The organism is Streptomyces sp. GQFP, from assembly GCF_021545335.1.
Classification (GTDB): domain Bacteria; phylum Actinomycetota; class Actinomycetes; order Streptomycetales; family Streptomycetaceae; genus Streptomyces.
Genome location: NZ_CP089312.1, coordinates 2239258 through 2469943, shown reverse-complemented (window position 1 = coordinate 2469943; position 230686 = coordinate 2239258). Strand labels below are relative to the sequence as shown.

Below are 230686 nucleotides of genomic sequence, written 5' to 3'. Positions count from 1 at the left end.
TCGGGGGGTGGGGTTGGGGGCGGGGAGGGGGTGCGGGTCGGTGGGGGTGAGGTCGTCGGGTTCCTGGGCCGGGGATTCAGGGGTGCCCGGGGTGGGGGCTGGGGGGTTGGTCGCGCTGCCCGGCGCTTGCGGGGTGCCGCCTCTCGGTGGGACGGGCGCCGCCCCAGCGGCACTGCTGCCCGCAGCTTGTGCGCGTGCCGCCGCTTGTGTGCGTGCGCCCGCGGCTTGGGCGCCTGTGCGGCGGCGTGTGTCCCGTGGGCGCAATGTCAGCGCGACCGAGATCGATGCCGCCGCCGGTACCAGGGTCAGCAGGGTCAGGGCTGCTGGGAGGGGGAGGGGGTGGTCGGCGGCCAGGAAGTCCGATGCGTCGCCGTCGAAGGGCATGCCCGTCAGGTCGCCTCGGAGGTGGAGGAAGAACAGGAGGGCCAGCATCGAACCCAGGGTGCAGGACAGGGCCGTTGTCGCGGCCGAGACGGCCATCAGGCGGGCCGGGCCCAGGCCGATCGCCGACAGGCCCGGGCGCGGTCTCGTGCCGGGGTCCGTGCGGGCCACCGTCACCGCGAAGTGGACCGTGGCCGCGATGGGGGCCACGCACCAGGCCAGCCGCAGGGCCGAGCCGCCGGCCGAGTCCTGGTGGGCGAGGGCGTGGCCCAGGGTGCCGAGGAGGAGGAAACCCGTGGCCGCCGACGCCGTCGCCACCAGCAGACGGCGGAGCTGGACGGCCGACTGGGAGCCGCGGGCTAGACGGAGAGCGAGCACGCCGCCCGGCCTTCCGTATCGGTCCCGGCCCCGGCACCGGTCTCGTTGCCGGTTCCATTCCCGGCTCCGGCTCCGGCCCTGGCCCCGGTCTCGCCCCCGGACTCAGTCCCGTTCCCGTTCCCGTTCTCGTTGCCGTCGATCGGGGGCAAGTGGACGGTGTTCACGCGCCGTCCGTCGAGCAGCGAGACCGTGCGGTCCGCCAGTGCCGCCGTGTTCGCGTCGTGGGTCGCCAGGATCACCGTGATGCCGTGCGAGCGGGCCGCTGTCGTCAGCGTGCGAAGAACCTGGGCGCGGTCCGCCTGGTACAGAGGGGCCGTCGGTTCGTCCGCGAAGAGGACCGTGGGGGCCGGGGCCAGTGCCCGGGCGATCGAGACGCGCTGGCGTTCGGACTGGCGCAGCTCGTGCGGGCGTTTGCGGGCCCGATCGCCGATGTCCAGGCGCTCCAGCCACTCCAGGGCCGCCGTCTTGGCGCGTTGGCGGCTGGTGCCGCGCAGCATGAGGGGCAGGGCCGCGTTCTCCCAGACGTTCAGTTCCGGTACGAGGACGGGGGCCGGGTCGATCCAGCCGAAACGGTCGCGGCGCAGCCGCTCGCGGGCGAAGGGGCCCATCGTGTGCACGGGCACGCTGTTGAACCAGACCTCGCCCCGCTGCGGCCGTACCAGGCCCGACAGGCAGCGCAGCAGGGTCGTCTTGCCGCTGCCGCGCGGGCCGCTGACGGCGAGGATCTCGCCCTCCCGGACGCCGAGCGAGACACCGCTCAGCGCCGGCGAGCCGTCGTTGTGCTGGAAGTGCAGGGCGCGTGCCCAGAGCACGTCGTTGTCCGGCGGGGCCACCATCGCGTACACCTCGGTTCAGATCAGAAATGCCGTGCGGATCGCGGGCGGAATCCGCGAAATCCCCCGTGCGGGGGAACGAAGGCAGGGCCGATCGGTTACAGGCACGCTAGGTTTTCGGCGGCGCGAGGCCGGACAGCACACGGCCCGGGTACGCCCGTTCTCACTCGTACGGGTGTACTCGGGCCGTATGAACAGCTGAATCGTCGGAGTCGGCGGTCGGACCGCCGGGAGCTACAGCTTCGTCCATGCCTCCGTCAGCGTCGCGCGCAGGATCTGTTCGATCTCGTCGAACGTCTCCTGGTTGGAGATCAGCGGCGGGGCGAGCTGGACCACCGGGTCGCCGCGGTCGTCGGCACGGCAGTACAGGCCGTTCTCGAAGAGGGCCTTGGAGAGGAAGCCGTAGAGGATACGTTCCGTCTCCTCCGCGTCGAAGGACTCCTTGGTCGCCTTGTCCTTGACCAGTTCGATTCCGTAGAAGAAGCCGTTGCCGCGGACGTCGCCGACGATCGGCAGGTCGTACAGCTTCTCCAGGGTCGAGCGGAACGCGCCCTCGTTGTCCAGGACGTGCTGGTTGAGGCCCTCGCGCTCGAACAGGTCGAGGTTGGCGAGGCCCACCGCCGCCGACACCGGGTGGCCGCCGAAGGTGTAGCCGTGCAGGAAGGTGTTGTCGCCCTTGTAGAACGGCTCCGCGAGGCGGTCGCTGATGATGCACGCGCCGATCGGGGAGTAGCCCGAGGTCATGCCCTTGGCGCAGGTGATCATGTCCGGTACGTAGTCGAACTTGTCGCACGCGAACATCGTGCCGAGGCGGCCGAAGGCGCAGATGACCTCGTCCGAGACGAGCAGGACGTCGTGGCGGTCGCAGATCTCGCGGACCCGCTGGAAGTAGCCCGGCGGGGGCGGGAAGCAGCCGCCCGCGTTCTGGACCGGCTCCAGGAAGACCGCGGCCACCGTGTCCGCGCCCTCGAAGAGGATCTCCTGTTCGATCTGGTCGGCGGCCCAGCGGCCGTACGCCTCCGGGTCGTCGCCGAAGAGCGGGGCGCGGTAGATGTTGGTGTTCGGGACCTTGTGGGCGCCGGGGACCAGCGGCTCGAAGGGGGCCTTCAGGCCCGGGAGGCCGGTGATGGACAGGGCGCCCTGGGGGGTGCCGTGGTAGGCGACGGCACGCGAGATGACCTTGTACTTGGTGGGCTTGCCGACCAGCTTGAAGTACTGCTTGGCGAGCTTCCAGGCGGTCTCGACGGCCTCGCCGCCGCCCGTGGTGAAGAAGACCTTGTTGAGGTCGCCCGGCGCGTAGTTGGCCAAACGTTCCGCCAGCTCCACCGCCTTCGGGTGGGCGTACGACCACACCGGGAAGAAGGCCAGCTCCTGGGCCTGCTTGAAGGCGGTCTCCGCGAGTTCCGTGCGGCCGTGACCGGCCTGGACCACGAACAGCCCCGCCAGACCGTCGAGGTAGCGCCGGCCCTTGTCGTCGTAGATGTACGTGCCCTCGCCCCGGACGATCGTCGGGACGGGCGCGTTCTCGTACGACGACATGCGGGTGAAGTGCATCCACAGGTGGTCGTACGCGGTGCGGCTGAGGTCCTTGGGGTGGTGGCTGTCGGTGGTCGTCACGGTTATCGGGTTCCCCACATGTAGGTCTGCTTCTTGAGCTTGAGGTAGACGAAGCTTTCGGTGGAGCGCACGCCGGGCAGGGCCCGTATGCGTTTGTTGATGACGTCCAGCAGATGGTCGTCGTCCTCGCAGACGATCTCGGCGAGGATGTCGAAGGAGCCCGCGGTCATGACCACGTACTCGACTTCCGGCATGGCGCTCAGCGCGTCGGCCACCGGGTCCAGGTCGCCGTCGACGTTGACGCCGACCATCGCCTGCCTGCGGAAACCCACGGTGAGCGGGTCCGTGACGGCGACGATCTGCATCACGCCCTGGTCGAGCAGCTTCTGGACGCGCTGGCGTACGGCCGCCTCCGAGAGGCCCACCGCCTTGCCGATCGCCGCGTACGGCCGGCGGCCGTCCTCCTGGAGCTGTTCGATGATGCCGAGGGAGACGGCGTCCAGCTGGGGCGTGCCGTTCCTGGGCTCGCGGGCGTCCCTGTGCTCTGCGCTTCGACTGGCCACGCGCTCACTGTGCACGAGGGGTCGACGGTTTCGCAAGGCTCGATCGATGAAATTCGTTGTCGATGGGTGTCTGTTTTGCGGATTTCGCAGCCCATAGGGGATCGGGGGTGTTGAAAACGTCGGACTGCGGAATAGGGTGGGTGTCTCAGTCAATGGACACCCGAGAGTCATTGGACACCTGAACTGGAGGGCCGGCAGTGAGCACCGAGCTGCGTCGTCTGCGCAACTACATCGATGGTGAGTTCCGGGACGCCGCCGACGGGCGGACCACCGAGGTGGTCAACCCCGTGACGGGCGAGGCGTACGCGACCGCGCCGCTGTCCGGGCAGCCGGACGTCGACGCCGCCATGGCGGCCGCCGCCGCCGCTTTCCCCGCCTGGCGCGACCAGACTCCGGCCGAGCGGCAGAAGGCCCTCCTGAAGATCGCGGACGCGTTCGAGGAGCGTGCCGAGGATTTGATCGCGGCCGAGGTGGAGAACACCGGCAAGCCGATCGGGCTCACCCGGTCCGAGGAGATCCCGCCGATGGTGGACCAGATCCGCTTCTTCGCGGGTGCGGCCCGGATGCTGGAGGGGCGCAGCGCCGGCGAGTACATGGACGGGATGACGTCGATCGTCCGCCGGGAGCCGGTCGGGGTCTGCGCGCAGGTCGCGCCCTGGAACTACCCGATGATGATGGCCGTATGGAAGTTCGCCCCGGCGATCGCGGCCGGCAACACGGTGGTGCTGAAGCCCTCGGACACGACGCCCGCGTCCACGGTCCTCATCGCCGAGATCATCGGTTCGGTCCTGCCCAAGGGTGTCTTCAACGTCATCACCGGTGACCGTGAGACCGGGCGGCTGATGGTCGAACACAAGACGCCCGCGATGGCGTCGATCACCGGTTCGGTGCGGGCCGGTATGCAGGTCGCCGAGTCCGCGTCGAAGGACCTCAAGCGCGTCCACCTGGAGCTGGGCGGCAAGGCGCCGGTCGTCGTCTTCGAGGACACCGACATCGCCAAGGCCGTCGAGGACATCTCGGTCGCGGGTTACTTCAACGCGGGCCAGGACTGTACGGCGGCCACGCGCGTCCTCGTACAGGAGTCCATCCACGACGAGTTCGTCGCCGCGCTCGCGAAGGCCGCCGCCGAGACCAAGACCGGCCAGCCGGACGACGAGGACGTGCTGTACGGGCCGCTCAACAACCCGAACCAGCTCAAGCAGGTCACCGGGTTCATCGAGCGGCTGCCCGCCCACGCGAAGGTCGAGGCGGGCGGTCACCGGGTCGGTGAGAAGGGCTACTTCTACGCCGCGACCGTGGTGTCCGGCCTGAAGCAGGACGACGAGATCATCCAGAACGAGGTCTTCGGGCCGGTCATCACCGTCCAGTCCTTCACGGACGAGACGCAGGCCGTGGAGTGGGCCAACGGCGTGGACTACGCCCTCGCCTCGTCCGTGTGGACGAAGGACCACTCGCGGGCGATGCGGATGTCGAAGGTCCTGGACTTCGGCTGTGTGTGGATCAACGCCCACATCCCGCTGGTCGCGGAGATGCCCCACGGCGGCTTCAAGAAGTCCGGCTACGGCAAGGACCTCTCGGGGTACGGGTTCGACGACTACACGCGGATCAAGCATGTGATGACGTCGCTCGACGGCTGACGGCTGACGGCTGACGGTCGGTCTTGGGTCGTTCAGGTGTGTGTGCGGCCCCGGGCGGGAGTTCTCCGTCCGGGGCCGCACTGTTTCAGGATGCCTGCGTCTCTGCGCGGTCCGTGCGGGTGATCACTCCGCAGTCCGGCGGGCCCGGCAGCTCGTGGTCGGGGGAGCCGGGGAACTCGTCCTCGTCGGGGAAGGTGATGCCCGTCTTCTCCATGATGGGCGCGCACTCTTTCAGTGCCTTGCGGAAGTCGCTGAAGTCGGTGCGGTTCCGGTCGCCGCGCTCGCCTCCCAGCTTCGTCTGCAGGCGGATCTCTCCGTCGTCGTCCTTGACGGCGTGGAAGCTCGGGAAGCGGGTCTGGCCCTCGTCGCGCATGCACGCGGCGAAGTCGTCGTTCGCCTCGTTGACGTCGTCGGGGGCGTTGTCGGTCGGCTCGTACTTCAGGCCGAACGCCTCGCCGCCGCGCGGCGGTTCGGGGGCTGTCGGGCCCGGCGTGCCGGTGGATCCGGATCCGGTCGCAGTGGTTCCGGTGGTTCCGGTCGCCGTGGCCGCCGTCGCGCTGACCGTGCCCAGCGCGACGACCGAGATCATGGCGCAGGCCAGGGCGAGACGCCGGGGGCGGGCCGCGAGTACGGGCATGGGTGCCTCCAAGTGGGGTCGTGGGTGGTGGTGATGTCATGGGTGGTGCGGGATCCACGGAAGCGTGTCGCCGGTTACAGCAGCGGAACGGGCGGACTTATCGCCGTGTAACCGGCCGCGCGCCACACTGACCGGCATGCGTGTGCTGGTGGTCGAGGACCACGAAGAACTCGCCGAGACCGTCGCCGCGGGCCTGCGCCGGGAGGGGATGGCGGTCGACCTCGCCTTCGACGGCCCGACCGCGCTGGAGCGCGCCGCGGTCAACGGCTACGACGTCGTCGTGCTCGACCGCGATCTGCCCGGCGTCCACGGCGACCAGGTGTGCCGGACGCTCGCCGGGGACGGCAGCAGGGCGCGGGTGCTGATGCTGACGGCGTCCGGGACGGTGGCCGACCGGGTCGCGGGGCTCGGACTCGGCGCCGACGACTATCTGCCGAAGCCGTTCGCCTTCATGGAACTCGTCGCGCGGATACGGGCGTTGGCGCGCCGTGCGCAGCCCGCGTTGCCGCCGGTCCTGGTGAGCGGTGAACTGCGGCTCGACCCGGCGCGGCGGGTCGCCACTCGGGCCGGGTGCCAACTACCGCTCAGCCCCAAGGAGTTCGCCGTACTGGAGTTGCTGATGGGGGCGCGCGGGAGTGTGGTGTCCGCCGAGGAACTGCTCGAACGGGCCTGGGACGAGGCCGCCGACCCCTTCAGCCAGACCGTGAAGGTGACGGTGAGCCGGCTGCGGCGGAAGCTGGGGGAGCCGCCGCTGATCGAGACCGTCGAGCGGGCGGGGTACCGGCTGTGAGGTCCGTCGTGAGGGTGGCGCTGCGTGGGCCGCGCAGTATCCGGTGGCGGCTGACCCTGCTCTACAGCGCGTTGTTCGCGGTCGCGGGGGCGGTGCTGCTGAGCTTCACGTATGTGCTGGTGGCGAACTCCGAGCCCGGGGTGAGGGTGGGGAGTCCCGAGCGCCGGGACACGTTCTCCCAAGGCATCCCCAAAGGCCCTGACGCGCCGCTCGTCGCCCAGTACGTGCAGCAGCGGCTGTCGGTGCAACGGGACGAGCAGTTGCAGCAGTTGCTGATCGAGTCGGGGATCGCGCTGGCCGTGATGATCGTGGTGTCGGTGGCCCTGGGCTGGCTGATGGCCGGGCGGGTGCTGGATCCGCTGCGGACGATGACGGCCGCGGCTCGTCGTATCTCCGCCGACAACCTCCACGAGCGGCTCGCGGTACCCGGTCCCGATGACGAGCTGAAGGCGATGGCCGACACCTTCGACGCCGTACTCGCCAGGCTGGAGGGGGCGTTCGAGGCGCAGAAGCAGTTCGTCGCCAACGCCTCGCACGAGTTGCGCACTCCGCTCACTCTGCAGCAGGCCCTTGTCGACGTGGCGCTCGCCGACCCCGACGCGTCCGCCGGGACCCTCCGGGCCACCTGCGTACGGGTGCGTGCGGCGGGCCGGGAGCAGGAACGGCTCATCGACGCGCTGCTCACGCTGGCGCGCAGCCAACAGGGGCTGGAGCGGCGGGAGTTCGTGGATCTGGCGGAGGTTGTGCGGGGGCGGTTGCCAGAGGGGGGTGGTGGACGTCCGTGTGTGGAGGCGGAGTTGGGGCCGGCGCCGCTGCTGGGGGATCCGCAGCTGATCGAACGGCTGGTGGTCAACCTCGCCGACAACGCTGTTCGGCACAACTTGCCCGAGGGGGAGGGGAGTTGGGTGCGGGTGTGGACGGGGGTCGATGGGGGGTGGCCGGTTCTGCGGATCGAGAACAGTGGGGCGGTGATCGGGGCGGATGAGGTGCGGGGGTTGTTTCAGCCGTTCCGGCGGTTGGGTGGGGCGCGGGTGCGGGTTCGGGGGGCCGGGGTGACGGGGCTCGGCCTGGGGCTGTCGATCGTGGCTGCTGTTGCTGCCGCGCATGGGGGTGGGGTGGTGGCTTGGGCCCGGGAGGGGGGTGGGTTGGGGGTGGAGGTGAGGTTGCCTGCGGCGGCTCGGTTGACGCAGGGCTCCTGAGGGGGAGGGGTGCGGGGTTGTGGGGAGGGCGCGGGCCTGCTGTGGCTTGTCGCGCAGTTCCCCGCGCCCCTATGGGGCGCTTGTGCGTGCGGAGGTGCATGCTGCCTGGGCGCCAGTGCCCTGTCTGTCCGTGCCCCTCGCCGGGCGTGGCGTGCCCGCTGCTTACGTGGCCCTAGGTGAGCGGGCCGGAGTCGATCTGTCTCGACACGGACGACGAGGACACCACACGGCGGCCCACGTTGGAGGGGTTCGAGAAGCGCACGGGGATCACCGCGGAGTTGGCCCAGGTGGTCTTCGAGCTGTTCCGGTCCGAGGGGTTCGGCAAGGTCACCGTCAATGACCTGGCTGCTGCCGCCGGCGTGTCCCGCTCCACCTTCCTGCGCTACGACTGGACGGCGCTGCGGCACGCGCTCGGCGTCATCGTGGAGCCCCATCGCCAGGATCCGGCCGGCGCTCTGGTGATGTCCCGTCTGATCATGGATACGCCCTCGCTGTGCGCCCGCAGCCAGGAGAAGCAGGCCGGCTGGCGGCCCGCCATCGCCGCGGCTCTCGCCGAGCGTGCCGGCTCGTCCGGGCCCACGGCACTGGGCCCGCTTGGTGCGGGCCGCCGCCGCGGTGGACGCCCTGAACATCGCCGTCAGCCACTGGACCTCCTCCGACGGCGCCCCCGACCTCGACGCCCTCCTCGACGAGGCCTTCGCGGCGCTCACGCCGCCGTCGGCGTGATCTGGACGGCAGCCCCTGGGTGGCGTCGTGCGCCGGTGCGGGAGGGCCGGGTCAAGGTCAAGCGGCGCCCACTCGCACGGCGGCAGCTCTTTTGAACGTGTTCAACTCAAGCGTATGCTGCCTCCATGAGCGACAGAGCCGCCCTTCTCAAGGGCATCCGCGTCTGGTTGGTCCTCTTCGTCGTCTGTCTGGTGCTCAGCGGCGCCACCGCCTTCCCCCTCGTGCACGAACTGCGCTGGACCGAGAGCCTGTTGCGGGCCCTGTCCGTCCCCGAGCGGCTGCCGGGGCTGATGGACTGGGTCGCGCGCGTCCGTGACGGTCTCGACGCCACCGATGAGCGCTACCCGTTCGTCCTCTACGGCACGGACTGGCTCGCCTTCGCCCACCTCGTCATCGCGGTCGCCTTCTACGGGCCCTACCGCGACCCCGTACGCAACATCTGGGTCGTCGAGTTCGGGATGATCGCCTGCGCCGGGATCGTTCCGCTCGCGCTGATCTGCGGGCCGATCCGGGGAATTCCCTTCTGGTGGACGGTCATCGACATCTCGTTCGGGGTGTTCGGAGTGATCCCGCTGTACGCCGTACGGAAGCGAATCAAGCGGCTGGAGGCGCTCAGTCCCGCGCATCCAGCCGCCGCGGCCGTCACCGTCTGAACGTCGCCTCGATGATGCGTGCGGCGACCGGATTCATGGCGTAGCCCTTGGCGTCGGTCGAGTTGACCGAGTAGACGAGGGTGCGGGACAGATCGCGGGTGCCGATGACTATCGTGTTGTAGCCCCAGCGGCCGCCCGACTTGCCCCACAACTCCGTGCCGTCGTCGGTGACGTGCCGTTGGAGGCCCGCGCTCATGGTGGCCCCGGGGACATCGGCGGGCACGGTGAACATCTCCGTCAGCTGAGGCTCGGGTACGACCTGGCCGCGGAACAGGGCGGTCAGCAGCCGCTCCAGATCCGCCGTCGTGGAGATCATGGCCCCCGCCGCTCCGGTGTCCGTGGTACCCCACACCGTGACGTCGCGCAGCTTCGTCGTCCCGTCCGCGCGCGGCACGGCCTGGTAGCCGTGGTTGTGCGGACCTCTGATCTCCGGGTCGGTGCCCGGGAGGTACGTGTCCCGCATCCCCAGCGGGCCGAAGATGCGGCGGGCCGCCTCCCGCTCGTACGAGTGCCCGGTGACCCGCTCTATCAGCACCTCAAGGACGGTATAGCCGATGTTCAGGTAGTGCTGCCCGGTGCCCGGCGCGAACTCGGGCTCCTTCGCGGTGGCAGAGGCGACCATCTCGCGAGCCGTATGGATGTCAAAGCGGTGCGCGTACACCTCCTCGAAGGTGTCGCCGGGGAGGTCGGGGACCGGAATTCCGCTGGTGTGGTTGAGCAGTTGGCGCACGGTCACGTCCTTGTACGTGGCCGGGATCAGCTCCGGCAGATAGTGCCGGGCCGGCCGGCCGAGGTCCACATCACCCTCCGCCGCGAGCTGCAGCACGACCGCCGCCGTGACCACCTTGGTCGTCGAACCGGCCCGGAAACGCCCGTCGGGGTCCGCCGGGCGCCCGCTCGCGAGGTCGTGCACCCCCGCGCTGCCGTGCCAGTCCGGGCCCTTGCCGCCTACCCGTACGAGCGCGGCGGTCGCGTCCGCGTTCGGCAGTCCGGCGATCGCGGCCTGCAGAGCCTTGGCGTCGGGGCCCGCGACCTGCGCGGTCGCGGTCGCCGGGGCGGAGTCGGCGAGCGCGGGTGCGGCCAGCGGGCCGGCCGCCAGGGCGAGGGTGAGGGCGGTGGCGAGAGCCGTGGTGCGTAAGGCGGTGCGTGTGCGTGTGCGTGTGCGAGTGCGGGTGCGGGTGGTCATCGGCTGCTCCTGGAGGCGGCTGGTGTCGATGTTCACATCCTTGATCCATGCGGGGTGGCGCGGATCGTCACCGAGGATGACGTCGACCCTGGTGTCGGCCCGAGGCCAACTGGGTTACCGCGGATGAGAGTTGTCAGGGATCGCACCTAGGGGTCGTGTCCTGGCAGGCATGCGGGGGAGGAAAAACTGTTATCGGGGGTGCCCCCGATCCGTCTCCAAGGGCGACCCGGTGTGTGACTGGGGCGGGGGCCGGTGTGCAACAGGGCGACGTAAGGTGCACAGACGTACGAGAAAGGGCTTTCGTGGACGGGCGCCAGTGGAGTTCCACCATTGCTGCGGCGCAGGCCGGTGACCGGCGGGCGCTGGACGAGCTGGTCGCGGGCTGGCTGCCGCTGGTCTACAACATCGTCGGCCGGGCCTTGAACGGTCACGCGGACGTCGACGACGTCGTGCAGGAGACCATGCTCCGGGCCGTCGACAACCTGGGCTCACTGCGCGACCCGGACAGCTTCCGGTCATGGCTCGTCGCCATCGCGATGCGCCAGATCCGGGACCGCGCCCGCCGCCGTACGACCGACACCCTGCGCGACGAGACCGCCGGCGGAGCCGCCGACTTCGCCGAACTCACCGTGCTCCGGCTCCAGTTGGAGGGGCAGCGGCGCGAGGTCGCGGAGGCGGTGCGCTGGCTCGACGACGAGGACCGGCAGCTGCTGTCGCTGTGGTGGCTGGAGGTCGCGGGCGAACTCACCCGGCGGGAGCTGGCGGCGGCCGTCGGCATCAGCCGGCAGCACGCCGCCGTCCGCGTCCAGCGGATGAAGGAGCGCCTGGAGGCCTCGCGCGGAATCGTACGGGCGCTCGACGGCGCCTGCCCCGACCTGCGCGAACTGACCGCCCGCTGGGACGGCGACCCGGACTCCGTCTGGCGCAAGCGGCTGGCCCGGCACCTCAGGGGGTGCGCGTACTGCGCGAGCCCCGGCGAGGCGGTCGTCGTACCGGCGGAACGGCTCCTGGTCGGCATCGCGCTCGTCCCGCTGCCCGTCGGCTTCACCCTGTCGCTGGCCTTCGGCGGCAAGACGGCCGCGGCGGCCACCGCCGCCGCTTCCGTCGGCTGGTCGGGCAAGGTGCTCGGCGCCCTGGCCAAGCCGGCCGTCGCCCTGAGCGCCGGGGCGACGATCGTCGCGGGCGGCGCGTACGTCGTGACGCAGGCCCCGGAGGACCCGCCGCCGGCCATCGCGGCCCCCACGGCTCGCGCCCAGTCGCCCGACGCCCCCACCACCTTCCCGCCCCGGTCCCCGTCGGCATCCCCCTCTCCTTCCCCGTCCCCGTCGGCGACCCGGCCGAAGACCGACGTGTACGGCACGGTCGTGGATGCCGTCGACACGGCCCCCGACCCGAACGCCCGCCCCGCCGCCCTCCCGCACCGGACCGAGACCGGGATCAACAGCACCGGCGGCGCGCACGCCACCATGAACCACCGCGGGGACAGCGTGACGCTCACCGGCAAGGGCTACGTCCTCGTCCGCTGGCAGATCACGCCGCAGACCCGGTCAGGCAGCCTCGCCATGCCGGCCTGGACCGCCCTGAAGGGCAAGCTCTTCCACGTCGCCTCGGGCGGCGGGCGCCGCATGGACGACAGCGTCAGCACCACCGACACCACCGCGACCGGCATGGGCAACGCGACCACCGGCTACACCGTCCTGCCCGCCGGCACCCAGCAGATGTGGCAGAACGAGTACTTCTACGTCGACGGCAGTGTCACCCTCACCGTCAACGAACGCGGCGCCGACTACGGCCTCAACGTCTTCCCCACGACCTGGGACAAGGTGGAGGAGGACGTGACCAGCGGACCCCCCGAGGGCGTCACCCGCTACGGCCTCGTCCGCGACACCGGCAAGGACGACACCCCTGTTCCGCAGTACGTCACCCGCGCCACCCCGGCCGATCCGGCGACCGTCGCTCAGGCGTCCCGCGTGTAGTTCTCCTGCGCCTCCATGACCTCGTCACCGTGCTCGAAGGCCCACACGCCGAAGGCCTCGACCGGGGCGAGCAACGACCGCCCCAGATCGGTGAGTTCGTACTCCACGCGCGGTGGCGAGCCGCCGTACGCCCGCCGTCGGACGAGCCCGTTGAACTCCAGTCGCCGCAGCGTCTCGGTCAGCACCTTCTGGCTGATGCCGCCGATCCGGTCCTTCAACTCCCCGTGGCGCACGGGCCCTTGGCGCAGCGCCCACACCACCACCGCGTTCCAGGTGTTGCCGAGCAGATCGAAGGCGAGTCGCGCGCGGCAGTCGGCGAGGAAGGGGAAGGGCGGTTCGGTGTCCGTGGTCACGTACCGAATGGTGCCCCAACGGCCTTCTACCGTCAGCGACATGAGAACGAGAAGGCGAGTGGGAATCCTCGGTACGGGGGGAATGGCGGACGCCCTGGGCGCCCAGTGGGCGCGGGCCGGTCACGAGGTCTTCGTCGGCGGCCGGAACGCCGGACGCGCGGCGGACCTGGCGCACCGCATCGGGGCCGTCGGCAGCGGTGGCCTGCGGGAAGCGGCGGAACACGACACCGACGCCGTACTCCTCGCGCTGCCCTACCCGGTGGCGGCGGAGACGGTCGCCGCGCTCGAAGTCCCGCTGCGCGGACGGGTGGTGATCGACTGCACCAACCCAGTGGGGCCGGGCTTCGCCCTGCTGACGGCCGGCGGCCCCTCAGCAGCCCGGCGCGTGGCGTCGGCCGCCCCCGCCGCCCATGTGGTCAAGGCCTTCAACCTCTGCCACGAGGACGTCTGGCGCCTGACCCCGCCGGCCTTCGACGGCCGCCCGCTCGCCGTCCCCCTGTGCGGCGACGACGAACACGCGCTGTCCGTCGTACGACAACTCGTCCGCGACCTGGGCTGCGAGCCGCTGAACGCCGGAAGCCTGGACCGGGCGGCCCTGTTGGAGGCGACGGCGGCGCTGCTGATCGGGCTGTGGGTGGGGGAGGGGGCCGACGCTCAGGCGATCGCGCCGCCACGGGAGTTCGCGGGTCGGCGCACCTGACCCGTCGGAGGCTCCATCACCCCTTGCGCAGCGCGCACAACGCGGCGATGCGGTTCGTGGTGATCGAGTCGACGCCCACGTCGAGCAGTCGCCGCATGGAACGGCGGGTGTCCGGGGTCCACACCGACAGCAGATAGCCGTCCCGGTGCACCCGTGCCGTGAGGCTCCGGTCGACGAGGGCGAAGCGGTAGTTGAGCCAGCGCGGGCGCACCGCGGCCAGCAGGGCCGGGCGCGGCGGTGCGAGGGTCTTCCAGGTCAGGGCGATCTCGGCGGACGGGTCGGCCGCGCGGACGGCGAGCATCGCCGGGGCGTCCGCGCAGTAGTACGCGCGGTCCTCCGCCGCGCACTCCCGGACCACGTCCACCACCCGCCGTACCGCCCGCACATCGGGCGACCCGGGCAGATCGATCATCACCCGGCTGCCCTCGGTCACGGCCAGCGCCTCCGCGAGCGTCGGCACCCCGCCCTCCGTCAGCCCGTGCACCTCGGCCGCCGACAGCGCGGTCAGCGGCCGGTCCTGCTCCCACAGCCGCTTCAGCGTCGCGTCGTGCAGCAGCACGGGTACGCCGTCACGGGTCAGCCGTACGTCGAACTCGACCGCGTCCGCGCCCTGGTCGAGCGCGGAACGCAGCGAGTCGATGGTGTTCTCACGGAAGCGGTAGGGGTCGCCGCGATGGGCCACGGCGGTCACGTTCTGCATGGGTCCATTGTGCTGGGACGGGGCCCGTGATGGTCCCCGGTGTTCCTCAGCGGGCGAGCCACGCCGAGGTGTACGTGTCGATCTCGGCGGCCAGCGCGGCCTTGCCCGCCGGGTCGAGGAAGGAGGCCTCGACGGCGTTCTTGGCGAGGTCCGCGAGACCCCATTCGTCGAGGTCGAGCAGCCGCCCGGCGACCGCGTACTCGTTGTTGAGGTCGGTGCCGAACATCGGCGGGTCGTCGGAGTTGATCGTCACGAGGACCCCGGCCCGCACGAACTCCTTGATCGGGTGCTCGTCGAGCGTACGGACCGCGCGCGTGGCGATGTTGGAGGTCGGGCAGACCTCCAGGGCGATGCGCTGCTCGGCGAGGTGCGCGAGCAGTTCGGCGTCCTGAGCGGAACTCGTACCGTGCCCGATTCGTTCTGCGCGCAGATGGTTCAGCGCGTCCCAGACGGTCTCCGGCCCGGTGGTCTCGCCCGCGTGCGGAACCGAGCGCAGTCCGGCGGCGATCGCCCGGTCGAAGTACGGCTTGAACTGCGGCCTCGGTACGCCGATCTCGGGCCCGCCGAGCCCGAACGAGACCAGCCCCTCCGGGCGCAGCCGGTCGTCGGTGGCGAGCCGTACGGTCTCCTCGGCCGCGTCGAGCCCGGCCTCGCCCGGGATGTCGAAGCACCAGCGCAGTACGGTCCCGAACTCGGCCTCGGCCGACTTCCGGGCGTCCTCGATCGCGTCCATGAAGGCGCGCTCGTCGATACCGCGGCGGGTCGAGGAGAACGGGGTGATGGTCAGCTCGGCGTACCGGACCTGCTGGCGGGCCAGGTCGCGGGCCACCTCGTAGGTCAGCAGCCGCACGTCCTCCGGGGTCCGGATGAGGTCCACGACGGACAGGTACACCTGGATGAAGTGGGCGAAGTCCGTGAACGTGAAGTAGTCGGCCAGGGCTTCGAGGTCGGTGGGGACCTTGGAGTCGGGATGGCGCGCGGCCAGCTCCGACACGATCCTCGGGGAGGCGGAGCCGACGTGATGGACGTGCAGTTCGGCCTTGGGCAGCCCGGCGATGAAGGCGTGCGGGTCCTGGACGTCCGCCGCGGCACGCTGGTGGTTGTCGGTCAAGGGTTCCTCCCCGGGAACGGCGCCCCGGACATGCGACGGTCGGCGGGGCGCGGGTGATCGGCTGATCGATGACTCGGGGATCATCGTAGGCCGGGTCCGTGGGGAGAGGCCCACGGGATTTCGTCCAGGGGCGGGAGCGGGAGCGGGCGCGGCGACTGGCGGGCAGGGGAGTGGCGGGAGGGGATGCCGAGGTCCCCCGTCGCCCTGTGATCCCGGGCCGTAGCATGACGGGAACGCACGAACGAGGGGACCCCACGCATGTCCGACGCCGCGCAGCCGCCGCATCCACCGGAGAACGTCCCTTCGGAGGGGGCGAGTTCCGAGGGCGCGGCGACCGGTGAGACCGCAAGCGAGAGTCCCGCTGGCGGTACGCCTGCCAGGGTCCCGCTGGACAAGCCTCCCGCCGGGTCGGCCTCCGGCGGCACCGCGGACTCCGGGCCCGAGTTCGATCCCTGGGCACCGCCGGCCGAGGATGCCTCGGGCTCCGGGGCCACGTTGTTCTGGGACGACGGGGGTACGACCCCGCCGCCTCCCTCTGCCCAGGGACACCCGACGGTCCCTGCGGCGCCGGCGTCCGCCTCGCCTCCGCCCGCGCCTCAGCCCTCCCAGCCCTGGGCCAACCCCTTCGCCCCGCCCGGCGGTCACGTGGCGGGCACCCCGCAGGACAATCCCTTCGCGCCCCCTGCCCCACACGGCTCCTACGCGCAGCCCGCCGCGCCTGTGCCCCCGCCGCCCATAGCCCCCGACGGGCCCGGACAGGCCCCGCACTCCTATCCGGCCGGGCCGGTGTACGGCTACCCGCAGCAGCCCGGGTACGGCGGTGGCGGTCCCGTGTATGCCCCGCCCCCTCCGGCCTACGGCGGTGGCCCCGGCTATGGCTGGGCTCCCATGGCGCCTCAGCCGAGCAATGGCATGGGTACGGCCGCGCTTGTGGTCGGGATCGTCTCGGCCGTCATCTTCTGTCTGTGGCCGCTGGCGATCATCCTGGGCATCCTTGCGGTGATCTTCGGTGTGGTCGGGCGTGGGAAGGTTCGGCGGGGTGAGGCGACCAATGGGGGGCAGGCGTTGGCCGGGATCATCTGTGGGGCGGTTGGGATCGTCATCGCTGCGGCGTTCGGCGTCGTCGTCATCGCCTTCGGCGACGACAGTGACGCGAGTACGTTTGATGACGGGTACTCGACGGTGCTGTCGCAGCAGGTGTAGCGGGCGATCAGGGCTGCGTCTGCGTGGCTTGGGGTTGTGGCTGTCTGCGGCGCCGTCGTGGCTGGTCGCGCAGTTCCCCGCGCCCCTATGGGGCGCGTTGACGAACCCGGCGTGGATTTGCTGACCCCACTCAGCCCCGCAACCTCTCCCGCGCCGCCATCAGCGCGAACCCCAGCAGATTCGGCCCCTGCCACCGCTCCGGATCCTGTGCCGCCTCGTCGTCCCCCGCAAGCCCGATGCCCCACACGCGGTCCACGGGGCTTGCCTCCACCAGGACGCGGTTGCCCGTGGCCAGGAGGAACTCCCGTAGTTCGGGATGTGCGGCGAACTTGTGGACGCTGCCCTCGACCACGATTCCGAAGCGTTCGCGCTGCCACACGGCCTCGTCGAAGCCGCGTACGAGACGGCCGGCCTTCTTCGCCAGTGCCGGGTTCGGTGATGTGATCGCCCGGTGTTCCGCCTCCGGGTCCTCGAACAGGCGGGCCTTGGCGGCCATCATCCAGTGCTCCGCCGTCGCGTACTCCACTCCGTCCACCGAGAACGTGGCCGGCCACCACTGGCTGAGACAGTTCGCTCCCACGCGGCCGTCCTGGCGTGGCCGGTGCCCCCAGAAGTGCAGATACTTGATGCGTTCCCCCGACCGGACCGCGCTGATCAGCGTGTCCCGAGAATCGATCTTCCCCATGCACGCGAGTCTGGCAGCCACCACTGACAACGCGTCCTGCCTTTTCCCGTTCGGCTCGACACCTGGTCGACAGATTCCGTCGCGTAACCAAATGGCAACAACGGAATCCCTTGTTGGAGTCCACTTACTCTGTCAGGATCGGCACTCAAATCGACCTGGAGCTACGTTGACCCCCGCAAATCGGGGCGGGCGACGGAGGAGAGCGACATGCACAATCCGGGCCATCGCTTCCCGGCGCAGGAGCGGCTCGCGGCCGGCGCGCAGTACATCGCGGGCCGGCTGACCCACGGCACCTCCGGCCGTACGTTCGCGGTCGTCGACCCCGCCACCGGCGACGAGGTCTACACGTACGAGCTGGCCGGTCCTGACGACGTGGACGCGGCCGTCGCAGCGGCGCGTGCCGCCTTTCCGGGCTGGGCCGGGGCCACCCCGGGCGAGCGTTCCGACGCGCTGCACCGCTTCGCCGCCGTCCTCGCCGACCGCGCCGAGGAGTTCGCCCGCGCCGAGTCCCTCCAGTGCGGCAAGCCGCTCAAGCTGACCCGCGAGTTCGACGTGCCGGGGACGATCGACAACACCGCGTTCTTCGCCGGCGCCGCCCGGCACCTCCAGGGGCAGTCGGCCGGGGAGTACTCCGGTGACCACACCTCGTACGTCCGCCGGGAACCCATCGGTGTCGTCGGCTCCATCGCGCCCTGGAACTATCCCCTTCAGATGGCCGCCTGGAAGATCCTCCCGGCGGTCGCCGCCGGCAACACGATCGTCCTGAAGCCCGCCGAGCTGACCCCGCTGACCTCGCTCCTCTTCGCCGAGGCGGCCACCGCGGCCGGGATTCCGGACGGGGTGATCAATGTCGTCACCGGGACCGGCAAGGAGGCCGGTGAGCATCTCGTCGGGCATCCCGATGTCGCCATGACGTCCTTCACCGGGTCCACCGCCGTCGGCAAGCGCGTCGCCGAGGTCGCCACCGCCACCGTCAAGCGGCTCCACCTTGAGCTGGGCGGCAAGGCACCCTTCGTCGTCTTCGACGACGCCGATCTCGACGCGGCCGTCAACGGCGCCGTCGCGGGCTCCCTCATCAACACCGGGCAGGACTGCACGGCCGCCACGCGCGCGTACGTGCAACGGCCGCTGTACGAGGAGTTCGTCGCGAAAACGGCCGCCCTTATGGAGACCGTCCGGCTCGGTGATCCGTTCGCCTCCGGTACCGACCTCGGGCCGCTTATTTCCCACGCGCAGCGCGACCGGGTCGCCGGTTTCGTCGAGCGGGCGCGTGCCTACGCGCGCGTGGTGACCGGCGGCGAGGCTCCCCAGGGGGAGCTGAAGAACGGCGCCTACTACCGGCCCACCCTGGTCGCCGACGCCGCCCAGGACAGCGAGATCGTCCAGTCCGAGATCTTCGGGCCCGTTCTCGTCGTACTCCCCTTCGACAGCGACGACGAAGGCATCCGGCTCGCCAACGACACGCCCTATGGTCTCGCCGCCTCCGCCTGGAGCCGGGACGTCTACCGGGCGAACCGCGCCACCCGCGAGATCAAGGCGGGCTGTGTGTGGGTCAACGACCACATTCCGATCATCAGCGAGATGCCCCACGGCGGGTACAAGGCGTCCGGCTACGGCAAGGACATGTCTACGTACTCGTTCGAGGAGTACACGCAGACCAAGCACGTCATGTTCGACAACACCGCGGTTGCCCGTAAGGACTGGCACCGCACGATCTTCGGGGACCGCTGACCGGACACAGGCCGACCGACCAGCGGCCGCACACCCTCCCGAAAGGGCACCAGCGCATGGAGCAGTACGAGCCCGACCGCCTTTCCCCGGCCCAGGTGGCCGCCATGCGGCGCAGCTTCAGGAACGGCAGGGCCGCCCTGACCCGCCGGTCCCTGCTGCGCGCCTCCGCGGGCGGCGCCCTCGTGGCCGGCGGCCTCGGCGCGCTGACCGGCTGCGGCATTCCCGCGGCCGGCAAGACCGCCGGAGGCGTCTCCGCGGACGACCACTCGGCCAAGGAGAAGACCGTCAACTTCTCCAACTGGACCGAGTACATGGACGTCGACGAGAGCGAGAAGCACCACCCCACGCTCGACGCGTTCACCAAGAGGACCGGCATCAAGGTCAAGTACACCGAGGACATCAACGACAACGTCGAGTTCTTCGGCAAGATCAAGCCGCAGCTCGCGGCGGGCCAGGACACCGGCCGGGACATCATCGTCCTCACCGACTGGCTCGCCGGCCGGCTGATCCGCCTCGGCTGGGTCCAGAAGCTGGACGCGTCGAACCTCCCGCACGCGTTCGCGAACCTGGCGGAGCAGTTCCGCAGCCCCGACTGGGACCCGGGCCGCGCCTACTCGTACCCCTGGCAGGGCATCTCGACCGTCATCGCCTACAACAAGAAGGCGCTCGACGGTGTCGAGGTGAAGTCGGTCTCCGACATGCTCGACAACCCCAAGCTGAAGGGGCGCGTCGGGTTCCTCTCCGAGATGCGCGACAGCATCGGCATGACCCTGCTCGACATGGGCAAGGACCCGGCGAAGTTCACCGACGACGACTACGACGCGGCGATCGCCCGTCTCCAGAAGGCCGTCGACCAGGGCCAGATCCGCCGCTTCTCCGGCAACGACTACACGGCCGACCTGACCTCGGGCGACTTCGCGGCCTGTATCGCCTGGGCCGGGGACGTCGTCCAGCTCAAGGCGGACAGCCCGGACATCGACTTCATCATCCCGGACAGCGGCTACATCACGTCCAGCGACAACATGCTGATCCCCAACAAGGCGCGCCACAAGACGAACGCCGAGCGGCTCATGGACTACTACTACGAGCCCGAACCCGCCGCCGAACTGGCCGCCTACATCAACTACGTGTGTCCCGTCGACGGAGTGAGGCCCTACCTCGCGAAGATCGACGAGTCGGCGGCGGACAACCCGCTGATCATCCCCGACGCGGCGATGGCCGCGAAGTCCCACGCGTTCAGGTCCTTGAGCCAGAAAGAAGAGACGGCGTACGAGGAGAAGTTCGCGAAGTTGACAGGGGCGTAGCCACGCCTGCCCCAGCGGTGCGACACCTCTCCGACTCCCCAAGGACCACACCATGACCAGCACAGAACACGGCGGCGACGTCCGTCTCTCCGGGATCAGCAAGAACTACGGCTCCTTCACCGCCGTACACCCCCTCGACCTCACCGTCCCGCAAGGCTCCTTCTTCGCCTTGCTCGGCGCTTCCGGCTGCGGCAAGACGACCACCCTGCGGATGATCGCCGGGCTGGAGGAACCTTCCTCCGGGACCGTCTACCTCGGCGAGCAGGAGGTCACCAACCTGCCGCCGTACAAGCGGCCCGTGAACACCGTCTTCCAGTCGTACGCCCTCTTCCCGCACCTCGACATCTTCGAGAACGTCGCCTTCGGCCTGCGCCGGCGCGGCATCAAGTCCGTGAAGAAGCAGGTCGAGGACATGCTGGAACTCGTCCAGCTGGGCGAGCAGGCGCGCAAGAAGCCGCACCAGCTCTCCGGTGGCCAGCAGCAGCGCGTCGCCGTGGCCCGTGCGCTGATCAACACCCCCAAGGTGCTGCTCCTCGACGAGCCGCTCGGCGCCCTCGACCTCAAGCTGCGCCGCCAGATGCAGCTGGAGCTGAAGCGCATCCAGACCGAGGTCGGCATCACGTTCGTCCATGTCACGCACGACCAGGAGGAGGCCATGACGATGGCCGACACGGTCGCCGTGATGAACGCGGGGCGCGTGGAACAGCTCGGGTCGCCCGCCGACCTCTACGAGAACCCGCAGACGACGTTCGTCGCGAACTTCCTCGGCACCTCCAACCTCATCGAGGCCGAGGTGGACGCCAAGAGCGGCGACGAGATCGTCCTCAAGGCGGGCGGCGGCAAGCTCCTGCTCCCCGAGGCCCGCTGTTCCGCGCCGACCAGGACCGGCGGCAAGGTGCTCGTCGGGGTCCGCCCCGAGAAGATCTCCCTCACGCACGCGGACGACGCCGGCGACATCCCGGCCGGCCGCAACCGCATCACCGGCAAGATCGCCGACACGAGTTTCATCGGCGTCTCCACGCAGTACGTCATCGACAGCCCCGTCTGTCCCGAGTTCGAGGTGTACGTCCAGAACATCGACCGCGACGCCAGGCTCGCCCCCGGCGCGGACGTCGTCCTGCACTGGAACCCGGCCCACACCTTCGGGCTCGACGCCGACCAGGACATCGACGCGGGCGTCGGCACGGTCGACGAGGAGGCGGCCGCCTGATGGCCACCGCGACCCCCGAAGCGCCGCCCCTGGCGCCCGCACCGGTCAAGAAGCCCTCGCGTAAAAGGGGCCGCTGGACGCCGTATTGGCTGCTCCTGCCCGGTCTGCTCTGGCTGTTCGTGTTCTTCGCCCTGCCGATGGTTTACCAGGCCTCCACGTCCGTGCAGACGGGCTCCCTGGAGGAGGGCTACAAGGTCACCTGGCACTTCGCGACCTACTGGGACGCCGTGGCCGACTACTGGCCGCAGTTCCTGCGCTCGGTGCTGTACGCGGGCGCCGCGACGATCCTGTGTCTGGTGCTGGGCTATCCGCTCGCGTATCTGATCGCGTTCCGCGCGGGACGCTGGCGCAACCTGATCATGATCCTGGTCATCGCGCCGTTCTTCACCAGCTTCCTGATCCGTACGCTCGCCTGGAAGACGATCCTCGCGGACGGCGGCCCGGTCGTCGGCGCCCTCAACTCGCTGCATGTCCTGGACGTCACCAGCTGGCTCGGCATCACGGCCGGGGACCGGGTGCTGGCCACGCCGCTCGCGGTGGTCTGCGGTCTGACGTACAACTTCCTGCCGTTCATGATCCTGCCGCTCTACACCTCGCTCGAACGCATCGACGGACGGCTGCACGAGGCGGCCGGCGACCTGTACGCCAGGCCGTTCACGACCTTCCGCAAGGTCACCTTCCCGCTGTCGATGCCCGGGGTCGTCTCCGGCACGCTGCTCACCTTCATCCCGGCGAGCGGCGACTACGTCAACGCCGACCTCCTCGGCTCGACGGACACGCGCATGATCGGAAACGTCATCCAGACGCAGTTCCTGCGCATCCTCGACTATCCGACGGCCGCCGCGCTCTCCTTCATCCTCATGGCGGCGATCCTCATCATGGTCACCCTCTACATCCGCAAGTCCGGGACGGAGGACCTGGTTTAAATGGCCTTCGTGCATTCCATCGGGCGCTGGCTCAAGAGCCATTTCGTCGTCATCGCGGGACTCATCACACTCGGCTATCTCCTGCTGCCGAACGTGGTCGTCACGGTCTTCTCCTTCAACAAGCCGAAGGGCCGCTTCAATTACGAGTGGCAGCAGTTCTCGACCGACGCCTGGCGCGATCCCTGCGGGGTCGCCGACCTCTGCGGCTCGCTCTCGCTGAGCCTCAGGATCGCCTTCTGGGCGACCGTCGGGGCGACCGTCCTCGGCACGATGATCGCCTTCGCGCTGGTGCGGTACCGCTTCCGCGCGCGGGGCGCCGTCAACTCCCTGATCTTCCTCCCCATGGCGATGCCCGAGGTCGTCATGGCGGCCTCGCTGCTCACCCTGTTCCTCAACCTGGGCGCGCAGCTGGGCTTCTGGACGATCCTGATCGCCCACATCATGTTCTGCCTCAGCTTCGTCGTCGTCGCCGTGAAGGCGCGCGTGATGTCGATGGACCCGCGCCTTGAGGAGGCCGCCCGGGACCTCTACGCGGGCCCGGTGCAGACCTTCGTACGCGTGACCCTGCCCATCGCGGCCCCCGGAATCGCCGCGGGCGCGCTGCTCGCCTTCGCTCTCTCCTTCGACGATTTCATCATCACCAATTTCAACGCGGGCTCGACCGTCACCTTCCCCATGTTCGTCTGGGGCTCGGCGCAGCGCGGAACTCCCGTGCAGATCAATGTCATCGGCACGGCCATGTTCCTGGTCGCCGTCCTGTTCGTACTGGCTGGAATGGTCATCGGCAACCGCAGAAACAGGCAGAAGACCTCATAGTTCTCGTGATTCTCGTAGGGAGTTGGAATCATGGCCCCAAGCGCCATGACCCATGGAAACGTAAATCGCTGGACGAAATCCCTTTCCGACGCCCAGCCGGTCGCCTACTGGTTGGACGACCCCGGCAAGCCGCACCCCGAACCCGCCCTCACCGGCGGCGAGACCTGCGATCTGCTCGTCGTGGGCGGCGGCTACAGCGGGCTGTGGACCGCGCTGATCGCCAAGGAGCGCGACCCGCAACGGGATGTCGTGCTCGTCGAGGGCCGCGAGGTGGGCTGGGCCGCCTCCGGCCGCAACGGTGGCTTCTGCGCCGCGTCCCTCACCCATGGCCTGGCCAACGGCCTCGCCCGCTGGCCGGACGAGATCCACCGCCTCCAGGAACTGGGCGCGCGGAACCTCGACGAGATCGAGAAGGCGGTCGCCCGCCACGCTCTGGACTGCGACTTCGAGCGCACCGGCGAGATCGACGTGGCCACCGAACCCCACCAGGCGGCCGGACTCCGCGCCTGGCACGAGGAGTTGACGGCCAAGGGCCTGGCGACCGGCACCGAGTTCCTGGACGCGGAGGCGGTACGGGACCAGGTCGCGTCCCCCACCTTCCTGGCCGGCCTGCACGACCGCACCGGCGTCGCGCTGCTCAACCCGGCGAAACTGGCCTGGGGGCTCAAGCGGGCCTGTCTGCGCCTGGGCGTGCGCGTGTACGAGCACACACCGGCGCTCACGCTGCGGCCGTACGGCGCGGGCATGGCCGTACGCACCCCTTACGGGTCGGTCCGCGCCCGTCGGATCGCGCTCGGGACGAACATCTTCCCGAGCCTGGTGAAGCGGGTCCGGGCGTACACCGTCCCCGTCTACGACTACGCGCTGATGACCGAACCCCTGAGCGAGGAGCATCTCGCGTCGGTCGGCTGGCGGGGGCGGCAGGGCCTCGGGGACAGCGCCAACCAGTTCCACTACTTCCGGCTGAGCGCCGACAACCGTGTCCTGTGGGGCGGTTACGACGCGATCTATCCGTACGGCGGCCGGGTGCGCGCCGAGTACGACGACCGCCCCGAGACCTACGCCAAGCTGGCCGACCACTTCTTCACCTGCTTCCCGCAGCTGGAGGGCGTCCGCTTCACCCACGCGTGGGGCGGCGCGATCGACACCTGCTCGCGCTTCTCGGCGTTCTTCGGCACCGCGCACGGGGGGCGCGTGGCGTATGCGGCGGGATTCACCGGCCTCGGCGTCGGCGCGACGCGCTTCGGGGCGGACGTGATGCTGGATCTGCTGGCGGGGGAGCGGACGTCGTTGACGATGGTGCGTAGGAAGCCGTTGCCGTTTCCGCCGGAGCCGTTTGCGTGGACGGGGATTGCCTTGACCAAGTGGTCGTTGGCGCGGGCGGATTCGCGTGGGGGGCGGCGGAATCTGTGGCTTCGGGCGATGGATCGGTTCGGGCTGGGATTCGACAGCTAGTGGGTTGTTCGTCGGCTGCGGGGCGGTGGGGGCTTGTCGCGCAGTTCCCCGCGCCCCTTAGGGGGCGCTTGCGCCCAGCTCAGTGGCTATGAGCCGGTTCACTCCCGAAACCTTGCGGAACCCGCGTAATGCTTGCGGGAAACCTCTCTCTTCCACGTGACGCGACCAGCGTTCACAGAGAAAGGGAGGACCCCTCATGACAGGGGCGAAAACGGCGGTCGAGTGGCTGGCGTCCGTGGCTCCGGATCCCGAGGCCTGTCGGTGGGAGTGGGAGCGCAATCCCCTGGGGATCGCGCTGCTGCCCGCCGGCAAGGCCTGGGACGTACTGATCCTGCCGGGCGAACTCGGTTACCCCACCCTCGACGTCCTCACCCGCGTCATCGACCAACTCGGCCCGGTGCTCGTCGACTTCGGCGACTCCCGGATGGGGTTCTTCGTGCCGCCGGGCACTGCGGCCCGCTGGCTGGGCACGGGGGTGCGTACGGCGGGAAACGGCACGTGGATCGTCGTGCCGTACCCCAACCGCGCGACCGGAGGCGTCCGTTGGCTGGTCCCGCCGGACGGCTCGGGCACCCTCACCGACCCGGCACTCCTCGAACTGGCCATGCACGAGGCGGCGGCGGGTCTGGCGACGGACGAGGACAGGTGAGGCTCGCGCGGTTCTCGTAGTCACCGCATGACCACGCTCTCGTCGGCCGTCCGTGCGGTCGACGCGAACCGTGGCCATGTGGCCCACAGGTGTGTGTTGTTGGGGGGAGAGAGGGCGTGACCGCCGACGGGATCAGGGGGAGTCTGGAGGATCAGGCCGAGGGTGAGGGCGGCCTGCGGACGACGAAGAGCCGCAGCAGGATCAGCAGCGCCGAGCACAGGCACCAGCTCGCCACCACGTCCAGCGGCCAGTGGAAACCCCGGACGACCAGCCCGACGGCGACGGCCGCGTTGAGGACGAGGCAGCTGATCAGGACGAGCCGACGGGCGTACGTACGGCGCAGCCACGGCAGCAGGAGCAGCGTGGCGGAGCCGTAGGCGACGACGGCCGTCGCGGTGTGACCGGAGGGGTAGAAGCCGGTGCCGGGACCCATGACCGGCGGCCCGGACCGGGCTACCAGTTCCTTCAGCGGTACGACGATCGCCGGTACGGCCGCCATCAGCACGCCCGCGCCGACCGGTTCCCGCCACCAGCGTTCCGTACCCGCCCGACGCGCGCGCAGTCCGACGTACACCAGGACGACGAGAAGGACCGGAACGGCGACCGCGATGCCGCCGAGATCGGCGAGGAGCGCCCAGCCGCGAGTGGGGTGGACCAGTGAGTCGCTGAGGCGTTCGTCCGCGCGGGCGAGGGGGCCGTGGACGGCGACCTGCCAGGTGATCAGCGCGAAGAGGAGGACCGCGAGGGTCAGAAGGGTGAGGAGAAAACGAGAGTTCGACCGGCCCGGAACAGGGGGGAGAGTACCGGGCCGGTCGATCAGATCGGATCGTCGCACGCCCCGGGGGGTTTGGGGCGGGCGACTGTCCGATCGGTGAGGAGACCCGGAGCCGGAAGCTCCGGTTGTGTGCGCGAGGGCACGACCGGATCGAAGCTGGGGAGGCCCCGACCAGGTGCCACCCACAGTTTCCTGCGGGCGGGGTGTATCTCTCATCTGGATAGAACCTACGGCAGGGGAGGCGGCTGAAACAGGCGGATCGGCGACCCGCCATCCACCCCGCACACCTTCTTCACACGCTCTGACGGCGTCCGCGCCGGCTCCGCACGGGCCCGGAAACAAGCGGAATCCGGGCCGTTGGACTGATGCGAACGGGTGGTGCGGAGGGGCGGCGGGAACCAGGAACGGGTCAGACGCTGGTGAAGGCCTGCTCGATGATGTCGAGGCCCTCGTTGAGGAGGTCCTCACCGATCACCAGCGGGGGCAGGAAGCGGAGGACGTTGCCGTAGGTACCACAGGTAAGGACCACCAAACCCTCTTGGTGACAGGCCTTGGCGAGCGCGGCGGTCGCCTCCGGGTGGGGCTCCTTGGTGGTGCGGTCCTTGACCAGCTCGATGGCGATCATGGCGCCGCGCCCACGGATGTCCCCGATGACCTCGTACTTCTCGGCCATGGCGGACAGCCGGGCCTTCATGACGGACTCGATGTGCTTGGCCCGGGCGTTGAGATCGAGTTCCTTCATGGTCTCGATCGAGCCGAGCGCACCCGCACAGGCGACCGGGTTCCCGCCGTACGTTCCACCGAGGCCGCCCGCGTGCGCGGCGTCCATGATCTCGGCGCGCCCGGTGACGGCGGCGAGCGGCAGCCCGCCCGCGATGCCCTTCGCGGTGGTGATCAGGTCGGGCACGATGCCCTCGTCCTCGCACGCGAACCACTGTCCCGTACGGCAGAACCCGGACTGGATCTCATCGGCGACGAAGACGATGCCGTTGTCGGCGGCGAACTGCCGGACGGCCGGCAGGAACCCCTTCGCGGGCTCGATGAACCCGCCCTCGCCGAGCACCGGCTCGATGATGATCGCGGCGACGTTCTCGGCCCCGACCTGCTTGCTGATCTGGTCGATGGCCTGAGCGGCGGCCTCGGGCCCGGCGTTGTCCGCCCCGGTCGGCCACCGATACCCATAGGCGACCGGGACGCGGTACACCTCGGGCGCGAACGGCCCGAAGCCGTGCTTGTACGGCATGTTCTTGGCGGTGAGGGCCATCGTGAGGTTCGTACGCCCGTGGTACCCGTGGTCGAACACGACCACGGCCTGCTGCTTGGTGTACGCCCGCGCGATCTTCACGGCGTTCTCGACGGCCTCGGCGCCGCTGTTGAAGAGGGCGCTCTTCTTGGCGTGATCGCCCGGCGTCAGCTCGGCGAGCGCCTCGGCGACCTCGACGTACCCCTCGTACGGCGTGACCATGAAACAGGTGTGCGTGAAGGCGGCGAGCTGGGCGGAGGCCCGCCGCACGACGGCCTCGGCGCTCGCGCCGACGGAGGTGACGGCGATACCGGACCCGAAGTCGATCAGCCGGTTCCCGTCGACGTCCTCGATGATCCCGCCACCCGCACGCGCGGTGAAGACGGGCAGCACGGACCCGACCCCACCCGCGACGGCGGCCAGCCGCCGGGCCTGGAGCTCCTGGGACTTGGGGCCGGGGATGGGGGTGAGTAGGCGGCGCTCCTGGGGGAGGGGGGGAAGGGCGGTCATGAGGGCTCCCTGGTGATCTTGCGAACCGGAGTTTCCTGGCTGGGCTTCCGGGTGGGGTTCGCGGGCGGAGAATTTCGGACGCTTCGTTTCTTTCTCCGCAGGCTAGGGGTGAGAGAGGGGGGTGGGCATGCTCCATGTGGGCGTTGTCAGGGGATTCGGTTGTCCGTGGTGGACATAGCGTCGGCGCGGAGCGGGCGGGCGCCGCCGGGCTCGGAGACCAGGCAGCGCCGGTCCGGGTGGCCGGCCATCCACAGCTGGGTGGCCCGCGGGTCGAGGTGGACTCGCGGGGCCATCGCCAGGGTGAGGCCGCCGACGGTGATCCGCTGATTCGTGCCATGGCGGCGGATCTCGCAGTCGACCAGGCGCCACGAGTGCTCGGTGAGCGTCGCCGCCATGCGGCGGACGGCCACGATCAGGCCGATGTGCAAGGGGAGGAGCGTCACTTCGAGGACCAGGGGAAAGGCGAACAGGCCGATCCTGTCGTGGCCCTCGTCCGCCACCACCTCCGCGATCTGGAGACACATCAGGGTCGGCCAGATGAGGAAGAGCGCCACGAGGAGGCCGCGCATCCGGCGGCGTATCGCGCGGTGGGTGGGACAGCGCGCTCACTCCGGGCGTGGGGACGGCGGCATCCGGCCGGGGCGCGCCCTCCGCCGGGACCAGGAGGTTGCGCTGGTACTGCTCGCGCATGTGGCGCGGGGCCTTCTCCGTGCGGCGGGAGGCCGCGATGACGAGTCGCTCGCCCGGGACGCCGCACCACCACAGGACGGCGATCTGTTCCCGACGCTCCACCGGAGCATCCGCACGCATGCGCCGCCTCCACCAGCTCGGCGTGCTGGAGAGCACCAACGGCAGCCGCTGCTCCGGCGCGGCGGGGTCGGGTACCTCGAACCATGCGTTGCGCACGTCCTGGGCCTTCGGATGGTCCGAGACGCCGTGCGGTGGATTCACGGTGGTGTGCCAGGGATGGGCGCGCAGGACGCGGCGGACCTGCCAGGCGTTCGGGAGTTCGGCGAGCAGTTCCAGGGGGACGCGTATCGCCGTGAACAGGAAGAAGGCCACGGTCACCCAGACCAGTCGCCCCAGCACCGCGTCCGTGGCGTTGGCGAACAGGGTCCAGTACCCGGCGCAGACGGCGACGATCAGCAGACTGCGTCCCGTCTGGCGTCGCCACGCACGCCGGGTCGCGGGGTCGTCCCACGCCACAGCCCCCTCGCCGTACGCCGAGTCGTTCTGGTCGGTCACTTGAGAAGCCCCCGTTGTGTCTTTCGCAGCCTGCGAGAAGGGACGACGATATCCGGAACACGCAGGTCCGCTCCGCGAAGTCGGCCCTGTGAGCGGTGAACTCCCCTTGTCGGGGCGTTAGATTGACGCCTGATGGCTGATGATGGACGGAACGGCTGGTCAGGGGGCAAGGCGATGGACAGCGACGGGACGCAGGACGCGCGGGGTACGCATGCGAGTCCTGTGCCGCGTCCGGCGGGGCCGCCGGGCGGGCCCTCCGTGCCGCCTCGGCCGGTGCGGGCGCCGGGGGTGGCTGCTCGTGCGTCCGTCGCCGAGTGGCTCAATGAGCCTCGGCCCGCGGCCAAGCCGGGGATCTGGCGGTACGGGTACCGGCTGCCCAAGGGGGCGCAGGCGGCGGAACGTCTCTCCCCGGTCACCGTCGTCGGGATACTCGTTCCGCTCGTGGTCGGGTTGTTCCTGTGGTCGGTCTGGCGGCGGGGTGCGATGCCCTACCAGTCGGTGCTGCTGAAGCTCTTCACGCCTGAGGACTGGTGGTGGGGTGGCACCGTCTCGCCCAAGGGGTGGGAGGGCAGCGCTGCCGTCCTCGTCTACAACGGTGTTTTCTTTCTGGTGCTGCTCTACGCCATGGGGCGACTGGGCAGTTGGCCCGACATCGCCCGGCATTTCGTCGCGCGCCGCCCGCAGCCCGCGCGGGCGCTGTTCGCGCTGCTCGGCGCTCTTGTCACGCTCGGGTTCGTGTTTCCCGACGCCTTTCCGGGCGTCGGCTGGGACGCCCTGCCGATCGTCGACGCCGTCTTCGCCCTCGTCGCCCTGATCGCCGGTGGGTTCGATGTGTTCGGGTCGACCGCGTTCAAGGCCGGGCTGTACGCCGTCATCACTCTGCTTGTCGTCTGGCCGTTCGCGCGGATCGGGGGCTGGTGGGGGTACGTCAAGGAGCGGCTCGCCGCTCGTAAGGCCGCTGCCGGGCCCACCGGGCCCCTGCCCGCCGACCGGCCCCGTGAACAGTGGCCCGACCTGCGCGAGGCCGGGCAGTACGAGGCCGCCGAGCTGCTCACCGCCGAGGTGGCCGGCGGTCGTATGAACGACGTCGACTGTGCGCGGGTCGAGCACGCGTGGGCGGCTGCCAGGCGTGACGGGGCGCTCGCGGGCTTCCGGGACGCCGTGTTGCGGCAGGGGGCCGGCGCCTGGAGTCATCCCTCCGGAGCGCGGGACCTCGCCCGGCGTACCGCGCAGCACGATCTGTCCGTGGGGCAGGTGCGTATCGGGCGGTGGGTGGCGGCCGAGCGGGCGCCGCTCGTCTACCACGGCGCCGGTGCCGCGCTCGGGCCCGAGGTGCTCGGCACGTCGTTGCTCGCCGTTGGGCCGTCGGGGGCGGGCAAGACACGGCAGCTCATCGAACCGGTGACCGAGGCGCTGGCCCTGCGGGCGCTCACCGGGCAGTGCGCCTTTGTCGCCGTCTCCGCGCCGGGGACGCCCCTTGCCGCCGACTCCGCGTTCGATGTCGTCGTACGGATAGGGGATCGTGACTCCGTCCACGACCTCGATCCGTACGCCGACTCCGACGACCCCGACGAGGCCGCCGCCTTCCTCGCCGAGGCGCTGGTCGGCGACCTCGACACCGTCGGCACCGAGAGTGCGGCCACCGCGCTCGCTCAGGTGCTCGGGCCGTACAGGGCGGCGCACGGCCGTTTCCCCGCCCTGCCGGTGCTGCGGGAGCTGCTGGAGAGCGACCCCGCCGCGCTGACCGCCCTGCGGGACGCCCTCGCGGGGGACGAGTTCACCGTCATGCGGCGCGAACTCGACGTACGCATCCGGCAGTCGGCGAGCCCGGCGGACGTCGGCCGGATCGTCGCGGACCGGCTCTCGCTGCTCAACCGGCCCGTCTTCGACGGGTTCTTCGGTGGGGGCGGTGCCGCTCGGGCCTTCTCCCTGCGCTCCCTCACCCAGCATCCGCTGCGCGTCCGCGTCGATCTGCCGGAGCACGGTCACGAGGAGGCCGCGCGGCTGATCACGCGGCTCGTCCTCGCGCAGTTCAGTGCCGTCGTACGGGACGGACGGCGCCCGCACTTCGCCTGTCTGGTCCTCGACGACGCGACCGGGACGGTCACCGCCGGTTCGGTACGGCGTATCCAGCGGATGCGCTCCCAGAACGCGGGCGTCGTACTCGCCCTGCGGACCATCGGCGACGTCCCGGAGGCGCTGCACGGGCCGCTGTACGGCGCTGTCGGCTGCCGGATGGCGTTCTCCGGCGTGACGACCTGGGACGGCGGCCGGTTCGCGCAGGCCTGGGGCACGGCATGGGTGGAGACGCGGGACGTGGCCAAGCACACGGTCTTCGCGGACCAGCCGATGACCCGCGCCATCCACGCTCTGCGCAAGCTCGTCACCGGCAAGGCCGTCACGACCGACGCCGTGACCGTACGTACGGTCGAACGGGAGCGCTGGTCGGCGTCCGAACTGGCGCACGAGGTGCCGCCGGGGCACGCGGTGCTGTCACTGACGACCGTCGAGGGCGAGCACGCGCCGCCGCTGCTGGTGGATCTGCGGGGCTGAGTCATATGTATGGGGTCGTCACGGAGTCGTCATGGAGTCGCCCGTATGTGGCACGCGGTACGTACGGTAAGGCAGAATCGGCACAGGCCGTTCATACGTGGCGGCCAAAAGTTCACGGAGTCCACACAGATCTGAAGGCCCCATGCCCCCGACGCTCGCCTCGCTCCTCCATCACTCCGCGCTCAGGCTGACCGTGCGGGCGGGCGGGGACCGCCTGGACGTACCCGTCCGCTGGGTGCACGCCAGCGAACTGGCCGACCCCGTCCCCTACATGGAGGGCGGGGAGCTGCTCCTGATCACCGCGCTCAAGCTGGACGCCGAGGACCCCGAGGCCATGCGGCGCTATGTGAAGCGGCTGGCCGGGGCGGGCGTCGTCGGACTCGGCTTCGCCGTCGGTGTCCACTACGGGGAGATCCCGAAGGCGCTGGTGGAAGCGGCGGAGCACGAGGGGCTGCCGCTCCTCGAAGTTCCGCGCCGCACGCCCTTCCTCGCCATCAGCAAGGCGGTCTCGGCCGCTATCGCCGCCGACCAGTATCGGGCCGTGACGGCTGGTTTCGCGGCGCAGCGGGAACTGACCCGGCAGGCGCTGAGCGACGGCCCGGAGGGTCTGCTCGCCGCGCTCGCCTCCCAGGTCGACGGCTGGGCCGCGCTGTACGACGCCTCGGGCGCCGTAGTCGCCACCGCGCCCGAGTGGGCCGGGCGGCGGGCGGCCCGGCTCACGGCGGATGTGGAGCGGCTGCGGGAGCGGCCGGCGCCGGCCAGTGCGGTGGTCGGCGTGGGGGAGAGCAGCGGGGGTGAGGATCGGGACCGGGTCGAGCTGCACTCCCTCGGTACCGGGCGGCGTCCGCGTGCCGCGCTGGCGGTGGGGACCGCTGCGGCGCTGGGTACGGCGGAGCGGTACGCCCTGCACTCGGCCATCGCGCTGCTGACGCTGACGACCGAGAGGTCCCGGTCCCTCCAGGCCGCCGAGCAGCGCATCGGGGCGGCTGTGCTGCGGATGCTGCTGGCCGGCGAACCCGATCACGCGCGTGCCGTCGCCGGGGGGCTGTACGGCGAGTTGCTCGACGCGCCGTTCCGGATCGTCGTCGCGGAGTCGGCTTCTCCGCCGGTGGGGCAGGGGGTGCCGGTGGGGGCGGCGAGCAGGCCTACGGCCGGTGCCCTTGTCGCCGCCGACACGAACGGGGATCCGCTGGGCGGGCTCGCCGAGTGCCTGGAGTCCGCTGCCGCGCGGGCGGGGGAGGCGGTGCTGGTGGTGCCTGAGGGGGAGCGGTTGGTCGTGCTCGCGGTGGACGGGGGTGCGGCGGAGGCGGCCTGTGGGGAGTTCGCCGCGGCGGTGGAGGGGGCTCGGGTGGAGGTTCGGGAGAGGGATCGGGGGCGGGGGGGTGCGTCGGGCTCTGGCTCTGGTCCTTCTGGTCCTTCTGGTTCCTCCGGTTCCTCCGGGGACGAGGACGAGCTTGTGGTGGGGATGTCGGGGCCTGCGGGGCCCATCGCCGCTGCTGCCGCGTACAAGCAGGCCGAGCAGGCCTTGTCGGTGGCCCGGAGGCGGGGGCGGGTACTGGTCGGGCATGAGCAGTTGGCCGCCGGGTCCGTGGTGCCTTTGCTCGCGGACGATGCGGTGCGGGCGTTCGCTGACGGGTTGTTGCGTCCGCTGTACGAGCATGACGCGACGGGTCGGGGGGATCTGGTGGCGTCGTTGCGGGCGTGGCTGTCGCGGCACGGGCAGTGGGATGCGGCTGCGGCGGATCTTGGGGTGCATCGGCATACGTTGCGGTACCGGATGCGGCGGGTGGAGGAGATTCTGGGGCGGTCGCTGGATGATCCGGATGTGCGGATGGAGTTGTGGCTGGCGCTGAAGACGACGGCGGCGGTGGGGGAGTAGGGGGTTTGTTTTCGCCCCCGCCGCCCCTACCCGTCCCATCCCGTTCCTGGGGGCTGCGCCCCCAGACCCCCCTTTGTCGCGCTGAACGCGCTCGTCCTCAAACGCCGGACGGGCTGAAAGACCAGGAGCGGGGGTTCGGGGGCGCAGCCCCCGAGGATGGGAACGGGTAAGGGCGGCGGGGGCGAAGAAACACCCCGCCGAACCGTCGCACAACCCGCCCCCACCACTCCACCCCGGACAAACAACACCTCGCCATCCCCGCCCTACGGTGTACCCATGACTGCCACCCACGCCTTCTGGCTCGCCGGCCGTCAGGCCACCGGCGAGACCACCTTCGACGTCACCTCCCCCTGGGACGGACGCCTCGTCGGCAAGGTCGGCGTGCCGACCGAGGCCCAGGTCGAGGAAGCCGTCGCCGCCGCCCACGCCGTCCGCGACGAGTTCGCCGCCACCCCGGCCCACGTCCGCGCCACCGCCCTCGACCACGTCAGCCGCCGCCTCGTAGAGCGCACGGAAGACATCGCCCAGCTCATCTCCGCCGAGAACGGCAAGCCGATCAAGTGGGCCCGCGGCGAGGTCGGCCGAGCCGTCTCCGTGTTCCGGTTCGCCGCCGAGGAGGCCCGGCGCTTCAACGGCGGCGAGGCGCAGCGCCTAGACACCGACCTCGGCGGACAGGGCCGCCTCGCCCTCACGCGCCGCTTCCCCAAGGGCGTCGTCCTCGGCATCGCCCCCTTCAACTTTCCCCTCAACCTCTGCGCCCACAAGATCGCCCCGGCGATCGCCGCAGGCGCCCCCATCATCCTCAAGCCGGCCCCCGCCACCCCCCTCTCCGGCCTCCTCATCGGCGAACTCCTCGCCGAGACCGACCTGCCCGCCGGCGCGTGGAGCATCCTCCCGGTCGCCAACGACCGCATGCCCGCCCTCGTACAGGACCCGCGGCTGCCCGTGATCTCCTTCACCGGCTCCGAGAAGGTCGGCTACGCGATCATGGACTCGGTCCCGCGTAAGCACTGCACCCTCGAACTCGGCGGCAACGGCGCGGCGGTCGTCCTCGCCGACTACGCCTCCGACGCCGACCTCGACTGGGCGGCGACCCGTATCGCCACGTTCTCCAACTACCAGGGCGGCCAGTCCTGCATCTCCGTGCAGCGGGTCATCGCGGACGCCTCCGTGTACGACCGGCTGCTGCCCCGTATCGTCGCCGCCGTCGAGGCCCAGGTGACCGGCGACCCGGCCGACGGCGCCACCGACGTCGGACCGCTGGTCAGCGAGGACGCCGCCAAGCGGGTCGAGGCGTGGGTCGATGAGGCTGTGCGAGCCGGTGCGAACCTTCTCGCCGGTGGCAAGCGCGACGGTGCCTCCTACGCGCCCACCGTCCTCACCGACGTACCCGCCGATGTCACCATCTCCTGCGAGGAGGTCTTCGGGCCGGTCCTCACCGTGCAGAAGGTGGACGGCGAGGCTGCCGCCTTCGCCGCCGCCAACGACTCCAAGTACGGCCTCCAGGCAGGCGTGTTCACCCACGACCTCCAGGCCGCCTTCCGCGCCCACCGCGCCCTGGAGGTCGGCGGTGTCGTCATCGGCGACGTGCCCTCCTACCGCGCCGACCAGATGCCGTACGGCGGCGCCAAGCAGTCCGGTGTCGGCCGCGAGGGCGTCAGGTTCGCGATGGACGACTACACGTACGAGCGCGTTCTGGTGCTCACCGGTATCGCTCTCTGACCTGCCACGCACAGGCAGAAACGAACGGTCGTAGCCTACTTTGCGGGGGCTAGGGCCGTTCCTGTTTGCGGGGCGTTGGCCTCCGGCCGATCTTCGCGACCTTACCCGGCGGACGCTCTCCGTCATGGTGAGCCGACCCCATGGGGAGACGCACGCTTTCATCGATGTCAGTGGGTCTGTCTAGGCTCTGCACGGCAGTCCATTTATCGAGTGGAGGCAGCGTGGCGGAATCTGCGCGGTGGCCTGTGGTCATCGATGGGAAGATCGGCTCGCTCCCTTTCCATGACATGTCCTCCTGGGGCGAATTCGAGAAGCTGGTGTGGGAACTCGTCCAGGCCGTGGAGCATCTGTCGCCGTGTTACCGCTATGGAACGCCGGGACAGGCACAGGGTGGCGTCGACATCGTCGGGCGCGCATCGGACGGCAGTTGGTCCGCCTTCCAAGTCAAGCAGGTGGCCGAGTTCACCGCTGCCAACGCGAAGAAGGCTTTGGACCTGTTCGTCCGCGCGCCTCGTCCTCACGATGCCGCGCGCCTGGTCATTGTCACCTCGTGCAAGGGAACACGGACGCAGGTACGTGAGGTGGCTCACGGTTACCAGGATCGGTACCCAAGCCTGATCCTGGGCGAGGTGTGGGACGCCGAGCACCTGGGGCAGCTACTGCGGGATCAACCACGCATCGTTGCCCGCTACTTCGGAGACGAGGTGGCTCGGCGGTTCTGTGACAACGACGCCCTGGCAGCGTTCCTCTCCACAGCAGGCACCGCTGAGTTAGGCATCCCTATTGCTGCTGCGGACCCGTTTGGACTGGAGATCCACGAGGCGATCGCTGCCGGCGACGACACACAGGGCAGCCCGCTTCCCAGGTACTTCCGCCGACCGTTTGACGACGCAATTGAGGTCGCCGTAGACCAGGCACGCACTGGGCAAAGTGTGATCAAGATCCTCCTGGGCGACTCCTCCACGGGAAAGTCCCGCGCGGCGTACGAGGCGATCCAACGCTTGCCAGAGGAGTGGCGGCTGTGGCATCCAGTCGGTCAGGACGACCTGCTCGGTTCGCTCGATTCCGTAGCGCCCCGCACAGTTCTGTGGCTCAACGAGATCAACCGATACCTCCTCTCTGGCAACACCGTTCGTGATGAGCAGGTCGCCGGTCGACTTGCCGAGTTGCTTCGCAACGTTGACCGAGCACCCGTACTCGTTCTCGGCACGGCCTGGTACGAACACGTGTCCACGATGACCAGGGCGCCGCAGAACGAAAGCACGCAAAGGAAAACCCTGTTGGCCGGAGCGTGGATCCGAGTACCAGAGACGTTCAGCGAAAACGAACTCTCTGCCCTCACGGAGGAGTCAGGGCAGACAGACGACAGGGTGCTGCTGGCCGCACGCCTCGCTGAGAGCGGGCATGTCATCCAGTATTTGGCTGGCGGTCCTGCCCAACTCGAGTGCTACGAGATGGGCTCTCCGACAGCCCGTGCAGTGCTGGAGGTTGCCATGGACGCCCGGAGACTCGGGCACGGGCTCGACTTGTCTGCTGCCTTTCTCAAGTCCGTAGCGCAGGCGTACCTTACACCGTTGCAGTGTGATCTGGCCCCTCCCCAATGGTTCAAGCAGGCGGTGGAGTACTTGTCGACCCCGTGCCGTGGCGTTCGTGGTCCACTGGCGCCTGTGCGGGGCTTTGCCATGACGGATGGGCAGGAGCCGAGCCACTTCCGGCTGTCGGACTTCATCGAACTCCATGGGCGGCGACACCGGGGGACCGTGTGCCCGACCGCGGACTTCTGGTCTGCGGCCGTACGGTGTTCGGTCGACGCGAAGGACAAGGCAGCCTTCTCTCGCGCAGCGCTGGCCCGCGGCCGGATGACAGACGCCGAGTCCTTGGCCATGGCAGCGGCAGCTGAAGGAGAGGGCGGCGCCCTCTTCGGGTTCGCCGAGTGGATCACAAAACACGGTAAGCGCGAGGATGCCATGCTCTACTACGAGCTGGCCGCCGAAGTCGGTGATGCCCAGGCTCAAGTTGTCGTTGCCTGGCATCACGAGCGTGCGGGGCGACTCGACGACGCGGAAGCGTGGTATCGCCAGGCCATGGAGTCCAGCGGCAGGTTCGACGCCGCCGTGGGGCTTGCCTCCGTCTTGACCTGGCGCGGACACTCCAAGGCAGCGGCCAGACTCTACGAGAGGGTTCTGGAATCCGGTTTCTTCGGTGCCCGGGCTGTCGAGTACCAGGCCCGTTGGCTCGCCAAAGAAGGCCGGCACGAACTCGCTCTGCTCCTCACTACGTGGTCGTTCGAAGCCGGTGAGGGGCCCCGAAGTTTCCGGACAGGCACCCAATAGGGTTGTCCTGAACGAGGAAACGAGGAAGAAGTGGCGCCACCCAGTAAGTACTCGCCGGAGTTCCGCGAGGAAGCCGTCCAGATCGCGTTGAGGTCAAGCAAGACGATCTCCGAAGTCGCCCGGGAGCTCGAGTTGAACTCGGAGACTCTACGCGCCTGGGTGAAGAAGTACCAGAAGCAGCAGGAACCGGCCCCTGATGCGGAACTGACGGTTAACGAGCGGGCGCGCCTGAGGGAACTCGAACGACGTAACCGTGAGCTGGAGATGGAAAATTCTTTCCTGAAAAAAGCCGCAGCGTACTTCGCGAAGGATCCCCGGTAGCAAGCAAGTACGAGTTCATCGATGAGATGCGGCTCGACACCGAGGAGTACGCATACAGCGTCGAGTTCATGTGCGGTCGGCTCGGTGTATCCCGATCCGGCTACTACGACTGGCGCTCCCGCCCGGAATCCGCGACAGCCCAGCGGCGCGAAGAACTGCAATTGCTCATCGAGAAGGTCTTCGACATGTCCGACAGCACCTACGGGCACCGGCGCATCCAGGCCCAGCTGGACCGCTGGGGCGTTGCCGCAGGCGTGGAGCTGGTCCGCCGCATCATGCGTGAACTGGGCCTGGTGCCCTGCCAGCCACGCCCGAAGAGGTTCAGCCTCACGCAGGCTGCGGCCGGCCGGGGGTCAGACCTCGTCGGCCGCGACTTCACCGCGGATGCGCCCGGTGAAAAGCTCGTCGGCGACATTACTTACATCGCGACCGGAGAAGGCTGGCTGTACCTCGCGACGGTCATCGACTGTTGCACGAAAGAAGTGATCGGCTACGCGATGGACGACCACTACCAGACTCCGTTGATATCCAGGGCGATCCGCAACGCGGCACGGAACAGGAACCTCTCGGCCGGCGCGATATTTCACTCCGACCGCGGAAGTAACTACATGTCAGCCGAGTTCGGGAAGACGCTCGACCGGTTCGGGCTCCGCAGATCTTCCGGTCGCACCGGGATCTGTTTCGACAACGCCATGGCCGAATCATTCTTCGGCACCCTGAAGAACGAGCGCGTATCAAGGGTGACTTACCTGACCCGCGAGGCCGCCCGGCAGGACATCACTCGCTACATCGAATTCTGGTACAATCGCAAACGCCTCCACTCGGCGGTGGGCTACCGCCCTCCGTGCGAAGTCCACGCTGAGTACGAGAAGTTGCGAATCGCCGCGTGAAATAGACGGTCAGAAGCCTGTCCGGAAACCGCGAGGCCCCTCACGGCAACCCCGAGGCTTTCACCGGGCTTGCCTGGGCCTATAGGTATGAGGACACTCAGCGGGCGATCAACGTGCTCCTGTATGCGGCGGAAGCAGGTGACGCGAATGCGCCGCGGGAACTGGCCTGGATCTACGAGGAGGAGGGCGACTCCGCTCAAGCTGATCATTTCTGTGAGGTCGCCGTCTCTCTGGGGGAGACGAATGCACTGCGGGGGCTGGGAATGATTCGCCGCAGCAAGGGCGACCACTGCTCGGCCGCTGCCTTGTTCTGGAGGGCTTACAACCTCGGTCTCGGCTACGTGTTGTTCGAGTTGGCGGCTCTGAGAGAGACGGAAGGCAAGCTCAAGCTGGCAGAACGACTTTATCGGCGTGCTCTCCGCGAAGGGCATCAGTATGCGGTGAATCATCTGGTACGGATCCTGGAGACCAGCGGGCGGGCACGAGAAGCTGAGGAACTGGCCGGCGATTCCACGGATCTCCTCCGAGAGCTCGCGCGAGCGCGTGCTGACCGGGGCGAACTGGACGCGGCGGAAGACCTGTTGACCGCAGCGATCTTTCGCGGAGAGGCCAATGTGCTGTTGACCTTGGCAGAGTTCCGTCAGCGACGTGGGGACCTTGCCGGAGCAGAGCGTGCACTTCGGCAGGCTCGGGACGCCGGGGCGGCCTCGGCCGCCGAGCGACTGGCGAAGCTGCTGGAGGGCAAGTCGAGCTGACCGTTGATAAGCAAGCGCGGAGTACGCGACTCGCGTCCCACGTCCGTCTGACGTCCCAGGCGGCCTCTCGCTCTCGTGCCCAATGGAGTGTCACGGTCTCGCCTCCCGGTTGCTCGACTTGAAGGCCGTACGCATCCTGTCGAGCCGCGCTCTGTTGGTCCGTGCTTCTCGGACACCCCTAGCTAACCCTAGCTAATGGGAACCGTTTTCACATACACTCGTCGCGAAGGAGTCCGGCACCGATGCCTTCCGGTGCCGGACCCCTTTCATGCACCGACCGCTCCGGACCCGAGGGCCTGTCCGGCGGATCCTGTCGGAGACGCGAGGTGGCGGTGACATCAGCCGCCCCCCCCGGGACAGGCCCTACCCAGGGAAGCCGACATGCGCGAGCCGCAGCGGGCCACGCAGCCTGATACGTACGTCGTGCACACCGCCGAGTGCGAGTGCGAGTGAGGCCCGTCCCGTCGTGTAGTCGTACGGGCCCCCGGTCGGCGTCGGTGTCAGTACGGCCGTCACCGCGCGGTCGTCCAGTACGACCTCCACCTCCACTGATCCCTCGCCCGCCGTCGTCACCGCGACCTCCGTGACCCCCGCCCCGAAGTCGCAGTCCCGGTAGAGCAGTTCGGCTTCTCCGTCGCCCCCCGGCGTCACCGCGTCCCCCGACACCTTCGTACGGTCGACGATCTCGATGCCCCTCTGCTCGTCGAAGTCGGCCGCCGACAGGCCGAGTTGGCGCACCGGGCGCGGTACCGACGGTGTGCCGGTCACCTGGACCGTCGTACGAGCGCGGATGTCCTCGCTCGACGCGCCCGCCAGGAGTTCGTACGAACCCGGGGCGAGGCGCCAGCCGTTGCTCCCCACGTCCCAGAACTCCAGGCAACTCAGCGGGAGTTCGAAGGACATGGTCGCCGATTGCCCCGGGGGCAAGGTGATTCGGCGGTGGGCCACCAGTTCCCGGCGTGGGCGGGTGACCGGTGACTCCGGCGCCCTCGTGTACAGCTGCGCCACCTCGTCCGCCGTGACGTACCCGGTGTTGGCGACCGTGAACGACACCCGCAGCGTCTCCTCGTCCGTCACCTCCGCCGTCAGGTCGCCGTACGCGAACGTCGCGTACGACAGGCCGTGGCCGAAGGGGAACAGGGGGGTGCCCTCGAAGTAGAGGTACGTCTGCCGGGAGCCGATCACGTCGTAGTCCAGCAGGTCGGGGAGGTCGGCGTCGGCCGCGTACCAGGTCTGCGGGAGGCGGCCCGCCGGTGAGACGTCGCCCGCCAGGACGCGGGCCAGCGCCGTGCCCGCCGCCTGGCCGCCGTGCGCCGTCCACAGGGCCGCCGGGAGGTCCGTGACGTCCACCGCGTACGGGTATGCCGAGGTCAGCGTCAGGATCGTTCGGGGGTTCGCCGCGCGGGCCGCTCGCAGCAATCGCTCCTGGTGGGCGGGGAGGTGGAGCGTCGTGCGGTCCTCCGTCTCGCGGCCGTTGATGTGCGGGTCGTTGCCCGCGACCACCACGACCACGTCCGCCCGCGCGGCCACTCTTTTCACCGACTCCTCACCGCGTTCGGTGACGATCAGCTCGAAGATCTCCGGAGGCGTCTCCTTCTCGTCGGCAACCTTCACGCCGTCGGCGGCGACAGAGACGTGGCGACCAGTACCGACGTGCCGGAGGAGGTGGTGGCGGTTTTCAGCAGAATTGGTCGAATCGGGGGAGTTCTGCGGCTCCAGGCGGAACGTCTCCTGGACCACCCAGCCGCCGGGCTGGTCCGCCGACGCCCGTACGTAGCCGTCCTCCGCGACCGAGAGGTAGCGGCCGTCGGGGGCCCGCAGCGTCAGGATGCCCTCGCCCCAGTCGGTCAGCGCGAACTCGGTGCCCTCGGCCTCGGTGGTGAGCGGGGGCAGGTCCGTGCGGCCCGCGAGGAGGGCCGGGTCCAGTGCGCCCTCGGCGCCCCGGGCGACGTCCGGCGCGTCCTCGGCGGGCAGGACGTGCAGGAACGTACCCGCCGACGTGCGCAGCCGTACGCGGTCCACGCCCTCGGCGAACTCGACGCGCTCGGCGCCGAAGCGGTCGTACAGGGCCTCCAGCGGGGTCGAGCGGTGGATGAGGGTGCCGCTGTACCAGTCGGCCTTGCACTCGTCGGCGAGGAGACCCACGACCGCCACTCGGGTGTCGGCGGGCAGGGGGAGCATGGCGTCGTCGTTCTTGAGCAGGACGATCGCCTGCTCCGCCGCCTCCTGCGCGAGGGCGCGGTGGGCCGGCGTGTCGAAGTCCTTGGTGTCGGCGTACGGGTCGTACTGCGGGTCGAACTCGCCCAGGCGGAAGCGGACCGAGAGCTGACGGCGGACCGCCCTGTCGATGTCCGCCTCCGTCAACAGACCCTGGGACAGGGCTCCTTGGACGCGGGCGACGATCTTCGAACTGTCCGTGCCGTGGTCGGTGAAGCTGTCCACGCCGGCGATCAGCGCGGCGGCCGTCGCCTCCTCGTGGGTGTCGAAGTAGTGCTCCGAGTCGACCAGGTTGGAGGGGGCCGCCGCGTCCGAGCAGACCAGCAGGTCCTCGTCCGTCCAGGTGCGCAGGTGGTCGCCGAGCAGCGGCGAGACGTGGTTGGGGCGGCCGTTGACCAGGTTGTACGCGGGCATCACCCCGGCCACCGCACCCGCCTCGACCGTCTCGCGGAAGGCGCGCAGGTCGTACTCGTGCAGGACGCGCGGGCGGACCGAGGAGGAGGAAGTGTCGCGGTTCGTCTCGTTGTTGTGGGCCAGCCAGTGCTTGAGGACCGGGGCCGTACGCCAGTACGCGGGATGGTCGCCGCGCAGGCCGCGCGTGTACGCCGTGGCGATCGCCGAGGTCAGCTTCGGGTCTTCCGAGTAGCCCTCCTCGTTGCGGCCCCACAAGGGGTTGCGCAGCAGATTGACCGTCGGCGCCCAGACGTTGAGGCCGACGCGGTCGTCGCGGGCGCGCATCGCCCGGACCTCCTTGGACACCGCCTCGCCGACGCGTTGCACGAGTTCCTCGTTCCAGGTCGCGCCGAGACCGACCGCCTGCGGGAACACCGTCGCCGGGCCCATCCAGGCCACCCCGTGCAGCGCCTCCTGGCCGGTGCGGAAGGCGGCGATGCCGAGGCGCTCCACTGCGGGCGCGAACTGGTGCAGAAAAGCCACCCGTTCGTCGAGGGTCAGGCGCGACAGCAGATCGTCGATGCGCTTCGCGGTCGGCAGCTGCGGATCGCGGAATGGTGGCGAAGACGGCGTTTGTGCGGTCACGTGGGGTTCCCTTTGCGATCTGGCGGCGAGGCACATTCGAAGCGCTTCGATGCTCATTCGACGTGGGGGTGGGTGTCAAGAGACCCAGGTGCAACAAATCCGTTTCCCGCCCGTGATGTCACCCACGATGTCAAGCGGCATACGGGGGCGGTTCGGGCCGCCTGGCAGGGCGTCACACCTCGGAGGAATCTTGGAGCCGACCCTTGTGCACCCTCAGGTGTTCACTTAACCTCGCAGCAACATCGAAGCGCTTCGACTAACTGGGAGCCACCGGGAGCACCTCCTGGAACGCCACCCGGGAAGAGCGGTCCTCCGCAGTCATCCGAGGACTCCCTCGCCCCGACCAGTCACGAGAGTCACGCCAGTAACACACAAGACACCGCAGCCGACGGCTCCACCGCCGGGTGTCCTGGTGCGCCATGAAGGGTTGACGCAATGACGCCGAATGCCTCCTCCGCCTCCTCCGCACCGAGCCGGAGAAGCTTCCTCGCCTCCACGGCGGTCGCCGCCGCCGCGGTGGCGGGCGGGATGCCGCTGCTCGCCGCCTGCGGTGGCTCGCAGGAGAGGAACAAGGAGGGCACGACCTCCGGGAAGGCCGCCGAGAAGATCCTCCCCGCGTTCGTGGCGTCGAGCGTCGTCGTGCCGGACCTTCCCTCGAAGAACGGCTCATCGGCCGGTTTCACCAAGGCGATCGACCTGAACGCCCTGAAGACCGCGGTGCCGAAGAAGCTCGGCAGCGGCGGCTCGCTGAAGATCATGGCGCCGATGTGGGGCAGCCCGCCGTCCAACGACAACCCGTACTACACGGCCATGAACGACGCCATCGGTGTCAAGGTCACCTGGCAGAACCAGGACGGCAACACCTACGACGAGAAGCTGGGGGCCGTCCTCGCCTCCAGCGAGATTCCCGACGTGGTGGTTGTCCCGGGCTGGAACCTGAACGGCAAGATACCGAGCGCCATCAACGCCAAGTTCGCAGACCTCGGCCCCTACTTGTCCGGCGACAAGGTCAAGGCGTACCCGAACCTCGCGGCCGTACCGACGGATGCCTGGCAACGCTCCATCTTCGGCGGCCAGTTGCGCGCCATCCCGATGCCGGCCTCCTACGTCACGAACATCGTGCCCTTCTACCGCAAGGACATCTTCGCGGCGAAGGGCTACGAACTCCCCAAGACGCCCGACGAGTTCCTCGCCTGGGCGAAGGAGGCCACCGACGCCAAGGGCAAGGTGTGGGCCTGCGACGACCTCAAGTGGACCGCCTTCAACATCTACGGCGTCCTCAACGGCAGCGACAAGGCGCTGTGGTGGGACCTCAGGGACGGCAAGCTCGTCAACCGGATCGAGACCGACGAGTACCTCGAAGCCCTGGAATGGATGCGCAAGCTCTACGAGGCCGACGTGGTCCACCCTGACGCCAAGGCCGTCAAGGGCGATGCGTCCAACCGTTTCACCGCCGGCCAGTCTCTGGTCTTCAACGGTGACATCTCCTACTGGTACGCCTCGACGGCCGAACAGAAGATCCAGAAGACCGGCTTCGAGATGGGCGCGTTCGACATCTTCGGCCCCGACGGCGGCGACCCCACGCTGTGGGCGACGCAGCCCGCGGGCATCTTCACCTTCGTCAGCAAGAAGGCGTCGAAGCAGCAGATCAAGGACTTCCTGGCACTCGCCGACTACTGCGCCTCGCCGTACGGCACCAAGGAGTACATGCTCACCGTCTACGGCGTCGAGGGCACCGACTACACGCTGAAGGACGGTATGCCCGTCAAGACCACCAAGGGCAACAACGAGGTCTTCGGCGCATACGACTACACCGGCGACCCGGCCTCCTACCTCGCCCATCCCGACCTTCCCGAGATCGCCAAGCTCCAGGTCGAGTGGCAGCAGCGCATGGGCGCCTTCACCAAGAAGTCCTCCTTCTACGGTCTGACCATCACCGAGCCCAACCGCTACACCAACCTCGCCAACGACTTCGAGCAGTTGGAGGACGACGTCGTCCGCGGCCGCAAGAAGATCAGCGACGTACAGCAGGCAGTGTCCGACTGGAAGTCCAAGGGCGGCGACGGGCTGCGCGACTGGTACAAGAAGCTGCTCGACGACAACGGCTCCGCGGCCAACTGACCCAGGGGCGAGGCAAGGAGAACGCCGTGTCCCACAGCACGGTGCCTCGGAGCAGGGCCGAGGCGAAGAAGACCGACGAGAAGGCCGACGCGCATGCTCCGGTGTCCGACGGCGCCGTCGGACACCGGAGCATGCGGCGCCAGGGAAAGCTGAGTCTCCGGCTCAGATTCAGACGCGACCGCACACTGATCCTGATGACCCTGCCGGCGATCCTGCTGCTCCTGGTCTTCAACTACGTACCGATCTTCGGCAATGTGGTCGCGTTCCAGGACTACGACCCATATCTCAGCGACAACGGTTTCGTCGCGATGTTCGAGAGCCCTTGGGTCGGTTTCGAGCAGTTCGAGCGAATATTCCAGGACTCCGGCTTCTGGCACGCGCTGCAGAACACCTTCGTGCTGTTCTCCCTCCAACTCGTGCTGTTCTTCCCCATCCCGATCCTGCTCGCGCTGGTCATCAACAGTGTGATCAGGCCCCGGGTGCGGGCGGTCGCCCAGGCGATCATGTACCTGCCCCACTTCTTCTCGTGGGTGCTGGTCGTCACCGTCTTCCAGCAGATCTTCGGCGGTGCCGGCATCATCGCCCAGACCCTGCGCCAGCACGGGTACGAGGGCTTCGACCTCATGACCGACCCGGGAATCTTCAAATTCCTGGTGACCGCCGAGGGTGTCTGGAAGGACGCGGGCTGGGGGATCATCGTTTTCCTCGCCGCGCTCTCCGCCGTCTCCAACGACCTGTACGAGGCCGCCGCGATGGACGGTGCGGGACGCTGGCGCCGCATGTGGCACATCACGCTTCCTGCGCTGCGTCCGGTGATCGCCCTGCTGCTGGTGCTCCGTGTCGGCGACGCGCTGACGGTCGGCTTCGAGCAACTGCTGCTCCAACGCGACTCGGTGGGGCCAGGCGCCTCCGAGGTTCTCGACACCTACGTGTGGTGGAACGGCATCCGAAACCAGGACTTCAGCTACGCAGCGGCTGCCGGCCTGATCAAGGGTGTGGTGGGTCTGGCCCTCGTGCTGACCGCGAACAAGGTCGCCCATCTCATGGGCGAGCAGGGGGTGTACAAGAAGTGAGCACCTTCACCGAACAGAGCTACAAGCCCGACAAGTCCGCGGTGCCCGACCGGGCCGCGTCCAGGCCGAGTCCGTGGGCGGCCCCGACGCGGCCGGCCTGGGAGGAGGAACCCTCCAAGGCGGGCCTCGCGGGCAAGGGGATCGTCCTCACCCTGGCGTGCTTCGCGATCCTCTTCCCGCTGTGGATCGTCATCGTCACCAGCCTCTCGTCGAAGAAGACGATCGACGCGACCGGCGGCCTGGTGGTGATCCCCAAGGACATCACCTTCATCGCCTACCAGGAACTTCTCAGTGGCGGCCAGGTCCAGCGCGCCGCCCTGGTCAGCGTGGGCGTGACCCTGATCGGCACGCTGTTCAGCATGACGGTGTCCGTCCTGTCCGCGTACGGCCTCTCGCGCACCGGGTCCCTCGGGCACCGTTGGTTCCTGATGCTGTTGCTCGCCACCATGTTCTTCGGTGCCGGTCTCATCCCGACGTATCTGCTGGTGCAGGGCCTCGGGCTGACCGACAGCTACCTCGCGCTGATTCTGCCGAGTGCGGTGAGCGTCTTCAACATCCTGGTCCTGCGCGCGTTCTTCATGGGCATCTCGCCGGAACTCATCGACAGCGCCCGCATCGACGGGGCCGGGGACTGGCGGATCCTCTGGAAGATCGTGATGCCCTTGTCGCGGGCGGTCCTCGCGGTGATCGCGCTCTTCTACGCGGTCGGATACTGGAGCGCCTGGTTCAACGCGTCGATCTATCTGTCCGACCAGGACATGATGCCGTTGCAGAACGTCATGATCCAGCTGGTCCAGAAGCAGGAACGGCCAGTCGGTCTGGCCACCCAGATCAACACGGGGCAGCTGTCGCCGCTGGCCGTTCAGATGGCCGTGATGGTGCTGGCACTGGTGCCGGTGGCGATTCTCTCGCCCTTCGTTCAGCGGCACTTCAAGAAGGGCATGTTGACCGGCGCGGTCAAGGGGTGACGGTCGGTTTCTCTTTTTCACGGCTTGGGGTGCCTCTTGCGGTCCTGTGGTGGCTGCGGGTGCGTTGTGGCTTGTCGCGCAGTTCCCCGCGCCCCTATCGGGCGCGTTTTCCTCCCCCTCTCTTTTCAGATCGAGGTAAGTCATGTCTTCGTCGTCTCGTCCGAGTAGACGTGTTGTTCTTGCCGGGGCCGCTGCCGTTGGTGCGCTCTCCGCTGTGCCGCTGTCCGGTACGGGGGCCCACGCAGCGACAGCCGCCCCCGCCTACCGGTGGCGTACCGCCGTCATCGGGGGTACCGGATTTGTCACCGGGGTGCTCTTCCACCCCTCCGTCCGCGGTCTCGCCTACGCCCGTACCGACATCGGCGGGGCCTATCGGTGGGACGAGCGGGCCGCCCGTTGGACCCCGCTCACCGATCACCTCGGGTGGGACGACTGGAATCTGCTCGGGGTGGAGGCCATCGCCGTCGATCCGGCGCACCCCGACCGGGTGTACCTCTCCCTCGGTGCCTATGCCCAGTCCTGGGCCGGGAACGGGGCTGTTCTGCGGTCCGAGGACCGGGGAGCGACCTGGGCGCGTACCGATCTGGGTGTGAAGCTCGGGGCCAATGAGGACGGGCGGGGGGCCGGTGAGCGGCTGCTCGTCGATCCGCGGGACAGCGACACATTGTGGCTGGGCACCCGGCACGACGGGCTGCTCAAGTCGACGGATCGGGGCGCTACTTGGGCAGCCGACAGTGCCTTCCCGGCCGCTCCGAGCGCCGGCGGCCAGGGCGTCACCTTCCTGGTCGCCGTCGGTCGTGCCGTCTACGCCGGGTGGGGCGACGGCGACGGCAACGGGACCGCCGGTACGGCCAACCTGTACCGCACCACCGACGGCACGACCTGGGAAGCCGTGCCCGGCCAGCCCGTCGGCGCCACCTCCGCCAAGGTGCCGATCCGCGCCGCCTACGACCGGCACACCCGCGACCTGTACGTGACGTACGGCAACGCGCCCGGGCCCAACGGCCAGTCCGACGGCAGCGTGCACAAGCTGCGCACCACGACCGGCGGCTGGACGGACGTGACCCCGGTCAAGCCGGGCGGGACCACCGCCGACGGCTCCGCCGACACCTTCGCCTATGGCGGAGTCGCCGTCGACGCCTGCCGGGCCGGCACCGTCGTCGTCTCCACCAACAACCGCTGGGCCGACATCGACACCCTGTTCCGTTCCACGGACGGCGGCCGTAACTGGACGTCCCTCAAGGACGCTGCTGTGTTCGACGTGTCCGAGACTCCTTTCCTCAAGTGGGGCGGCACTGCCCCCAAGTTCGGCTGGTGGATCCAGGCTCTTGCCCTCGATCCGTACGACTCGCGGCACCTCGTGTACGGGACCGGCGCGACCCTCTACGGCACCCGTGACCTCAAGCACTGGGCCCCGCAGATCCGTGGCCTGGAGGAGACGGCCGTGCGCCAGCTGATCTCGCCCCCGGTCGGGGAGGCGCACCTGCTCAGCGGACTCGGGGACATCGGCGTGATGTACCACGAGCGGCTCACGGCGTCTCCGTCGCGCGGCATGGCGTCGAACCCCGTGTTCGGGTCGGCGACGGGACTCGCCCAGGCCGCGGCCAAGCCGTCGTACGTCGTCCGGGCAGGGTGGGGCGACAACGGCAACGGTGCCTTCTCGAACGACGGCGGGCGGAGCTGGGCGCCCTTCGCTGCCCAGCCCGACATCGCCAAGAACGCACCGGGGCCGATCGCCACCAACGCCGACGGCAGCGTGCTGCTGTGGACCTTCGTGCACTGGGACGGCACGAAGTACCCAGCCCACCGCTCCACGGACAACGGCACGACCTGGTCCGAGATCTCCTCCATTCCGAAGGGCGCCACGCCGGTCGCCGACCCGGCCGACCCGACGCTCTTCTACGCGTACGACACCGACACAGGAACGCTATACGCCAGCACTGACAGTGGCCTCTCGTTCACTGCCCGTGCGGGCGGGCTGCCCTCGGGCGACAGCCAGTTCGAGCTGGTCGCGGCGCCGGGCAGCTCCGGTGACCTGTGGCTGAGCGTCAAGTGGAACGGGCTCCACCGGTCCACCGACGGCGGCGTCACCTTCACCAAGGTCGCCAGCTGCTGGGCCTCGTACACCCTCGGGTTCGGGCGGGCCGCCGAGGGCGCCGCCTACCCGGCGATCTACATGGTCGGCTCCACCGAGGCCATCACCGCCGTCTACCGCTCCGACGACGAGGCGAAGACCTGGACGCGGATCAACGACGACGCCCATCAGTGGGGCTGGACCGGCGAGGTGATCACCGGCGACCCGCGCGTCTACGGCCGCGTCTACCTCGCCACCAACGGGCGGGGCATCCAGTACGGGGAGCCCGTCTGATGCCCGGCCTCAGCGACGCCACCCGGGGGCGGATCCTCTTCGGTGGCGACTACAACCCCGAGCAGTGGCCCGAGGACACCTGGCCCGAGGACGTCCGGCTGATGAAGGACGCCGGCGTCAACTCCGTCACCCTCGGCGTCTTCTCCTGGGCGAAGCTCGAACCGAGGCCCGGGGCACGGGAGTTCGGCTGGCTGGACCGGCTGATGGACCTGATGCACGCGGGCGGCATCGGCGTCGTCCTCGCCACGCCCACCTCCTCGCCGCCGCCCTGGATGGGCCGGCTGCACCCCGAGACCCTGCCCGTCGCCGAGGACGGCCGGATCGAATGGTGGGGCGGGCGCCAGCACTTCGCGCACTCCAGCGCCGTCTACCGCCGCTACGCCGCCGCCATCACCGAGGACCTCGCCGCCCGCTACGGCGGCCACCCCGCCCTCACCATGTGGCACATCAACAACGAGTACTGCACCTACGACTGGGGCGACGAGTCGGCCGCAGCCTTCCGCCACTGGCTCCAGGACAAGTACGGGACCCTGGACGCCCTCAACACGGCCTGGGGTACGGCCTTCTGGAGCCAGGGGTACGGCGACTGGGACGAGATCCTGCCGCCGCGCCTCCCGCACTACATGCGGAACCCCACCCAGGTACTGGACTTCAAACGCTTCACGTCCGACGCCCTCCTGGAGTGCTACCTCGCGGAACGCGACATCGTCCGCCGCCACACCCCGCACCTCCCGGTCACCACCAACTTCATGCCGATGTGGGCGGGCCAGGACGCCTGGCGCTGGGTCCAGGAGGAGGACCTCGTCTCCGTCGACCTCTACCCCGACCCGCGCGACCCGCTCGGCGCCCAAGAGGCCGCGCTCGTCCAGGACATGACGCGTTCGCAGGCACGCGGCCCATGGATGCTGATGGAACAGGCGGCCGGTCCGGTCAACTGGCGGGGTGTGAACCACCCCAAGCCGCGCGGCCTCAACCGCCTCTGGTCGCTCCAGGCCGTGGCACGCGGCGCCGACGCCGTCTGCTACTTCCAGTGGCGCCAATCCAGGCAGGGCGCAGAGAAGTTCCACTCCGGCATGGTCAGCCACGCGGGCGAACACGGCCGCACCTTCCAAGAGGTCAAGCAGCTCGGCGCCGAACTCGCCGCCATCGGTGGTGAGGTGACGGACAGTCATACCGCCAACGACATCGCCGTACTCCACGACTGGCACGCCTGGTGGGGCGGCGCCCAGGACGGGCGGCTCTCCTCCGAGGTGGACTACCCGCAGGTCGTACGGGCCTGGCACCGGGCCCTGTGGGAAGCACACCTCGCCACCGACTTCGCCCACCCCGAGCACGACCTCGCGGCCTACCGGCTCGTCGTCGTACCGCAGTTGTACCTGCTCACGGATGCCGCGATCGACAACCTCGTCGCGTACGTACGCGACGGCGGCACCCTCGTCTGCGGCTTCCTGACCGGAGTCGCAGACGAGGACGACCGGGTGCGCCCCGGGGCCATGGACGAGCGGCTGCGCGAGCTGTTCGGGCTGCGCACCCTGCACGAGTGGTGGCCGCTGGACGCGGGAGAGAGCATCGAAGTCGACGGATTCCGGGGCCAGTTGTGGTCCGAGGAGCTGGAGGCCGACGACGCCGACGAGGTCACCCCGTACAAGGGCGGCGAACTCGACGGGCTGCCTGCGGTGCTGCGCAAGGGGCGTGCCTGGTACGTCTCCACGCTCCCCGAGCCCGAAGCGCTCCGGGATCTCCTCGCCCGGATCGGCGCAGGCGCGGGCGTCCGGCCGGTGCTGGACGCCCTGCCCGACGGGGTCGAGGCGGTCCGGCGCGGCGAACTGCTCTTCCTCCTCAACCACGGCACCGACCCGGTGACGGTCCAAGTGCCCGGTGCCCACCGTGACTTGCTGACCGGGGACACCGTCACGGACGCGGTCCAGCTCGGCCGGTACGGAGTGGCGGTGCTGAAGCCATGAGCGCCGGCGGACCCGTTCACGGAACCTGGGAACCGCTCCCCGCCGTCCGCTGGGAGGACGGCTACCTGAGCGGCAACGGCCGCCATGGCGCCCTGGTGTTCGGAGACGCGGACAACGACCGGGTCATCGTCACGCACCACACCCTCGTCCGCCCGAACGGCAGCGAGCACGCACGGCCACCACGGCTCGCGGACCAACTGGCCGCCCTCCAGGACCGGTTGCTGGCCGGCGACACCACAGCCGCCGAGAGCTTCACCGACGGGCGGGAGCTGCAATGGGTGCAGCCCTTCCATCCGGCGTTCCAGGTGCGGCTGCGCGGAGGAGGCCCGGCGGGGGACCGACGGGACTACCGCCGGTCCGTCGACTTCACCACCGGGGTCGTCGAAGCCGGGTGCGAGGGCTGGCGCAGCCGGGTCTTCGTGTCCCGAGCGGACGACGTCATCGTCCAGTACGTCAGCGGAGGATCCGGCGACCCCGGCGGTCCGGGTCTCACCCTCGACATCGATCTCGACCACCGACTCCCGGGCGCCCCGGCCGAGTTGGGCGTCGGCCACAGCGTGGTGCGCACCCCCGAGGGCGCCCTGCTCACCCTCCGCGCCCGCTACCCCGACAGCGACCGCGCGTACACCGGCGTGACCCTCGTCGTCCGCACCGGCGGCGCTACGGCCCTCACCCCGCCCGGCGTCCGGGTCGAGGGCGCGGAGTCCGTCCTGCTGCTGACGCGAGTCGTCCGGCATGTCGGCGAACTGGACACGGCGGACGTCGACCGGGCCCTGCGCGAACTGCTCCTCGGTGAGCTGTTGTCGGGCGGGCAGGTGTACGACCGTCTCCTCGCCCGCCACACCCCCCTCCACCGCACCGCCTACGACCGCGTCACCCTCGACCTCGCCGCCGACGAAGCCGAACGTGCCCTGCCCGGCGCCGAGTTGCTCACCCGCACCAAGAGCCCGGCCCTCCTGGAACGCCTCTTCGCCGCCGGCCGCTACCACCTGCTCTCCGCCAGCGGGATGTTCCCGCCCCGCCTGGTCGGCCTGTGGACCGGAGACTGGGACACGGCGTGGGCGGGAGCGTTCACCAACGACGCCAACGTCAACCTCCAGACCGCGTCGGCCGCGCCCGGCGCCCTCCCCGAAGTCACGGAAGCCCTCGCCTCCCTGATCCACGGTCAGCTCGACGACTGGCGCGACAACGCCCGCACTGTCTTCGGCGCGCGGGGTGTCATGGCGCCCGCGCACACCGACGGCGAGTCCGGGCTGACGTACCACTTCAGCCGCGAATATCCGCTGCACCTCTGGACGGCCGGTGCCGACTGGCTGCTCAAGCCGCTCGTCGACCACGACGAGACCCGTGGCGAGCAGGACGCGCGCACGGCACAGGCCCTCGCCGAAGTCGCCCTGTTCTACGAGGACTTCCTCACGCGGACCGACTCCGACGGCCACCTCGTCGTCGTCCCCTCGTACTCGCCCGAGAACCGTCCGGCGAACGCGAGCTGGGGCACGGTCAACGCGGCGATGGACCTCTCGGCCGCCCGGCACGCCCTGCTCACCGCAGCCAAGTACCACCCGGAACGGGCGGATCACTGGCGGGCGTTGGCCGACCGGCTCCCGCCCCACCGGATCAACGCCGACGGTGCCCTCGCCGAATGGGCCTGGCCCGGCCTGGACGACACCTACGACCACCGTCACCTCAGCCATCTCTACGGTGTCTGGCCCCTCGACGAGATCAACCCGTACGACACTCCCGACCTCGCCGCAGCCGCGTACCGCGCCCTCCAACTCCGGGGCGCCGAGAACGACTCGGCCCACGGCCACCTCCACCACGCCCTGATCGCGGCCCGCCTCCGCGACGGCGAACGGGTCACCCAGGCCCTCGGCCAGGTGCTCGACGGCGACTTCTTCCACGCCTCCCTGATGAGCGCGCACTACCCGGAACGGGACGTCTACAACGCGGACGCCGCGCACACCCTGCCCGCCGTGCTGATCGAGGCCCTCATCCAGTCGACCCCCGACCGGCTGGTCCTCCTGCCCGCGCTCCCGGCGGCCTGCCCCACCGGTCAACTTCGGGGCGTACGCACGCGGTTCGGCGCGGAGGTGGACCTCGACTGGGGACCGGGGCGGGGCCGGGCCGTCGTACGCCCCACCCGGACCCACCGCATCGACCTCAGGACTTCCTCCGGCGCACGCACGCTCGACCTCGTCGCCGGAGAAGACCGCGTCCTCGATCTGGGACCGCGGTAAGCGCACCGAGGAACAGCGCAGCCGACAACAGCACACAACCCCCCCACCACCCGCATCTCCCCCCACCCATGGAAGGAACGGAACCCCATGGCAACACGCACCCGCACCCGTACTCGCACCCTGAGCCGCCGGATCACCAAGGCTCTGCTGGCCCCCGCTCTCGCACTCGGCGCCACCATCGGTCTCGCCTCCGCCCCCGCCTCGGCCGCCGTCTGGAACTCCTGCGACCAGTGGGGCAACACCTCGCTGAACGGCTACACCCTCTACAACAACATCTGGGGCTCCGGCGCCGGCAGCCAGTGCATCTGGGCCAACTCCGGTACCAACTGGGGTGTCTGGGCCAACCACCCGAACACCGGCGGCATCAAGTCGTACCCCAACTCCAAGAAGGTGATCAACAAGACGATCACCTCGCTCGGCTCGCTCTCCAGCAGCTACAACGTCACCGTCCCGTCGTCCGGCGCGTACAACACGTCGTACGACATCTGGGACACCGACTACGACTACGAGATCATGCTCTGGGTCAACTACAACGGCGCCGTAGGCCCGTTGGGCACCTCGCAGGGCAACGTCACTCTGGGCGGCCACACTTGGACCGTCTACAAGGGCAACAACGGCGCCAACGAGGTCTTCTCGTTCCTGCGCACCTCGGACTCCACCTCCGGCACCGTCGACGTCCTGCCGATCCTCAAGTGGATCAAGGACACCAAGGGCTGGTTCGGCAACGAGACCATCGGTGACGTGCAGTTCGGGTTCGAGATCACCTCTTCCTCCGGCGGTCTGGACTTCGCCACCAACAACCTGACCGTCAGCAGCAGCTGACGGTCCGACAGGGGCGGCGGGCGGCCGTGCCGTTCAGGCGCGGTCGACCTCGGCCCGCAGTGCGTTGTAGTCGGTGAAGGCCGCTTCGACGTCGGCCTTGGTCAGGCCGTAGCGGGCCAGGTCGTAGCGGTGGGGGCGGCTGCCCCTGAGGTGCGTGGCGACCGTGGGGAGCCGGGCCGCGTCCGCGTCGGTCCACTGGGCGCCGACGGCCCCGTACAGCTTCGGGGCGCCGGCGGCCGGGTCGGTGCCGAGCCAGGAGTACGGCACGTCCACCACCGCCTCGCGCGGAAACTCGGCACGGGCCGCGAGTCCGCGCCGCACGGAGCGGCTCAGCAGGTCGAGCCACGTGGCGCCGAGGGTGTGCAGGTCGACCCTGCGCCGGGAGATGGCCATCCCGCACTCGACCAGACTGCAGAACGAGGCGACGGCGGTCGCCGGGTCGCGGTGCGTCCACACAAGCGTGGCGTCGGGGAACACACGGAGCAGGGCGTCCAGATTCCCGGTGTGCATGGGCGACTTGAGGATCCAGCGGCGCCGAGGGCGACCGTACTGGAGCACCTGGAAGCACTCCTTGAGATGGTGGTAGTCGGGGACGAAGTCCCGCTCGAACTGCCGGGCGTGGTACTCGGGCAGCCGGGCCTGGGACAGCGGCACCAGAGCGTGCGGCAGGAGGAAGGTGTCCTCCTCGGGGCCCTCGGCGGTCATGGGATGGATCTCGCGGAACCGCGGGGAGAGCAGATACGTCCCGTCGAGCGTCCGCCGCGCGGCCGTGACCGCCTTCTTCCGCTCACGGGCCGACGGTTCGAGCCCGGGGGCGAGCAACTCCCACAGCCGGGGGCACCGATGCTCGTCGGAGAGGGACAGCACGCCGTGGGTGAGCGTGGTGGCGGTACGCGGGAGCCCCACCACGAACACCGGCTTCTCGACGGTCTCTTGGGCGATCGCGGGGTTCGCGGCGATCAACCGCCGGATCCGGGCCCGGTTGGTGAGATGTCTGCGCACATGGGCCTGCGCGGACTGCCAGCCGACCGGCGACAACTCCTCATCACCCGCCCACTCCCGCAGCAACGGCCGAAACCCGTCCACGAACCACTCGTCCCCGTCCGCCCACCCCGCCTTGTCGACGATCCGCTCGAAGACCCGGTCAGGATCCCGCCGAGAACCGAACGCAGGCCGCAGCAGCAGATTGGCCACCGTGAGGGGGAGATTGGTGGAAGACACGGGACGGGGTTCCTTTCCGCCGGGGACAGGGAAACACACCGAACTAGTGTGCGCCCCATAGGGCGCGGGGAACTGCGCGACAAGCCACGACGCACCCGCACCCGCCCCCAAACCGCTCCCCACCCCCCAATAGGCGCCAGCCACTACTCAACGATCGGCAACCGCGCCCCACCCCGCAAAAACACCGGAATACGATCCAGCGGCGCATCCACAGTCACAGCCGCCCCGCCCTCATACGTCTCACCAGTCCACGCATCCGTCCAGACAACTCCCGCCGGAAGATACGCAGTACGGGCCGTCGCCCCCGCGGTAAGCACAGGCGCGACCAACACATCAGGCCCGAAGAGATACGAGTCGTCGACCGACCACGCCGCCTGGTCCTCCGGGAACTCCAGGAACAGCGGCCGCATCACCGGCAACCCCTCCTCGTGCGCCTCACGCATGACCCGCAGCACATACGGCTTCAACCGCTCACGCAACCGCACGTACCGCTCCAGAATCGCGCCCGCCTCCTCCCCGTACGACCACACCTCGTTGGGCCCACCGGTCATGTCGGGCCCCAACGGCATACCCGGCTCACGGAACCCATGCAGCCGCATCAGCGGCGAGAACGCGCCGAACTGGAACCAGCGGACCATGACTTCGCGGTACGCGGGATCGTCCGGGTCGCCGCCGTGGAAGCCGCCGATGTCGGTGTTCCACCAGGGGATGCCGGACAGGGCGGTGTTGAGACCGGCCGCGATCTGGCGGCGCAGGGTCGGGAAGTCGACGCCGATGTCACCGGACCATAGGGCGGCGCCGTACCGTTGACTGCCCGCCCACGCCGAGCGGTTGAGGCTGATCACCTCGTCCTCGCCGGACGCGATCAGGCCCTCGTAGAAGGTGCGGGCGTTCTCGACCGGGTACAGGTTGCCGACCTCAAGGCCGGGGCCCGCCCAGTACCGCAGGTTCTCCGGGAAACCCGGCTTCAGCTCCGGCTCGCAGGCGTCCAGCCAGAAGGCCGTGATGCCGTACGGGGCAAGGTAGTTGTCGCGGATCCTCGACCAGAGGAAGTCCCGGGCCTCGGGGTTCGTGGCGTCGTAGAACGCGACCTGGACAGTCGACGCGACACCCTTGTCGGGCCAGTCCGCGTGCGCCATTGGGCCGTACTGCGTACCGATGAAGTAGCCGCGCTGCTCCATGAGTTGATGGTTCTCGGAGAGCGGTGACACCGAAGGCCACACGGAGACGACGAGTTTGACGCCCATCTCCGCCAACTCCGCGACCATGGCGGCCGGGTCGGGCCACTCGGCCGGGTCGAACTTCCAGTCGCCCAGATGCGTCCAGTGGAAGAAGTCGCACACGATGGCCCGCAGCGGCAGCCCGCGCCGCTTGTACTCCCGTGCCACGCCCAGGAGTTCGTCCTGCGTGCGGTAACGCAGCTTGCACTGCCAGAAGCCCGCCGCCCACTCGGGCAGCATCGGCGTACGGCCCGTCACCGCGCTGTAGCGGCGCTGGGCGTCGGCCGGCTGTCCGGCGGTGATCCAGTAGTCGATCTGCCGGGCCGAATCCGCCACCCAGCGCGTTCCGTTGCCCGCCAGCTCCACCCGCCCGATCGCCGGGCTGTTCCACAGCAGCGTGTAGCCACGGCTGGAGGTGAGCACCGGCACGGACACCTCGGCGTTGCGCTGCACCAGGTCCAGCACGACACCCTTCTGGTCGAACAGACCGTGCTGGTGCTGGCCGAGGCCGTACAGCTTCTCGTCCTCGTAGGCGGCGAACCGCTGCTCCAGCCGGTGGTAGCCGTTGCCGACGGCCGTGTAGAGACGCGAGCCCGGCCACCAGAAGTGCGCCCGCTCCTCGGCGAGCAGCTCGGCCGAGTCGTCGGTCCGCAGGAACCGGATCAGACCCTCCGCGCTCACCTCGACGGTCAGCGTCCCGACGGTCAACTGCCCCTGCCCGCCCTCGATCTTGACGGTGTACGCCGTCGACGGAGGCTCGTCGAGCAGGGCACCCGGCAGCCCCTCCAGGACCGGCCCGCCGAGCCGTGTCCTGACCCGGACCGCGTCCGGACCCCAGGGCTCGATCCGTACGGTCTCCTGACGGCCGCTCCACTCCAGCGCACCGTCCCGTTCACGGAACGTGCCGACGGTGGGGGAGGACTGTGCGAGGCTGACCGCGCCTGACGGGGGCGGGGTTTCGGCGGGCTGGTTCACGTGGCGGCTCCTGAAGGAAGGAGTGGGGGAGTGGTTGTGGGGGACCCCCGGCGCGGCTCTCGCGGGCCGGACCGGGACAGGCAGGGGTCTCCAACGCCCGTCGGACATCCGGGCGTTGGAGCGTGTTGGTCGGTTGTGGTGGGCGGGCCGGGGGTTCAGGAAGTAGCTGGGGCCGGCGCCGGCCCCGTACTGGCCCGCACCGTCAACTCGGGTGCGATCAGCGCGACTTCGTCGCCCCCGCTTCCTTCGAGCTTCGCGATCAGCAGTTCCACCGCGCGCCGCCCCATCTCCTGCGCGGGAATGGCGACGGACGTCAGTCGCACCGAGGCCTGGGTGGCGACCTGGTCCGGGCAGACGGCGATGACCGACACGTCCTCGGGCACCGCCCGCCCCTGCTGGCGCAGCAGCGCGAGGAGCGGCTCGACCGCCGACTCGTTCTGCACGACGAACCCCGTGGTGCCCGGCCGTTCGTCGAAGATCCGGGCCAGGGTCACGGTCATCGCGTCGTACCCGCCCTCGCACGGCCGGTGCAGCACCCGCACCCCCAACTCCCGTGACCGGGACCGGAGTCCGTCGAGTGTGCGCTCGGCGAAACCGGTGTGCCGTTCGTAGACCGCCGGCGCCTCGCCGATGACAGCGATGTCACGGTGACCGAGCTTCGCCAGGTGCTCGGCGCACAGCGCTCCCGTGGCCCCGAAGTCGAGGTCGACGCAGGTCAGACCCTCGGTGGCGGCCGGCAGGCCGATCAGTACGGACGGCTGGTCCGTGCCGCGCAGCAACGGCAGCCGCTCGTCGTCGAGTTCGACGTCCATCAGGATCATCGCGTCGGCGAGCCCGCTGCCGGTGACCCGGCGCACGGCGTCGGGGCCCTCCTCGCCGGTGAGCAGCAGGACGTCGTACCCATGCGTGCGGGCGTTGGTGGCGACCGCTATGGCGATCTCCATCATCACCGGCACGTACATGTCCGTACGCAACGGGACCATCAGGGCGATGATGTTGGAACGGCTGCTCGCCAGCGCCCGGGCGCCCGCGTTCGGGTGGTAGCCGAGCTGTTGGATGCTCTGCTCGACCCGCTGCCGGGTGCCCGCGGAGATGGACCGCTTGCCGCTGAGGACATAGCTCACCGTGCTCGCCGAGACTCCGGCGTGCTGGGCGACCTCGGCGAGGGTGACCATCCAGCTCTCCAAGCATTGTGTGAAGCGCTTCGACAGTGCGCGTAACGGATAACGGTGACGGATAACGGCGAGTGAGGGTGGAACGACAGTAACCCCAGCAGGGGTGAGTGTCCATATGTTGTCGAAGCGCTTCGACAACGTTTTTCGGGGCTTTCTCGCATCTGTCTCGGCCAGCATGGCAACTTTCCCACCCGGCGGCGGCCACTGAGGAGTGCTCCGCGAATCGTCGCCCGGAAGGACCCCCATGCAACACCGCAGACCGCGCCTCTCGAAGAAGGCGAAAACCTTCGCCTCCGCCCTGGTCGCCCTCGCGGCCGCCGTCGGCGTCACCGTCGCGCAGGCGGGCGAGTCGAGCAAGAAGTGCGCGGCCTTCGACACCGTCACGCTCGACAAGTACTACGTCAACAACAACCTCTGGAACCAGGAGAAGGCCGTCGGCTCCCAGTGCGTCTGGGACAACTCCCGGTCCGGCTCCACCATCTCCTGGGGCACGAACTACAGCTGGGCCAACAGTGCCACCGGCAAGGACTACGACGTCAAGACGTACGCCAGTTCGGTCCTCGGCTGGCACTGGGGCTGGAAGACCGACAAGGCCGCCACCCAACTGCCGATCCGCGTCGGCGACCGCAAGCCGGTGCGGACCACCTGGGACTTCACGGTCAGCTCGAACCCGGGCGTCATGAACGTGGCCTACGACCTGTGGCTGCACAGCAAGAACACCGCGGACTGGCAGGACCAGCCCACCGACGAGATCATGATCTGGCTCAACCGCCAGGGCGGCGCGGGCCCCCTCGGCACCAAGACCGCGAGCGTCAGCCTCGGCGGCGCGATGTGGGACATCTACGAGGGCGACATCGGCTGGAAGGTCCACTCCTTCGTCCGCCGCGCCAACACCACCAAGGCCACCCTCGACCTCGACGACTTCACCCAGGCCCTGGTCCGCCGCAAGCTGCTCAGCAACGACAAGTACGTCTCCGGCATCGAGGCGGGCACCGAGGTCTTCAAGGGCACGGGCCAGCTGGACACCAAGGCCTACTCGGTCGACATCGGCTGACAGGCGGCTGAAGGGCTGGTGTGAAAGCGCCGGACGGCCGCGCGAGGACTGGTGAGGTCGCCCGTAATCGGGTACCAACGATCGAGTAGCACCGATCAGTAACGTACGGTCCTCAAGATCCCGATTCGCGGCGAGGTGTGCCTCATGTCCGCAAGCCCAGTCAAGCCCTCAGCCCAGCCCTCAGCCCAGCCCTCGGCCAAACCCACCGTCACCGAGCGGGAAGCCCGCCAGGTGGCGGAGGCCGCCCGGGAACAGGGCTGGCGAAAGCCCAGCTTCGCCAAGGAACTGTTCCTCGGCCGCTTCCGGCTCGACCTCATCCACCCGCACCCGCTCCCGCCCACCGAGGACGCGCAGCGCGGCGAGGAGTTCCTCGCCAAGCTGCGCGACTTCTGCGAGACGAAGATCGACGCGGCCCGCATCGAACGCGAGGCGCGGATCCCCGACGAGGTCGTGAACGGGCTCAAGGAGCTGGGCGCCCTCGGGATGAAGATCGACACCAAGTACGGCGGCCTCGGCCTCACCCAGGTGTACTACAACAAGGCCCTCGCCCTGGTCGGCTCCGCGAACCCGGCGCTCGGCGCGCTGCTCTCCGCCCATCAGTCGATCGGCGTACCGCAGCCGCTGAAATTGTTCGGCACCCAGGAACAGAAGGACGAGTTCCTGCCGCGCTGCGCCCGCACCGACATCTCCGCCTTCCTCCTCACCGAGCCGGACGTCGGCTCGGACCCGGCGCGGCTCGCCACCAGCGCGGTACCGGACGGCGACGACTACGTCCTGGACGGCGTCAAGCTCTGGACGACCAACGGGGTCGTCGCCGACCTCCTCGTCGTCATGGCCCGCGTCCCGAAGTCCGAGGGCCACAAGGGCGGCATCACCGCGTTCGTCGTCGAGACCGCCTCCGAGGGCGTCACCGTCGAACACCGCAACGCCTTCATGGGCCTGCGCGGCCTGGAGAACGGCGTCACCCGCTTCCATCAGGTGCGCGTCCCGGCCGCCAACCGGATCGGCCCCGAGGGTTCCGGCCTCAAGATCGCCCTGACGACCCTGAACACGGGCCGGCTGTCGCTGCCCGCGATGTGCGTGGGCGCCGGGAAGTGGTGCCTGAAGATCGCCCGGGAGTGGTCGGCCGTACGGGAGCAGTGGGGCAAGCCGGTCGCGCTGCACGAGGCGGTCGGCGCGAAGATCAGTTTCATCGCGGCCACCACCTTCGCCCTCGAAGCCGTCCTGGACCTCTCCTCCCAGATGGCCGACGAGAACCGCAACGACATCCGCATCGAGGCCGCCCTCGCCAAGCTGTACGGCTCCGAGATGGCCTGGCTGATGGCCGACGAACTCGTCCAGATCCGCGGCGGACGCGGCTTCGAGACCGCCGAGTCGCTCGCCGCCCGCGGGGAACGGGCGGTCCCCGCCGAACAGGTGCTGCGCGACCTCCGGATCAACCGCATCTTCGAGGGCTCGACGGAGATCATGCATCTGCTGATCGCGCGTGAGGCGGTCGACGCCCATCTGACGGTCGCGGGCGACCTCATCGACCCGGACAAGTCCCTCTCGGACAAGGCGAAGGCGGGCGCGAACGCCGGTGTCTTCTACGCCAAGTGGCTGCCGAAGCTCGTCACGGGCGCGGGCCAACTGCCGCGCTCGTACGCCGAGTTCAAGCACGAGGTCGACCTCTCGCCGCATCTGCGGTACGTCGAACGCAGTGCCCGCAAGCTGGCCCGCTCCACCTTCTACGCCATGTCCCGCTGGCAGGGCCGGATGGAGACCAAGCAGGGCTTCCTCGGCCGGATCGTCGACATCGGCGCCGAACTGTTCGCGATGAGCGCGGCCTGCGTACGGGCCGAACTCCTGCGCGCCCAGGGCGAGAACGGCCGCGAGGCCTACCAACTCGCCGACGCCTTCTGCCGGCAGGCCCGCGTCCGCGTCGAGGAACTCTTCGGCCGGCTGTGGACCAACACCGACGACGTCGACCGCGCGGTGGTCAAGGGTGTCCTCGCCGGCACTTACACCTGGCTGGAGGAGGGCGTCGTCGACCTCTCGGGGGAGGGCCCCTGGATCGCGGACGCCACACCGGGCCCGGCGAAACAGGAGAACGTCCACCGTCCCATCCGCTGATATTTTCCCGGGAATTCACTGTCGTCCCCGGCGTCATTCTGTTGCTTGCCCCACCGAAGAGGCACGTCAACAATGAAAAGAATGGCGAACGGGGACGGCAACATATGCGCCAAGGTGCGGGAATAAGGGTCGGTGAGGAATTCGTTGGGTGCTGCCCCTCGCGGAGAAGCCGCGCGCGACCCAGCCGGACACCCTCGACGTGCACCGGGACGAGCTGGCGGTCCTCCTGCAACTCTTCCGCAGCGCGACGGAGTACGTGAAGGACCCCGTACTGCGCGAAGTGATCAGAGCGAATCAGCAGGGCGTCCATATTCTCCAGCGGGCCAACCACTGGATCAGCATGCTGACGGACGCCGTTCAGCAGGGTAAAGCTCGTTGTAGTGGGGGTAATTCTCGTGCCGGCTCTCGGACTCGACAACATCACCGGCCGCATCATGCGGGCCGGCGAGGGGCGGGTGCTGCGCAGGCTGCAGGGCACCGCCGAACAGGTGGCATCCCTCGAAGAGGACTTCGAGTCCATGACCGACGAGGAACTGGCGGCCGTGACCCCGGAGTTGAAGGAGCGCCACGCCGCCGGCGTGAGCCTCGACGAGCTGCTCCCCGAGGCCTTCGCCGCCATGCGCGAGGCCGCCCGGCGCACCCTCGGCATGCGTCACTTCGACGTCCAGGTGATGGGCGGAGCCGCCCTGCACGAGGGCAACATCGCCGAGATGCACACCGGCGAGGGCAAGACCCTGGTCGCGACCCTCCCCGCCTACCTGAACGCCTTGTCGGGCAAGGGAGTTCACCTGGTCACAGTCAACGACTACCTGGCCCGGCGCGACGCCGAGTGGATGGGCGGGGCGTACGCGTTCATGGGCCTGACGGTCGGTGTGGTCCGCTCGGAGTCGACCCCGGCCGAGCGGCGGGCGGCGTACGCCTGCGACATCACGTACGGCACCAACACCGAGTTCGGCTTCGACTATCTGCGCGACAACATGGCCTGGTCGAAGGACGAACTCGTGCAACGCGGCCACCACTTCGCGATCGTCGACGAGGCCGACTCCATCCTCATCGACGAGGCCCGCACCCCGCTGATCATCTCCGGCCCCGCCGACCAGGCCACCCACTGGTACGAGGCGTTCGCCCGGATCGTGAAGAGCATGCGGGGCACGGCCATTCAGGAGGAGCAGTTCATCAGGCTGGAGGACAAGGAACGCCTGAAGGAGCTGCGGGCCGCGTACGACTACGAGTTCGACCCCAAGAAACGCACGGTCGCGATCCTCGACCGGGGCGTGGAACACGTACAGGACCAGCTCGGCATCGACAGCCTCTACGAAGCCGACCACACCCCCCTCATCGGCCACCTCAACAACGCCCTGAAAGCGAAGGAGTTGTTCCGCAGGGACCAGGAGTACGTGGTCGTCGACGGCGACGTCATGATCGTCGACGAGCACACGGGCCGGATGCTCGCCGGCCGCCGCTACAACGAGGGGCTGCACCAGGCGATCGAGGCCAAGGAGGGCGTCCGGGTCAAGGAGGAGAACCAGACCCTGGCGACCGTCACACTCCAGAACTTCTTCCGCCTGTACGACAAGCTCTCCGGCATGACCGGTACGGCCATGACCGAGGCCGCCGAGTTCCACCAGATCTACGAACTCGGCGTCGTCCCCATCCCCACCAACCGCCCGATGGTCCGCACCGACCGCTCCGACCTGATCTACCGCACCGAGGTCGCGAAGTTCGAGGCGGTCGTCGACGACATCGCCGAGAAGCACGAGAAGGGCCAGCCGATCCTGGTCGGCACGACCTCGGTGGAGAAGTCCGAGTACCTCTCGCGCCGGCTCGCCAAGCGGGGCATCCGGCACGCGGTCCTCAACGCCAAGCAGCACGACCGCGAGGCCACCATCGTCGCCCAGGCGGGCCGCAGGGGCGCGGTCACGGTCGCCACCAACATGGCCGGACGCGGTACGGACATCATGCTCGGCGGCAACCCGGAGGCGCTGGCGGCGGCCGAGCTGCCCGAGGACGCGAGCCCCGAGGACCGCCAAGCGGTACTCGACCGGGTCGCCGCCGAACGCCAGGAGGTCACCGACCTCGGCGGCCTCTACGTCCTCGGCACCGAACGCCACGACTCCCGCCGCATCGACAACCAGCTCCGCGGCCGCTCCGGCCGCCAGGGCGACCCCGGCGAGTCCCGCTTCTACCTCTCCCTCCAGGACGACCTGATGCGCCTGTTCCAGGCCCAGCTGGTCGACCGGGTGATGTCGGCGGCCAACCTTCCCGAGGACGTCCCCATCGAGAACAAGGTCGTCACGCGTGCGGTCGCCTCGGCCCAGGCCCAGATCGAACGACAGCACTTCGAGTCCCGCAAGGACGTACTGAAGTTCGACGAGGTCCTCAACCGCCAGCGCACGCTCATCTACGCCGAACGCCGCCGCGTCCTGGAGGGCGGTGACCTGCGCGAACAGCTCCAGCACTTCATGGACGACACCGTCCGGGCGTACGTCCGCCAGGAGACGAGCGAGGGCTTCCCGGAGGAATGGGACCTGGACAGGCTGTGGGGCGCGCTACGCCAGCTCTACCCGGCGAAACTGACGGTAGAGGACCTGGAGGACGAGCTGGACGGCCTGGCCAACCTCACCGCAGACCACCTGGCCGACGCGATAGTGGCGGACATCCACGCCCGCTACGACGACCGCGAGCGGGAACTGGGCGCCGACACGACCCGCGAGCTGGAACGCCGAGTGATGCTGTCCGTCCTGGACCGCAAATGGCGCGAGCACCTGTACGAGATGGACTACCTCCGCGACGGCATCGGCCTGCGCTGGACCCTCGGCCGCGAACCGATCGTCGAGTACGAGCGCGAGGGCTACGACATGTTCGGCGCGATGACCGACGCCATCAAGGAGGAGTCGGTCGGCTTCGTCTTCAACCTGCAGATCGAAACGACCCCGACCGACCTACAACCGGACCCCCGCCGCACGGAGTCCCTCCACTTCACCGCCCCGACGATGGACACAGCGGAGGGAGTATTGGAACGGGATGCGCGCAAGCGCCCCTAAAGGGGCGCGGGGAACTGCGCGACAAGCCCCCACGCCCCCGCAGCCAAAGAACTACCTACCCAGCGGAGCGCTCAGCACTTCTTGTCACTGGGATCACTGGTCGTCCACTTGCAATCGTCGACCTTCGACCCGTTCGCTCTGGTCAGAATCGCCGTGTCACTCGTGTTGTTCCACACGTACCAGCTCCGCTTCTGGAACTTGGTAGCAGCCGTGTCCGTCCCCTTCCCGGTACGGATCTTCATCGTCTTGCCGGCACCGATCTTCAGGTTGCCGAACGTGTACTTGTGATTGGCGACGTCCTTCAGGATCCAGCCCTTGAGCGAGATGGACGCCGAGCTGGTGTTCTTGATCTCCACCCACTCCCCGTTCAGGGACGCGTTGGAGCCGTTGTCCGAGCCCGGACTGTCGAACCACACGTGCCGGATGACCACACCCCCGGCCGCCTCGGCCGGAGTGCTGAGAACCGCGCCGGTCAGGGCGACCGCGCCCGCGAGCGCGGGCAGGGCAGTACGTCGGATGCGCATCGAGATCCCCCCAGGATTTCGTCCACGACTGACCGGTCGTCCACCGGTCAGGGCAGAAGTGATATCACATGATCTGTATGTCAGTTTCACTTATGGACGCTCACCCGAGGGACGCACTGTCCTCACTGTCGGTGGTTGCGGCCACAATGGAGAGATGACCGACAGCCCAGCCCCCCTCGCAGACCCGCACCTCGTCTTCGACCCCGTCGCCGGAGACGGCCCCCGGGATGTGGTGATCCTCGGTTCCACCGGGTCGATCGGCACCCAGGCCATCGATCTCGTGCTGCGCAACCCGGACCGCTTCCGGGTCACCGGGCTCTCCGCCGCGGGCGGCCGGGTCGCGCTCCTCGCCGAACAGGCGCACCAGCTGCGCGTACGCACGGTCGCGGTCGCCCGCGAGGACGCCGTACCGGCCCTGCGCGAGGCGCTGAGCGAGCGGTACGGCGCAGGGGAGCCGCTCCCCGAGATACTCGCCGGACCGGACGCGGCCACCCACCTCGCCACCGCCGACTGCCACACCGTGCTGAACGGCATCACCGGCTCCATCGGCCTCGCCCCGACCCTCGCCGCCCTGGAGGCGGGCCGCACCCTCGCGCTCGCCAACAAGGAGTCGCTCATCGTCGGCGGCCCGCTGGTCAAGGCGCTGGCCAAGCCGGGCCAGATCATCCCGGTCGACTCCGAGCACGCGGCCCTGTTCCAGGCCCTGGCGGCCGGCACCCGGTCCGACGTCCGCAAGCTCGTCGTCACGGCGTCCGGCGGCCCCTTCCGCGGCCGTACGAAGGCACAGCTGGCCGACGTGACGGTCGAGGACGCGCTCGCGCACCCCACCTGGGCGATGGGCCCGGTGATCACGATCAACTCCGCGACCCTCGTCAACAAGGGCCTGGAGGTGATCGAGGCACACCTCCTCTACGACATTCCCTTCGAACGTATTGAGGTGGTCGTGCACCCGCAGTCGTATGTCCACTCGATGGTTGAGTTCACGGACGGATCGACACTGGCGCAGGCCACGCCCCCCGACATGCGCGGCCCCATCGCGATCGGCCTCGGCTGGCCGGAGCGCGTACCGGACGCCGCACCCGCGTTCGACTGGAGCAAGGCGTCGACGTGGGAGTTCTTCCCGCTCGACACCGAGGCGTTCCCGTCGGTCGGCCTCGCCCGGCACGTCGGGCAGCTCGCGGGCACGGCCCCCGCGGTGTTCAATGCGGCGAACGAGGAGTGTGTGGAAGCATTCCGGAGCGGCTCACTGCCGTTCAACGGGATCATGGAGACCGTGACCCGGGTGGTCGAGGAGCACGGCACCCCTCGTACGGGAACTTCCCTGACCGTCGCGGACGTCCTTGAGGCGGAGTCGTGGGCGCGGGCGAGGGCCCGTGAACTGACACGCCAGACAACGGCACAGCAGCAGTCGAAGACACAGCAGACGAAGGCAGAGCAAGCCATGGCGACCGCGGAGGCCCGTGCATGACGACACTGATGATGATTCTCGGCATAGTCGTCTTCGTGATCGGCCTGTTGGTGTCGATCGCCTGGCACGAGCTGGGACATCTCTCCACGGCGAAGCTTTTCGGCATCCGCGTACCGCAGTACATGGTCGGCTTCGGCCCGACGATCTGGTCGCGCAAGAAGGGTGAGACCGAGTACGGCATCAAGGCGATCCCGTTCGGCGGCTACATCCGCATGATCGGGATGTTCCCGCCCGGCCCGGACGGCCGCATCGAGGCCCGCTCGACCTCCCCCTGGCGCGTGATGATCGAGGACGCGCGCGCCCAGTCCTTCGAGGAACTGCTCCCGGGCGACGAGAAGCGCCTGTTCTACACACGCAAGCCGTGGAAACGCGTCATCGTGATGTTCGCGGGCCCGTTCATGAACCTCATCCTCGCGGTGGCCCTGTTCCTGACCGTCCTGATGGGCTTCGGCGTCTCCCAGCAGACCACCAGCGTCAGCTCGGTCTCCAAGTGCGTCATCGCCCAGAGCGAGGGGCGCGACGACTGCCGCAAGACCGACGCGGCCTCCCCGGCCGCCGCGGCCGGCCTCCAGGCGGGCGACAAGATCCTCTCCTTCGGCGGGGTCCAGGTCGACAGCTGGAACAAGCTCTCGGACGAGATCCGCGCCAACCCCGGCAAGGACGTCGCGATCGTCGTCGAACGCAAGGGCGAGCAGCTCACCCTGAACGCGAAGATCGCCACCAACCAGGTCGCGAAGAAGGACTCCAGCGGCCAGATCGTCGAGGGCCAGTACGTCACGGCCGGCTTCCTCGGCTTCAGCGCGGCCACCGGCATCGTCCGCCAGGACTTCGGCGACTCGGTGACCTGGATGGGCGACCGCATGGGCGAGGCCGTCGACTCCATCGCGAGTCTGCCCGGCAAGATCCCCGCCCTGTGGAACGCGGCCTTCGACGGCGGCGAACGCGAGGCGGACTCCCCGATGGGCGTGGTCGGCGCGGCACGCGTGGGCGGCGAGATCTTCACCCTGGACATCCCGCCGACCCAACAACTCGCGATGGCGTTGATGCTGGTGGCGGGCTTCAACCTGTCCCTGTTCCTCTTCAACATGCTCCCGCTGCTGCCGCTCGACGGCGGCCATGTCGCGGGCGCCCTGTGGGAGGCGCTGCGCCGGAACACGGCGAAGGTGCTGAAGCGGCCGGACCCGGGCCCGTTCGACGTGGCGAAGCTGATGCCGGTGGCCTATGTGGTGGCGGGCATCTTCATCTGCTTCACGCTGCTGGTGCTGGTGGCGGACGTGGTTAACCCAGTGCGCATCTCGTAGCCACCCGGGGTTTCCCGGCGGGTTCGCGGCGGCCGGGCACAGTGGGAGAACCCCACGGTGCCCGGCCGTTCCCCAATGTGTGGGTTTACGTGCGGGATGTGCTCGGGCCTGGGCGGGTGCCGTAATCTCGAAGCCTGGAGCCCGCTGTTCACGGGACCGGACCTTGAACCACAACTTGGGGTTGCACAGCAGATGACTGCGATTTCTCTCGGCATGCCGTCCGTTCCGACCAAGCTCGCCGAACGCCGGAAGAGCCGGCAGATCCAGGTCGGTTCGGTGGCCGTGGGCGGAGACGCGCCGGTGTCGGTGCAGTCGATGACGACGACGCGTACGTCGGACATCGGCGCCACGCTTCAGCAGATCGCCGAGCTGACGGCGTCCGGCTGCCAGATCGTGCGGGTGGCGTGCCCGACGCAGGACGACGCGGACGCGCTGGCGACCATCGCGCGCAAGTCGCAGATCCCGGTGATCGCGGACATCCACTTCCAGCCGAAGTACGTGTTCGCCGCGATCGAGGCGGGCTGCGCCGCTGTCCGCGTCAACCCCGGCAACATCAAGCAGTTCGACGACCAGGTCAAGGAGATCGCGCGCGCCGCGAAGGACCACGGCACGCCGATCCGTATCGGCGTCAACGCCGGTTCGCTGGACCGCAGGCTGCTCCAGAAGTACGGCAAGGCGACGCCGGAGGCGCTCGTCGAGTCGGCCCTCTGGGAGGCGTCGCTCTTCGAGGAGCACGACTTCCGGGACATCAAGATCTCGGTGAAGCACAACGACCCGGTGGTCATGGTCAACGCCTACCGGCAGCTCGCGGCGGCCTGCGACTACCCCCTCCACCTGGGCGTGACGGAAGCAGGCCCCGCCTTCCAGGGCACGATCAAGTCGGCGGTCGCCTTCGGCGCCCTCCTGAGCGAGGGCATCGGCGACACGATCCGCGTCTCCCTCTCGGCGCCGCCGGTCGAGGAGATCAAGGTCGGCAACCAGATCCTGGAGTCGCTGAACCTCCGCCAGCGTGGCCTGGAGATCGTGTCGTGTCCGTCGTGCGGGCGGGCCCAGGTCGACGTCTACAAGCTGGCCGAGGAGGTCACGGCGGGCCTGGAGGGTATGGAGGTTCCGCTGCGGGTCGCGGTCATGGGGTGTGTGGTGAACGGCCCCGGCGAGGCGCGTGAGGCCGACCTGGGAGTCGCCTCCGGCAACGGCAAGGGGCAGATCTTCGTGAAGGGCGAGGTCATCAAGACGGTGCCCGAGTCGAAGATCGTGGAGACCCTGATCGAGGAGGCGATGAAGATCGCCGAGCAGATGGAGGCGGACGGAATCGCTTCGGGCGAGCCGTCGGTGTCCGTGGCGGGTTGATTTCGCCCCCGCCGCCCCTACCCGTTCCCGTCCCCTGGGGGCTGCGCCCCCAGACCCCCCTTTCGGCCTGCACGGCCTCGTCCTCAAGCGGCGGACGGGCTGGGTGGGGCGCGGCGGGTGGGTGGGAAAGAAATTCGCGCTGCACGGCCTCGTCCTCAAGCGGCGGACGGGCTGGGTGGGGGTGCGGCGGGTGGGTGGGAAAGAAATTCGCGCTGAACGCGCTCGTCCTAAAACGCCGGACAGGCTGGGTGGGGGTGCCGGGTGGGCTGAGATGCCCCGGCCTGGGCTGGATGAGAAGCGGTAAACGGGTGGGTGGGTGGGAAACCCGGCCTGGGGTGGACCGGCAGTGCCTCTCGGACACCGGACAGGGTGAGCCACCCAGCCCGTCCGGCGTTTGAGGACAAGGCCCGTTCAGGGCCGGAGCGGGGGGCTGGGGGCGGCAGCCCCCAGGGACGGTCACCAGAGCCGACGGTTCCGACAAGGCAACGGCACCAAACACAGGGCGGCGCCGCTCAGCTTCCGCAGGTACAGTGCGGAGATCAGCAGACCGCATGGTGAGGCCCGCACGTGTTGACGCAGACCACCTCCCGGGTGCTCGAACCGGGCGACCTGGACGCCGCACTCGCTGTCCTCGGCCGCGAGCCGGTCGCGAACGCCTTCGTGACCTCCCGTGTCCAGATCGCGGGCCTCGACCCCTGGCGCCTCGGCGGCGAGATGTGGGGCTGGTACGAGGACGGCATGCTCACCAGCCTCTGCTACGCCGGCGCCAACCTCGTCCCGATCTGCGCCACCCCCCGCGCCGTACGCGCCTTCGCAGACCGGGCCAGGCGAGCGGGCCGCCGCTGCTCCTCCATCGTCGGCCCCGCCGAGGCCACCACCCAGCTGTGGCGGCTGCTCGAACCGAGCTGGGGCCCCGCCCGTGAGGTCCGCCGCCACCAGCCCCTCATGGTCACCGACCGCCTGCCCGACCCCTCCCTCATCGCCCCGGACCCGTACGTCCGCCGCATCCGCAAGGACGAGATGGAGACGATCATGCCGGCGTGCGTGGCGATGTTCACCGAGGAGGTCGGAATCTCACCACTCGCCGGTGACGGCGGCCTCCTCTACCAGGCCAGGGTCGCCGAACTGGTCGGCTCCGGCCGCTCCTTCGCCCGCCTCGACGAGCACGGCAGGGTCGCCTTCAAGGCCGAGATCGGCGCCGCGACCTCACAGGCCTGCCAGATCCAGGGCGTCTGGGTGGCCCCCAAATACCGGGGCCAGGGCCTCGCCGCCCCCGGCATGGCCGCCGTACTGCGCTACGCCCTCGCGGACGTGGCCCCGGTGGTCAGTCTGTACGTGAACGACTTCAACACCCCTGCCCGCAGGACGTACTTGCGGGTGGGATTCCAGGAAGTCGGAGCGTTCATGAGCGTCCTGTTCTGAACCGGTCGCACGGGCCCCGGCCACCCGGTCACATCCGGCCCGCACCAGCAAATGGCACTCCACACCCCCTGTAGTCTCCGGACATGCCGCGCTTCCCCGGTCATGGCCGCCATCACTCCCGCCCCCACGACGTGGTCGTCGGCCCCCTCGACCTCGCCGCCCGGGTCGACGAGGCGCTCGCCGTCCAGGCCGTGGCGTTCGGACTCGGCGCCGACGAGGTCGCCGTACGCAGGCAGATCGTGTTGCGGCACCTGACCTATCCCGGGGCCCGCGCACTGGGCGCGACCACCCCCGACGGACGGCTCGCGGGGTTCGTCTACGGCATGCCGAACGACCGTACGCACTGGTGGTCCACCGTCGTCGAGCCGTATCTGCGCAGACAGGGCCACGACGGCTGGCTCGACGACTCCTTCGTGATCACCGAACTGCACGTCCACCCGAGCTTCCAGAACGCCGGCGTCGGCCGGGCCCTCATCACCGCCATCACCGACACCGCCGCAGAACCCCGCTCGATCCTCTCCGCGATCGACACCGACAGCCCGGCCCGCGGCCTCTACCACTCCCTCGGCTACGAGGACCTGGCCCGCCAGGTCCTCTTCCCCAGTGCCCCGAAGCCGTACGCGGTGATGGGCGCCCCCCTTCCCCTGCGCAGACGCTAGGGCGCGTACGGCCGATTTCCACCGCCCCGCACCCCCCGGCTAACCTCCTGCCATCACCCTTACGCAGCAGGAGTCGAGAATCATGGCCCAGGCCCAGGTCCAGCGCATGTCCCGTTTGATGGTCAAGACACTGCGTGACGACCCCGCCGACGCCGAGGTGCTCAGCCACAAGCTGCTGGTCAGGGCCGGTTATGTACGCCGTACCGCCGCCGGACTCTGGTCCTGGCTGCCGCTCGGCAAGAAGGTCCTGGCCAATGTGGAGCGGGTCGTCCGCGAGGAGATGGACGCCATCGGCGCCCAGGAGGTCACGCTCCCCGCCCTGCTGCCGAAGGAGCCCTACGAGGCGACCGGCCGCTGGGACGAGTACGGCCCCGAGCTGTTCCGGCTCAACGACCGCAAGGGCGGCGACTACCTCCTCGGCCCGACCCACGAGGAGATCTTCACCCTCCTGGTCAAGGACCAGTGCACGTCCTACAAGGACCTGCCCGTGATCCTCTACCAGATCCAGAACAAGTACCGCGACGAGGCCCGCCCGCGCGCCGGCATCCTGCGCGGCCGCGAGTTCCTGATGAAGGACTCGTACTCCTTCGACACGGAGGACGAGGGCCTGGCCAAGTCGTACGCCCTGCACCGCGAGGCGTACCAGAAGATCTTCGCGCGTCTAGGCCTCGACTACCGCATCTGCGCCGCCACCGCGGGCGCCATGGGCGGCTCCAAGTCCGAGGAGTTCCTCGCCCCGGCCGCCGCAGGCGAGGACACCTTCGCCGACTGCCCCAACTGCGACTACGCCGCCAACACCGAGGCGATCACGTACGCGCTCCAGCCGGTCGACGGCTCGGCCGTCCCCGCCCTGGAGGAGATCCCGACCCCCGAGACCCCGACCATCGAGACGCTCGCCGCGTATCTGGAGGTCCCTGCCTCCGCCACCCTCAAGAACCTCCTCATCAAGGTGGACGGCGAGATCGTCGCGATCGGCGTCCCCGGTGACCGTGAGGTCGACCTGGGCAAGGTCGAGGCGCACTTCGCGCCCGCCGCCGTCGAACTCGTCACCGCCGAGGACTTCACGGGCCGCGACGACCTCGTACGCGGCTACGTCGGCCCGCAGGGCCTGGAGAAGGTCCGCTACTTCGCCGACCCGCGCATCGCCCCCGGCACCGCCTGGATCACCGGCGCCAACAAGGACGGCCTGCACGCCAAGAACGTCGTCGCCGGGCGCGACTTCGAGGTCGACGAGTACGTCGACTCCGTGGTCGTCCAGGAAGGCGACCCCTGCCCGGCCTGCGGCACCGGCCTCAAGCTGGACCGCGCCATCGAGATCGGCCACATCTTCCAGCTCGGCCGCAAGTACGCCGACGCCCTCAGCCTCGACGTCCTCGGCCAGCAGGGCAAGCCGGTCCGCGTGACCATGGGCTCCTACGGCATCGGCGTCTCCCGCGCGGTCGCCGCCCTCGCCGAGCAGCACGCCGACGAGCAGGGCCTGTGCTGGCCCAAGGAGATCGCCCCGGCCGACGTCCACGTCGTCGCCGCGGGCAAGGCCCTCCAGACCGAACTGGCCCTCGACGTCTCCGACAAGCTGGCCGCGGCCGGCGCCCGCGTCCTGGTCGACGACCGCGCCGGCGTCTCCCCGGGCGTCAAGTTCACGGACGCCGAGCTGATCGGCGTACCCAAGATCCTGGTGGCGGGCCGCCGTTCGGCCGAGGGCGTCCTGGAGCTCAAGGACCGCCGGACGGGCGAGCGCGAGGAACTGACGGTCGACGAGGCGATCGCCCGCCTGACCGCCTGATGCCCGCCGCACTTTAAAGCCACCTCTCAGAAAGTTCTCGGGAGGCGTATGGACGCCTCACAGACTTCTCTCAGGCCGGTCCCCGAACGTAGGGCGTGACACAGAGTCACGTCCTACGGGAGGGGAACGACCATGACGGGCAGGGAGCGGGAGCGGAGAGCCGCCGCGGCGGTACGCAGAGGGGTACGGCGTACGGCGGCCGTGGCGGCGGCGGTCTCACTGGCCGCGGCGGCCGGGGTGTTCGCCCTCGTCGGCACGATGGAGTCGGACGCGACGACGGCCGCGAGCAGCACCTCGGACTCGACATCCAGTTCGTCCAGTTCAACCAGCTCATCCAGTACGTCGTCGAGTTCGAGCAGCAGCACGGACACCAGTACCAGTACCAGTACCAGTACCGACAGCAGTACGGACACGTCGTCCTCGTCGACGGACTCGTCCGCGTCGGACAGCTCCTCTTCGGATTCCTCGGACTCCTCGTCGTCCAGCGACCTCCAGTCCTCCTCCGACGACGTCACCTCCTCCGACTCCAGCGGCTCCGCCGACTCCACCTCGGGGGCGTCGTGATGACCACCGCCGTCCGCCCCACGGCCGCCGCCGACTGGCGTGCCCTCGGTACCAGCGTCCGGCTCGTCACCACCGACCCGGCCCTGCTGGACTCCTGCAACCTGCTCCTGGCCCGCCAGCTGGCCGAGGTCGACGCCACCTGCAGCCGCTTCCGCGCCGACTCCGAACTCTCCGCCCTCGACGACACCGCCGGCCGCCCGACCCGGGTCAGCCCGCTGCTGGCCGAGGCCCTGGCGGTGGCCCTGCGCGCGGCCGAGGCGACCGACGGAGCCGTCGACCCGACGATCGGCTCGGCGCTGGAAGCCCTCGGCTACGACCGCGACTTCACCCTCGTCCAGGAGGACGACCGCCCGGTACGGCTCACCGTGCGGCGCGTTCCCGGCTGGCGCCGGATCCACCTGGACCGGGCGACCGGCACGGTCACCGTCCCGTCCGGCATCCGCCTCGACCTGGGCGCCACCGCGAAGGCATGGGCCGCCGACCGGGCCGCACGAACGCTGGCAGAGGCCGCCGGCTGCGGAGTCCTGGTGAGCCTCGGCGGCGACACGGCGGTCGCCGGTGAGCCCCCGACCGGCGGCTGGCGTATCCGCGTCCAGGACATCACCGGCCCGGTGGACGAAGCGCCCGCCCAGGGCCCGTACGCCACGATCGGCCTCCACAGCGGCGGCCTCGCCACCTCCGGCACGGCCGCACGCCACTGGCGCCGGGGCGAGCACACCCTCCACCACATCATCAACCCGGACACGGGCCTCCCCGTCCACACCCCCTGGCGCACGGTCTCCGTCGCGGCGGCGAACTGCGCCGACGCCAACGCGGCGAGCACGGCGGCCCTGGTGAAGGGGAGGGGCGCGGAACGCTGGCTGACGGGGCTGGGCCTCCCGGCGAGGCTGGTGACGACGGACGGAACGGTCGTGACGACGCCGGGCTGGCCCGTCTCATCCACCACCCGCACCACCACACCCCCGGAGGCAACGCCATGACCTCCGAAACCCTCTGGTACGCCAACCGCGCCACAGGCGCCGTGTGCCTGGTCCTCTTCACGGTCGTCGTCCTGCTCGGCATCGCGGTTCGCCTGCGAGGCAGAATCCCCGGCCTGCCCAGATTCGGCACGGTCTCCCTCCACCGCACCCTCTCCCTCTCCGCCACCGCCTTCCTCGCGCTCCACATAGCCGCAGCCGTGATCGACGGCTACGTCGACATCACGCTCCTCGACGCCGTCGTCCCCTTCGTCTCCGACTACCAGCCCCTCTGGCTGGGTCTGGGCACGGTCGCCCTCGACCTGATGCTCGCGGTGCTGGTAACCAGCCTGCTGCGCGCCCGCCTGGGCCACCGCACCTGGCGTGCCGTGCACTGGCTCGCGTACGCCTCCTGGCCGATCGCCCTCGTCCACGGAATCGGCATCGGCACGGACACCGGCGCCGACTGGATGACCTGGCTGACCGTGTCCTGCGTGGCCGCCGTACTCGCCGCCTTCGGCATCCGCACGGCCCACGCGGTACGCGCAGCCCGCCGCACCCCAACTGCCCTGCTCCACACACCGGAACGCACGCTCGAAGGGGTCCGCTGATGACCGCCACCTACACGGACATCTTCATGCCGCCCCGCCTATTGGCCCCCGGCGGCGCCCCGGCTGACTTCGGCACGCACGAGCAGCGGTACGGGCCCGTCTCGTACGGCAACCCGGCCCAACTCCTGGAAACTGTCGGCCAGTCGGGCCTCACCGGCCGCGGCGGAGCCGCCTTCGCCACGTACCGCAAACTCGTCTCCGTGGCCGACGCGGGCCGCCGCACAGGCCGTGCCCCGGTGATCGTGGCCAACGGCGCCGAGGGCGAGCCCGCGAGCCACAAGGACAAGACACTCCTCCAGCTTTCGCCCCATCTCGTCCTGGACGGACTCCAGTTGGCGGCCCAGGCGATCGGCGCCGGAGAGGCGTACCTCGCGGTGGAGGCGGGCGGCAGCTACCTGGAGGCGGCCCTGGCCGAGCGCCGCCGCGACCCCCTGTCCGTCAAGGTGGTCCGCGTCCCCAAACGGTTCCTGTCGGGCCAGTCCTCCGCCCTCACCTCGTACGTCTCCGGCGGCGCCGCCCTTCCGCAGCACCAGCGCCCGCCGGTGCGGGAGCGCGGAGTGAACCGGGCCCCGACCCTCGTCCAGAACGTCGAGACCCTGGCCCACCTCGCACTGATCGCCCGCTACGGCGCCGACTGGTTCCGGGCCGCGGGCACCCCCTCGGAACCCGGCAGCGCGCTGTGCACGGTGCATGTGCCCGGCCGTGAAGTACGGGTCGTGGAAGCCCCGTTCGGGATGCAGATAGGCAGACTACTGCCTCTGGGCCCCACCGGAGCGGTCCTGATCGGCGGCTACCACGGCACCTGGATCCCAGCCGCCGAGGCCGCCCAACTCCCCCTGACCACCACCTACTTGGGTGCGGGCGTACTCGCCATGCTCCCCGCCGACCACTGCGGCCTGGCCGAAACTGCCCGCGTCCTGCGGTACTTGGCCCTGGAGTCGGCCGGCCAGTGCGGCCCCTGCCTCAACGGCCTGCCCCGAATCGCCGCCGCCTTCCAGACCCTGGCCGCCCCCGGCCCCCAGGGCACGACGCGCACGGACGTCGCCCGCTGGTCCGGCCTGGTCGAGGGCCGCGGCGCCTGCCACCACCCCGACGGCACGGTCCGCCTGGTCCGCTCGGCCCTGACGACCTTCGCCCCCGAACTGGACGCCCACGCAAGGGGCTTCTGCACGGCAACGACCCAAATCCCCCTTCTGCCAGTCCCCAACGACCGGACCTGACATGACCCAAGAGACATCGATAGACATCGACTGGACGTCCTGCCAGGCCCACGGCCTGTGCGCCGAACTCCTCCCGGAACACATCACCTTGGACGAGTGGGGCTACCCACTCGTAGACGGCGCCCCAATCCCCACCCGCACAACGAAACGAGCCCGCAGAGCAGCAGCAGACTGCCCCGTCCTAGCTCTCAAACTGAGGGCCGGCTGACCCACCTAGGGGCGCGGGGAACTGCGCGACCAGCCCCCACCGGCCCGCAGCAAACCCTCAACCCTCAAAGCCACCCCGCAAACTCCAGCAACAACTCAGCATCCTTAGGACGCCCCACGCGCAGTGCCCGCACACCCGACTCCACCGCCCGAAACAACGTCCACCCCCGCAACCGCTCCTGATCCACATCCAAGGACTCAGCAAGCCGCTTCACCCGCCGCCGAGTAATCGCCGCCCCCGAAGACGAAGCGATCAGATCCTCCACCCGATCCCGAACCAACCGAGCCAGATCGAACGCACACTCCCCGACCACCGGATCCGGCCCCACCGCCAACCACGGCATCCGCTCACCGGCCAACACCTTGCTCTGCCGAAACGTCCCATGCAGCAACCGAACCTCGGGCGGCGCGACCACCAACTCCTCCCGAGCGGCAAGCGCCGCCGCCACCAGCGGCGCCACCTCCGCACCGGCGCTCGCCGCCATCGCCTCCGCCTGCCGCCCGGTCCGCGAGGCCACCGTCTCGAAGACGACGTCGGACCCGACAGGCGGCTCGACCCACAGCCGCCGCAACGTCCCCGCGGCCTCCAGCAGCGCCTTCGCCTCGGGCAGCGACCGCACCGACACATCAGGATGCAGCCGCTCCAGCAACAGCACACCCTCCTCGGCGGAGTCGCCGGAGCCGCCGGAGTCGGTGACCGGCTCCAGCAGCTGCACCGCCCCCACCCCACCCCAGTGCGCCAGCGCGGCCCGCTCACTCTCCGGCCGGGCCCGGCGCGGCGCGAGCTTCAGGACGGCGGGCGTACCGTCGGCCCGCCGCACCAGCACCACCAGACTGCTCCGACCGCCCGGTACCTGTACCCGCTCCACGGTCAACACGCGTAGATCCACGGCCTGTTGAGCCGCCGCAGGCACCCGCGCCAGCCAGTCGTCACCGTCCGGTGCCGTCTCGCCGAGCGCCCTCACCAGACGGGGCGGCGGTGCGAATGCCATGCGCGAGTCGTTTCCTTCCGGTACTCGGGACGCGGTGTGTGCGATACGGCCTACGCCGTGGGTGTCGCCGACGCCGACACGGTGCTCGCCCGCTCGGCGAGCCCAGGGAAGGGTACGCTCCCGCCCCGCCACCGCACCGCCCGCACCGCGGCCTCCCGCAGCCCCTCGGCACCCGTCCGGCGCCGCTCGCCCTCGGCTGCCCGGACCAGGTCGGAGTACACCCCGGCGACCCGCTCCTCCAGCTCGGCCGCGAGCCGGACGGCGGCGTCCGAGTCGGTCACCGGGAACGGCAGCGCGTACCCGGCTGCCGCCGCCACCGGTGTGCCCCCGAGGGCTCGCACCGCGCGCGCCAGCTCGTCGCGCCGGGCCCGATGGGCGTCGTACGCCGCCCGCGCCTCGCTCCGGCGGGCCTCGCCGATCAGCCCGCCGACGACCCCGTACCCGTACACCGCCGCGTGTTCGGCGCCCAGGGCGGCCTGGAGCGCGGTCAGCTCACCGGTGTCCTTCTCAGCCTTCCCCGACTTGCTCACTTCGCGCCCTCCGTCAGCAGATACACATGCGCGGCCCCGGCCGCCGCCACCGAGGCCAGCAGCCGCGCCAGCTCGCCCGGCACTTCGAGGAGCGCCTTCGTACGCCGGTCCACGAGGGTCCGCTCGGCGGCGGCGAGCCCGGCGAGGGCGTCCTGCTCTGTCGGCGGCGCCGCAGAGGCCGAAGCCGAAGGCGAAGGCGAGGCGGAGGTCGGTGTCGGCTCAACGCCCCCGAAGGCCTCCGCGTGCCGTACGGCCTCCGCGCGCAGCTCCGACAGGTGCTCCGCCAGTACCGGGAACGCGGCGATCGCCGCGTCGTACTGCCGTACGAGCCCGGTGCTGTCGCTCGCCGCACGCGCGCGCGTGCGCTCGGCGACCGACGGGCTGCCGGAACTCGTGGCCGTCGAGTCGGACTCGGAAGTGCAGCCCACGAGGAGGGCGGCGCCCGCGGCCGAGGCGAGCAGGGTCCTTCTGCGCGGACCCGCGGGGACTCCCAGCGGGGTGCGCGAGGGCGGGGGGAACGGCACGGCAGACGTCCTCGGAGGGCTCGTACGAACGGGAGACCACGGAAAACAACGGGAAGGGCAGCACGCCCGTGATCACCGTACCCGCGCCCCGGCCCGGCACCCGCCACCGGCGCAGCCGGGCCACCGGCGGCGTTCCGGTGGACGGCAACACCCCCCGGGACCGGATACCCTTTGACCTGACACGCGACCTACCCACAACAGCACACGCGGCCGAGGAGTCACCCGGATGAGCACCACCCAGAGCGAGAGGCTTCGAGAGCTCCTGGAGCCGCTCGTCAGCTCGCAGGGTCTCGATCTCGAAGAGATCGCAGTGGAGTCCGTCGGGCGCAAGAGAGTGCTGCGGGTCGTCGTCGATTCCGACGACGGGGCCGATCTGGACGCGATCGCCGATGTGAGCCGCGCGCTCTCGGCGAAGCTCGACGAGACGGACGCGATGGGCGCGGGGGAGTACACCCTGGAGGTCGGCACCCCCGGCGCCGAACGCGAACTCACCGAGCACCGGCACTACGTACGCGCCGTCGACCGGCTGGTCAGGTTCCAGCTCACCGAGGGCGCCGGCGAAGTCGTCGGCCGAATCCTGACCGTGGACGACGCGGGCATGGACCTCGAGGTGCCGGGCGTGAAGGGCCGCAAGGCCACCGCCCGCCGGCTCGCCTTCGGCGACTTCGACAAGGCCCGCGTCCAGGTCGAGTTCAACCGGAAAGACAGCAAGGACAAGCAGGACGAGCAGGACATGACGGAAGAAGAGGAGGCGTAGCCGTGGACATCGACATGAGTGCCCTGCGGGGCTTGGTGCGGGAGAAGGAGATCTCCTTCGACCTGCTGGTCGAGGCGATCGAGTCGGCCCTCCTCATCGCCTACCACCGCACCGAGGGAAGCCGCCGCCACGCGCGCGTGAAGCTCGACCGGGACACCGGTCATGTGACCGTGTGGGCGAAGGAGGACCCCCAGGAGCTGGAGGAGGGGCAGGAGGCACGCGAGTTCGACGACACCCCGTCGGACTTCGGCCGGATCGCCGCCACCACCGCCAAGCAGGTCATCCTGCAGCGCCTGCGCGACGCCGAGGACGACGCGACGCTCGGCGAGTACGCGGGCCGCGAGGGCGACATCGTCACCGGTGTCGTCCAGCAGGGCCGCGACCCGAAGAACGTGCTCGTCGACATCGGCAAGCTGGAGGCCATCCTGCCGGTGCAGGAGCAGGTCCCCGGTGAGACCTACACACACGGGCTGCGGCTGCGGTCGTACGTCGTACGAGTGGCGAAGGGTGTGCGCGGTCCGTCCGTCACCCTCTCGCGCACGCACCCCAACCTGGTGAAGAAGCTCTTCGCGCTGGAGGTGCCCGAGATCGCCGACGGTTCGGTGGAGATCTCGGCCATCGCGCGCGAGGCCGGGCACCGCACGAAGATCGCCGTCCGGTCGACGCGCAGCGGTCTGAACGCCAAGGGCGCCTGCATCGGCCCCATGGGCGGCCGGGTGCGCAATGTCATGGCCGAGCTGAACGGCGAGAAGATCGACATCGTCGACTGGTCGGACGACCCGGCCGACATGGTGGCGAACGCGCTGTCCCCGGCCCGGGTCACCAAGGTCGAGGTCGTCGACCTCGCGGCCCGCTCCGCGCGCGTGACGGTCCCCGACTACCAGCTGTCGCTGGCGATCGGCAAGGAGGGCCAGAACGCCCGCCTCGCCGCCCGGCTGACCGGCTGGCGCATCGACATCCGCCCGGACACCGAGCAGCCGTCCGAGCGGCCCGCCGACCAGCCCCGGGGCCAGTAGGGAATAGATCCAAGCCGCAGGTGGCTGAGATCACGACAACAACCGTTCGATCCTTATCTCGAATGAGTGAGGTCCGTACGGGGAGGTAGACTTAGGAGTGTCTGGCCGGACGCGAGCCCGCGTATGCCCTGAACGCACCTGTGTGGGGTGTCGGGAGCGAGCGGCCAAGAAGGATCTGCTGCGCATCGTGGCGATCGAGGGTGAATGCGCCCCCGATCATCGCGGTACGCTGCCCGGCCGGGGTGCGTATGTGCACCCCGCCCTGGTCTGTCTCGACCTGGCGGTTCGCCGCCGGGCGTTCCCACGGGCACTGCGTGCCCCGGGAGCGCTCGACACGGCGGCGTTGCGCCGGTACGTCGAGCAGGCAACACCGTAAGACGCGTCGCACGGAACCCCCGTGCGGCTCTGGTACCCCCCGCGAGTTGGAAGTAGGTCGAGATTGCGATGAGCACTCGATGAGCACGCGATGAGTACGCCCATGAAGTAGCGACGGTCCGGCCGCAACCCGGACCTAAAAGGAGCGAAGTGGCTAAGGTCCGGGTATACGAACTCGCCAAGGAGTTCGGGGTTGAGAGCAAGGCCGTCATGGCCAAGCTCCAGGAACTCGGTGAATTCGTCCGATCGGCATCCTCGACGATCGAGGCGCCCGTAGTACGCAAGTTGACAGACGCCTTCCAGGGCGGGAGCAGCGCCAAGCCCGGCGCCCCCCGCAAGGCGGCTCCCAAGCCCGGCGCGCCCTCCCCGGCGCAGTCGGCCCGTCCGGCTGCCCCGCGGCCGCCGGCTCCCAAGCCCGCCGTGGCCGAGCGCCCCGCGGCGCCCGCCGCGCCGAGTGCGCCGGTCACCCCGGTGACCCCGGCCCCGCAGGGTTCACGTCCGACGCCGGGCCCCAAGCCCGCGCCGAAGCCGGCCCCCGCGGCGCCCACCACGCCGGAGTTCACCGCTCCGCCGTCGGCACCGGTCACCCCGGCCGCCGCTCAGGCCCCGCGTCCCAGCACCGGTGCCCGTCCCGGCGCCCCGCGTCCCAGCGGTGCCCGTCCCTCGGGTCCCGGTCAGGACCGGGGTCAGGGTCAGGACCGTAGTCAGGATCGCGGCCAGGGCCGTGGCGAGCGTCCGGGCGCCCCGCGTCCGGGTGGCCAGGGCGCTCCGCGTCCCGGCGGTGCCCGTCCGTCCGGTCCGCGTCCGGGCAACAACCCCTTCACGTCCGGTGGTTCCACCGGCATGGCGCGTCCCCAGTCGCCCCGTCCGCAGGGCGCTCCGCGTCCCGGCGGCCAGGGTGGCCCCGGTGGCGCTCCCGGTGCCGGTGGTCCGCGTCCGCAGGGTGCGGGCGGCGGCCAGGGTGCTCCCCGTCCGCAGGGTGCGGGTGGCGGGCGTCCGAGTCCGGGCGGCATGCCTCGTCCGCAGGGTGGTCCCGGTGGCGCTCCGCGTCCCGGCGGCGGCCCCGGCGGCAACCGTCCCAACCCCGGCATGATGCCGCAGCGTCCCGCTGCGGGTAGCCCGCGTCCCGGCGGTGGCCCTGGTGGCCGCGGTCCCGGTGGCGGCGGCGGTCGTCCCGGTGGTCCCGGTGGCGGTGGCGGCGGTCGTCCCGGTGGCGGCGGCGGTTTCGCCGGTCGTCCGGCCGGTCCCGGTGGCGGTGGCGGCGGTTTCGCTGGTCGTCCCGGTGGTCCGGGTGGCGGTGGCGGCGGTTTCGCTGGTCGTCCCGGTGGTCCCGGCGGTGGCGGCGGCGGTCGTCCCGGTTTCGGTGGTCGTCCCGGTGGTCCGGGTGGCCGTGGTGGCACGCAGGGCGCCTTCGGTCGTCCCGGTGGTCCCGCGCGTCGTGGTCGCAAGTCGAAGCGGCAGAGGCGCCAGGAGTACGAGGCCATGCAGGCCCCGTCGGTCGGCGGCGTGATGCTGCCGCGCGGCAACGGACAGTCCGTCCGCCTGTCGCGTGGTGCGTCCCTCACCGACTTCGCCGAGAAGATCGGCGCCAACCCGGCGTCGCTCGTCGGCGTGATGATGAACCTCGGCGAGATGGTCACTGCCACGCAGTCCGTCTCCGACGAGACGCTGAAGCTCCTCGCGGACGAGATGAACTTCGTCCTCGAGATCGTCAGCCCCGAGGAGGAGGACCGCGAGCTGCTCGAGTCCTTCGACATCGAGTTCGGTGAGGACGAGGGTGGCGAGGAGTTCCTCGTCGCGCGTCCGCCGGTCGTGACCGTCATGGGTCACGTCGACCACGGTAAGACCCGCCTCCTCGACACCATCCGCAAGACGAACGTCGTCGCGGGTGAGGCCGGCGGTATCACGCAGCACATCGGTGCGTACCAGGTCACGACTCAGGTCAACGACGAAGAGCGCAAGATCACCTTCATCGACACCCCGGGTCACGAGGCGTTCACCGCCATGCGTGCCCGTGGTGCCAAGTCGACCGACATCGCGATCCTCGTGGTGGCGGCCAACGACGGTGTGATGCCCCAGACGATCGAGGCGCTGAACCACGCCAAGGCGGCCGACGTGCCGATCGTGGTCGCGGTCAACAAGATCGACGTCGAGGGCGCGGACCCGACCAAGGTCCGTGGTCAGCTGACCGAGTTCGGTCTGGTGGCCGAGGAGTACGGCGGCGACACGATGTTCGTCGACATCTCCGCCAAGCAGGGCCTCAACATCGAGGCTCTCCTGGAGGCCGTGGTCCTCACCGCGGACGCCTCGCTCGACCTGCGGGCCAACCCGGAGCAGGACGCGCAGGGCATCGCGATCGAGTCCCACCTCGACCGTGGCCGCGGTGCCGTCTCGACGGTCCTGGTCCAGCGCGGCACGCTGCGCATCGGCGACACGATGGTGGTCGGCGACGCGTACGGCCGGGTCCGGGCGATGCTCGACGACAACGGCAACAACGTCGAGGAAGCGACTCCGTCGACTCCCGTCCTGGTCCTGGGTCTCACCAACGTCCCGGGCGCCGGCGACAACTTCCTGGTTGTCGACGAGGACCGTACGGCGCGTCAGATCGCCGAGAAGCGGGCGGCGCGCGAGCGCAACGCCAACTTCGCCCGGCGTGGAGTCCGGTTCTCCCTGGAGAACCTGGACGAGGCGCTCAAGGCCGGTCTGGTGCAGGAACTCAACCTCATCATCAAGGGCGACGCGTCCGGTTCGGTGGAGGCTCTCGAGTCCTCGCTGCTCCAGCTCGACGTCGGCGAAGAGGTCGACATCCGCGTCCTGCACCGCGGCGTGGGTGCGGTCACCGAGTCGGACATCGACCTGGCGACCGGCTCCGACGCGATCGTCATCGGCTTCAACGTCCGCGCTGCGGGCCGCGCGGCGCAGATGGCGGAGCGCGAGGGCGTCGACGTCCGCTACTACTCGGTGATCTACCAGGCCATCGAGGAGATCGAGGCAGCCCTCAAGGGCATGCTCAAGCCGGAGTACGAAGAGGTCGAGCTGGGTACGGCGGAGATCCGCGAGGTCTTCCGCTCGTCCAAGCTGGGCAACATCGCCGGTGTGCTGGTCCGCTCCGGCGAGGTCAAGCGCAACACCAAGGCGCGGTTGCTGCGCGATGGCAAGGTCATCGCGGAGAGCCTCACCATCTCCGGTCTGCGTCGCTTCAAGGACGACGTCACCGAGATCCGCGAAGGGTTCGAGGGCGGTATCAACCTCGGCAACTTCAACGACATCAAGGTCGACGACGTCATCGCGACGTACGAGATGCGGGAGAAGCCGCGCGGCTAAGCGGTGGGTAGTACGTGCAGTCCAGCTGGCCGGCAGGGAAAAGTCCCCGCCGGCCAGCTGGCCGTCTGCCCGCTACGGCCCTGAACGGGCCTTGTCCTCAAACGCCGGACGGGCTGAATACCCAAGCGCCGGCCGGCACCACCCAGCCCGTCCGGCGTTTGAGGACGAGCGCGTTCAGCGCGACAAGGGGGGTCTGGGGGCGCAGCCCCCAGGGATGGGACGGGTAGGGGCGGCGGGGGCGAGAACAATCCCGTCGAGCCACCGCCCCGTACGCTGTACCGTTCTTGATGTCCCCGCCCATACAGCCGGCGGGGCCATCGATCCCGCACCGGCGGGTCATCCGGATACACACATGTACGTGGGGACTCTGTCCTTCGACCTCCTGCTCGGCGACGTACGCTCGCTGAAGGAGAAGCGCTCCGTCGTCCGCCCGATCGTCGCCGAACTCCAGCGCAGGTACGCGGTGAGCGTGGCCGAGGTCGAACACCTCGACCTGCACCGCAGAGCAGGCATCGGCCTCGCGGTGGTGGCAGGCGACACGGCACACATCACCGATGTGCTGGACCAGTGCGAGCGACTGGTCGCCGGCCGCCCCGAGGTGGAACTGCTGTCCGTACGACGACGGCTCCACGGCGACGACGACTAGAGCCCAACAAATGAACGACCTGCAAGAACGCAGAACGCGGAACGCGGAACAGAAAAGAACGGGAGACGGACCAGTGGCCGACAACGCGCGGGCGAAGAGGTTGGCTGACCTCATCCGAGAGGTGGTGGCCCAGAAGCTCCAGCGCGGGATCAAGGACCCGCGCCTCGGCACCCACGTCACCATCACGGACACCCGGGTCACCGGGGACCTCCGGGAGGCGACCGTCTTCTACACGGTCTACGGGGACGACGAGGAGCGGGCGGCCGCTGCCGCCGGCCTGGAGAGCGCCAAGGGCGTCCTGCGCTCCGCCGTCGGCCAGGCCGCGGGCGTGAAGTTCACGCCCACCCTGGCCTTCGTCGCGGACGCACTCCCGGACACCTCCAAGAAGATCGAGGACCTCCTCGACAAGGCCCGTGCCTCCGACGCCCAGGTGCGCCAGGCGTCCGCGGGCGCCGCGTTCGCCGGTGACGCGGACCCGTACAAGAAGCCGGACGACGAGGACGACACCGCCGAATGACGCAGCAGAACACCAGGACGCCCGACGGGCTTGTCATCGTCGACAAGCCGTCGGGCTTCACTTCGCACGACGTGGTCGCCAAGATGCGCGGGATCGCCAGGACCCGCCGCGTCGGACACGCCGGCACCCTCGACCCCATGGCCACGGGCGTGCTCGTCCTCGGGGTCGAGCGCGCGACCAAGCTCCTCGGCCACCTCGCGCTGACCGAGAAGGAGTATCTGGGCACCGTCCGCCTCGGACAGAACACGCTCACCGACGACGCCGAGGGGGACATCACCTCCTCCACCGACGCCTCCGGGGTCACCCGAGAGGCCGTCGACGCCGGAGTCGCCAAGCTGACCGGCCGCATCATGCAGGTGCCGTCCAAGGTCAGCGCCATCAAGATCAACGGCGTGCGCTCGTACAAGCGGGCCCGTGAGGGCGAGGAGTTCGAGATCCCGGCCCGCCCGGTCACCGTCTCCTCCTTCGCGGTGTACGACGTCCGGGACGCCGTCGCGGCCGACGGCACCCCCGTACTCGACCTGGTCGTGTCGGTGGTGTGCTCCTCCGGTACGTACATCCGCGCGCTGGCCCGGGACCTGGGCGCCGACCTGGGCGTCGGCGGTCATCTCACCGCACTGCGCCGGACGCGCGTCGGCCCGTACAAGCTGGACGCGGCCCGCACGCTCGACCAGTTGCAGCAGGAGCTGACGGTGATGCCGATCGCCGACGCGGCCACCGCGGCGTTCCCCCGCTGGAACGTGGACGAGAAGCGGGCGCGGCTGCTGACGAACGGCGTACGGCTGGAGATGCCCGAGGAGTACACCGGTGTCGGCGCCGTGGCCGTCTTCGACCCCGCCGGGCAGTTCCTCGCCCTGGTGGAGGAGGAGAAGGGCAAGGCGAAGAGCCTCGCGGTCTTCGTCTGACGTTCCGCGCCGTGGAGCGGCGGTCACGGGGACACGTTCCCGCCGCTCCACGGTTCCCCCTCGGTTCCCCCACCCAAGGGTGTATCCATCCCTCGCGATTCATTCACCCGTCCGGGCAGGCGCTCGGAGTGAACCGAGGGGGCGGAAGGGGGCGCGTTCGTCGCACGCTCTGTTCTGCTGATCACCGGATGCCTACCGTCGAAAGCAGACGCGTGCGTACGCAGGCACGCGTGTACGGCGGGGAGGACGACGATGGCGGGACGGGGCCCGCGCGCCGGGGGCGGCCGTCGGCCGTCGGCCGACGCGCCCGAGACGCGAGAAGACGAACAGGCCGTCGAGGCCGCCGATGCCGCTGACGAGTCGCTCGTGCGGGTGTGCGACCTGGCCGGTCGCCCACGGGGTACGGGCTTCGTGGCCGACCACCACGGCACACTGATCACCAGCCACGAGGCCGTCGACGGACTGGCCCGGCTGGTCCTGCGCGGCCCCGCAGACCGTACGTGTGTGGTGTCGGCGGCAGACGCGGTGACCCTTCTCCCGACCTTGGGCCTGGCCCTGGTGCGCACGGAGGGCCTGGGCGCGGACCCGCTCCCCGTCTCGGTCCGGGACCGGGTGGCGACTGGCACATACGTACGGATCGCAGCGGGCGGCTGGCGGGAGGCGCGCGTGCTCGGCACGACCGACGTCACCTACACGGCCACGGACCGCTTCCATCTCCTCCCCGACGCCCTGGAGTTGGCGATCGGCACGGCGGGCAGCGACGCGCTGCGACTGGGCGGCGGCGCGGCCGGGGGACCCGTGCTCGACCGTACGACGGGAGCGGTGCTGGGGGTACTGGGCACGGCTCTGCTGCCGCAACCCACGGGAGCATCACCGGAACCGGCGGGCCACCGGGCACCAGGTTTCGCGCTCCCCCTCCACACCCGGCGGGCCCTGGAGGCCCCCCTCGCGGAACTCCTGGCCCGCAACGCGGCGACGGTCCCCGCGTACGGCGCCGACCTCAATCTCGCGGGCGTCCTGGAACTGACGGCGACCTCGGTGGGCTCGGACGGACCGCCGGGCGCACTGGCGGGCTTCGTGGGCCGTACCTCGGGCGGCCTGGACGCGGGCGCGGTCGAGCCGGTCGAACGGGCGGAACTGGCAAGGGAGTTGAAGGAGTTCACCGCCGCACGCGAGAGCCCGGCCGTCGTCCTCGGCCTGGTCGGCGCCCCCGGCAGCGGCCGTACGACGGAACTCGCGGCCCTCGCCGCCCGCCGCCACCGCGACCCGGAACCGGCCCCCACCCTGTGGCTGCGCGGCGCCGACCTGCGCGACGAGGACACCTCGGTGGCGGACGCGGCCCGCCGCGCACTGGACCGAGCGGCCCGGATCGTGGCTGCGTCGGGCGAGCACACCACCGACCTGGGCGACATCACCCCGGAACGCCTGGCCCACCTGTCCCACAAGACGTCCCGCCCCCTCCTGCTCCTCCTCGACGGCCCCGAGGAAATGCCCCCACTCCTGGCCCACCGAGCGAAGGAATGGACAAGGTCGACGGAGACCTGGCTCCGAGAATCACACGCCCGCTTGGTGGTGGCCTGCCGCCCGGAGTACTGGGAACAGACGGGGGGCGACCCGGGCATTCCAGCCCGTTGGGCGTGCGCAGACGAGGCCGACCCGGGCATTCCAGCCCGTCCGGCGTTTGAGGACGAGGCCGTTCAGGCCGACAGCGGGGGTCTGGGGGCGGCAGCCCCCAGGGATGGGACGGGTAGGGGCGGCGGGGGCGAAAATCCCCAACGGCCACCCCACCCCCCACGCCAACTCCACCTCACCGACCTCACCGAATCCGAAGCCCACCAAGCCCACACCCGCTACGCCATCCCCCCATCCACCCTCACCCCCCAGGACGCCCGCCACCCCCTCACACTCCGCCTCCTCTCCGAGGTCCGCGCCGCCCTCCCCACCCACCCGGACACCACGCCCCCCACCCCCCGCCTCGACCGCCACGACGTCTTCACCGCCTACCTGGACCTGATGTGCCTCCGCATCGCAGTCCGCCTAGCCGCCGAGAACGGCCTACGCGGCACCCCCGTACGCCGCCTCGCAGCAAAGGTCTCCGGCCAGATCCACGAGGCCGCCCGCCGCAGCCTGGGCCCCGGACAGGGCGAACTGGACCGCGCGTCCTTCGAGTCCGTGTTCCCCTGGGGCCCCGCACCGGCCCACCTGGGCGGCGGCACGGGCTGGGCCTCAGCAGTCCTCACCGAGGGCCTCCTCGTCCCCGCCGGCACGGGCTACCGCTTCGCCCACGAGGAACTCGCCGACTGGATCCAGGGCACACACCTGGACCTGGACGAGGCGCTGCACGCCCTGGTCCACCGCCGCCGCCCGGAGAACGACAAGAACGCGGCGCTGGTCCCCGTACCGCACCACCGCATCGGCCCGGTAGTCCAGTCACTACTGCTCCTCTCCCGCCAGCACGGAGCCCCCGAACTGGCCCTACGCCTGCGGGAGTTGGCGCAAGCCATCGACCCGCAACCCCAACCCCAACCCCAGCCCTCGACCTCCACCGACTCATCCACCTCCACCTCCACCTGGTGGGCCACCCACCTCCTCACCGACGTACTCCGCAACGTCCCCGACGCAACCCCGTACACCCACGTCCTGCGCCTCCTCGCCGACCGCATCGCGGCCCGCCGCCGGCGGAACCAGACAGTGCCCCAAGAGCTGGGCCCCGCCTTCTGGACGGCCCTCCGCCTCCCCGAAGCCACCGCCGTCGACCTCCTCCGCCGACTCGTCGTGGGCGACGACCCGCCGGGCCAGTCCGACCAGCCGCGCTACCTGGACGCCGTGGCCCAGCTGCTCGCCGCCGACCCCACCGCCGTACAACCGCTCCTCGCCCGCTGGTTCGACGACGACCGTCCGCTGCCCGCGACGCCGGACGCGACCGTGGCGACCGCCGCCCAGGCGCTGCTCCACACCCACCGCCACCGAGCCCTGGACGAGCTGACCGAGGTACTCGTCGACAGTGCGCACCGGCGCGGGGACGAACTCCTCGCCGTGCTCGCCGAGGAGGAGCCGTCCGCCGTCTGCCGGGCCGTGGACCGGTGGGCGCACGACGAGCGGCCGGCCCGGCGGGTCGCGGCGGTGGCGTACGGCACGCGCGTCGCACCCCGGGTGCGCACCGACGCCGACCTCGACCTCCTGAGCTACGCGGCCCTCGCACTGCTCGCCCGCCCCGGCGACTGCACCCTCCACGGCGGCGCGCTCGCGCTCCTCGTCCGTGATCCGCGTACCCGCGCCCAGCATCTCCCGCAGGCGCTGCGGCACTTCACGGCCGGCGACCCGCACCTCCCGCCGAGCGCCCTGGTCCCCGCCCTCACGACCCACCCGGAGCCGGTCCTCGACGCGTTCCGGACCAGGCTGCTCGGCCCGGAACCGGGCGACACGCTACGCACCCTCGCCGACATCACGACCCCGGCCCTGGCCCGGCGGGTCGCCGTGCTCGTACGGCAGGCCGTGGAGCGGCGGCCGGAGACCGCCGGGCACATGGCCGCGTACGTCGACCGGCGCCTCGACCAGGGACCGACCGTCAGGCCCGTGCTCCTCCCGCTGGTCACCGGCCTCCTCGTCGACGGCCCGGCCCCGGTGCGCGCGGCCCTCGCGACCGTGCTCGCCGCGCCCGGGGCCCCCGTCTCCCACCCCCTCCGCCAGGAACTCCTCGAAGCCCTGCTGGCCCGGGAGCACGACCCCACCGTCCTGGACGCACTGCTCCGCACCACGGTGGAGGCCACGGCCCGCCATGGCGGGGAACGCACGCGGGGCCTCGTACACCGCTGCGGTCTGCTGCTCGTACGCACTCCGGACGGTGCGACGCGGTTCGACTGCTGCCTGGTCGAGCTGAGCAGGCGGGTGCCCGGGTTCGCGGTGCTGGTGGCGGGCTGGCTGACCGACACCCCGGGGGAGTGGGCCGCCGTGGTCGGCCCCAGTACGCGACGCATGATCGAGAACCTGGCGGGGGTGCGGGTCCCCGCGTAGCGAACGCTTCCGAACTGCGGTCGGCGGCCGGAAACCGGTCGTGTCACGTGCGCCCTGTCACAGCCTCCATGCCGATGCGAGCCGGGCGCGTCCGGCATGGCACCCTTAGACCTGCGTAAGAAGGCCTGCGTAAGAGGCAGACACGGACACGGGTTCGACGAGGAGCGGTCACAGTGCAGCGCTGGCGTGGCTTGGAGGACATCCCCGAGGACTGGGGACGCGGCGTCGTCACCATCGGTTCCTACGACGGGGTCCACCGCGGACACCAGCTGATCATCCGGCATGCCGTGGAGCGCGCCCGCGAGCTGGGAGTTCCCTCGGTCGTCGTCACCTTCGACCCGCACCCCAGCGAGGTCGTCCGCCCCGGCAGCCACCCGCCGCTGCTGGCCCCGCACCACCGCCGTGCCGAACTGATGGCCGAGCTGGGTGTCGACGCCGTCCTGATCCTCCCCTTCACCAAGGAGTTCTCGAAGCTCTCCCCGGCCGACTTCGTGGTCAAGGTCCTGGTCGACAAACTGCACGCCCGGGCGGTCGTCGAGGGCCCGAACTTCCGTTTCGGCCACAAGGCGGCCGGCAATGTGAAGTTCCTGACCGAACTCGGCCGGACGTACGACTTCGAGGTCGAGGTCGTCGACCTGTATGTGTCGGGCGAGGCGGGCGGCGGCGAGCCGTTCTCGTCCACGCTGACGCGTCGGCTGGTCGGCGAGGGTGACGTCGGGGGCGCGCGCGAGATCCTGGGCCGCCCGCACCGCGTCGAGGGCGTTGTCGTCCGGGGCGCCCAGCGGGGCCGTGAACTCGGCTTTCCCACCGCCAACGTGGAGACACTGCCCCACACCGCGATCCCGGCCGACGGTGTCTACGCGGGCTGGCTGCACGCGGACGGCGAGGTGATGCCGGCCGCGATCTCCGTCGGCACGAACCCGCAGTTCGACGGCACGGAACGGACGGTGGAGGCGTACGCCATCGACCGCGTCGGCCTCGATCTGTACGGCCTGCACGTCGCCGTCGACTTCCTGGCGTTCGTGCGCGGCCAGGCCAAGTTCGACTCGCTGGACGCGCTGCTCGTACAGATGGCCGAGGACGTGAAGAAGTGCCGCGAGCTGATCGCGGCGGCGGCGGAGTAGCGACTCGCACGCCTACTGCAGAAAAGGCGGCCGATGCCCTGGGTTGGGCATCGGCCGCCTTCTTGGTGTGCCCAGCATGGGCGATTGCTTGGGGGTGTGAGTCCCCTGGGGGAAGAGGTGGTGCTAACCCCGAGCCGGAGGCAAGGGCGTCATCGTGAGGTGGGGTCTGGAGGAAGCCCGAGGCGAGACCTGGGTACCGAGGAACACGAACCGTGTATGAGGCGTGCTGGTCGGGTGAGCCTGCCATGGAAGGTGATGCCCGTCTCCACCAAGAAGGCCAGTGCGTAAACGCGGCGGGGATCCAGGGACAGTGATCGTTCTTACCTGGGGAGATCTGTGCGGGTGTCGGTTGTGCTGAGGTTGTCGCCGCGCCGACGGTCCGTGCCGGGAGGTGGGGGCTGACCGGGCAGAAGTCAGCAGAGGCCGTAGTACCAGCCGGGATGGGCACGGCGGCTGGGAAGGGCCGAACATCGAGTGGAACGGATGATGTGGTGACTGCTCGTGCCGGTCACGTGGACCGCAGTAATACCGCTTCGGCGGTGCCGACCGGGGAGGGACCGGTGCATTCCGGAAGTGACCCGGCGGAGCGCAGTGACCGGCCGGCGCGTCTCACGGAGGACGTTCACCGCGGTCAGGAGCCGTCCTTGTGGGAGTTGATGCTCTCGAAGGAGAACCTGCTCGCGGCGCTCAACCGCGTTGAAGTGAACCGGGGTGCTCCCGGGGTGGACGGCATGACCACGGCCGAACTCAGGCCGTGGGTCGCGGTGCGCTGGCCCGAGGTGAGGGCCGAACTCGATGCGGGCATCTACCGGCCGTCGCCGGTCCGTCAGGTGGTCATCCCGAAGCCTGGCGGCGGTGAGCGGATGCTGGGGGTGCCGCGGGTGCTGGACCGCTTGATCCAGCAGGCCATCGCGCAAGTGCTCGTGCCCGTCTTCGACCCTGGCTTTTCGGGGTCGTCCTTCGGGTTTCGTCCCGGCCGGTCCGCCCATCAGGCGGTCCGGGTCGCGCGGCGGGCCGTCGAGGACGGCAACCGCTGGGTTGTGGACCTCGATCTGGACCGGTTCTTCGACCGGGTTCAGCATGATGTCCTGATGGCGCGGGTGGCGCGGAAAGTCAGTGACCGCAGGGTTCTGAAACTGATCCGCAGGTATCTGGAAGCCGGGATCATGGTGGACGGCGTGAAGATGCCGAGTGTGGAGGGGACCCCGCAGGGGTCTCCGCTGTCGCCCGTCTTGTCGAACATCATGCTCGACGACCTGGACCGGGAACTGTTCAGGCGTGGTCACCGGTTCGTGCGTTACGCCGACGACGTCCGCGTCTTCGTGCGGAGCAAGCGGGCCGCTCAGAGGGTGCTCGACTCGGTCACGGCCGTGGTCGAGCAGCGGCTGAAACTGAAGGTCAACCGGGACAAGTCGAAGGTGGTCCACGCCCGCGAAGCGGTGCTGCTGGGGTTCGGCTTCTACTTCGCCCGGGGCGGGAAGGTCGGTGTCCGGGTCGACCCGAAGGCGGTCAAACGCCTGAAGGAACGACTCAGGGAACTGACGTCGCGCCGGTGGAGCATCGCGATGCCCGAACGCATCGGGAAGATCAACCGCTTCACCGCTGGCTGGATGGGCTACTTCCGGCTCGCGGATGGTTCACACCTGTTCCGTGAGCTGGACAAGTGGCTGCACCGCAGGATGCGGCAGGTCCGGTGGAAGGAATGGAAGAGGCCGAAGACCCGTCAGCACATGCTGCGCAAGCTCGGGATCAACGAGCGGCTGTCCCGCGAGTGGGGCGGCACCAGCAAGGGCTACTGGCGGATCGCGGGTTCTGCCGTCCTCAACCAGGCACTGCCCACCACCCACTGGGACGACCTCGGCCTGCACATGCTCAAGCCGACCTGGCAACGGTTGAGATCAGCTGGATGAACCGCCGGATGCGTGGCCCGCATGTCCGGTGGTGTGAGAGGAGGGACGGGCGACCCGTCCCTCCTACTCGATTGTCCCCTGCCCGCTACTGCTGCGGAGGCTGCGGGTAGCCGGGCTGCTGGGCCTGCTGCTGAGGCGGCTGGTACGGCTGCCCAGGCTGCGGCGGATAGCCGTACGGCTGACCGGGCTGGGGCGGCGGCGGGTACTGCCCCGGCTGGCCGGGCGGCGGCGGAACGTACTGGCCCTGCCCCGGGACGGGCGGAGCCGCCGGGTACGGCTGCGGCTGCCCCGGAGCCTGCTGCTGCATCTGCTGCTGGTGTCCCGGCAGCGGCGGGGCCGCGACCGGGGGCGGGTTGCCGTCCGAGGTCCAGAGCCCGTGCATCTGCTGGTGCCGTACGAAGTCCTCGGCGATCAGGGCGGCGAGGTTGAAGTACGCCTCGCGGACCTTGGGCCGCATCATGTCGAGGTCGACCTCGGCACCGGCGGCGAGATGCTCGTCGAAGGGCACGGTGATGACACCCCGGCACCGCGTCTCGAAGTGGGAGACGATGTCCTCCACCTTGATCATCTTGCCGGTCTCGCGCACCCCCGAGATGACGGTGAGGGACCGCGAGACCAGGTCCGCGTACCCGTGTGCGGACAGCCAGTCCAGCGTCGTACTGGCGCTGCTGGCGCCGTCCACGGACGGCGTCGAGATGATGATCAGCTGATCGGCGAGGTCGAGTACGCCCCGCATGGCGCTGTAGAGCAGACCGGTACCGGAGTCGGTCAGGATGATCGGGTACTGCTTGCCCAGTACGTCGATCGCGCGCCGGTAGTCCTCGTCGTTGAAGGTCGTCGAGACGGCCGGGTCGACGTCGTTGGCGATGATCTCCAGACCGGACGGCGCCTGGGACGTGAACCGCCGGATGTCCATGTACGAGTTGAGGTACGGGATCGCCTGGACGAGGTCCCGGATGGTGGCCCCGGTCTCGCGCCGCACACGGCGGCCGAGCGTGCCGGCGTCCGGGTTGGCGTCGATGGCGAGGATCTTGTCCTGCCGCTCGGTGGCGAGGGTGGAGCCGAGCGCGGTGGTAGTGGTGGTCTTACCGACCCCGCCCTTGAGGCTGATGACGGCGATGCGATAGCAGGACAGCACGGGAGTGCGAATCAGCTCCAGCTTCCGCTGCCGCTCGGCCTCCTCCTTCTTGCCGCCGAGCTTGAACCGCGAGGGCGCGGCCGCGGGCCGCCCGCTCTTCGCCTTCTGCTTCTTGTTGTTGAGCAGCCGGTCGGAGGACAGCTCGACGGCCGCGGTGTAACCGAGCGGCGCGGCACCGGGGTTGGTCATCTGCCGCTGGTCGTGCTGCATGGGCTGCGGCCAGGCGGTCCCGGTACGCGGATCCACGGGCGGCTGCGGCACGCCCTGCGGAACCCCGGGCTGGCCGTACGCCGGCTGCGGAGGCGACGGGGGAACGGCGCCCGGTACATGCGGGGGCGCCGGAGGCCCGGCGTGCGGGTGGGGCGCGTCAGCCTGCTGCGGCACCTGAGGCTGCGGCGGCGCCTGCTGCGCGGGCCCCTGCGGGAAGGGGAACCCATACCCACCGGGCGCACCGGCGGGGCCCCCGGGCCCACCGGGGTGCGGGAAGCCGTACCCGGGCTGCGGCGCCGGAGGCTGGGGCACAGGAGAACCAGCGGGAGGCGGGAAGCCGTACCCGTCCTGGGGGTTGGGAGTGGGAGCGGGGGGCACCGGTGCCGGGTTGCCGACGGGGGCTGGAGCCGGGGGAGTGGAGCCACCCGGGGCGCCGGGAGCCGGAGCAGGGGTGCCACTGGGCGTGCCCGGAGCGGAAGCAGGGTTGCCACTCGGCGTGCCCGGAGCGGGAGCAGGGGTGGCTGGAGCTGGGGGAGTGGAGCCTCCCGGGGTGCCGGGAGCCGGGGCAGGGGTGTCACTCGGGGTGCCCGGAGTGGGAGCAGGGGTGGCTGGAGCTGGAGGCTGACCGCCGGGCTGGGGGGCGCTGCCGTCGCCTTGCGGGCCGGGCGCGGCCGGGGCCGGAGGCTGGGCGCCGGGGGGCGGGAATCCGTACCCGCCTTGGGGGTTGGGGCCAGCAGGGGCCGGAGCCGGGGTGGGCGCGCCGGGCTGGGGGAAGCCGTAGCCGCCCTGAGGGGTGGGACCCGTGGGCGGCGTTGCCGGGGGCGGGAATCCGTACCCCGAGAGCGGGCCATCCTGCGCCGGGGCGGGGGCACTCGGTGTCGAGGGTTGGGCGCCGGGGGGCGGGAATCCGTACCCGCCTTGGGCGTTCGGGCCTGCCTGGGGCGGCACGGGTGCGCCCGGCTGCGGGAGGTCGTAGCCACCCTGGGCGTTCGGGGCCGGGGGCTGGGCGCCGGGCTGGGGGAAGCCGTAGCCACCCTGAGCGTTCGGGGCCTGGGTCGGGGGCTGAGGTTGGGCGCCGGGCGGGAAGCCGTATCCGCCTTGGGCGTTGGGGCCTGCCGGGGTCGGCGCGGGCGCTCCGGGCTGGGGGGCGCTGTGGTCGCCTTGGGCGTTCGGTGCCGGCGGTTGGGGTTGGGTGCCGGGGGGTGGGAAGCCGTATCCGCCTTGGGCGTTGGGGCCCGCCGGGGTCCGCGTGGATGCGCCCGGCTGGGGGGCGCTGTGGTCGCCTTGGGCGTTCGGCGCCGGGGGCTGGGCGCCGGGGGGCGGGAAGCCATACCCGCCTTGGGCGTTGGGGCCCGCCGGGGTCGGCGCGGGTGCGCCCGGCTGGGGGACGTTGTGGTCGCCCTGGGCGTTCGGCGCCGGGGGTTGGGCGCCGGGGGGCGGGAAGCCGTATCCGCCCTGGGCGTTGGGGCCTGCCGGGGTCGGCCTGGGCGCGCCCGGCTGCGGGACGCCGTAGCCGCCCTGAGCGTTCGGGGCCGGAGGCGGGAAGCCGTACCCGCCCTGGGCGTTGGGACCTGTGGGAGGAGCCGGAGTCGCCTGCGGCGGGAATCCGTAGCCAGCGGGTGGTGCACCCGGTGCCGGGGCAGGGACCCCAGGGACCGCCGCGGCCGGGTTGGGCGGCGGGAAGCCGTACCCAGCCTGCGGGGGCGCGGGAGCGTTCCACGCGATTGGCGCGGCCTGCGGCTGGAACGGGGGCTGCATCGACGGTGCGGGCGGCTGCTGGCCCGGCACAGCAGGCGGCTGAGGCTGACCCGGTGCCGGCGTGGCCGACGCGGCCTGCGGCTGGACAGGCGCGGCTTCCGGCCGCGTCGGCGGCTGGGGTTGCGGCTGCGCGGGCCACTGTCCGGCCGTCATGGGAGCGGCCGGCTGGTACGACGGGGGCAGCGGCGGCAGTCCGCTGCCCTGACCTGTCGCCGGGGGAGCCCAAGCGGGCGGTACGGTCCCGGGCGCGCCCTCCGGCAGCGGGGGCAGGTTGAGCGGTGCGCTGGGCACCGAGTCCCGCACGGGCGCGACCGGCGCGGAGTCGCGTACGTCGTCGACCGCGCTCGGTGCCGACGCGGTGTCCTCGGGCTCGACGTCGACGACCTCGGCAGCCACCGGCTCGGCGTCCACGGGCTCCGAGGCGGCAACTTCCGTTGCCACTACTGCCTCGGACTCCGCGTCCTCCTCGTCGGATTCAGTGTCCGCAGACTCGACATCCTGCGGCGTCACGGCGTCACCGGCGTCGTCCTGCAGCTCGGGCACGGCACCGCTCACCTCGTCGGTGACCTCGTCAACATCCGTACCCTCGTCACCCACCGCATCGACGTCATCCAGGGGCTCCGGGACACTCACCTCAGCGGCGACAACCTCGGCCTCGAAGGCCGCATCACCGGAGTCGTCGCCGGACTCACCGCCGTCGGCAGCCGAGACCGCCGGCTCCGTGAAGTCGCGCTGCACGGCGGTCGGCGGAGCGGCCTGAGCCGGAGGGGTCGCCGGCACCGGAGGGGTCCACTGGGCGTGGAATCCGCCCACGGGAAAACTGGGGACAGCCGTAGGGCTCGCGGGACCACCCGCGGCCCCCGACTGCGGCGCCGCCGGCGGGAACCCACCGCTCACCGGCAACCGGGGCACACCCACAGGACTCGCATCGCCGACACCGGCACCCGAACGAGCATCCGCATCCCCGTCCGCGTCTACACCCGTGTCCGAACCCGAACCCGTATCCGAGTCGTCGCCCGACACCGGGCCCGCCTCGTCGTTCGATTCGGCATCCGTCTCGTCCTCGTCCCCCGACGCCCCCGACCCTCCCGACGCGTTCTGCGTGTACCAGGCAGGCGTCGCGTAATCGATGGTGAACTCGCCCGTCATCTCGCTGGCGGACTCCGCGTCGGACTGGTCATCGCCGGGTGTGGCCCAGCCCCCGCGGATCCCGTCCCGATCGCTGTTCACAGTTCCTCCTGATGTGGTCGAGCACCCGCTTGCCGTGCTGGGGCGACCATTTCTCGTCTGTATGCATGTCGTCCGAAGCCGGTTCTTCAGTGGGTTGTGTCCACGTCGTCCGGCATCGGGCGGCGGAGGTCGTCCGATCTGCTTGGCTCTTCCCCCGGTACTCCCGACCCAGCCTAATCACCACGACCCCCGCCCCGGCAGGCCCGTCCACCCCTCAGTGACCGTCCATTACGTCACAGCCTGACCGGAACCGATCCCGTCCGTGCCCGAACCGCCTTCTCCGGCAAGAGAGTTGACACGACCGGAACGACATCCGCCCCACCTCCGCCCCACACCCGCCACAACCTCACATGCATAGTAGGCGGCCCCTCTGACAACGCACTTCGCCGAAAAGCGCACGAAAAAAGAGGGGCGGGGCCGGCGCGATGCGCCGGCCCCGCCCCTCTCCCGGGCGGCGAACTACTCCACATCCCCGCCGGAATCCGTACCCGCACCGGCACCCGCCGCGAGCCCGCCGTTCTGCTCCGTCGGCTCCAGATCGAACTCCCCGTCGCGCGCCCCGAGCACGAACGCCGTCCACTCCGCCTCCGTGTAACGGAGGACGGTGTCATGGTCCAGGGACGACCGCATGGCCACCGCGCCCTCGGGGAGATAGGCGATCTCGACCCGCTCCTCGTGCTCCTCGGTGCCGGGCGCGCTGTGCCACTCGACGCCCGAGATGTCGAGGGAGTACAGCTCATCCCGCTCCCGCTCCTTGCGCGCCTTGACGTCCTCGTCCTGCGCGGCCGTGGTGTCCTGTGCGCCCTGTGCCTCCGCCATGGCGAAGCGACCCCTTTCCGACGTATGTGATACGACAACTACGATCTGTGTTCTCACCCTAGTGGCCGAGCCCGGGCATCCGGACTGTTTGCACACCGCGGTGAAGACGGCCGCTGCCTGCTGGTATCCTGGGCGACGGCCGTTTGTGTACGCACCCCCGGAGTCATTAGCCCCGGAGGCCGCGCCCAGCGGATTCCCGGCCTCCCGAGTTACGGAAGCTCCCCTGAGAAGTGGACCAGGGGCACTCGGTGGCTACTACAAAGACTACGAGGAGTACGCGTGTCGCTCGACGCCGCAGTGAAGAAGCAGCTCATCTCTGAGTTCGGTACCAAGGAGGGCGACACCGGCTCCCCCGAGGTCCAGGTCGCGATGCTCTCGCGCCGTATCTCGGACCTGACCGAGCACCTCAAGACGCACAAGCACGACCACCACTCCCGTCGTGGTCTGCTGATCCTCGTCGGTCAGCGTCGCCGCCTTCTCCAGTACCTGGCCAAGAAGGACATCCAGCGCTTCCGTGCGCTGGTCGACCGCCTCGGCATCCGCCGCGGTGCGGCGGGCGCCAAGTAAGTCGCTGTGAGAGGGAGCGGTTCCCACTTCTAGGGGGCCGCTCCCTTTGCCGTACGTGCGGAAACGTGCGGAGTGTCACTGCCTCTTTGTAGTGTGGTAGCACAACGCAATACGCAGGACACAAACGCACGGCACAAACGCAGGACGCAAGCGCAGGACACATACGAGGAGAAGTGCACCTCGCCGCCGCCGGTCCTCGGTAGTGGCCCCCGGGAACTGCGACCCCCGGGTGCTTCGATCGAAGACCGGCCCGCACTCAGAAGGCGCGCTTCTCCGACCCCACGTCCCTCTGCCACACGGGCAGGACGGGACAAAAGACGAAAAAGTATCGGAGAAAACGCTAGTGGAGAACGAGACCCACTACGCCGAGGCCGTCATTGACAACGGTTCCTTCGGCACCCGCACCATCCGCTTCGAGACGGGCCGCCTGGCCAAGCAGGCCGCTGGCTCCGCCGTGGCGTACCTGGACGACGACACCATGGTGCTGTCGGCCACCACCGCCTCCAAGAACCCCAAGGACCAGCTCGACTTCTTCCCCCTCACGGTGGACGTCGAGGAGCGCATGTACGCGGCCGGGAAGATCCCCGGTTCCTTCTTCCGTCGTGAGGGCCGGCCCTCCGAGGACGCGATCCTCACCTGCCGCCTGATCGACCGCCCGCTGCGCCCGTCCTTCAAGAAGGGCCTGCGCAACGAGATCCAGGTCGTCGCCACGATCATGGCGCTCAACCCCGACCACCTGTACGACGTCGTGGCGATCAACGCCGCCTCCGCGTCCACGCAGCTGGCCGGTCTGCCCTTCTCCGGCCCGATCGGCGGCGTCCGCGTCGCGCTGATCAACGGCCAGTGGGTCGCGTTCCCGACGCACACCGAGCTCGAGGACGCCGTCTTCGACATGGTCGTCGCCGGTCGCGTCCTGGAGGACGGCGACGTCGCGATCATGATGGTCGAGGCCGAGGCCACCGAGAAGACCATCGCGCTGGTCGCGGGCGGCGCCGAGGCGCCGACCGAGGAGGTCGTCGCCGCCGGTCTGGACGCCGCGAAGCCCTTCATCAAGGTCCTCTGCAAGGCCCAGGCCGACCTCGCCTCGAAGGCCGCCAAGCCCACCGGTGAGTTCCCGGTCTTCCTCGACTACCAGGACGACGTCCTGGAGGCCCTCACGGCCGCCGTCAAGGACGAGCTGTCGCAGGCGCTCACCATCGCGGGCAAGCAGGACCGCGAGGCCGAGCTGGACCGCGTCAAGGGTCTCGCCGCCGAGAAGCTGCTCCCGCAGTTCGAGGGCCGCGAGAAGGAGATCAGCGCGGCCTACCGCTCGCTGACCAAGTCCCTGGTCCGTGAGCGCGTCATCAAGGACAAGGTCCGCATCGACGGCCGTGGCGTCACGGACATCCGTACGCTCGCCGCCGAGGTCGAGGCCATCCCGCGCGTGCACGGCTCGGCGCTGTTCGAGCGTGGCGAGACCCAGATCCTGGGCGTCACCACCCTCAACATGCTCCGCATGGAGCAGCAGCTCGACACCCTCTCCCCGGTGACGCGCAAGCGCTACATGCACAACTACAACTTCCCGCCGTACTCCGTCGGCGAGACCGGCCGCGTCGGCTCCCCGAAGCGCCGCGAGATCGGCCACGGCGCGCTCGCCGAGCGCGCGATCGTGCCGGTCCTCCCGACGCGCGAGGAGTTCCCCTACGCGATCCGTCAGGTGTCCGAGGCCCTCGGCTCCAACGGCTCGACGTCCATGGGCTCGGTCTGCGCCTCCACCATGTCGCTGCTGAACGCCGGTGTGCCGCTGAAGGCCCCCGTCGCCGGTATCGCCATGGGCTTGATCTCCCAGGAGATCAAGGGCGAGACGCACTACGTCGCCCTCACCGACATCCTCGGTGCGGAGGACGCCTTCGGCGACATGGACTTCAAGGTCGCCGGCACCAAGGAGTTCGTGACCGCCCTCCAGCTGGACACCAAGCTGGACGGCATCCCGGCCTCCGTCCTGGCCGCCGCTCTCAAGCAGGCCCGTGACGCCCGCCTCCACATCCTCGACGTGATGATGGAAGCGATCGACACGCCGGACGAGATGTCCCCGAACGCCCCGCGGATCATCACGGTCAAGATCCCCGTGGACAAGATCGGTGAGGTCATCGGCCCCAAGGGCAAGATGATCAACCAGATCCAGGAGGACACCGGCGCCGACATCACGATCGAGGACGACGGCACCATCTACATCGGTGCCGCGCAGGGCTCGCAGGCCGAGGCCGCCCGCGCAGTGATCAACGGCATCGCCAACCCGACCATGCCGGAGGTCGGCGAGCGCTACCTGGGTACGGTCGTCAAGACCACCACCTTCGGTGCGTTCGTGTCGCTGCTCCCGGGCAAGGACGGACTGCTGCACATCTCGCAGATCCGCAAGCTCGCCGGCGGCAAGCGCGTGGAGAACGTCGAGGACGTCGTCGGCGTGGGCCAGAAGGTCCAGGTCGAGATCGCCGAGATCGACTCCCGCGGCAAGCTGTCCCTCATCCCTGTCATCGAGGGTGAAGACAGCGACGACAAGGACGACAAGAAGGACGACACCGACCAGTGACGTCGAGCAGCTCCACGGCGACGGCCCGCACCTCTTCTGAGGCGCGGGCCGTCGCCCGTACCCAAACCCTGATCAAGGGCACCAACGGCATCGGCACGGTCCGTAAGACCACCCTCCCCGGCGGCCTGCGCATCGTCACCGAAACCCTGCCCTCGGTCCGCTCCGCGACCTTCGGCATCTGGGCCCACGTCGGCTCCCGCGACGAGACGCCGACCCTGAACGGCGCCACGCACTACCTGGAGCACCTGCTCTTCAAGGGCACGACCCGCAGGTCGGCGCTGGACATCTCCTCGGCGATCGACGCGGTCGGCGGCGAGATGAACGCGTTCACGGCGAAGGAGTACACGTGCTACTACGCGCGCGTGCTCGACACCGACCTCCCGCTCGCCATCGACGTCGTCTGCGACATGCTGACCGGCTCCCTGATCCTCGAAGAGGACGTCAACGTCGAACGCGGCGCCATCCTCGAAGAGATCGCGATGACGGAGGACGACCCGGGCGACTGTGTGCACGACCTGTTCGCGCACACCATGCTTGGCGACACCCCCCTCGGCCGCCCGGTCCTCGGCACGGTCGACACGGTCAACGCCCTCACCGCGGACCGCATCCGCCGCTTCTACAAGAAGCACTACGACCCGACCCACCTCGTCGTGGCGGCGGCCGGCAACATAGACCACAACAAGGTCGTACGCCAGGTCCGCGCGGCCTTTGAGAAGGCGGGCTCCCTCAAGCACCTCGACGCCACGCCGATCGCCCCGCGCGACGGCCGCCGGAGCCTCCGTACGAGCGGCCGCGTCGAACTGCTCGGCCGCAAGACCGAACAGGCCCACGTCGTCCTCGGCATGCCGGGCCTGGCCCGCACGGACGAACGCCGCTGGGCCCTCGGCGTGCTCAACACGGCCCTGGGCGGCGGCATGTCGTCCCGCCTCTTCCAGGAGGTCCGGGAGAAGCGGGGCCTCGCGTACAGCGTGTACTCGTACACGTCAGGCTTCGCCGACTGCGGCCTCTTCGGGGTGTACGCGGGCTGTCGGCCCTCGCAGGTCCACGACGTGCTGAAGATCTGCCGCGACGAACTCGACCACGTCGCCGAGCACGGCCTCTCCGACGAGGAGATCGGCCGCGCCATCGGCCAGCTGCGCGGCTCCACGGTCCTCGGCCTGGAGGACACGGGCGCGCTGATGAACCGTATCGGCAAGAGCGAACTGTGCTGGGGCGACCAGATGTCCGTCGACGACATGCTGGCCCGGATCGCCGAGGTCACCCCGGACGCCGTCCGTGAGGTCGCCCGCGAGATCCTGGGACAGCGCCCGTCGCTGGCGGTCATCGGCCCGCTCAAGGACAAGCAGGCCGCACGTCTGCACGAGGCCGTCGCCTGACAGCCGTACCCGTCCGACGTATCCGTCCGACACCCGAGTCCATCCGGTAAGGAAGCAAGAACATGAGCAAGCTGCGCGTGGCGGTCCTCGGCGCCAACGGCCGTATCGGATCCGAGGCGGTACGGGCGGTCGAGGCCGCCGAGGACATGGAACTGGTCGCCGCCCTCAGCCGGGGCGACAAGCTGGAGACGCTCGCCGACACGGGCGCCCAGGTCGCGGTCGAACTGACCACCCCCGCCTCGGTGATGGGCAACCTCGACTTCTGTGTACGCCACGGCATCCACGCGGTCGTCGGCACCACCGGCTGGACCGACGACCGCCTCGCGCAGCTCACCGGCTGGCTGGCCCAGTCCCCGGAGACGGGCGTGCTCATCGCGCCCAACTTCTCCATCGGGGCCGTACTGACGATGAAGTTCGCGCAGATCGCGGCGCCCTACTTCGAGTCGGTCGAGGTGATCGAGCTGCACCACCCGAACAAGGTGGACGCGCCCAGCGGCACCGCCGCGCGCACGGCGCAGCTCATCGCCGAGGCCCGGGCCAAGGCGGGCTCGGCTCCGGCCCCGGACGCCACTGTCACCGCCCTGGACGGCGCCCGGGGCGCGAACGTCGACGGGGTGCCCGTGCACTCCGTACGCCTGCGCGGCCTCCTGGCCCACCAGGAGGTCCTGCTGGGCGGCGAGGGCGAAACGCTGACCGTCCGCCACGACTCGCTGCACCACAGCAGCTTCATGCCGGGCATCCTGCTCGGCGCGCGCCGTGTCGTGGACACCCCGGGCCTCACCTTCGGCCTGGAACACTTCCTCGACCTCGGCTGAGGGACATCATGCGCGCGAAGCTCTCCTACGCCCTCACGGCCGCCGTCCTGGTCTTCTACTTCGCCCTGGTCGGCAGCCGCGGGGTCATGCTCATACAGACCGGCACGCTCCTGACCGTCACCTTCGGTGTGGCGGTCCTGATCCTGCCGGTGATCGGCGTGTGGTTCCTCTGGAAGAACACCCAGTTCGTCCGGAACGCCAACCGTCTCGCCGCCGAGCTGGACGCCGAAGGCGGCCTGCCCGCCGACGAGTTGAGGCGCACCCCGAGCGGCCGGGTCGACCGCGACTCGGCCGACGAGGTCTTCGCCAGACGCAAGGCCGAGACGGAGTCGGCCCCCGACGACTGGCGCAACTGGTTCCGCCTCGCGGTCGCCTACCACGACGCCCGCGACACCCCCCGCGCCCGCAAGGCGATGCAGCGCGCGATCGCCCTGCACGACGGCAGGACACCGGCCCAGCCGGCCTGAACACACGCTACGAGGGGCCGGCCCGCAACCGCGGACCGGCCCCTCGCTGTTCGCTGTGGTGCTGCCTAGCCCCGCCCGAACTCCGCGGCCCACGCCTCGATGCTGTCCGCCGCCCGGTCGAACGCCGCCATACGCCCCAGGAAGTCGGCGTTGTGCGTGGTGAGCAGCGGCGCCAGATCGTCAGCGGCCCGATCCCGGCGTACGAGGACCAGTGCCTGCCCCTGCACGGTGCGCGGCAGACCCAGCCACCGCACCGGCTGCTGCACCGTCCGTACGGCGACGACCTTCTCCCAGCGCGTCGTCCGCGTGGCGAGGAACCCCACCCGGCGCAGCCCGCGCGCACTCACCCACACGCCGGTGCGCAGCAGCCGCAGTGCGGTGGCGATGACGCCCAGCGCGATGCCGAGACAGACCGCGCCGCCGGACAACTCGCCGGTGGCCGCGATGATGACCGCCGCGAACAGGACGTACGAGGCGAGCAGCAGCAGAAGCGCCGCCACGCCCACCCGCCAGGGGCCGGGCCGGTACGGGCGCCGCCAGCGGTCGCGGTCGTCGAACGGCAGCGCGACGCCGGCCGCGGCCTCGTCGGAGGCGCGGTCGGCCGTAAGGAAGGGCAGGGGCACGGCTGGTCCTCACTCAATTCCATGCGCGGGCTGTGCCCGGTGAGGTTATACAGCCGGCTGCCTTGTCACCAGCCTTGGGGGTGCGAGGAGGGCCGGACCACGCCATTCGGCCGCAGCCCGATGGCCCTCAACGACTGTCGGCCGCCTGGGACTGCTGTGTCTGCCCGCCGGCCTGATCGACCGACAGGGCGGGCATCCCGAGGACCAGGGAGCCGACGAGCCCGGCGACGATGGTGAGCCCCAGGAGCCAGCGCCCGGCTATGTCACCGGCGGACGCGCGCTCACGGGGCGGTGGAGCGACATTGCTGCGGAACTTGTCGGCTTCGGCGATGAAGGCGAACGGTACGGGCTCGCGCCGGCGCAACATGGGGGTACTTCTCCCTTGGGGATCGAACTCTGAGAATCGAACGATTCGCTGCTGTCTGTACAGACGAGCGAGCGCCCCAAATGGTGCCCGGTTTCACCAACTTAACTCTGTGACGATGGCGAACGTCCCGTTTGGCGGGCCGTAGAGTGGCGTCGCCGAATGACGAGATGGGAAGGACTCTCCGAACCGTGACGCCCACCCCCGACGACGAGTTCAAGATCGACCTGCGTAGCGATGTGACCGTCGAGCTGGTCAAATCCAGCGCGTCGGACTCCGACGTGCTGTTCGCGGCCCGTGTGTCGACCGTCGGGGAGCAGTCCCTGGACGAGTTGGACAAGGACCCGGAGCGCTCGACCGGGCTGATCAACTACCTCATGCGAGACCGGCACGGCAGCCCGTTCGAGCACAACTCCATGACGTTCTTCATCAGCGCCCCGATCTTCGTCTTCCGCGAGTTCATGCGGCACCGGGTGGGATGGTCGTACAACGAGGAATCCGGACGATACCGGGAGCTGCAGCCCGTGTTCTACGTGCCGGACACCTCGCGCAAGCTCGTCCAGCAGGGCCGACCCGGCAAGTACGTCTTCGTCGAGGGCACCCCAGAGCAGCACGGAATCGTCGAGCACGCCATGGAGGACGCGTACCGCCAGGCGTACCGGAACTACCAGCAGATGCTCGCGCAGGGCGTCGCCCGCGAGGTCGCCCGTGCGGTCCTCCCCGTCGGCCTGTTCTCGTCGATGTACGCGACCTGCAACGCCCGCTCCCTGATGCACTTCCTCGGCCTGCGCACACAGCACGAGCTGGCGAAGGTGCCGTCGTTCCCGCAGCGGGAGATCGAGATGGTCGGCGAGAAGATGGAGGCGGCATGGGCCGGGCTCATGCCGCTGACTCACGCGGCCTTCAACAAGAACGGCAGGGTCGCACCGTAGGACAGACGCACGCGCGTGTTCTACCGCCGGGCACAGATGTGCGGATCAGCCTCGCGAGGTGTCCGTATTGCGGTATTTCGAGAGGTTCATCTAGCCTGATCAAACGGACCCGGCACTGCTTGAACCCCCGAGCAGGCAGTGCCGGGCTCCTTATTTGTCCTGACTTTTCCCGCACCCCTAGGGCAGACCGCGCCCTGAGCAGCGAGTAGCGTGGTACCCATGGCTCCGACCTCCACTCCGCAGACCCCCTTCGGGAGGGTCCTCACCGCCATGGTCACGCCGTTCACGGCGGACGGCGCGCTCGACCTCGACGGCGCTCAGCGGCTCGCCACCCACCTGGTGGACGCAGGCAATGACGGCCTGGTCATCAACGGCACCACCGGCGAGTCCCCGACCACCAGCGACGCGGAGAAATCGGATCTCGTACGAGCCGTACTGGAGGCGGTCGGCGAGCGGGCCCACATCATCGCGGGCGTCGGCACGAACGACACCCACCACAGCGTCGAACTGGCCCGCGCGGCGGAGAAGACCGGCGCGCACGGCCTCCTGACCGTCACGCCGTACTACAACAAGCCCCCGCAGGAGGGCCTGTACCGGCACTTCACGGCCATCGCCGACGCCACCGAACTCCCGGTCATGCTGTACGACATCCCGGGCCGCAGCGGCGTCCCGATCAGCACCGAGACGATCGTCCGGCTCGCCGAGCACCCCCGGATCGTCGCCAACAAGGACGCCAAGGGCGACCTCGGCCGGGCCAGCTGGTCCATCGCCCGCTCCGGCCTCGCCTGGTACTCGGGCGACGACATGCTGAACCTGCCGCTGCTCTCCGTGGGCGCGGTCGGCTTCGTCTCGGTCGTCGGCCACGTCGTCACACCGGAGCTGCGCACTCTGGTCGAGGCGTACGTCTCTGGCGACGTCCAGAAGGCCACCGAGATCCACCAGAAGCTGCTCCCGGTCTTCACCGGCATGTTCCGCACCCAGGGCGTCATGACCACCAAGGCCGCGCTCGCCCTCCAGGGCCTGCCCGCCGGACCCCTGCGCGCTCCGATGGTCGAGCTGACGGCCGACGAGATCGCCCAGCTCAAGATCGATCTTGCCGCCGGCGGGGTACAGCTCTGACATCAGACTTCACAACTGAATACGCGGGACAACTGTGTCCGCAGTCCACATCCAACAACTGCTTTTGCACGAACGTCATGCGCGCCACGTGCCTTACCGGTACGTGGCGCGTGTGGTGAGGAGAGTCTTTTGAGTCATCCGCATCCTGAACTCGGCGCTCCGCCGAAGCTCCCGAAGGGCGGCCTCCGGGTCACCCCGCTGGGCGGCCTCGGCGAGATCGGCCGCAACATGACCGTCTTCGAGTACGGCGGCCGCCTGCTCATCGTCGACTGCGGCGTCCTCTTCCCCGAGGAGGAGCAGCCCGGAATCGACCTGATCCTGCCGGACTTCACGTCCATCAGGGACCGCCTCGACGACATCGAGGGCATCGTCCTCACGCACGGCCACGAGGACCACATCGGCGCCGTCCCCTACCTCCTGCGGGAGAAGCCGGACATCCCGCTGATCGGCTCCAAGCTGACCCTCGCGTTCATCGAGGCGAAGCTCCAGGAGCACCGGATCCGCCCGTACACCCTTGAGGTGACGGAGGGGAACCGCGAGCGCATCGGCCCCTTCGACTGCGAGTTCATCGCGGTCAACCACTCCATTCCGGACGCCCTCGCGGTCGCCATCCGTACCCCTGCGGGCATGGTGGTCCACACGGGCGACTTCAAGATGGACCAGCTCCCGCTGGACGGCCGCCTCACGGACCTGCACGCATTCGCACGGCTGAGCGAAGAGGGCATCGACCTCCTTCTCTCCGACTCGACGAACGCCGAGGTCCCGGGCTTCGTTCCGCCCGAGCGCGACATCTCGAACGTGCTGCGCCAGGTCTTCGCGGGCGCCAGCAAGCGGGTCATCGTGGCGAGCTTCGCGAGCCACATCCACCGCATCCAGCAGATCCTGGACGCGGCCCACGAGTACGGCCGCAGGGTCGCCTTCGTCGGCCGCTCGATGGTCCGTAACATGGGCATCGCCCGGGACCTGGGCTATCTGAAGGTCCCGCCGGGCCTGGTGGTGGACGTCAAGACCCTCGACGACCTCCCGGACCACGAGGTCGTGCTGGTCTGTACGGGTTCGCAGGGCGAGCCGATGGCAGCGCTGTCCCGCATGGCCAACAGGGACCACCAGATCCGTATCGTCCAGGGCGACACGGTGATCCTGGCCTCGTCGCTGATCCCCGGTAACGAGAACTCGGTGTACCGCGTGATCAACGGCCTGACCCGATGGGGCGCGAAGGTCGTCCACAAGGGCAACGCCAAGGTGCACGTCTCCGGCCACGCCTCGGCCGGCGAGCTCCTGTACTTCTACAACATCTGCAAGCCGCGCAACCTGATGCCGGTCCACGGCGAATGGCGCCATCTGCGGGCCAACGCCGAGCTGGGCGCCATGACGGGCGTTCCGCACGACCGGATCGTCATCGCCGAGGACGGCGTGGTCGTCGACCTCATCGAGGGCAAGGCGAAGATCTCCGGCAAGGTCCAGGCCGGGTACGTGTACGTCGACGGACTCTCGGTCGGCGATGTCGGCGAACCCACCCTGAAGGATCGCAGGATCCTCGGTGACGAGGGCATCATCTCGGTCTTCGTGGTGATGGACTCGTCCACGGGGAAGATCACGGGCGGCCCGCACATCCAGGCCCGCGGCTCGGGCATCGACGACTCGGCCTTCACCGACGTCGTCCCGAGGATCGCCGAGGTGCTGGAGCGCTCGGCACAGGACGGCGTGGTGGAGCCCCACCAGATGCAGCAGCTCATCCGCCGCACGCTGGGCAAATGGGTGTCGGACAACTACCGCCGGCGCCCGATGATCCTCCCGGTCGTCGTGGAGGTCTGACGGGCCCGGAGGGCGTCAACCTGGAGCGGGGCTCCTCGATTTGCATCGAGGAGCCCCGCTCCAGTAGGTTTACGGCTCCGCCTGCAAGGGAACCCGGTGCAACTGTGCACCAGGGACCGGCCCGAGCGGGTGGAAATTCCGACTCAGAACTTCTGATAAAGTCGGAGTCGCCGGAAAGGGAAACGCGAAAGCGGAAACCTGGAAAGCACCGAGGAAATCGGATCCGGAAACGGTCTGATAGAGTCGGAAACGCAAGACCAGAAAGAAATAGCAGGAACGAAGGGAAACTGCCCGGAGGAAAGCCCGAGAGGGTGAGTACAAAGGAAGCGTCCGTTCCTTGAGAACTCAACAGCGTGCCAAAAATCAACGCCAGATATGTTGATGCCCCGGCTCACAGGCTTGTGTCTGTGGGTTGAGGTTCCTTTGAAGCAGTAAACACAGCGAGGACGCTGTGAACGGTCGGGCTTATTCCGCCTGACTGTTCCGCTCTCATGTGTGCTGACCCGATTACGGGTTGACATTCACGGAGAGTTTGATCCTGGCTCAGGACGAACGCTGGCGGCGTGCTTAACACATGCAAGTCGAACGATGAACCACTTCGGTGGGGATTAGTGGCGAACGGGTGAGTAACACGTGGGCAATCTGCCCTGCACTCTGGGACAAGCCCTGGAAACGGGGTCTAATACCGGATGATACTTCTGCTCGCATGGGTGGGGGTTGAAAGCTCCGGCGGTGCAGGATGAGCCCGCGGCCTATCAGCTTGTTGGTGAGGTAGTGGCTCACCAAGGCGACGACGGGTAGCCGGCCTGAGAGGGCGACCGGCCACACTGGGACTGAGACACGGCCCAGACTCCTACGGGAGGCAGCAGTGGGGAATATTGCACAATGGGCGCAAGCCTGATGCAGCGACGCCGCGTGAGGGATGACGGCCTTCGGGTTGTAAACCTCTTTCAGCAGGGAAGAAGCGCAAGTGACGGTACCTGCAGAAGAAGCGCCGGCTAACTACGTGCCAGCAGCCGCGGTAATACGTAGGGCGCAAGCGTTGTCCGGAATTATTGGGCGTAAAGAGCTCGTAGGCGGTCTGTCGCGTCGGATGTGAAAGCCCGGGGCTTAACCCCGGGTCTGCATTCGATACGGGCAGACTAGAGTGTGGTAGGGGAGATCGGAATTCCTGGTGTAGCGGTGAAATGCGCAGATATCAGGAGGAACACCGGTGGCGAAGGCGGATCTCTGGGCCATTACTGACGCTGAGGAGCGAAAGCGTGGGGAGCGAACAGGATTAGATACCCTGGTAGTCCACGCCGTAAACGGTGGGAACTAGGTGTTGGCGACATTCCACGTCGTCGGTGCCGCAGCTAACGCATTAAGTTCCCCGCCTGGGGAGTACGGCCGCAAGGCTAAAACTCAAAGGAATTGACGGGGGCCCGCACAAGCAGCGGAGCATGTGGCTTAATTCGACGCAACGCGAAGAACCTTACCAAGGCTTGACATACACCGGAAACTGGCAGAGATGTCAGCCCCCTTGTGGTCGGTGTACAGGTGGTGCATGGCTGTCGTCAGCTCGTGTCGTGAGATGTTGGGTTAAGTCCCGCAACGAGCGCAACCCTTGTTCTGTGTTGCCAGCACGCTCCTTCGGGGGTGGTGGGGACTCACAGGAGACTGCCGGGGTCAACTCGGAGGAAGGTGGGGACGACGTCAAGTCATCATGCCCCTTATGTCTTGGGCTGCACACGTGCTACAATGGCCGGTACAATGAGCTGCGATGCCGTGAGGCGGAGCGAATCTCAAAAAGCCGGTCTCAGTTCGGATTGGGGTCTGCAACTCGACCCCATGAAGTCGGAGTTGCTAGTAATCGCAGATCAGCATTGCTGCGGTGAATACGTTCCCGGGCCTTGTACACACCGCCCGTCACGTCACGAAAGTCGGTAACACCCGAAGCCGGTGGCCCAACCCCTCACGGGGAGGGAGCTGTCGAAGGTGGGACTGGCGATTGGGACGAAGTCGTAACAAGGTAGCCGTACCGGAAGGTGCGGCTGGATCACCTCCTTTCTAAGGAGCATCTAGGCCGCCAAGCACGCTTGGTGGTCCAGGGCCATTACGTCGGCACACGTCCGGCGGTGGTTGCTCATGGGTGGAACGTTGATTATTCGGCACACTTGATCGTCTTCTCCTTCCAGTACTGTCCTTCGGGGCGTGGAACGAATGAGGGAAGCGGCGAGTGGGCCGGGCACGCTGTTGGGTGTCTGAGGGTACGGCCGGTATGGCTGCCTTCAGTGCCGACCCCAGTGAACTCGTCCCGTTAGGGGTGGGGTGGTGGGTGGTTGGTCGTTGTTTGAGAACTGCACAGTGGACGCGAGCATCTGTGGCCAAGTTTTTAAGGGCGCACGGTGGATGCCTTGGCACCAGGAACCGATGAAGGACGTGGGAGGCCACGATAGTCCCCGGGGAGTCGTCAACCAGGCTTTGATCCGGGGGTTTCCGAATGGGGAAACCCGGCAGTCGTCATGGGCTGTCACCCACATCTGAACACATAGGGTGTGTGGAGGGAACGCGGGGAAGTGAAACATCTCAGTACCCGCAGGAAGAGAAAACAACCGTGATTCCGGGAGTAGTGGCGAGCGAAACCGGATGAGGCCAAACCGTATACGTGTGAGACCCGGCAGGGGTTGCGTGTGCGGGGTTGTGGGATCTCTCTTTCACAGTCTGCCGGCTGTGAGGCGAGTCAGAAACCGTTGATGTAGGCGAAGGACATGCGAAAGGTCCGGCGTAGAGGGTAAGACCCCCGTAGTCGAAACGTCAACGGCTCGTTTGAGAGACACCCAAGTAGCACGGGGCCCGAGAAATCCCGTGTGAATCTGGCGGGACCACCCGTTAAGCCTAAATATTCCCTGGTGACCGATAGCGGATAGTACCGTGAGGGAATGGTGAAAAGTACCGCGGGAGCGGAGTGAAATAGTACCTGAAACCGTGTGCCTACAAGCCGTGGGAGCGTCGGATATGTGCTTGCACATATCTCGTGACTGCGTGCCTTTTGAAGAATGAGCCTGCGAGTTTGCGGTGTGTTGCGAGGTTAACCCGTGTGGGGAAGCCGTAGCGAAAGCGAGTCCGAATAGGGCGGTATAGTAGCGCGCTCAAGACCCGAAGCGGAGTGATCTAGCCATGGGCAGGTTGAAGCGGAGGTAAGACTTCGTGGAGGACCGAACCCACCAGGGTTGAAAACCTGGGGGATGACCTGTGGTTAGGGGTGAAAGGCCAATCAAACTCCGTGATAGCTGGTTCTCCCCGAAATGCATTTAGGTGCAGCGTCGTGTGTTTCTTGCCGGAGGTAGAGCACTGGATAGGCGATGGGCCCTACCGGGTTACTGACCTTAGCCAAACTCCGAATGCCGGTAAGTGAGAGCGCGGCAGTGAGACTGTGGGGGATAAGCTCCATGGTCGAGAGGGAAACAGCCCAGAGCATCGACTAAGGCCCCTAAGCGTACGCTAAGTGGGAAAGGATGTGGAGTCGCAGAGACAACCAGGAGGTTGGCTTAGAAGCAGCCACCCTTGAAAGAGTGCGTAATAGCTCACTGGTCTAGTGATTCCGCGCCGACAATGTAGCGGGGCTCAAGCGTACCGCCGAAGTCGTGTCATTCATACAACAGGGCCAACGCCTGTATGGATGGGTAGGGGAGCGTCGTATGCCGGGTGAAGCGGCGGCGGAAGCCAGTCGTGGACGGTTTACGAGTGAGAATGCAGGCATGAGTAGCGATACACACGTGGGAAACGTGTGCGCCGATTGACTAAGGGTTCCTGGGTCAAGCTGATCTGCCCAGGGTAAGTCGGGACCTAAGGCGAGGCCGACAGGCGTAGTCGATGGATAACCGGTTGATATTCCGGTACCCGCTGTGAAGCGTCAAACATCGAGCCCATTAATGCTAAAGCCGTGAAGCCGTTCCGGACCCTTCGGGGAAAGGAAAGTGGTGGAGCCGCTGACCCAAGGTGGTAGTAGGTGAGTGATGGGGTGACGCAGGAAGGTAGTCCATCCCGGGCGGTGGTTGTCCCGGGGTAAGGGTGTAGGACGTGGTCTAGGCAAATCCGGATCACATATAGTCTGAGGCCTGATGCCGAGCCGATTGTGGTGAAGTGGATGATCCTATGCTGTCGAGAAAAGCCTCTAGCGAGTTTCATGGCGGCCCGTACCCTAAACCGACTCAGGTGGTCAGGTAGAGAATACCGAGGCGTTCGGGTGAACTATGGTTAAGGAACTCGGCAAAATGCCCCCGTAACTTCGGGAGAAGGGGGGCCATCACCGGTGATTGAATGTACTTCATGAGCTGGGGGTGGCCGCAGAGACCAGCGAGAAGCGACTGTTTACTAAAAACACAGGTCCGTGCGAAGCCGTAAGGCGATGTATACGGACTGACGCCTGCCCGGTGCTGGAACGTTAAGGGGACCGGTTAGTCCAACTTCGGTTGGGCGAGGCTGAGAACTTAAGCGCCAGTAAACGGCGGTGGTAACTATAACCATCCTAAGGTAGCGAAATTCCTTGTCGGGTAAGTTCCGACCTGCACGAATGGCGTAACGACTTCTCGACTGTCTCAACCATAGGCCCGGTGAAATTGCACTACGAGTAAAGATGCTCGTTTCGCGCAGCAGGACGGAAAGACCCCGGGACCTTTACTATAGTTTGATATTGGTGTTCGGTTCGGCTTGTGTAGGATAGCTGGGAGACTGTGAAGTGGGCACGCCAGTGTCTGTGGAGTCGTCGTTGAAATACCAGTCTGGTCGTGCTGGATGTCTAACCTGGGTCCGTGATCCGGATCAGGGACAGTGTCTGATGGGTAGTTTAACTGGGGCGGTTGCCTCCTAAAGAGTAACGGAGGCGCCCAAAGGTTCCCTCAGCCTGGTTGGCAATCAGGTGTTGAGTGTAAGTGCACAAGGGAGCTTGACTGTGAGACCGACGGGTCGAGCAGGGACGAAAGTCGGGACTAGTGATCCGGCGGTGGCTTGTGGAAGCGCCGTCGCTCAACGGATAAAAGGTACCCCGGGGATAACAGGCTGATCTTCCCCAAGAGTCCATATCGACGGGATGGTTTGGCACCTCGATGTCGGCTCGTCGCATCCTGGGGCTGGAGTCGGTCCCAAGGGTTGGGCTGTTCGCCCATTAAAGCGGTACGCGAGCTGGGTTTAGAACGTCGTGAGACAGTTCGGTCCCTATCCGCTGCGCGCGCAGGAACATTGTGAAGGGCTGTCCCTAGTACGAGAGGACCGGGACGGACGAACCTCTGGTGTGCCAGTTGTTCTGCCAAGGGCATGGCTGGTTGGCTACGTTCGGGAGGGATAACCGCTGAAAGCATCTAAGCGGGAAGCCTGCTTCGAGATGAGTGTTCCCACCCCCTTTGAGGGGTTAAGGCTCCCAGTAGACGACTGGGTTGATAGGCCAGATCTGGAAGCCCGGTAACGGGTGGAGGTGACTGGTACTAATAGGCCGAGGGCTTGTCCTCAGTTGCTCGCGTCCACTGTGTTGGTTCTGAAACCACGAACAACCCCATTGCCATGGTCACGGCAGTGGTGCGGTTGAAGTGTTTGTTTCACCGTGTTTCGGTGGTCATAGCGTGAGGGAAACGCCCGGTTACATTCCGAACCCGGAAGCTAAGCCTTACAGCGCCGATGGTACTGCAGGGGGGACCCTGTGGGAGAGTAGGACACCGCCGAACAAATATTGAAAGGGTTGGATCCTGAACTTCGGTTCGGGGTCCAACCCTTTTTTGTTGTGTGTCACTTGACGTTCACGTCGCGCGGCAACCATCCAGAGCATGGGTACTGCTGCAATGCTCAGGGCCGCCGGCGTCGGAGTCGGTGACGAGGTCGTCGTGCCGGCCTTCGGGAACGTGGAAGTCGCCGAGGCCGTGATCCAGGCCGGTGGGCTGCCGGTGTTCGCCGACATAGATCCAGTGACGTACTGCCTTGATCCGTCGACTGTCGAGGCGGCCACAACTCCTCGGACAGCGGCTGTCGTTGTCGTACACCGCTTCGGGCGGCCGGCCGACATGGGGCGGATGCTTGAGATCGGGCAGCGGCACGGGCTGCTGGTGCTGCAGCACGGGGAGTCCGAGGCGCCGTACGACGAGATCGCTCAGCGGCGGCAGCGTGCGGCGTTTCTCGATCTCAAGTTGAGGGGTGTGCGGACGCCCGACGACGGGGACGGGCACACCTATCAGCAGTACGTCGTGCGGGTGCCCGGCAATGGGCGGCCCGATCGGGATGCCTTCGCTCGGGCCTTGCGGGCCAGGGGAGTTGACTGCCGGGTGCCGGTGAAGGCGCCGGTGCATCGCATGCCCGCGTTCCGGCGTTGTGTGCCGCTGCCCGAGACCGAGATGGCGGCCTTCGAGACGTTGGCGCTGCCGGTGGACGCCTCGTTGACCAAGCGGGACATGCAGCGGATCGTGTCCGCGTGCAACTCGCTCGGAGGGCTGTTGCAGCCCGCGTACTGATCGTGCGGGCGTAGTTGGGAGCACGGGACTGTTCGGGGTATGATCTATTTCGTTGCCGCGAGGGAGACCTCGAAAAGCAACTGGCCCCCCTAGCTCAGTCGGCAGAGCGTCTCCATGGTAAGGAGAAGGTCAACGGTTCGATTCCGTTGGGGGGCTCCACGTAGAAGGCCCCGCCCAATTGGGCGGGGCCTTTCTCACGTCTGCCGTCAGTTCTTCTGCAGGCCCGGCACGCGCATCGCGAGGATCGCCATGTCGTCGGACGGGGCGTCGGAGGCGAAGCGTTCGACCGCGCGCATGATGCGGGCCGCCACCGCGCCGGCCGTCAGGCCCGTACAGGTCTTGAGGACGTCCGTCAGGCCGTCGTCGCCCAGCATGCGGGTGCCCTCGCGGCGTTCCGTGACGCCGTCCGTGACGCAGAGGAGGACGTCGCCGGGGTCGAGGGTGATCGTCTGCTCGTACAGTTCCAGGTCCTCCAGGACGCCCAGGAGGGGCTGGGGCTCCGCTGCCGGTTCCACGGTGCCGTCCTGGCGCAGGCGGAGCGGGAGGGGGTGTCCGGCGCAGACGACCTTCAGTACGGCGCTGCCGTCCTCCTGCGGCCACAACTCGCCGTACAGGAGGGTCAGGAAGCGGCTGCGGGCGCCCTCGTCGAGGATCGCCGAGTTGAGGCGCTCCAGGACCGCGGGGCCGCCGAAGCCCTCTCTCGCCAGCAGGCGGAGGGCGTGCCGGGCCAGGCCCGTCACCGCGGCGGCCTCCGGGCCCGTACCGCAGACGTCGCCGATGGCGAAGCCGTAGGCGCCGTCGCGGATGGGGAAGAGGTCGTAGAAGTCGCCGCCGACCTCGTTGCCCTCGCCGGCCGCGCGGTAGATGACCTCCACCTCGACGCCGTCGATCTCCGGCAACTCCGGGGGGAGGAGGCTGCGTTGGAGGGACTGGCTGATGGCGGTGCGTTCCGAGTAGAGGCGGGCGTTGTCCAGGGCCAGAGCGGCGCGGCGGCTCAAGTCCTCGGCCAGTTCCAGGATTTCCTGGCGGAAGTGTTCGTCCGTCGGCTTGCCGAGGGTGAGCATGCCGATCACGCGGTTGCGCGCGACCAGCGGGAGGACGACCGTCTCGCCGCCGACTGCCGCCGCCGTCGCGAGAGTGGTGCCGATGCCCGAGCTGACCGTGGTGGTGGGCGCGTTGAGGCCCAGACTGCGCATGGAGGTGCGCAGGGCCGCCTGATGGGCCGCCTCCGCGGGGGCCGACCAGACGCGGGCGCCGGGTGTGGGTACCGGGTCCGGCGGGGAGATCTTCGACAGGAGGGCCTTGAGGCCGTCGATGCGGTCCTCGTCCTCGTGCAGGACGTACGAGAGGTACGGATCCGATGCCTGGTCGGCGATCGTGTAGACCGCGCACCAGGTGGCCAGGGTCGGGACCGTCATCTGGGCCATGAGGGCGAGGGTCTGGTCGCGGTCGAGCGTTCCCGCGAGGAGGTCGGATGCCTCCACCAGGAAGCTCAGCGAGCCTCGGCGCAGGCGTTCCAGCTCGCCGAGGCGGGCCGACTCCACCGCCAACGCGATGCGGTCGGCGGCGAATTGGAGGCGCAGTGCCTCTTCGTTCGTATAGCGGCCGGGGGATTCCGCCGCGACGCCGAGGGAGCCGGTGAGGCGGCCCTCCACCTTCAAGGGGACGGTGACGACCGAGCGCATGCCCGTGCCGCTGAGGAGGGGGACGGCTCCGGGGACGGCCGAGAGGTCGTCGTGGACGGCCGGCATGCGGGCTGAGCCGTAGCGGCCGGGGCCGGCCTCGACCGGGACACGGGCGAAGCGCTGGCGGGCGGAGGGGAGGCCGGTCGAGGCCCGTACCTCCAACTCCGTTTCGTCGTCCGTGGCCAGGAGCAGGAAGGCGGAGTCGGCGTCGAGCATGTCGCGGGCGCGCTCCACCGTGCGCTGGAGGAGGCCGTCGAGGTCGTCCGGGGCCGGGGAGCCGATGAACACCTCGAAGGGGTCCGTGTTCGGGCCATCGGAGGACGACGTCGAGTCGGACGAGCTGCCGCGCAACGGGGTCTGCAGGACCGCCCGTTCGTGGTCGCGGACGAGGAGACAGACCGTCGAGGGCTCGCCGTCCGTGTCACGGACGCGGAGGTGGGAGGCGTACACCGCGGTGACGCGGCCGTTGGCGCCCCTTATGCCGTAGCTGCCTTCCCAGCGGGAGAGTTGGAGGGCCTCGACGATGCCGGTGCTGGTGCCGGGGGTGTGCGGCCAGGCGGCGAGGTCGGTGAGGGGTTTGCCGATGACCGACTCGGGTGCGTAGCCGAAGAGTTCCTCGGAGTCCTCGTTCCACGCGGCGATGGATCCGGCGCGGTCGATCTGGATGACCGCGACCCGGACGCGGCCGTCGGCCAGCGGGAGGAGGTCGGCGGGGAGGGACGGGCCCGCGGAGCGGGTGCCCACCGCGCGGTGCGGGAGTTCGAGCTGGAACCAGACCTGTTTCTGTGTGGGCGTGTATTCGACGCCCCAGCGGCCGGCCAGTGCCGCGCACAACTGAAGGCCCCGGCCTCCCTCCCGGTCGGGGCTGCCCATGTTGACGGGCGAGCCCTGGAGGGGGATCTCGCGCTCCGGGTAGCGGTCGGCGACCTCGATACGGACGCCGTCGTCACTGCGTAGACAGAGGACATCCGCGGAGGTGCCGGCGTGGATCACGGCGTTGGTGACCAGCTCGCTCGTGAGGACCACGGCGTCGTCGACGATGTCCGCGAAGCCCCAGCCCTGGAGGGTGTCGCGGACGAATGATCGGGCGGTCGCGACCGATCGCCCGACCGGGTCGAAGGTGGCTGCCGCGCGCGCGGTGATCACAGAACTCCTCGTCCGGTTGTCGGAGTGCGGCGTGCCGGGGCCGATCCGCTCCTGCCGGGGCAGGGTCTGGTTCCCCGTCGGCCGGGGATCCTGGGGTGCTTCCCCGGGATGCAGTCCGGTGGTCATGGTGCGGTGCCCCTCCGATGCCTGCCCGCTCGTGGTCGTGCCACCGCCCAGACCGGACGGACCGGTGTGGCTGGACAGCCGCATGCAAGGTTACTTACCTTCGCGGTCCATGCGGATGCAGGTCTGCAGTGTTTACGTCCCCAGAGTGTGCGGACGGTGTGCGAAGCTGCCGAACTGTTATGGCCGGGTTCGGACTGGGTGAAACACTGGGCAGGCTCCAGGAGAAGGTCTCCGCACGGCAGGCAGTATCCGGGTACGCCCGAGTGATGGCAGAGCACGCAGAGCAGAAACGGTCGACCCCTTCGGGAGGGACACAGTGGAGTCTGGCGCAGCGACGCGGGGCACTAAGACGCGCGCGAAAGGCGGACAGTCCCTGAGTAACCGGCGTAAACCGCGCAACGGCACGACCGAGGTGGACACGGCTGCCCTGGACAAGTTGCTGTCGGCCCTGGAATCGATGCGTGACGGCAACTTCCGCAAGCGGCTCACGGTGTCCGGCGACGGCGTCATGTCGGAGATCGCGGCCGTTTTCAATGAGGTGGCCGACCGTAATCTCCACTTGACGGGTGAATTGTCGCGCGTACGGCGCATGGTGGGGCGCGAGGGGAAGCTGACCGAGCGGCTGGAGTCAGGGGCCAGCGAGGGCTCGTGGGCCGCCGCCATCGATGCCTCGAACGCCCTTGTCGACGATCTCGTACGTCCGGTCTCCGAGGTCGGCCGGGTGCTCAGCGCGGTCGCGGAGGGCGATCTGTCGCCCCGGATGGAGCTGCGGGCGCAGGCCGCCGACGGCAACGGGCATCCGCTGCGCGGGGAGTTTCTCAAGGTCGGGCGCACGGTCAACAATCTCGTCGACCAGTTGTCGACGTTCACCGACGAGGTCACGCGTGTGGCCAGCGAGGTCGGTACGGAGGGCAAGCTGGGCGGTCAGGCCCAGGTGCGCGGGATGTCCGGTTCGTGGCGGGACCTCACGGACTCCGTCAACACCATGGCGTACCGGCTGACGGCGCAGGTGCGGGACATCGCGCTGGTGACGACGGCGGTCGCGAAGGGTGACTTGTCCCGGAAGGTCACGGTTCACGTCGCCGGCGAGATGCTGGAGCTGAAGAACACCGTCAACACGATGGTCGATCAGCTGTCGTCTTTCTCCTCCGAGGTGACGCGAGTCGCGCGCGAGGTGGGTACCGAGGGCGAGCTGGGCGGCCAGGCGCAGGTGCCTGGTGTGGCGGGAGTGTGGAAAGACCTCACCGATTCGGTGAATCTTATGGCCGGCAATCTGACGGCCCAGGTGCGCGGGATCGCGCAGGTGACGACCGCGGTCGCCAACGGTGATCTGTCACAGAAGGTGACGGTTTCGGCGCGCGGTGAGGTCGCCCAGCTCGCCGAGACGATCAACCAGATGACGGAGACGCTGCGGACGTTCGCGGACGAGGTCACCCGCGTCGCCAACGAGGTCGGTGGCGAGGGGCGGCTCGGCGGGCAGGCGAACGTGCCGGGCGCGGCGGGAACGTGGAAGGACCTGACGGACTCCGTCAACACGGTCTTCCGGAACCTCACCACCCAGGTGCGGGACATCGCCGCCGTGACGACGGCTGTGGCCAGCGGTGACCTGTCGCAGAAGGTCAGCGTCGAGGTCGCCGGCGAGATGCTGGAGCTGAAGAACACCGTCAACGGGATGGTTGACCAACTGTCCGCGTTCGGTGCCGAGGTGACCCGGGTCGCGCGGGAGATCGGCGTCGAGGGCGAGCTGGGCGGCCAGGCCGAGGTGCCGGGCGCCGCGGGGACGTGGAAGGACCTGACGGACTCCGTCAACACGGCGTTCAGGAACCTCACCGGACAGGTGAGGAACATCGCCCAGGTGACGACCGCGGTGGCCAATGGTGACCTGTCCCAGAAGGTCACCGTCGATGTGTCCGGCGAGATGCTCCAGCTGAAGAACACCGTGAACACGATGGTGGACCAGCTGTCGAGCTTCGCCGACCAGGTGACGCGGATGGCCCGTGACGTGGGTACGGAGGGGCGCCTCGGCGGTCAGGCACGTGTGGACGGTGTGTCCGGTACGTGGAAGGAACTCACCGACTCCGTCAACTTCATGGGTGGCAACCTGACTTCTCAGGTGCGGCAGATCGCCCAGGTGACGACGGCCGTGGCCCGGGGTGACCTGTCCCAGAAGATCGATGTCGACGCTCGCGGCGAGATCCTCGAGTTGAAGAACACGATCAACACCATGGTTGATCAACTCTCGGCCTTCGCCGACCAGGTGACCCGGGTCGCCCGTGACGTGGGTACGGAGGGCCGCCTCGGCGGACAGGCGCAGGTGCCCGGTGTCGCCGGTGTGTGGCGCGACCTCACGGACTCCGTGAACGGCATGGCCGGCAACCTCACCGCCCAGGTGCGCAACATCGCCCAGGTGGCGACCGCGGTGGCCCGGGGTGACCTGTCCCAGAAGATCACCGTGGACGCGCGCGGGGAGATCCTGGAGCTGAAGAACACCCTGAACACGATGGTCGACCAGTTGTCGTCGTTCGCCCAGGAGGTCACGCGTGTGGCCCGTGAGGTGGGTACGGAGGGCATGCTCGGCGGGCAGGCCGAGGTGCAGGGTGTCTCCGGCACCTGGAAGGACCTCACGCAGTCCGTGAACTTCATGGCGAACAACCTGACTATCCAGGTGCGCAACATCGCCGAGGTGACGACCGCGGTCGCCAAGGGCGATCTGTCGAAGAAGATCACTGTTGACGCGAAGGGCGAGATTCTTGAGCTCGTCACGACGGTCAACACCATGGTTGATCAACTGTCGTCGTTCGCCGAGCAGGTGACGCGGGTCGCGCGTGAGGTGGGCACGGAGGGCATCCTCGGCGGCCAGGCCCACGCGTCGGGCGTCACGGGCATCTGGAAGGACCTCACCGACAACGTCAACCTGATGGCCAACAACCTGACCGTCCAGGTGCGCAACATCTCCCAGGTCGCGGCGGCCGTCGCCAACGGCGACCTGACGCGGACGGTGACGATCGAGGCGCGCGGCGAGGTCGCGCAGCTCGCCGACACCTTCAACACCATGGTGAAGACGCTGAGTTCGTTCGCCGACCAGGTCACCAAGGTGGCCCGTGAGGTGGGTACGGACGGCATCCTGGGCGGGCAGGCGCGCGTACCGGGTGTGTCGGGTACGTGGAAGGACCTCACCGAGTCGGTGAACGGGATGGCGTCCAACCTGACCGGCCAGGTGCGCAACATCGCGATGGTCACGACGGCCATCGCCAAGGGGGACTTGACGAAGAAGATCGACATTGACGCTCGCGGCGAGATCCTTGAGCTCAAGACGACGATCAACACCATGGTTGATCAACTGTCGTCCTTCGCCGAGGAGGTCACCCGAGTCGCCCGCGAGGTGGGTACGGAGGGCCAGCTCGGCGGTCAGGCACGTGTGCGTGACGTCGACGGCACCTGGCGCGACCTCACCGAGTCGGTGAACGAGATGGCCGGGAACCTGACCCGGCAGGTGCGTGCCATCGCGCGCGTGGCGACCGCGGTGACCCGTGGCGACCTCAACCTGAAGATCGACGTGGACGCCTCCGGCGAGATCCAGGAACTTCAGGACTACATCAACAAGATGATCGCCAACCTGCGCGACACCACGATCGCCAACAAGGAACAGGACTGGCTCAAGGGCAACCTGGCCCGGATCTCCGCCCTGATGCAGGGCCGCCGGGACCTCGACGACGTGGCCTCGCTGATCATGAGCGAGCTGACGCCGGTCGTCACCGCCCAGCACGGCGCGTTCTTCCTGGCGATGCAGACGGTCGACGCCAAGGACCCGGGAGGCGTCCCGGAGAACGCGTACGAACTGCGCATGCTCGGCTCGTACGGCTACTCCATGGGCTCCATGCCGACCTCGTTCCGGCCCGGTGAGGCGCTGGTCGGGACCGCCGCGCAGGAGAAGCGCACGATCCTCGTGGAGAACGCCCCGAGCGGCTATCTGAAGATCTCCTCGGGGCTCGGCGAGGCGCCGCCCGCGCAGGTGATCGTGTTGCCGCTGCTGTTCGAGGGGAAGGTGCTCGGGGTCATCGAACTGGCGTCGTTCACGCCGTTCACGCAGATCCAGAAGGACTTCCTCAACCAGATCGCCGAGATGATCGCGACGAGCGTCAACACCATCTCCGTCAACACCAAGACGGAGGTGCTGCTGAAGCAGTCGCAGGAGCTGACCGAGCAGCTGAGGGAGCGCTCGGCCGAGCTGGAGAACCGGCAGAAGGCCCTTCAGTCGTCCAACGCGGAGCTGGAGGAGAAGGCCGAACTGCTGGCCCAGCAGAACCGCGACATCGAGGTCAAGAACACGGAGATCGAGGAGGCGCGGCAGGTCCTGGAGGAGCGCGCCGAGCAACTCGCCGTGTCGATGCGCTACAAGAGCGAGTTCCTCGCCAACATGTCGCACGAGCTGCGTACGCCGCTCAACTCGCTGCTGATCCTGGCCAAGCTGCTCGCCGACAACGCGGACACCAACCTCACCCCGAAGCAGGTCGAGTTCGCCGAGACGATCCACGGGGCGGGCTCGGACCTGCTGCAGCTGATCAACGACATCCTCGATCTGTCGAAGGTCGAGGCGGGCAAGATGGACGTCTCCCCGACGCGCATCGCGCTCGTGCAGCTCGTCGACTACGTGGAGGCCACCTTCCGGCCGCTGACCGCCGAGAAGCGCCTCGACTTCTCCGTACGGGTCTCGCCTGACCTGCCCGCCACGCTGCACACCGACGAGCAACGGCTGCTCCAGGTGCTGCGCAACCTGCTGTCCAACGCGGTGAAGTTCACCGACACGGGAGCGGTCGAACTCGTCATCCGGCCGGCCGGTGCGGAGGTGCCGGTCGCCATCCGGGAGCAGTTGCTGGAGGCGGGCTCGCTGCGGGACGCGGACGCCGACCTGATCGCGTTCTCGGTGACCGACACCGGCATCGGTATCGCGGCCAGCAAGATGCGGGTGATCTTCGAGGCGTTCAAGCAGGCGGACGGCACGACCAGTCGCAAGTACGGAGGTACGGGTCTGGGGCTGTCCATCTCGCGGGAGATCGCGCGGCTGCTCGGCGGCGAGATCCACGCGCAGAGCGAGCCGGGCCGCGGTTCGACGTTCACGCTGTATTTGCCGCTGCATCCGAGTGAACTGCCTCCGCAGGGCTACGCGCAGCTGACGCCCTCCCTGGAGGTCGGCGAACTGCTGGCCTCCGAGGCGGAGCTGGCCGGTGCGGACATCGAGACCCCGGCCGAGGTGAAGTCGTACCAGGAGGCGCAGAACGGGCCCGCCGCGCTCTTCAGGCGGCGCCGCAGGGCCGTGTCGGTGGCCGAACTGAACGCCTCCTCCAGGGCGAACGGCCATTGGGCGGCGGCGGGCGAGCAGGAGGCGCCGCAACAGCCGCGCCGGGGTATCCACTTCGACGGCGAGAAGGTGCTGATCGTCGACGACGACATCCGCAACGTGTTCGCGCTGACGAGCGTCCTGGAGCAGCACGGGCTGTCGGTGCTGTACGCAGAGAACGGCCGGGAAGGCATCGAAGTCCTGGAACAGCACGACGATGTGACAGTCGTACTGATGGACATCATGATGCCCGAGATGGACGGATACGCGACGACCACGGCGATCCGCAGGATGCCGCAGTTCGCCGGGCTGCCGATCATCGCGCTGACCGCGAAGGCGATGAAGGGCGACCGGGAGAAGGCGATCGAGTCGGGGGCCTCGGACTATGTGACCAAGCCCGTCGACCCCGATCACCTGCTGTCGGTGATGGAGCAGTGGATGCGGGAGGAGTGACGGCTGAGCTGGGTGTTTTCGACGCGAGGGCGGGAACCTCCGGTGTTCACCCGGAGTTGCTGACTCAGTGTGGCCGAAGCCGTGTAGAAGTACGGGATTCGGGGAACCTTCTGGTCTCCCGCTACGTTTCTGCTACGTGCACAGTGACATCGCGGTGACAGGGTGTGGCGACAGGCGGGGTGCGGCTACCATGACCGGCACGAGGACGGGCGGCGCAAGGGAGCCGTCCCCTGGGGCGGCGCGCGGTGGCGTTGCCCCAAGTCCTGAGGACAGGGGAGGCCCCAAGCCGGGGCGAGGAGGGCGGGCCATGGTGCAGAAGGCCAAGATCCTCCTGGTCGATGACCGGCCGGAGAATCTGCTGGCGCTGGAGGCCATCCTCTCTGCGTTGGATCAGACACTGGTGCGGGCATCGTCCGGGGAGGAAGCGCTCAAGGCACTTCTGACGGACGACTTCGCGGTCATTCTGCTGGACGTCCAGATGCCGGGCATGGACGGCTTCGAAACGGCCGCGCACATCAAGCGGCGGGAGCGGACCCGGGACATCCCGATCATCTTCCTCACCGCGATCAACCACGGTCCGCACCACACCTTCCGGGGATACGCGGCGGGTGCGGTGGACTACATCTCCAAGCCGTTCGACCCGTGGGTGCTGCGGGCGAAGGTCTCGGTGTTCGTCGAGCTGTACATGAAGAACTGCCAACTCCGGGAGCAGGCCGCCCTGTTGCGGCTCCAGCTGGAGGGCGGTGGCGGCAAGGCCGCGGTAGGCGCGGCCAAGGAGCCGGCGGGCCTGCTCGCCGAACTGTCCGCGCGGCTCGCGGCCGTCGAGGAACAGGCCGAGGCGCTGTCCAAACAGCTCGACGACGAGTCGGCGGACGCGGCGGCGGTGGCCACGGCAGCCCATCTCGAACGCAAACTGACCGGCCTGCGCCGGGCCCTGGACGCGCTCGAACCGGGAACCGGGAGCGGGGCACCCTCGGTGCCGTCGCAGAACTGACCCGTACGCCGGTCGTCATTCCCCGCCCGAAGTCGTCGAACTCACCCGTGCGTCGGGCGTAGTTGCGCGTGAGCGCGCGTCAGTTTCGCGCTCACGCCAGGGCGACACGAACGGGTGAAGCAGTTACACACGTGTCGGCTGTCGCCTCCACCGGTAACCTCACACACATGGCCCCACGTCCTTCCGCAGCCAAGAAGCCGCCCGCGAAGAAGGCAGCCGCGTCCGCGAAGGCTCCGGCGAAGAAGGCCGCGGCGAAAAAAGCCCCCGCGAAGAGGGCGCCCGCCAAGAAGACAGCGGCGAAGAAGGCCGCGCCCGCTCCGGCGCCCAGCCCGACCGGGGGCGTCTACCGCCTCGTACGCGCCCTGTGGCTCGGCATCGCGCACGCCGTCGGTGCCGTGTTCCGCGGGATAGGGCAGGGTGCGAAGAACCTCGACCCGGCACACCGGAAGGACGGCGTGGCACTGCTGTTGCTCGCCCTCGCGCTGATCGTCGCCGCGGGCACCTGGTCCAACCTGCGCGGTCCCGTCGGCGACCTCGTCGAGATGCTGGTCACCGGCGCGTTCGGCCGGCTCGACCTGCTGGTGCCGATACTGCTGGCGGTCATCGCCGTACGGCTCATCCGGCACCCCGAGAAGCCCGAGGCCAACGGCCGGATCGTCATCGGGCTGTCCGCGCTCGTCATCGGTGTGCTCGGGCAGGTCCACATCGCGTGCGGCGCCCCCGCGCGCAGCGAGGGCATGCAGGCCATAAGGGACGCCGGCGGGCTCATCGGCTGGGGAGCGGCCACCCCGCTGACGTACACCATGGGCCAGGTCCTCGCCGTACCGCTGCTGGTGCTGCTCACCGTGTTCGGGCTGCTCGTGGTCACCGCGACGCCCGTCAACGCGATTCCGCAGCGGCTGCGGCAGCTCGGGGTCCGGCTCGGCATCCTCCACGACCCCGAGGACGACGCGTTCTCCGAGGACGACGAGCAGTACGAGGACCAGTGGCGCGAGTCGCTGCCCGCGCGCCCCCGCAGGCGCGGGTCCGCCCCCGAGGCGTACGACCCGGACGGCGCCGAGCAGGACGCGCTCTCCAAGCGCCGGAGCCGCCCCAGGCGCTCCGTACGGCAGCCCGACCCCGGGCGGCCGATGGACGCCGTGGACGTCGCCGCAGCGGCCGCCGCAGCCCTCGACGGGGCCGTTCTGCACGGCATGCCGCCCTCGCCGATCGTCGCCGACCTCACCCAGGGGGTGAGCGCGGGCGGCGACCGCGAGGAGACGACGCCGACGCCCACTCCCGTACCGGCGGCGCGGCCCAAGCAGGAGAAGCTCAAGGCGGAGCCGGTCAAGGCCGCGGTCGCGGACCTCACGAAGGCGCCGCCGGAGGAGATGCGCGACCTGCCGCCGCGCGCCGAACAGCTCCAGCTCTCCGGGGACATCACCTACTCGCTGCCCTCGCTCGACCTCCTGGAGCGCGGCGGCCCCGGCAAGACCCGCAGCGCGGCGAACGACGCGGTGGTCGCCTCTCTCACGAACGTTTTCATGGAGTTCAAGGTCGACGCCGCGGTCACGGGCTTCACCCGCGGTCCGACGGTCACGCGGTACGAGGTCGAACTGGGCCCCGCGGTGAAGGTCGAGCGGATCACCGCCCTCGCCAAGAACATCGCGTACGCCGTCGCCAGCCCCGACGTACGGATCATCAGCCCGATCCCCGGCAAGTCGGCGGTCGGCATCGAGATCCCCAACACCGACCGCGAGATGGTCAACCTGGGGGACGTGCTCCGGCTGGCCGACGCCGCCGAGGACGACCACCCGATGCTGGTCGCGCTGGGCAAGGACGTCGAGGGCGGCTATGTGATGGCCAACCTCGCCAAGATGCCGCACATGCTCGTCGCAGGTGCGACCGGTTCGGGCAAATCGTCCTGCATCAACTGCCTGATCACGTCGATCATGGTCCGGGCGACCCCCGAGGACGTCCGTATGGTCCTCGTCGACCCCAAGCGCGTCGAGTTGACCGCGTACGAGGGCATCCCGCACCTGATCACGCCGATCATCACCAACCCGAAGCGGGCCGCGGAGGCGCTCCAGTGGGTCGTACGGGAAATGGATCTGCGGTACGACGATCTGGCCGCGTTCGGGTTCCGGCACATCGACGACTTCAACGAGGCCATCAGGAACGGCAAGGTCAAGCTGCCCGAGGGCAGTGAGCGCGAGCTGTCGCCGTACCCGTACCTGCTGGTGATCGTCGACGAGCTGGCCGACCTGATGATGGTGGCCCCCAGGGACGTCGAGGACGCGATCGTGCGCATCACGCAGCTCGCGCGCGCGGCCGGCATCCACCTGGTCCTCGCCACGCAGCGGCCCTCTGTTGATGTGGTGACCGGGTTGATCAAGGCGAACGTGCCGTCAAGGCTCGCCTTCGCCACCTCGTCCCTGGCCGACTCGCGGGTCATCCTGGACCAGCCCGGCGCCGAGAAGCTGATCGGCAAGGGCGACGGGCTGTTCCTGCCGATGGGCGCCAACAAGCCCACCCGTATGCAGGGCGCCTTCGTGACCGAGGACGAGGTCGCGGTCGTCGTCCAGCACTGCAAGGACCAGATGGCGCCGGTCTTCCGGGACGACGTCACCGTGGGCACCAAGCAGAAGAAGGAGATCGACGAGGAGATCGGCGACGACCTCGAACTGCTGTGCGCGGCGGCCGAACTCGTCGTCAGCAGCCAGTTCGGATCCACGTCGATGCTCCAGCGCAAGCTGCGGGTCGGATTCGCCAAGGCGGGGCGGCTGATGGACCTCATGGAGACGCGGGGGATCGTCGGGCCGAGCGAGGGCTCCAAGGCGCGTGACGTTCTTGTGAAGGCTGACGGTCTGGACGAGATGCTCGCGGTGATTCGTGGGGAGACTGAGTCGTAGGGACTCGCCCGGTGTGCGGTGTCCGTGTGTGCGGCAACCGGGTGGTCGATCGTGACTCACTCGTAAGGGATCATTGAGCAACCGTTTCCCTTCGGCGTACGTCAAGTTGAGGGAGGCGACAGATCCTTGCCTCACCATGACCTGACCATCGGCGTGTCCTGGCCATTCCGATGGCGTACAAAGTCCCTCCGCCCAGTTGCCCCACCCTTTCCGAACCCCCCTAAACTGAACCTCCAGCACAGGTGGCTAAACGCTCGAAAGGCGCCCCCGTGTCCATCGGCAACTCCCCACAAGGCGAGCGTCCGTCCGAAGAAGACCGCGACGACCGCGAGGAAGCAGCCCGCCCCTCGATCGGTCGCGCCCTCCAACAGGCCCGCATCGCGGCCGGGCTGACCGTCGACGACGTCAGCTCCGCCACCCGGGTCCGGATCGCCATCGTGCACGCGATCGAACAGGACGACTTCGACGCCTGCGGCGGAGACGTCTACGCGCGCGGGCACATCCGAACCCTCGCTCGCGCCGTCCACCTCGATCCCGAACCGCTGCTCGCGCAGTTCGCCGACGCCCGCGGCGGGCGTCCGGCGCCGACCCCGGCCGCACCCCTGTTCGAGGCGGAACGCATCCGCCCCGAGCGGCGCGGTCCGAACTGGACCGCGGCGATGGTCGCCGCGATCGTCGCCGTGATCGGCTTCGTCGGCTTCACCCTGGTCAACGGGGGCGACGACAACGAAGGCACGCAGGCGGGGGTGGCCGAGGGCTCCACGCCCACGGCCAGTCAGTCGGCCTCGCCCACACCCAAGAAGGACAAGCCCGCCGACCCGAAGCCGGACCCGTCGGACAGCGCGATCGCGGCGGCGCCGCGCGACAAGGTGACCGTCCAGGTGAGCGCCGCGGACGGGCGCAGCTGGATCTCCGCCAAGGACCACAACGGCCGGCTGCTCTTCGACGGCCTGCTCAAGCAGGGTCAGTCCCAGACCTTCCAGGACAACGAGGAGATCAACCTCGTCCTGGGTGACGCGGGCGCGATCCAGCTGTACGTGAACGGCAAGAAGATCGAGGACGAGTTCCAGCCGGGAGCCGTCGAGCGGCTCACCTACACGAAGGGCGACCCCGAGGTCGGCTAGGCGGTAGCGCGCTTTCGGTGTTCACAGGTACGGGGCTGGCCCAGACGGGGCCGGCCCCGTCTGCGTGGGGTGTCCCCGTCGACGTGGGGTGTCAGTGGGACGAAGTAGTCTTGAGCCCATGCCTGAACGCCGTACCGTCGCACTCGTCACCCTTGGCTGCGCCCGTAACGAGGTGGACTCGGAGGAGCTCGCAGGCCGCTTGGAGGCGGACGGCTGGCAACTCGTGGAGGACGCCGAGGACGCGGACGTCGCTGTCGTCAACACCTGTGGCTTCGTCGAGGCCGCCAAGAAGGACTCCGTCGACGCCCTCCTGGAGGCCAACGACCTCAAGGGGCACGGCAGAACCCAGGCCGTCGTGGCGGTGGGCTGCATGGCCGAGCGGTACGGCAAGGAACTCGCCGAGGCCCTCCCCGAGGCCGACGGCGTGCTCGGCTTCGACGACTACTCCGACATCTCCGACCGCCTGCAGACCATCCTGAACGGCGGCATCCACGCCTCGCACACCCCGCGCGACCGGCGCAAGCTGCTGCCGATCAGCCCGGCGGAGCGGCAGAGCGCGGGTGCGGGGGTCGCTCTTCCGGGGCACGGCACCGCCACGGACGCTGACGCAACCCCGGTGGAGCCCGTCGAGGCCCCCGCCGACCTTCCCGAAGGTGTCGCCCCGGTCTCCGGACCGCGTGCGCCGCTGCGCCGGCGGCTCGACGGCGCGCCCGTCGCCTCGGTGAAGCTCGCCTCCGGCTGCGACCGGCGCTGCTCCTTCTGCGCCATCCCGTCCTTCCGCGGCTCCTTCATCTCGCGCCGCCCTAGCGACGTACTGAACGAGACCAGGTGGCTCGCCGAGCAGGGCGTCAAGGAGGTCATGCTCGTCTCCGAGAACAACACCTCGTACGGCAAGGACCTGGGCGACATCCGCCTCCTGGAGTCGCTGCTGCCCGAGCTGGCGGACGTCGACGGCATCGAGCGCGTGCGCGTGAGCTACCTCCAGCCCGCCGAGATGCGCCCGGGGCTCATCGACGTACTGACCTCGACCCCCAAGGTCGCCCCCTACTTCGACCTCTCCTTCCAGCACTCCGCGCCCGACGTGCTGCGCGCGATGCGGCGCTTCGGTGACACCGACCGCTTCCTGGAGCTGCTCGACACCATCCGGAGCAAGGCCCCGCAGGCCGGTGTGCGGTCCAACTTCATCGTGGGCTTCCCCGGTGAGACCGAGGCCGACCTGGCGGAGCTGGAGCGGTTCCTGAACAACGCGCGCCTGGACGCCATCGGGGTCTTCGGGTACTCCGACGAGGACGGCACGGAAGCGGCCACGTACGAGAACAAGCTGGACGAGGACGTCGTCGCGGCCCGGCTCGCCCGGGTCTCGCGGCTGGCCGAGGAGCTGGTCTCGCAGCGCGCCGAGGAGCGTGTCGGTGAGACCTTGCGGGTGCTGGTCGAGTCGGTCGGCGGCGAGGAGGGTGCGTACGGCAGGGGTGAGCACCAGGCGCCGGAGACGGACGGCCAGGTGCTGTTCACCAACTTCGCGGACTTCGAGGGCCTCACGGGCGGCGAAGGCCCGAGCGTCGGCCGTATCGTCGAGGCCAAGGTGGTCGGTACGGAAGGTGTCGACCTGGTGGCCGAGCTGCTCCCGGGCTCGCTCGGCTCGCTCGCGTGTTCGGAGTCAGAGGAGGCGGCCAGATGACCGGAGTCCCGGCATCCGCAGCGGGCGGCTCCTCCAGCGCGCGGAACGCCAAAGGCGTGCCGGGAGCGGTGGGTGTGCCGGGCGCGTTGGGTGCCACCGGGGTCTCCGGTTCCTCGGTCGTTTCTGGGCCCGTGGGGTCCGCTGTCGGCTCCACGGCGTCAGGGGCGCCCTCCCTCGACTCCGGGGATTCCGGTGCTCAGGGGGGTGCGAAGGCGGTGCGCGGCGGGAAGCTGGGCGCCGCGGCCGTCAATCAGGCCAGCCTCTGGAACATCGCGAACATTCTTACGATGATCCGGCTGCTGCTGGTGCCGGGCTTCGTCGCCCTGATGCTGGCCGACGGCGGGTACGACCCGGCGTGGCGCTCGCTCGCCTGGGCGGCCTTCGCCGTCGCCATGATCACCGACATCTTCGACGGCCATCTGGCACGTACGTACGACCTCGTCACCGACTTCGGGAAGATCGCCGACCCCATCGCCGACAAGGCGATCATGGGAGCGGCGCTGATCTGTCTCTCCGCCCTCGGCGATCTGCCGTGGTGGGTGACCGGTGTGATCCTCGGGCGTGAACTCGGGATCACCCTGCTGCGCTTCGTCGTGATCCGGTACGGGGTGATCCCCGCGAGCCGCGGCGGCAAGGTCAAGACGCTGACGCAGGGCGTGGCCGTCGGGATGTACGTCCTGGCGCTGACGGGTCCGCTGGCGACGCTGAGGTTCTGGGTGATGGCCGCGGCGGTCGTGCTGACCGTGGTGACCGGGCTCGACTATGTAAGACAGGCCATTGTGCTGCGCAGGCAGGGAATCGCCGAGCGTGAGGCCGCGTCGGCGGAGGCGGAACGGTGAGTTCCGTGGCCGCCGACGTGGTGAGACTACTGACGGTGAAGGGTGAGACGCTCGCTGTCGCGGAGTCCCTCACGGGTGGTCTCGTTGCGGCGGAGATCACATCGGTGCCCGGAGCCTCCAAGGTGTTCCGGGGTGCGGTGACGGCGTACGCGACCGAGCTGAAGCACCAGGTGCTTGATGTCGACGCCACCCTGCTGGCCGCCAAGGGGGCGGTGAACCCGCAGGTCGCGGCACAGATGGCGGCCGGAGTCCGCCGGATTCTCGGCGCCGACTGGGGCATCGCGACGACCGGTGTGGCCGGCCCGGATCCGCAGGACGGGCAGCCCGTCGGGACGGTTTTCGTGGCCGTGGACGGCCCTTTCGGAGCGGACTCCGGCGCCGAAGGTGGCGGAAAAGTGGCGTCCCTGCGGTTGAACGGCTCCCGGGCGGAAATTCGTATGGAGAGTGTACGGAGCGTACTCGCACTCCTCCTGGAGGGGATTGCGGGCGAACAGACCGGGAATGAGCGGGCACAGGATACGGAACAGAACGGGGGGACCTGATGTTTGCAGCCCTGAGTGAACACGACATCGCTCCCCGCACGGCCGCGGCGCAAGGCGGTACGGTGGGGCGTGAAGGATGCGGCTACACGGTCCGAGGAGGGAGCCACCGATGATTCTGCTCCGTCGCCTGTTGGGTGACGTGCTGCGTCGGCAGCGCCAGCGCCAGGGCCGTACTCTGCGCGAAGTCTCCTCGTCCGCCCGAGTCTCACTCGGCTATCTCTCCGAGGTGGAGCGGGGGCAGAAGGAGGCATCCTCCGAGCTGCTGTCCGCGATCTGCGACGCGCTGGACGTACGGATGTCCGAGCTCATGCGGGAAGTGAGCGATGAGCTCGCCCTCGCCGAGCTGGCCCAGTCTGCTGCGGCCAACGAGCCTGTACCCACGCCGGTGCGTCCAATGCTCGGTTCCGTCTCGGTGGCCGGTGTGCCACCGGAACGGGTGACCATCAAGGCGCCCGCCGAGGCGGTGGATGTCGTCGCCGCCTGAGGTGCACGAACAGCACGACCAGTGAGTGTGTGAGAGCCCCGGCCGGGGCTTCTCCGGGGAGATCCGGAGGAGCGCGGTCGGGGTTTTCGCGTTGTGGGTCCACTGGTGGGGCCGTCCCGGGTGCGTTTGCCGGTGTGTCGTGGGGCGGTCATGGTGGGGAGGAGGCGGGCGCGTGCGGGTTCTTGGGCGGTCGTCGCTGGGAAAGCGGTGCTCCTCTGTGCCGGTGATGCGCCCTGTTTGCGGGTGAGCGTGGCGTTCTAGCGTGAGGCTGGAGGTGAGCCATGGCGGTGCGGATAGTTCGCTGGGGGGCGCTGCTGGGGCTCGGTGCCGTGTGGTGGTGGGCCGTGCTGCGGCTCGCGCTGGCGCCCGGGGCGGGGGTGCTGGAGGGGGCGGTCGCGGCCGGGGGGTGGGGGCTGAGTCTGTTGCCGGTGCACTGTGTGCCGAAGGGGCGGGCGGTGCGGGGGGTTCCGGGGCTGGCTGACGGGGGTGCCGGTGGGGGTGTCGGTCCTACCAGGGCATCGCTACGCCGCCGTTCGGGCGGAGGATCTGGCCCGTCGTGAACGCCGACGCGTCGGACGCCAGGTGCAGCACCGCGTGGGCGACCTCCTCCGGTTCGCCGACCCGGCCCAGCGGGGCCATCCGGGACATCAGCGCCTCGGTGTGCGCCTGCGCCTCGCCGTCGTGGCGGTCGGTCATCGGCGTACGGATCCAGCCGGGCGCGACGGCGTTGACGCGGATGCCGTGGCGTCCGATCTCGGCGGCCAGCGTCTTCGTGAGCTGGACGACCGACGCCTTCGCCACGCCGTAGCAGAGCAGGCCGGGGTTGCCGGTGTCGACGGCGCCCGAGGCCATGGTGACGATGCTGCCCCTGGTGTTCCTGGAGATCATCAGGCGGGCCGCCTCCTGGCAGGCGTACAGCACGCCCTTGAAGTTGACGCCCAGGACCCGGTCCAGATCCTCGTCGCGGGTCTCCAGTACGGGGCTGCTGTGCATGATCCCGGCGACCGCCGCCATGACGTCCAGTCGCTCGCACGCGGCCACGGCCTGCCGGACCTGGGCCCGGTCGGTGACGTCCAGGTGGTGGGTACGGGCCGTGCCGCCCATGCCCTTGATCAGGGTCGCCGTCTCGTGCAGGCCCTGCGCGTCCCGGTCGGCGCAGTGCACCACGGCGCCCGCTTCGGCGAGCAGTACGGCGGATGCGCGTCCGATGCCGCTGGCGGCCCCGGTGACGAATGCGGTGCGTCCGGTGAGGTCGTACGCCTGTACGGGCATGCTGGGACGGTACGAGGGTTCCTGACGGGTCGTCAACTGCTTGTGTGGGGTGTCAGGTGTACGGGTCAGTTGTACGGGGGTGACTTGCGCCGGGCTCGCGCGGCGCCGGGGGCCGGGGCCGGGCCCGGTTGGCAGGTCGGGCACCAGTAGGTGGGGCGTTCGCGGGAGCCGTCGCCCTGGTCGGCGACGCGGATCGGGGTGCGGCAGCGCAGACAGGGGCGGGGCGCGCGGCCGTACGCGAAGAGGTCCTGGCCGCGCAGGCCCGTCGTACTGCGGACCGGGCGGTCCCGGTTGGCTTCGAGGAGTTTCTTCGCGAGTGCGGGCAGCTTCGCGGTGCGGTCGGCGGGCAGGTCGCCGAGGGGGAGCCATGGGGTGACGCCCAGGAGGAAGCACAGCTCGCTCTTGTAGACGTTGCCGATGCCGGCGAGATTGCGCTGGTCGAGCAGGGCCTCGCCGAGGGGGCGGGCGGGGTCCGCGAGGAGGTTGGCGAGTGCCTGGTCGGGGTCCCAGTCGGGGCCCAGGAGGTCGGGGCCGAGGTGGCCGACGGCGCGGTGTTCGTCGGTGGTGCGGAGGAGTTCGAGTACGGGGAGGCGGTAGCCGACGGCGGTGCGGTCCGCGGTGCCGAGGATCGCCCGGATCTGGTGCGAGGGGCCGCCGCTCCAGCGGCTGCCGTTCTCGTACACCTTCCAGGAGCCATCCATCCGCAGATGCGAGTGGAGGGTCAGGCCGCCCTCCACACGGGTGAGGAGGTGCTTGCCGCGTGGGGTGACCTCCAGGACGGTGCGGCCGGTGAGGTCGGCCGTGGCGTACTTGGGCACGCGGAGGTCGGAGCGGGTCAGCACCTTCCCGGCGAGTGCGGTGTGCAGTCTCCTCGCGGCCTGCCAGACCGTGTCACCTTCGGGCATGGGACCAGGGTGGCATGTCGGCGTGGGGGCTGTGATGGGTCATGCGCGTAGGCGCAGGCCGCGCGGGGTCGCGATGAAGCCCGCTCCTTCCAGGAGGGTGCCGAAGGGGGAGGTCAGGGCTGCTGCGCCGTTGACCCGCTCCACCGTGACCGTGCCGAGGGAGCCTGCGCGGGCCGCTGCGGCCAGGGCTTCCGCCGCCGCGTGCAGACGGGGGTCCTCGGTGGGGTGGACGTCCGGTTCGGAGGGCCAGGCCAGGAGTGTCTTGCCGCCTCGTTCCATGTAGAGCGTCAGCTCTCCGTCGACCAGTACCACCAGCGAACCGGCCTTGCGGCCCGCCTTGTGACCGGCGCCGGTCGGGGGCTCGGGCCAGGGGAGCGCGGCGCCGTACGCGTTCGCCGGATCTGCGGCTGCGAGTACTACGGCACGGGTGGCTCCGGAGGAGGGGGGTGAGGAGGTGGGGGAGTAGGGGCGGGGCAGGGCGGTCTCGGCGAAGCCGTGGGCGGGCGTGTGGGGGTTCCGGGCGGTGGGGGCGTGGGGGGAATCGGGGCCGAAGTCGAAGTCGAGGTCTTCTGCGAAGGCGTGGTCTGCGGGGGTGGCGGCGTCGTGCGCGTCGGTCGGGCCGGAGGTCGGGGTGGGCCGGTAGTCGCCGCGGTCTCGGGCGTTCGCTGTTGCCCGGAGGCGGTCGACCGCGCCGTCCATGGCGAACTGGGCGGCGCCGAGGCCCTCCACCACGTAGCCGCGACGGGCCTGACCGCTGTCCTCGAAGGCGGAGAGGATGCGGTACACGGCCGAGAAGCCGCCCTCCACGCCTTCTGCGGCGACGGCTCCCCGGGTCACCACGCCGTGGCGGTCGAGCAGGGTGCGGGCCAGGGCGTGGGCGCGGACGGTGAGGTCGGGCTCATGGGAGGGGAGCAGGGACCAGCGGCCTGCCACGGTCGGGGGGCCGCTGCGTGAGGTGGGGCGTGCGGCGGCCGTAAGCGAGCCGTACCGGCCGCGCGGGACTGCGCGTTTCGCCCGGTGTGCCGTCGAGCCCGCCGTACGGCCCGAGCCGAGCAGGGAGCGCATCGGGGCGAGCGTGTCGTTCGTGAGCCGGCCCGACCAGGCCAGGTCCCAGACGGCGTCGGCCAGTTGGGGATCCGTGGCGTCCGGGTGCGTGGTGGCGCGGATCTGGTCGGCGATCTGGCGGAAGAAGAGCCCGTAGCCCCCGGTGAGGGTGTCGAGGACGGACTGGTGGAGTGCGGTGGGTTCCAGGGGGTGGGGCGGTGGCAGGAGCAGCGGGGCCGCGTCCGCGAGGTACAGGGACACCCAGCCGTCCTTGCCGGGGAGGGCGCCCGCTCCGGCCCAGACGATCTCCCCGGCTGCCGTGAGTTCGTCGAGCATCGCGGGGGCGTAGTTCGCCACCCGGGACGGCAGGACCAGCTTCTCCAGGGCGGATGCGGGCACGGAGGCGCCCTGCAACTGCTCGACCGCACGCACCAGTCCGTCGATGCCGCGCAGCCCGTGGCCCTTGCCGATGTGTTGCCACTGGGGCAGGAACTGCGCGAGCGCCGCAGGGGGCACCGGCTCCAGTTCGTGCCGCAGGGCGGCCAGTGAACGGCGTCGGAGGCGGCGCAGGACCGTCGCGTCGCACCACTCCTGGCCGATGCCTGCCGGGTGGAACTCCCCCTGTACGACACGGCCGTTCGCCGCCAGCCGCTGGAGCGCGCCCTCGGTGACCGCCACGCCCAGGCCGAACCTGGCCGCCGCCGTGGCCGAGGTGAACGGGCCGTGGGTGCGGGCGTGACGGGCGAGGAGGTCACCGAGCGGGTCCTTGACCGGCTCGGTGAATGCCTCCGGGACGCCGACCGGCAGTGCCGTACCGAGCGCGTCCCGCAGACGGCCCGCGTCCTCGATCGCCGCCCAGTGGTCGGCGCCGCCGATACGGACCCTGATCGCGCGGCGGGCGCCGGCCAGCTCCCGGGCCCACCGCGAGTCGGCGCCGCGCTCGGCCAACTCGGCGTCGGTGAGCGGGCCCAGCATGCGCAGCAGGTCCGCGACGCCTTCGGCGTCCTTCACGCGTCGGTCCTCGGTGAGCCACTGGAGTTCCCGCTCCAGCTCCGTCAGCACCTCGGCGTCCAGCAGCTCGCGCAGCTCCGCCTGGCCCAGCAGCTCGGCCAGCAGCCGCGAGTCCAGCGACAGGGCGGCGGCGCGCCGCTCGGCCAGCGGGGAGTCGCCCTCGTACAGGAACTGGGCGACGTATCCGAAGAGGAGGGAGCGGGCGAAGGGGGAGGGCTCCGAGGTGGTGACCTCGACCAGGCGGACCTTGCGGGACTCGATGTCGCCCATCAGTTCCACGAGCCCGGGTACGTCGAAGACGTCCTGGAGGCATTCGCGGACCGCTTCGAGGACGATGGGGAACGAACCGAACTCGCTGGCCACCTGGAGCAGTTGGGAGGCCCGCTGGCGCTGCTGCCAGAGCGGGGTGCGCTTGCCGGGGCTGCGGCGGGGGAGCAGCAGGGCGCGCGCGGCGCACTCGCGGAAGCGGGCCGCGAACAGGGCCGAGCCGCCCACCTCGTCGGTGACGATCCGGTCGACCTCACCCTTGTCGAAGGTCACGTCCGCCGCGCCCACGGGGGCCTGCTCCGCGTCGTATTCCGTGCCGGTCTTCATCGGTTCCTGGTCGAGCAGGTCCAGGCTCATCAGATCGGCGTCCGGGAGGCGCAGCACGATGCCGTCGTCGGCGTGCATGACCTGGGCGTCCATGCCGTACCGCTCGGAGAGCTTGGCGCCCAGCGCGAGCGCCCAGGGGGCGTGGACCTGGGCGCCGAAGGGGGAGTGGACGACGACCCGCCAGTCGCCGAGTTCGTCGCGGAACTGCTCCACGACGATGGTCCGGTCGTCCGGGATGTGGCCGCACGCCTCGCGCTGTTCGGCCAGGTAGGACAGGACGTTGTCCGCGGCCCAGGTGTCGAGTCCGGCGGCGAGCAGGCGGCTGCGGGCGGCCTCCTCGGGCAGTGAGCCGACCTCGCGCAGGAACGCGCCCACCGCGCGGCCCAGTTCCAGCGGGCGGCCCAGCTGGTCGCCCTTCCAGAAGGGGAGGCGGCCGGGGACCCCGGGAGCGGGGGACACCAGGACGCGGTCCCTAGTGATGTCCTCGATGCGCCAGGAACTCGTACCGAGCGTGAATACGTCGCCCACGCGGGACTCGTACACCATCTCCTCGTCCAGCTCGCCGACCCGGCCGCCACCCTTCTTGGGGTCGGCACCGGCGAGGAAGACGCCGAAGAGCCCGCGGTCGGGAATCGTGCCCCCGGAGGTGACGGCGAGGCGCTGTGCACCCGGGCGGCCGGTCACCGAGCCGGCGACGCGGTCCCACACCACGCGCGGACGCAGCTCCGCGAACGCGTCGGACGGATAGCGGCCCGCGAGCATGTCCAGGACCGCGGTGAACGCCGACTCCGGGAGGGCGGCGAAGGGGGCCGCACGGCGGACCGTGGACAGCAGGTCGTCGACCTGCCAGGTGTCCAGCGCCACCATCGCGACGAGTTGCTGGGCGAGGACGTCCAGGGGGTTGGCGGGGACCTTCAGGGACTCGATGGAACCGGTGCGCATGCGCTCGGTGACCACGGCCGCCTGGACGAGGTCTCCCCGGTACTTGGGGAAGACGACCCCTGTGGAGACCGCGCCCACCTGGTGTCCGGCGCGGCCGACGCGCTGCAGCCCGGAGGCCACGGACGGGGGCGACTCGACCTGGATGACCAGGTCCACGGCGCCCATGTCGATGCCCAGTTCGAGGCTGGAGGTGGCCACCACGGCGGGCAGCCGGCCCGCCTTGAGGTCCTCCTCGACCAGTGCGCGCTGCTCCTTGGAGACCGAGCCGTGGTGGGCCCGGGCGATGACCGGCGGTGCGCCCTGGGCCGCGCCCGAGCCGCCCATCAGCTCCGCGGGCGCGTGGTGTTCGGCCAGGGGCTCACCGGTGGCCCGCTCGTACGCGATCTCGTTGAGCCGGTTGCACAGGCGCTCCGCGAGGCGGCGGGAGTTGGCGAACACGATCGTCGAGCGGTGCGCCTGGACGAGATCGGCGATCCGCTCCTCGACGTGCGGCCAGATGGACGGGCGTTCGGCGCCGTCGTTCGCGTCGGCGACCGGGGAGCCGCCCAGTTCGCCCAGGTCCTCCACGGGGACGACGACCGAGAGGTCGAACTCCTTGCCGGACTTGGGCTGGACGATCTCCACCTTGCGCTGGGGGGAGAGGTAACGCGCGATCTCGTCGACCGGGCGGACGGTCGCGGAGAGGCCGATGCGCCGGGCGGGCCTCGGCAGCAGCTCGTCCAGTCGCTCCAGGGAGAGCGCGAGATGCGCGCCGCGCTTGGTGCCCGCGACCGCGTGCACCTCGTCCAGGATCACCGTCTCCACGCCCGTCAGCGCGTCGCGCGTGGCCGACGTGAGCATCAGGAACAGCGACTCCGGGGTGGTGATCAGGATGTCCGGCGGGCGGGTGGCGAGGGCGCGGCGCTCGGCGGGCGGGGTGTCGCCGGAGCGGATGCCCACCTTGACCTCGGGCTCGGGCAGGCCCAGACGTACGGATTCCTGGCGGATGCCCGTGAGGGGGCTGCGCAGGTTGCGTTCCACGTCGACCGCGAGGGCCTTGAGCGGTGACACGTAGAGCACGCGGCAGCGTTTGTGGGGGTCGGCCGGCGGGGGTGTCGAGGTGAGCTGGTCCAGTGCGGCCAGGAACGCGGCCAGGGTCTTGCCGGAGCCGGTCGGGGCCACCACCAGCACGTCCGAACCCTCGCCGATGGCCTGCCACGCGCCCGCCTGGGCCGCGGTGGGCGCGGAGAAGGCCCCGGTGAACCAGCCGCGGGTCGCGGGGGAGAAGCCGTCCAGGGCTCGGTGCGTGGAGCTGACCATGCGTACATCCTGCACCTCGGCACTGACAATCGGGCTGACCTGCGGGTTTGCCTCCGGCGGTGGGGCGGGTGCGGTGTGGTGGTCTGTGGGTGCGGTTGTGTGCCGACTCCCGGTCGGTGGTCGCGCATTCGGTTGTGTGGTGGGTCGGGGCCGCGCCGGGGGGTGTCCGTCCTCGGTCGGGCGGTGCTGCCTGATTTGGATGTGCTCGGTGATGGACGCCCGCCGCTGCGGGCGGACACCCCCCGACACGGCCCCTTCCCGCCGTACGCGGCTGGCGGGTTGCGTGGGGGGCGGGCCCTCGGCGGGCTTGTGCGCCTTCGGGGAGAATGGGGGCATGGCACGTTCGGGGGAGCTGGCTCGGCACTGGCAGTACGTGGAGTTGCCCGGTGTCGATCTTTTGCGTGCTCGGTACATCCAGAAGACCTTTGTCCGGCACACCCACGAGAACTTCGTCATCGCTGCCATCACTGAGGGCGTGGAGGTCTTTCGTCATCGGGGGGTCGATCAGTACGCGGGGTCGGGGGCGCTCGCGTTGGTCAATCCCGATACGCCGCACACGGGGCGGGCGGGGGTGCCCGAGGGGTGGCGGTACGGGGCTGTGTATCCGGCGCCCGAGGTGGTCGCGGAGATCGCCGCGGAGACCACGGCGATTCGGGGGACGCCTGGATTTGTCGCTCCCGTGTTTGATGATCCGTACTCGGTCGCTCTTGTTCATGAGGTGCTGCGTGCGGCCGAGGAGGGCAACGCGTTGGCCGCCGACACGTTGCTGCGGGTCGCGGTGACCCGGTTGCTTCGGCTCAACGGCGGGGTCCTTCAGGAGCGGGCGGTGCGTACGGCGGGCGGGCGGATCGCGGCACGCGCGCGTGCTGTGCTGGAGGAGACGATGGCCGAGCCGCCGACCCTGGAGAGGCTTGCCAAGGATCTGGGTACCAGCCCCTTCGCGCTGCTCCGGGCGTTCCGTGACACGTACGGATTGCCGCCGCACGCCTGGCTGACGGACGCACGCGTGCGTCGGGCGCGGCGGCTGCTGGACGCGGGTACCGCGCCCGCCGACGTGGCTGTTGCGGTCGGGTTTACCGATCAGCCACATCTCAACCGGCACTTCGCCCGGATCGTGGGCGTGCCTCCTGGGGCGTACCAGCGGGAGCGCAAGAACGTACAAGACCCGCCGGGACAGCTTCTCTTACCGTCCGACGGGTGGCAGAACACACAGCTCTCGCAGACACACGTACCGACGACGGAGGCAAACCGGACGCCGCCGTCGTACGAGACGCCCTCGGAGTCGGGGTCGCCGTCGGACTGTCCGGTTTCGCCTTCGGGGTGACCTCGGTCGGCAGCGGGCTCACGCTGCTGCAGACCTGTGCGCTCAGCCTCCTGGTGTTCACCGGGGCCTCCCAGTTCGCGCTCGTCGGCGCGCTCGCGGCCGGCGGCAATCCGCTCACGGCAGCGGCGGGCGCCTTCTTCCTGGGGGTGCGGAACGCCTTCTACGGGCTGCGGCTGTCGCAGTTGCTGGCCCTCCCGCGCGCGGTGCGTCCGTTCGCCGCCCAATGGGTCATCGACGAGACCACGGTGGTCGCCCTGGCGCAGCCCACGCGGCGCAGCGCCCGTATCGGATTCGCCGTCACCGGGCTCACCCTGTACGTGCTGTGGAACCTCACGACGCTGCTCGGCGGGCTGGGGGCCGAGGCCATCGGGGACACCGACGCGTGGGGTCTGGACGCCGCCGGGCCCGCCGTCTTCCTGGCGCTGCTCGCACCCATGCTGAAGTCCGGTGTGGAGCGTGCTGTCGCGGGCCTCGCCGTGCTGCTGGGGCTCGGGCTGCTACCCGTACTGCCGGGCGGTGTGCCGGTTCTGGTGGCCGCGCTCGCGGCGCCGGTCGTTCTCTGCGTGGAGGGTCGGCGTGGGGCGAAGAGCGGGAAGGGCGGGGACCGTTGAACTTCTGGATCGCGATCGGTGTGACGGCTCTCGGCTGTTACGTCGTCAAGCTCGTCGGGCTCCTCGTGCCCGCCGGTGTCCTGGAACGTCCGCTCGTCAGGCGGTTGGCCGCCCTGCTGCCCGTCGCCCTCCTCGCCGCTCTCACCGCTCAGCAGGCCTTCGCCGACGGGCGGGTGCTCGTCCTGGACGCGAAGGCCGCAGGGCTCGCCGCAGCCGCCGTGGCGCTGGTGCTGCGTGCTCCCTTCCTGCTCGTCGTCGCGGCGGCCGTGGTGGTGACGGCGGGGGTGCGGGTGATGACCGGCTGAGTGCCGGCTGTGCGCGCTCTCGTTCAGCCGACTGGGCGGCCGTACGCCTTCAGGGTGCGCAGTGCCTCGACCGTCGCCATGGGGCGTGTCTCCAGGGCGGTGCCCGGTGCCCACGCGCGCCGGCGGACGGGCCAGCCGCCGTCCTCGCGCTGCTCGCTCGCGAGGAAGTCCAGGGAACGCGTCATCTCCTCGTCCGTGAACCACGCGCGCGCGAGTGAGCCCGGAGTCCTCGCGTAGTCGTACGGGAAGTGGTGCTCGCCCGTGGCGTAGCCGGGCGCCACCGGGTGGGCGTCGACGCGCTCCGGGTCGAGTGCCACGAGCTGGTGCTCGCGTACCAGGCGGCCCAGCCGGTCGGCCGCCGCCTGCGCGCGTGAGCGGTCCGGAACCGAGTCCAGGAAGGCGACGGCGGCCTGCACCTCGTACGGATGGGACTTCTCCAGCGACGCGACCGCCTGCCAGCAGAAGTCCGTGGCCCGAAACAGCCAGGCGTGCCACACCTCGTTGCGGTGCAGCAGGCCCACCACCGGGCCGGTGGCGAGGAGTTCGCTCGGCGGTTCGGCCACGACCTGCACGAACGGCGCCGCCGGATAGCCGCGCTGGCTGGGATGGACCGCCGGCAGCGCGCCGTCCGGTGTGGAGACGGAGGTCAGATAGCGGCACACGCGCTCCACCCGCTGCCCGCCGCAGCGCCCGATGGCGTCCAGGACCCGCAGCGCGTGCCCGGTGTGCAGGGGCTGGCTGACGGGGCCGCGCAGATCGGGTTCCAGCGCGTGGCCGTATCCGCCGTCCTCGTTGCGGTAGGCGTCCAGCGCGGTCTCCACCGCGTCGGCGCCCCCGTTCAGGAAGTGATACGCGAAGCGGCGCTGTTCCAGCACGCGCGCGGTGAGCCACACGAAGTGCTCGGCACGGAAGAGCGGGGAACGCGCCGGGGGCGTCGGGGGGAGTGGGGCTGCTCCTGTTTCGGCCATGCGTCTGACCGTAGGGCGCGAAGCGGTCCCGGTGAGCGGTCCCGGCGCGGGCCCACCCTCAGGGGCGGGATACTGACGTCATGCGGTTGACGGTCTTCTGGCAGCGGATGGCGGATCACTTCGGTTCGGGGTACGCCGACACCTTCGCGCGCGATCACGTGATGACGGAACTCGGCGGACGGACCGTCCACGAGGCCCTGGACGCCGGCTGGGAGGCGAAGGACGTGTGGCGTGTGGTGTGCACGGCCATGAACGTTCCAGCGGAAAACCGGTGAAATCGCACTGAAGCGACGTCGGTCGGCCGCGAAGATCGTAGGGCGGCGACCGATTGTCGGTGGTGTGGGCGAGACTTGCTCCGTGGCATCCACAGACGAGACCGGGCAGCTCGGACAGCAGGCGTCCCCGTTCGGCACGACGCCGCCCACACCCCCGGCCGGGAATGCCGCCGGGCAGGGCGCGCGCATGCCGCGCTGGCTGCCGCGCGCCATGATGCTGGCCCTCGCCCTCGTCGGCCTGTTCCAGCTGGGCAGTTGGGCCTTCCACCAGCTCACGGGCCTGTTGATCAACGTCCTCATCGCGTTCTTCGCCGCGCTCGCGATCGAACCCGCGGTGAGCCGGATGGCCGCGCACGGGATGCGCCGGGGCCTGGCCACCTTCCTGGTCTTCATCGGCCTGCTCATCGCGATCGCCGGATTCATCACCCTGCTCGGCTCCATGCTCGCGGGCCAGATCATCAAGATCGTCGAGGACTTCCCGGCCTATCTCGACTCCGTCATCAGCTGGATCAACGCGCACTTCAACACCGACCTGAAGCGCGTGGACGTCCAGGAGGGGCTGCTCCGCTCCGACTGGCTGCGCAGTTACGTCCAGAACAGCGCCACCGGCGTCCTGGACGTCTCCGCCCAGGTCCTCGGCGGTCTCTTCCAGTTGCTGACGATCACCCTGTTCTCGTTCTACTTCGCCGCCGACGGGCCGAGACTGCGCCGCGCGCTGTGCTCCGTACTGCCGCCCGCCCGGCAGGCCGAGGTGCTGCGCGCGTGGGAGATCGCCGTCGACAAGACCGGCGGCTACCTGTACTCGCGCGGTCTGATGGCGCTCATCTCCGGGGTGGCCCACTACATCCTGCTGGAGTCCCTGGACGTGCCGTACGCGCCCGTGCTGGCTGTCTGGGTGGGGCTGGTCTCCCAGTTCCTCCCGACCATCGGCACCTATCTGGCGGGCGCCCTGCCGATGCTGATCGCGTTCACCGTCGATCCCTGGTACGCGCTGTGGGTGCTGGTCTTCGTCGTGGTCTACCAGCAGTTCGAGAACTATGTGCTGCAGCCCAAGCTGACCGCGAAGACCGTCGACATCCATCCCGCGGTCGCCTTCGGCTCGGTCGTCGCCGGCACCGCGCTCCTCGGCGCCGTCGGCGCGCTGATCGCCATCCCGGCGGTCGCCACGCTCCAGGCGTTCCTGGGGGCGTACGTGAAGCGGTACGACGTCACGGACGACCCCCGTGTCCACGGGCACCGCGGACGGGGCCGGGGCGCGAGCTTCGTCACGCGGCTGCGGAGTCTGCTGGAGGGGCGGCGGGGCGCCGGCCCCGAGGACTCGGCGGACTCTGCGGGGGCGCCGGAAGCCGGGCCGCCGGAATCCGGCTCCGGGAAGGGCTCCACGCCCGCGTGAGCGGCGCCCGGGCCGCAGTGCCGGTGGCGGACGCCGCGTAGGCCCGCCACCAACGGCGTGACGGCACCGTCTCGTCCGGTCGAGGGGCACCCCATGTCATGCATTCCTGGGGTGTCGCACCCTGCGTCCGGCCCGTTGCCGGACCGCGAACGTAGTCTCGGAGGTGCCGGGTGTCACGCTTGACACGAAAATCGAACATCCATTCTGATGGAGATTCCGGCGAGGCTCTCGACGGGGATTTCGTGAGGGTTTTCATGGAGATGTGCCCGAGTTATCCACAGGCCGGACGGGCGTCGGGGCGCATTGTCAGTGGCAGGCGTTAGCGTCTTTGACGTGAAGCGATCGACTCAAGCAAATCGGGTGGAACCCATGGCAGCAGGTACTGACCGCGAGAAGGCGCTCGACGCCGCTCTCGCACAGATTGAACGGCAGTTCGGCAAGGGCGCGGTGATGCGCCTCGGCGAGCGGCCGAACGAGCCCATCGAGGTCATCCACACCGGGTCGACCGCACTCGATGTTGCCCTCGGCGTCGGCGGTCTGCCGCGCGGCCGAGTGGTCGAGGTGTACGGCCCGGAGTCCTCCGGCAAGACGACCCTGACCCTGCACGCGGTGGCGAACGCGCAGAAGGCCGGCGGTCAGGTGGCCTTCATCGACGCGGAGCACGCCCTCGACCCCGAGTACGCGAAGAAGCTCGGCGTCGACATCGACAACCTGATCCTGTCTCAGCCGGACAACGGCGAGCAGGCCCTGGAAATCGTGGACATGCTGGTTCGCTCCGGTGCCCTGGACCTCATCGTCATCGACTCCGTCGCCGCGCTCGTCCCGCGCGCGGAGATCGAGGGCGAGATGGGTGACAGCCACGTCGGTCTCCAGGCCCGTCTGATGAGCCAGGCGCTGCGGAAGATCACCAGTGCGCTCAACCAGTCCAAGACCACCGCGATCTTCATCAACCAGCTGCGCGAGAAGATCGGCGTGATGTTCGGCTCCCCGGAGACCACGACCGGTGGCCGGGCGCTCAAGTTCTACGCCTCGGTGCGACTCGACATCCGTCGTATCGAGACGCTGAAGGACGGCACCGACGCGGTCGGCAACCGCACCCGCGTCAAGGTCGTCAAGAACAAGGTCGCCCCGCCCTTCAAGCAGGCCGAGTTCGACATCCTCTACGGGCAGGGCATCAGCCGCGAGGGCGGCCTGATCGACATGGGCGTGGAGAACGGCTTCGTCCGCAAGGCCGGCGCCTGGTACACGTACGAGGGCGACCAGCTCGGCCAGGGCAAGGAGAACGCCCGTAACTTCCTGAAGGACAACCCCGACCTCGCCAACGAGATCGAGAAGAAGATCCTGGAGAAGCTGGGCGTCGGCGTACGGCCCGAGAAGCCGACCGCCGAGCCGGGTGCGGACGCGGCGGTCTCGACGGCCCCGGGTGTGACCACGGACGAGGCCGGCAAGACGGTCCCGGCTCCCGCGTCGGCGGCCAAGACCACCAAGGCCAAGGCCACGGCGGCCAAGAGCTGACCGATGACACGACGAACCGACTGGGCCGAGTACGCATACCCCGCTGCCTCGGAGGGCCGGGGTGACGGGGGCCGCGAGGGCTCCGCCGGGCGTGGTGACAGTGCCGACGGGGATGCCGGGCCATACGGGGGTGGCCGCGGAACCCACGAGGGCGACGGGTGGTACGAGGGCGACGGAGGTTCCGGTGTCGGACCGCGCCGCGGTGAGGGGCCGTCGGGGGACGGTCCGCGTCGGGGCGACGGTTCTCCGGGAGGCAGGCGACGCCGTGGCGGCGGTGGCCTGAGCGGCGAAAACATCCCGTACGACGAAAGCGGTCCGTACGGAGCGGGCGGCTCACGTGGTGAGGGCTCGCGTGGTGGACGTGGTCGTCGTCGGGGGCGCGGCTTCGGTGAGCAGGGCGGCGACCCACAGGACGGAGGTTCCGTCTCCTCGTCGAGGGCCGAGACGGCGGAGCCCCCAGGGGACCCGGCTGAGCGGGCGCGGGGTATCTGCCTGCGCCTGCTCACCGGGACCCCGCGCACGCGGAAGCAGCTCGCGGACGCCCTGCACAAGCGCGAGATTCCGGACGAGGTCGCCGAGGAGGTGCTGTCGCGGTTCGAGGAGGTCGGACTGATCAACGACAGCGCGTTCGCGGACGCCTGGGTCGAGTCCCGGCACCACGGCCGGGGACTGGCCCGGCGCGCGCTCGTACAGGAACTGCGTACCAAGGGCGTGGACGCGACGCTCATCGACGAGGCCGTCGGGCAGCTTGACTCCGAGCAGGAGGAGACGACCGCGCGTGAACTCGTCGCACGCAAGCTGCGGGCGACCCGCGGCCTCGACCGCGACAAGCGGATTCGGCGGCTCGCGGGCATGCTCGCCCGCAAGGGCTACTCCCAGGGCATGGCCCTGAGGGTGGTCCGGCAGGCACTGGAGGAAGAGGGCGAGGACACCGAGTTCCTCGCGGACGACGGGTACTGAGCCCGCCGTCGAGCCGAGATCCGGCCGTCCCGAGAGGCAGTTGACCGCTCGGGAGGTCTACGTCCACGGCCCTGGACACGATGGACGCGCGGGGGCGCCGATCGCGTTCAGGGCCGGGCGGACGGTACGACTGCTTCGTACAGGCAGTGGGCCTACGGTGTGACCGGAAGCCCCGCCGCCCGCCAGGCCTGGAACCCTCCGACCAGGTCGGTCGCCCGGTGCAGCCCCAACTGGTGCAGGGACGCGACCGCGAGGCTCGACGCGTACCCCTCGTTGCAGATCACCACGATCCGCAGGTCGTGGCCGGTCGCCTGAGACGCGCGATGGCTGCCCCGGGGATCCAGGCGCCACTCCAGCTCGTTGCGCTCGACCACGAGCGCGCCGGGGATCAGGCCGTCCTGCTCCCGCAGGGCCGCGTACCGGATGTCGACCAGCAGCGCCTCGCCGGCCTGTGCGGCCTCGTACGCCTCGTGTGTCTCCACGCGCGCGTAGGTGTCGCGAACGCGGTCCAGCAACTCGTCGATGCCGACGGGCTGTTCACTCACACTCACTGCCAGTCCTGCGGGCGCTCGACGTGCTCCAGGCGCAGCACCTGGCCCGTGCGGCTGTAGCGGCGGATCTGGGGCAGCGGCGGGTAGTAGGCGTGGACCGAGATCGCGTGCTGGTCGCGGGACTCGTTGAGCACCTCGTGCACATGGTGGCGGCCGAAGGCCCGGCCCTGGCCGGCCGGCAGTCGCCGCTCCCGGTCGACGCCCTCGGTGAGTTCGAGGGTCTTCCAGCCGTCGGCGGGCAGCCGGGCGGCGAGCGAGTGCTCCTTGAGCTCGCCGGTCGCGGTGATGAAGGCCCCGACCGACTCGGCGTGGTCGTGCCAGCCGGTGCCGGTGCCGGGCGGCCAGCCGATCAGCCAGGCCTCGCTGCCGCCGGGGCCATCGAGGCGCACCCAGGTGCGGCCCTCGGGGTCGAGCGGCAGGGAGGCGATCAGCTCGGCGTCGGCGGCCGTACGTCGTACGAAGTCGAGGAGGTCGGCCTGCGTCGGGGTCTTCGGGGTCCCGGAGACCTGAGCGGGGGCGGAAACGGAGGGTGACACGGACACGGATACCGTCCTGGTGAACGTTCGCGGAGCGCGGGAACGCCGGAGACCGGCGCGCGCGGGAATCAGGGGGATGCGAATTCAGCAGGACGGACGACACACGTAGCCCGCGTAGCGGACGAGGTCCATATGGACCCTCCGCCACAGGCGCACATCGGTGTCGGCATCGGTCACGTTCCGGAGTACAGCATGACGGTGCGGAGTGGTCAACTCGTTGTCACTATGTGGACAGGTGCTGGTGGGAGGCGGCGGACAGCACGGGGCTGACGGTAAGCGGAGGGGGCCGACGGGCGGGGCTGCCGGGAGGCGTCAGCGTGTGCTCGCCGCGGCCTCGGTGTTCGCCGATGTGTTCGACTCGCCTGCCTTGCCGGTCCCGCCCGCCCTGCCCGCCTTGTCCGTGGTGTCGTCCGTGTGGTCCCGCGCGGGACCACCGAGCGTCGCCTCGGCCGCCGTGTACAGGTCGGCCGGGCGTACCCCGCTCAGCGCCGTGACCAGGTGTCCGTCCGGGCGGATCAGCAGCACCGTGTGGGCGGCGGCGCCCGGGTAGCTCTCGGTGACCAGCAGCTCTGCGGGATGCGGCAGCGCGGCCACCGCGGCCGCGAGCCGGGGCATGAGCCCGGCGCTCACCCAGTGCTTGCGCTCCCACACACCCGTACCCGGCGCGATCAGCACCACCAGCAGCGCGCCGCGCCCCAGCCGCTCCCGCAGCCGTACGAAGGAACCGTCCTCCGCGGTGACCTGCACATCCGTCACCTGGGAGCCCGGCGGGGTCTCCACCGAGATCTCCGCCTCGATGTGCTGAGGCGCCAGCGGCGACTGGGCGTACGCCCCCGGCGCGCCCAGGATGCCGCGCCCCAAGTGACCGTCCGTGAGCAGCGCGTCGTGTCCACGGGCGGACCCGGGGACATACGACCGCAGCCCTCCGCCGCCGCGCAGCAGCGGCAGCGTCTGGTCGGCGGCGCGCAGCCGGGCGGAGACGGCGGCGCGCCGCTCGATCTGGTAGCTGTCCAGCAGTGCCTCGTGCGGGCCATGGTGCCAGGCCAGGGCCAGCTTCCAGGCGAGGTTGTCGGCGTCCCGCAGCCCCTCGTCCAGCCCCTGTGTGCCGAGCGCGCCGAGCAGGTGCGCGGCGTCCCCGGCGAGGAAGACCCGGCCGGCCCGCCAGCGCCGGGCGAGCCGGTGGTGGACGATGTGGACGCCGGTGTCGAGCAGGTCGTACGGCGGTGTGGTCCCGCCGCTCCAACCCGCGAGGGTCTCCCGGACGCGGGTCACCAGGAGTTCGGGCGTGACCAGGTCCTTGCCCGGCGGCAGCAGCCAGTCCAGGCGCCACACGCCGTCGGGGAGCGGGCGGGCGGTGATCTCCCCGGCCGAGGGCCCCGATGTCCGCCACGGCGGCATCCGGTGCAACAACGCCTCACCGGGCCACGGAAGTTCCGTACGCAGCGCCGCAACGGCGTGTCGTTCCACGGCCGTACGTCCGGGGAAGCGGATGTCCTGGAGTTTGCGGACGGTGGAGCGCGGGCCGTCGCAGCCGATCAGGTAGCTGCCGCGCCACCACGTGCCGCCCGGGCCACGGGTGTGTGCCGTAACGCCGGAGGGCTCCTGCTCGATCGAGTCGAGGCGACTGTTGACGGCGACCTTGACGAGCCGCTCGCGCGCGATGGCGGTTCGCAGGGCGCCGGTCAGTACGTGCTGGGCGACGTGCAAGGGGATGTCGGATTCAGTGAAGGGCTCCGGTGCGAGACCAGAGGGGAGCGCGTCGGTCGGCTCTTCGGTTTCCTCGGCCCCGAAAGAGATCTGACGCATCACCTGCTTGCGCCGCATCGACCGCCATCCGGCCCAGTGGAGACCGGCCTCCGCGATCGGCGCACCGGTCAGCCGTGCCAGGAGCGCGGCGGTGTCCTCGCGCAGCACGACCGTGCGCGCGGGGCGCTGGTCGTCCTTGCCGGGACCCTCGTCGAGGACGACCGAGGGGACCTCCTGGCGCGCCAGCGCAAGCGCCAGCGTGAGCCCGACCGGCCCCGCTCCGACGATGATCACCGGGTCCATGGCGCGGCGCCCCCTGCCCAGAGCGACGTCTTCTTTGACGTAAGTGAACAGGAAGTTTGAGCAGGGTGCACGATCACAGAACGTATGCAACAGATTGCCGGTGCTTGCGTCAAGTGACGGAGGCAGTGGCGAACGCGCCACTGCCTCCGTGTAGGTCATGCCACTGCCTCCGGGCAGGTCATACGAGTTGACCGTCCGTCAGATGGTGCCGCCCGCGCCGGTCGCCTCGGTGCCGGCCACCGTCGCCGGTCCGAGCACCACACCGGTCGACTTCTTGCCTCGCCGCAGTCGGGCCTCCAGCCAGCTCGCGAAGCTGGTGATGAGGAAGTTGAGCACGATGAAGATGACCGCCACCACGATGAAGCTCTGAACGACGTTGGCGTAGTTGGCCGCGAGTGTGCCGCGTGTGTTGAGCAACTCGGTGAACCCGATCATCACGCCGCCCAGCGCGGTGTCCTTCACGATGACCACGAGCTGGCTGACGATGGCCGGCAGCATGGCCGTGACGGCCTGCGGCAGCAGGACGTTCCTCATCGTCTGGCCCTTGCGCAGGCCGATCGCCATCGCGGCTTCCGACTGGCCCTTGGGCAGGGAGAGGATGCCGGCTCGTACGATCTCGGCGAGGACGGACGCGTTGTAGAGCACCAGGCCCGTGACGACGGCGTAGAGCGGCCGCTGTTCGCTGCTGACGTTCGTGTAGCGGTTGTAGAACTCGTTGGCGAACAGTATCAACAGCAGGACCGGGATCGCTCGGAAGAACTCGACCACCGCGCCGGCCGCACCCCGCACCCACCGGTGGTCGGAGAGGCGTGAGATGCCGAAGACGGCGCCCAACGGAAGGGCGATCACCATGGCGAGTGCCGCGGCCTTCAGCGTGTTGCCGAGGCCCGGCAGCAGATAGGTCGTCCAGGCCTGGGACTCGGTGAACGGCTTCCACAGGGCCCACTTCAGCTGGCCCTTGTCGTCCATGGTCTGCCAGACCCACCACAGGAGCAGGGCGAGCAGGACGAAGAAGACCACCGAGAGGAGCACGTTGCGCCGCTTGGCGCGGGGCCCCGGAGCGTCGTAGAGAACGGAACTCATCGCTTCACCGCCAGTCGCTTGCTCAGCCAGCCGAAGAAGAGGCCGGTCGGGAGGGTCAGCACCACGAACCCCAATGCGAAGACGGCGCCGATGAGCAGCGTCTGGGCCTCGTTCTCGATCATCTCCTTCATCAGGAGGGCGGCCTCGGCCACACCGATCGCGGCTGCCACGGTCGTGTTCTTGGTCAGGGCGATCAGTACGTTGGCCAGCGGGCCGATCACCGAACGGAATGCCTGTGGCAGCACGATGAACCGGAGGGTCTGGGCGAAGCTCAGTCCGATGGCACGGGCCGCCTCGGCCTGTCCGAGCGGCACCGTGTTGATGCCGGACCGAATCGCCTCGCAGACGAAGGCCGCGGTGTAGGCGACGAGACCGAGGATCGCCAGGCGGAAGTACCGCACGTCGAAGTCGGACGCACCCATGGTCACGCTGAAGATGTCGGAGAGGCCGAGCGAGGTGAAGACGATGATCACGGTCAGGGGGATGTTCCGGACGATGTTGACGTAGGCCGTGCCGAACCCGCGCATCAGCGGCACCGGGCTGACCCGCATCGCGGCCAGGAGAGTGCCCCAGACCAGGGAGCCGACGCCGGAGAAGACGGTGAGCTGCACCGTCCTCCAGAAGGCGCCCCAAATGCTCGGGTCGTCATAGCCTGAAAGAAAGTCGAACACGATTTCCCGCGCTTCCGGGTCTGAGGCGTATGTGGACAGCGCGGCGTGCCGTCGCCTTGGTCACGATCGGCGACGGCACGCCGGTGAACCCTCGTGCTACGAGACGATGTTGCCGATCTTCGGCGCGGGCTCGTTCTTGTAGTTGGCCGGACCGAAGTTGTCCTTGACCGCCGTGTCCCACGAGCCGTCGCTGACCATCTTCTCGAGAGCGTCGTTGATCTTGTTCACCGTCTCGGTGTCGCCCTTCTTCACACCGATGCCGTAGTTCTCGTTGCTGAGCTTGAGGCCGGCGAGCTTGAACTGGCCCTTGTACTGCTCCTGCGCGGCGAAACCTGCGAGGATCGAGTCGTCCGTGGTCAATGCGTCCACGGCGCCGCTCTGCAGAGCGGCGATGCACTCCGAGTAGCCGCTCCTCTCGGTGAGGTTGGCCTTCGGTGCGAAGTCGTTCTTGACGTTCTGCGCCGAGGTGGAGCCGGTCACCGAGCACAGGTTCTTGTCGTTGAGGTCCGTGGCCTTGGTGATGTCCGAGTCGGCCTTGACCAGCAGGTCCTGGTGGGCCAGCAGGTACGGGCCGGCGAAGTCGACCTTCTTGGCGCGCTCGTCGTTGATCGAGTAGGTGGCCGCGATGAACTTCACGTCGCCGCGGGCGAGCGCGTTCTCGCGGTCGGCGCTCTTGGTCTCGACGAACTCGATCTGGTCGGGCTCGTAGCCGAGTTCCTTGGCCACGTAGGTGGCCACGTCCACGTCGAAGCCGGAGAAGGACCCGTCGGGCTCCTTCAGGCCGAGCCCGGGCTGGTCGTACTTGATGCCGACCTTGATCTTGTCGCCGGAACCCGAGCCGGTGTCGCTGCTGTCGCTGTCGTCGCCTCCGCACGCGGTGGCGGTGAGCGCGAGTACGAGGGCTGCGGCCGAGGCCGCGGTGACCTTGCGGAGCTTCATCGTGAACATCCTTTGGCTGGTGGAGAGACGCGGGCCGTCGGTGCCGTGCGGGGCCTGACGGGCGAGGCTTGTCGAAGACGCGCAGATCGTCAGTGGTACAGATCGTCAGTGGTGCAGGATCTTGGACAGGAAGTCCTTGGCCCGGTCGCTGCGCGGGTTGCTGAAGAACTGGTCCGGCACAGCCTCTTCGACGATGCGGCCGTCGGCCATGAACACCACTCGGTTCGCAGCCGAACGGGCGAACCCCATTTCGTGGGTGACGACGATCATGGTCATGCCCTCGCGGGCGAGTTGCTGCATGACCTCGAGGACCTCGTTGATCATCTCCGGGTCGAGCGCCGACGTGGGCTCGTCGAAGAGCATGACCTTGGGGTCCATGGCCAGGGCGCGTGCGATGGCGACACGCTGCTGCTGGCCGCCGGACAGCTGTGCGGGGTACTTGTCGGCCTGCGTGGCCACGCCCACCCGGTCGAGCAGGGCGCGGGCCTTCTCCTCGGCCACCTTCTTGTCTGCCTTGCGGACCTTGATCTGGCCCAGCATCACGTTCTCGAGCACGGTCTTGTGCGCGAACAGGTTGAAGGACTGGAACACCATGCCGACGTCGGCGCGCAGCCGGGCCAGCTCCTTGCCCTCCTGGGGCAGCGGTTTGCCGTCGATGGCGATGTCGCCGGAGTCGATCGTCTCCAGCCGGTTGATGGCGCGGCACAGGGTGGACTTACCGGACCCGGAGGGTCCGATGACCACGACCACCTCGCCGCGGGCGATGGTCAGGTCGATGTCCTGGAGAACGTGCAATGCGCCGAAGTGCTTGTTGACGCTCTTCAGGACGACCAGATCGCCGGTCGCGGCCACGTCGTCCTTGGTCATCGATACTTCGGTCATCGCTGACTGGCTCCGTCCTGCTCGGTTTCGGAGGACAGTAGTGACCCTGTGAGACCAACGTCATTACATCTGAGGGAGAATTGAGGATAACGATCCGATGTCAGGTCAACACGTTTTGTAGCGCCCCTCGAAAGAGGTGTACCGGCTGCATAACGGAAGCGACCCGTACCCGGAACCAGGCACGCGCGTGCGTGTGTCCACATGGTGTACTCCGCTGGTGCACCGCCCGTGGTGTACAAGTCGAAGCGGTACGGCCGATGAACCGAAGGGGGCCGCGATGCGACTGCTCCTGGTCGAGGACGACAACCATGTCGCCGCCGCGCTCTCCGCGGTCCTGGCACGGCACGGATTCGATGTCACGCACGCCCGCAGCGGCGAGGAGGCCCTCCAGGCGCTCGTCCCGGAGGGCAACGGCTTCGGCGTGGTGCTGCTCGACCTGGGCCTGCCCGACCAGGACGGCTACGAGGTGTGCGGCAAGATCCGTAAACGCACCAGCACCCCCGTGATCATGGTCACCGCGCGCTCCGACGTCCGCTCCCGCATCCACGGCCTCAACCTCGGCGCCGACGACTACGTGGTGAAGCCGTACGACACCGGGGAACTGCTCGCCCGGATCCACGCCGTCAGCCGCCGCACCCTCCACGAGGACGCCGGCGACGCCGGTGACAACGCGCTGCTTCTGGGGTCCCTGCGGATCGAACTGTCCACCCGGCAGGTCCTCGTGGACGGTTCGGTCGTCCAGCTGACCCGCAAGGAGTTCGATCTGCTCGCCCTCCTCGCCCAGCGTCCCGGAGTGGTGTTCCGCCGCGAACAGATCATCAGCGAGGTCTGGCGCACCAGCTGGGAGGGGACCGGCCGCACCCTGGAGGTGCATGTCGCGTCCCTGCGCGCCAAGTTGCGCATGCCGGCGCTGATCGAGACCGTCCGCGGCGTGGGCTACCGGCTCGTCGCCCCGACGCCGTAGCGGGGACGGGTGCGCACACGCCTTCTCCCGCTGCTCATCGTCCTGATGGCGGCCGTGCTGCTCGCGCTCGGCATCCCGCTCGCCGTCAGCGTGGCCGCCGCCCAGCAGCAGACCGTCGTCATCGACCGGATCGACGACACCGCGCGCTTCGCGGCGCTCGCCCAGTTCGTCACCGACCGGCCCACCGGGTCCCGCGTCAAGGACACGGCCACCGACGAGCGCGGCGAGACCCTCCAGCGGGAACTCGAGAGCTACTACGACGTCTACGGCATCCGTGCCGGCGTCTTCTACCGCAACGACGTCCCCATGGCCAACGCGCCGGCCGACTGGTACCTGCCGGAAACGGGCGAGGTGCGCGACGCGTTCGCCGAAGCGCTCCTCTCGCGCCGCAGCCACGATCCACAACAGGTCTGGCCCTGGCAGCGAAACCGGCTCGTCGTCGCGTCGCCGGTCATCCGGGACGGCGACGTCGTGGCCGTCGTGGTCACCGACTCGCCCACCGGGCACATGCGTTCGCAGACCCTGCACGGCTGGATCGTGATCGGCGCCGGCGAGATCGCCGCGATGCTGCTCGCCGTGGGCGCCGCGCTGCGCCTCACCGGCTGGGTGCTCAGACCCGTACGCGTGCTCGACGCCACCACGCACCACATCGCGACCGGCAGCCTGAAGTCCCGGGTCGCGGTGGCTGGCGGGCCGCCGGAACTCAGACGGCTGGCCCGGTCGTTCAACGAGATGGCGGACAACGTCGAGGACGTGCTGGAGCAGCAGCGTGCCTTCGTCGCCGACGCCTCGCACCAGCTGCGCAACCCGCTCTCGGCGCTGCTGCTGCGGATCGAACTGCTCGCACTCGAACTGCCGGAGGACAACGAGGAGATCGCATCGGTCCGTACCGAGGGCAAGCGCCTGGCGGAGGTCCTGGACGACCTCCTCGACCTGGCGCTGGCCGAGCACGCCGAGGCGGACCTCGCCCTCACCGACATCGGCGCGCTGACGGCCGAGCGCGTCGCGGCCTGGACCCCGCTCGCCGAGGCCAAGGGCGTGCGGCTGGTCGGCGACTGCCCGGCCACCACCGCGTGGGCCGACCCGGTCACGCTGTCCAGCGCCCTGGACGCGGTGATCGACAACGCGGTGAAGTTCACCCCCGAGGACGAACGCGTGCAGGTGTCGGTCGCGTCGAACGGCGAGACCTCGACGGTCATGGTCACCGACGGCGGCCCGGGCCTCACCGACGAGGAACTCGTCCGGATCGGCGACCGCTTCTGGCGCAGCGGCAGACACCAGAACGTCAAGGGTTCGGGCCTGGGCCTGTCCATCTCCCGGGTCCTGCTGGCGGCGGGCGGCGGCACGATCTCGTACGACCATCACGAACCGCACGGCCTGAAGGTGACCGTCCGGGTGCCCAGGTCGGGTCCGGCGTCCTGATGGGCCCTACGGCTTGACCGAGCGGTAGTAGCGTCGGGCGCCCTCGTGCAGGGTCAGCGGGTCGGTGTAGATGGCGGTCCGCAGATCCACGAGCTGCGCCGAGTGGACATGGGCGCCGATGCCGTCCCGGCTGTTGATCACCGACCGGGTCAGCCACTCGGTGAGCCTCGGGTCGACGTCCTCGCGTGTCATGAGCAGGTTGGACACGGCGATCGTCGCCACGGTCTCGCCGTCCTGGACGGTCGGGTAGGCCGACTCGGGCATGTTGGTGGCCCGGTAGTAGCGGGAGGCGCCGCCCTGTTCGTGCAGTTTGGCGACCAGGTCCGCGTCGATCGGGACGAAGCGGAAGGCGAAGTCCTTCGCCAGCTGCACCAGACCGTTCGTCGGGAGCCCGCCGGACCAGAAGAAGGCGTCGATCTGGTCCTGCTCGAGCCGCCCGGGCCCGGTGTCGATGCCGTCGGCGAAGGGCTTGATGTCCTTGGCCGGATCGAGACCGGCGGCCGCCAGCACCCGGTTCGCGATCAGCCGTACGCCGGAGTTCTCCAGCCCTATGGCCACCCGCTTGCCCTTCAGGTCCTGCACGGTCGAGATCTTGGAGTCGCGGGGCACGACGAGCTGCACATAGTCGTCGTAGAGCCGCGCGACCCCGCGCAACGAGCTCGCCCCCGGCCGATTCCTCAGCTTGTACGTCTCCACCGCGTCGGCCGCCGCGATGGTGAAGTCGGCGTTGCCCGTGGCCACCCGCTCGACGTTCTCCTGCGATCCCTGGCTGGTCATCAGCCGTACCTCGAGCTTCGGCATGTCCTTGGCGAAGGCCTTGCTGAGCCGCGAGCCGTACTGCTGGTAGACGCCGGCCTGGGTCCCGGTGCTGAACGTGATCGTCCCGTCCGGCGGCTCCTCGTCCAGCGGCAGCAGCCACCACAGCAGCAGCCCGAAGACCACGAAACCGGCGGCCGAGCCCATCAGGGCCTGACGCCTGCGGATCCGGGGGAGCACCTTGAACATGCGCGCGATCCTGCCAGTACGGCCCCGGTACTGGCCAGGGGAGCGGGAGCCGGCGCGGGCGGGGTTGTCGGCCGTACGACGATCGGACCGGCCCCCGGAGGGCCGCCACGGCATCGCTATTGTCACCGCATGCGCCCCACTGACGCCCCCGCCTCGTCGCCCGCCGACCTCGTCCGGGAGTTCCACCTCGCCTTCGGCCTCGACACCCGCAGTACGCCCGCCGAGGTCTCCCCGGACCTCGCGGCGCACCGGGGCGAGCTGCTCGCGGAGGAGGCCGCGGAGGTCGCCGAGGTCGCGGTCACGGGTCCCCTGGACCGGCTGGCGCACGAGCTGGCCGACGTCGTGTACGTCGCGTACGGCACCGCCCTGGTCCACGGGATCGACCTCGACGCGGTGATCGCGGAGATCCACCGCGCCAACATGACGAAGCTTGGCCCCGACGGCCTGGTAGCCCGCAGGGCCGACGGCAAGGTGCTCAAGGGCGACCACTACCGCGCCCCCGACGTGGGGGCCGTGCTGCGTCGACAGGGCTGGAACGCGGGCGAGCGGTAATCCGTACGGCTCTGCTGGAAGCGGCCGGTCAGGGCCTCGCCCCGGCGGTGAGGGCCTGCGGCAGGGGTCTGCCGCAGATACGTACGCGGCGCACCGTGGCCGGGCCCGTCCGTCGGGCGGTTCTGCTTTCCCGGGAACCTCTGGCGCTCGTACAGGCGTCGCATGGACCATCGGCGCGCGGAGGCGTACGGGCGGGGGGTCCGATGGGGCGGTTCGAGTTCGGGGAGTACCGGACGCTCGCGCTGCTCGGGGTGGGTGGGATGGGCCGGGCGTATCTGGCCCGTTCGGCGTCGGGGCGGCTTGTCGTGGTCGCCCGACGGCGACTCGACGCTGCTCGCCGTCACGCGGCGCACGGTATGTCTGGTCACGTTCGCCGAGTACGACACGTCGTGGGCACGGCGCACGAACCAGGGGCAGCCCTGGCGGGCGTACGGCTTCGACCTGCCGACGGGTGCCCCGCTGTGGTTCAGGCGCGGTTCGGCGGCACAGGTGACGGCGCTGAACGCGGCGGGCGGCCGGTTCGCCCTGGCCTCGGCGACCGAGACATTCGGTCCCCTGTACGTGCTCCATGAGCGCTCGGGCGAGGAGGAGTCCAGCATCTCCGACGGCTCGGCCACGCCCGAGGTGCATCCGGGAGCCCGGGGAACCCACTACTACACGACGCAGACGTCCGTGCGGCGGGTGAACCTGGCCACCGGGAAGGCGAGTTGGACCCGACCCCTGGAGTACGCGCGGGTGGCACCACTGGCCGGCGGCGAACTCGTCGTGGCCGCCACGGCCGACGGCCTCGGTGCCCTGGACGCGGCCGGCGGCGACCGGCGCTGGTGGCGCGACGACGTCCGCGCGCTCACCACGACCGACGGCCGCCCCCTGGCGGACGCCACGGCGGTCTACGCGACGGGCCCCCGCCCCGGCGACTCCGCCGTGTCCGAGGGCACGTCCGCGTGGGGCATCCACGTCCTCGCGGCCGACACGGGCAGGCTGCTCTGGGCGGTCCCGGTGGACGGTCTGACCACGCTGTCGTACGCGGCGGCGGGCGACGGCCTGATCCATGTGTGCACCAGTGCGACGCTGCAGACGTTCCGCGGCCCGTGAGCCACGCCGGCCCGCGCGAGCAGGCACAACGGGAGGAGCACCCGCTCACCGACGACCATCCCCGACGGCGAAGGAAAGGCTCACAGGAGGCCCGCGCATGACCACCGCCCTTCACCCCGAGGACCCCAGACAGCTGGGCCGGCACCACCTGATCGCCCGGCTCGGTGCCGGAGGCATGGGCCAGGTCTACCTCGCCCGCTCACCGGGCGGCCGTCTCACCGCCGTCAAGACCGTCCACGAGCACCTGGCCGCGGACCCGCACTACAGGGAACGGTTCCGCCGCGAGGCGACCGCTGCCCGCAAGGTCACCGGCGCCTACACGGCCCCCGTCCTGGACGCCGACCCCGACGCCCGGCTTCCCTGGCTGGCCACCGCCTTCCTGCCCGGAGTGACGCTGAGCCGCGCCGTCGCGAAGACCGGCCCCCTGCCCGCACCGGCCGTGCGTGCCCTCGCCGCCGCCCTCGCCGAGGCGCTGCGCGACATCCACGCGGCCGGCCTCGTCCACCGTGATCTGAAGCCGTCGAACATCCTGGTCACCAGGGACGGCCCCCGTGTCATCGACTTCGGCATCGCCCGCGCCCAGGACGACCGGGCTCTGACCGAGACCGGCGGGATGATCGGCACCCCCGGGTACATGTCCCCGGAGCAGATTCTCGACGGCCCGGCGGTCACTGCGGCGACGGACATCTTCGCGCTGGGCGCGGTGCTGGCGTTCGCGGCGACGGGCCGGAACGCGTTCGGCGCGGCCTCGGTGCCCGCGCTGCTCTACCGGATCGTCCACGAAGAGCCCGAACTCGACGGCGTACCTCTGGAACTGGGCCTGAAGGACCTGATCGACGCCTGCCTCGACAAGCCTCCCGGCAACCGCCCCGATGCCGCCGCGATACTCCACCGCGTCGTCACCGCCGCTCTGTCGGCCTGGTGGCGTGAGGAACCGCTGCGGTCCCTGGTGGCCGACGCCGAGGCGAGTCCGCGGCCCGGCCCGGAACCGATGCCGGCTCCTACCGTCCAGCTGCCGGGCCCGGCGGCCCCCTCCCGGCGGTGGCGCGAGGTGTCCCGCCGAGCCGCCCTCGCGGCTGGCGGCGCCGCCTTCGTCGGCCTGTTCGGTTACTCGGTGGCGCGGGGCGGTGGTGCCGGTGACCAGGACGACGATCCGGACGCCTGGCAGGTGACCGGGGGAACGGCCGGCTCCGGCGCGATCCGCTGGCGGTTGAGCCCCGGCGACGGCCGCGTGGACGCCCTGCTCGCCACCCCGGCCGGGCTCGTCCTGCACGGGCTTGAGGGACCGGTCACCAGTGCCGGGGCGGTCCAGTTGCGTACCGCCTCGACGGGCGGCCTCCGCTGGGCGGCCGAGACCCACGGTGACGTACCGGACGACTGGGGCGTCACCGACGACGGGCTGCTCCTCGCGGGCGGCATCCGCCTCATCCCCACCGTCACCAGCACGGGCAAGACCCTTCCCGGGGCGGCCGCGCCGGACGCCACCCAGCGGTGGTACGTGGTCGCCGGCACCGCCATGGTCCTCAGTGACATGTACGTGCTGCGCGCCGTCTCGCTCACCTCGGGCGTCGAACTCTGGCGCCGCGAAGAGCGCACCGACACCGAGTGGCGCCGTCCCGCCGTCGTCGGCGACGCCCTTCTGCTCACCGACGAGTTGGCCCGTCCGACCTGCGTGGACGCGAGGACGGGCAAAGAACGGTGGACCTACCGGGAGTTGGGCAAGAGCGACACGGTGACGGCCGTGGGCGCACTCCCGCCGGACCGGTTCGCCCTGCTCACCGAGAAGGGCGTGCTGCATGTCGTCGACGCCCGCAGCGGAGACCGTACGGTCGCCCGCGCGCTGAAGACCGAGATCTCGCGCGGAGCCACGGCTCTCGCCCGCACCGGCACCGTCGGCCTCCTCCTGACCGGCTCCACCCTGCACGGCTTCGGCCTCGACGACGCACGCCTGACCTGGAGCACGCCCGCGCTCGGCCTCGACGCCTGCTGGACCCGGCGCCCCGGTGGCAGCCATGTCCCCGTCGTCGCAGGCGGACTGCTGATGCACTGGAAGGACGGCCGTACCCTCACCGCCCTCGATCCGCGCACGGGCCGGTCCCGTGGCCGGGAGAGACAGTTCGAGGGCACCGGCCCCGCACAGTGCCCACCCGCCGTCGCACCGGACGGCGCCACGGTGTACGCGGCGGCGGGCCGCGCCTGCGCGGCACTGCGGACGACCGCGAAGGGCCTCACCGAGACGCACACCCGCACAGCTCCCGCCCCCGTCACCGCCCTCACGGCCGATGCCCACGGCTGGTACGCCTGCGCGGGCCGCAAGACCGTGATGGCGGTCAACCGATGACCCGACCGGGACTCCGTTCACGACCGCCTACCCTTGTCGCATGAGCAGCAACGACCGGAGCCCGGCAGTGGACGTCAAGACCTACGAAGTGCGCACGTACGGGTGATGTCTTCCACAATCCCCCGGAAGTGCCTCTGACCTGCAATGCCGGTGATTTAGCGTGTTACCGCAGGTGGCGGGGGTTGGGGAGTGAGCCTTTAAGGGCTCTAGCTCTGTGAACTCTGCCCCGATTTGGGTGATTGTCCGGCGAAAGCCCCACGCGGCAACGGAGTTCCCCATGGGCAGGAGATCGACCAAGATCCTTCTGTCGCACGAGGAACTCCGTCGGAGGCTCAGTGTCGCACCCTGCCCGCAACAACCAGGCAGCATGACCGGACACGGGGACGGACCGGCCGTAAGCGGTATCTGTCGGCTTCGAGGCGACGGGCCAGGGCGCCGGTGTCGGTGCTGTCCCGAGTTGTCCTCCCGGCGGTGGTGGAAGGGACGGCCGCGTCAGCGCCGCTGGAAGGCGCGGTTCAGGACGTCGTGGGTGACCGCCAGCCCGAGCCGGTGCCCGTGCTCGGAGGCGAAGCGGTAATGCACGCCGGCCCAGATTCGCGCCTCCAGGAGTTCGGCTGTCGCCGCCTGAAGGCTGTCGAAGTGGCGGGTCGTGCCGGAGGCGGGGCTGTACGCGGCGAACGTGAGGTCGTCACGGCCGAAGAACGACCCCAGGGTTGTCATGACCGCCGTGGTGAAGCAGGCGTGGCCCGACGGGTACTCCGGCGACGGGGCGGTGACCCGCAGCGGTGTCCAGTCCGGGTCGGGATCGGTGGCCGCGTTGCCGTCGGTGCCGGCGAGCGGAATGGCCGTCACCGGGCGCCAGAAGTTCCAGTGCGCCTTGGCCTTGTAGCAGGCGATCAGGGTGTCGGCGGAGGCCACGTACACCATGGCGAGCAGCCGGGCCGTCCGGAGGCTGCTGAGGTGGTGCGCGTCGGCGAGTTGCCGGGTGATCGACCATTCGACCATCCGGGGGTCGTCCCACCAGATCGCCGCCTCGGTCTGGTCCTCGGTGCGGACGGTGCTGGTGGCCGCGCCGAGGCTCTTGACCTCGTTCAGGTCGCGGGCCCAGGCGGCGCCGGTCAGGGCCGGCGGGGGCTTGACCCGGTAGGCGCCGGCGTCGGGGACGACGAACGGCTTCAGGTTCGGCACCCAGGCGCCGACGCCGATGTAGCCGGGCGGGGTGAGCCGGTATTCGCCCGGCTCGGTGCCGACGGTCCACGGCGCGGTGGGGTCGAAGCCGTCGTCACGGCGGCTCTCGGTCATCGCCGCGGCGGCGGCCCTGCCGACGGCCACCCCGCCGTCCTCGGCGCGGCCGTCGGGGATCGCGGCCAGCGCCTCGTCGTACCGGGCGTTCAGCGACTCGGCCTGCCCGGGGAAGAGCCACAGCAGCGTGTCGTGGGCGGCCGCCGCCACCGCCGCGGCGGTGGAGTCCCCGGGGCGGCTGCGGGGCGCGCTGACCAGGGGCTCGTACGGACGGCCGGCGACGGCGTTGACCGCGTCGTACACGGCGCCCTGCACGATGGCGAAGCTGCGGGTGCTGGTGGTGGGCGACTGCTTGGCGGTGTCGTAGATGGCGGTCTGGGCGTGGATGTTCCAGGCGATGACGGGATTGCCAGGGGCGGCCTCCACGCCGCTGTGCGCCTCGGCGGCGGTTACCGTCAGTGGGACGGTCAGGGCGAATACGGTGAGGACCGCGATACGGCGTAACCCTCTGCATGATCCGGCGAGCGGGCGTTGTGTCACGAGAACCCCCATGCGCTTGTCGGTGACAGATTGTCCGAGCCTATAGGCAGGGGTCAGTTTTGTCGTTACATCGACAATCATCGACAACTGAGCGCTGTTCCCTGGCGAGTTGGGGACGTCCAGGACGGTTCCGTCCCAGGCCCAAGGCGTTGTCGGGCCCGGGTCGGCGCCGCGCTGGTGGGAAGCTTCTGCATCCCCCAGCCCGGCAGGTGCCGCAACTGCTCCGTAAGCATTCGCAGTACGGCCCGGTAACCCGGAGGTCCGGCACTGTCCGCGCTGCTGAACAGGCACAGCGCCAGGACGAAATACATCACTGCACGGGCGGGCGGGAGCCGTCGTCGCTTCTCGCGGGCTCCAGCCCGTTCGATCACTTCGTCAACGGCCTGAGGCGTGATTGCCTCGGTCAGGACGCCAAGGCGTAGGTGTTCGCCGAAGCACAGCTCAGCGGGGACGGGCCGCGGAGAGGATGACTGGTCTCCGGCCAGGGAAGGGTGGTTGTTGCGGGCGGGGTGCGACACTGAGCCTCCGACGGAGGTCCTCGTGGACAGAAGGATCTTGGTCGATCTCCTGTCCATGGGGAACTCCGTTGCCGCGTGGGGCTTTCGCCGGACAACCACCCAAATCGGGGCAGAGTTCACGGGGCTGGAGTCCTTACGGACTCGCTCCCCAACCCCCGCCACCTGCGGTAACACGCTAAGTAACCGTCCGGCCGCGGATCACACGGCGGAACTCCGTCAGGTGCGCGCGGCTCTGCGGTGGCTGGGGCAGGAGAAGGACTCTGCCCGGGGCTGGAGTGCCGAGGGCGAGGCGGAGTACACGGTGAGGACGGGCAAGTTGCGGGAGCGCAGGGCGGCGCTGTCGGCTTCCTCAGCGGCAGGAGGAGTGGCGCAGGGTGAGCACCGGGGAAAGCTACGCCGAGTTCTGGGCACGGGCGGACTGGGCCGAGCGCAGGCATTTGCTGCTGGACGAGGGGCTCACCGTGGTGGCTCATCGAGCCAGGCCCGTCAGGGGCACGGCGCACGGAGGAGCTGAGGGGACGACGAGAGTACAGATTGTTCCCGGCGCCGATCTGGCGAACAGACTGCGCCTGCAGGATGCGATCTCTGAGGTAGCGCGCGGATTCGGTACTGCCCGAAGCTCTGGCTGAAGGCCGTGGGTTTCATGGCCGCTTGCTATGTGGCGGAAGCCGAGCGGTGCCCCTCCGAGTCCGGCGCGAGCCCCATTGAGTCGGCCGCGATCGACGCGAAGAGTTCGGTCGCGTGAGCCAGCAGCATCCGCTGTTCTCCGGCGGGCAGCGTTTGAACACTGCCGCGATCGGCCACTCGTCGGGCGAATTCTGCGCGGGCTGCTATGCCCTCCGGAGTGCGCGCCGTACCGAACGCGGGATTGCGGACGAAGGCGAGGTTGCCGCTGTGGTCCGTGGCGCGTTGCCGTGGGCGCGGCAGACGACCTCCGGATGCGTCAGCGGCAGTGGTGGGCAAGATCACGGACAGGTAGTGGAACACGGTGTTCAGGTCAAGGTGCTGCGGGCCGTCCGGAATCCCGCGCTCGAACAACTGCAGCAGGGCACCGGTGAAGCCGGTGTGCCTGTCCGTCAGTCCGTACCGCGCCCGAGTGGTCTTGCCCGTGGCGCACAGGATGTGGACGTCTCCCGCGCTCCGGTCCTCGAGCGCCCGGCCGGCGAAGCAGCAGTCGAGTACCACGACTGATTGCTTCGCCCGCAGCGACCGCAGGCGGCTGAATACGGCGTTGCCGGGCACGCCGGTTCGGATCCGGTCGGCACCCTTGTCGACTGAGCCGTGGAGAGTCAGGAAGAGTTCCATGAGTCCGTGCCCGCCGCCGTCCAAGGATTCCTGCATGCCGTGCCCCACGTAGTAGAAGAGCACCACGTCCGGCTGCTGACCCGCGATCTGGTCCAACGGGCCGAGGATTTCGTCTGTGCTCTTGGGATTGGTGACGGTGACCACGTGCTCTTCACAGAACAGTCCGGTGGTCCCGGTCAGAGCACGCCTGAGATCTGACACGCTCGTCTCGGCCTGCGGAATCCCTTCCAGCGTGGAATCGAGATACTCTGACGCGCCCACGAGAATCGCCCACGAACTCTCCCGGTCTATCACGCGAGTTGGCCAGGGCATCCTCATCCAGTCCCTTCGCTCGGCAGGCAGTCCCGGCGAAGCCGTTCCTGCACTTTTGAGATCTCTGCTTCGCTCCGCGCCGAGCCGGTTGGCCTGTGGCTTCGATACTGACCCGGCCGTGCGCCAGCCGTACGATGTGATGGTCCCGCCCGAGGGGGCGCAGCCATTTCGCATACTGTGCGCATGCGCTTCGGGGTGGTCGTAGGGATCCTTTACTGTCTGCAGTTCAGCCGGGAGCTGAGCGAGCAGGAGGTCGAGCGCATCGCTCACATGATCCTGGAGCAGCCGTTTTCCGACCTCACCACGGGGGAGGCGTACGCATCGGTCGAGGCGGCGCTCGCCGAGAACTCCTGGGAGAGGGACCTGTCCTGGCAGCCACACGACGAGCCGTCGATCCGGGACTTCCTGCGGCGTCTGCTGGAACGTCTGGACGAGCTGCGCCCGTGGCAGGAGCCGCTGTTCCGCGCTCTCGGGCTGGGGCGCTGGGAGGAGTTCAAACGCGGAACCCTGCTGGCCTACGTGCGGCTGGACTCCCCGGCGAAGGACCTGGTGCACAGGCGCTTGCGTTCCGTACCCGGGGATGAGCACCAACTGCGGGGACTGGTGCTGCGTCTCAGGTCCGGGGACCAAGTCGCCGTGGTGGCACCGCCGTTGCCGGGCGGATACGACGCGGTACTGATGGCTGTGCGGCCGCACCGACCCGTGGCGGAGATGACCGAGGCTTTCCAGACCCATACGGGATACCCACGGGAGCGGGTGTCCCCGGCAGCCCAGCGCTGGTGGGAAGCACGGAGCGGCGGAACGCTGCCTCCGGGGGTGCACCCGCTGCGGGACTGAGCAGCGAGTCGACAGCGGCTGCCACCCCCGAGGCGGACCCACCAAAGAGGCTGCTCCCCGGCTGCTGGAGCGCCGCGTACCCACCGGTGAGGCGGCCCGATGCCGGAGCGGCACCACGGTGACCGGGCAGCGGGCGGGTGGAGGGCGGCCCGGCCGACCGAACCAAGGAGCAGGCCGGTAACTCTGCCATGCCCGCGTGCGCCGAGCGCCATCACTTCGGTCCATGCGCCGGTCTGCAAGCGACGGCCGCCATCCCGACCGACTCTTGACAGGCGCATGATCAAAGGGGAGTATCCGGGCGCCATGCGCAAGGGGTGTACATACGGATGAATCCGTGATCAACCCGGCAGAGCTTGGGGGACAGTCACGCGCATACGCAGTGAGAGACACCGAAGATCGTCCGCGGTGTGGCGGTATCCCGGCCGACGATCACGGTTAGGTATGGCGGCTCTGGTGGCAGTGGCCGTGGCCCTTCCTTCAACATGTGCGGCGCGGTCGACGACAACGACGAGTGCAGTTCCAAGGGTGGCAGTGGCGAGGGTACGGCGGTCCCTGCGATCGTCTCCTCACTGCTGGACTACCGGCCCGACATCGTCACGCTCAACGAAGTGTGCGAAAACCAGTTCACTGCTCTCCTTGAACAGGTCGAGGCGGCCTATACCCAGATGGGCGGACGCCGGCCACCGGCGGTGACGACTTCGACGTACGGCTGTGGGACACGGCCACCGGCAGGGCACGCTGCCCACAGGCGCCATACTGCGGCCGTTCGGTCCGTGACCTTCGACTGCCGACGTGGTGCGGGTGTGCTATCTGCTGCCCGACCGGGCCGACTTCGAGCCCTGCTGGCCGGTACTGCGTCACGTCTTCGGCCAGGTCCGACCGGCCGCCACGATGTTGATGTGCAGCCTCGCCGACCCCGGATGAAGATCGAGATCGAGGTGTACGCACGGCGGGTCGCCGCGTGACAGCTCGCGTCTTCAGGGGTGAGGGAACGAGGGCGTCGTGCCCGAGGGCGGGCGGGGCGATCTGACACATGCCAAGTGCTCACGCCTGAAACCACTGCTGCCCGGCGGCGGAGTGCCGGGCGGACGGTGCTGCGCGGGTACTCCCGCTGTCGTACGCGCTCAGGCACTGCCGCTCATACGGTGGGGAGGTGACGTCCTTCGATCGCCTGACCGCCCGGCTGCGGGATCTTTCGCCCAGGTCCGTGGATCTGCTCGTGGTGGCTGTGGTCGCGTGGTTCACCGGACTGGACGCGTGGTCGAACGAACCGGAGTACCGGCAGGCGGACTGGTTCACCTGGCTGCTGCTGGCGGTCTCGCTCCTCGCCCTGGTGTGGCGGCGGCGGTGGCCGGTGGCGGTCGCGGTGGTGACGGGTGCGGCGTGCGCGGGCTGGGCGCTGTACGGGCACATCGGGGAGCTGCTGAATCTGCCGGTGATCGTGGCGCTGTACACGGTCGCGGTACAGGGCGACCGGCGCCGCACGGTGCGGACCGGACTGATCGCCTCCCTCACGTCGGGTGCGGTCGCGCTGTGGGTGGGCAACGACGTGGTGAACCCGCAAGGGCTGGCGGTACTGGAGATGCTGTGGCCGCTGGTGCCGCTACTGCTGGGTGAAGCGGTGCGTACGCGGCGACAGTTGCAGGCCGAGTACGTCGCCCGGGCCGCCCGTGCGGAGGAGGACCGGGAGCGGGAGGCGGCCCGTCGGGTGCACGAGGAGCGGGTCCGGATCGCCCGTGAGCTGCACGACGTGGTTGCGCACACGGTCGCGGCGATGACCGTGCAGGCGGGCGTGGCGCTGGACGCGTTCGACGTGAAGCCCGAGGTGGCCCGGGCGGCGATGCGGCAGGTGCGGGCGGCGGGCAAGGAGGCGGTACGGGAGCTGCGCGCCACCGTCACTGTGTTGCGCGAGACGGAGGGCGAACCGGTGGAACCGGCGCCGGGGCTCGAGCGGCTCGCCGAACTGGTCGACCGGTTCGCGGGCGGCGATGTGGAGATCACGCTCCGGCAGGAGGGAGAGCCGGACGGGGTGTCGTCGGTGGTGGGGCTGGCCGCGTACCGGATCGTGCAGGAAGCGCTGACGAACGTCGTCAAGCACTCCGGTGCCCGGCACGCGGCGGTGGCCGTCGTGCGGGGCGACGGTGGACTGATGGTAGAGGTCGTCGACGACGGCCCTCCCTCCCCGTCACCAGCCGGGGGCGGCTTCGGCCTGGCCGGGATGCGGGAGCGGGCAGCGGCGGCCGGGGGCACGATCGACTACGGACCGGTGCCCGGCGGCGGGTTCCGGGTGCGGGCCGAACTGCCGGCCCGTGGCGGCGACGGAGGGGAGCGATCGTGACGGTGCGTGTGGTGCTCGCGGATGACCAGACCGTCGTACGGGCGGGCTTCCGCGCCCTGCTGGACCTGACCGACGACCTGGTCGTGGTCGCGGAGGCGGCCGACGGGCGGCAGGCCGTGGAAGCGGTGCGGCTGACCCGGCCCGACGTCGTGCTGATGGACATCCGTATGCCCGGCGTCGACGGCATCGAGGCCACCCGCCAGATCGCCGCCGACCCTGCCCTGGACGGCGTACGCGTGGTCATGCTCACCACGTACCAGGCCGACGGTTACGTCTTCGAGGCGCTGCGGCACGGGGCGGCCGGGTTTCTGCTGAAGGACATCGAGCCGGACGAACTGCGGGCGGCGATCCGTACGGTCGCGGCCGGGCAGAGCCTTCTCGCACCGGCCGTGACCCGCGCTGTGGTGGAGGAGTTCGCCCGGTTGAAGGGCCCGGAGGCGGTGGGTGCGGAGCGGCTGGCGGTGCTCACCGAGCGGGAGCGGGAGGTGATGGCGCTGGTCGCGGCCGGACTGGGCAACGAGGAGATCGGCCGGACGCTGCTGATGAGCCCGCTGACCGCGAAAACCCATGTGAGCCGCGCGATGATCAAGCTCCGGGCGCGGGACCGGGCGCAGCTGGTAGTGCTGGCGTACGAGACGGGACTGGTCAGGGCAGGAGAAGGCTGAGCGAGTCGGCGAGGCCCCTCCCGGAACCGGAAGACGCGCCGCAGCTCGCTGCCGTGATCGGTGCTGAAGCCGCACGGGGCGGGCAACGGTCGGCGCCCTGGGACTGGGTCCGGCGAGAGCTACTCCCGTGGGAGTAGCGGCCGACTCCCGGCGGCGGATGTCCGGATCGTCCGGGCTTCCTACCGTGGTCGGCATGATCGAAACACACGACCTCACGAAACGCTACGGCGACCGGACCGCCGTCGACCGACTGACGTTCACCGTCCGGCCCGGCCGGGTGACCGGCTTCCTCGGCCCCAACGGCGCCGGAAAGTCCACCACCATGCGCCTCGTCCTCGGCCTCGACGCACCCACCGCGGGTACCGTCACCGTGGTGGGCCGACGGTACGCCGAACTGCCCGCGCCCCTGCGCATGGTCGGCGCGCTGCTGGACGCCAAAGGTGTGCACGGCGGACGCACCGCTCACCAGCACCTGACCGGGCTGGCGGCGAGCAACCGCATCCCGCGCCGCCGGGTCACCGAAGTCCTGGACCTGACCGGTCTGACCGAGGTGGCCGGGCGGCGGGTCAAGGGCTTCTCGCTCGGCATGAGCCAGCGGCTCGGCATCGCCGCCGCACTGCTCGGCGACCCGGAGGTGCTGATCCTCGACGAGCCGGTCAACGGCCTGGACACCGAGGGCGTCCGCTGGATCCGTACGCTGCTGAAGTCCCTTGCCGGGCAGGGCCGTACGGTTTTCCTCTCCAGCCACCTGATGAGCGAGATGGAGCTGACCGCCGACCATCTGATCGTGATTGGCAAGGGCCGACTGCTGGCCGACACGAGTGTGCGGGACTTCATCGAGGCCGACTCCCGCGCCCATGTGCTCGTTCGCTCCCCGGAACCGGAGCGGCTCCGGGACCTGATGGCGGCCATGGGCGCGACCGTAGGGCTCGACGCCCGGGGCGGCTGGCGCGTGGACGGCCTCGATGCCGCCACCATCGGCGAGCTGGCCCGCGTTCACGGCCTCGCTGTACACGAACTCACCCCCGTGCACTCCTCCTTGGAGGAGGTGTACACGGCCCTCTCCCACGATTCGACTGAGTACCGGACACCCCAGGAGGCCGTCCGATGACCATCCCCATACAGGCACGAGCCGGTCTTCCGCAGGCGCTCGCACATGAGTGGATCAAGTTCCGCAGCGTGCGCTCCCTGGTGTGGACGACCGTCGCCACCGCCGTCGTCCCCGTGCTGGGCGCGGTGTTCGTCGCGGCGACAGGGAGCCTGCAGCCGGACGACACGGTGCTCGGCGCCGGCCTCACCCTCTCGGTCACCGCACAGACGCTCGCCGCGGTCGTCGGCGCCCTGGTGATCACCAGCGAGTACGGCAGCGGCAGCATCCGCACCACCTTCGCCGCTACCCCGCGCCGCGCCAGCGTACTGGCGGCGAAGGCGACGCTGCTCGCGGGGCTGACGTACGTCCTGGCGCTGGCCTCCTGCACCCTCGCCTACCTCGTCGGCGACGCGATGCTCGAAGACGGCACGTACGCCCAAGGGGAGCCGCTGCCCGCCCTGTTCGGCGTCGCCGCCTGCTTCGCGGTGGCCGCACTGTTCGGCCTGGCGGTCGGCACCCTCGTACGCCACTCCGCCGGCGCCGTCACCGCCGTCATCGGCCTGCTGCTCCTGCCGTCCCTCCTCGGGCCGCTCTTCGGCTACGCCCAGCGCTGGGTCGCGGGCATCTCACCGACGGCCGCCCTCCAGAAACTCACCCAGACCTCGGACGCGACCCCGGAGACGGTCGGCAGCCTCGGCCCCTGGCCGTCCCTGCTGCTCGTCACGGGCTACACGACGGCGCTGCTCCTGCTGGCCGCTGTGACCCTGCGCAGGCGGGACGCCTGATCCTCACAGCCCTCTGAAGCCCTCTGACGAATGGAGAATCACCATGCCGTGGACGACTGCACGCATACGGCTGCTCCTAGCCCTGGTGATCGCCGATCTCCTGTTGGTGGTCGGGGTCTCCTGCGCGGATGCCGACGCGACGCAGCCCGCCCCGCAAGGCGCTCGGGTCACCGCCGAGGAGACGGTGGGCGACCGCGTGGTCGACCTGACCCTCGACTCCCCGGCCCTGAGCCGCCCCGCGAAGGTCCGGTTGCTGACCCCGGACGGCTGGCAGGAACGACGGCCCGGCGACAGCTGGCCGACGCTGTATCTGCTGGTCGGCGGGGACGGCAACCACAAAGCCTGGACCGAGGACTACGACGCCCGGCTCCGGGACGTGCCCCAACTGCGCGACGTGCTCGTCGTGATGCCGCAGATGCCGCTGTTCGGCTTCTACACGGACTGGTACAACGGTGGCCGGGGCGGCCCGCCCGCGGTGGAGACCTTCCACCTCAAGGAGGTGCGCCCTCTCCTGGAACGGCACTACGGAGCGGGTACCCGTCGTGTGGCCGCGGGGGATTCGCAGGGCGGGTTCGGTGCCCTCTCTTACGCGGCGCGCCACCCGGGACTGTTCCGGGCGGTGGCGAGCTACAGCGGCTTCGTCCACCCGAGCCAGCATCCGCACGCGATCCGGGCCGCGATGACGTACCTCGGCCTGGACTGGAAGGCGCTGTGGGGCGACCCGGTCGCCCAGCGCGCCAACTGGCAGGCCCACGACCCCTATTACCTGGCCGATCGACTGCGTACGACACCTGTGTATCTCTCCAGCGGTGACGGCACGGCAGGCGTCCTCGACCCGCCCGGTACCGAACCCGACCCGGAGATTCCCGGACTGGAGGACCCGTCCGGTCCGTTCCCCGAGGACGCGATCTCTCCGACGGAGACGCTCATGGAACGCGAGTCCCGGACCCTTGCCGCCCGCCTGGCCTCCGCCGGAACACCGGTGACGACGCACTTCTACGCAGGCACGCACTCCCCGCCGTACTGGGCACGAGAGTTCCACCGCTCACTGCCGCTCCTGCTGGACGCCCTGCAAGGCCCGAAAGTCGTACGGGAAGAGCGGGTTGCCCCGCGCCAGGTCGATCTCACCGTCGCCTCGCCCGCACTCGGCGGCACGGCCAGAGTGCGGCTGCTGACGCCGGACGGCTGGGAGCGGCGGCGGCACGGCCGGAGCTGGCCCGTCCTCTACCTCCTGCACGGCGGCTTCGAACCGGAGACCTACAAGACCTGGATCCGAGAGTCCGATATCGAGGACCTCCCCCAACTGCGCGACGTCCTGGTGGTGATGCCCGAAGGAGGGCAGGTCGGCTTCTACAGCAACTGGCGGAACCACGGCAGCGGAGGCCCGCCCGCCTGGGAGACCTTCCACCTGGACGAACTGCGCCCGCTGCTCGAACACCACTACGGCGCCGGGACACGCAGGGCGGTGGCCGGGCTGTCGATGGGCGGCTTCGGCGCGGTGTCCTACACGGCCCGCCGCCCGGGGCTGTTCCGTGCCGCGGCGAGCTTCAGCGGGCCGGTCCATCTCCTGCACCCGCGGATGCGCGAGGTCTGGCCGCAGATGGAAGAGGCGTACGGCGGAAGCCTGGACGCTCTGTGGGGCGACCGGGATACCCAGCGCCCCGTCTGGCATGCTCGGTCGACCGTGCCTCGGTCGTCCACCGCGTTGTGGGCGTTCGGGAGAGGCAGGGAGGTCGCCTCGGCCGCGGGGTGCTCGGAGACCACAGGAGTGGGTTTGCGCAGCCGGTCCGTCAGGCGCAGGGCCACCGGTTCGGTGTAGCGGGCGGTGAGCGGCCCGAGAACGACGAGGATCAGGACGTATGCCGTGGCCAGTGGGCCGATACGCGGTTCGACGCCGACGGCGAGTCCGGCGATGACGATGGAGAACTCGCCGCGGGCGACCAGGGTGCCGCCGGCCCGCCAGCGGCCCTTGGCGGAGATCCCGGCGCGCCGTGCGGCCCAGTGGCCGGTAGCGATCTTCGTCAGCGCGGTGACGGTGGCCAGGGCGAGCGCCGGGAGCAGGACGGGCGGGATGTCCGCCGGATCGGTGTGCAGGCGAAGAAGACGAAGAACACCGCGGCGAACAGATCCCGCAGCGGAGTGAGGAGGCCGCTGGCCCCTTCGGCGACCTCCCCGGACAGCGCGATACCCACGAGGAACGCCCCCACGGCCGCCGACACCTGCAACTGCTGGGCAACCCCGGCCACCAGGAGGGCCAGTCCGAAGACGACCAGCAGGAGCATCTCGGCACTGTCGGAGGACACCGCCCGGCTGACCAGCCCGCCGTGACGCAGGGCCACGTACAGGACGGCGCCGACGGTGCCCAGGGCGATCAGCAGGGTGGCGGCGCCGCCCGCCAGGCTCACCCCCGCGAGCAGGGCGGTGAGGATGGGCAGGTAGACGGCCATGGAGAGGTCTTCGAGGACGAGGATGCTCAGGATGACGGGTGTCTCGCGGTTGCCGAGTCGTCCCAGGTCTCCGAGGACTTTGGCGATGACGCCGGAGGAGGAGATCCAGGTGACCCCGGCCAGGGCGACGGCGGCGACCGGGCCCCAGCCCAGCAGCAGCGCCATCGCCGCACCGGGGGTGGCGTTGAGGACCAGGTCGACCGCGCCGGCGGGGTATTGGGTCTTGAGGCTGGAGACGAGCTCGGAGGCGCTGTACTCCAGGCCGAGCAGAAGCAGCAGGAGTATGACGCCTATCTCGGCGCCGGTAGCCACGAACTCCTCACTGGTGCCCAGCGGCAGGAGCCCGCCCTCACCGAAGGCGAGGCCGGCCAGCAGATACAGGGGAATCGGCGAGAACTGGAACCGCCCGGCGAACCGTCCCAGCAGCCCCAGACCGAGGGTGATCGCGCCGAACTCGATCAGGAACACCGCGGAGGAGTGCATGCCGGGTCACTACCTGCCGAGTATCGCCGCGGCTGCCTCCACGCCCTCGCGCGTACCGATCAGGATCAGGGTGTCGCCGCCGGCCAGCCGGAAGTCCGGGGCAGGTGACGGTTTCGCCTCGGCGCAGCACCGCGACGATGGACACACTGGTCTCGGTGCGCATCCGCGTCTCGCCCAGCAGCCGCCCGTTCCAGTGCGAGGTGGCGGACAGTTCGATCCGCTCCGCCACCAGCCCCAGGTCGGTCGTGGACAGCAGGTTCGGGCTGTGGTGCGCCGGCATGAGAGCGTCGATGAGGGTCGCCGTCTCTTCGGACGTCAGCCGCACCGACAGATCGCAGGCGTCGGGATCGTCCTTGCGGTACGCGCCCAGGGTCCGTGATCCGTCGCGGTGGGCGACGACCGACAGGCGGCGCTGTTCCCGTGTCGTCAGGTCATAGCGCACGCCAATCCCCGGCAACGGCGTACTGCTCAGGCGTGGAGCACCCATGGCTGCCCCCTGTCTGGTTCGGGCGTTATCTCGGACAGTTGTCGGTGTCACCCTAACGAGGGTCTGGAATCGGTCATGGGAGTGCGGCCGAGGGCCGAGTGGGACAATCCGCGTCCCCCCGGAACGACTGACAGGACTGGCAGGACTGGCAGGACTGGAAGGAAACGTCAGCATGATCGAGTGGGTGTCTCTCAGCTCCGGGGTGCGGCCTGTCCCCCGGCCGGTCGCCACCCCGCTGGTGTGGGCTGCGGCCTCCGGCGGTGCCCTGGTGCTCGTGGCGCTGCTCAACACCCTCACCGGCACCGACCAGCCCGAACTCGCCTTGACGGCACTGTCCCTGCTGGCCGCCCTGCTGGGCCTGTGCGCGCGCTTCACCGCGGCACCCGGTACGGCGGTGCTGTGCTGGCTGTTCCTCAACGGCTTCGCCATCCCGCCCGTGGGGACCCTCACCTGGGCCGGACACCGCGACACGTTCTGGCTCGCCTGCCTGCTCGCCGCAGCTCTCGTCGGCACGCTGCTGGCCCGCTTGCTCCACGCCCGCGCGGCCTACCGCCGGGTCACCGAGGGAGGCGCGGCGACGGACCCGCGCGATGGGCTGCACGACCTCTGAACCTGGCTCAGCAGGTTGCGGGCGTAGTGAAGCCGTAAGAATTCAACATGGTGTTTCGCTGTCTCCTGTGACGGATGCGAGTACGTCGTCGGCCGTGGGTGCCACGACCGACAACGAACAAGTCGGCCAGGGTCTGCTGGTTGCATAGACCTCGCTGGGAAACGACCTTCGCCAGGATCCGGTCCGCGTCGGTGATCTCTTGACGGAAGACGCCGCCACGGGTTCCCGGAAACCGGGCGCCGCTGACGGATAGCTGAAGCGGGCAACACGCACCTGCTATAGCCCCACCCCGCGCATTCTCATGAGTTTCTTTCGACCTGTCGAGGATTCCCCAGGCCAGGCCACGAGTGCGGTGGCCTGGACGATGACGCGGCCGTGAGGTACTTGCGCAACACCAGCGTCCGGGCCGCAGGCGGCGCAGCCCCGGCGTTCAGTTCCAACGGAGCCCAGCACCGGACGAGCGGCGCCGATGACGTCAGCAGCGGCATGGCGACCGGCGGTGTGATCGTGGCGAGCATGTTGAAACGGAATGCGCCCCGCAGTCGCGTCGGCCGCCCTGTTCATCTTCGTAGCCCCGGCCCTCAAGGCGTGCGGCGACGCCGACGTCGTTGTTCAGCCGAGAACAGGCGGCACTGAGGGGTGAAGGGACTGAGGCGGGCTCCTGTTCGTGACCGCATACCCTTGACCCATGACGAGCAGCAACGACCGGAGCCCGGCAGTGGACGTCAAGACCTACGAAGTGCGCACGTACGGGTGCCAGATGAACGTCCATGATTCCGAGCGATTGTCCGGTCTGCTCGAAAACGCTGGCTATGTACGTGCCGCCAAGGACGCGGACGGAGACGCGGACGTCGTCGTCTTCAACACCTGCGCCGTGCGTGAGAACGCCGACAACCGGCTGTACGGCAACCTCGGCCGGCTCGCCCCGATGAAGACCAAGCGCCCCGGGATGCAGATCGCGGTGGGTGGCTGTCTCGCGCAGAAGGACCGCGACACCATCGTGAAGAAGGCGCCCTGGGTGGACGTCGTCTTCGGTACGCACAACATCGGCAAGCTGCCCGTCCTGCTCGAACGCGCGCGCGTGCAGGAAGAGGCCCAGGTCGAGATCGCCGAGTCCCTCGAAGCGTTCCCGTCGACGCTGCCTACCCGCCGCGAGAGCGCGTACGCGGCCTGGGTGTCGATCTCCGTCGGCTGCAACAACACCTGCACCTTCTGTATCGTCCCGGCCCTGCGCGGCAAGGAGAAGGACCGTCGCACCGGCGACATCCTCGCCGAGATCGAGGCCCTGGTCGGCGAGGGCGTCTCCGAGATCACCCTGCTCGGGCAGAACGTCAACGCGTACGGCTCCGACATCGGCGACCGCGAGGCCTTCGGCAAGCTGCTGCGGGCCTGCGGGAAGATCGACGGCCTGGAGCGCGTCCGCTTCACCTCCCCGCACCCGCGCGACTTCACCGACGACGTCATCGCCGCCATGGCCGAGACGCCGAACGTGATGCCGCAGCTCCACATGCCCATGCAGTCCGGCTCGGACACGATCCTGAAGGCGATGCGCCGCTCGTACCGCCAGGAGCGCTACCTGGGGATCATCGAGAAGGTGCGGGCCGCCATCCCGCACGCGGCTATCACCACCGACATCATCGTCGGCTTCCCCGGGGAGACCGAGGAGGACTTCGAGCAGACGATGCACGCGGTCCGCGAGGCCCGGTTCGCGCAGGCGTTCACCTTCCAGTACTCCAAGCGGCCCGGCACGCCCGCCGCCACCATGGAGAACCAGATCCCCAAGGAGGTCGTCCAGGCGCGCTACCTGCGCCTCGCCGCCCTCCAGGAGGAGATCTCCTGGGAGGAGAACAAGAAGCAGATCGGCCGCACCCTGGAGCTGATGGTCGCCGAGGGCGAGGGCCGCAAGGACGGCGCCACCCACCGCCTCTCCGGCCGCGCCCCCGACAACCGCCTGGTCCACTTCACCAAGCCGGACACCGAGGTACGCCCAGGGGACGTGGTCACGGTCGAGATCACGTACGCCGCCCCGCACCACCTCCTCGCCGAGGGCTCCGTTCTGAACGTGCGTCCCACGCGCGCGGGTGACGCCTGGGAGAAGCGCAACACCGCGGAGGCCGCCAAGCCCGCGGGCGTGATGCTCGGCCTGCCGAAGATCGGGGCGCCCGCTCCGCTGCCGGTGGCTACGGGGAGCGGCTGCGGCTGCGACTGACGTCCTGGCACAATGCGGACAGGGAAGGAGCATCACATGTTGCCGTACAGCGTTGCGTTCACCGAACAGGCCGCCAAAGTGCGCGACAGCCTGACCGCCGACAGGCGTGACCTGCTGGAGCGTGGCCTGGCCATACTGGCGACCGACCCACGGCACAAGCTCTCCCATTCCGTCCTCGGCGACGAGTCCACACGTGGGCTCGCCCTGTCGCGCAATCTCTTCATCGAGTACGTGATCAGTGAGGGCAAGCTCGTGGTGCTCGTGCTCACGGTCATCGACCTGACGGACGTGCTCTTCGAGGAGTGACGCCGGGCCGTCCTCCGGGGTTACGCTGCCGATCATGCTCGTCGCCGCCGCAGTCTGCCCCTGTCCGCCCCTCCTCGTGCCCGAGGTGGCCGCGGGCGCCGCGCCCGAGCTGGACGCCGCCCGCACCGCCTGTACGGACGCGCTGGGCGTCCTCGCGGCCTCCCGCCCCGACCGCCTGCTCGTCGTCGGACCGGCGGGGGAAGGCGGGCGTGGACCGCACCCGGAGGGCACCCGCGGCTCGTTCCGCGGCTTCGGCGTGGACGTCGACGTACGCCTGGGCACCGGAGGCGCAGAGACGGAAGGGGAGCTGCCGTCGTCGCTCGCCGTCGCCGCCTGGCTGCTGGAGCGGACCGGATGGTCCGTGGCGCCCGTCGAAGGCCTGGGCGTGGGCGAACCGCTCGCGCCCGAGCGATGCTTCGAGGCCGGACGGGACATCGGCGGACGGTCGGAGCGGCTGGCCCTGCTGGTGATGGGCGACGCCAGCGCCTGCCGCACGCTCAAGGCACCGGGGTATCTGGACGAGCGGGCCGCCGGGTTCGACGAGGAGGCCGGACGGGCGCTGGGCGCGGCGGACGTGGCGGCGCTGAAGACGCTGGACGCGGAACTGGCGTACGAGCTGAAGTGTTCGGGCCGCGCCCCCTGGCAGGTCCTTGCGGGCGCGGCCGAGGACGCAGGCCTCGCGGGCGCGCTGCTGTACGAGGACGCGCCGTACGGCGTGGGGTACGTGGTCGCGGCCTGGTCGTAGAGGGCGTACGGACGCGGCGGACGGCCGGGAGCGTCTGCTCCGCGGCCGTCCGCCGATGTCGTGCGATGGTGCTGTCGGTGCCGGTCAGGAAGCCGGCGGTGGTGCGTCCGGGGGCGGCGTGAACGTGTCGTCCCGGGTGGTGTCACCGTCCTTGTGCGCGATACGGTCCACGGCGCCCTTCGCCTTGTCGGTGCCCGTATGGATCTTGTCGCTGTACTTGCCCTTGGTCTTGTCGTCGACCACCTTCGCGGCCTTGTCGAGACCCCGTTCGATCTTGTCCCCGTGCTGCTGCGCGAGGTCCGAGACCTTGTCCTTGGCCGGGGCGAGCTTCGCCTTCAAACTGTCCAGCAGGCCCATGGTTCACCTTCCCTCGCGGGCAGTCACTTGCGGGCGCCCTCACCGGCCTCGCTGTCGGCGGCTTCCTCGGCGGACTGCTGCTTGGGGATCTCGACGCCCTCGGTGGCGGCCACGGCCACGGCTTCCGGCTTCTCCGCCGTACTCTCCGTCCCGGCACCGCTGCCGGCCTCGGGCGACCCCTTCGCCACTTCCGTCTCCTCCGCCGCGGCCTCGTCCGTCACCGCGACGGACTGCTCCTCGGCGGCCGACGCCTCTTCCGCGGTCTTCGACCGTCCAAGAAACCGTGCAAAAACGCCCATATCCACTCCATACGTTACTCGTGCGGGCGAAATCCCGCGTCGCCCGGTGCGTCCGTTTGCGTCGCCCCCGTCACCGCCTCCCGAATCCGGCGGCGCGAACCTCGCAACTGGCAACGACCCCGGACACCCACCGTCACGTAACTCGTTCGAGGAGGGGTCCCGGGTTTGGGAGACTGGGGCAGTGAGCAGCACACCCCCCTCCCCCCGAGTCATCGCCGTCGTCGGCCCCACCGCAGCCGGAAAGTCCGATCTGGGCGTCTTCCTGGCCCAGCGTCTCGGCGGGGAGGTCGTCAACGCCGACTCGATGCAGCTCTACCGAGGGATGGACATCGGTACCGCCAAGCTGACGCCCGAGGAACGCGGAGGCGTCCCGCACCACCTCCTCGACATCTGGGACGTGACCGTCGCGGCCAGCGTCGCCGAGTACCAGCGCCTCGCACGCGAGCGGATCGACGCACTGCTCGCCGAGGGCCGCTGGCCGGTCCTGGTCGGCGGCTCCGGTCTGTACGTCCGTGGAGCCGTCGACAACCTGGAGTTCCCCGGCACCGATCCCGAGGTCAGGGCCCGCCTGGAGGAGGAGCTGGCCCTGCGCGGCTCCGGCGCCCTGCACGCCCGGCTGGCCGCCGCCGACCCCGAGGCCGCGCTCGCGATCCTGCCCAGCAACGGCCGCCGTATCGTCCGGGCCCTGGAGGTCATCGAGATCACCGGCAAGCCCTTCACCGCCAACCTCCCGGGCCACGACTCCGTGTACGACACCGTCCAGATCGGCGTCGACGTGTCCCGCCCCGAGCTGGACGAGCGCATCGCGCGCCGGGTCGACCGGATGTGGGCGGCGGGGCTCATGGACGAGGTGCGCGCGCTGGAGGCGCACGGCCTGCGCGAGGGGCTCACGGCATCGCGCGCGCTGGGCTACCAGCAGGTGCTCGCGGCGCTCGCGGGGGAGTACGGCGAGGACGACGCGCGTGCGGAGACCGTGCGCGCCACCAAACGCTTCGCGCGCCGTCAGGATTCATGGTTCAGACGCGATCCCCGGGTGCACTGGCTCAGTGGGGCTGCGGCGGATCTCACAGAACTTCCGGGCCTCGCACTGGCGTTGGTCGAACGACCGGTCACAGCCTGATCACGTCATGGCATCGGGACGCTCCGGCCGTCATCCAGGCCTCCGGCGCCGTGCCATCATCGAGCTTCGATCGACCAAGTGGAGTCCGAGTTGGGAGGGCGCGTGGCGATGGAGGCCGGCCCTCGCGACACCGCACAAGGCGCGGGACACGTCACCGGTGACGGTGGCGAAACGGAACAGGGCGAGGACCGTCTGAGCCCGGACGGGCCCGACGACACCCAGGGCGGCGTGACCGCCGACGGACCCGAACCGGACGAGATGTTCCTCGGGCCCGAGGTCGAGGTCGAGCTGCGCCCGCAGCGCCGTCTGCGTATCTGGCAGCTCGCCCCGATCGTGGTCCTGGCCGCGCTCGGCTCCCTGATGTTCGCCTTCCCGCTGGCGTTCGACTTCGGCGACAGCGGAGCGGTCATCGCCATGCTGGGGTTGCTCATCTGCTCCTGCGCCGCGGGCTGGGGCATGATGGCCGCCCGCAGGGTGGGCTACACGGCACCTGGGCTGGGTGACGGCCGCCGGCGGGACTGGCGGGTCGTGCTGGCGTACGTCGTGATGGGGGCCGTCGTGATCGTGCTCGCTGTGTGGCGAGTGGCCCGGTTGCGCTAAGCGCTCCGCTGGAGGGGCCGAGAGGGCTCGTGTGTTCGCTGCGGCGCCGTCGTGGCTGGGCGCGCAGTTCCCCGCGCCCCTATCGGGGCGCCCCCACCCCGTACGATCGAGGGATGAGCACGAGCATCGCCTTCCTCAAGGGCCATGGGACCGAGAACGACTTCGTGATCGTCCCCGACCCCGAGAACCTCATCGACCTCTCCCCGGCCGCCGTCGCCGCCCTGTGCGACCGGCGTGCGGGCATCGGGGGTGACGGACTGCTGCACGTCGTGCGGTCCGCCGCGCATCCCGAGGCCAGGGGCATGGCGGGCGAGGCGGAGTGGTTCATGGACTACCGCAACGGCGACGGCTCGATCGCCGAGATGTGCGGCAACGGGGTGCGGGTCTTCGCGCGCTATCTCCAGCGGGCCGGACATGTCGCCGAAGGGGACATCGCCATCGCCACGCGCGGGGGCGTGAAGAGCGTGCACCTCGCCAAGGAGGGCGACGTCACCGTCGGCATGGGCAAGGCCCTCCTCCCCGAAGGGGAGGTCACTGTACGGGTGGGGGAGCACGCCTGGCCCGCGCGGAACGTCAACATGGGCAACCCGCACGCGGTCGCCTTCGTGGACGATCTCGCGCACGCGGGCGACCTGTTCACCGTGCCGCCGTTCAGCCCCGCCTCCGTCTACCCGGACGGGGTCAACGTCGAGTTCGTGGTCGACCGCGGCCCGCGTCATGTCGCGTTCCGCGTGCACGAACGCGGGGCCGGTGAGACCCGCTCGTGCGGCACGGGCGCGTGTGCCGTCGCCGTGGCCGCCGCTCGGCGCGACGGCGCGGACCCGGCCGTGACCGGGGCCCCGGTGACGTACACCGTCGATGTGCCCGGCGGGCGCCTGGTGATCACCGAGCGGGCCGACGGCGAGATCGAGATGACCGGTCCCGCGGTGATCGTCGCCGAGGGCGAGATCGATGCGGAGTGGCTGGAAACCGCGGTGAAGTGAAGCGGGTGGTGGTCGGGCATCGCAGCCCACGGGGCCTGTGCGCCGTGGAACCGTAGTCCTGTGGCCCTCCATGACTCGGAAACGAGGTCGATCGCAGGTCGGGTGGCTCGAATGCACAGGCCCTCGAACCGTCGCTCGAATGGGTGATCCGTTTCACGCTCGACGAGAGGTGGTCAGTCGCGCGTGGTGGGCTCGGTAGCATCAAGCACCGGCCCGGACGGGGGAACAACGTCATCCCCTGAGCCGCCGTCCGCCATGGGGCATCCCGTCCGCCGGTCCAGGTAGCCGGAGGTGCCCATGAGTGCGGAGGCCACGAATCCCGCGAGCCCAGGTGCTGTGACGTCCTCGCCCAAGCTCGCGGTCTCGCTGGAGCAAGGGGGGACTCCCGCGCCCCGCCGACGGGCCCGCCCCCGGATCGACCTGCGCAGGCTGGGCAGAGCGGCCTTCCTCGGCTCCGCCACCCGCGACCGGCTGCCCGACGCCATCGGCCACGTCGCCGAGGCGCACCGCGCCCACCACCCCGACGCCGACCTGGATCCGCTGCGCCGGGCCTACGTCCTGGCCGAGTCCTCGCACCGCGGCCAGATGCGCAAGAGCGGCGAGCCGTACATCACGCACCCGCTCGCCGTGACCCTGATCCTCGCCGAACTCGGCGCGGAGACCACGACCTTGACGGCGTCTCTGCTCCACGACACCGTCGAGGACACCGATGTGACGCTGGATCAGGTCGGCGAGGAGTTCGGCGCCGAGGTCCGCTTCATCGTCGACGGTGTGACGAAGCTGGAGAAGGTCGACTACGGCGCCGCCGCCGAGCCCGAGACCTTCCGCAAGATGCTCGTCGCCACCGGGAACGACGTCCGCGTGATGTCGATCAAACTCGCCGACCGGCTGCACAACATGCGCACCCTGGGCGTGATGCGCCCCGAGAAGCAGGAACGCATCGCCAAGGTCACCCGGGACGTGCTCATCCCGCTCGCCGAACGGCTCGGCGTCCAGGCGCTCAAGACCGAACTGGAAGACCTAGTCTTCGCGATCCTGCACCCCGAGGAGTACCAGCACACCCGGGAGTTGATCGTCAACAACGCCTCCCGCGCGGACGACCCGCTCGCGGAGATCGCCGACGAGGTGCGCGCGGTACTGCGCGATTCGGGGATCCAGGCCGAAGTCCTCATCCGGCCACGGCACTTCGTGTCCCTGCACCGGACGGCGCGCAAACGCGGCACACTGCGCGGCTCCGACTTCGGGCGGGTCCTCGTCCTCGTCAACGAGGACGCCGACTGCTACGGCGTACTGGGCGAGCTGCACACGTGCATGACGCCCGTCGTCTCGGAGTTCAAGGACTTCATCGCGGTCCCCAAGTTCAACCTGTACCAGTCGCTGCACACGGCCGTCGCCCGCAAGGACGGTCAGGTCGCCGAAGTCCTCATCCGTACGCACCAGATGCACAAGGCCGCCGAGGCCGGTGTGATCGCGCTCGGCAATCCCTACGCTCCTCCTTCGGAGGAGCAGACCGACGGCGACGGGGCGCGGGCCGACCTCGAAGGCGACGGCGAGCGCATTGACCCCACCAGGCCCGGCTGGCTCTCCCGGCTGCTCGACTGGCAGGAGGCCGCGCCCGACCCCGACACCTTCTGGTCCACCCTGCGCGAGGACCTCGCCCAGGACCGCGAGATCACCGTCTTCCGGGCCGACGGCGGCTCGCTCGGGCTCCCCGAGGGCGCGAGCTGCGTGGACGCGGCCTACGCGCAGTACGGCGAGGACGCGCACGCCTGCATCGGCGCCCGGGTCAACGGCCGACTGGCGACGCTGAGCACGGTCCTGCGGGACGGCGACACGGTCCAGCTCCTCATGGGGCAGGACCCGGCCTCCGAGCCCTCCAGGGAGTGGCTGGAGCACGCGCACACACCTGTCGCCAGGATCGCCATCCAGCGCTGGCTCGCCGCCCATCCGACACACGACGAACCGACGGACGGTCCGGAGACCTCCGGCGACCTCCCGGAGGCCGAGGAGACACCCGCGGAGCCCGCCCGTGAGGCCGCCGGCGCCCGTCCCGCACAGGACGGCTCCAGCGCTGCCCCGGATGCCTCCCCTGCCGCCGCGACCGCCGTCGTCGACCAGCCCGGGGCGACCGTACGACTCGCCGGCTGCTGTACGCCCGTACCGCCCGACGAGGTCACCGGCTTCGCCGTGCGCGGGGGAGTGGTGACCGTCCACCGCGTGGAGTGCGCCGGGGTGGCGCGTATGAAGAGCACGGGGCGCGCGGAGGTCGGTGTGCACTGGGGGGACACCACCGAGGCCCGGGTCACCCTCGTCGCCGAATCGTTCGGGCGGCCCCATCTGCTGGCCGACCTCACCGAGGCCATCGCCCTGGAGGGCGTCGCGATCGTCTCGGCGACCGTCGAACCCCCCAGCCAGCAGCGCGTACGCCACACCTACACGCTCCAACTCCCGGACGCGGCGCACCTTCCGGCCCTCATGCGGGCCATGCGCAATGTGCCGGGCGTGTACGACGTGAGCCGGGCGCAGCATCACGTGGCGGTTCCCTGAGGTACCCGTTCGGGTGGGACCGGCGCGAGTCGCCGTCGTCCGGCGGGCGGGCGCTGGTAGCCGTGGTGCATGCTGCTCAACCCCCGTACCCGGTTCACGTCGGCGCTGCTCGCCTCCGCCGTCTCCGTCTGTCTCGTCGCCGCGAGTGCCCCCGCGGCACCCTTGGGCGTCGGCGACCGCCTCTTCCCGCACCTGGGCAACCCCGGGTACGACGTGGCGTCGTACGACCTGGCCTTCAGCTACCCCGGAACCAACAGCAAGCCGCTGTCCGCCGTCACGACCATCGACGCCTGGACGACCGCCCCGCTCGAACAGGTCAACCTCGACTTCTCCCACGGGAAGGTCGAGGCGGTCGAGGTCGACGGTGAACCGGCGTCGTTCGCCAGTGCGGGCGAGGACCTGGTGGTGACGCCCCGGGCGGCGCTGCCCGCCGGGAGCTGGATGCGGATCACCGTGCGGCACACCAGTGATCCCGTGTCCGCGCCCGACCGGGACGGGGGCTGGGTCCGCACCAAGGACGGGCTCGCGATGGCCAACCAGGCCGATGTCGCGCACCTGGTGTTCCCGTGCAACGACCACCCCTCCGACAAGGCGATGTTCACCATCAGGGTCACCGCCCCGAACGGCTACACGGCGGTCGCCAACGGACTGCCCGCAGGCGTCGACCGGGTCGGCAAGGCGACGACCTGGACGTATCGCACCCAGCACCCCATGGCCACCGAACTGGCCCAGGTGTCCATCGGCCGCTCCACCGTGCTGCACCGCACCGGACCGCACGGGCTGCCCGTACGCGATGTCGTGCCCACCAAGGACCGGGTGCTCCTGGAGCGCTGGTTGAAGAAGACGCCCGCGCAGATCGAGTGGATGGAGAGCAAGGTCGGCCGCTACCCGTTCGAGACGTACGGGGTGCTCATCGCCGAGGCGTCGACCGGCTTCGAGCTGGAGACACAGACCCTCTCTCTCTTCGAGAGAGACCTGTTCACCGAGCCCGCCTTCCCCGAGTGGTACGTCGACTCGATCATGGTGCACGAACTGGCCCACCAGTGGTTCGGCGACAGCGTCAGCCCGCGCACCTGGTCCGACCTGTGGCTCAACGAAGGACACGCCACCTGGTACGAGGCCCTGTACGCGGAGGAGAAGGCGGGCCGGAAGCTGGAGGACCGCATGAAGGCCGCCTACGGCTCCTCCGACCGCTGGCGCGCCGCCGGCGGACCGCCCGCCGCCCCCAAGGCGCCCAAGCCCGGCCAGAAGATCGGCATCTTCCGCCCGAGCGTCTACGACGGCGCCGCCCTCGCCCTCTACGCCCTGCGCCAGGAGATCGGCCGCCCCGCGTTCGAGCGCGTCGAGGAGGCATGGGTCGGCCTCCACAAGGACGGCATCGCGGGCACCGCCGACTTCGAGCGCCTCGCCTCCGACATCGCCGGACGGGACCTGAGCGCGTTCTTCCAGGCCTGGCTGTACGCGGAGAAGACGCCGCCGATGCCCGGCCACCCGGACTGGAAGTCCGCCACGTCCGCGACATAGCCCCGCGAAATAACACCGTGACGAGACGGGGCGTGCCGTGCGACCATCGTCAGGTCGGCGGCGCTGCCCCCGGCCTCACGGGACGGGTTCCGGGAATCTCCCGGGACGCTCGTGCGTTGTGAGCAGTGACGACGCGCAATCCGTCGCCGCAACCGAATCCCCAACGACGTAAGGACCCAATGACCTCCTCTTCTTCCCCTTCCCAGGACACTGAGCGCTTCGCGCACACCTACCCCGAAGGTCTTCGGGCCGATGCCCTGATGGAAGAGGATGTCGCCTGGAGCCACGAGATCGACGGAGACCGGGACGGCGACCAGTTCGACCGCTCCGAGCGCGCGGCCCTCCGCCGCGTGGCAGGTCTCTCCACCGAGCTCGAGGACGTCACCGAGGTCGAGTACCGCCAGCTCCGTCTGGAGCGGGTCGTGCTCGTCGGTGTGTGGACCACGGGAACCATCAAGGACGCGGACAACTCCCTCGCCGAACTGGCCGCCCTCGCGGAGACCGCGGGCGCGCTCGTGCTCGACGGCGTCGTCCAGCGCCGCGACAAGCCCGACGCGGCCACCTACATCGGCTCCGGCAAGGCCAACGAGCTGCGGGGCATCGTCATCGAGACGGGCGCCGACACGGTCATCTGCGACGGTGAGCTGAGCCCGGGCCAGCTGATCCACCTCGAAGACGTCGTCAAGGTCAAGGTCATCGACCGTACGGCCCTGATCCTCGACATCTTCGCCCAGCACGCCAAGTCCCGAGAGGGCAAGGCGCAGGTCGCGCTCGCGCAGATGCAGTACATGCTGCCGAGGCTGCGAGGCTGGGGTCAGTCGCTGTCCCGTCAGATGGGCGGCGGCAAGGGCGGCGGTCTCGCCACCCGTGGTCCCGGTGAGACCAAGATCGAGACGGACCGGCGCCGGATCCGCGAGAAGATGGCGAAGATGCGCCGGGAGATCGCGGAGATGAAGACCGGCCGCGACATCCAGCGTCAGGTGCGCCGGCGCAACAAGGTGCCCTCGGTCGCCATCGCCGGCTACACCAACGCGGGCAAGTCCTCGCTGCTCAACCGCCTCACGGGCGCGGGCGTGCTGGTCGAGAACTCCCTGTTCGCGACCCTCGACCCGACCGTGCGCCGGACCGAGACCCCTGGCGGGCGCCTCTACACGCTGGCCGACACCGTCGGCTTCGTACGGCACCTGCCGCATCACCTCGTCGAGGCGTTCCGCTCCACGATGGAGGAGGTCGGCGACTCCGACCTGATCCTGCACGTGGTCGACGGCTCGCACCCGGCGCCGGAGGAGCAGTTGGCCGCCGTGCGCGAGGTGATCAGGGATGTCGGTGCCACCGGCGTATCCGAGATCGTCGTGATCAACAAGGCGGACGCGGCGGACCCGTTGACGCTTCAGCGGCTGATGCGGATGGAGACGCGTTCCATCGCGGTGTCCGCTCGTACCGGTCAGGGCATCGACGAGCTGCTCGCGCTGATCGACAACGAGCTGCCCCGGCCCTCGGTCGAGATCGAGGCGCTCGTGCCGTACACCCACGGCGGGCTGGTCGCCCGTGCCCACACCGAGGGCGAGGTGATCTCCGAGGAGCACACCGCGGAGGGCACGTTGCTCAAGGCGCGGGTGCATGAGGAATTGGCGGCGGATCTGTCGCCGTATGTTCCGGCGGCTGCTGCGCTTTAGGCTCCGCCGGGGGGGGGCGTTGTTTGTCTGCGGGTGCGTTGTGGCTGGTCGCGCAGTTCCCCGCGCCCCTGAAATGGGCCCCCAATGCCTTCGGCATGGGGGCCCATTTCCTCACTGGTCGGCGAACTTTTCGCTTACCTCGTCGTAGATGCCCTTTGCCACCTTGCCCAGCCTCGGGCCTGCCAGCCAGCCTGAGCTGACTGGGCCGATCGACGTGTTGGAGATCAGGGTCGGGGTGCCGTCCGCGCCTGTGGTGACCCAGCCGCCGCCGGAGGAACCGCCGGTCATGGTGCAGCCGATCCGGTACATCGTCGGGTCGGCCTCGACGATCGACAGGCGGCCCGGTCGGTCCTCGCACTGGTACATCGTCTCGCCGTCGAAGGGCTCCGCCGCCGGATACCCGGTCGCCGTGATGCTCTCCACCTGCGTGACGGCGGGCGCGTCGAAGTCCACCGGAAGGGCCGAACCGACCGTCTCCTCCAGCGACTTGCCGCTGCCGCCCTTCTCCGGGGTCACATGGATGACCGCGAAGTCGTACGGTGCCCCGTCGCCGCCGGTCGCACCCCCTTGCTCGATCCACTGGTCCGAGGTCTGCGCCCAGTCACCCCACCAGACGCCGTAGGGAGCGATCTCCGCGCGTGGGGCGTTCTCCACCTCGGCGCTGGACCTGGCCGCGTTGTTGTACGACGGCACGAAGGCGATGTTGCGGTACCAGCCGCCGTTCTTGCCGGCGTGCACGCAGTGGCCCGCCGTCCAGACGAGGTTCGACTTCCCGGGGTGGGCGGGGTCCTCGACCACGGTCGCCGAGCAGACCATCGTGCCCTCGGGCCCGTCGAAGAACACCTTCCCCGCCTCGGGCGCGTTGGCGTGGTAGGCGGGCGATACGGCCTTCGCGGCCACGGCCTTCGGCGTAGGGTCGGTGACGCCTTGGTCGCCCGCGAGGTCGGTCTCGTCGACGCTCTTCTCCGGGTCGTCCGCCTCGCGCATCCGGTCCGTGTCCCAGAGGCCCTCGATGATCGGGTTGACGTAGTCCTCGGCCTCGCGCAGCCAGTCGTCCTTGTCCCAGTCCTTCCAGGCGCCGTTCTTCCACTTGTCGATGTCGATCCCGTGCTCTTTGAGCTTGTCCTTGAGCCCGTCCGGGATCGTGATCTTCCCGGCACCGTCGTCAGCGGCCGAGGCGGAGGACTGTCCGCCCGCGTCGGAGTCGCCGGAGTCGGATCCGCAGGCGGTGGCGGTGAGCGCGAGCGCCACCGCGAGGCCGACGGCGGCCGGCACGGGGGAGGTTCCGCGGCGCGCGCCCTTCCCACGGCGGCCGGCGAAGGGCGGGCGTATGGGTCGCATGATCTGTCTCCCCCTGGCGTGGTCTGACCGTGTGCTGTCCCTGCACGGCATCACACACTATGCGGTACCTATGGGGGCCATCCGATGGAACGGCAACTGTTTCGCTACAGGCGGTCCGGGCCGCCAAACGTCCGGCGGGGCGCCGATGTGACGCCGTGTCACGGCTGATTCCGGAGTGCCGGGGGAGCCGCGCCGCGCCCGCAACTGTTCCGTCCCGGCAAGGATCTTGAGGTTACCCGTGACTCCTGTGGCACGGCGGGTGTTGGTAACGGGAGGAGTGTCTCGGTGAGTTGGCGGCCGCCGGGGCGGCAGAGCAGTGGAGCAGCGGGGAGTTGGGGCGTTGGGGCTACGGGAGTCCATGGAGACGGGGGAGCGCACAGGGGCACGGGAATCCCGGGCGCCGGTGGAAGCCGACGTGGATGTCGAGGTGTGCGCGGGCGCGCGCGGGGCGCACGAGGGGATTCTGCGGCGCCAGTCGGCGCGTGAATCGGCGGCACGCACCTACGCGCGCGCCCTCCCGATCGTCCCCGTACGGGCACGCGGACTGACGATCGAGGGCGCCGACGGCCGCCGCTACCTCGACTGCCTCTCGGGCGCGGGGACCCTGGCCCTCGGGCACAACCATCCCGTCGTGCTGGAGGCGATCCGCAAGGTGCTCGACTCGGGGGCGCCGCTGCACGTCCTCGATCTGGCGACCCCCGTCAAGGACGCCTTCATCACCGAGCTGTTCCGCACCCTGCCGCCCGGACTCGCCGACCACGCGCGCGTGCAGTTCTGCGGACCGGCCGGGACGGACGCGGTGGAGGCCGCCTTCAAGCTCGTACGCGCCGCGACCGGCCGCACCGGCATGCTCGCCTTCACCGGCGCCTACCACGGCATGACCGCCGGTTCGCTGGAAGCATCCGGCCACGCGGCCGACGTACGCGTCGCCCGGCTGCCCTTCCCCCAGGACTACCGCTGCCCCTTCGGCATGGGCGGCGACCGGGGCGCCGAACTCGCCGCCCGCTGGACCGAGTCCGTCCTCGACGACACCAAGTCGGGCGTGCCCCTGCCCGCCGGGATGATCCTCGAACCCGTCCAGGGCGAGGGCGGGGTGATTCCCGCGCCGGACGCCTGGATGCGGCGTATGCGACGGATCACCGAGGACCGCTCGATCCCGCTGATCGCCGACGAGATCCAGACGGGAGTCGGCCGCACCGGCGCCTTCTGGGCGGTCGAGCACAGCGGAGTCACCCCCGACGTGATGGTGCTGTCCAAGGCCATCGGCGGCAGCCTGCCCCTGGCCGTCGTGGTCTACCGCGACGACCTCGACGTCTGGGAACCCGGCGCCCACGCGGGCACGTTCCGCGGCAACCAGCTCGCCATGGCAGCGGGCACGGCCACTCTGACGTACGTCCGCGAACACGGCCTCGCCGAGCGCGCGGCCACCCTGGGCCCCCGGATCCTCGCCCAACTCCGGAAGCTGGCAGCGGAGTTCCCGATCATCGGCGATGTACGCGGACGGGGACTGATGATCGGGGTCGAACTGGTCGGACCGGGGGAGGAACGGCAGGCGGTGGCCACTGGTCACCCAGGTGCCGATCCGGAGGTGTTTCCCCGCCCCGCCGGAGGAGGCCCGCGCCCCGCAGCGCCCCAACTGGCCGCCGCCGTACAGCGCGAGTGCCTGCGCCGTGGCCTGATCGTCGAACTCGGCGGGCGTCAGGCGAGCGTCGTTCGTCTGCTGCCGCCGCTGACCATCAGCGACGAGCAGGCCGACGCGGTACTCGACCGACTGGCCGACGCCGTGGCGGCGGTGGCGCGCGGCCACACCGAAGGACGCCCGCTCGACACCCCCTCCGAGCGAGCGGGGTAGCCACGCCGACGCCCGCTCGTACCGCTCCGGTCCCCCTGCACTCGCACTCGAACAACCCCCACGAGGAACCGTCTTGAACAGCACCCCCGTACCCGAAGGCCGTTCCCATCCCACCCCCGCGAGGGACACGGTGCCCCGGCAGAAGGCAGCCGCCGGGAGCGCCCAGTGGGCGCGCGGTGCCACGGCCGACCTCCTGGAGCACCTCGACCCCCACACCGCGGCCCAGGCCGCCGCCACCGAGAACCTGCTGCGCTGCTGGGTACGGGAGAACAACCTCACCGCCCCCACCGACGGTCTCCTCCGCATCCCCCTCCCGACCAGCGGCACCGCCCTGCTGGCACCGGTCCACTACTGGTCCCCGACCGGCTGGCACCGCTTCGGCCTCCCCCACCTGGCCGACGCCCCCGCAGGAGCCCCGGCCGCCGACGCGGTCACCGTCGCGACACTCCTCGCGAGGGAGGCGTACGACGGCCCGAAGGCGGCGGGGACGGGCAGCGGTCCGGGGAGCGATGCCACCCCCTCTCGCGCCCCCTCCGTCCTGCCCCCCGACGCCGTCGACCTGGTCGCACGTGTCGCCGACTCGGTCCGCCGTACCGCCACCTTCATCAGCGACCGGCGTGCCCAGCCGGCCGACGGGCCCGATCTCTTCCTCGCCGCCGAGCAGGCGCTGCTGCTCGGCCACCCGCTGCACCCGACCCCGAAGAGCCGCGAAGGGCTCGCCGAGGCCGAAGCCCGGCTCTACTCACCGGAGTTGCGCGGCTCCTTCCCGCTGCACTGGCTTGCGGTGGCCCCCTCCGTGCTCGCCACGGACTCCGCCTGGACCGAGGGTGGCCGGCCCGTACGCGCCGAGCAGCTCACCGAGCGGCTCGTCGGCGCCGCGCTGCCGCTCCCGCTGCCCGACGGCTACGCGGCCCTGCCCCTGCATCCCTGGCAGATCCGCGAGACCCGGCACCGCCCGCAGACCGCGGCCCTGTTCGAGGCCGGTCTGCTCCGCGACCTCTGCGCTCATGGCTCCCCCTGGTACCCCACCTCTTCCGTACGCACCGTCCATCGCTCGGGCGCCCCCGCGATGCTGAAGCTCTCGCTGGGGCTGCGCATCACCAACTCCCGGCGTGAGAACCTCCGCAAGGAACTCCACCGGGGCGTCGAGGTGCACCGGCTGCTGCGCGGCGGACTGGCCAAGCAGTGGCAGTCCGCGCACCCGGGTTTCGACATCGTCCGCGACCCGGCATGGCTCGCCGTCGACGACCCGGACGGCAGCCCCGTCACCGGCCTCGACGTGGTGATCCGGCACAACCCGTTCCACCCGGCGGACGACGTGGCCTGCATCGCGGGACTCGTCTCGCCCCGGCCGCATGCCCACCTGGAGGACCCGGCCCCGCGGTCCCGGCTCGCCGCTGTCATCACGCGGCTCGCCGGACGAACCGGGCGTCCGCGCGGCGCCGTCGCCACCGAGTGGTTCCTGCGCTACCTGGAGCAGGTCGTCCGGCCCGTGCTCTGGCTGGACAGCGAGGCCGGGATCGCCCTGGAGGCCCACCAGCAGAACACCCTGCTCCTGTTGGACGGCGACGGCTGGCCCAGGGGAGGCCGCTACCGCGACAACCAGGGGTACTACTTCCGCGAGTCCCGGCGCACCGAACTCGACTCCCGGCTGCCGGGCATCGGCGAACAGAGCGACACGTTCGTCTCCGACGAGGTCACCGACGAACGCTTCGCCTACTACCTCGGCATCAACAACGTCCTCGGCCTCATCGGCGCGTTCGGCTCCCAGCACCTCGCCGACGAACAGCTGCTGCTCGCCGCCTTCCGGCGCTTCCTCGGCGACATCGCCTCCGGTCCCGCCCGGCTGCGTACGTCCCTGCCCGGCCGGCTGCTGGACTCACCCGTCCTGCGCTGCAAGGCCAACCTGCTCACCCGGCTGCACGGACTCGACGAACTGGTCGGCCCGGTCGACACGCAGTCCGTCTACGTCAGCATCGCCAACCCCCTTCATTCCTGACGCCCCCGACACCGAAAACCCCTTTTCACCCCTGAGGAACACGCCACACCCCATCTCATGAGAGGAGCGTCCCGTGCCCCCTGCCGACGCCCGTACCGCCCCGCCCGCCGCCTTCCGTACCGGCGGCGACAGCGAGGACACACTGGAGCTGCGCCTGCCCGACGAGTTCGTCGCGATGTACGCCGACGATCTCCTCGACCGCATCGGGGACTGGGGGCCGAGCCTTACGCCCGCGGGCTCGTTCCAGCTCGTTCCCGTCGAGGTCGAGCGGGATCTCCCGTTGATCGGCCGCTGGATAAACGACCCCACCGTGGCCACCTTCTGGGATCTCGCCGGCACCGAATGCGTGACCGAGGCCCACCTGCGGTCCCAGCTCGACGGGGACGGGCGCAGCGTCCCTTGTCTCGGCGTGCTGGAGGGCACTCCGATGAGCTACTGGGAGATCTACCGGGCCGACCTCGACCCACTGGCCAGGCACTATCCCGCCCGTCCGCACGACACCGGAGTGCACCTCCTGCTCGGCGGTGTCGCCGATCGAGGGCGCGGGCTGGGCAGCATCCTGCTCAGAGCCGTCGCCGACCTCGTACTCGACCATCGCCCTGCCTGCGCGCGCGTCGTCGCGGAACCCGACCTGCGCAACACCCCCTCCGTGTCGGCCTTTCTGACCGCCGGATTCCGGTTCTCCGCCGAGCTGGACCTGCCCGCGAAGCGGGCCGCACTCATGGTCCGGGACCGAGGCGTGCGCGATGCGTTGTAGCGCCGTCGCTTCTCCCGCCTTGATCACCCGATTGTCAGTGCCGCCCCGTAGGGTGGTCGGGCTATGACGAAGCCCTCACTCCCTGAACTCCTGCATGCTGCCGTCACCGCTGTCGGCGGTACGGAGCGCCCCGGCCAGGTGACCATGGCCAAAGCCGTCGCGGAGGCGATCGACGACGGATCCCATCTGCTGGTGCAGGCAGGCACCGGCACCGGAAAGTCGCTCGGCTACCTCGTGCCCGCGCTCGCACACGGGGAGCGGGTCGTCGTCGCGACGGCGACCCTCGCCCTGCAGCGCCAGCTCGTGGAGCGCGACCTGCCGCGCACGGTCGACGCATTGCATCCCGTGCTGCGCCGCCGCCCCGAGTTCGCGATGCTCAAGGGGAGATCGAACTACCTGTGCCTGCACCGCCTCCACGAGGGCGTGCCGCAGGAGGAGGACGAGGGCCTCTTCGACCAGTTCGAGGCGGCGGCGCCCACCAGCAAGCTGGGCCAGGATCTGCTGCGCCTGCGCGAGTGGTCCGACGAGACCGAGACCGGCGACCGCGACGGCCTCACCCCCGGCGTCTCCGACCGCGCCTGGGCGCAGGTCTCCGTCTCCTCCCGGGAGTGCCTGGGCGCCACGAAGTGCGCGTACGGAGCCGAGTGCTTCGCCGAGATGGCCCGGGAGCGGGCCAAGCTCGCGGAGGTGATCGTCACGAACCACGCGCTGCTCGCGATCGACGCCATCGAGGGCGCGCCCGTCCTCCCGCAGCACGAGGTGCTGATCGTCGACGAGGCGCACGAACTGGTCTCCCGGGTCACCGGAGTGGCCACAGGCGAACTCACTCCCGGCCAGGTCAACCGTGCCGTGCGCCGCGCGGCGAAGCTCGTCAACGAGAAGGCCGCCGACCAGCTCCAGACCGCGGCCGAGGGCTTCGAGCGGGTGATGGAGCTGGCCCTGCCGGGCCGCCTGGAGGAGGTCCCGGAAGATCTCGGGTACGCCCTGATGGCGCTACGGGACGCGGCCCGCACGGTGATCTCCGGGATCGGCGCGACCCGCGACAAGTCGGTCCAGGACGAGGACGCGGTCCGCAAACAGGCGCTGGCCTCGGTGGAGAGCGTGCACGACGTCGCGGAGCGGATCGCGAACGGCTCCGAGTGGGACGTCGTCTGGTACGAGCGGCACGACCGCTTCGGAGCCTCCCTGCGGGTCGCCCCCATGTCGGTGTCGGGCCTCCTCAGGGAGAAGCTCTTCACGGACCGCTCCGTCGTCCTGACCTCCGCGACGCTCAAGCTCGGCGGCGACTTCAACGGCGTCGGGGCCTCCCTGGGCCTCGCCCCCGAGGGCACGGCGGGCGACGACCTCCCGCAGTGGAAGGGCGTCGACGTCGGCTCGCCCTTCGACTACCCGAAGCAGGGCATCCTGTACGTCGCCAAGCACCTGGCGCGCCCCGCGCGCGACGGTGACCGCGGGGACATGCTCGACGAGCTGACGGAGCTGATCCAGGCGGCGGGCGGGCGCACGCTCGGCCTGTTCTCCTCGATGCGGGCCGCCCAGCTCGCGGCGGAGGAACTGCGTTCCCGTATCCCCGAGTTCCCGATCCTCCTCCAGGGCGAGGAGACGCTCGGCGAGCTGATCAAGAACTTCGCGGCGGACCCCAAGACCTGTCTGTTCGGCACGCTGTCGCTCTGGCAGGGCGTCGACGTCCCGGGCGCCAGCTGCCAGCTGGTCGTCATGGACAAGATCCCGTTCCCGCGCCCGGACGACCCGCTGATGAGCGCCCGCCAGAAGGCCGTCGAGGACGCCGGGGGCAACGGCTTCATGGCCGTCGCCGCCACCCACGCGGCACTGCTCATGGCCCAGGGCGCCGGCCGCCTCGTACGGGCGACGGGGGACCGCGGTGTGGTCGCCGTACTGGACCAGCGGCTGGCCACGGCCCGGTACGGCAGCTATCTGAAGGCGTCCCTGCCGGACTTCTGGTACACCACGGACCGCAATGTGGTCCGGCGCTCACTGGCCGCGATCGACGCGGCGGCGAAGCAGACGGAGAACGCCGAGCCGGCCGAGGCGTAGACGTCACTGTGCGGGCCACCGACTTCAGTCGGTGGCCCGCACAGTCACGCACCTGCACACACGGGGACAGCACAGGGCCCCGGAACCGGCGCAGGGGTTCCGGGGCCCGGTCGGGGGCGGGTCCGACGACCCGCCGCCTCCCGCAGCTCACACGCGGCGGAGCACCGCCACCACCTTGCCGAGGATCGTCGCCTCGTCGCCGGGGATCGGCTGGTACGCGGAGTTGTGCGGGAGGAGCCAGACATGGCCGTCCTCGCGCTTGAAGCGCTTGACCGTGGCCTCGCCCTCCAGCATCGCGGCCACGATGTCGCCGTTCTCCGCGACCGGCTGGCGGCGGACGGTCACCCAGTCGCCGTCGCAGATCGCGGCCTCGATCATCGAGTCACCGACGACCTTCAGGACGAACAGTTCGCCGTCGCCCACCAGTTGGCGGGGGAGCGGAAACACGTCCTCGACCGATTCCTCGGCGAGGATGGGACCGCCGGCGGCGATCCGTCCCACAAGTGGGACATAGGACGCCGCGGGTTTGCCCGCGGTGTCCGTGGGCTGCACGGAAGCCCCTTGGTCGGAACCGCGCACCTCATAGGCGCGCGGGCGGTGTGGATCGCGGCGCAGGAATCCCTTGCGCTCCAGGGCCATGAGCTGGTGTGCGACCGATGAGGTACTGGAGAGGCCGACTGCCTGCCCGATCTCGCGCATCGACGGCGGGTAACCGCGTCGCTGCACGGAGTCCCTGATGACCTCGATCACGCGCCGTTGCCGGTCGGTGAGTCCCGAGCTGTCCGCTCGGATTCCTGGAGGTCGCCCAGGGAGGGACCGCTTGTGTCCCTCGGGATTCGTGGCTTCGTTCATCGCATGCACCGGCTCGAGTCGGCCCTGGGAGCGGTCCTGGGCAGTGATGGTGGCACTGTCTGCGGTGGTGGTCACGTCGGCCCCTCTCGATGGTCTCCCGTGCAGTGCAACGGTAGTTGCTTTCGAAAGGTTGCGCCAAACACACGTTCGAGTGAAAAATTGAGGATGGCCTGCCGCGATCAGATGTTTGGGTGTATGGCCCATGCCGTGCCGGGCGGACAAAAGGGCTCATTGTTGTACCCTTCACCGCCGGGGTGACGACCTCGTGGGCCGCTGCCCAAGTCTGCCACCCGGGAGCCCGTCAACCGGGATTCGCCCCCTGTCGCACGCGGTTCTCACCGTATCTCCGCATGTTCGCGAGCGGTATGGCCGTACGGCACATGCCAATACGGGTGCGACACGCTGATACGCGATGGATGTACGGGCCAATCCCCACATCTAGTGGTTGGATTGCGGCAGTAGCCCAGAAGTTGTGGTCCCCCGGGTCTTCGGTCCCTCGGGCATCGCCTATGCTGGGGGCTGCTTCGAGGGGCCCGAGGGGTTCCGAGAGGCCATTGAGTCTGCTGTGAGGGAGGGTTGGAGACCATGCACTGCCCCTTCTGCAGGCACCCCGACAGCCGCGTCGTCGACAGTCGTACGACCGACGACGGCACGTCGATCCGCAGGCGCCGCCAGTGTCCCGACTGCACTCGCCGGTTCACGACCGTCGAGACGTGCTCGCTCATGGTGGTCAAGCGGTCCGGAGTCACCGAGCCTTTCAGTCGTACGAAGGTCATCAACGGCGTGCGCAAGGCATGCCAGGGACGACCTGTCACCGAGGACGCACTCGCCCAACTCGGCCAGCGGGTCGAGGAAGCGGTGCGGGCCACCGGAAGCGCCGAGCTGACCACCCACGACGTGGGGCTGGCCATACTCGGTCCGCTGCAGGAACTCGACCTCGTCGCCTACCTGCGATTCGCGTCCGTCTACCGGGCGTTCGACTCGCTGGACGACTTCGAGGCCGCCGTCGCGGAACTCAGGGAAACATCGCGCCGCCCCGCCGAGGACGACGAAGACCCGGATGTGGGGCGCCAGGAAGACGACCGCGGGAGCGGAGGGACCACTCAGGTCCCCGTGCCCGCCAACGCCGCCGACTGACCGGCGGACCGGACCCGGACGGTGTGTTCGGAGTTCGGAACCGGCCGGAGTGGCGGCGAACCAAGGACCTGCTGCGGACGGCCCCGAGGGGGTACCCGCAGCGCGAGAAACAACACCGTGTCATGGGAACAACGTGACACTTCTGGGCGTTTTGCCCGATACAGGGAGGCGGCATGACAGAGACGGCGAGCGGTCCGGCACGGAGTTCCCGCGCCAAGGGCAGCACCAAGGCGAGCAAGGGGCTGCGCATCGAGCGCATCCACACCACCCCCGGCGTGCATCCGTACGACGAGGTCGAGTGGGCGAGCCGTGACGTCGTCATGACCAACTGGCGCGACGGCTCGGTCAATTTCGAGCAGCGTGGCGTCGAGTTCCCCGCCGAGTGGGCGGTGAACGCGGTCAACATCGTCACCAGCAAGTACTTCCGCGGTGCGGTCGGCACCCCGCAGCGCGAGGTGAGCCTCAAGCAGCTCATCGACCGCATCGTGAAGACGTACACGAAGGCCGGAGAGGAGTACAAGTACTTCGCCTCCCCGGCCGACGCCGAGATCTTCGAGCACGAGCTGGCCTACGCCCTCCTGCACCAGATCTTCAGCTTCAACAGCCCCGTCTGGTTCAACGTCGGGACCCCGCAGCCCCAGCAGGTCTCGGCCTGCTTCATCCTGGCCGTCGACGACTCCATGGAGTCGATCCTCGACTGGTACAAGGAAGAGGGCATGATCTTCAAGGGCGGCTCCGGCGCCGGCCTGAACCTCTCCCGGATCCGCTCCTCCAAGGAACTGCTCTCCTCCGGCGGCAACGCCTCGGGGCCGGTCTCCTTCATGCGCGGTGCCGACGCCTCGGCAGGAACGATCAAGTCGGGCGGCGCCACCCGCCGCGCGGCCAAGATGGTCATCCTCGACGTCGACCACCCCGACATCGAGGACTTCATCGAGACCAAGGTGAAGGAAGAGGAGAAGATCCGCGCCCTGCGCGACGCGGGCTTCGACATGGACCTGGGCGGCGACGACATCACGTCCGTCCAGTACCAGAACGCCAACAACTCGGTCCGCGTGAACGACACGTTCATGAAGGCGGTCGAGGCGGGCGGCAAGTTCGGGCTCACCTCCCGGATGACCGGCGAGGTCATCGAGGAGGTCGACGCCAAGGAGCTCTTCCGCAAGATGGCCGTCGCGGCCTGGGCCTGCGCCGACCCGGGCATCCAGTACGACGACACGATCAACCGCTGGCACACCTGCCCGGAGTCCGGCCGTATCAACGGCTCGAACCCGTGCAGCGAGTACATGCACCTGGACAACACGTCCTGCAACCTCGCCTCGCTGAACCTGATGAAGTTCCTCAAGGACGACGGCAAGGGCCGTCAGTCCTTCGAGATCGACCGCTTCGCGAAGGTCGTCGAGCTGGTCATCACCGCGATGGACATCTCCATCTGCTTCGCGGACTTCCCGACCCAGAAGATCGGCGAGAACACGCGCGCGTTCCGCCAGCTCGGCATCGGCTACGCCAACCTCGGCGCCCTGCTGATGGCGACCGGTCACGCGTACGACTCCGAGGGCGGCCGTGCCCTGGCCGGTGCCATCACCTCCCTGATGACCGGCACGTCGTACCGCCGTTCCGCCGAACTCGCCGCGGTCGTCGGCCCGTACGACGGCTACGCCCGCAACGCGCAGCCGCACCTGCGGGTCATGAAGCAGCACGCCGACGAGAACGACAAGGCCGTCCGTATCGACGACCTGGACACCCCGATCTGGGCCGCCGCCACGGAGGCCTGGCAGGACGTCGTCCGGATCGGCGAGAAGAACGGTTTCCGTAACGCGCAGGCGTCCGTCATCGCCCCGACCGGCACCATCGGTCTCGCGATGTCCTGCGACACCACGGGACTTGAGCCCGACCTCGCACTGGTCAAGTTCAAGAAACTCGTCGGCGGCGGCTCGATGCAGATCGTCAACGGCACGGTCCCGCAGGCCCTGCGCCGCCTGGGCTACCAGGAGGAGCAGATCGAGGCGATCGTCGCCCACATCGCCGAGCACGGCCATGTGATCGACGCCCCGAGCCTCAAGCACGAGCACTACGAGGTGTTCGACTGCGCCATGGGCGAGCGGACCATCTCCGCGATGGGCCACGTCCGCATGATGGCCGCGATCCAGCCCTGGATCTCCGGCGCCCTGTCCAAGACGGTCAACATGCCGGAGACGGCGACCGTCGAGGAGGTCGAGGAGATCTACTTCGAGGCCTGGAAGATGGGCGTCAAGGCGCTCGCGATCTACCGCGACAACTGCAAGGTCGGTCAGCCGCTCTCCGTCAAGAAGAAGGAGGACGAGAAGACCGAGGTGACCGCGAAGGCCGAGGCGACGATCCGTGAGGCCGTCGAGAAGGTCGTCGAGTACCGCCCGGTCCGCAAGCGCCTCCCCAAGGGCCGTCCTGGCATCACCACGTCCTTCACGGTCGGTGGCGCCGAGGGCTACATGACCGCCAACTCCTACCCGGACGACGGTCTCGGCGAGGTCTTCCTGAAGATGTCCAAGCAGGGCTCGACCCTCGCGGGCATGATGGACGCCTTCTCGATCGCCATCTCGGTGGGTCTGCAGTACGGCGTGCCGCTGGAGACGTACGTCTCGAAGTTCACGAACATGCGCTTCGAGCCGGCCGGTATGACGGACGACCCCGATGTCCGCATGGCCCAGTCGATCGTCGACTACATCTTCCGTCGCCTGGCGCTGGACTTCCTTCCCTTCGAGACGCGTTCCGCCCTCGGCATCCACTCCGCCGACGAGCGCCAGCGGCACCTGGAGACGGGTTCCTACGAGCCGACCGACGACGAGGTCGACATCGAGGGCCTGGCCCAGTCGGCGCCCCGCGCGCAGGAGCTGAAGGCCGTGGCGACCCCGAAGGCCGTTGCGGAAGCGGTCCAGCCGGTTCTGCAGCAGGTGCACACCAGCGCCGAACTGGTGGAGATGCAGCTGGGCATCCAGGCGGACGCCCCGCTGTGCTTCTCCTGCGGCACGAAGATGCAGCGGGCCGGGTCCTGCTACATCTGCGAGGGCTGCGGGTCGACCAGCGGTTGCAGCTGACCAGTGAGTGAGGGAGGGGCACCGGCTTCGCGCCGGTGCCCCTCCGTCGTCGTGTCGTGGGCCACGTAACCTCCGTCCATGGACGACAGTCGCAGCGTCACGACGGTGAGATCGGTGAGCTCTCGGCGGCTGCTCGGGTGGCCGCTCTCGACGCGCTGGTCGTGGATCTCCGGTCCCCGGATCCTGTGGTGCGGGACGAGCGCGCCTATGTCGCGGCTGTCCGCTGGATACCCGCCCTCGACGCGGCGGAGCGGCGGTGGCTGGGGGACCGGACGGCCGGGCTGTTCGTCGATCCCGGCGTTCAGGCGCGTGCGTTCGCTCCCCTTGTCCTCGCCCGGATCGTCGACGCGGGGGAGTGGCGCCAGGAGTGGTGGGAGGCGTTCGCCGGGTGGTACCCCGGGGAGGCCGATCTGCGCGGGTACGACACCACGCTCGGCTGGGTGCACGCCGCCGCGCACGGCGCCGATCTGCTGGCGGCTCTCGCACGGCGTCCACAGCAGGAGCCCGCACCGCTGATCGAACTGGCCGTCGCACGGCTGCTGGCCGGGACCGACCATGTCTTCGACGCTCAGGAGGACGACCGGATCGCCCGTGCGCTGGCCCAGGTTCTGTGCCGGCCCGGGATCGGTGTCGCCGACTCTGTGGGATGGCTGGACACGGTCTCGGCGGCGTTCCGGACGGGGGAGCCGGGCCCGGTGCCCCCGTGGGCCTCCAACACCATGCGCACGCTGCGGATGCTCTACCTGCTGACGGACCGCGGACTGCTCGCGCCGGGAGGGGACGGCCCGCCGAGCACGGTCACCCATCGGGAGGCCGTACTCGATGCCCTGGCCGCCACCCTCGCGATCGTCACCCCTTGTCTGCCCTCCCCTTCGGGGAGGGATCAGGTCTGACGGGTGCGGCCCATCGTCCTGGTGAACGTCGCCGGGTCGTCCTCGAAGCCCTGGACGCCGGAGTGGAAGTCCCACGACCCGGTCTCGTCACGGACGAACTCCGCGACCGTGGCCGCCGTGGACCCCAGAACGCCGCCGAAGTCGTCCTCGGCCAGGACGCTGTAGCCCTCGCGGATGCGCAGGCCGGGCTTGACGACGCTCACGAACGTCCGGTGCGTGGAACGCTGTTGGATGATGACACCGACCACCACGCGCGCGTACTGCGCGGCCAGGCGGTCGAACTCCAGCGTCATGACCTCGTCCCAGCCGAAGCCCTTGCCGTCCTTGCTGTCCCGGTTGAGCGTGATCGTGCCGTCCGGGGAGCGGCTGTCGAAGTGCACCGCATAGGCGGGGTCGCCGTACGGATCGGTCGCCGAGTAGGTCGCGGCGACGATGTCGAGATCGGTGGGCGGCTGCCCCGCCGGACTCGGATCCCACTTCAGTGAGACTTCGGCCTTGCGGATCCCCTTGTTGAGGGCCTTCACCAGACTTCCCTTCCCCGTTCGCCGTGTGCGGATGCTCCAACTGCCGGTACATCACAGCTGGTTGTCCATCGTGCCACGCGCGCGGGGGCGCTCGCGCGATTGTACTCGGCCCGAGCGTGACCGGCGCCACGCTCCGTGGCCTTACGATGGCGCGGTGCTGGTCAAGTGGATTCGCTGCACCGTGGTGGACCGCCGCGGTTTCGAACGGGGGCAGCGAAAGTGGGCGGGACTTCTGGGGGAGCCGGGATTCCGGGGGCAGGGCGGGGGCTGGAGCCGGGGGCGTCCCGGTGTGGCACACGTCTTCGCCTTCTGGGAGAGCCGTGCCTTCTACGACTCCTTCATGGCCCGGTCCCATGACCGGCTCGCCACCACTCAGTCGGGCACCTTCAAGGAACAGCAGGTCAAACTCTTCGACCACCGGTTCGACGTGAAGACCGGCTTCGAGCCGCGCTTCACGGACTCCGACCTGGTACGGGTCGCGCACTGCCGTGTCCACGAGGAGCGCGCCGAGCACTTCGCGCTGATGCAGGAGAAGGTCTGGAACCCCGCGATGGCGGGCTCGCCCGGCATGGTGCGCGGACTGTTCGGCGAGGCACCGGGGAGCGAGTTCCTGATCCTGTCGATGTGGCAGTCGGCCGCCGAGCACGGCAAGTACCGGGCCGAACGCGTGGAGCGGCTGGCACTGCGGGCCCAGTTGGAGGCGGATGTCGCGGCTCTCGCCGGTGACATCGTCGAGCTGGAACCGAGCTGGATAGTCTGAAGATCGGCATCAGATCAGCACTCTGAGTGCTCCAATGTGCACGACATGTGTGACATACGCCGTATAGAGACCGTGCGAGTGCCCGCTCGACGCCGACCCGATCTAGGGTTTTGGCATGGTAAGACCACGGCGCATCGTCCTTGTCCGGCACGGCGAGTCAATGGGCAATGCCGATGACACCGTCTACGAACGCGAGCCCGACCATGCCCTGGCCCTCACCGAACGCGGCTGGCGGCAGGCGGAGGAGACAGGCAAACGGCTGCGCGAGGTGTTCGGGCAGGAGCAGGTCAGCGTGTACGTCTCCCCGTACCGCCGTACCCACGAGACCCTGCGCGCGTTCAGCCTGAACCCCGACCTCATACGCGTACGCGAGGAGCCCCGGCTGCGCGAGCAGGACTGGGGCAACTGGCAGGACCGGGACGACGTACAGCTGCAGAAGGCGTACCGGGACGCGTACGGGCACTTCTTCTATCGCTTCGCCCAGGGGGAGTCCGGCGCCGATGTGTACGACCGGGTCGGCGGCTTCCTGGAGAGCCTCTACCGCAGCTTCGAGGCACCCGACCATCCGCCCAATGTGCTGCTGGTGACCCACGGTCTGGCCATGCGGCTGTTCTGCATGCGCTGGTTCCACTGGACGGTCGCGGAATTCGAGTCACTGTCGAATCCGGGGAACGCGGAGATGCGGATGCTCGTTCTCGGGAGTGACGGCAGGTACACGCTTGACCGGCCGTTCGAGCGCTGGCGTGACCCGGAATCGTACGGAGTGAGTGGTTAGGTTGGCAGGGCGATGACAGTTGACTCCCCTCCCGCTTCTCCTCCCGCTTCCGCTGCGCACGAGCGCCTGGAGCGCGCCCTGGCCAGTCTGCGCGGGCTCGCGGTGGGGGACGCGCTGGGGTCGCAGTTCTTCGTACCCGTGAACCACCGGCTGCTGGGGCTCCGCGAGCTGCCGCCCGGCCCCTGGCAGTGGACCGACGACACGGAGATGGCGTGCTCCGTGGTGGCCGTGCTCGCCGCCCACCGCCGCATCGACCAGGACGCACTGGCCCGCTCCTTCGCCGAGCACCACGACTTCGACCGCGGGTACGGTCCCGCGGTGAACCGGCTCCTGCGGCTGGTCCGGGAGGGCGGCGACTGGCGCGAGCTGGCGTCCGCCCTGTTCAACGGGCAGGGATCCTGGGGCAACGGCGCGGCCATGCGCATCGCGCCCCTGGGCGCCTGGTACGCCGACGATCCGGAGCAGGCGACCCACCAGGCGGAGATCTCGGCCTATCCCACGCATCAGCACCGCGAGGCCGTGGTCGGCGCCATGGCCGTCGCCGCGGCAGCCGCCCTGGCAGCCTCCCCGGACGGCCCGCCGAGCCCCGCTGCGCTGCTCGACGGCGTCATCGCGCTCGTCCCGCGCAGCGCCGTCGCAGCCGGGCTGCGGCGCGCCCGGGACATGCTCGACTACGCCGACGCGGGCACGGTCGCGGCCGTACTGGGCTGTGGCCGGCGTACGACGGCGCACGACACCGTGCCGTTCGCGCTCTGGTCCGCCGCGCGCGCCCTCGGCGACTACGAAGAGGCCTTCTGGGCCACGGCCCAGGCGGGCGGCGACGTGGACACGAACTGCGCCATCGTGGGCGGCGTACTCGCCGCGGAGAAGGCGGGGGCACCGCCGCAGGCGTGGCTGGAGCGGACGGAAACGCTGCCTGAGTGGGCGCCTGCGGGGGCGTAGCCCCGCTGGGTGCGGGCCCCTGGGGTGGGCTCGGGCGGTGAGTCGGCTTCGTGCCGGGGGCCGACGCAGAGGGTTCGTGCGGCCAGGGCGCGCGTGCGCACCGGGAGCGAACCCATCGAGCAGGACGGCGTCCACTGCTGGCGCATGCGCGCGTGCGTGCGTTCCGGAGCCCCGACCCCACGTCGGCGCAAGCCGTATCGCGGCGCACGCCTGGGGCGAGACAGGTCCCGGTGAGGCGCCGACGGCGCGGGCCGCTGCCGGAGCGTCGTGTCGTCCGCGCGGGTGGCACTTGGGACCTGCGGTGCTGCGTGTTGCTTCGGTGCCCGGAGGGACGTACACGTGCTGCCGGCACTGGCAGGGCACCGGATGCCTGCGCGGGCGGTACCTGGGCCCGGCCCGCAGCACTGCACATTGCCTCAGTGCGCGTGGGCGGCAGGCTCGCGAGGCCCACGACGCCCTGCGTCACTCCGGGGGCCCGGAGCGACGCAGGGCTGCCGCCGTCGGCCGCGACCCCGCAGGCGGCGCCTGAGGGCCCGCTGCCGGGAGATCAGCCGCCCGCCGGACCCGCGGTGCTCGCCGTGCCTGACAGGGCCTCCAGATCGCTCTTGCGGACGCGGATCACGAACCAGGCGGTGGCGAGGGCCAGTACGGCCATCGCGGCGGCCGGGATGAAGGCCGTGGAGATGCCGTGGGCCAGTACCTCGTGACTCCAGGGAGCGGGGAGCTGGTTCGTCCTCGCGAACTCCGCCTTCTGTTCGGGCGTGGCCTCGGCCAGGAACTTGGGCACCTGTTCCGCGGCCTCGTTGCGGCTGGCCGCGCCGAACACCGTCGTCAGGATGGAGAGGCCGAGCGAACCGCCCACCTGCTGCGTGACGTTGAGCAGCCCGGACGCCGCGCCCGCCTCGTGCGCGGCGACCCCGGAGACAGCTGTGAGGGTCAGCGTCACGAAGTTCAGGCCCATGCCGAAGCCGAACACCAGCATCGGGCCGAGCACCCCGCCGACGTACGAGCTGTCGGGACTGATGAAGGACTGCCAGATGAGGCCGAGAGTGGCCAGCGCCGACCCGACCACCATGAACGGCTTGGGCCCGAGGACCGGCAGGAACCGCTGCGACAGGCCCGCGCCGATGGCGATGGCGAAGGTCACCGGCAGGAAGGCGAGGCCCGCCTCGATCGGCGTGTACAGCAGCACGTTCTGCACGAAGAGGACGATGAAGAAGAACATGCCGAACATCGCCGCGGCCAGGCTCAGCATGATCACGTACGTGCCCGAGCGGTTGCGGTCGGCGAACATCTTCAGCGGGGTGATCGGCTCCTTGGCGCGCATCTCCACGAAGACGAACGCGGCCAGCAGGATCACCGCCGTGCCGAAGGAGGCGAGGGTCAGGCTGTCCCGCCAGCCCTCCTCCGCCGCGCGGATGAAGCCGTAGACGAGGGCCGCCATGCCCAGCGTCGAGGTCAGCGCGCCCACGAGGTCGAAGCGGCCCGGATGGCGTTCGGACTCGCTGATGTACAACGGCGTGAGCACGGCGATCAGGAGGCCGATCGGTACGTTGACGAAGAGCACCCAGCGCCAGTCGAGCCACTCCGTGAGCATGCCGCCGGCCAGCAGACCGACGGCGCCGCCGCCCGCCGAGACGGCGGCGAAGACCCCGAACGCCCGGTTCCGCTCCGGGCCTTCGGCGAACGTGGTGGTGATGAGCGCCAGCGAGGTGGGCGACGCGATCGCGCCACCCACGCCCTGGAGGGCGCGTGCGGCCAGCAACTGCCAGGGTTCCTGGGCGAGTCCGCCCAGCAGCGAGGCGGCGATGAACACCAGGATGCCGGTCAGGAAGACCCGGCGGCGGCCGAGGATGTCGCCGGCCCGGCCGCCGAGCAGCAGCAGACCGCCGAAGGTGAGCGTGTAGGCGCTGACCACCCAGGTGAGGTCGGTGGTGCTGAACTTGAGAGCGTCTTGAATGTGCGGCAGCGCGATGTTCACAATCGTCGCGTCGAGTACCACCATGAGTTGGCAGGCCGCGATGACGGTGAGCGCTATGCCGGGATGCCCCTCCCGGCGGGCCGCACCTGGTTTCTGATCCTTCATCAACGAAGAGGTAGTCACTATGGGTCCCCCATAAGAGCGCTAGTGAACGCTCGCGTTCACTGTTGCGTCGAACGGTAGTGAGTCCCCGCTAGTGAACGCAAGCGTTCACTGAAGTCGCCGCCGTGTCGCACTCCGGTCGCCCGGGTAATCTCTGCGATTCACCTGGTCGGCGATCCCCTCAATACCGACAATCCTCATAATCCTCGCACCGCCCGCTCACCCCTGCCCGCTGGAGACACATCAGATGGTTACTTCGCGCTGGACGGCCGCCCCCGCTCAGACGGCCTCCCCCCGCCGGCGCGGCGCCGTGCTCGAACGCGCGATTCTCGACGCCGCGCTGGAGCAGCTCAGTACGGTCGGCTGGAACGGCCTCACGATGGAGGGCGTCGCCGCCGGCGCCCAGACAGGCAAGGCCGCCGTCTACAGACGCTGGCCCTCGAAGGAGGACCTCGTCGCGGACGCGCTCCAGTCCGGGCTGCCGCGCTTCGACCTGGCGCCCGACCTCGGGAACGTGCGGGACGACCTCGTCGAACTGTGCCGGCAGGTGCGTGAGGCGATGTTCTCGCGCCCCGGGTTCGCGCTGCGCTCGGTGATTCACGAATGCGACAGCCCGCAGGCGGAACGCTTTCAGGGCGTGATCTTCGGAGGGCTCGTCGAGCCGACAGTGAGGCTCCTCCGGGAGATCATCGACCGCGGAATCGCGCGGGGGGAGACCCGTCCCGACGCGGCCAACGGCTATGTCCTCGACGCCATTCCGGCGATGATGATGTACCGCTCGAAGATGTGCGCGAGTGAATGGCATGAGCCGGACATCGAAGAAATGATCGACCAGTTGATGGTTCCGCTGTTGCGGGCGGGAAGTGCCTGAAGTCGCTTGGGGGACCAGGGTGTCGCGTGGGGTTCCGGGCGGCGTAGGCTGAGACCGCCATGCCGTACGAAGCACCCACCCACACAGTCGAGCGCTCCCTGCGCGCCACGACCGGAGCGAAGGTCATCGCCGGCGTCGACGAGGTGGGCCGGGGCGCGTGGGCCGGCCCCGTCACCGTCTGCGCGGCGGTCACCGGACTCCGGCGGCCCCCCGAGGGGCTCACCGACTCCAAGCTCATCGCGGTCAAGCGGCGTGCCCGACTCGCGGAAGAACTGCGGAAATGGGTCACGTCGTACGCGCTGGGGCACGCCTCTCCGGAGGAGATCGACGACCTGGGGATGACGGCCGCGCTGCGGCTCGCCGCGGTGCGCGCACTGGAGGCCTTGCCCGTCCGCCCCGACGCGGTCATCCTCGATGGCAAGCACGACTACCTGGGGTCGCCGTGGCAGGTCCGCACGGTGATCAAGGGTGACCAGTCGTGCGTGGCGGTCGCGGCGGCGTCCGTGATCGCCAAGGTTCAGCGCGACAAAATGATGGCCGAACTGGGCATCGACCATGCAGACTTCGGTTTTGCGGCCAATGCCGGGTATCCGTCTCCCGTGCACAAGGCCGCGCTGGAGGAGCGGGGCCCCACCCCGTACCACCGGCTGTCGTGGGCTTATCTTGATGCGCTGCCCCAGTGGCGGCACCTCAAGAAGGCCCGCAGTTGGGCGAACGGGAACGCTCCGGAGATCGAGGGCCAGCTCGGCTTCGACTTCTGACGATTCCGTTCGCACTCATGTGCCACCCGCCGACGCGAGTCGCACCGGCGTTTGATAAATATCAGGTCATGCCTCTCATTCCCGAGGAGCCTCAGATTCACGAGAGTGCCCAGGGTCCCCGCGTCACTCCGGCCAGTGGCCGCACCGCGCCGACCCCCCGTCCCGTACCCGGCCCCCGCCCCGCGGCCGCGCCGCGTCCCGGCCGTCCGGGGCCTTTCCGGCCCACGGCGCCGGTCCAGCGCGCACCGCACGAAGCGCCGGCGACCGCCGTGGCCGCTACCGCGGGCGCGGTCAAGCCCGGGCCGTCCGCGGCTCCGGCCGCCCCTGCCCCTTCCACCCCCTCTGCCCCTGCCTCCACGGCTTCGGCGGCCCCGCAGATCCAGCTGATCCCGGCCTCGGCCGAGGGTGCGCTGGACGCTGCCGAGGAAGCCGTCGACCTGCTCCTGGAGTCGGGCCGTGCCCCCGGCGAGGTGCTGGTGATCACCACCGGCGATCCGCACCCGTGGGCCGCGCACGAGCTGTCCTTCGGTGAGGCCCCGTACTGGGCGCAGCACGACGCGGGCGACGACGTCTTCTATGCCGACGCCGCCGCTCTGAGCCGTGCCGGCTCCCGTCCCGTGGTCGTGGTCGCCGTCAACGGCGGCGCCGACGCCACGGCGGCAGCCGCCCTTCCCCTGGCCCTCGGCCGGGCCGGCGCCCTGCTGATCGTCTGCGGTGACCCGCAGCAGATCAACTCGGTGCTGGGCGCGGGGGTCTGAGCCGGTCCAGCGACATCGGACCGGCTGACGGAGGGCCGCTGAAGCGGTATTCGTACAGTGGTCGGTTCGACGTGCCCTGACGTGCTTCGCCGCGTCCGGGTGATCACGCGTCGGTGATGTCATGGCCCGGGCAACAGGGCGAGGTCGTACGGTCGACGGGGGCACGCGTGCGCGTGCGCCCGTCGTGTGCTGTGGATGCCGTACGGCGAGTTCCGTGTGCTGTGCCGTCGTGCGCTTGCGCGTCTGGGTCTGGATCCGTCGTGCACGCGCACGGGTTGATCGCTGCCGCATGTCCTTGTGTGCTGCCACATGCTCTGGTGCGGCTTCGTACGTCGTGCCAGGCGGACGCCGTTGTCCGCGGTGGCTGTTCCTGTACGACGTGGACATCACCTGGGGCCGTCGGGCGCGGCCCTCTCGGACGCCGGGGTCAGCGGGCCGCCGCGCGGCGCAGGATGTCCGAGGCGGCGCCTCCGGTGCGGGGCATCGGCAGCGGTGGCGGTGCCTCGGACATGGCGAAGGGCTCCGGGGGTGAGTCCGCGTTGGGGCGTCGCCCGCCGCGGCCCTCGCCCAGCACCTGCCAGCCGTCGTGGGTCAGCGTGATGTACGCGCCGCAGCGCAGCCCGTGCAGGGTGCACGCGTCACGCAGACCCCACATCCACGCACCGTCCTCCTCCGTCCAACGGGCGTCGCCGTCACGGCAGTAGAGCAGGACGGCGGTACGCACCGGTGTACGGCGGCGCAGGTCGTGCGGGATGACCCGGCGCAGCTGCGCGAGCAGCGAGTTGCGGAACATCCAGCCGTCGGCCGGCGCCGAGCGACGGGTGAACGAGGCGCTCGCCCGCACCCGCTCATCCGTGTCGAGGACGGCCACGATCGCGGTCGCGGGCCTTGGGCTGTGCCTGGAGTGCAGTCCGCTGACGACCTCGCGCGGATTGCGCAGCAGGGGAATCCCCGCTGAGGCCCACTCCGAGGGTTCGAGCATGCGGGCTGCTGAGTTGGTGGAAGCGGCGGACAGGTCGGCAGACGTCGACATGGATGCCGCGGGGGACGGAGCGAATCCGAAGGTCACGGTCCTCCCTTCGGCTACGCGCCCACACTGCGGGCGGAGATCGGACTTGGGGGAGCGCACACCGCAGCGAAGCCCTGCCGGACCACGGGCAAGCCGTGCGGGGAGCGGACTCCAATTCTTGCGGTCGAACTGGGTTGCGGCAACGAGCAAATGGGGCCACCGACCGTCTTCTGGTGATCTGTGGATTATATCCCTGCCGGGTGTGTCATTTGTAGATGCCTGGGGTGGCCGGGAACGTACCGTTGGTTCGGGTGTCCACCCCGGTTCATCTACCCGTCATCAGCCCTGCAGGGCGAGGACCAGTGGCAAGACCCCCCGAGCACCGGCCCGGCGGAGCATCCGGGCCGCCACCGCGAGGGTCCACCCGGTCTCCGTGAAGTCGTCCAAAAGGAGGACTGGCCCCTGCGCATCGACGAGGGCGGCGGCCAGCGCGGGTGGCACGATCAGGGCCCCGTCGAGCGCTTTCAGCCGCTGGGCGCTGTTGCTGCGGGACACGGGCGGGGCGTCACCGGCGTACTCCAGACTGCCCAGCAGCGGCAGCCGGCCGACCTCCGCGATGCGCGCGCCCAGGGACGCGATCAGCTGCGGGCGGGTGCGCGAGGCGACGGTGACGATGCCGACCGGACGCGGCTGGGCCGCCGCGGCTCCAGAGGCCCAGCCGTCGGGTCCCTTCGCCCAGTCGACCAGTACTCCGACGACAGCCTTGGCCACATCGTCCGGCACCGGTCCGTCCTGGGCCTGCGGCGAGAACATCGGGCGCAGCCGGTTGCCCCAGCCGATGTCCGACAACCGGCCCAACGCGCGCCCCGTGGAGGCCTGTTCACCGGCCGGGATACGTCCCTTCAGCTCGACTCCGATCGCCGGCAGCCCGGTCGGCCACATGCGACGGGGCTCGACCTCGACACCGGCCCGGCCCAGATCCGCGCGCGCGGCGTCCACGGCCGTCGTGGAGGCGTCGGCGGTGAAACGGGCGCCCGCGCAGTTGTCGCAGCGGCCGCAGGGCTTGGCGCCCTCGTCGTCCAACTGGCGCTGCAGGAACTCCATCCGGCAGTCCGTCGTCGACGCGTACGCGCGCATCGCCTCCTGCTCGGCCTTCCGCTGGCGCGCCACCCACTCGTACCGCTCAGTTTCGTACGTCCAGGGCCGGCCCGTGGAGACCCAGCCGCCCTTGACCCGGTTGACGGCCCCGTCGACGTCGAGAACCTTGAGCATGCTCTCCAGGCGGGAGCGGCGCAGCTCCACCAGGGGTTCCAGGGCGGGCAGCGACAACGGCCGCTCCGCGCGCGCGAGGACGTCGAGCGTGCGGCGCACCAGCTCCTCCGGAGGGAAGGCGAGGGAGGCGAAGTACTCCCAGATCGCCTCGTCCTCCTTCCCCGGGAGCAGCAGCACCTCCGCGTGCTCGACACCGCGTCCGGCGCGACCGACCTGCTGGTAGTAGGCGATCGGGGAGGAGGGCGAACCGAGGTGCACGACGAAGCCGAGGTCCGGTTTGTCGAAGCCCATACCGAGCGCGGACGTCGCCACCAGGGCCTTCACCTTGTTGCCGAGCAGGTCGTCCTCGGCCTGCTGCCGGTCGGCGTTCTCCGTCTTCCCCGTGTACGAGGCCACGGTGTGCCCGCGCTGCCGGAGGAAGGCCGTGACCTCCTCGGCGGCGGCCACCGTGAGGGTGTAGATGATCCCGGAGCCCGGCAGTTCGGACAGGTGGTCGGCGAGCCACGCCATCCGGTGCGCCGCGTCCGGCAGCCGCAGCACACCCAGGCTCAGGCTCTCCCGGTCCAGGGGGCCGCGCAGCACCAGCGCGTCCGAGGTGCCGCCGGTGCCCAGCTGTTCGGCCACGTCGGCGGTCACGCGCGCGTTGGCCGTGGCGGTGGTCGCCAGGACGGGCACGCCCGGCGCGAGGTCGGTGAGCATCGTGCGCAGCCGGCGGTAGTCGGGGCGGAAGTCGTGGCCCCAGTCGGAGATGCAGTGCGCCTCGTCCACCACGAGCAGGCCTGTGGCGGAGGCGAGCTTGGGCAGCACCTGGTCGCGGAAGTCGGGGTTGTTGAGGCGTTCGGGGCTGACCAGCAGGACGTCGACCGTGCCCGCCGCGATCTCCTCCTGGACCGTGTCCCATTCCTCGGTGTTCGAGGAGTTGATCGTCCGCGCGTGGATGCCCGCCCGGGCCGCGGCGTCCACCTGGTTGCGCATCAGCGCGAGCAGCGGCGAGACGATCACCGTCGGCCCACTGCCCTGGGCCCGCAGCAGCGAGGTCGCCACGAAGTACACCGCGGACTTGCCCCACCCCGTGCGCTGTACGACCAGGGCCCGGCGCTTGTCGGCGACCAGCGCCTCGATCGCCCGCCACTGGTCCTCGCGCAGCCGCGCGGCGCCCGTGGCGTCCCCGACGAGGCGGGCGAGGACCGTGTCGGCCGCCGCCCGGAGATCCGCGTTGCTCGTGTGCTCCATGCACCCCATACAACAGGACGCCACTGACATCCGGGACGTGGGACGGCGCATCACGGCCACCTCTCGGGCGCGCGCGTATGCGGGTGGGCGTGGGCGTATGCGTGCGGGCGTGGGCGGACATGTCGGGCGCCGGTGTCCGTTTTTCGCGCCCGAACACGTGCTCGCCCGGCCTGGCGCCACCTTGGCGTGTCCCTGATTGGGGTTATCCACAGGCTCAAACGGAATCCGGAGATCCGCGAGATCGTCACCGCATGACGAATCACAGCGAAACGCATCAGGTCACCCTGCGCACCCCGGCCGAACTGGCCGACGCCCTGCCGTATCTGCTCGGCTACCACCCCGAGGACAGCATCGTCCTGGTCGCACTGCACGACAGGGACGGACGCGGCCGGTTCGGCGGCCGGGCCCGGCTCGGAATTCCCACGAACCCGGACGACTGGCCCGCCGTGGCACAGCAGTTGACACACGGCCTGGTGACCGGAAGCGAGCGCAGAGGAGCACGGCCCGAGAGCATGGTCGTGTATCTCTGCCAGGAACCGGCGGAGGGCGAGGCACGGCACCAGGTGCGGGAACGGCTGCGCCCGCTCGCCCAGTTGCTGCGCACCGAATGCGGCCGTCTCGACGTCCCCGTGGTCGAGGCGCTGTGCATCGCCGACAACCGCTTCTGGTCCTACTGCTGTGTGACGCCCGAGTGCTGTCCCGACGACGGGGTGCCCATGGGCCTGCCCGGCACCTCGGTGCTGGCCGCCGCCGCGACCTACGCCGGCCTGCAAGTGCGGGGCACCCTGCGTGAGTTGCGGGCCAGGCTCCAGCCCTGGGAGACCGCGGCGGCGCTGGAACAGGAACGCGTGCTCCACACCGTGAACGCCCGCCTGGTCCCGCGAATCCTCGACGACGCGAGCCGCGCGGACATCGCCGAGGAGACCCTGCGAGAGGCACGCCGGGTCAGGGACCGGTTCGCCGAGGCTCCCGCCGTGTCCGGCACGCTTCTGTCGGACCTCCGCGACGACGAACTGCTCTCCCATGACGAGGCCGCCGCGCTGATTCTGGGCCTGCAGGACCGCACGACCCGCGACCGGGCGGCGGAGTGGATGGAAGGCGAGGAGGCGGCACCCGCCCTGCGCCTCTGGCGGGCCCTCGCCCGCCGCTGTGTCGGGTCCTACGGGGAGCACGCGGCGGCTCCGCTGACGCTCGCCGGCTGGGTCGCCTGGTCGACCGGCGACGATCTGGAGGCCAGGGAGGCCTTGGCCATGGCACTCGGCGCCGACCCCGGTTATCTGTTCGCCCGCCTGCTGCACCAGGCCTGCAACGAGGGACTGGACCCGGAGTCGATCCGCCGCTGTCTGCGCGCGGAGCGCGGCGGCCGAGCACGCGTGCCTGCCGGGCCGCCCCCGACGACGCCGGACACCGGGTGGATCGAGGACGACGACAGCGAGGAGGGCGAGGGCATGGGTATGGGCCTCGGCTGGGGTGAGGACCCCGAAGGGTTCGAGGCCATGGACGGGTTCGAGGGGACGAGCGGTGTCGATGGCGCGCAGGGGGCCGAGAGCGACGGCCGGTTCGGCGCCACCGAAGCCAGGCCTCCGCACGACGAGGTCGGGGGTCCCCCGTCCTGCTCGACATCGGTCAGCGGCGCCACGCGGGCGCTGGAGTCGGCCACGAGGCGTCGACGCCGGGTAGGCCCGCCGGACGGCGCAGAGACCCGCCCGCGTGGCAGGGGGACGGGCGGGACCCGTCCCCAGCCCTCGGGCAAGCCCGCCGTACGTCGTCGCAGCCCGGGCGCGGGGGAGGCCGCACCCCGCGGTCGCAGGGCGAAGGGGGACGATGCGTGAACGGGGGTAGGGCAAGCCACGGCCGCCGGGGCAGCGGCTGGACGCTGGTCGGACGGATCGACAAGGGCGGGGCAGCCGACCGGCGTCTGAACAGCGACGGGATCAGCGGGCTATGGCAGGGCAGCGAGGGAAGGCCCGAGGAGCGACTCGTCTGCGACGGGACAGAGCGCAGGCATACCGGCGAGCGCGTGATGGGCGGCGGACGGTTCGGCCGGGCCGCAACGCGCAACCGACGATTGAGCAACGGCGTTTCGTCCCACGTACAACTGATCGGCGCCAGGACAGCTGACGGACACCCCACCATCCCGACCGTGGCGCACAGCCGGTGCGGTTGTCACGGCACCGGTCGGGCACCGGCCCCGCCGCACCGCCATTCGGTCGGCTTGTCCCGCCGGGGGCGTGACTCGGGGAAGCCCTGGTCCGTTCACCTGAGTGGCGGAACCCTTGGACGGGCCGAGCCGCCGCCCCACATTTGCCCCGCCGTAGCCCCCTACCAGGCGCCGAGCGCGCCCCCGGCGCCCAGAGCGCAGAAGAAGCCGCCCATGCATCCACCGACCCCGCCCTCGGCCGCCGACGATCACCGTGCCGTGAGTCCACCCGCGTCGCCCTTGCGGGGAGGTGGCGGCGGAGCACCCGGGAGCGCAGGCGACCCGCGCGGCTCGGAGCCGCCTTTCCCGGGAACCGGACGGCCTGCCGCACTTCCTGGCACCGGACGCCCTGCCGCACCCCCGGCAAGAGGCGCGCCGTCACTGTCCCCCGCTGCTCGGCCACCGCTTGCTCCGCCGCCGGGCGCCCGCCGCCCCGCCCAACTGCCCCCGACCCACACCACCCTGATCTGCGTCGCCCTCCCCGGGCTCGCGATCTCCACAGACCAGGGACAGCTGACCGGTCGAGGGCTGGAGGGTTTCTATCGCGGCGGGCGGCGCCTGCTCGCCCGGTGCCAGGTCCGGGTGGCCGGCCGTGAACCGCTCGCGGTCCAGGCCCGGATGACCGCCGCCGACCGCGCCCGCTTCGTGGGGACACTGCGCGCCTCCCCGGACGGCGGGCCGGACCCGGACGTCGTCGTCGAGCGCATCCGCCACGCGGACGGCACCGAGCGGATCACCCTGCACAGCTCGGCGCCGCGCCCGCTGCGTCTGCCGGTCGAGGTGTCACTCGGGACCGACCTGGCCGACCTGGGCACGATCGCCTCCGGCACCGCGGGCCCCGAACTGCCTGCCAGCGTCCACGCCTTCGGCCTGCGCTGGGCCGGCGCCACCGGCGGCGCGGCCGTCACGGCCGACCCACCGCCCGCCGACGCACTGGCCTCCGCAGGCCTGCTGCGCTGGGAACTCGACCTGCTCCCGGGCGGTTCCACGACCCTGGAGCTGCGCATACGACAGGACGGCGCGGGACCCGTCCGAGCCGTGGGTCACGTGGCGACGAGCCCCCTCGCCCCGGCACGGGCCGTCGGTGACGATCCACGCGTCGAGGCGCTCCTCAGCACCAGCATCGAGGACCTTCAGGCCCTGCTCCTGCGCGACTCCGTGCACCCCTCCGACACGCATCTCGCGGCAGGGGCGCCGTGGCGCTGCGGCATGGCCCCGGCCGAGGCTCTCGCCGCCGCCCGGATGACGCTCCCGCTGGGCACCGGGCTTGCGGCGGGCACCCTGCGCACCCTCGCCCGCACCCAGATCCCGGGTCCGGGCCCGAGGTCCGGCATGCTGACCGGGCCGCGCCGGGACGCGGGCGCACACCTCCCACCGGGCTGCACGGGTACGGAGGCCACCCTGCTCTTCCCGGTACTCCTCGCCGAGGCCCGCCGCTGGGGGCTCCCCGAGCAGACGACCGAGGAACTGCTCCCCACCGCGGAGCGCTGTCTGACCTGGCTGCGCACGACCGTGGGCGACGGCACCTACCTGCCCGATCCACAGCCGGGCGGCCCGCTGCGCTGCGAGACACAGGCCCACGCACACCGAGCCGCCCTCCTCGGCGCCGATCTCCTGGACACGTACGGCCGACCCGGCGGTGCCGGGCTGCGGCAGTGGGCCCAGGAGCTGCGCACCGCGTTCCGGGACGACTTCTGGGTCGAGGACCGGGGCGGCGGCAGACCGGCGGCCGCCCGTACCCCGGACGGGCGCATCGTGCCGCACTTCGGCGCGATCGCCGCCCATCTCCTCGACACCGGTCTGCTGGGCGCGGGCGAGCTGGCCCCCGGGCTGCTCGACAAGGTGCAGACCGAACAACTCGCCCGGCTGTTCGGCAGCCCCGCCATGGACTCGGGCTGGGGACTGCGCGGCCTCGGCGTCAAGGAGCCGGGGTACAACCCGTTCGGCCACCGCAGCGGCGCTGTGCGGGTCCAGGAGACCGCGGTGGCCGTCGCGGGCCTGGCCACCGCCGGGTACGAGAAGGAGGCGAGTTCGCTGCTGCGCGGCCTCCTGGCGGCGGCCGAGGCCTTCGACCACCGGCTGCCGGAGATGTACGCGGGGGAACAGCGCACAGCGGGAGGCGCCCCGCTGCCCCACCCGGCGGCCTGCCGGCCGTCGGCCACTGCTGCCGCCTCCGGGATCCTGCTGCTCGCCACCCTGGCCGGCATCCGTCCGGACGCCCCGGCGAACACGGTCATGCTCCGTCCGGTACGCAGTGTGCCGCTGGGCGAGATCGGCCTGACGGGGTTGCGGGTCGCGGGAGAGCCCTTCTCCGTCCGGGTCGGCCGTCTCGGCGTCGCCATGGTCGAGGAGGCCGCTGCTGGGCTGCAACTGGGGGCGTGACCTCGTACGACATGCCTCGGGAAGGCGTCAGGAGGTGGCCGGTGACGCGCGTGTCCGACCGTCGTGGATCAGTCATGGGTGCGGCTGGAGAGGGGAGTGTTTATCGTCAGGCAGACGACTATGATCGCCGCATGCCCTACGACCCGTCAGCGTTTCCGCCCTTCGCCGTCACCGTGGACCTGGTCGTGCTGACCGTGCGTCGTCATGCCCTGTGCGCGCTGGCGGTACGCAGGGGTGAGCCGCCCTTTCAGGGGCGCTGGGCACTCCCGGGCGGCTTCGTGCGGGCCGACGAGGATCTGGGGCAGGCCGCGGCGCGTGAACTCGCCGAGGAGACCGGCCTGCGCGCCCACGACCCGGACGCCCCGGCCCAGGACAACGGCGCCCACCTGGAACAGCTCGCGACCTACGGCGACCCCAAGCGCGACCCCCGGATGCGCGTGGTCAGCGTCGCCCATCTCGCGCTCGCCCCCGACCTGCCCGCTCCCCGGGCCGGCGGCGACGCCAACAGCGCGCGCTGGGCGCCCGTCGAGGAACTGCTGCAGCAGGGCGGCTACGGCCGCGACGGCGAACAGGCGGCACCGCTCGCCTTCGACCACGCCCAGATCCTGTCGGACGGGGTGGAGCGCGCCCGCTCCAAGATCGAGTACTCGTCGCTGGCCACCGCGTTCTGCCCGACCGAGTTCACCGTCGGCGAGTTGCGCCGGGTGTACGAGGCGGTGTGGGGCGTAGCCCTCGATCCCCGCAACTTCCATCGCAAGGTCACGGGCACCCCCGGCTTCCTCGTTCCCACCGGCGGCACGACCACCAGGCAGGGTGGCCGCCCGGCCCAGCTCTTCCGAGCCGGCGGCGCCACACTGCTCAACCCTCCGATGCTGCGCCCCGAGGTCTGACACACGAACGCCGTGGACAGACGTGCGTACATGGGCCCTGCCACACCCCATAAAACGGACATAACGCGCTATCTTGCTACGGGTGATCCAGGCTTTCGGACTGACCAGCAGCCCTCGCAAGGAGCTTCCCCCCGCCGTCGACGACGTCTCCTTCGAGGCGCGCGCGGGATGCGTCACCACACTCCTCGGTACCCCGGGCGCCGGCAAGACGGCGGTGCTCAGGCTCATGCTCGAACTCCAACAGGGCCGTGGCATCACCTACTTCAGAGGCCGGCCACTGCACCGCATCGCCCATCCGTCGCGTGAGGTCGGCGTTCTCCTGGGCGATGTGCCGGGGCACCCCGCGCGCACGGTCCGAGGTCAACTCCGCATGCTGTGCGCGGCGGCCGGAGTCCCGGTCCGCCGTGCCGACGAGGTCCTTGAGGTGGTCGGCCTCGTCAGTCTGCGCGACGAACGCCTGGGCACCCTGTCGCGCGGCATGGACCGTCGGCTCGGCCTGGCCTGCGCCCTGCTGGCGGACCCGCACACCCTCGTGCTGGACTCCCTCACCGAGGGCCTGTCCGCCCGCGAAAGCCATTGGCTGCACGGCATGCTGCGCGCCCACGCGACCCAGGGCGGCACCGTCCTGTTCACCACCACCGACCCCAAGGAGGCGGCCCGCACCGCCGACCGGATCGTCACCCTCGAACAGGGCCGGGTCGTCGCCGACCAGGAGGCCGCGGACTTCTCCCGCACCCGCTTGCGCCCCCGGGTCGCCGTCCGCAGCCCGCACGCCACCCGTCTCGCGGCCCTGCTGACCAAGGAGGCCCGGACGGCACATCGCTCTGTGGAGGTCGTACGGGAGTCCGGCAACCGGCTCGCCGTGTACGGCAGTACCTGCGCGGACGTCGGCGAGACCGCGTTCCGGCACGGCATCCTCGTACACCAACTCGCCGACGAGGTCGGTGACATGGCCTCCGGCGGCGACTCGACCCACCGGGGTGAGGAGAAGGCTGCCGAGGTCACACCCGAGGACGCGGCCGTGCGTCAAGGGGCTGCCGTGCTCCCGGAACTCTCCGCGGCGCACGGCTCTGCCGAGCGCTGCCCCGGCGCGTCAACCGAGGTCATCCCTGCGACCTGTGGCCCCGAGCCGGACGTGCCCCCCGGCCGCTTGGCGACAGCCGTGGGTGTCTCCGAGCCGTCGGATGGCCCCGGCCCGGCGGCATCCGCGCCCACTCGCCCCCGGGCCGCCCACCCGCGTTCCTCCGACGCCGCCCTCGCCCCCGACAACCCGCCCCCGCTGCCACCCCCCATCTCCGTCCGCTCCGCCCCGAGTCCGCTGCGCCCCCTCCGCTACGAGCTGCGCCGGGCCGGCGGTGTCGGCACCGGGTTTCTGACCGGGGCCGTCGTGCTCGTCTCGTCCGCGCTCGTCGCCGTACTCATGGCCCGCATCGGGCACACCCCGCAGCACCGCCTGCTGGCCGCCTGGCCGCGGGAGCTGCCGCTGCCGCCCGCGGCACTCGGCGCCGGGCTGCTCGGCGCCATCGCCTTCGGCGACGAGTTCCGCCACCCCGCCCTGGCGGTGGACCGCGGCACCGTGCCCCGCCGGCTGGGACTGCTCGCCGCCAAACTCCTCGTCGCCGGGGCCACCGGGCTGCTGCTGGCCTTCCTCACCGTGGGCTGCGACGCCGAAGTGCTCTACCTCGTCTACGGACAGGAGCTGGCGAAGGTTCCCGCGGACTGGTTGGCGCTGACCGCGAGTTGGATCGGGCTCGTGATCGGCTGCTCGTGGGCCGGGGTGCTGGCAGCCGGGATCTTCCGGTCCACCACCGCCGGGCTCGCTGCGGTGGTCGCCGTACCCGTCCTCGTGGTGCCCCTCGTACAGAAGGTCCTGGAGGGCTCGTCCGTGCGGAGCGCGGCCGGGTTCTCCGTGCGGCTGCGGGAGCTGTTCCTGGCCCAGTGGCCGTTCGGGGGCGAGCGGTACCTGGCCGCCGGGGCGCGGATGATGGCCCAACCCGTCGGTGGCGCACTGGCGTTGTCGCTGACTGCCCTGCTCTGCGCGTATCTGCTCACGACCCTGCGGAGCAGGGTCCGATGACGATCGCCCGCGCCCTTCCGGTCCCGCCCTGCGCACAACTCCCCGGGGAACGCCCATTTCTTTCCGATAAGGCGTCAATTGCGACGGGGTGAGCGATCACCCTTTCGTGTGCTTTTCACCAAAGACCTCAAGGGAGTTGGAGACGGAGCCGACAAAAGATCCGTGAGTACCCTTGCGCACACCATGATGACCGCCGCCCGCTCCGCAGACTCCGGTCTCGTCGGCCCGGGCGAACTCGACCGCTACCCCTACGCCGAGGCTCCCGGTCCCGACCGCGTCGGAGTCCCCTCCTGGGACGCCGCGGACCCGGAGCTGGGCCGTGTCGGCCGCCGCAGCGCGGGCAGCCGCGGCCGCGGGCTGCACGGTCAACTCGTCCAGCAGCTGGGCCAGATGATCGTCTCCGGCGACCTGGGCGCGGACCGCCCCCTCGTGCCCGAGGAGATCGGCCAGCGCTTCGAGGTCTCCCGCACCGTCGTCCGTGAGTCGCTCCGTGTCCTGGAGGCCAAGGGCCTGGTGAGCGCCCGGCCGAACGTGGGCACGCGCGTGCGTCCCGTCAGCGACTGGAACCTCCTTGACCCCGACATCATCGAGTGGCGTGCCTTCGGGCCGCAGCGCGACGATCAGCGCCGCGAGCTGAGCGAGCTGCGCTGGACGATCGAGCCGCTCGCCGCGCGTCTAGCCGCCGGGCACGGGCGCGAGGACGTCCAGCAGAGGATCGTGGACATGGTCGAGATCATGGGCCACGCCATGAGCCAGGGCGACGCGCTGACGTTCTCGCGCGCCGACTCCGAGTTCCACTCGCTGCTCATCCAGCTCGCGGGCAACCGCATGCTGGAGCACCTCTCCGGGATCGTCTCCGCCGCCCTCCAGGTGTCCGGCGGTCCGGTCACCGGTTGTGACCGGCCCACCGAAGCGTCCCTCGCGCACCACGCCCGGATCGCCGACGCCCTCGCGGCCGGCGACGGCGCGGGTGCGGAGGCGGCCATGCGGCAGCTCCTCATCGTGCACCCCGAGGTGGAGCGCGTGGTCCCGGCCCCGCGCGAGCACTGACCACGCGCCCAGGGCGGCACGATCGGGGGCCGTGTCGCCCTCCCGGAACTTCGCCCGGCCCGCGAACCGTCACCGCCGGGCCCCGTCGGATCCCGAGAGGGCCCGGCGGGGCCCGGCGGCGGAGACGGGGCGGGCAGGTGGCGCGGTGACGGTGGGGCGAAGAGACGGCGACCGGTCCTGAAGCGTCCGCTGCGGCTGTGATACGGCTGTGGATGCGACTGTCGTTTTGGCTGTCGATGTGTCTGCCGACGCGGGCATGGATCGGCCGGAACGATCGGGTCGCCACCACAGCTGACCATATTTAGCTGTATCTGACCGCTTTTGTGCGCTTACGGGGTGTGACTCGGGCCACGCAGATTGGGCGTAACGCTTGTGGAAGCAGCGCGATGACCTAAGAGGTGGCAGCCGAGGAGGGAATACAGACGCCGTTCCAGGCGCTGTGCATCTTCCCGGCCCCCGCCCGCGCCGTCGGCCCATCCCCAGTCGGCGGTCGTCGGCTCCTGTCCGTAGTGGACGGGGCCGGAAGCCGTTTTCCAACGTTCCGAGAGGTTGTTCGTGTCGGCCAGCACATCCCGTACGCTCCCGCCGGAGATCGCCGAGTCCGTCTCTGTCATGGCGCTCATCGAGCGGGGAAAGGCTGAGGGGCAGATCGCCGGCGATGACGTGCGTCGGGCCTTCGAAGCTGACCAGATTCCGGCCACTCAGTGGAAGAACGTACTGCGCAGCCTCAACCAGATCCTCGAGGAAGAGGGTGTGACGCTGATGGTCAGTGCCGCGGAGCCAAAGCGCACCCGAAAGAGCGTCGCAGCGAAGAGTCCGGCCAAGCGCACCGCCACCAAGACGGTCGCGGCGAAGACGGTGACCACGAAGAAGGCCACCGCCACCGCCACCCCGGCGGCCCCCGCCGCCGAGTCCTCCGTCGAGGACGAGGCGCCTGTGAAGAAGGCCGCAGCCAAGAAGACGACGACCGCCAAGAAGGCGGTCGCGAAGAAGACCGTCGCCAAGAAGACGGCGGCCAAGAAGACGACCGCCGGCAAGGACGACGCCGAGGTCGCCGAGGACGAGGTCCTCGAGGACGTCAAGCCCGGTGAAGAGGAAGAGGAAGGGGCCGAGAACAAGGGCTTCGTCCTCTCCGACGACGACGAGGACGACGCGCCGGCCCAGCAGGTCGCCGTCGCCGGTGCCACCGCCGACCCGGTCAAGGACTACCTCAAGCAGATCGGCAAGGTCCCGCTGCTCAACGCCGAGCAGGAGGTCGAGCTCGCCAAGCGCATCGAGGCCGGTCTGTTCGCCGAGGACAAGCTGTCCAACGCCGACAAGCTCGCCCCCAAGCTCAAGCGCGAGCTGGAGATCATCGCCGAGGACGGCCGCCGCGCCAAGAACCACCTCCTGGAGGCCAACCTCCGTCTGGTGGTCTCCCTGGCCAAGCGCTACACCGGCCGCGGCATGCTCTTCCTGGACCTCATCCAGGAGGGCAACCTCGGTCTGATCCGCGCGGTCGAGAAGTTCGACTACACCAAGGGCTACAAGTTCTCCACGTACGCCACCTGGTGGATCCGTCAGGCGATCACCCGCGCCATGGCCGACCAGGCCCGCACCATCCGTATCCCGGTGCACATGGTCGAGGTCATCAACAAGCTCGCGCGCGTGCAGCGCCAGATGCTCCAGGACCTGGGCCGCGAGCCCACCCCGGAGGAGCTGGCCAAGGAACTCGACATGACCCCCGAGAAGGTCATCGAGGTCCAGAAGTACGGCCGCGAGCCGATCTCCCTCCACACCCCCCTGGGTGAGGACGGCGACAGCGAGTTCGGTGACCTCATCGAGGACTCCGAAGCGGTCGTCCCGGCCGACGCGGTCAGCTTCACGCTCCTCCAGGAGCAGCTGCACTCGGTCCTGGACACGCTGTCCGAGCGCGAGGCGGGCGTCGTCTCGATGCGCTTCGGTCTCACCGACGGTCAGCCGAAGACCCTCGACGAGATCGGCAAGGTGTACGGGGTCACCCGTGAGCGCATCCGCCAGATCGAGTCCAAGACCATGTCGAAGCTGCGCCACCCGTCGCGTTCGCAGGTCCTGCGCGACTACCTCGACTAGGTCGCGGTCGTACGACACGAAAGGCCCGGCCTCCCTCGACGGGAGCCGGGCCTTCGTGCTGTCCGGACGCGGGTCGTCGCACCGGCGTGCGGGGAGTGCGGCCCGGCGCGTGCGGAGCGCGGGCTTCAGCCGACGGCGTCCCTCTTTCGTGGCCCGCGCGTGCGGGGCGGGGCGGGTTGGATCACTCTGGGTTTCTCGTGATCATCCCAGAGTGAGGAGCGCGCATGCGTCGTCCCATTGTCCGGGCCCTGTCCCGGGCGCTGACCCGGTCGCTGGTCCTGGCGGCCTCGGCGGGCGTGATACCGCTGGCGTCAGCCGCCCCTGTCGCCGCCGACAGCGTTGTCGTCGGCGGATTCCCGGTCGACGTGTCCGAGGGCCCGTGGACGGTGGCCCTGTCCAGCCGTGACCGGTTCGGGGGTACGCGGGCCGGACAGTTCTGCGGCGGCGTGGCCGTCGGCCGGACCACCGTACTGACGGCGGCCCACTGCATGGGCGCGGACGTCCTCGGGGGGCCGCCCGACCGCGTTCAGGACCTGAAGGTCATCACCGGGCGTACCGAACTCACGTCGGCTCAGGGCAAGGAGATCGCGGTCCGCGACACCTGGGTCAACCCGGGCTACGACAAGACCAGCAACGCCGGGGACTTCGCCGTGCTCACCCTCGCCGAGGCGCTCCCGCAGACCTCGGTCATCGGGATGGCGGCTGCTGGTGACCCGGCCTACGAGCCCGGGACGAACGCCACGGTCTACGGCTGGGGCGACATCACGGGCGGCGCTGACTACGCGCGCGGTCTGCGGGCCGCACGCGTGCATGTGCTCGCCGACGCACTCTGTGAGCGGGCCTATCCGGGCAGCGCCGACGGCACCTACAAGGCCGACAGCATGGTGTGTGCCGGCGAGGCCGCAGGGGGGCCGGACGCCTGTCAGGGGGACAGCGGAGGGCCGCTGGTCGCCCAGGGGCGGCTGGTCGGGCTGGTGTCCTGGGGCAGCGGCTGCGGACGGCCCGGGAGCCCGGGCGTCTACACGCGGGTCTCCGACGTCGTACGGACGATGGGGTGGAACACCGCCACCACTGCCGGTGGCGGCGCCTGAGGCCCCGTGGGCGGCGGCCTGAGGGGTCTCTTGGGGCGCGGCTGGGGCGCGACGACGCTGTAACGGTCGTCTCGCGGTCCGTGAGCGAGCTTGCGTGAAGCGGGCGGCCACTCCTGGGTGCAGGAGTGGCCGCCCGGATCAACCGGCCTGGGCCGGAGCTGGCTCGTCGTCGAAGCGCAGTATCAGCGTTCTTCTTCGTTGGAGCTGGCCGGAACGGTCGTCAGGCGCTCCGTCTCGTCCTGTATCTCAGCGGCGATCTTCTTGAGTTCCGGCTCGAACTTGCGGCCGTGGTGGGCGCAGAAGAGCAGTTCTCCGCCGCTCGCCAAGACAACGCGAAGGTATGCCTGGGCGCCGCAGCGGTCGCAGCGATCAGCGGCCGTCAGCGGGCTCGCGGGGGTCAGAACAGTAGTCACGTCGCCTCTTCTCTAGCTCGACGAGCTGTCGTACCAGGGTCAACATCCAACCAGGCCGAAAACGTTCCCGCTCGCGGCTCTTCCTCGAAAAAAATCTTTTCGAAGCGGCTGTCAGCTGCCGGTTGGCGGCGAATGTGCCGTATTGCGTGTCTTCGTGTCTGTACGGGTTCGCGCTGTCTGTCGTCTGTCGGTGTGTGGGTCCCCCGGCTGGGTTGCCGGTTGTTCATGAGGACGTGCCCGGAGCCTAAATGGTTCATGCCTGGAAGGGAACGTGATATGTACTTCACTCCATCGAGGGATCGAACAAGCATGCGACGCTGGAATAGTGTGAGTTCATGACGAGGGTGGCGTTACATCGGCTCTACCAGGCCTCGGTACCCTCTGAGCGGCAACCGAAGCCGGGCCCTTACCCATCAGGGCACCAATTGAAATTCAGCGAGGAGCGAACCGCGTGACCGCCGATACGTCCGTGCCGTCCACAGCGTTGCTGGCAGGAGCAGACCGGGACGGTTCCAACTACACCGCGCGGCACCTGCTCGTCCTTGAGGGGCTCGAAGCCGTGCGCAAGCGCCCGGGCATGTACATCGGGTCGACGGACAGCCGCGGCCTGATGCACTGCCTCTGGGAGATCATCGACAACTCCGTGGACGAGGCCCTCGGGGGCTACTGCGACCACATCGACGTCATCCTCCACGACGACGGCTCCGTCGAGGTGCGGGACAACGGCCGGGGCATCCCCGTCGACGTCGAACCCAAGACCGGCCTCTCCGGTGTCGAGGTCGTCATGACCAAGCTGCACGCCGGCGGCAAGTTCGGCGGTGGCTCGTACGCCGCCTCCGGCGGTCTGCACGGCGTGGGCGCCTCCGTGGTGAACGCGCTCTCGGCGCGCCTGGACGTCGAGGTCGACCGGGTCGGGAGCACCCACGCGATCAGCTTCCGGCGCGGTGTGCCCGGCTCCTTCGCCGAGATCGGCCCCGACGCCAAGTTCGAGACGGGCGGCCTGCGCAAGACCAAGCGGATCCCCAAGACCCGCACCGGCACGCGCGTGCGCTACTGGGCCGACCGACAGATCTTCCTCAAGGACGCCAAGCTCTCCCTGGAGAACCTCCACCAGCGCGCTCGGCAGACCGCGTTTCTGGTGCCGGGCCTCACCATCGTCGTCCGTGACGAGTTCGGGCTCGGCGAGGGCGGCAGCAAGGGCGAGGAGTCCTTCCGCTTCGACGGCGGCATCAGCGAGTTCTGCGAGTACCTGGCCTCCGACAAGCCGGTCTGCGACGTCCTCCGCTTCTCCGGGCAGGGCACCTTCAAGGAGACGGTCCCGGTCCTGGACGACCACGGCCAGATGACCCCCACCGAGGTCACCCGCGAGCTGGGTGTCGACGTGGCGCTGCGCTGGGGCACGGGCTACGACGTGACCCTGAAGTCGTTCGTGAACATCATCGCCACCCCCAAGGGCGGCACCCATGTCGCGGGCTTCGAACAGGCCGTCGCGAAGACGATGAACGAGGTGCTGCGCACCAAGAAGCTGCTGCGCGTCGCCGAGGACGACATCGTCAAGGACGACGCCCTGGAGGGCCTCACCGCGGTCGTCACCGTGCGTCTCGCCGAACCGCAGTTCGAGGGCCAGACCAAGGAGGTGCTCGGTACCTCGGCGGCCCGCCGTATCGTGACGAACGTGGTGTCCAAGGAGCTCAAGGACTTCCTGACCACCACCAAGCGGGACGCCGCCGCGCAGGCCCGCGTCGTCATGGAGAAGGCCGTCGCAGCCGCTCGTACGCGCATCGCTGCCCGCCAGCACAAGGACGCGCAGCGCCGGAAGACGGCCCTGGAGTCCTCCTCGCTGCCCGCGAAGCTCGCCGACTGCCGCAGTGACGACGTCGAGCGCAGTGAGCTGTTCATCGTGGAGGGCGACTCCGCGCTCGGTACGGCCAAGCTCGCCCGGAACTCCGAGTTCCAGGCCCTGCTGCCGATCCGGGGCAAGATCCTCAACGTCCAGAAGTCGTCCGTGACCGACATGCTGAAGAACGCCGAGTGCGGCGCGATCATCCAGGTCATAGGGGCCGGATCCGGTCGTACGTTCGACATCGACGCGGCCCGCTACGGCAAGATCATCATGATGACCGACGCCGACGTCGACGGCTCCCACATCCGCACCCTGCTGCTGACGCTGTTCCACCGCTACATGCGGCCCATGGTCGAAGCGGGCCGGGTGTTCGCCGCGGTGCCGCCGTTGCACCGGGTCGAACTCGTCCAGCCGAAGAAGGGCCAGGACAAGTACGTCTACACGTACTCGGACCGTGAGCTGCGCGAGAAGCTGCTGGAGTTCCAGAGCAAGGGCGTCCGCTACAAGGACTCGATCCAGCGCTACAAGGGTCTCGGTGAGATGGACGCCGACCAGCTGGCAGAGACCACCATGGATCCCCGCCACCGCACCCTGCGCCGGATCAACCTGTCCGACCTGGACTCCGCCGAGCAGGTCTTCGACCTCCTGATGGGCAACGACGTCGCTCCGCGCAAGGAGTTCATCTCCAGCTCGGCGGCGACGCTGGACAGGTCCCGGATCGACGCGTGACCGCGGTGGGTCGGGTGTACACCCCGGGGCGTGCGCCCGACCCACCTCGAACCGATCTCACGGGATGAATCACCTAATGGGGTGAAGCCCATGGAGAAGAAGAGTCGGGGATCTTCCCGTTCTGTCCATCCTTGGGCATGCAGTCAAGCACCGGCCGTCCGCGCAGACGCGGGGGCGGCCCTGAGAGTTCGGCCGAGACCCACGCACGTCGTGACGTCGTCCCCACCCACGCGGGGGTGAGCGGGGACACGCGGTTCGAGGACCCCTGGTACGACGCGCTCGCCTCCGGCTGGGGCGAGTTGGACGGCACGGGCGCGCCCGCCACCGTCGTCCCGCCCGCGCGCCGGGAACAGGAGCGCCGGGGCGGCGGCGCGGCCGACGTCTATCTGGAGGTGCAGCGCAGCGCGGCCTTCCAGGAGGTGCGAGGCCGGTACCGGAGGTTCGTGATCCCCGGTGTCGCCGTCTTCTTCTCCTGGTACGTCGGCTATGTCGTGACGGCGACCATGGCACCCGGATTCATGGCCCGGCCCGTGGCGGGCGCGGTGAACGTGGCGATGCTGGCGGGACTCGGACAGTTCCTCACGACGTTCCTGTTCACCTGGGCGTACGCCCGCCACGCACGGCTGCGCAGGGACCGGGCCGCGCTCGATCTGCGCTGGGACACCCAGGAACTGACGCGGGGCCTCAGGGGCGGTGGATCGTGACAGGTGATCACCAGATGCTGGCGTTGGTGCTGTTCAGCGCGTTCGTCGCCGTCACCCTGGCCATCACCACCTGGGTGAGCCGGCACCGGCAGGGTTCGGCGGAGGAGTTCTACGCGGGCGGTCGGCTGTTCTCCCCGATGGAGAATGGTTTTGCCATCGCGGGCGACTACATGTCGGCCGCCTCCTTCCTCGGCATCTCCGGCCTCATCGCCCTCTTCGGCTACGACGGACTGCTGTACTCGGTGGGCTTCCTGGTGGCCTGGCTCGTCGTGCTGTTCCTCGTTGCCGAACTGGTGCGCAACTGCGGGCGGTTCACCCTGGCCGACGTCGTCGCCTCGCGGATGCGGGAGCGACCTGTACGGATCGCGGCGGGAACTTCTTCGGTCACCGTGTCCGTTCTGTATTTGGTGGCGCAAATGGTCGGGGCGGGCAGCCTGGTCGCGCTGCTGCTGGGCGGGACGAGCGAGGCGGCGCAGTCCTGGACGGTCATCGCGGTCGGCGCGCTCATGGTGATCTATGTGTCGTTGGGAGGGATGCGGGCCACTACGTGGATCCAGATCGTCAAGGCGGTCCTGCTGATGGGCGGGGCGGTCGCGCTGACCGTGCTGGTGCTGGTGCGGTTCCACGGCGACTTCGACCAGCTGCTGCGCACGGCGGCCGATCGCAGCGGTCACGGTGACGCGTTCCTCGCCCCCGGGCTGAGGTACGGCGGTGACTGGACCTCGCGTTTCGACTTCATCAGCCTGGGGCTGGCACTCGTCCTGGGTACGGCCGGGCTGCCGCACATCCTGTCCCGCTTCTACACCGTGCCGACCGCCCGTGCTGCCCGCCGTTCGGTCGTCTGGTCGATCGGGCTCATCGGCGGTTTCTATCTGATGACGATCGTCCTCGGCTTCGGTGCGGCGGCGATCGTGGGACCCGAGGCGGTCCGCGGGTCGAACGCCGCCGGGAACACGGCGGTGCCACTGCTGGCCCTCGACCTGGGCGGTGGCGCTGACTCCACAGGCGGAACGGTTCTGTTCGCGATCGTCGCCGCCATCGCCTTCGCAACGATTCTCGCGGTGGTCGCCGGCATCACGCTCGCCTCCTCGGCGTCCGTCGCCCACGACCTGTACTCGTCGCTGCGTCGCCCGCGTGCCAAGCCCCACAGCGAGGTGGCCGTGGCACGCACCGCCGCGGTCGGCATCGGTGTGGTCGCGATCGCCCTCGGCCTGCTCGCCCGCGACCTGAACGTCGCCTTCCTGGTGGGCCTCGCCTTCGCGGTCGCGGCGTCCGCGAATCTGCCGGTGCTGCTCTACTCGCTGTTCTGGGGCGGCTTCACGACCCGGGGCGCGGTGTGGTCGGTGTACGGGGGGCTGGTTCCGTCGGTCGTCCTCGTGCTGCTGTCGCCCGTGGTGTCGGGCAGCCCCGAATCGCTGTTCCCCGGCGTGGACTTCCAGTACTTCCCGCTGCAGAACCCGGGGCTCGTCTCGATCCCGCTGGGATTCCTCGCGGGCTGGCTCGGCACGGTCACCTCCGCGGAGGAGCCGGACGCGGCCAAGCACGCGGAGACCGAGGTGCGGTCGCTCACGGGGGCGGGGGCTGTTTAGCGGGCGGCCATTTCACGGTCGTACGACTTCCTCACTGTCGTACGACAGTGAAGAGCGGGCGAGCCGCTCAGGGGGCCACCCATGCGTACCGGTGTTCGGGGCGGCCCGTGTCGCCGTACTTGAGGGAGAGGCGGAGGCGGCCCGCCTGTTCCAGGTGGCGGAGGTAGCGCTGGGCCGTGGAGCGGCTCAGGCCCGTCTCGGCGGCCACCTCGTGGGCCGAGAGGGCGTGGCCGGCGCGGTGGAGCACGCCGCAGATGAGGTCCGTGGTCGGTTCCGAGTGGCCGCTCGGCAGGCCGGGGGAGGCGGGAGCGGGCGGGGTGCGCAGGGCGCCGAAGATCTGGTCGACCTGCTCCTGGCAGGTGTGGTTCCGGTCGCCGACGTGGTCGACGGTGCGGCGCAGGGCGGCGTAGGACTCCAGGCGGGTGCGCAGCGCGGTGAAGGTGAACGGCTTGACCAGGTAGTGCAGGGCGCCCAGGCGCATCGCGGTCTGTACGGTCACCACGTCACTCGCCCCGGTGATCATGATGACATCGGTGCAGTGGCCCTGTTCCCGCATGAGGTGGACCAGTTCGAGTCCCGTCCGGTCGGGCAGGTAGTGGTCGAGCAGGACCAGGTCGATGGTGCCGCGCTGTACGGCGGCCAGGGCCTCGGCAGCGTTGTGGGCGCGGGCGGCGACTC

171 protein-coding genes, 1 tRNA gene, 3 rRNA genes and 7 pseudogenes (2 of these 182 running past the window's edge) are annotated in these 230686 nt (G+C 69.8%); 126 read left to right on the top strand and 56 right to left on the bottom strand.

Features of this window, described 5'->3' with window-relative positions:
- From LUX31_RS10600 to LUX31_RS10585, 4 genes are all read right to left on the bottom strand, one after another.
- Positions 1-759, bottom strand: the 5' portion of a protein-coding gene (locus LUX31_RS10600; protein WP_235474535.1) for a hypothetical protein. Its footprint begins 594 nt before the window's first position; 759 of the gene's 1353 nt are visible here — the first part of the coding sequence; the start codon lies at positions 757-759; its stop codon lies off the left edge, out of view.
- On the bottom strand, positions 741-1595 hold the full coding sequence (locus LUX31_RS10595) for an ABC transporter ATP-binding protein (protein WP_235474534.1): 855 nt from the start codon (positions 1593-1595) through the stop codon (positions 741-743). The genes LUX31_RS10600 and LUX31_RS10595 overlap by 19 nt, the downstream gene beginning before the upstream one ends.
- A gap of 231 nt (positions 1596-1826) precedes the next feature.
- Positions 1827-3227 carry an aspartate aminotransferase family protein gene (locus LUX31_RS10590; RefSeq protein ID WP_268828140.1) on the bottom strand — a complete coding sequence of 467 codons (1401 nt, stop codon included), beginning with the start codon at positions 3225-3227 and terminating at the stop codon, positions 1827-1829.
- Positions 3212-3727, bottom strand: a complete 516-nt coding sequence (locus tag LUX31_RS10585) for an Lrp/AsnC family transcriptional regulator (protein WP_235474533.1) — start codon at positions 3725-3727, stop codon at positions 3212-3214. The genes LUX31_RS10590 and LUX31_RS10585 overlap by 16 nt, the downstream gene beginning before the upstream one ends.
- A gap of 182 nt (positions 3728-3909) precedes the next feature.
- Here LUX31_RS10585 and LUX31_RS10580 point away from each other — a divergent pair, with 182 nt between their 5' ends.
- Positions 3910-5349: a gamma-aminobutyraldehyde dehydrogenase gene (locus tag LUX31_RS10580; RefSeq protein WP_235474532.1), complete on the top strand. Its 1440-nt coding sequence runs from the start codon at positions 3910-3912 to the stop codon at positions 5347-5349.
- Between the two features lie 85 nt (positions 5350-5434).
- Here the strand turns inward: LUX31_RS10580 and LUX31_RS10575 are convergent, their stop codons facing one another.
- Positions 5435-5986 (bottom strand): hypothetical protein, encoded by a 552-nt coding sequence (locus tag LUX31_RS10575; RefSeq protein WP_235474531.1) that lies wholly within the window; start codon positions 5984-5986, stop codon positions 5435-5437.
- Between the two features lie 136 nt (positions 5987-6122).
- Here LUX31_RS10575 and LUX31_RS10570 point away from each other — a divergent pair, with 136 nt between their 5' ends.
- From LUX31_RS10570 to LUX31_RS10555, 4 genes are all read left to right on the top strand, one after another.
- Positions 6123-6776, top strand: coding sequence for a response regulator transcription factor (locus tag LUX31_RS10570; RefSeq protein ID WP_235474530.1), 654 nt, complete (start codon positions 6123-6125; stop codon positions 6774-6776).
- Positions 6773-7975, top strand: a complete 1203-nt coding sequence (locus LUX31_RS10565) for a sensor histidine kinase (RefSeq protein WP_235474529.1) — start codon at positions 6773-6775, stop codon at positions 7973-7975. Before LUX31_RS10570 ends, LUX31_RS10565 begins: the two co-directional genes overlap by 4 nt.
- Before the next feature lie 176 nt (positions 7976-8151).
- Entirely contained in the window at positions 8152-8796 is a 645-nt protein-coding gene (locus LUX31_RS10560) for a TetR/AcrR family transcriptional regulator (protein ID WP_235474528.1), read from the top strand.
- Between the two features lie 30 nt (positions 8797-8826).
- Positions 8827-9354, top strand: a complete 528-nt coding sequence (locus LUX31_RS10555; RefSeq protein ID WP_235474527.1) for a hypothetical protein — start codon at positions 8827-8829, stop codon at positions 9352-9354.
- Here the strand turns inward: LUX31_RS10555 and LUX31_RS10550 are convergent.
- Positions 9344-10540 (bottom strand): serine hydrolase domain-containing protein, encoded by a 1197-nt coding sequence (locus tag LUX31_RS10550; RefSeq protein WP_235479869.1) that lies wholly within the window; start codon positions 10538-10540, stop codon positions 9344-9346. The two genes, LUX31_RS10555 and LUX31_RS10550, sit on opposite strands and share 11 nt — an antisense overlap.
- 302 nt (positions 10541-10842) lie before the next feature.
- Between LUX31_RS10550 and LUX31_RS10545 the strand changes: the two genes are divergently transcribed.
- Positions 10843-12516, top strand: a complete 1674-nt coding sequence (locus LUX31_RS10545; RefSeq protein WP_235474526.1) for an RNA polymerase sigma factor — start codon at positions 10843-10845, stop codon at positions 12514-12516.
- Here the strand turns inward: LUX31_RS10545 and LUX31_RS10540 are convergent.
- Positions 12498-12869, bottom strand: a complete 372-nt coding sequence (locus LUX31_RS10540; RefSeq protein ID WP_235474525.1) for a winged helix-turn-helix transcriptional regulator — start codon at positions 12867-12869, stop codon at positions 12498-12500. The genes LUX31_RS10545 and LUX31_RS10540 overlap by 19 nt on opposite strands.
- A gap of 40 nt (positions 12870-12909) precedes the next feature.
- On the opposite strand from LUX31_RS10540, the gene LUX31_RS10535 reads away from it, so the two are divergent.
- The gene (locus LUX31_RS10535; RefSeq protein WP_235474524.1) at positions 12910-13569 is read left to right on the top strand and encodes an NADPH-dependent F420 reductase; all 660 of its coding nucleotides are present in this window, start codon (positions 12910-12912) and stop codon (positions 13567-13569) included.
- A gap of 16 nt (positions 13570-13585) precedes the next feature.
- Here LUX31_RS10535 and LUX31_RS10530 read toward each other — a convergent pair whose 3' ends face one another.
- Together LUX31_RS10530 and LUX31_RS10525 are read right to left on the bottom strand one after the other, a co-directional pair.
- Complete coding sequence (locus tag LUX31_RS10530) at positions 13586-14269, bottom strand: glycerophosphodiester phosphodiesterase (RefSeq protein WP_235474523.1); 684 nt, start codon at positions 14267-14269, stop codon at positions 13586-13588.
- Positions 14270-14315: 46 nt separating this feature from the next.
- Positions 14316-15450 (bottom strand): annotated as a pseudogene (locus LUX31_RS10525) (adenosine deaminase).
- Positions 15451-15638: 188 nt separating this feature from the next.
- On the opposite strand from LUX31_RS10525, the gene LUX31_RS10520 reads away from it, so the two are divergent.
- Positions 15639-16583, top strand: a complete 945-nt coding sequence (locus tag LUX31_RS10520) for a DUF4190 domain-containing protein (RefSeq protein ID WP_235474521.1) — start codon at positions 15639-15641, stop codon at positions 16581-16583.
- 130 nt (positions 16584-16713) lie between these two features.
- On the opposite strand, the gene LUX31_RS10515 is transcribed toward LUX31_RS10520, so the two are convergent.
- Positions 16714-17268: an NADAR family protein gene (locus LUX31_RS10515; RefSeq protein WP_235474520.1), complete on the bottom strand. Its 555-nt coding sequence runs from the start codon at positions 17266-17268 to the stop codon at positions 16714-16716.
- 207 nt (positions 17269-17475) lie between these two features.
- Here LUX31_RS10515 and LUX31_RS10510 point away from each other — a divergent pair, with 207 nt between their 5' ends.
- From LUX31_RS10510 to LUX31_RS10480, 7 genes are all read left to right on the top strand, one after another.
- On the top strand, positions 17476-18999 hold the full coding sequence (locus LUX31_RS10510) for a gamma-aminobutyraldehyde dehydrogenase (protein WP_235474519.1): 1524 nt from the start codon (positions 17476-17478) through the stop codon (positions 18997-18999).
- Between the two features lie 56 nt (positions 19000-19055).
- A complete protein-coding gene (locus LUX31_RS10505; RefSeq protein ID WP_235474518.1) occupies positions 19056-20303 on the top strand; it encodes an ABC transporter substrate-binding protein in 1248 nt (415 codons plus the stop codon).
- A 52-nt stretch (positions 20304-20355) separates the two neighbouring features.
- Complete coding sequence (locus tag LUX31_RS10500; RefSeq protein WP_235474517.1) at positions 20356-21513, top strand: ABC transporter ATP-binding protein; 1158 nt, start codon at positions 20356-20358, stop codon at positions 21511-21513.
- Positions 21513-22439, top strand: coding sequence for an ABC transporter permease (locus LUX31_RS10495; RefSeq protein ID WP_235474516.1), 927 nt, complete (start codon positions 21513-21515; stop codon positions 22437-22439). Before LUX31_RS10500 ends, LUX31_RS10495 begins: the two co-directional genes overlap by 1 nt.
- Positions 22440-23255 (top strand): ABC transporter permease, encoded by an 816-nt coding sequence (locus LUX31_RS10490; RefSeq protein ID WP_235474515.1) that lies wholly within the window; start codon positions 22440-22442, stop codon positions 23253-23255.
- A 30-nt stretch (positions 23256-23285) separates the two neighbouring features.
- Positions 23286-24710 (top strand): NAD(P)/FAD-dependent oxidoreductase, encoded by a 1425-nt coding sequence (locus tag LUX31_RS10485; RefSeq protein ID WP_235474514.1) that lies wholly within the window; start codon positions 23286-23288, stop codon positions 24708-24710.
- Between the two features lie 196 nt (positions 24711-24906).
- Positions 24907-25359: a bifunctional DNA primase/polymerase gene (locus tag LUX31_RS10480; RefSeq protein ID WP_235474513.1), complete on the top strand. Its 453-nt coding sequence runs from the start codon at positions 24907-24909 to the stop codon at positions 25357-25359.
- A 151-nt stretch (positions 25360-25510) separates the two neighbouring features.
- Here LUX31_RS10480 and LUX31_RS10475 read toward each other — a convergent pair whose 3' ends face one another.
- The 3 genes from LUX31_RS10475 to LUX31_RS10465 form a co-directional block, all read right to left on the bottom strand.
- Positions 25511-26194 (bottom strand): phosphatase PAP2 family protein, encoded by a 684-nt coding sequence (locus LUX31_RS10475; RefSeq protein ID WP_235474512.1) that lies wholly within the window; start codon positions 26192-26194, stop codon positions 25511-25513.
- Positions 26195-26543: 349 nt separating this feature from the next.
- A complete protein-coding gene (gene gabT, locus LUX31_RS10470) occupies positions 26544-27887 on the bottom strand; it encodes a 4-aminobutyrate--2-oxoglutarate transaminase (protein ID WP_235474511.1) in 1344 nt (447 codons plus the stop codon).
- Between the two features lie 146 nt (positions 27888-28033).
- On the bottom strand, positions 28034-28456 hold the full coding sequence (locus LUX31_RS10465; protein ID WP_235474510.1) for a hypothetical protein: 423 nt from the start codon (positions 28454-28456) through the stop codon (positions 28034-28036).
- A 239-nt stretch (positions 28457-28695) separates the two neighbouring features.
- Here LUX31_RS10465 and LUX31_RS10460 point away from each other — a divergent pair, with 239 nt between their 5' ends.
- The 7 genes from LUX31_RS10460 (at position 28696) to LUX31_RS10430 (ending at position 39585) form a co-directional block, all read left to right on the top strand.
- Positions 28696-29136: a hypothetical protein gene (locus tag LUX31_RS10460; RefSeq protein ID WP_235474509.1), complete on the top strand. Its 441-nt coding sequence runs from the start codon at positions 28696-28698 to the stop codon at positions 29134-29136.
- A 170-nt stretch (positions 29137-29306) separates the two neighbouring features.
- A complete protein-coding gene (locus LUX31_RS10455; RefSeq protein WP_235479868.1) occupies positions 29307-31685 on the top strand; it encodes an ATP/GTP-binding protein in 2379 nt (792 codons plus the stop codon).
- A gap of 142 nt (positions 31686-31827) precedes the next feature.
- Entirely contained in the window at positions 31828-33564 is a 1737-nt protein-coding gene (locus LUX31_RS10450; RefSeq protein ID WP_235474508.1) for a PucR family transcriptional regulator, read from the top strand.
- A gap of 276 nt (positions 33565-33840) precedes the next feature.
- Entirely contained in the window at positions 33841-35286 is a 1446-nt protein-coding gene (locus LUX31_RS10445) for an aldehyde dehydrogenase family protein (RefSeq protein ID WP_235474507.1), read from the top strand.
- Positions 35287-35507: 221 nt separating this feature from the next.
- Positions 35508-37619, top strand: a complete 2112-nt coding sequence (locus tag LUX31_RS10440) for a tetratricopeptide repeat protein (RefSeq protein WP_235474506.1) — start codon at positions 35508-35510, stop codon at positions 37617-37619.
- A gap of 30 nt (positions 37620-37649) precedes the next feature.
- A protein-coding gene (locus LUX31_RS10435; protein ID WP_235474505.1) for an IS3 family transposase occupies positions 37650-38830 on the top strand; the annotation gives its coding sequence in 2 pieces (ribosomal slippage) (positions 37650-37914 and positions 37914-38830; 1182 coding nt in all).
- A 113-nt stretch (positions 38831-38943) separates the two neighbouring features.
- The gene (locus tag LUX31_RS10430) at positions 38944-39585 is read left to right on the top strand and encodes a hypothetical protein (RefSeq protein WP_235474504.1); all 642 of its coding nucleotides are present in this window, start codon (positions 38944-38946) and stop codon (positions 39583-39585) included.
- A 363-nt stretch (positions 39586-39948) separates the two neighbouring features.
- Here the strand turns inward: LUX31_RS10430 and LUX31_RS10425 are convergent, their stop codons facing one another.
- On the bottom strand, positions 39949-42840 hold the full coding sequence (locus LUX31_RS10425; RefSeq protein WP_235474503.1) for a glycoside hydrolase family 3 C-terminal domain-containing protein: 2892 nt from the start codon (positions 42838-42840) through the stop codon (positions 39949-39951).
- A gap of 435 nt (positions 42841-43275) precedes the next feature.
- On the opposite strand from LUX31_RS10425, the gene LUX31_RS10420 reads away from it, so the two are divergent.
- The 7 genes from LUX31_RS10420 to LUX31_RS10390 all read left to right on the top strand — a co-directional run bounded on the left by LUX31_RS10420 (position 43276) and on the right by LUX31_RS10390 (position 54393).
- A complete protein-coding gene (locus LUX31_RS10420) occupies positions 43276-44961 on the top strand; it encodes an extracellular solute-binding protein (protein ID WP_235474502.1) in 1686 nt (561 codons plus the stop codon).
- Between the two features lie 26 nt (positions 44962-44987).
- Positions 44988-46034, top strand: coding sequence for an ABC transporter permease (locus LUX31_RS10415; RefSeq protein WP_235474501.1), 1047 nt, complete (start codon positions 44988-44990; stop codon positions 46032-46034).
- A gap of 41 nt (positions 46035-46075) precedes the next feature.
- Positions 46076-47002, top strand: coding sequence for a carbohydrate ABC transporter permease (locus LUX31_RS10410; protein ID WP_235479867.1), 927 nt, complete (start codon positions 46076-46078; stop codon positions 47000-47002).
- Between the two features lie 142 nt (positions 47003-47144).
- A complete protein-coding gene (locus LUX31_RS10405) occupies positions 47145-49370 on the top strand; it encodes a sialidase family protein (protein ID WP_235474500.1) in 2226 nt (741 codons plus the stop codon).
- Positions 49370-51334: a beta-galactosidase gene (locus LUX31_RS10400; RefSeq protein WP_235474499.1), complete on the top strand. Its 1965-nt coding sequence runs from the start codon at positions 49370-49372 to the stop codon at positions 51332-51334. Before LUX31_RS10405 ends, LUX31_RS10400 begins: the two co-directional genes overlap by 1 nt.
- The gene (locus LUX31_RS10395) at positions 51331-53571 is read left to right on the top strand and encodes a glycosyl hydrolase family 95 catalytic domain-containing protein (RefSeq protein WP_235474498.1); all 2241 of its coding nucleotides are present in this window, start codon (positions 51331-51333) and stop codon (positions 53569-53571) included. The genes LUX31_RS10400 and LUX31_RS10395 overlap by 4 nt, the downstream gene beginning before the upstream one ends.
- 87 nt (positions 53572-53658) lie before the next feature.
- The gene (locus tag LUX31_RS10390) at positions 53659-54393 is read left to right on the top strand and encodes a glycoside hydrolase family 12 protein (RefSeq protein ID WP_235474497.1); all 735 of its coding nucleotides are present in this window, start codon (positions 53659-53661) and stop codon (positions 54391-54393) included.
- 33 nt (positions 54394-54426) lie between these two features.
- Here the strand turns inward: LUX31_RS10390 and LUX31_RS10385 are convergent, their stop codons facing one another.
- The 3 genes from LUX31_RS10385 to LUX31_RS10375 all read right to left on the bottom strand — a co-directional run bounded on the left by LUX31_RS10385 (position 54427) and on the right by LUX31_RS10375 (position 58984).
- Complete coding sequence (locus tag LUX31_RS10385) at positions 54427-55614, bottom strand: sulfotransferase family protein (protein ID WP_235474496.1); 1188 nt, start codon at positions 55612-55614, stop codon at positions 54427-54429.
- Between the two features lie 143 nt (positions 55615-55757).
- Positions 55758-57809: a glycoside hydrolase family 31 protein gene (locus tag LUX31_RS10380; RefSeq protein ID WP_235474495.1), complete on the bottom strand. Its 2052-nt coding sequence runs from the start codon at positions 57807-57809 to the stop codon at positions 55758-55760.
- A gap of 155 nt (positions 57810-57964) precedes the next feature.
- The gene (locus tag LUX31_RS10375) at positions 57965-58984 is read right to left on the bottom strand and encodes a LacI family DNA-binding transcriptional regulator (protein WP_235479866.1); all 1020 of its coding nucleotides are present in this window, start codon (positions 58982-58984) and stop codon (positions 57965-57967) included.
- Positions 58985-59228: 244 nt separating this feature from the next.
- Here LUX31_RS10375 and LUX31_RS10370 point away from each other — a divergent pair, with 244 nt between their 5' ends.
- From LUX31_RS10370 to secA, 3 genes and pseudogenes are all read left to right on the top strand, one after another.
- Positions 59229-60038, top strand: coding sequence for a GH12 family glycosyl hydrolase domain-containing protein (locus LUX31_RS10370; RefSeq protein ID WP_235474494.1), 810 nt, complete (start codon positions 59229-59231; stop codon positions 60036-60038).
- A gap of 144 nt (positions 60039-60182) precedes the next feature.
- Positions 60183-62150 (top strand): acyl-CoA dehydrogenase family protein, encoded by a 1968-nt coding sequence (locus LUX31_RS10365; protein WP_235474493.1) that lies wholly within the window; start codon positions 60183-60185, stop codon positions 62148-62150.
- A 434-nt stretch (positions 62151-62584) separates the two neighbouring features.
- Positions 62585-65068: pseudogene (secA, locus tag LUX31_RS10360) on the top strand (preprotein translocase subunit SecA); the annotation flags it as partial.
- Between the two features lie 197 nt (positions 65069-65265).
- Here the strand turns inward: secA and LUX31_RS10355 are convergent.
- The gene (locus LUX31_RS10355; RefSeq protein WP_235474492.1) at positions 65266-65718 is read right to left on the bottom strand and encodes a lamin tail domain-containing protein; all 453 of its coding nucleotides are present in this window, start codon (positions 65716-65718) and stop codon (positions 65266-65268) included.
- A gap of 154 nt (positions 65719-65872) precedes the next feature.
- Here LUX31_RS10355 and dxr point away from each other — a divergent pair, with 154 nt between their 5' ends.
- The 6 genes from dxr (at position 65873) to LUX31_RS10325 (ending at position 73701) form a co-directional block, all read left to right on the top strand.
- Positions 65873-67186 (top strand): 1-deoxy-D-xylulose-5-phosphate reductoisomerase, encoded by a 1314-nt coding sequence (dxr, locus tag LUX31_RS10350; RefSeq protein ID WP_235474491.1) that lies wholly within the window; start codon positions 65873-65875, stop codon positions 67184-67186.
- 8 nt (positions 67187-67194) lie between these two features.
- Positions 67195-68487 (top strand): M50 family metallopeptidase, encoded by a 1293-nt coding sequence (locus tag LUX31_RS10345; protein WP_235479864.1) that lies wholly within the window; start codon positions 67195-67197, stop codon positions 68485-68487.
- Between the two features lie 192 nt (positions 68488-68679).
- Positions 68680-69837 carry a flavodoxin-dependent (E)-4-hydroxy-3-methylbut-2-enyl-diphosphate synthase gene (gene ispG, locus LUX31_RS10340; protein WP_105974985.1) on the top strand — a complete coding sequence of 386 codons (1158 nt, stop codon included), beginning with the start codon at positions 68680-68682 and terminating at the stop codon, positions 69835-69837.
- Between the two features lie 567 nt (positions 69838-70404).
- The gene (locus LUX31_RS10335; protein WP_235474490.1) at positions 70405-71259 is read left to right on the top strand and encodes a GNAT family N-acetyltransferase; all 855 of its coding nucleotides are present in this window, start codon (positions 70405-70407) and stop codon (positions 71257-71259) included.
- A gap of 83 nt (positions 71260-71342) precedes the next feature.
- Positions 71343-71918 carry a GNAT family N-acetyltransferase gene (locus tag LUX31_RS10330; RefSeq protein ID WP_235474489.1) on the top strand — a complete coding sequence of 192 codons (576 nt, stop codon included), beginning with the start codon at positions 71343-71345 and terminating at the stop codon, positions 71916-71918.
- A gap of 82 nt (positions 71919-72000) precedes the next feature.
- The gene (locus tag LUX31_RS10325) at positions 72001-73701 is read left to right on the top strand and encodes a proline--tRNA ligase (protein WP_235474488.1); all 1701 of its coding nucleotides are present in this window, start codon (positions 72001-72003) and stop codon (positions 73699-73701) included.
- A 113-nt stretch (positions 73702-73814) separates the two neighbouring features.
- On the opposite strand, the gene LUX31_RS10320 is transcribed toward LUX31_RS10325, so the two are convergent.
- Positions 73815-74249 carry a hypothetical protein gene (locus tag LUX31_RS10320; RefSeq protein WP_235474487.1) on the bottom strand — a complete coding sequence of 145 codons (435 nt, stop codon included), beginning with the start codon at positions 74247-74249 and terminating at the stop codon, positions 73815-73817.
- A gap of 15 nt (positions 74250-74264) precedes the next feature.
- On the opposite strand from LUX31_RS10320, the gene LUX31_RS10315 reads away from it, so the two are divergent.
- The 4 genes from LUX31_RS10315 to LUX31_RS10300 are packed head-to-tail and all read left to right on the top strand — an operon-like array spanning position 74265 to position 77260.
- The gene (locus LUX31_RS10315; protein ID WP_235474486.1) at positions 74265-75245 is read left to right on the top strand and encodes an FAD:protein FMN transferase; all 981 of its coding nucleotides are present in this window, start codon (positions 74265-74267) and stop codon (positions 75243-75245) included.
- Positions 75242-75832, top strand: a complete 591-nt coding sequence (locus LUX31_RS10310) for a ferric reductase-like transmembrane domain-containing protein (RefSeq protein ID WP_235474485.1) — start codon at positions 75242-75244, stop codon at positions 75830-75832. The genes LUX31_RS10315 and LUX31_RS10310 overlap by 4 nt, the downstream gene beginning before the upstream one ends.
- Positions 75832-77052 (top strand): NADH-ubiquinone oxidoreductase-F iron-sulfur binding region domain-containing protein, encoded by a 1221-nt coding sequence (locus tag LUX31_RS10305; protein ID WP_235474484.1) that lies wholly within the window; start codon positions 75832-75834, stop codon positions 77050-77052. Before LUX31_RS10310 ends, LUX31_RS10305 begins: the two co-directional genes overlap by 1 nt.
- A 1-nt stretch (position 77053) precedes the next feature.
- The gene (locus LUX31_RS10300; RefSeq protein WP_235474483.1) at positions 77054-77260 is read left to right on the top strand and encodes a ferredoxin; all 207 of its coding nucleotides are present in this window, start codon (positions 77054-77056) and stop codon (positions 77258-77260) included.
- A 64-nt stretch (positions 77261-77324) separates the two neighbouring features.
- Here the strand turns inward: LUX31_RS10300 and LUX31_RS10295 are convergent, their stop codons facing one another.
- From LUX31_RS10295 to LUX31_RS10285, 3 genes are read right to left on the bottom strand one after another with little or no spacing between them, the layout of a single operon-like run.
- Positions 77325-78251, bottom strand: a complete 927-nt coding sequence (locus tag LUX31_RS10295) for an aminoglycoside phosphotransferase family protein (RefSeq protein WP_235474482.1) — start codon at positions 78249-78251, stop codon at positions 77325-77327.
- Positions 78252-78301: 50 nt separating this feature from the next.
- Entirely contained in the window at positions 78302-78781 is a 480-nt protein-coding gene (locus tag LUX31_RS10290; protein ID WP_235474481.1) for a ferritin-like domain-containing protein, read from the bottom strand.
- The gene (locus LUX31_RS10285; RefSeq protein WP_235474480.1) at positions 78778-79305 is read right to left on the bottom strand and encodes a hypothetical protein; all 528 of its coding nucleotides are present in this window, start codon (positions 79303-79305) and stop codon (positions 78778-78780) included. The genes LUX31_RS10290 and LUX31_RS10285 overlap by 4 nt, the downstream gene beginning before the upstream one ends.
- Before the next feature lie 226 nt (positions 79306-79531).
- Between LUX31_RS10285 and rimP the strand changes: the two genes are divergently transcribed.
- From rimP to ltrA, 10 genes are all read left to right on the top strand, one after another.
- Positions 79532-80062 carry a ribosome maturation factor RimP gene (rimP, locus tag LUX31_RS10280; protein ID WP_235474479.1) on the top strand — a complete coding sequence of 177 codons (531 nt, stop codon included), beginning with the start codon at positions 79532-79534 and terminating at the stop codon, positions 80060-80062.
- Between the two features lie 2 nt (positions 80063-80064).
- Positions 80065-81078, top strand: coding sequence for a transcription termination factor NusA (gene nusA / locus LUX31_RS10275; RefSeq protein ID WP_235474478.1), 1014 nt, complete (start codon positions 80065-80067; stop codon positions 81076-81078).
- 97 nt (positions 81079-81175) lie between these two features.
- A complete protein-coding gene (locus tag LUX31_RS10270; protein ID WP_235474477.1) occupies positions 81176-81454 on the top strand; it encodes a YlxR family protein in 279 nt (92 codons plus the stop codon).
- 149 nt (positions 81455-81603) lie between these two features.
- Positions 81604-84777 (top strand): translation initiation factor IF-2, encoded by a 3174-nt coding sequence (gene infB, locus LUX31_RS10265; protein WP_235474476.1) that lies wholly within the window; start codon positions 81604-81606, stop codon positions 84775-84777.
- A 352-nt stretch (positions 84778-85129) separates the two neighbouring features.
- On the top strand, positions 85130-85423 hold the full coding sequence (locus LUX31_RS10260) for a DUF503 domain-containing protein (protein WP_235474475.1): 294 nt from the start codon (positions 85130-85132) through the stop codon (positions 85421-85423).
- A gap of 73 nt (positions 85424-85496) precedes the next feature.
- Positions 85497-85940, top strand: coding sequence for a 30S ribosome-binding factor RbfA (rbfA, locus tag LUX31_RS10255; protein WP_235474474.1), 444 nt, complete (start codon positions 85497-85499; stop codon positions 85938-85940).
- Positions 85937-86845, top strand: a complete 909-nt coding sequence (truB, locus tag LUX31_RS10250) for a tRNA pseudouridine(55) synthase TruB (protein WP_235474473.1) — start codon at positions 85937-85939, stop codon at positions 86843-86845. Before rbfA ends, truB begins: the two co-directional genes overlap by 4 nt.
- Positions 86846-87097: 252 nt before the next feature.
- Positions 87098-90859, top strand: coding sequence for a serine protease (locus LUX31_RS10245; protein WP_235474472.1), 3762 nt, complete (start codon positions 87098-87100; stop codon positions 90857-90859).
- Positions 90860-91032: 173 nt separating this feature from the next.
- Positions 91033-91983, top strand: coding sequence for a bifunctional riboflavin kinase/FAD synthetase (locus LUX31_RS10240; RefSeq protein WP_235474471.1), 951 nt, complete (start codon positions 91033-91035; stop codon positions 91981-91983).
- Between the two features lie 491 nt (positions 91984-92474).
- Positions 92475-93893 carry a group II intron reverse transcriptase/maturase gene (ltrA, locus tag LUX31_RS10235; protein WP_235474470.1) on the top strand — a complete coding sequence of 473 codons (1419 nt, stop codon included), beginning with the start codon at positions 92475-92477 and terminating at the stop codon, positions 93891-93893.
- 85 nt (positions 93894-93978) lie between these two features.
- Here the strand turns inward: ltrA and LUX31_RS10230 are convergent, their stop codons facing one another.
- Both LUX31_RS10230 and LUX31_RS10225 read right to left on the bottom strand, forming a co-directional pair.
- Complete coding sequence (locus tag LUX31_RS10230) at positions 93979-98229, bottom strand: SCO5717 family growth-regulating ATPase (protein ID WP_443045945.1); 4251 nt, start codon at positions 98227-98229, stop codon at positions 93979-93981.
- Positions 98230-98688: 459 nt separating this feature from the next.
- Positions 98689-99048, bottom strand: coding sequence for a DUF397 domain-containing protein (locus LUX31_RS10225; protein WP_235474469.1), 360 nt, complete (start codon positions 99046-99048; stop codon positions 98689-98691).
- A 279-nt stretch (positions 99049-99327) separates the two neighbouring features.
- On the opposite strand from LUX31_RS10225, the gene rpsO reads away from it, so the two are divergent.
- The 5 genes from rpsO to LUX31_RS10200 all read left to right on the top strand — a co-directional run bounded on the left by rpsO (position 99328) and on the right by LUX31_RS10200 (position 104842).
- Positions 99328-99615, top strand: a complete 288-nt coding sequence (gene rpsO / locus LUX31_RS10220) for a 30S ribosomal protein S15 (protein WP_189149835.1) — start codon at positions 99328-99330, stop codon at positions 99613-99615.
- Positions 99616-99958: 343 nt separating this feature from the next.
- Positions 99959-102184 carry a polyribonucleotide nucleotidyltransferase gene (locus LUX31_RS10215; protein ID WP_235474468.1) on the top strand — a complete coding sequence of 742 codons (2226 nt, stop codon included), beginning with the start codon at positions 99959-99961 and terminating at the stop codon, positions 102182-102184.
- Positions 102181-103560 carry a M16 family metallopeptidase gene (locus tag LUX31_RS10210; RefSeq protein ID WP_235474467.1) on the top strand — a complete coding sequence of 460 codons (1380 nt, stop codon included), beginning with the start codon at positions 102181-102183 and terminating at the stop codon, positions 103558-103560. The genes LUX31_RS10215 and LUX31_RS10210 overlap by 4 nt, the downstream gene beginning before the upstream one ends.
- A gap of 62 nt (positions 103561-103622) precedes the next feature.
- On the top strand, positions 103623-104375 hold the full coding sequence (gene dapB, locus LUX31_RS10205) for a 4-hydroxy-tetrahydrodipicolinate reductase (protein WP_235474466.1): 753 nt from the start codon (positions 103623-103625) through the stop codon (positions 104373-104375).
- 8 nt (positions 104376-104383) lie between these two features.
- Positions 104384-104842, top strand: coding sequence for a hypothetical protein (locus LUX31_RS10200; protein WP_235474465.1), 459 nt, complete (start codon positions 104384-104386; stop codon positions 104840-104842).
- 65 nt (positions 104843-104907) lie between these two features.
- Here the strand turns inward: LUX31_RS10200 and LUX31_RS10195 are convergent, their stop codons facing one another.
- Positions 104908-105465: a hypothetical protein gene (locus tag LUX31_RS10195; protein ID WP_235474464.1), complete on the bottom strand. Its 558-nt coding sequence runs from the start codon at positions 105463-105465 to the stop codon at positions 104908-104910.
- Positions 105466-105592: 127 nt separating this feature from the next.
- A complete protein-coding gene (locus LUX31_RS10190) occupies positions 105593-105832 on the bottom strand; it encodes a hypothetical protein (protein WP_235474463.1) in 240 nt (79 codons plus the stop codon).
- Positions 105833-106020: 188 nt separating this feature from the next.
- Here LUX31_RS10190 and thyX point away from each other — a divergent pair, with 188 nt between their 5' ends.
- The 8 genes from thyX (at position 106021) to LUX31_RS10150 (ending at position 116330) form a co-directional block, all read left to right on the top strand.
- A complete protein-coding gene (thyX, locus tag LUX31_RS10185; RefSeq protein ID WP_235474462.1) occupies positions 106021-106761 on the top strand; it encodes an FAD-dependent thymidylate synthase in 741 nt (246 codons plus the stop codon).
- Between the two features lie 219 nt (positions 106762-106980).
- Positions 106981-107880: a 4-hydroxy-tetrahydrodipicolinate synthase gene (dapA, locus tag LUX31_RS10180; protein ID WP_235474461.1), complete on the top strand. Its 900-nt coding sequence runs from the start codon at positions 106981-106983 to the stop codon at positions 107878-107880.
- Positions 107881-108009: 129 nt separating this feature from the next.
- Positions 108010-109695 carry a ribonuclease J gene (locus tag LUX31_RS10175; protein WP_235474460.1) on the top strand — a complete coding sequence of 562 codons (1686 nt, stop codon included), beginning with the start codon at positions 108010-108012 and terminating at the stop codon, positions 109693-109695.
- 520 nt (positions 109696-110215) lie between these two features.
- A 16S ribosomal RNA gene (locus LUX31_RS10170) occupies positions 110216-111744 on the top strand.
- 315 nt (positions 111745-112059) lie between these two features.
- Positions 112060-115181 (top strand): 23S ribosomal RNA (locus tag LUX31_RS10165).
- Between the two features lie 96 nt (positions 115182-115277).
- Positions 115278-115394, top strand: a 5S ribosomal RNA gene (gene rrf / locus LUX31_RS10160).
- The 16S, 23S and 5S rRNA genes sit together here, the layout of an rRNA operon.
- 114 nt (positions 115395-115508) lie before the next feature.
- On the top strand, positions 115509-116171 hold the full coding sequence (locus LUX31_RS10155; RefSeq protein WP_235479862.1) for a DegT/DnrJ/EryC1/StrS family aminotransferase: 663 nt from the start codon (positions 115509-115511) through the stop codon (positions 116169-116171).
- An 83-nt stretch (positions 116172-116254) separates the two neighbouring features.
- A tRNA-Thr gene (locus LUX31_RS10150) sits at positions 116255-116330 on the top strand.
- Positions 116331-116377: 47 nt separating this feature from the next.
- Here LUX31_RS10150 and LUX31_RS10145 read toward each other — a convergent pair.
- Positions 116378-119128: a SpoIIE family protein phosphatase gene (locus LUX31_RS10145; protein ID WP_235479861.1), complete on the bottom strand. Its 2751-nt coding sequence runs from the start codon at positions 119126-119128 to the stop codon at positions 116378-116380.
- 316 nt (positions 119129-119444) lie between these two features.
- Here LUX31_RS10145 and LUX31_RS10140 point away from each other — a divergent pair, with 316 nt between their 5' ends.
- From LUX31_RS10140 to LUX31_RS10100, 9 genes are all read left to right on the top strand, one after another.
- Positions 119445-124919: a HAMP domain-containing protein gene (locus LUX31_RS10140; protein ID WP_235474459.1), complete on the top strand. Its 5475-nt coding sequence runs from the start codon at positions 119445-119447 to the stop codon at positions 124917-124919.
- A gap of 307 nt (positions 124920-125226) precedes the next feature.
- Entirely contained in the window at positions 125227-125913 is a 687-nt protein-coding gene (locus LUX31_RS10135; RefSeq protein ID WP_235474458.1) for a response regulator, read from the top strand.
- A gap of 167 nt (positions 125914-126080) precedes the next feature.
- Positions 126081-128804 (top strand): DNA translocase FtsK, encoded by a 2724-nt coding sequence (locus tag LUX31_RS10130; RefSeq protein ID WP_235474457.1) that lies wholly within the window; start codon positions 126081-126083, stop codon positions 128802-128804.
- Positions 128805-129073: 269 nt separating this feature from the next.
- Positions 129074-129928, top strand: coding sequence for a helix-turn-helix domain-containing protein (locus tag LUX31_RS10125; RefSeq protein WP_235474456.1), 855 nt, complete (start codon positions 129074-129076; stop codon positions 129926-129928).
- Between the two features lie 118 nt (positions 129929-130046).
- Positions 130047-131606, top strand: a complete 1560-nt coding sequence (rimO, locus tag LUX31_RS10120; protein ID WP_235474455.1) for a 30S ribosomal protein S12 methylthiotransferase RimO — start codon at positions 130047-130049, stop codon at positions 131604-131606.
- Positions 131603-132445, top strand: coding sequence for a CDP-diacylglycerol--glycerol-3-phosphate 3-phosphatidyltransferase (gene pgsA / locus LUX31_RS10115; protein ID WP_235474454.1), 843 nt, complete (start codon positions 131603-131605; stop codon positions 132443-132445). Before rimO ends, pgsA begins: the two co-directional genes overlap by 4 nt.
- A complete protein-coding gene (locus LUX31_RS10110; protein ID WP_235474453.1) occupies positions 132442-132987 on the top strand; it encodes a CinA family protein in 546 nt (181 codons plus the stop codon). Before pgsA ends, LUX31_RS10110 begins: the two co-directional genes overlap by 4 nt.
- Before the next feature lie 109 nt (positions 132988-133096).
- Positions 133097-133471: a helix-turn-helix domain-containing protein gene (locus tag LUX31_RS10105; protein ID WP_235474452.1), complete on the top strand. Its 375-nt coding sequence runs from the start codon at positions 133097-133099 to the stop codon at positions 133469-133471.
- A gap of 281 nt (positions 133472-133752) precedes the next feature.
- A complete protein-coding gene (locus LUX31_RS10100) occupies positions 133753-134031 on the top strand; it encodes a hypothetical protein (RefSeq protein WP_235474451.1) in 279 nt (92 codons plus the stop codon).
- Here the strand turns inward: LUX31_RS10100 and LUX31_RS10095 are convergent.
- The 3 genes from LUX31_RS10095 to LUX31_RS10085 form a co-directional block, all read right to left on the bottom strand.
- Positions 133979-134743, bottom strand: coding sequence for an SDR family NAD(P)-dependent oxidoreductase (locus tag LUX31_RS10095; protein ID WP_235474450.1), 765 nt, complete (start codon positions 134741-134743; stop codon positions 133979-133981). The genes LUX31_RS10100 and LUX31_RS10095 overlap by 53 nt on opposite strands.
- A gap of 65 nt (positions 134744-134808) precedes the next feature.
- Positions 134809-135648 carry an Fpg/Nei family DNA glycosylase gene (locus LUX31_RS10090; RefSeq protein WP_235474449.1) on the bottom strand — a complete coding sequence of 280 codons (840 nt, stop codon included), beginning with the start codon at positions 135646-135648 and terminating at the stop codon, positions 134809-134811.
- 39 nt (positions 135649-135687) lie between these two features.
- Positions 135688-140538 carry an ATP-dependent helicase gene (locus tag LUX31_RS10085; protein WP_235474448.1) on the bottom strand — a complete coding sequence of 1617 codons (4851 nt, stop codon included), beginning with the start codon at positions 140536-140538 and terminating at the stop codon, positions 135688-135690.
- On the opposite strand from LUX31_RS10085, the pseudogene LUX31_RS37655 reads away from it, so the two are divergent.
- The 3 genes and pseudogenes from LUX31_RS37655 to LUX31_RS10070 all read left to right on the top strand — a co-directional run.
- Positions 140426-141622 (top strand): annotated as a pseudogene (locus LUX31_RS37655) (AraC family ligand binding domain-containing protein); the annotation flags it as partial. The gene LUX31_RS10085 and the pseudogene LUX31_RS37655 overlap by 113 nt on opposite strands.
- Before the next feature lie 113 nt (positions 141623-141735).
- A complete protein-coding gene (locus tag LUX31_RS10075; protein WP_328285648.1) occupies positions 141736-142473 on the top strand; it encodes an AzlC family ABC transporter permease in 738 nt (245 codons plus the stop codon).
- Complete coding sequence (locus tag LUX31_RS10070; RefSeq protein WP_235474446.1) at positions 142470-142778, top strand: AzlD domain-containing protein; 309 nt, start codon at positions 142470-142472, stop codon at positions 142776-142778. The genes LUX31_RS10075 and LUX31_RS10070 overlap by 4 nt, the downstream gene beginning before the upstream one ends.
- A 23-nt stretch (positions 142779-142801) precedes the next feature.
- Here the strand turns inward: LUX31_RS10070 and LUX31_RS10065 are convergent, their stop codons facing one another.
- Positions 142802-143746, bottom strand: coding sequence for a hypothetical protein (locus LUX31_RS10065; protein WP_235474445.1), 945 nt, complete (start codon positions 143744-143746; stop codon positions 142802-142804).
- Between the two features lie 80 nt (positions 143747-143826).
- Between LUX31_RS10065 and LUX31_RS10060 the strand changes: the two genes are divergently transcribed.
- The 4 genes from LUX31_RS10060 to recX all read left to right on the top strand — a co-directional run bounded on the left by LUX31_RS10060 (position 143827) and on the right by recX (position 147889).
- Positions 143827-144021, top strand: coding sequence for a DUF3046 domain-containing protein (locus LUX31_RS10060; RefSeq protein WP_235474444.1), 195 nt, complete (start codon positions 143827-143829; stop codon positions 144019-144021).
- An 82-nt stretch (positions 144022-144103) separates the two neighbouring features.
- Entirely contained in the window at positions 144104-145414 is a 1311-nt protein-coding gene (locus LUX31_RS10055) for an AI-2E family transporter (RefSeq protein ID WP_235474443.1), read from the top strand.
- 369 nt (positions 145415-145783) lie between these two features.
- Positions 145784-146929, top strand: coding sequence for a recombinase RecA (gene recA / locus LUX31_RS10050; protein WP_235474442.1), 1146 nt, complete (start codon positions 145784-145786; stop codon positions 146927-146929).
- A 3-nt stretch (positions 146930-146932) separates the two neighbouring features.
- Positions 146933-147889, top strand: a complete 957-nt coding sequence (recX, locus tag LUX31_RS10045; protein WP_235474441.1) for a recombination regulator RecX — start codon at positions 146933-146935, stop codon at positions 147887-147889.
- Between the two features lie 152 nt (positions 147890-148041).
- Here recX and LUX31_RS10040 read toward each other — a convergent pair whose 3' ends face one another.
- From LUX31_RS10040 to LUX31_RS10010, 8 genes are all read right to left on the bottom strand, one after another.
- Complete coding sequence (locus LUX31_RS10040) at positions 148042-148446, bottom strand: rhodanese-like domain-containing protein (RefSeq protein WP_443046048.1); 405 nt, start codon at positions 148444-148446, stop codon at positions 148042-148044.
- Positions 148437-148982: a cysteine dioxygenase gene (locus LUX31_RS10035; RefSeq protein ID WP_235474439.1), complete on the bottom strand. Its 546-nt coding sequence runs from the start codon at positions 148980-148982 to the stop codon at positions 148437-148439. Before LUX31_RS10035 ends, LUX31_RS10040 begins: the two co-directional genes overlap by 10 nt.
- 78 nt (positions 148983-149060) lie before the next feature.
- On the bottom strand, positions 149061-149132 hold the full coding sequence (locus LUX31_RS37650; protein WP_328285725.1) for a putative leader peptide: 72 nt from the start codon (positions 149130-149132) through the stop codon (positions 149061-149063).
- Between the two features lie 156 nt (positions 149133-149288).
- Entirely contained in the window at positions 149289-151025 is a 1737-nt protein-coding gene (locus LUX31_RS10030) for an FAD-dependent monooxygenase (protein WP_235474438.1), read from the bottom strand.
- A 198-nt stretch (positions 151026-151223) separates the two neighbouring features.
- Positions 151224-152108 carry an amino acid ABC transporter permease gene (locus LUX31_RS10025; protein WP_235474437.1) on the bottom strand — a complete coding sequence of 295 codons (885 nt, stop codon included), beginning with the start codon at positions 152106-152108 and terminating at the stop codon, positions 151224-151226.
- On the bottom strand, positions 152105-152779 hold the full coding sequence (locus LUX31_RS10020) for an amino acid ABC transporter permease (protein WP_235474436.1): 675 nt from the start codon (positions 152777-152779) through the stop codon (positions 152105-152107). Before LUX31_RS10020 ends, LUX31_RS10025 begins: the two co-directional genes overlap by 4 nt.
- Before the next feature lie 96 nt (positions 152780-152875).
- Positions 152876-153718: a glutamate ABC transporter substrate-binding protein gene (locus tag LUX31_RS10015; RefSeq protein ID WP_235474435.1), complete on the bottom strand. Its 843-nt coding sequence runs from the start codon at positions 153716-153718 to the stop codon at positions 152876-152878.
- Between the two features lie 105 nt (positions 153719-153823).
- Complete coding sequence (locus LUX31_RS10010; RefSeq protein ID WP_443046047.1) at positions 153824-154585, bottom strand: amino acid ABC transporter ATP-binding protein; 762 nt, start codon at positions 154583-154585, stop codon at positions 153824-153826.
- A 292-nt stretch (positions 154586-154877) separates the two neighbouring features.
- On the opposite strand from LUX31_RS10010, the gene LUX31_RS10005 reads away from it, so the two are divergent.
- Both LUX31_RS10005 and LUX31_RS10000 read left to right on the top strand, forming a co-directional pair.
- Positions 154878-155564: a response regulator transcription factor gene (locus tag LUX31_RS10005; RefSeq protein ID WP_235474433.1), complete on the top strand. Its 687-nt coding sequence runs from the start codon at positions 154878-154880 to the stop codon at positions 155562-155564.
- A gap of 9 nt (positions 155565-155573) precedes the next feature.
- Entirely contained in the window at positions 155574-156986 is a 1413-nt protein-coding gene (locus LUX31_RS10000; RefSeq protein ID WP_235474432.1) for a sensor histidine kinase, read from the top strand.
- 6 nt (positions 156987-156992) lie between these two features.
- Here LUX31_RS10000 and LUX31_RS09995 read toward each other — a convergent pair whose 3' ends face one another.
- Entirely contained in the window at positions 156993-157991 is a 999-nt protein-coding gene (locus tag LUX31_RS09995) for a TAXI family TRAP transporter solute-binding subunit (protein ID WP_235474431.1), read from the bottom strand.
- A 129-nt stretch (positions 157992-158120) separates the two neighbouring features.
- On the opposite strand from LUX31_RS09995, the gene LUX31_RS09990 reads away from it, so the two are divergent.
- The 3 genes from LUX31_RS09990 to LUX31_RS09980 all read left to right on the top strand — a co-directional run bounded on the left by LUX31_RS09990 (position 158121) and on the right by LUX31_RS09980 (position 161979).
- Positions 158121-158543 (top strand): MazG nucleotide pyrophosphohydrolase domain-containing protein, encoded by a 423-nt coding sequence (locus LUX31_RS09990; protein ID WP_235474430.1) that lies wholly within the window; start codon positions 158121-158123, stop codon positions 158541-158543.
- Between the two features lie 300 nt (positions 158544-158843).
- A complete protein-coding gene (locus LUX31_RS09985) occupies positions 158844-159638 on the top strand; it encodes a PQQ-like beta-propeller repeat protein (RefSeq protein WP_235480198.1) in 795 nt (264 codons plus the stop codon).
- 97 nt (positions 159639-159735) lie between these two features.
- Positions 159736-161979: a protein kinase domain-containing protein gene (locus tag LUX31_RS09980; protein ID WP_235474429.1), complete on the top strand. Its 2244-nt coding sequence runs from the start codon at positions 159736-159738 to the stop codon at positions 161977-161979.
- Positions 161980-162471: 492 nt separating this feature from the next.
- Here the strand turns inward: LUX31_RS09980 and LUX31_RS09975 are convergent, their stop codons facing one another.
- The 3 genes from LUX31_RS09975 to LUX31_RS09970 all read right to left on the bottom strand — a co-directional run bounded on the left by LUX31_RS09975 (position 162472) and on the right by LUX31_RS09970 (position 165896).
- Complete coding sequence (locus tag LUX31_RS09975; RefSeq protein WP_235474428.1) at positions 162472-163761, bottom strand: vanadium-dependent haloperoxidase; 1290 nt, start codon at positions 163759-163761, stop codon at positions 162472-162474.
- Between the two features lie 77 nt (positions 163762-163838).
- Positions 163839-164336, bottom strand: a complete 498-nt coding sequence (locus LUX31_RS37850; RefSeq protein WP_443045944.1) for a transposase domain-containing protein — start codon at positions 164334-164336, stop codon at positions 163839-163841.
- 597 nt (positions 164337-164933) lie between these two features.
- Positions 164934-165896: a caspase, EACC1-associated type gene (locus LUX31_RS09970; protein ID WP_268828138.1), complete on the bottom strand. Its 963-nt coding sequence runs from the start codon at positions 165894-165896 to the stop codon at positions 164934-164936.
- Positions 165897-166079: 183 nt separating this feature from the next.
- On the opposite strand from LUX31_RS09970, the gene LUX31_RS09965 reads away from it, so the two are divergent.
- From LUX31_RS09965 to LUX31_RS37845, 7 genes and pseudogenes are all read left to right on the top strand, one after another.
- A complete protein-coding gene (locus tag LUX31_RS09965; RefSeq protein ID WP_235474426.1) occupies positions 166080-166733 on the top strand; it encodes a hypothetical protein in 654 nt (217 codons plus the stop codon).
- Positions 166734-167519: 786 nt separating this feature from the next.
- Positions 167520-167698, top strand: a pseudogene (locus tag LUX31_RS09960) (RidA family protein); the annotation flags it as partial.
- 188 nt (positions 167699-167886) lie between these two features.
- Positions 167887-169071 carry a sensor histidine kinase gene (locus LUX31_RS09955; RefSeq protein ID WP_235474425.1) on the top strand — a complete coding sequence of 395 codons (1185 nt, stop codon included), beginning with the start codon at positions 167887-167889 and terminating at the stop codon, positions 169069-169071.
- On the top strand, positions 169068-169736 hold the full coding sequence (locus LUX31_RS09950) for a response regulator (RefSeq protein WP_235474424.1): 669 nt from the start codon (positions 169068-169070) through the stop codon (positions 169734-169736). Before LUX31_RS09955 ends, LUX31_RS09950 begins: the two co-directional genes overlap by 4 nt.
- Before the next feature lie 193 nt (positions 169737-169929).
- Complete coding sequence (locus LUX31_RS09945; RefSeq protein WP_235474423.1) at positions 169930-170847, top strand: ATP-binding cassette domain-containing protein; 918 nt, start codon at positions 169930-169932, stop codon at positions 170845-170847.
- On the top strand, positions 170844-171611 hold the full coding sequence (locus LUX31_RS09940; protein ID WP_235474422.1) for an ABC transporter permease subunit: 768 nt from the start codon (positions 170844-170846) through the stop codon (positions 171609-171611). Before LUX31_RS09945 ends, LUX31_RS09940 begins: the two co-directional genes overlap by 4 nt.
- A 43-nt stretch (positions 171612-171654) precedes the next feature.
- Positions 171655-173430, top strand: a complete 1776-nt coding sequence (locus tag LUX31_RS37845) for an alpha/beta hydrolase (protein ID WP_443045943.1) — start codon at positions 171655-171657, stop codon at positions 173428-173430.
- Here the strand turns inward: LUX31_RS37845 and LUX31_RS09925 are convergent.
- Together LUX31_RS09925 and LUX31_RS09920 are read right to left on the bottom strand one after the other, a co-directional pair.
- A pseudogene (locus tag LUX31_RS09925) lies at positions 173399-174541 on the bottom strand (cation:proton antiporter); the annotation flags it as partial. The gene LUX31_RS37845 and the pseudogene LUX31_RS09925 sit on opposite strands and share 32 nt — an antisense overlap.
- 9 nt (positions 174542-174550) lie before the next feature.
- Positions 174551-175028, bottom strand: a pseudogene (locus LUX31_RS09920) (cation:proton antiporter regulatory subunit).
- A gap of 172 nt (positions 175029-175200) precedes the next feature.
- Here LUX31_RS09920 and LUX31_RS09915 point away from each other — a divergent pair.
- Positions 175201-175638: a hypothetical protein gene (locus LUX31_RS09915; RefSeq protein WP_235474421.1), complete on the top strand. Its 438-nt coding sequence runs from the start codon at positions 175201-175203 to the stop codon at positions 175636-175638.
- A 42-nt stretch (positions 175639-175680) separates the two neighbouring features.
- Here the strand turns inward: LUX31_RS09915 and LUX31_RS37840 are convergent.
- Positions 175681-175879, bottom strand: a pseudogene (locus tag LUX31_RS37840) (hypothetical protein); the annotation flags it as partial.
- A gap of 447 nt (positions 175880-176326) precedes the next feature.
- Here LUX31_RS37840 and miaB point away from each other — a divergent pair.
- The 3 genes from miaB to LUX31_RS09900 are packed head-to-tail and all read left to right on the top strand — an operon-like array spanning position 176327 to position 178898.
- Entirely contained in the window at positions 176327-177847 is a 1521-nt protein-coding gene (gene miaB, locus LUX31_RS09910; protein ID WP_235474420.1) for a tRNA (N6-isopentenyl adenosine(37)-C2)-methylthiotransferase MiaB, read from the top strand.
- Between the two features lie 36 nt (positions 177848-177883).
- The gene (locus LUX31_RS09905; RefSeq protein ID WP_235474419.1) at positions 177884-178153 is read left to right on the top strand and encodes a hypothetical protein; all 270 of its coding nucleotides are present in this window, start codon (positions 177884-177886) and stop codon (positions 178151-178153) included.
- A gap of 34 nt (positions 178154-178187) precedes the next feature.
- Complete coding sequence (locus tag LUX31_RS09900; RefSeq protein ID WP_235474418.1) at positions 178188-178898, top strand: class III extradiol dioxygenase subunit B-like domain-containing protein; 711 nt, start codon at positions 178188-178190, stop codon at positions 178896-178898.
- A gap of 84 nt (positions 178899-178982) precedes the next feature.
- On the opposite strand, the gene LUX31_RS09895 is transcribed toward LUX31_RS09900, so the two are convergent.
- Positions 178983-179255, bottom strand: coding sequence for an antitoxin (locus LUX31_RS09895; RefSeq protein WP_235474417.1), 273 nt, complete (start codon positions 179253-179255; stop codon positions 178983-178985).
- 23 nt (positions 179256-179278) lie between these two features.
- Positions 179279-179554 (bottom strand): hypothetical protein, encoded by a 276-nt coding sequence (locus LUX31_RS09890; RefSeq protein WP_235474416.1) that lies wholly within the window; start codon positions 179552-179554, stop codon positions 179279-179281.
- Positions 179555-179735: 181 nt separating this feature from the next.
- On the opposite strand from LUX31_RS09890, the gene miaA reads away from it, so the two are divergent.
- From miaA to hflX, 6 genes are all read left to right on the top strand, one after another.
- Complete coding sequence (gene miaA / locus LUX31_RS09885) at positions 179736-180674, top strand: tRNA (adenosine(37)-N6)-dimethylallyltransferase MiaA (RefSeq protein ID WP_235474415.1); 939 nt, start codon at positions 179736-179738, stop codon at positions 180672-180674.
- Between the two features lie 108 nt (positions 180675-180782).
- On the top strand, positions 180783-181274 hold the full coding sequence (locus LUX31_RS09880) for a hypothetical protein (RefSeq protein WP_235479858.1): 492 nt from the start codon (positions 180783-180785) through the stop codon (positions 181272-181274).
- A 113-nt stretch (positions 181275-181387) separates the two neighbouring features.
- Positions 181388-182257, top strand: a complete 870-nt coding sequence (dapF, locus tag LUX31_RS09875) for a diaminopimelate epimerase (protein WP_235474414.1) — start codon at positions 181388-181390, stop codon at positions 182255-182257.
- A 297-nt stretch (positions 182258-182554) separates the two neighbouring features.
- Positions 182555-184804: a RelA/SpoT family protein gene (locus tag LUX31_RS09870; RefSeq protein ID WP_235474413.1), complete on the top strand. Its 2250-nt coding sequence runs from the start codon at positions 182555-182557 to the stop codon at positions 184802-184804.
- Between the two features lie 69 nt (positions 184805-184873).
- Positions 184874-186328, top strand: coding sequence for a M1 family metallopeptidase (locus LUX31_RS09865; protein WP_235474412.1), 1455 nt, complete (start codon positions 184874-184876; stop codon positions 186326-186328).
- Between the two features lie 179 nt (positions 186329-186507).
- Positions 186508-188004, top strand: coding sequence for a GTPase HflX (gene hflX, locus LUX31_RS09860; protein ID WP_235474411.1), 1497 nt, complete (start codon positions 186508-186510; stop codon positions 188002-188004).
- A gap of 111 nt (positions 188005-188115) precedes the next feature.
- Here hflX and LUX31_RS09855 read toward each other — a convergent pair whose 3' ends face one another.
- On the bottom strand, positions 188116-189345 hold the full coding sequence (locus tag LUX31_RS09855; RefSeq protein WP_235474410.1) for a trypsin-like serine peptidase: 1230 nt from the start codon (positions 189343-189345) through the stop codon (positions 188116-188118).
- A 358-nt stretch (positions 189346-189703) separates the two neighbouring features.
- On the opposite strand from LUX31_RS09855, the gene LUX31_RS09850 reads away from it, so the two are divergent.
- The 4 genes from LUX31_RS09850 (at position 189704) to LUX31_RS09835 (ending at position 196008) form a co-directional block, all read left to right on the top strand.
- Positions 189704-191197, top strand: coding sequence for a diaminobutyrate--2-oxoglutarate transaminase family protein (locus tag LUX31_RS09850; RefSeq protein WP_235474409.1), 1494 nt, complete (start codon positions 189704-189706; stop codon positions 191195-191197).
- 73 nt (positions 191198-191270) lie between these two features.
- Entirely contained in the window at positions 191271-193196 is a 1926-nt protein-coding gene (locus LUX31_RS09845) for an IucA/IucC family protein (RefSeq protein WP_443045942.1), read from the top strand.
- A 73-nt stretch (positions 193197-193269) separates the two neighbouring features.
- Positions 193270-193953 carry a GNAT family N-acetyltransferase gene (locus LUX31_RS09840; RefSeq protein ID WP_235474408.1) on the top strand — a complete coding sequence of 228 codons (684 nt, stop codon included), beginning with the start codon at positions 193270-193272 and terminating at the stop codon, positions 193951-193953.
- Positions 193954-194016: 63 nt separating this feature from the next.
- Positions 194017-196008: an ATP-dependent DNA helicase gene (locus tag LUX31_RS09835; RefSeq protein ID WP_235474407.1), complete on the top strand. Its 1992-nt coding sequence runs from the start codon at positions 194017-194019 to the stop codon at positions 196006-196008.
- Positions 196009-196155: 147 nt separating this feature from the next.
- Here the strand turns inward: LUX31_RS09835 and lexA are convergent, their stop codons facing one another.
- Positions 196156-196935 (bottom strand): transcriptional repressor LexA, encoded by a 780-nt coding sequence (gene lexA / locus LUX31_RS09830; RefSeq protein WP_053743545.1) that lies wholly within the window; start codon positions 196933-196935, stop codon positions 196156-196158.
- A 510-nt stretch (positions 196936-197445) separates the two neighbouring features.
- Here lexA and nrdR point away from each other — a divergent pair.
- The 3 genes from nrdR (at position 197446) to LUX31_RS09815 (ending at position 201961) form a co-directional block, all read left to right on the top strand.
- A complete protein-coding gene (gene nrdR, locus LUX31_RS09825; protein ID WP_235474406.1) occupies positions 197446-197997 on the top strand; it encodes a transcriptional regulator NrdR in 552 nt (183 codons plus the stop codon).
- Positions 197998-198170: 173 nt separating this feature from the next.
- Positions 198171-201068 (top strand): vitamin B12-dependent ribonucleotide reductase, encoded by a 2898-nt coding sequence (locus tag LUX31_RS09820; protein WP_235474405.1) that lies wholly within the window; start codon positions 198171-198173, stop codon positions 201066-201068.
- A 56-nt stretch (positions 201069-201124) separates the two neighbouring features.
- Positions 201125-201961 carry a DUF2785 domain-containing protein gene (locus LUX31_RS09815; protein ID WP_235474404.1) on the top strand — a complete coding sequence of 279 codons (837 nt, stop codon included), beginning with the start codon at positions 201125-201127 and terminating at the stop codon, positions 201959-201961.
- Here the strand turns inward: LUX31_RS09815 and LUX31_RS09810 are convergent.
- Positions 201952-202488 (bottom strand): TerD family protein, encoded by a 537-nt coding sequence (locus tag LUX31_RS09810; RefSeq protein WP_443046046.1) that lies wholly within the window; start codon positions 202486-202488, stop codon positions 201952-201954. The two genes, LUX31_RS09815 and LUX31_RS09810, sit on opposite strands and share 10 nt — an antisense overlap.
- Before the next feature lie 151 nt (positions 202489-202639).
- Here LUX31_RS09810 and LUX31_RS09805 point away from each other — a divergent pair, with 151 nt between their 5' ends.
- The 3 genes from LUX31_RS09805 (at position 202640) to LUX31_RS09795 (ending at position 204962) form a co-directional block, all read left to right on the top strand.
- On the top strand, positions 202640-203245 hold the full coding sequence (locus LUX31_RS09805; RefSeq protein WP_235474402.1) for a YdbC family protein: 606 nt from the start codon (positions 202640-202642) through the stop codon (positions 203243-203245).
- Positions 203246-203360: 115 nt separating this feature from the next.
- Complete coding sequence (locus LUX31_RS09800; protein ID WP_235474401.1) at positions 203361-204020, top strand: histidine phosphatase family protein; 660 nt, start codon at positions 203361-203363, stop codon at positions 204018-204020.
- A gap of 12 nt (positions 204021-204032) precedes the next feature.
- On the top strand, positions 204033-204962 hold the full coding sequence (locus LUX31_RS09795; protein ID WP_235474400.1) for an ADP-ribosylglycohydrolase family protein: 930 nt from the start codon (positions 204033-204035) through the stop codon (positions 204960-204962).
- A 547-nt stretch (positions 204963-205509) separates the two neighbouring features.
- On the opposite strand, the gene LUX31_RS09790 is transcribed toward LUX31_RS09795, so the two are convergent.
- Complete coding sequence (locus LUX31_RS09790; RefSeq protein ID WP_235474399.1) at positions 205510-207066, bottom strand: MFS transporter; 1557 nt, start codon at positions 207064-207066, stop codon at positions 205510-205512.
- Positions 207067-207292: 226 nt separating this feature from the next.
- Between LUX31_RS09790 and LUX31_RS09785 the strand changes: the two genes are divergently transcribed.
- From LUX31_RS09785 to LUX31_RS09775, 3 genes are all read left to right on the top strand, one after another.
- Positions 207293-207916, top strand: a complete 624-nt coding sequence (locus LUX31_RS09785) for a TetR/AcrR family transcriptional regulator (RefSeq protein WP_235474398.1) — start codon at positions 207293-207295, stop codon at positions 207914-207916.
- Between the two features lie 59 nt (positions 207917-207975).
- A complete protein-coding gene (locus tag LUX31_RS09780; protein ID WP_235474397.1) occupies positions 207976-208677 on the top strand; it encodes a ribonuclease HII in 702 nt (233 codons plus the stop codon).
- Positions 208678-208745: 68 nt separating this feature from the next.
- Positions 208746-209435, top strand: coding sequence for a hypothetical protein (locus LUX31_RS09775; RefSeq protein WP_235474396.1), 690 nt, complete (start codon positions 208746-208748; stop codon positions 209433-209435).
- Between the two features lie 427 nt (positions 209436-209862).
- Here LUX31_RS09775 and LUX31_RS09770 read toward each other — a convergent pair whose 3' ends face one another.
- Positions 209863-210504 (bottom strand): hypothetical protein, encoded by a 642-nt coding sequence (locus LUX31_RS09770; RefSeq protein ID WP_235474395.1) that lies wholly within the window; start codon positions 210502-210504, stop codon positions 209863-209865.
- 279 nt (positions 210505-210783) lie between these two features.
- Positions 210784-212949, bottom strand: coding sequence for a RecQ family ATP-dependent DNA helicase (locus tag LUX31_RS09765; RefSeq protein ID WP_235474394.1), 2166 nt, complete (start codon positions 212947-212949; stop codon positions 210784-210786).
- Positions 212950-213200: 251 nt separating this feature from the next.
- Between LUX31_RS09765 and LUX31_RS09760 the strand changes: the two genes are divergently transcribed.
- From LUX31_RS09760 to LUX31_RS09730, 7 genes are all read left to right on the top strand, one after another.
- Complete coding sequence (locus tag LUX31_RS09760; RefSeq protein ID WP_235474393.1) at positions 213201-214781, top strand: DUF4192 domain-containing protein; 1581 nt, start codon at positions 213201-213203, stop codon at positions 214779-214781.
- A gap of 542 nt (positions 214782-215323) precedes the next feature.
- Entirely contained in the window at positions 215324-217531 is a 2208-nt protein-coding gene (locus LUX31_RS09755; RefSeq protein ID WP_235474392.1) for a glycogen debranching N-terminal domain-containing protein, read from the top strand.
- Between the two features lie 131 nt (positions 217532-217662).
- A complete protein-coding gene (locus LUX31_RS09750; protein ID WP_235474391.1) occupies positions 217663-218421 on the top strand; it encodes an NUDIX hydrolase in 759 nt (252 codons plus the stop codon).
- 82 nt (positions 218422-218503) lie between these two features.
- Positions 218504-220498 (top strand): ABC transporter ATP-binding protein, encoded by a 1995-nt coding sequence (locus LUX31_RS09745; protein WP_235474390.1) that lies wholly within the window; start codon positions 218504-218506, stop codon positions 220496-220498.
- Between the two features lie 162 nt (positions 220499-220660).
- Complete coding sequence (locus tag LUX31_RS09740) at positions 220661-221548, top strand: FadR/GntR family transcriptional regulator (protein ID WP_235474389.1); 888 nt, start codon at positions 220661-220663, stop codon at positions 221546-221548.
- A 555-nt stretch (positions 221549-222103) separates the two neighbouring features.
- Positions 222104-223639: an RNA polymerase sigma factor gene (locus LUX31_RS09735; RefSeq protein ID WP_268828133.1), complete on the top strand. Its 1536-nt coding sequence runs from the start codon at positions 222104-222106 to the stop codon at positions 223637-223639.
- 224 nt (positions 223640-223863) lie between these two features.
- Positions 223864-224730, top strand: coding sequence for a S1 family peptidase (locus tag LUX31_RS09730; protein ID WP_235474388.1), 867 nt, complete (start codon positions 223864-223866; stop codon positions 224728-224730).
- Between the two features lie 182 nt (positions 224731-224912).
- Here LUX31_RS09730 and LUX31_RS09725 read toward each other — a convergent pair whose 3' ends face one another.
- A complete protein-coding gene (locus LUX31_RS09725) occupies positions 224913-225143 on the bottom strand; it encodes a DUF7455 domain-containing protein (protein WP_055532400.1) in 231 nt (76 codons plus the stop codon).
- 451 nt (positions 225144-225594) lie between these two features.
- Here LUX31_RS09725 and LUX31_RS09720 point away from each other — a divergent pair, with 451 nt between their 5' ends.
- From LUX31_RS09720 to LUX31_RS09710, 3 genes are all read left to right on the top strand, one after another.
- A complete protein-coding gene (locus LUX31_RS09720; RefSeq protein WP_235474387.1) occupies positions 225595-227715 on the top strand; it encodes a DNA gyrase/topoisomerase IV subunit B in 2121 nt (706 codons plus the stop codon).
- 137 nt (positions 227716-227852) lie between these two features.
- Positions 227853-228419: a DUF485 domain-containing protein gene (locus tag LUX31_RS09715; RefSeq protein WP_235474386.1), complete on the top strand. Its 567-nt coding sequence runs from the start codon at positions 227853-227855 to the stop codon at positions 228417-228419.
- A complete protein-coding gene (locus tag LUX31_RS09710) occupies positions 228416-230008 on the top strand; it encodes a solute symporter family protein (RefSeq protein ID WP_235474385.1) in 1593 nt (530 codons plus the stop codon). Before LUX31_RS09715 ends, LUX31_RS09710 begins: the two co-directional genes overlap by 4 nt.
- A gap of 67 nt (positions 230009-230075) precedes the next feature.
- On the opposite strand, the gene LUX31_RS09705 is transcribed toward LUX31_RS09710, so the two are convergent.
- A protein-coding gene (locus LUX31_RS09705; RefSeq protein WP_235474384.1) for a response regulator crosses the window boundary here: on the bottom strand, positions 230076-230686 show its 3' portion. Its footprint extends 82 nt past the window's final position; the window shows 611 of its 693 coding nt (coding positions 83-693); its start codon lies beyond the right edge, outside the window — the gene reads right to left on this strand; it ends in the stop codon at positions 230076-230078.

Bases quoted from the DNA above. Each gene is read 5' to 3' on its own strand.
- LUX31_RS10225 (WP_235474469.1), bottom strand. From the start codon at position 99,048: ATGGCGGAGGCACAGGGCGCACAGGACACCACGGCCGCGCAGGACGAG.
- LUX31_RS10345 (WP_235479864.1), top strand. From the start codon at position 67,195: ATGATGATTCTCGGCATAGTCGTCTTCGTGATCGGCCTGTTGGTGTCG.
- LUX31_RS09855 (WP_235474410.1), bottom strand. From the start codon at position 189,345: ATGCGACCCATACGCCCGCCCTTCGCCGGCCGCCGTGGGAAGGGCGCG.
- LUX31_RS09765 (WP_235474394.1), bottom strand. From the start codon at position 212,949: ATGGAGCACACGAGCAACGCGGATCTCCGGGCGGCGGCCGACACGGTC.
- gabT (WP_235474511.1), bottom strand. From the start codon at position 27,887: ATGACCGCCCTTCCCCCCCTCCCCCAGGAGCGCCGCCTACTCACCCCC.
- LUX31_RS09940 (WP_235474422.1), top strand. From the start codon at position 170,844: ATGACCATCCCCATACAGGCACGAGCCGGTCTTCCGCAGGCGCTCGCA.
- rimO (WP_235474455.1), top strand. From the start codon at position 130,047: ATGCCTGAACGCCGTACCGTCGCACTCGTCACCCTTGGCTGCGCCCGT.
- LUX31_RS09780 (WP_235474397.1), top strand. From the start codon at position 207,976: ATGCCGTACGAAGCACCCACCCACACAGTCGAGCGCTCCCTGCGCGCC.
- LUX31_RS10465 (WP_235474510.1), bottom strand. From the start codon at position 28,456: ATGCGCGGCCTCCTCGTGGCGCTCTTCCTCATCTGGCCGACCCTGATG.
- LUX31_RS09870 (WP_235474413.1), top strand. From the start codon at position 182,555: ATGAGTGCGGAGGCCACGAATCCCGCGAGCCCAGGTGCTGTGACGTCC.
- LUX31_RS09750 (WP_235474391.1), top strand. From the start codon at position 217,663: ATGCCCTACGACCCGTCAGCGTTTCCGCCCTTCGCCGTCACCGTGGAC.
- LUX31_RS10365 (WP_235474493.1), top strand. From the start codon at position 60,183: ATGTCCGCAAGCCCAGTCAAGCCCTCAGCCCAGCCCTCAGCCCAGCCC.
- LUX31_RS09850 (WP_235474409.1), top strand. From the start codon at position 189,704: ATGGAGACGGGGGAGCGCACAGGGGCACGGGAATCCCGGGCGCCGGTG.
- truB (WP_235474473.1), top strand. From the start codon at position 85,937: ATGACGCAGCAGAACACCAGGACGCCCGACGGGCTTGTCATCGTCGAC.
- LUX31_RS10085 (WP_235474448.1), bottom strand. From the start codon at position 140,538: ATGGTCAGCTCCACGCACCGAGCCCTGGACGGCTTCTCCCCCGCGACC.
- LUX31_RS10095 (WP_235474450.1), bottom strand. From the start codon at position 134,743: ATGCCCGTACAGGCGTACGACCTCACCGGACGCACCGCATTCGTCACC.
- LUX31_RS10420 (WP_235474502.1), top strand. From the start codon at position 43,276: ATGACGCCGAATGCCTCCTCCGCCTCCTCCGCACCGAGCCGGAGAAGC.
- nrdR (WP_235474406.1), top strand. From the start codon at position 197,446: ATGCACTGCCCCTTCTGCAGGCACCCCGACAGCCGCGTCGTCGACAGT.
- LUX31_RS09915 (WP_235474421.1), top strand. From the start codon at position 175,201: ATGATCGAGTGGGTGTCTCTCAGCTCCGGGGTGCGGCCTGTCCCCCGG.
- LUX31_RS10090 (WP_235474449.1), bottom strand. From the start codon at position 135,648: ATGCCCGAAGGTGACACGGTCTGGCAGGCCGCGAGGAGACTGCACACC.
- LUX31_RS10535 (WP_235474524.1), top strand. From the start codon at position 12,910: ATGAGAACGAGAAGGCGAGTGGGAATCCTCGGTACGGGGGGAATGGCG.
- LUX31_RS09880 (WP_235479858.1), top strand. From the start codon at position 180,783: ATGGAGGCCGGCCCTCGCGACACCGCACAAGGCGCGGGACACGTCACC.
- LUX31_RS10330 (WP_235474489.1), top strand. From the start codon at position 71,343: ATGCCGCGCTTCCCCGGTCATGGCCGCCATCACTCCCGCCCCCACGAC.
- LUX31_RS10500 (WP_235474517.1), top strand. From the start codon at position 20,356: ATGACCAGCACAGAACACGGCGGCGACGTCCGTCTCTCCGGGATCAGC.
- LUX31_RS10455 (WP_235479868.1), top strand. From the start codon at position 29,307: ATGGACAGCGACGGGACGCAGGACGCGCGGGGTACGCATGCGAGTCCT.
- LUX31_RS10190 (WP_235474463.1), bottom strand. From the start codon at position 105,832: ATGTTGCGCCGGCGCGAGCCCGTACCGTTCGCCTTCATCGCCGAAGCC.
- LUX31_RS10460 (WP_235474509.1), top strand. From the start codon at position 28,696: ATGCGCCGCCTCCACCAGCTCGGCGTGCTGGAGAGCACCAACGGCAGC.
- LUX31_RS10015 (WP_235474435.1), bottom strand. From the start codon at position 153,718: ATGAAGCTCCGCAAGGTCACCGCGGCCTCGGCCGCAGCCCTCGTACTC.
- LUX31_RS10490 (WP_235474515.1), top strand. From the start codon at position 22,440: ATGGCCTTCGTGCATTCCATCGGGCGCTGGCTCAAGAGCCATTTCGTC.
- LUX31_RS10495 (WP_235474516.1), top strand. From the start codon at position 21,513: ATGGCCACCGCGACCCCCGAAGCGCCGCCCCTGGCGCCCGCACCGGTC.
- LUX31_RS10355 (WP_235474492.1), bottom strand. From the start codon at position 65,718: ATGCGCATCCGACGTACTGCCCTGCCCGCGCTCGCGGGCGCGGTCGCC.
- LUX31_RS10155 (WP_235479862.1), top strand. From the start codon at position 115,509: ATGCTCAGGGCCGCCGGCGTCGGAGTCGGTGACGAGGTCGTCGTGCCG.
- recX (WP_235474441.1), top strand. From the start codon at position 146,933: ATGACACGACGAACCGACTGGGCCGAGTACGCATACCCCGCTGCCTCG.
- LUX31_RS09760 (WP_235474393.1), top strand. From the start codon at position 213,201: ATGACGAATCACAGCGAAACGCATCAGGTCACCCTGCGCACCCCGGCC.
- LUX31_RS10375 (WP_235479866.1), bottom strand. From the start codon at position 58,984: ATGGTCACCCTCGCCGAGGTCGCCCAGCACGCCGGAGTCTCGGCGAGC.
- LUX31_RS10395 (WP_235474498.1), top strand. From the start codon at position 51,331: ATGAGCGCCGGCGGACCCGTTCACGGAACCTGGGAACCGCTCCCCGCC.
- LUX31_RS10325 (WP_235474488.1), top strand. From the start codon at position 72,001: ATGGCCCAGGCCCAGGTCCAGCGCATGTCCCGTTTGATGGTCAAGACA.
- LUX31_RS09995 (WP_235474431.1), bottom strand. From the start codon at position 157,991: ATGTTCAAGGTGCTCCCCCGGATCCGCAGGCGTCAGGCCCTGATGGGC.
- LUX31_RS10450 (WP_235474508.1), top strand. From the start codon at position 31,828: ATGCCCCCGACGCTCGCCTCGCTCCTCCATCACTCCGCGCTCAGGCTG.
- LUX31_RS10060 (WP_235474444.1), top strand. From the start codon at position 143,827: ATGCGGTTGACGGTCTTCTGGCAGCGGATGGCGGATCACTTCGGTTCG.
- LUX31_RS09800 (WP_235474401.1), top strand. From the start codon at position 203,361: ATGGTAAGACCACGGCGCATCGTCCTTGTCCGGCACGGCGAGTCAATG.
- LUX31_RS09730 (WP_235474388.1), top strand. From the start codon at position 223,864: ATGCGTCGTCCCATTGTCCGGGCCCTGTCCCGGGCGCTGACCCGGTCG.
- LUX31_RS10370 (WP_235474494.1), top strand. From the start codon at position 59,229: ATGCAACACCGCAGACCGCGCCTCTCGAAGAAGGCGAAAACCTTCGCC.
- LUX31_RS37845 (WP_443045943.1), top strand. From the start codon at position 171,655: ATGCCGTGGACGACTGCACGCATACGGCTGCTCCTAGCCCTGGTGATC.
- LUX31_RS09785 (WP_235474398.1), top strand. From the start codon at position 207,293: ATGGTTACTTCGCGCTGGACGGCCGCCCCCGCTCAGACGGCCTCCCCC.
- LUX31_RS09965 (WP_235474426.1), top strand. From the start codon at position 166,080: ATGCGCTTCGGGGTGGTCGTAGGGATCCTTTACTGTCTGCAGTTCAGC.
- LUX31_RS09970 (WP_268828138.1), bottom strand. From the start codon at position 165,896: ATGCCCTGGCCAACTCGCGTGATAGACCGGGAGAGTTCGTGGGCGATT.
- LUX31_RS10595 (WP_235474534.1), bottom strand. From the start codon at position 1,595: ATGGTGGCCCCGCCGGACAACGACGTGCTCTGGGCACGCGCCCTGCAC.
- LUX31_RS10305 (WP_235474484.1), top strand. From the start codon at position 75,832: ATGACCGCCACCTACACGGACATCTTCATGCCGCCCCGCCTATTGGCC.
- LUX31_RS10145 (WP_235479861.1), bottom strand. From the start codon at position 119,128: ATGACCACCGGACTGCATCCCGGGGAAGCACCCCAGGATCCCCGGCCG.
- dapA (WP_235474461.1), top strand. From the start codon at position 106,981: ATGGCTCCGACCTCCACTCCGCAGACCCCCTTCGGGAGGGTCCTCACC.
- LUX31_RS10400 (WP_235474499.1), top strand. From the start codon at position 49,370: ATGCCCGGCCTCAGCGACGCCACCCGGGGGCGGATCCTCTTCGGTGGC.
- LUX31_RS10065 (WP_235474445.1), bottom strand. From the start codon at position 143,746: ATGGCCGAAACAGGAGCAGCCCCACTCCCCCCGACGCCCCCGGCGCGT.
- hflX (WP_235474411.1), top strand. From the start codon at position 186,508: ATGACCTCCTCTTCTTCCCCTTCCCAGGACACTGAGCGCTTCGCGCAC.
- miaB (WP_235474420.1), top strand. From the start codon at position 176,327: ATGACGAGCAGCAACGACCGGAGCCCGGCAGTGGACGTCAAGACCTAC.
- rimP (WP_235474479.1), top strand. From the start codon at position 79,532: ATGAGCACCACCCAGAGCGAGAGGCTTCGAGAGCTCCTGGAGCCGCTC.
- LUX31_RS10135 (WP_235474458.1), top strand. From the start codon at position 125,227: ATGGTGCAGAAGGCCAAGATCCTCCTGGTCGATGACCGGCCGGAGAAT.
- LUX31_RS10105 (WP_235474452.1), top strand. From the start codon at position 133,097: ATGATTCTGCTCCGTCGCCTGTTGGGTGACGTGCTGCGTCGGCAGCGC.
- recA (WP_235474442.1), top strand. From the start codon at position 145,784: ATGGCAGCAGGTACTGACCGCGAGAAGGCGCTCGACGCCGCTCTCGCA.
- LUX31_RS10575 (WP_235474531.1), bottom strand. From the start codon at position 5,986: ATGCCCGTACTCGCGGCCCGCCCCCGGCGTCTCGCCCTGGCCTGCGCC.
- LUX31_RS10390 (WP_235474497.1), top strand. From the start codon at position 53,659: ATGGCAACACGCACCCGCACCCGTACTCGCACCCTGAGCCGCCGGATC.
- ispG (WP_105974985.1), top strand. From the start codon at position 68,680: ATGACTGCGATTTCTCTCGGCATGCCGTCCGTTCCGACCAAGCTCGCC.
- LUX31_RS09945 (WP_235474423.1), top strand. From the start codon at position 169,930: ATGATCGAAACACACGACCTCACGAAACGCTACGGCGACCGGACCGCC.
- LUX31_RS09715 (WP_235474386.1), top strand. From the start codon at position 227,853: ATGCAGTCAAGCACCGGCCGTCCGCGCAGACGCGGGGGCGGCCCTGAG.
- LUX31_RS10520 (WP_235474521.1), top strand. From the start codon at position 15,639: ATGTCCGACGCCGCGCAGCCGCCGCATCCACCGGAGAACGTCCCTTCG.
- LUX31_RS10530 (WP_235474523.1), bottom strand. From the start codon at position 14,269: ATGCAGAACGTGACCGCCGTGGCCCATCGCGGCGACCCCTACCGCTTC.
- LUX31_RS10480 (WP_235474513.1), top strand. From the start codon at position 24,907: ATGACAGGGGCGAAAACGGCGGTCGAGTGGCTGGCGTCCGTGGCTCCG.
- dapB (WP_235474466.1), top strand. From the start codon at position 103,623: ATGAGCAAGCTGCGCGTGGCGGTCCTCGGCGCCAACGGCCGTATCGGA.
- LUX31_RS10445 (WP_235474507.1), top strand. From the start codon at position 33,841: ATGACTGCCACCCACGCCTTCTGGCTCGCCGGCCGTCAGGCCACCGGC.
- LUX31_RS10100 (WP_235474451.1), top strand. From the start codon at position 133,753: ATGGCGGTGCGGATAGTTCGCTGGGGGGCGCTGCTGGGGCTCGGTGCC.
- LUX31_RS10550 (WP_235479869.1), bottom strand. From the start codon at position 10,540: ATGACCACCCGCACCCGCACTCGCACACGCACACGCACACGCACCGCC.
- LUX31_RS10485 (WP_235474514.1), top strand. From the start codon at position 23,286: ATGGCCCCAAGCGCCATGACCCATGGAAACGTAAATCGCTGGACGAAA.
- LUX31_RS10030 (WP_235474438.1), bottom strand. From the start codon at position 151,025: ATGGACCCGGTGATCATCGTCGGAGCGGGGCCGGTCGGGCTCACGCTG.
- LUX31_RS09820 (WP_235474405.1), top strand. From the start codon at position 198,171: ATGACAGAGACGGCGAGCGGTCCGGCACGGAGTTCCCGCGCCAAGGGC.
- LUX31_RS09905 (WP_235474419.1), top strand. From the start codon at position 177,884: ATGTTGCCGTACAGCGTTGCGTTCACCGAACAGGCCGCCAAAGTGCGC.
- LUX31_RS09775 (WP_235474396.1), top strand. From the start codon at position 208,746: ATGCCTCTCATTCCCGAGGAGCCTCAGATTCACGAGAGTGCCCAGGGT.
- LUX31_RS10295 (WP_235474482.1), bottom strand. From the start codon at position 78,251: ATGGCATTCGCACCGCCGCCCCGTCTGGTGAGGGCGCTCGGCGAGACG.
- LUX31_RS09755 (WP_235474392.1), top strand. From the start codon at position 215,324: ATGCATCCACCGACCCCGCCCTCGGCCGCCGACGATCACCGTGCCGTG.
- LUX31_RS10515 (WP_235474520.1), bottom strand. From the start codon at position 17,268: ATGGGGAAGATCGATTCTCGGGACACGCTGATCAGCGCGGTCCGGTCG.
- LUX31_RS10010 (WP_443046047.1), bottom strand. From the start codon at position 154,585: ATGACCAAGGACGACGTGGCCGCGACCGGCGATCTGGTCGTCCTGAAG.
- pgsA (WP_235474454.1), top strand. From the start codon at position 131,603: ATGACCGGAGTCCCGGCATCCGCAGCGGGCGGCTCCTCCAGCGCGCGG.
- LUX31_RS09895 (WP_235474417.1), bottom strand. From the start codon at position 179,255: ATGGGCCTGCTGGACAGTTTGAAGGCGAAGCTCGCCCCGGCCAAGGAC.
- LUX31_RS10310 (WP_235474485.1), top strand. From the start codon at position 75,242: ATGACCTCCGAAACCCTCTGGTACGCCAACCGCGCCACAGGCGCCGTG.
- LUX31_RS10505 (WP_235474518.1), top strand. From the start codon at position 19,056: ATGGAGCAGTACGAGCCCGACCGCCTTTCCCCGGCCCAGGTGGCCGCC.
- LUX31_RS09900 (WP_235474418.1), top strand. From the start codon at position 178,188: ATGCTCGTCGCCGCCGCAGTCTGCCCCTGTCCGCCCCTCCTCGTGCCC.
- LUX31_RS10315 (WP_235474486.1), top strand. From the start codon at position 74,265: ATGACCACCGCCGTCCGCCCCACGGCCGCCGCCGACTGGCGTGCCCTC.
- LUX31_RS10405 (WP_235474500.1), top strand. From the start codon at position 47,145: ATGTCTTCGTCGTCTCGTCCGAGTAGACGTGTTGTTCTTGCCGGGGCC.
- LUX31_RS10510 (WP_235474519.1), top strand. From the start codon at position 17,476: ATGCACAATCCGGGCCATCGCTTCCCGGCGCAGGAGCGGCTCGCGGCC.
- LUX31_RS09835 (WP_235474407.1), top strand. From the start codon at position 194,017: ATGACGAAGCCCTCACTCCCTGAACTCCTGCATGCTGCCGTCACCGCT.
- LUX31_RS37850 (WP_443045944.1), bottom strand. From the start codon at position 164,336: ATGGACAGGAGATCGACCAAGATCCTTCTGTCCACGAGGACCTCCGTC.
- LUX31_RS10300 (WP_235474483.1), top strand. From the start codon at position 77,054: ATGACCCAAGAGACATCGATAGACATCGACTGGACGTCCTGCCAGGCC.
- LUX31_RS09890 (WP_235474416.1), bottom strand. From the start codon at position 179,554: ATGGGCGTTTTTGCACGGTTTCTTGGACGGTCGAAGACCGCGGAAGAG.
- LUX31_RS10570 (WP_235474530.1), top strand. From the start codon at position 6,123: ATGCGTGTGCTGGTGGTCGAGGACCACGAAGAACTCGCCGAGACCGTC.
- LUX31_RS09990 (WP_235474430.1), top strand. From the start codon at position 158,121: ATGCGCCCCACTGACGCCCCCGCCTCGTCGCCCGCCGACCTCGTCCGG.
- LUX31_RS09865 (WP_235474412.1), top strand. From the start codon at position 184,874: ATGCTGCTCAACCCCCGTACCCGGTTCACGTCGGCGCTGCTCGCCTCC.
- LUX31_RS10555 (WP_235474527.1), top strand. From the start codon at position 8,827: ATGAGCGACAGAGCCGCCCTTCTCAAGGGCATCCGCGTCTGGTTGGTC.
- dapF (WP_235474414.1), top strand. From the start codon at position 181,388: ATGAGCACGAGCATCGCCTTCCTCAAGGGCCATGGGACCGAGAACGAC.
- LUX31_RS09980 (WP_235474429.1), top strand. From the start codon at position 159,736: ATGACCACCGCCCTTCACCCCGAGGACCCCAGACAGCTGGGCCGGCAC.
- LUX31_RS10245 (WP_235474472.1), top strand. From the start codon at position 87,098: ATGGCGGGACGGGGCCCGCGCGCCGGGGGCGGCCGTCGGCCGTCGGCC.
- LUX31_RS09795 (WP_235474400.1), top strand. From the start codon at position 204,033: ATGACAGTTGACTCCCCTCCCGCTTCTCCTCCCGCTTCCGCTGCGCAC.
- dxr (WP_235474491.1), top strand. From the start codon at position 65,873: ATGACCGACAGCCCAGCCCCCCTCGCAGACCCGCACCTCGTCTTCGAC.
- LUX31_RS10005 (WP_235474433.1), top strand. From the start codon at position 154,878: ATGCGACTGCTCCTGGTCGAGGACGACAACCATGTCGCCGCCGCGCTC.
- LUX31_RS10025 (WP_235474437.1), bottom strand. From the start codon at position 152,108: ATGAGTTCCGTTCTCTACGACGCTCCGGGGCCCCGCGCCAAGCGGCGC.
- LUX31_RS10200 (WP_235474465.1), top strand. From the start codon at position 104,384: ATGCGCGCGAAGCTCTCCTACGCCCTCACGGCCGCCGTCCTGGTCTTC.
- LUX31_RS10260 (WP_235474475.1), top strand. From the start codon at position 85,130: ATGTACGTGGGGACTCTGTCCTTCGACCTCCTGCTCGGCGACGTACGC.
- LUX31_RS10130 (WP_235474457.1), top strand. From the start codon at position 126,081: ATGGCCCCACGTCCTTCCGCAGCCAAGAAGCCGCCCGCGAAGAAGGCA.